The organism is Streptomyces sp. ADI95-16, from assembly GCF_003721495.1.
In the GTDB taxonomy this organism is placed as follows: domain Bacteria; phylum Actinomycetota; class Actinomycetes; order Streptomycetales; family Streptomycetaceae; genus Streptomyces; species Streptomyces goshikiensis.
On the sequence record NZ_CP033581.1, the window covers coordinates 2,682,152 to 2,908,299 of the forward strand.

The following is a 226,148-nucleotide window of genomic DNA, read 5'->3' on the forward strand; positions in this document are numbered from 1 at the left end:
GCCCGGCGAGCGGACGGCGTCCGACAGCGGGGAGTAGGCGAACCAGCCGAAGTCGGCGGCGCCGTTCGGCGTCACGAAGCCGGCCACCGCGATGGACGAGCCGAAGAGGTACAGCCAGTACGCGAACATGTTCAGCCGCGGGAACGCCACGTCGGGCGCGCCGATCTGCAGCGGCATGATCCAGTTCGCGAAGCCGGCGAACAGCGGGGTGGCGAACATCAGCAGCATGATCGTGCCATGCATGGTGAAGGCCTGGTTGAACTGTTCGTTCGACATGATCTGCGTGCCCGGACGGGCCAGCTCGGCGCGCATGAAGAGCGCGAGGAGACCGCCGATGAGGAAGAACACGAACGACGTGACCAGGTACATCGTGCCGATGGTCTTGTGGTCGGTCGTGGTCATCCACTTCACGACCACATTGCCCGGCTGCTTGCGCCGCACCGGCAGCTCGTTCTCATACGAGTCGGCGGCGGCACCCTGGGATTCGTTGAGGATGCTCACAGTTTGTTCACTTCCGCATTCCGGGCCGGGTCGGTCTGCTTGATGCCGGCGGGGAGGAAGCCGGTCTGGCCCTTCTCCGCCAGTTCCTTCAGGTGCGCCCGGTACTCCTCCGGCGAGACGACCTTCACGTTGAAGAGCATCCGGGAGTGGTCGACACCGCAGAGTTCGGCGCACTTGCCGACGAAGGTGCCTTCCTGGCTGGGCGTGACCTCGAAGACGTTGGTGTGGCCCGGGATGACGTCCTGCTTGAACAGGAAGGGGACCACCCAGAAGGAGTGGATGACGTCGTTCGACGACAGGATGAAGCGGACCTTCTCACCCTTGGGCAGGTAGAGGGTCGGACCCGGGTTGTTCGTGTCCGGGTTGCGCTCACCGGGGACACCCTTGGTGTAGACGCCCTCGGCGCCCGCCGGGAAGTCCTTGGTGAAGCGGTCCGGGATGGAGGCGAGCTCCTTGGGGACCTCGCCCGCCTTCGGGGTCACGGCGTCACCGTCGACGTTCTCGATGTAGTTGAAGCCCCAGCTCCACTGGTAGCCGACCACGTTGATCGTGTGGGCCGGCTTCGGGGTGAGCGCGAGCAGCTTCGACTCGTCACGAGCGGTGAAGTAGAAGAGCACCGAGACGATGATGAGCGGGACCACGGTGTACAGCGCCTCGATCGGCATGTTGTACCGGGTCTGCGGGGGGACCTCCACCTTCGTCCGGCTGCGCCGGTGGAAGATGACGCTCCAGATGATCAGGCCCCAGACCAGGATGCCCGTGATGAGAGCAGCTGCCCACGACCCCTGCCACAGGGACAGGATGCGAGGCGCCTCCTCCGTGACCGGATAGGGCATTCCGAGGCGGGGGAAGTCTTGCCAGTTGTACGAGCAACCAGTGGCGGTCGCCAGGACCGCGCCCGCAGTCAGCGCCTGGAGCAGCTTCCGCCGCATCGGGCGCCGCGGCGAGCGGTCGGAGCCGTAGGGACTCACGTAGCGCCTTCCCGAGAGTCTCGGCCCGCGCGGCCGGGCGCGGCCGTATTCGGGTCGGTCGCCGGCCCTGACGCAGGCAGGGGTTTGGATGTTTATGCGGACCAAACCCTACTGGACGCTATTTGGGGTCGCGCGGGGAGGGTGCCCAACGCGCCGCTACTGCCCCCGAAGGGATGGATCCGCCGTGTGGGGGACGGTCCATCCAGCCCTGAATGGTGGGCTCCGGTGGCCTTCTGACGGCCCCTGACCTCGAAGGTCACCCGTCGGCGGCTAGCGTGGCAGGATGCCGTACTTCGACACCGCGTCCGCCGCCCCGCTACACCCCGTGGCCCGTCAGGCGCTGCAGGCCGCCCTGGACGAGGGGTGGGCCGATCCGGCCCGGCTCTACCGGGAGGGACGGCGCGCCAGGCTGCTGCTGGACGCCGCGCGGGAGGCGGCCGCCGATGCGGTGGGCGCTCGCCCCGACGAGCTCGTGTTCACTCCTTCGGGGACGCACGCGGTTCACTCGGGCGTCGCGGGGGCGCTCGCCGGGCGCCGGCGGGTCGGCGGGCATCTGATCGTATCGGCGGTCGAACACAGTTCCGTACTGCACGCGGCGGAGCTCCACGCGGCGGCCGGCGGCTCGGTGACGGAGGTCCCGGTCGGCCGTACGGGGGCGGTCTCGCCGGACGGGTACGCGGCGGCGCTGGCCTCCGGGACGGCGCTGGCCTGCCTCCAGTCCGCCAACCACGAGGTGGGCACGGTCCAGCCGGTGGCGGAGGTGGCGGAGGTCTGCCGGGCGGCCGGGGTGCCGTTGCTCGTCGACGCGGCGCAGTCGCTGGGCTGGGGGCCGGTGGAGGGGGCCTGGTCGATCCTGACGGCCAGTGCGCACAAGTGGGGCGGCCCGCCCGGGGTCGGTCTGCTGGCGGTGCGCAAGGGGGTCCGCTTCTCGCCCCAAGGCCCGGCGGACGAGCGGGAGTCGGGGCGCTCCCCCGGCTTCGGGAACCTCCCGGCGATCGTCGCTGCGGCGGCGTCGCTGCGGGCCGTACGGGCCGAGGCGGAGGCGGAGGCGGCCCGGCTGCGGGTGCTGGTGGACCGGATCCGGCGGCGGGTGGCGCGGCTGGTGCCGGACGTGGAGGTGGTGGGCGACGCGGAGCGGCGGCTGCCGCACCTGGTCACCTTCTCCTGCCTGTACGTGGACGGGGAGACCCTGTTGCACGAGCTGGACCGCGCGGGGTACTCGGTGTCCTCGGGGTCCTCCTGCACCAGCTCGACCCTGACCCCGAGTCATGTGCTGCGGGCGATGGGGGTCCTGTCGGAGGGCAACGTACGGGTCTCGCTGCCGTCCGGGACGACGGCGCAGGAGGTCAACGGCTTCCTGGAGCTGCTGCCGGGGGTGGTGGCGGGGGTCCGGGAGAAGCTGGGCGTGGCGGAGCCGGTGGCGGCGGCCGAGCCGGTGGCGGAGTCCCTGGAGGTCGACGCGCTGGGGCTGCGGTGCCCGCAGCCGGTGATCGAGCTGGCCCGGGTGATCACCTCGGTGCCGGTCGGCGGGACCGTGACCGTCCTTTCGGACGACGAGGTCGCGCGGCTGGACATCCCTGCGTGGTGCGCGCTGCGGGGCCACGCCTACCTGGGCGAGTCCCCCCGCGGGAAGGGCGTGGCGTACGCGGTGCGCCGGCTGCGCTGACGCCGGCTTCGGGGCGGGGTGGGGCCGGGGCGGGGTGCCGGCCGGCACCCCGCCCCGCCCCGAGGGGGCTACGCCAGGTGGGCGCGGACCTCGGTGGCCGCGCTCTCGCCGTAGGCCTTGGTGAAGCGCTCCATGAAGTGGGCGCGGGCCAGCGTGTACTCCTGGGTGCCCAGGGTCTCGATGACCAGCGTGGCGAGCATGCAGCCGACCTGCGCCGCCCGCTCCAGGCCGACGCCCCAGCCCAGGCCGGTGAGGAAACCGGCGCGGAAGGCGTCGCCGACGCCGGTGGGGTCGATCTTGGCGGTCTCCTCCGGGCAGCCGACCACGATCGGGTCGTGGCCGGCCCGCTCGATGCGGACGCCGTTGGAGCCCAGCGTCGTCACCCGGGTGCCGACCTTCGCGAGGATCTCGTCGTCCGTCCAGCCGGACTTCGACTCGATGAGCCCCTTCTCGTACTCGTTCGAGAAGAGGTACGTCGCGCCCTCCATGAGGGTGCGGATGTTCTCGCCGTCCATGCGGGCGATCTGCTGCGAGAAGTCGGCCGCGAAGGGGATCCCCCGGGTCCGGCACTCCTCCGTGTGGCGGAGCATCGCCTCGGGGTCGTCCGCGCCGATGAGGACGAGGTCGAGTCCGCCGACCCGGTCGGCGACCGACTTCAGCTCGATCAGCCGGGCCTCGCTCATCGCGCCCGTGTAGAAGGAGCCGATCTGGTTGTGGTCGGAGTCCGTGGTGCACACGAAGCGCGCGGTGTGCAGCACCTCGGAGATCCGCACTGACTCGGTGTCGACGCCGTGCCGGTCCAGCCAGGCGCGGTACTCGTCGAAGTCGGAGCCCGCCGCGCCGACCAGGACCGGGCGGGTGCCGAGCTGCCCCATGCCGAAGCAGATGTTGGGGCCCACACCGCCTCTGCGGACGTCGAGGTTGTCGACAAGGAAGGAGAGGGAGACCGTGTGCAGCTGGTCCGCGACCAGCTGGTCGGCGAAACGGCCGGGGAAGGTCATGAGGTGGTCGGTGGCGATGGAGCCGGTGACTGCGATACGCACGGCGTGGACGCTCCTGCGAAGGAAGGCAAGCTGACAGTCAAAACTACCCGGTACCAGCGTGGATACCGAACGTATGAAACTACCCCGTAGTAGCTCTTTCTTCGTCACCGGCGTGGTGCCTACGGTGCCTCCATGACCTACACGGATGAGTTCGGGTACACCGAGTACGCCTCCGAGGGGCGCCCCGGGTTCGCGCGGCTGCTGGGCGACTGCGCCCGGATGGTCCCGCACTGGGCGGTCCCGGCCGGGCCCCGGCCGGACCGGGTGGCGCCCTCGCAGATCCACGGGATCAGCGTGCCGCCCGCCTCGGCCCGCCTGATCGCCGCCACGGCCGCGTACGGCGACCAGTAGATCCGCGGCAGGGGAACCAGAAGCGCTCCGGTTCCGTCACACCCGCATCAAGCCCGAAGCGACCAGCGGGACAGGCGAAGGAGCGATGCGGTGACCAGCGAAGAACCCCAACCCGACACAACGCGCGGCGCACGACGGCGGCCGGCCTGGGCCATCGGCTCGATCGCGGCCGCCGTCCTGCTCGCGGGCGGCGGCACGGCGTACTGGGCGACCACGGCCCACGGCGACGGCGGGAGCGGCGGTCGTACGGGTGACAGCGCGGCCTCCGCGCCCCGTGTCGCGCCGAGCCCCTCGGGCCCGGGCATCGCCCCCGGCGAGCCGGACCCGAGCGGAGCCGGGGTGACGTACCGGGCGGAGGGCGAACTCCCCAAGGCCCCGGCGAGCGCGCCGGCCTACGCCTCCTCGGGCGAGACCGCCTCGGCGGAGGTGGCCCGGCTCGCGGCGGCCCTCGGCATCGAGGGCGCCCCGCGGCTGTCCGGCGAGATGTGGCAGGCCGGGGAGGGCGGCGACGGCTCCGGCCCCCGGCTGACGGTGAACCTCAAGGCCCCGGGCACCTGGAACTTCAGCCGCTACCAGCCGGGCAACGGCGCCGGGGACGACTGCGCGCGCGGCAAGGACACCTGCGGTCCGGGCACGCTCCCCCTGGAGGCGGGCCCCGGCAAGGCGGCGAAGGGCGGGCCGGTGACCGAGGAGGCCGCCAAGACCGCCGCGGGCCCGGTGCTCGCGGCCGCCGGCCAGGACGGTGCCGCGCTGGACGCCCGCGCCACCGAGGGCTCGGCCCGGGTCGTCACGGCGGACCCGGTGATCGGCGGGCTGCCCACGCGGGGCTGGTCCACGAAGATCACCGTCGGCCCCGGCTCCGAGGTGCTGGCGGCGTCCGGCGAGCTGAAGGCCCCGGTCCGCGCGGGCGAGCAGAAGCTGATCGGCGCGGCCGAGGCGCTGACCCGGCTGAACGCGAAGGGCAAGGGCCCGGACGACAGCGGCCCCGGCCCGAGCGGCTGCGCGACCTCGGTCCCGCTGGAGCCGGGCACCCCGGCCGGGTCCGGGCAGACCCCGCCGTGCAACCCGGAGCCCCGGCCGATGAAGCCGCCGCGGACCGAGACCGTACGGGGGGCCGTGCTCGGGCTGGCGCCCGGGACGGTGGACGGCGCGCGGGGTCTGGTGCCGGCCTGGCTGTTCGAGGTGGCCGGCAAGGACGGCGCCCCGGGCCACACGGTGGTCCAGCCGGCGGCGGCCGAGGACGACGCCCCGGCGCCCGGGAACGGACGGAGCGTGCCCGGATTCTCGTACGCGCAGGCCGACCGGAAGCTGACGGTGAACTTCTGGGGCAGCGTGTGCAGCACCTACTCCCTGGAGGCGCGGGAGGAGTCTGGTTCGGTCATGGTCAAGATCGTCGACACCCCGAACAAGCCGGGGCAGTCCTGCATCATGCTCGCGCAGGAGATGACCGTCACGGCCACGCTCCAGCAGCCGCTGGGCGACCGGAAGGTCCTCGACGCGACCTCGGGCAAGCCGCTCCCCCGCCAGTAGGCCGGCGGGAGACACGAACGCGGAAGGGCCCGGCCACCGTCTTGCGGTGGCCGGGCCCTTCCGTGTCTTCGGGCTTAGCTGAAGGAGTCGCCGCAGGCGCAGGAGCCCGTGGCGTTCGGGTTGTCGATCGTGAAGCCCTGCTTCTCGATGGTGTCGACGAAGTCGATCGAGGCACCGTGCAGGTACGGGGAGCTCATCCGGTCCGTGACGACCTTGACGCCGTCGAAGTCCTTCACGACGTCGCCGTCGAGGGAGCGCTCGTCGAAGAAGAGCTGGTACCGCAGGCCGGAGCAGCCGCCGGGCTGGACGGCGACGCGCAGCGCCAGGTCCTCACGGCCCTCCTGCTCCAGCAGGGTCCTGACCTTCTCGGCGGCGGCGTCGGACAGGAGGATGCCGTCGCTCACGGTGGTCTTGTCGTCCTGTACGGACATCTGCATTCACTCCCGAAGTGGGCGGCTCCCCGCCGGGAGCGGGGAAACGTCGGACTCTTGCCGTGGATGGCAACCAGCGGGGCCGGGGTTTCATTCCTGACCCGACGCTTGTTTCAGATATTCATGCTCGCACACCGGCGCGGAGGAGTGGACCCGCCGGACGAGCGGCCGGTTCCGGGTGCGAATTCGTCACATCGACACTATCGCCATCGTCAAAGTGACGTGAAGCGGTTATGATAGATAGCGTCAAATAGACGAGAAGTCGAAGCGTCGAAGCGATGTCTTCAGAGAAGTCCCTAGTCGCAGAACAGAAAGGGTGCGTGTCGTGACCACCGCCCAGCCCTTGGACGTCCAGCCGACGCCCCTCGCCCTGCTGCTGCTCGGCCGCGAAGCCGACCCGAAGAGCGAGCGCGGGGTGGAATGCCCCGGCGACCTGCCCTCGCCGTCGGACCCGGACCTGGTGGCGCGCGCCCGTGCCGCCAAGGAGAAGCTCGGCGACAAGGTCTTCATCCTCGGCCACCACTACCAGCGTGACGAGGTCATCGAATTCGCCGACGTCACCGGCGACTCCTTCAAGCTGGCCAAGGACGCGGCCGCCAAGCCGGAGGCCGAGTACATCGTCTTCTGCGGCGTGCACTTCATGGCCGAGTCCGCGGACATCCTGACCTCGGACGACCAGAAGGTGGTCCTGCCCGACCTGGCCGCCGGCTGCTCGATGGCCGACATGGCCACCGCCGAGCAGGTCGCGGAGTGCTGGGACGTGCTGACCGAGGCCGGCATCGCCGACGTCACGGTGCCCGTCTCGTACATGAACTCCTCCGCCGACATCAAGGCGTTCACCGGCAAGCACGGCGGCACGATCTGTACGTCGTCCAACGCCGAGCGGGCCCTGGAGTGGGCGTTCCGGCAGGGCGAGAAGATCCTCTTCCTGCCGGACCAGCACCTCGGCCGCAACACCGCGGTCCGCGACATGGGGATGTCGCTGGACGACTGCGTGCTCTACAACCCGCACAAGCCGAACGGCGGCCTGACCGTCGAGCAGCTGCGGAACGCCAAGATGATCCTGTGGCGCGGCCACTGCTCGGTCCACGGCCGCTTCTCGGTGGACTCGGTCAACGACGTGCGCGCCCGGATCCCCGGCGTGAACGTCCTCGTCCACCCCGAGTGCAAGCACGAGGTCGTGGCAGCCGCGGACTACGTCGGCTCGACGGAGTACATCATCAAGGCGCTGGAGGCGGCCCCGGCCGGCTCCAAGTGGGCCATAGGCACCGAGCTGAACCTGGTCCGCCGGCTGGCGAACCGATTCGCCGCGCAGGACAAGGAGGTCGTCTTCCTCGACAAGACGGTCTGCTTCTGCTCGACGATGAACCGCATCGACCTGCCGCACCTGGTGTGGACCCTGGAGTCCCTCGCCGAGGGCAACCTCGTCAACGAGATCCGGGTCGACAAGGAGACGGAGAGCTTCGCGAAGCTCGCGCTGGAGCGCATGCTCGCCCTTCCGTAGCGGGGCCACGACCGAAGGGGCACCCCCGAGGGGGTGCCCCTTCGGCATGCGGGCCCCCGTCCGGATCACCCACCGGGCCGGGTCCGGGCGGGACGGGGATGCTGAGCCTGTGACCGAGTCCCGTCGCCGACGGTTCAACAGGCGCTTCAAGGCCGTCCACCCCTGGATCGCGACCGCCGCGGCCGCGGGCGCCCTGTGGTTCGGCTGGCTCAACTGGCAAGAGTCGAGAGAGTCTCCCGAGCTCAGGGTTGACCTGCCCTCCGTGCTGCGGATCGGCCAGGAACGGGGCGCCATGGTCTTCATCCAGCCGACCCTGACCAGTCCGAAGGAGGCCGACGAGGTCGAGGTCGTCACCTCCGCGCGCTTGGAGGCGGCCTACGCCGGCCCGCCGGGCACCGGACGGGAGTACAGGGCGCGGCCGAGTTTCTACTGGGTCGAGAACGTCTTCTGGAAGTTCAGTGAGGAAGGGAGCTTCGACCACTGGTGGAATTCCGATCCCGGCCCCTTGGTGATCAAACAGGATGAACCACAGCAGAAGACCATGTACTTCTACGCCCGGAACTGGCGTTTCGCGCCGGGTCGCTACGACCTGACGCTGACGCTCCACCGGGGCAGCGAACAGAAGCCCCTGTCCCGCCGTTTCTGTGTGACGTTCCGTGCCTCCGACCTCGTGGCCATGTCCCAGGCCGCCACCACCGACAACACGTCCTACTACCGGTTCCGCAACGACGTGCCCGGCGTCGGCGCGGAGGGTTGTCACTTCCTGTACTGAGGCGGCCCCCGGCGCACCGGAGCCCCGGCGCCCATCCGTGGGGATGCGCGCCGGGGCCCAGGGCCTACGGGAGGGGATCAGGCCTTGGCCGGGGCTTCGGCTTCTTCGGTCGCCTGGGGCGGGACGGCCGCGCGGCGGGCCGCCCGCTTCGCGCGGCGGCGCTCCCCCCGGAGCTCGACCATCGTGTAGAGCGTCGGCACCAGCAGCAGCGTCAGCAGCGTCGAGCTGATCAGGCCGCCGATGACCACGACCGCGAGCGGCTGCGAGATGAACCCGCCCTCGCCGGTGACGCCCAGCGCCATCGGGAGCAGGGCGAAGATCGTCGCCAGGGCCGTCATCAGGATCGGGCGGAGCCGGTGGCGGCCGCCCTCGATGACCGCCTCGACGACGCCGAGGCCCTGTCGGCGGTACTGGTTGACCAGGTCGATCAGAACGATCGCGTTGGTCACCACGATGCCGATGAGCATCAGCATGCCGATCATCGCCGGGACGCCCATCGGGGTGCCGGTGACGATGAGCAGGCCGAGCGCGCCGGTGGCCGCGAAGGGGATCGAGACCAGCAGGATCAGCGGCTGGACCAGCGAGCGGAACGTCGCGACCAGCAGCATGAACACGATCGCGATGGCCGCGAACATGGCCAGGAACAGCGAGCCGAAGGCCTCGTCCTGGTCCTCGGAGACACCGCCGATGGTGGCCGTGGCCCCGTCCGGCAGCTTCAGCGCCTTGAGCTTCGTCTGGAGCGTGGCGCTGACCGCGCCGGTGTTGTCACCGGTCGGGCGGGCGGTGATGGTGGCGGCGCGGGCGCCGTCGATCCGGGTCGTCGCGACCGGGCCGGCGACCTCCTTGACCTCGGCGATGTCGCCGAGCCTGGCCGGCCCGACGGGGAGCGCCTGGAGCTCGGCCAGGGTGGTGGCCGGCTGCGCGGAGCGGATGACGATGTCCCGCTCGCTGTCGTCGAGTACGGCCTTGCCCGCCGGGGTGCCCCGGACGGCCTGCGCGACGATCGCGCCGAGCGCGGCCTGGTCGAGGCCGGCCTCGGCGGCCTTGGGCGTGGCGGTCACCGAGATCCGGGGCACGGACTGGGAGAGGTCGCTCTGTACGTCGGTGACGTCCTTGAGCTTGGCCACCTCCGCGCGGACCTCTTCGGCGGCCTTGGCGAGGACCTCGCCGTCACCGGCCTTGACGACCACGCTGAGGTTCTGGTTGCCGAAGCCGTTGCCGGCGACGATGCGGGTGTCGCCGATGCCGTCGAGCCCGGCCAGCTTGCCCTCGATCTCCTTCTTGACCGCGTCCCCCTTGCCGGAGTCCTCCAGGGTGACCTGGTACGAGGCCTGGTTGGAGCCCGTACCGCCGCCGAAGGCCGCGAGGAAGCCGGAGGAGCCGACGGTGACCTGGTAGTCCTTGACGCCCTTGACCTCGGCCAGCACCTTCTCGACCTTGCGGCTCGCCTCGTCGCTGGCGGCGAGGGAGGTGCCGGGGGCCAGCTCCTGCTTGACCGTCAGGACGTCCTGCTCCCCCTGGTCGAAGAAGTTGGTCTTCAGCAGCGGGGTCATCCCGAAGGTGCCGAACAGGACGACGACCGCGATGGCCACGCTGGTCAGCCTGCGCCGGGTCGCGAAGCCCAGCACCCGTACGTAGAAGCGCTGGAGGCGGCTGCGCGCCTCCTTCTCCTCGGCCTCGCGGCGCGCCTTGGCGGCGCTCTCGGCGTCGCCCGCCGTCACGCCCTTGGGGGCCCGCAGGAACCAGTACGAGAGCACCGGTACGACGGTGAGCGACACGAGCAGCGAGGCCAGCAGGGCCGCGGTGACCGTGAGCGAGAAGGAGCCGAACAGCTCGCCGATCATGCCGCCGGTGAGGCCGATCGGCAGGAAGACGGCGACGGTGGTCAGCGTGGAGGAGGTGACCGCGCCGGCGACCTCCTTGACCGCGGTGATGATCGCGGCCTCGCGCTCCTCGCCGTAGCCGAGGTGGCGCTTGATGTTCTCCAGGACCACGATCGAGTCGTCGACGACCCGGCCGATGGCGATGGTGAGCGCGCCCAGGGTCAGCATATTGAGCGACAGGTCGCGGGTCCACAGCACGATCAGCGCGAGGACGACGGACAGCGGGATGGAGACCGCCGTGACCAGCGTCGAGCGCAGCGAGGCCAGGAACACCAGGATCACGATCACGGCGAAGAGCAGGCCGAGCATGCCTTCGGTGGTGAGGCTGGAGATGGACTTGGCGACGGCCGGGCCCTGGTCGCTGACGACGGCCAGGTCGGCGCCGGCTCCGAGGGTGGAGCGCAGCTCGGGGAGCTTGTCCTTGACGGCGTCGGAGATGGCGACGGCGCTGCCGTCCTTGTCCATCGTGATGACGAGGGCGAGGCTGGGCTTGCCGTTGGTACGGGTGAGGGAGACGGCCTTGGCGGGCTCCTGCTTCACCGTGGCGACGTCGCCGAGGCGGACGGCCGGCTTGCCGGAGCCGGGGCTCAGACGGAGGTCCTCCACCTGGGCAAGCGAGGTGAAGCCGCCGCCGACGCGGACGGTCCGGTTCTTGCCGGCCTCGTCGAAGGAGCCGGCGGGGACGGTCGCGCCGCCCGCCTGGATGCCCTTGGCGAGGGAGGCGCCGTCGAGGCCGGCGGCCGCGAGCTTGGCGTTGTCCGGGGTGACGGAGACCTGGAGGTCCCGGACGCCGTCGACGCTGACCTGCGCGACGCCGTCGATGTCCTCCAGGACGGGGACGACGGAGCTCTCCAGCTGGTCGGCGAGCGCCTGCTGGTCCTTGTCGGCGGTGACGGCGAGGATCACGGTCGGGATGTCGTCCGTGGAGCCGGCGACCACCTGGGGGTCGACGTCGGCGGGCATCCGGACGCGGGCCCGGTTGACGGCCTGCTGCACGTCGGCGACGAGCTGCTTGGTGCCGCTGTCGCCGTAGTCGAAGGTGGCCATGATGAGGGCGTTGCCCTCGCTGGCGGTCGAGGTGATGCCGGTGATGCCGTCGACGCCCTTGAGGGTGGCTTCGATCGGCTCGATGACCTGCTTCTCGACCACGTCGGGCGAGGCGCCCTCGTACGGAGCGAGCACGGACACCATCGGCAGTTCGATGGAGGGCAGCAGCTGCTGTTTGAGCTGCGGGACGGCGATGGCGCCGAAGACGAGCGCGACGATCGACACGAGGCCGATCAACGCCCGCTGGGAAAGGCTGAAGCGGGACAGCCAGGACATGGTCGTGGATCTCTCTGCAGTGACGAAGGCGCGGGCCTTCAGCCTGGCCCACGCCGGGACGCCACGGCGTCGCCCCCAGGTCCTGTCCTTATCTGGCGCATACCGCGTCCGCAGTACGCGGATCTACTCCGCCCGGGGCCGGACCAGTCCCGATTCGTAGGCGATGACCACCAATTGGGCGCGGTCGCGGGCGCCGAGCTTGGCCATCGCCCGGTTCACGTGCGTCTTGACGGTGAGCGGGCTGACCTCCAGCCGGCCGGCGATCCCGTCGTTGGAGAGACCGGCGGCCACGTGGACGAGGACCTCGCGTTCCCGGACGGTCAGCGCGGCGAGCCGCTGCGCGTGCGCGCCGGTGGCGGCGGCCCCGTCGTCGCGGCCGCCCTGCGCGAGGAAGGTGGCGATCAGGCCCTTGGTGGCGGCCGGGGAGAGCAGGGCCTCGCCGGCCGCGGCGACTCGGATGGCGTTGAGCAGTTCCTCGGGCTCGGCGCCCTTGCCGAGGAAGCCGGAGGCGCCGGCGCGCAGCGACTGGACCACGTACTCGTCGACCTCGAAGGTCGTGAGCATCACGACGCGGACGCCGGCGAGTTCGGGGTCGGCGCTGATCATGCGGGTGGCGGCGAGCCCGTCGGTGCCGGGCATCCGGATGTCCATGAGCACGACGTCGGCGCCGCGTTCGCGGGCGAGGGCGTAGGCCTGCGCCCCGTCGGAGGCCTCCCCGACGACCTCCATGTCGGGTTCGGAGTCGACGAGCACCTTGAAGGCGCTGCGCAGCAGGGCCTGGTCGTCGGCGAGCAGCACCCTGATGGTCGTCGGCGTCTCTTCCACGGGGCTGACCCTACCCGTCGCCCCGGACCCGCCGGTGACGCGCTCAGCCGAGGGCGAGGACGACCAGGGTGGTGGTCGCCGCGACCTCCGCGAGGGCGCCGAACACATCGCCCGTGACCCCGCCGAAGCGCCGCACGCAGCGGCGCAGCAGGAGCTCCGCGGCCGACAGCGCGGCGCAGAGCGCGAGCGCGGTCCGCGCGGCGGCGGGCAGGCCCAGCGGGAGGGCGGCGGCCGTGGCGGCCGCCAGGGTGAGCGCGGTGACGACGGCGGCGCGGCGGCGCGGGACCACGCCCGCGACCGCCGCGCCCAGGCCCTCGGGGCGGGCCGCCGGAACGCCGTCGCGGCAGGCCAGGGTCATGGCGAGGCGGGCGGTGACGGCGGCCAGGACGGCGGCGAGCGCCCCGCGGATCCAGCTGTCGGCGTACACGTCCGCCAGGGCCGCGGCCTGGATCAGCAGGACGAGCAGCAGCGTCACCACCCCGAACGGCCCGATGTCGGACTGCTTCATGATCCGCAGCGCGTCCTCGGCGGGCTTCGCGCTGCCCAGCCCGTCGGCGGTGTCGGCCAGCCCGTCCAGGTGCAGGCCGCGGGTCAGCGCGGCCGGTACGGCCACGGTCACCGCCGCCGCGAGCAGCGGACCGCCTCCGGCCACCAGCAGCAGCGCCCCCGCCGCGGCCGCGAGCAGCCCGACGGCCAGCCCGGCGAGCGGGGCGCAGGCCATGCCGGTACGGGCGGCCGGGCGGTCCCAGCGGGTGACGCGGGCCGGGAGCACGGTGAGCGTGCCGAACGCGAAGCGGAGCCCGTCGGCGAGCGAGGCGCGCTCCGAGGGCGGGACCGGCGGCGGATCATCGAACGAATCTGTCATCGGCGAGAACGGTACCCGCTGGTTCCGGACGGTAAATTACCCATTACGGACCAAAGGGGAGTCGCCACGACAGGGGAGCCGGCGCATGGGTCACTGGTGGTATCGGAACATCGTCGAACCGGAGAAGCTGCCGCTCCTGCTCGCGCTGCTCTCGTTCGTGACGTCGTTCCTGGTCACCCGTGTGATCACCCGGCTGATCCGGGCCGGGCGGGGGCCCTTCAAGAACATCACCCCGGGCGGGATGCACGTCCACCACGTGGTGCCGGGCGTGATCCTCGTGATCATCGGCGGCTTCGGCGCGATCGGCAGCGGCCGGCACAGCTTCGGCGGACTGGCCTCCGCGGTGATCTTCGGGCTGGGCGCGGGCCTGGTGCTGGACGAGTTCGCGCTGATCCTGCACCTCGACGACGTCTACTGGAGCGAGCAGGGCCGCAAGAGCGTGGAGATCGTGGTCCTGACCGCCGCGCTGGTGGCGCTGGTGCTCGGCGGGTTCCTGCCCTTCGGGGTCAACGACCTCACCAACGCGGAACGCCAGAGCCGCGGGCTGGTGGCGATGAACATGGCCACGAACTTCTTCCTGGCCCTGATCGCCCTGTGGAAGGGCAAGGTCCGCACCGCCTTCTTCGGGACGGTCATCCCGTTCGTCGCGCTGGTCGGCGCGGTCCGGCTGGCCCGGCCCGGTTCCCCGTACGCCAAGCGCTTCTACTCCAACCGCCCCCGGGCCCGGGCCAAGGCCGGGCTGCGCGCCTTCCACCACGACCGGCGCTGGGCGATTCCGCGCCGCAGGTTCGAGAACTTCATCGGCGGGACCCCGGATCCGGCCGTGGCCCTGGAGAAACCCCCCGCCGACAAGCCGTGAGCACGCGCGACGGGCCCGCCCCGGGAAGGGGCGGGCCCGCCCGCCGTGTCGGTGGCCCTACGCCGGTTCAGCCCGGGATCAGGCCGTCGTCGCTGAGCATCTCCTTGACCTCGTCGAGGCTCGCGTCCTGCCCGGGGAGGATCAGCTCGGACGGCTCCAGGACCTCGTCCGGGAGCGGCGCGCCGAGCCTGCGCACGGCGTCGAGCAGTGAGGCCAGCGTCCGCCGGAAGCCCTCCTCGTCACCGGACTCCAGCTCCGCGAGGAGTTCGTCGTCCAGCGCGTTCAGTTCGGCGAAGTGGCCGTCGGCCACGTCCAGCTGCCCTTCCCCCATGATGCGGACAATCATGACGGGCCCCGTCCTACTGCTTGTCGAACCGGTGCTGGGTCTGAGACGGCTGGCCGGTGCCGGGGGCGCCGCCCTCGATGGCCTGCTGCTGGGCGGACGGGCCGCCCGCCAGCTCGGCCTTCATGCGCTGGAGCTCCAGCTCCACGTCCGTACCGCCGGAGAGGCGGTCCAGCTCGGCCTGGATGTCGTCCTTGGAGCCCAGCCCGCTCTGGTCGTCGAGCGCGCCGGAGGCCAGCAGCTCGTCGATCGCGCCGGCGCGGGCCTGGAGCTGGGCGGTCTTGTCCTCGGCCCGCTGGATGGCCAGGCCGACGTCGCTCATCTCCTCGGAGATGCCGGAGAAGGACTCCGCGATCCGCGTCTGCGCCTGGGCGGCCGTGTACGTGGCCTTGATGGTCTCCTTCTTGGTGCGGAAGGCGTCCACCTTGGCCTGGAGCCGCTGGGCGGCCAGCGTCAGCTTCTCCTCCTCGCCCTGGAGGGTCTGGTGCTGCACCTCCAGGTCGCTGACCTGCTGCTGGAGCGAGGCGCGGCGGGACAGGGCCTCGCGGGCCAGGTCCTCGCGGCCGAGGGCGAGGGCCTTGCGGCCCTGGTCCTCCAGCTTGGCGGACTGTCCCTGGAGCTGGTTCAGCTGCAGCTCCAGGCGCTTGCGGGAGGTCGCCACGTCGGCGACGCCGCGGCGCACCTTCTGAAGCAGCTCCAGCTGCTTCTGGTACGAGTAGTCGAGGGTCTCGCGCGGGTCCTCGGCCCGGTCCAGGGCCTTGTTCGCCTTCGCGCGGAAGATCATCCCCATACGCTTCATGACACCGCTCATGGGCTTCGCGCGCCCCCTTCTAGACGGACTGTGCTCCAGGTCACCGACAGGACCCACAGTACGGGCCCTGCTTCCATTACCGCACTGTTCGGGTACGGATGCGCTCCTCCTCCAGGACGACTGATCCTGCGCGGTGTCAGGCGTAAGGAGTAGGTGGCCCCCCGACCCGGTCCGGGTGCGCACCGGGGAGGGCGGCCGCGCCGTGAAGACCTCACGGTCCTCACAGGGGGAAGACGCCCGCCGTTGCCGGATCGTTCCCGGCCGGGGTGGGGGCCCGCGCCCGCAACCACGTAGGCTTGGGTTTTGTGTTTGGTAGCCGCTCCTCCAAGGAAGAGAAGGCCGCCGCCACCGACAAGGTGAGCGCCGACCTCTCGCAGCCCCGTGACCCGCAGGCCCCCAAGGGCCGCCCTACGCCGAAGCGTGCTGTGGCCCAGTCGCAGCGCAAGAGCGTGGTGGCCTCGACCGGAAACCGCAAGGAGGATGCCAAGCGAGCCCGTGAGCGCCGTCGTGTGGAGATGGCCAAGCAGCGTGAGGCGCTGGCCAGCGGCGACGAGCGCTACCTGCCCACCCGTGACAAGGGCCCGGTGCGCCGCTTCGTCCGCGACTTCGTCGACTCCCGCTTCTCGGTCGCCGAGATGTTCCTGCCGCTCGCGGTGATCATCCTGGTGCTCAGCATGGTGCGGGTGCCCTCGATCCAGAACATCGCGCTGATCCTGTGGCTCGCCGTGATCGCGCTGATCATCGTCGACTCCGTCGGCCTGCTGTTCCGCCTCCGCAAGGCCCTCAGCCAGCGCTTCCCGGACGAGCCGCGCCGCGGCGCGGTGGCGTACGGCCTGATGCGCACCCTCCAGATGCGCCGGCTCCGCCTGCCGAAGCCGCAGGTCAAGCGCGGGGAACGGCCCTGAGCGGAGGGACGCCGGGGGCGTCGGGGGGGAATGTTTCCAAAGGCTGGGCCTCGGGGGGCGCCAGGCTGTGGCTGGAGGGCCTGGGCGGACTGCGCAACGCCGTCCGCCAGGAACTGGTGGGCCGGCAGGTCGACGAGCAGATCGCGCAGCGCTTCCCGGTGGGGCAGCGGCTGCGCGTCCTCGACGTCGGCATGGGCCAGGGCACCCAGGCACTGCGCCTCGCGCGCGCCGGGCACAAGGTCACGGGCCTGGAGAAGGATCCGGGCATGCTGGACGTCGCCCGCGCGGCGCTGGCCGGCGAGCCCGCCGGGATCCAGGACCGCGTCGAGCTGATCGAGGGCGACGGCCGCGAGACCGGCGCGCACTTCCTGCCGGGCAGTTTCGACATCGTGCTCTGCCACGGCGTGCTGATGTACGTACCCGAGCCGGACGCGATGCTCGCCGGGCTGGCCCGGATGCTGGCGCCGGGCGGTCTGCTGTCCCTGCTGGTGCGCAACGGCGACGCGCTCGCCATGCGGCCCGGGCTGGACGGCGACTGGTCGGGCGCGCTGGCCGCGTTCGACACCACCGACTACACGAACCGGCTCGGCCTGGACGTGCGCGCCGACCGGCTGGCCGGGCTGACCGCCACGCTGTCCGGGATCGGGGCGCCGCTCCAGTCCTGGTACGGCGTCCGGGTCTTCACCGACGGCACCGAGGCCGGGGAGCAGCTCCCGCCGGAGGACGAGCTGGAGCGGCTGCTGGCCGCCGAGGAGCGCGCCGGGCGCAGCGATCCGTACCGCGGCGTGGCCGCGCTGCTGCACCTGTGCGGCGTCCGGGGCTGAACCGGCCGCGCGCCCGTCACCACCGCCGTACGAAGCGACCCGGGCCCCACGAGGGGTCCGGGTCGCTTCGTGTCCGGGCGCCGGGCGCCTCAGGCGTCGGGCACCTCAGGCGTCCAGCGCCTCGCGCAGGCTCATCGTGTAGAGCTCCTCGCCGGAGTCGTTCGACAGCTTCACCCGCTCGGTGCCGCCCTCCAGCAGGTCCTTCCAGTACTCACCGATCCAGGACTCCGCGTCCCCCTGCGTGGTGAACTCCTCGGGAACCACCGACGGGGTCGTCTCGTCGCCGTCGGCCTTCTCGAACCGCCACGTCCACGCCATGTCCGCCTCCGTTGCTCGTCCGCTGCTCGTCCGTCGCTGTGCTGTTGCCGTGCTGTTGCTCGCCTTGAGTCTGCCCCGCAGAGTAGCCGGGCGAGCATCACTCGCGGCGACGCGGGAGGATCATCCCGTGGAACTCACTCTGCTCGGCACCGGAACACCCGAAGGACTGCCCCGCCCCGGCTGTCCCTGCGCGGCCTGCGCGGTCTCCGTGGGCCCCCGGGCCCGGGCCGCGACCGCCGTCCTGGTCGACGGGGCGCTGCTGCTCGACCTGACCCCCGGCGCGGTGCTGGCGGGCGCCCGCGCCGGGCATTCGCTGGCCGGTGTCCGGCAGGTCCTGCTGACGCACCCGCACGACGGACCGGCCGTGGAACTGCCGCCCGGGCTGCCGGCGGCGGGGCGGGTGCCCGACGGCCAGGAGCTCGCGGTGATCAGCGGGCACCGGGTCCGGGCGGTACCGATGGACGCGCCGGGCACCGGGTACGAGGTGACCGGGCCGGACGGCAGCCGGCTGCTGTACCTGCCGCCGGGCGGCGCGCCCGCGGGGACGGCCGGCATGCTCGCGCCGCGGCCCTACGACATGGTGCTCGCCGACGTACTGGGGCGGCCGGAGGCGCTGGCCCGGCTGCGGGCGAGCGGCGCGGTGGGCCCGACCACGGACGTGATCGCCGTACACCTGGACCACGACACCCCGCCGGGCCGGGAGCTGGAGCGCCGGTGCGCGGCCGCCGGGGCCAGGGCCGTGCCGGACGGGACCACGGTGCTGGTCGGCGAGTACCACGCGGTACCGGACCTGCCGCGCCGCACGCTGGTGCTGGGCGGGGCGCGCTCCGGGAAGTCGTACGAGGCGGAACGCCGGCTCGCCGGGTTCCCGGAGGTCGTGTACGTGGCCACGGGCGGCTCCCGCGAGGGGGACGCGGAGTGGGCGGCGCGGGTGGGACTGCACCGGGAGCGGCGGCCGTCGTCCTGGCGGACGGTGGAGACCTGCGAACTGGTCCCGCTGCTGGTGGAGGGCGGGCCGCCGCTGCTGGTCGACTGTCTGGCGCTGTGGCTGACCGACGCGATGGACCGGGCCGGGGCCTGGGACGACGCCGTCTGGGCGGCGACGGGTCGCAAGGAGCTGGCCGAGCGGGTGGCGGAGCTGGTGGCCGCGGTCCGGTCGACGCGGCGGACGGTGGTGGCGGTGAGCAACGAGGTGGGCTCCGGGGTCGTCCCCGCGACGGCCTCGGGGCGCCGGTTCCGCGACGAACTGGGCCGCCTGAACAACGCGGTGGCCGCCGAGTGCGAGCACGTACTGCTGGTGCTGGCCGGGCAGTCGCTGGTCCTGAAGGACTGACCGCGCAGGCGCGGACGCGCGCCGCCGGCGGGGCTTGGGGAGGGCCTCACCGGCTGTACGCTCTGGCAGATGACCACGCTGAATCTCGACGACTTCTCCGATCTGATCGAGCGCCCCGACGGGGGCGTTCGGCGTGACGCCGAGGACCGGCGTGAGCGGCTGGCCGTGCCGCCCGGGGCGTTGGGCCGGCTGGACGAGCTCGCCGACTGGCTCGCCGCCGCGCAGGGGCAGGTTCCCGTCAGGCCGATCGAGCGGCCCCGCGTCGTGCTGTTCGCCGCCGACCACGGCATCGCCGCCGAGGGCGTGTCCGGGCGGGCCGCCGGCACCGCCCACGAGCTGGTGCGCTCCGTCCTGGACGGGCGGAGCCCCGTCTCGATCCTGGCCGGACGGCTCGGCGCCTCCGTACGGATCGTCGACACGGGCCTGGACTGCGAACCGGAGCTGCTCCCCGAGGACATCGTCCGCCACCGGGTACGGCGCGGCAGCGGGCGGATCGACGTCGAGGACGCGCTGACGGTCGAGGAGGCCGAGGCGGCGCTGCGGCTCGGGATGCGGATCGCCGACGAGGAGGCCGACTCCGGCACCGACCTGGTGGTCCTCGGCGATCTGAGCGTCGGCGGCACCACCATCGCGGCGACGCTGGTCGCCGCGCTCTGCGGAACCGACGCCTCCGTCGTCACGGGCCGCGGCGGGACGCCCATCGACGACCTCGCCTGGATGCGCAAGTGCGCCGCGATCCGCGACGCGCTGCGCCGGGCCCGGCCCGTCCTCGGCGACCAGGTCGCGCTGCTGGCGGCCGTCGGCGGTACGGACGTCGCCGCGATGACCGGGTTCCTGCTCCAGTGCGCGGTGCGCCGTACGCCCGTCATCCTCGACGGGGTCGTCTCCGCGGCCTGTGGACTGGTGGCCCAGCGCGCCGCGTTCCGGGCGCCGGACTGGTGGCTCGCGGGCCAGGCCAGCGGCGAGCCGGGGCAGGCGAAGGCCCTGGACCGGATGGCGCTCAACCCTGTGCTCGACCACGGCGTCACTGTGGGAGAAGGAACCGGGGCCTTGCTGGCGCTCCCCTTGGTCCAGGCGGCCGCCGCACTCGCGGCGGAACTCCCGGAGCGGGCCGTGGAGCAGCCGACGCAATAGGCGAACCGGCACCCCGGACCCGACCGGTCCGCGGCGCCTGGACCGCCCGTGGACGGTGACGCCCCATATCATCGCGTCTCATGGGAGAGGTCCGCTTGACCAGCGCAGACACCGACCGGGGAGCCGTACCGGCGTCCGGTAGGAACAGGATCGAGACCGGCGGGGACACCGCCGGCAAGCAGGGGGGCGGCCGGGAGACCGGCAGAGGGAGCGCGCGCTCACGCCGCGCCGCCGGGTTCGCGGTCTGGTACCTGCGCGCCGTCACCTTCATCAACTTGCTCAGTGCGGTGTGGGTTTCGTTCGGGCAGGACCTGCGCCGGCACAACAGCGCCGATTTCTACACCCCTTACCTGCTGACGGCCGGTTTCGCCTCGGCCCTGTTCTCGCTGCTGCTGGCGGTCACCATGGGCCGCCGCAAACGGGCCGCGTGGATCCTGAACCTGGTGGTGGGCGGGCTGCTGCTGCTCGCCTTCGCCGTCTCGGCGTTCACCGGCTACTACCCGGAGTTCCGGGAGCACGCCCAGAACTGGGTCTCGCTGGTCCTGACCGCGGCCTTCGTCGGCGCGCTGGTACTGGGCCGCCACGAGTTCTACGCCAAGGGCGACCGCTCCAACCCCAAGCTGGCCGTGGTCGTCGCCGCCGTGGGCCTGCTGATCACCTCGCTGGTCGCCGCGCTGCTCGTCGGCGCCGCCAACATCGACCCGGACGCCTCCAAGGCCTCGTTCATGGCCCGCTGGAAGTACGGCGTGCTGCGGCTGGTCACGCTGGCCCCGAACGACGTGGACTTCAAGGCGATCACCACGCCCGGCTGGGTCGATGTCACCGTCAACGTCATGTCGATGGTGCTGCTCCTCGCCGTGCTGTTCGCGGCCTTCCGCTCGCGCCGCGCCGTCGACCCGCTCACCGAGGAGGACGAGGAGCGCCTGCGCGCCCTGCTCGCCAAGCAGGGCGACCGCGACTCGCTCGGCTACTTCGCGCTGCGCCGCGAGAAGTCCGTCATCTGGTCCCCCACCGGCAAGGCCGCCGTCACCTACCGCGTCGTCGGCGGGGTCTCGCTGGCCTCCGGCGACCCCATCGGCGACCCCGAGGCCTGGCCCGGCGCCATCGAGCCCTGGCTTGCGGAAGCCCGCGAGCACGGCTGGGTGCCGGCCGTGATGGGGGCGAGCGAGGAAGCCGGGCAGATCTACGCCCGGCACGGCCTGGACGCGCTGGAGCTGGGCGACGAGGCGATCGTCGAGACCGCCGAGTTCACCCTGGAGGGCCGCGCCATGCGGACCGTCCGCCAGGCGTTCAACCGGGTCAAGCGGGCCGGCTACACCGTCCGCATCCGCCGCCACGCGGACATCCCCGCCGAGGAGATGGACGAGCTGGTGCGCCGCGCCGACGACTGGCGCGACGGCGCGACCGAGCGCGGCTTCTCGATGGCGCTGGGCCGACTGGGCGACCCCGCCGACGGCCAGTGCGTGATGCTGGAGTGCACCGACGGCAACGGCGAACTGCGCGCCGTGCTGTCCTTCGTGCCGTGGGGCCCCAAGGGCCTGTCCCTGGACCTGATGCGCCGTGACCGTGACTCCGAGAACGGCCTGATGGAGTTCATGGTCATCGAACTCCTGGAGCGCTCAAAGGAGATCGGCGTCACACAGGTCTCACTGAACTTCGCGATGTTCCGTTCCGTCTTCGAACGCGGGTCGAAGCTCGGTGCGGGTCCGGTGCTGCGGATGTGGCGCTCCCTGCTGAGCTTCTTCTCGCGCTGGTGGCAGATCGAGTCCCTCTACCGGGCCAACGCCAAATACCGGCCGATCTGGGAACCGCGGTTCATGCTCTTCGAGAAGAGTGCGGACCTGCTGCGGATCGGTATCGCGGCGGGCCGGGCCGAAGGCTTCCTGGAGGCCCCCGGCCTGCCGAAGTGGCTGCACCGCAGACATCTGGAGACCCGTCGTTGACAGCCTGGACCGACTCCCCACCGCGGCGGTTCGCCCGCCGCGAGTGGGGGCCCCTGTTCCGGACGGTCCGCGGCGCGCTCGCCCGTGACGGCTGGCGGGCGATCCCGATGACCATCGGGGCCGTCTGCCTGACCTCGGTCTTCCAGATCGTCCAGAACACCTCCTGGGGCTTCCAGCCGGTCCAGAACCTCGGCTCCGTCAAGGCCGTCGACCCGCTGTGGCTGGCCCTGCTGCGGACCCCGCTGTCGCTGTTCGTGCCCGCGCTCGACCTGCCGGTGTGGGGCGCGCTGGCACAGATCCTGCTGGTCTTCGGGATCTCGGAGATCTGCGTCGGCTGGTGGCGCACCCTGCTCGTCGGCTACGTCGCCACCCTCGCCGGGACCACGTACGCGCGGATCGGGCTCGCGCTGGGCGCCGACCATCCGCTGGGCCTGCCGGTGTCCGACCGGATCGTCAACGACACCGGGCCCTCGGCGGCGGTGGTGGGGCTCGCGATCTACGTCTGCTGGCGCTACCGGGCGTACCTCACCGGGGCGCTGGTGGTGCTGGCGATGACCGGCGAGGTGCTGGTCAAGGACAACCTGGCGGGCAAGGAGCACCTGGCGGCCATCGCCGCCGTGATGGTGATGTGCGTGGCGCGGGCGAAGTGGGGTCCGCGGCCGGACCGGGTCCCGCCGGGGCACCGGCCGCCGCCCGGGGCCGGTGTGCCGCCGGGCACCTGACGGCCCGCCCTCCCGGGCCCGGCTCGGGGCGGCTCCCGCCGCGGGGCAGGCCGTACCGTATCCGGGTGACGACACACCTCGGGCAGCCCTTCGCCCCCACCCGGCAGTGGATGCGGGCCCATCCGCTCGCCACCGACGCCGTACTCGCGCTCGGGGCGCTGCTCTGCATGGTCGTCGGCTCCTTCGCCGATCCCCACGGGCCGCACGGCCCCACCTTCGGCACCCGGACCCCGGAGCCGTTCTCGCTGCTGCTGATGGTGCTGGGCGCGGCCGCCCTGGTGTTCCGGCGCCGCTGGCCCCGGGTGGTGCTCGCCGTGACCGCCGGTCTGTCGCTGCTGGAGCTGACCACCGGGGAGCCCCGGGCACCCGTCGCGATGAGCGCGGTGATCGCCCTGTTCACGGTGGCCGCGCACACCGACCGGCCCACCACCTGGCGGATCGGGGTGCTCACCATGGCCGCGCTGACCGGCGTGGCCATGCTGGTCGGCCCGCTGCCGTGGTACGCGCAGGAGAACATCGGCATCTTCGCCTGGACCGGCATGGCCGCGGCCGCCGGCGACGCGGTGCGCAGCCGCCGGGCGTTCGTCGACGCGATCCGGGAGCGCGCCGAGCGGGCCGAGCGGACCCGTGAGGAGGAGGCGCGGCGGCGGGTCGCCGAGGAGCGGCTGCGGATCGCCCGGGACCTGCACGATGTGGTGGCCCATCACATCGCCCTGGTCAACGTGCAGGCGGGGGTGGCCGCGCACGTCATGGACAAGCGGCCCGACCAGGCCAAGGAGGCCCTCGCCCACGTACGGGACGCCAGCCGCTCGGCCCTGAACGAGCTGCGGGCGACGGTCGGGCTGCTGCGGCAGAGCGGAGACCCGGAGGCGCCGACCGAGCCCGCGCCCGGGCTGGCCGTGCTGGACGACCTGACGGCCACGTTCCGGCACGCCGGGCTGCCGGTGCGGGTGATGGTGCAGCTGGACCGGAGCCGGGACCCGCTGCCGTCGGCGGTGGACCTGGCCGCGTACCGGGTGATCCAGGAGGCCCTGACCAACGTCCGCAAGCACGCGGGCCCGGGGGCGAAGGCCGAGGTCAGCGTGGTGCGGGTCGGGGCCTCGGTGGAGGTGACCGTACTGGACGACGGGGGCGCGGGCCCGGACCCGCTGCCGGCGGGGGGCACGCCGGCCGGAGCGGGGCCCGGCGGCGGCGGAGACGGGGGCCGCGACGGTGAGGAGGGCGGCGGGCACGGCCTGCTCGGCATGCGCGAGCGGGCCACCGCCCTGGGCGGCTCCTGCTTCGCCGGCCCCCGCTACGGGGGCGGCTACCGGGTCCACGCGATCCTGCCGGTCGCCTAGGAGCGGCCAGGCCCTGTCGTCAAAGTGGCGCCTGGCCCGCGACGCCCGGCACCGCACCTCGCCGCGTTGTCGGGACGCACGGCGCCGGACGCCGCGGGCCTGACCGGCGCCACTTTGACGACAGGACCTAGGGGCGGGGGCAGGCCTCGCGCCAGGGGCCCAGTTCGTACTTCTTCCGCATCGAGCTGAGCTTCAGCGCGCCCGTCGCGGCGCAGAACCGGCTCGTCGGCAGCTCGTACTCGACGTGGAAGACGGCCTTCCCGGCCTTGACGAACGGGGTCAGCCGCTCGCACTCCTCGTACTGGGCGCACTGCTCGTTGACCGCGAAGTCGAAGTCGCCGACCAGCTCCGGGATCTGCTCCAGGTCGTTCTTCAGCCCGACCGACAGGCCCCGGTCGTGTGCCAGTTTCGCGATCAGCCGGTTGTACTTCAGCTGGTCGGCGGCGGTCAGCGGGAAGCCCGACGTGTTCAGGTAGCCGTCCATGTTGTCCGGTTCCACCGCGTCGAAGCCCTTGTCCCGGCACATGTCGAAGCGCTTGCCCATCAGCGGCTCCAGCGAGTCGATGCGCCGGATGTCCAGCCAGCGCTCGCCCTTCCAGCCGTTGCCCGCACCGAGCAGCTGCTTCGGGAACGCGTCGGCGTCCGGCCGGAAGTCCTCCCAGGCACCGGTGGAGACGTAGCAGATCGTCTTGCGGCCGTCCTTGCGCAGCCGGGCGACCTGCTCCTTGGTGGTGTTGAACCCGTCGACGTCGTACACGGGCACCTTCACCGAGGTGTCGAGCCGGCCGGTGAGCTGCCACTGCCAGCCGGTCCCGGGCCGGGGCTGCCAGCGCTCCCCCGGCGCCGGGTCGGGCGCCGGCGCCTCCTCCTCGGGCTCGGCGACGGTGCACCCGGCCAGCGCGCCGAGGCCCACGAGCAGCGCCCCGGCGAGCAGGGTGCGCACACGCTTCATCCGGTGGCCTCCAGGACGTACGGAAGGGTCCCCCACGGGTGTGCGCCGGAGCCGGGGACCGCGCAGTGCACCCCGGCCCCCCGTTCCGTCGCCAGCCGCTCGGCCAGCTCGGCGGCGGGCGCCCCCCGCGGGACGGCGTACACGAGGTGGCAGAACCGCCGGGCGGGGTGCTCGGCGGTCCACGGGGGTGCGGCGGCCGCGTCCCGGTACGCGTCCCAGGGGCCCTCGAAGGTGACGAGCAGGTCCGCGAGCGCGGCGTACCCGGGGTGCGGGTGCATCCCGTGGTTGAGGACGAGGGTGCCGGCGCCCGCCGCCCGGGCCGCGACGGCGAGCCGGCCGTAGTGCGGCAGCAGTTCCGCGGTGGCGGCGGCCTGGTCGAGGAAGGTGCCGTCGGTCCCGTACCAGTCCCGGTGGCGCAGCAGGTCCTGGACGACGGCCGCGTGCGGGCGGCGCCCGTAGTCGGTGTCCACGTACCCCAGGACGGACACCCCGGCCTCCCGGAGCCGCCCGGCGACGGCGGCGAACCGCTCGTCGGGGGCGTCCCCGGGACCGCTGGCGGGGTTGAGCACGACCGAGTGCAGCCGGCCCGCCGAGCGGATCAGCAGCTCCCAGGCCTCGGGCCGGTCGGCGGGGTGCTCGTAGAGGGGCACCAGCAGCATGAGGTCCTTCTTCTCCATGAGGTACGGGAACGCGTCAGCGGTGCGCCGTCGCGCGGCCGAGCAGCAGGCAGACCAGCGTGGCCAGCGCCGCGGCGGCCGTGCCCGCGACGGCCAGCTGGACCACCCGCGGCTGCCCCAGCCCGGTCAGCAGCGCGAGGCTCTGGGCGAGGGCCGCCGAGGCGCAGACGGCGGCGGCCGGCCGGACCGCCCCGAAGGACTGCAGGAGCAGCCCCGTCCACATGACCGCGCCGAGCAGCAGCAGCGTGGCGGCCCGGACGGCGGTCAGGCCGGGCGCGCCCGGCCAGAGCAGGGTGCCGGCGACGCCCAGGGCCAGCAGCACCACCAGGTACACGGCGACGCAGCGGGTCAGCGCGGCGAGCATCCGGCGCCGGAACGCCCGGGGCGAGCGGGCCGCCCGGAGCCCGGCGAGGCTGCCGCTGCGGAAGCGGTGCAGCAGCCATTCGGCGGGACCCATGCTGAGGGTGAGTGCCACCGCCGAGGGGGCGGCGACCGCTTCGGCGGGACCGCCGGCGAGCACTTCCCCGAGGGCGGCGTACAGCACGAGCAGGCCGGTGCCGAGGCCGAACACCCCGTACGGGACGGAGTCCCCGAGCCGGGGCCCGCGTGGCCCGTACTCCTCCTCGGCGCCGCGCAGCATCCGCCAGCGCACCGGGCCCTCGCCGGGCCGGCGCCCCGACCAGCCGCGGACCCGGCGCAGGGCGGCCCGTACCCCGTCGGCCAGCGGCAGTTCCCGTACCGCCAGGGAGCAAGCGGCCAGCAGGGAGAGCGCCAGCAGGGCCACCCGCAGCGGCACGGGCAGGTCCACGAACGGCGTGAGCACCGCGCCCGCGGCCATCGGAGCGAGGGCGGCGAACAGCATCCGCTCCCGCCCGAGGACCAGCAGGACGGTCGCGGCGCCGACGTAGAAGGCCTGTCCGGCGGCGAAGGCGTACGAGAACGGCGGGCCGCCGGGCACCAGCAGCGCGGCGGCGGTGCCCAGCAGGGCCCCGGCGGGGGCCCCGACGAGCAGGGTCCGCCCGGCGGCGGCCCGGTCGCCGAGGCCGAGCCAGGAGTAGGCGCGGTGGGACAGGGTCTGGTCCCAGACCCACCCGATGAGGGCCCCGGCCAGCAGGGTCAGTGTCCCGGCGGGCAGTCCGAGCCGGTCCGGCGGGCCTTCCAGCAGGGGCGCGCCGAGCAGGTAGGCCAGGCCCGGCAGCGCGAAGACGAGCCCGCGCAGCAGGCAGGCGGTGAGGGACACCTTCCAGGGGTCGGGGGCGCGTTCGGGCTCCGGGAAGGAGCGGGGCACGCGGGCGAAGAGTTCCTCGGCGAGCCCGAAGGAGTCGTGGCGGCCGTAGGTGAGCCGGATGTACTCGTCGGTCATGCCGTCGGATTCGAGGATGGCGGCGATCTCGTCCGGGTGAACGGCGGCGGCGACGAGGTCGTCGAGGCGATCGGCGAGTTCGTCCATCGGGTCGGGGGCGGCGGCGGTGGCACCGTCCGGGGCCGTGGCGCCGGTGCGCCGGGGGCGCGGGACGGCGGGCAGCGTGTTGCCGCCCGGCACCTTCAGCCAGAGGGATCCGCTCACCACGGGCTCCCGTCGGCCGCGAGCTCGCGGTACCAGGGGGCGGCGAGGCGCTGGGTCCACGCGTCGCCGGCGTGGACGGGCAGGACGGGCTGGCCGGCGAGTTCCCGGTAGATGTGCCGGAAGCCGTCGACGGACCGGTGGAGGGTGAACTTCTCCACGACCCGTTCGCGCGAGCGCCGGCCCAGTTCGGCGCGGCGTTCGTCGTCGCGCAGGAGGGCGAGGGTGGCGCGGGCCATGGTCTCGGGCTCGCGGGGCGGGACGACGAGGCCGGTGTCCCCGACGGCCTCGCGGACCCCGCCGACGTCGGTGGAGACGGTGGTGCGGCCGCAGGACATCGCCTCGATGATGCTGAAGGGAAAGCCCTCGCTGATGGAGGAGAGCATCACGACGCTGCCCGCCGCGTAGGCGTCGGCGACCTTGTCGATGCGGCCCTCGTACGTGATGCCGTCGGCGACGCCGAGTCCGGCGGCGAGCTTCTCCAGGCCGACCCGGTAGTCCTCGCAGCCCGCCGGGACGGGCCCGAAGAGGCGCAGCCGCAGGGCGGGCAGCTCCTCGCGCATGAACGCGTAGGCCCGGATGAGGGTTTCGAGGTCCTTGATGGGGTCGATGCGGCCGCACCAGCTGAGGGTGGGGACCTCGGGCTCGGGTCCGGCCTCGGGGAAGACGTGCGGGTCGACGCCGTTGTAGACGGTGCGGATCCGCTCGGAGTCGGCGCCTCCGCGCTCCTCCCAGCGGCGGTTGTACTGGTTGCAGGGGGTGATCAGGTCGGCCTGCCGGTAGCCCTCGGAGTTGAGCTCGCGGTAGAAGCCGAGCATCAGCGCCTTGACGGGCCAGCGCTGTTCGGCGGTGCGGTAGCCGAGGTAGCGCTCGCGCAGGTAGATGCCGTGCTCGGTGAGGAGGAACGGCACCCCGTCTAGGTACTTCGCGGCGAGGGCCGGCAGGGTGGCGAGGCCGCTGCTGACGGCGTGGGCGACGCAGTCGGGCGGGATCCGCACCGACAGCGGGCGCAGGGCGTGTTCCAGCAGGTCGGTGGCGGTGAGCGCGTCGTGGATGGTGGGCGCGGCGCCGGCGCTGGACAGGCCGGGTCGGGTCCATACGGCCATCAGCAGGCGCAGGACCGATTCGGAGCGCAGCGCCTGGGCGAGGGTGCCCGCCCGGGCCAGTACGGCCAGCTCGCGCAGGGCGGCGGAGAACCCGCCGTGGGCGGGGGCACCCCCGGCGGCGGCCGGGGGCGGGTCGAGCAGGGAGAGCAGGAAGTTCTCGTACGTCCTGGTGAAGCGGCGGTGCGCCCTGCCGCGCAGCGCCCGGCGGCGGCTGCGGCCCGGCGGCGGGCCCCAGAGCGGTACGGCGGTGTGCCGGTACACGTTGCGCGGCAGGTCCCAGGTGACCGGCTCGCGTCCGGAGCCGGTCAGGGCTATGACGTTGAAGTCGACCTCCGGCATACCGCGTACCAGCTGGTCGCACCAGGTGCTGACGCCGCCGTGGACGTGTGGATAGGTGCCTTCGGTGAGCATGGTGACATGGCGCCCATGGCTCATGCGGTGAGTCCCCCCAGGACGGAAAAGGGGCCGGCGCCCATGGGTTGCGTGGAGCGCCGGCTCTGGGTGCTACGTGGTGGTGGCTCGGCTGGCTGGTGGAGCGGGGATCAGCTGGGCAGCCTCAGCGTGACCGCGGACTGGAGCAGATCGGGCGAGGTCCAGGCGGAGCGGTTGCCGGCGTACGCGGTGCCGAAGTCCGCGGTGCCGAGCAGGAGCTGCTTCTTGGTGCCGACCGGCGCGGTGACCGGGGCCACCACGCCGAAGGGGGCCTTGACGGTGACGGTGGTGCCGATGCGGTAGGCGGTGACCTTGTTGGCGGCGACGGCCTTGTCCCAGGCGGCGCGGCGGCTGAGCTCGACGCCGGTGTCCTTCATGCTCTGGTTCACGATCGGCGCGCTGGGGGCGAAGAGGGTGCCGTAGGTGTCGAGGACCTGGTTGAGCACCGGGTAGAGGGTGCGGTCCTCGGCGAGGTTGGCCTGGTGGACGTAGTGCGGCTTCGGGTCGTTGGCGAGCACGTGGCGCAGGGCGGTGCGGGCCTCGGCGGGGACGATGGTGTTCAGGTAGCCGGTGTTGACGTCGAGCGGGGCCGGCAGGCAGGTGGAGGTCGCCGGGTTGTCCTCGCACAGGCCGCTGCCGCCGTCGGCACGGCTGGTGTAGATCCAGTTGTACTCGTCGGCCATCTCCGCGTTGGTGCCCGTGTTGTAGTACACGTTCATCGGGTAGCGGGGAACGGTCAGGGCGGCGCCGACCGCCCGCTGCGCGGGCTCGCGGGAGTTGTCGCTGCCCGCCCACTTGACGCCGTTGTCGGCGAGCGCGCCGGCCAGGTTGGGGTTGTCCTGGGGCTGCTGCGGGAGGGTCTTGAGACCCGAGTGCTCGCCGGTGACGAGCTCGGTCCGGTCGGTGGCGATGCCCTTGGACGCCGCCCAGTTGTTGTTGTCGCGGATCTGGGCGGAGATCTCGGCCCGGCTCATGTAGTTGACGGCGCCGCTGGCGTTCTTGGTGCAGGTCCACGGCGTGGCGGAGGTGTCCTGGGTGCAGCCCAGGAAGAGGTGCGTGTACGTGTGGTTCATCCAGCGGAACTTGGCCCGGTCCGCGATCAGCTGCGCGGTGAGGGCGTCGGTGCCGCCGTTCTCGGCCTTCCACTCCTCCCCGGCACCGGCGTTGAAGAGCATGTCGAGCTTGAAGCCCTTGCTCTGCTGCCACTGCACCGCGTACTGGGCGTCCGCGGCGGTCATCCGGATGGAGCTCTCCTGGCCCTCGCCGCCCGCGCAGGCGTAGTCGCCCGGCGTGCAGTTGAGCGACTTGCTCCAACGGGCGTCCGGCGCGAAGACGTCGTCGACGTGGACCGCGAAGTAGTTGCGGCTCTGGCCGAGGTGCACCCCCTGGGTGAGCCAGTCGACGATGCCGCGGGCCAGCAGCCGGAACTGCTGCTGGTACTGGTTGTAGCCGAAGGTGACGACCAGTTCGCTGCGCCCGTCGTGGGCGTACTCGCCGACCAGCGAGGCCCGGCCCCCGCCGGCCGGGGCGTCGAGGTAACTGGTGTAGCCGGGGCGCGGCTTGCCCATGAACCCGTAGCTCTCGGGGACGAGAGCGGAGTTGTCCTCGAAGGTGACCTGACCGCCGAGGTACCCGAAGGGCCCCGCCTTGCCGGCCGCGGTGACGGCCGCCTGGGTGCCGTCGAGCTGGCCGCTGTACCCCCCGTTGTCCGTGTACTCCAGACCCACGCCCGGGTGGGCCCAGGTGTAGGCGTCGACCTGGCGGATCCCGTACGTCGTCTCGTACGCGGTCAGCGCGGCCATCTCGGCCGAGCCGTCGCCGAACGGGTTCTCGTTCGGCAGGACCACGCCCTGGTACTTCGCGCGCGGCCGGCCGTCGACCGTGTCGCTGAGGAATCCGGCGTTGATCACCGGGCGGCTGCCGCTGCCCAGGACGACGCGGGTGAACGGGACTCCGGTGTCCCGGAGCTCCGCGGTGATCGCCTCGACCGAGCTGCCGCCGTCATCGACGACCAGCACCTTCAGGTCGACGCGTGGTGTCACGACCGCCTCGGCGGCCGCGGCGGGTACTGCGACGGACATCAAAGCTGCCGCGGCCATGGCGGCGGCGACCCTGTTCATCCGGTTCTTGTTGACCATTTCGGCCTTTCCCCCCGCAGGCTTCTCCCGGCGGGCCACTGGCGGTGCGGCCGGGCAGGAGAGGCTCTGTGGAATTCATGCAAAGGGACCCCGCGTCCCCTTGCGAGAGTGGGTCGAGTCTCTAGGACTGCGTCAGGTCTGAGAGGCAAACCTGGAACAGAGGCCACAGATGGGTGAACCTGATGACCCGATGATCGAACAACTTGCCAAACCTTCGAGTGGCGTACGGACGAGCGCCTGCGCGTAGGCTCATTTCCGGCGGCCGTCGGGCTCTCATACGATCGCTCCGGAGCGGCCGGCGACCCCGACGCGACCGAAGCGCCCACATACACAAACGGAAGCGAGACCTCACCACCGTGACTGCTCTGACTCTCAGCACTGCCGGCGCCGCGACGCTGCGCGCCGACGCCCTCGTGGTCGGCGTGGCGAAGGGCCCCAAGGGCCCCGTCGCCGCCGCCGGCGCCGAGGCCGTGGACAAGGCCTTCGACGGAAAGCTCGCCTCCGTGCTCGAAGCGCTCGGTGCCTCGGGTGCCGAAGGCGAGATCACCAAGCTGCCCGCGCCGGCCGGCCTCAAGGTCCCGGTCGTGCTGGCGGTCGGGCTGGGCTCCGTACCGGAGAAGGACGAGTCCTACGACGAGGAGACGCTGCGCCGCGCCGCCGGCGCTGCCGCCCGCGCGCTGCACGGCACCAAGAAGGCCGCCTTCGCGCTCCCCCTGGACGACGCCTCCGCCGTCACCGCCGTCGCCGAGGGCGCGCTGCTCGGCGCGTACGCCTTCACCGCCTACCAGGGCGGCGAGACCAAGACCGCCAAGAACGCCGACAAGAACGGCGGCCCGAAGCAGCCGCTCGCCGAGGTGGCCCTGCTCGGCGCCAAGCCGCGCGACAAGGAGCACAAGGCCGCGGCCGAGCGCGCCACGGTCGTCGCGACCGAGGTCAACATCGCCCGCGACCTCGTCAACACCCCGCCGAACGACCTCACCCCCGAGGCCTTCGCCGCCGTCGCGTCCGCGGCCGCGAAGGAGAACGGCGTCAAGGTCCAGGTCCTGGACGAGAAGGCCCTGGTCAAGGGCGGCTACGGCGGCATCATGGGCGTCGGCAAGGGCTCCGAGAACCCGCCGCGCCTGGTGAAGCTCACCTACACCCACCCCAAGGCCGTGAAGACCCTCGCCTTCGTCGGCAAGGGCATCACGTACGACTCGGGCGGCATCTCCCTGAAGCCGGCCGGTCACAACGAGACGATGAAGTGCGACATGGCCGGCGCCGCCGCCGTCTTCGCCTCCGTCGTCGCGGCCGCCAAGCTGGGCCTCCAGGTCAACGTGACCGGCTGGCTCGCGCTCGCCGAGAACATGCCGTCCGGCTCCGCCACCAAGCCCGGTGACGTGCTGCGCATGTACAGCGGCAAGACCGTCGAGGTCCTCAACACGGACGCCGAGGGCCGGCTGGTCCTCGGTGACGCGCTGACCAAGGCCTCCGAGGACAACCCGGACGCGATCGTCGACGTCGCCACCCTGACCGGCGCGATGGTGATGGCCCTGGGTGACCGCACCTTCGGCGTCATGGCCAACGACGACGCGTTCCGCACCTCCATCCACGAGATCGCGGAGGAGGTCGGCGAGGCCTCCTGGCCGATGCCGCTCCCGCAGGACCTGCGCAAGTCGATGGACTCCCCCACCGCCGACATCGCCAACATGGGTGTCCGGATGGGCGGCGGCCTGGTGGCCGGCCTCTTCCTCCAGGAGTTCGTCGGCGAGGGCATCACCTGGGCCCACCTCGACATCGCCGGCCCGGCCTTCCACGAGGGCGCTCCGTACGGCTACACCCCCAAGGGCGGCACCGGCTCGGCCGTGCGCACCCTGGTGCGGCTGGCCGAGCGTACGGCCACGGGCGACCTGGGCTGACGTACCTCGAATGTGACGTGGCGCACCCCGGGAACTCGGCCGAGTTCCCGGGGTGCGTTCACCTACAACGAAATCCGTACGTTTCTACGCACTGGTAACCCTTACTTCGGGCAGAACGACCTGCCAGAGTCCGGGCCCGGCGTCCCGCGTTCCCCCGACAAATGCGAAGATGGGTTCTCGGCAGGACAGGGCCCCCACCACAGGGCCGAAGAAACTAGCGGCCGATTACCAGCCGCCGCCCGGTCACAGAGGACCGGTGCCCGGCGCACATGCATGGAGGACGTGACGTGGCGAACGACGCCAGCACCGTTTTCGACCTAGTGATCCTCGGCGGTGGCAGTGGCGGTTACGCCGCGGCTCTGCGCGCATCCCAGCTGGGTCTGGACGTTGCCCTGATCGAGAAGAACAAGCTCGGCGGCACCTGCCTGCACAACGGCTGCATCCCCACGAAGGCTCTGCTGCACGCGGGCGAGATCGCGGACCAGGCCCGCGAAGCCGCCCAGTTCGGTGTCAAGACCTCCTTCGAGGGCATCGACATCGCGGGTGTCCACAAGTACAAGGACGAGGTCATCTCGGGCCTGTACAAGGGCCTGCAGGGCCTGGTCGCCTCCCGCAAGGTGACCTACATCGAGGGTGAGGGCCGCCTTTCCTCGCCGACCTCCGTCGATGTGAACGGCCAGCGTGTCCAGGGCCGCCACGTCCTGCTGGCGACCGGCTCCGTGCCGAAGTCGCTGCCGGGCCTGAACATCGACGGCGACCGCATCATCTCCTCGGACCACGCGCTGGTCCTGGACCGCGTCCCCGAGTCGGCCATCGTCCTGGGCGGCGGCGTCATCGGCGTCGAGTTCGCCTCGGCGTGGAAGTCCTTCGGCTCCGACATCACCGTGATCGAGGGCCTCAAGCACCTCGTCCCGGTCGAGGACGAGAACAGCTCCAAGCTGCTGGAGCGCGCGTTCCGCAAGCGCGGCATCAAGTTCAGCCTCGGCACCTTCTTCGACAAGGCCGAGTACACCGAGACCGGCGTGCGCGTCACGCTGGCCGACGGCAAGACCTTCGAGGCCGAGGTGCTCCTGGTCGCCGTCGGCCGCGGCCCGGTCTCGCAGGGTCTGGGCTACGAGGAGCAGGGCGTCGCGATGGACCGCGGCTACGTCCTGGTCGACGAGTACATGCAGACCAACGTGCCGACCATCTCGGCCGTCGGTGACCTCGTCCCGACCCTGCAGCTGGCGCACGTCGGCTTCGCCGAGGGCATCCTCGTCGCGGAGCGGCTGGCCGGCCTGAAGGCCGTGCCGATCGACTACGACGGCGTTCCGCGCGTCACGTACTGCCACCCCGAGGTCGCTTCCGTCGGCATCACCGAGGCCAAGGCCAAGGAGATCTACGGTGCGGACAAGGTCGTGGCCCTGAAGTACAACCTGGCTGGCAACGGCAAGAGCAAGATCCTGAAGACCGCGGGCGAGATCAAGCTCGTCCAGGTCAAGGATGGTGCCGTGGTCGGCGTCCACATGGTCGGTGACCGGATGGGCGAGCAGGTCGGCGAGGCCCAGCTGATCTACAACTGGGAAGCCCTGCCGGCCGAGGTCGCGCAGCTCATCCACGCGCACCCGACCCAGAACGAAGCGATGGGTGAGGCCCACCTGGCCCTCGCCGGCAAGCCGCTTCACTCCCACGACTAATTCGTCACGGGCGCGACGACCACTTCCGCACATTCGTTAGGAGCAACTGAAACCATGTCGGTTTCCGTAACCCTTCCGGCGCTCGGAGAGAGCGTTACCGAGGGCACTGTCACCCGCTGGCTGAAGGCCGAGGGCGAGCGCGTCGAGGCCGACGAGCCGCTGCTCGAAGTCTCGACCGACAAGGTCGACACCGAGATCCCGTCTCCCGTGTCGGGCATCCTGGCCGCCATCAAGGTCGCCGAGGACGAGACCGTCGAGGTCGGCGCCGAGCTGGCCGTCATCGACGACGGCTCGGGCGCGCCGGCCGCTGCCGAGGCTCCGGCCGCCGCTGAGGCTCCGGCCGCCGCCGAGGCCCCCGCGGCCGAGGCTCCCGCCGCTGAGGCTCCGGCCGCCGAGGCCCCCGCGGCTCCGGCCCCGGCCGCCGAGGCTCCCGCTGCCGAGGCGTCCGCCGCCTCCGGCACGGACGTCGTTCTCCCCGCCCTGGGCGAGAGCGTCACCGAGGGCACCGTCACCCGCTGGCTGAAGCAGGTCGGCGAGTCCGTCGAGGCCGACGAGCCGCTGCTCGAGGTCTCCACGGACAAGGTCGACACCGAGATCCCGGCGCCGGTCTCCGGCACGCTGCTGGAGATCCTGGTCGGCGAGGACGAGGCGGCCGAGGTCGGCGCCCGTCTGGCCGTCATCGGTGTCGCCGGCGCCGCCCCCGCCGCTGCCCCGGCTCCGGCCGCGGCTGCTCCGGCGGCCCCGGCCGCCCCCGCCGCCCCGGCTCCGGCTCCGGCGGCCCCCGCCGCTGCGGCTCCGGCCGCTCCGGCTCCGGCCCCCGTGGCCGCGCCGGCTCCGGTCGCCGCTCCGGCTCCGGCCGCGCCTGCCGCCCCGGTCGCTCCCGCCGCTCCCGCCGCCCCGGCCCCGGCCCCGGCCGGTGACGAGGGCGCGTACGTGACCCCGCTGGTGCGCAAGCTCGCCTCGGAGTCCGGCGTCAACCTGTCCGAGGTCTCGGGCTCCGGCGTCGGTGGCCGTATCCGCAAGCAGGACGTCCTGGCCGCCGCCGAGGCCGCCAAGGCCGCCGCCGCCGCTCCGGCTCCGGCCGCAGCCCCGGCCGCCAAGGCCCCGGCCGCCGCCGCGGTCTCGGAGCTGCGCGGTCAGACGGTCAAGATGACCCGCATGCGCAAGGTCATCGGCGACAACATGATGAAGGCCCTGCACTCGCAGGCTCAGCTCAGCTCCGTGGTCGAGGTGGACATCACCAAGATCATGAAGCTGCGCGAGAAGGCCAAGGCCTCCTTCGTGGCCCGCGAGGGCGTCAAGCTCTCGCCGATGCCGTTCTTCGTCAAGGCCGCTGCCCAGGCGCTGAAGGCCCACGCGGTCGTCAACGCCCGGATCAACGAGGACGAGGGCACCATCACCTACTTCGACTCGGAGAACATCGGCATCGCCGTGGACTCCGAGAAGGGCCTGATGACCCCGGTCATCAAGGGTGCGGGCGACCTCAACCTGGCGGGCATCTCCAAGGCGACCGCCGATCTGGCCGCCAAGGTCCGCGGCAACAAGATCACGCCGGACGAGCTGTCGGGCGCGACCTTCACCATCAGCAACACCGGCTCGCGCGGTGCGCTGTTCGACACCGTCATCGTGCCCCCGAACCAGGTCGCCATCCTGGGCATCGGTGCCACGGTGAAGCGCCCGGTGGTCATCGAGACCGCCGAGGGCACGAACATCGGCATCCGCGACATGACGTACCTGACCCTGTCCTACGACCACCGCCTGGTGGACGGCGCGGACGCGGCCCGGTACCTCACCGCCGTCAAGGCGATCCTTGAGGCCGGCGAGTTCGAGGTCGAGCTCGGCCTGTAAGGCTCACGCCCACGCGGTAGCCACCTCGTCAGCGGCGCCCTTGTCCGGAACCACTCCGGGCGAGGGCGCCGTCGTCATAATCTGGCCGGTCAAGGACCGAACGGACGGGGCGGACATGGCACGTGCGCATGTGAACGATCTTGTGGTGGTACTGCCGGGGATCATGGGGAGCAGACTGGCGGACGCCGACGGCAAGCCGGTCTGGGACCTGTCGGGCGGCGCCCTGTGGCGGGGCCTGCGCACCTTCGGCGGCTCGGTGAACCGGCTGCGCCTGCCGAAGGACATCGGCGACGGCCATCCCGGCGACGGCGTGGAGCCCGTCGGCCTCATGCGCGACGTGCACGCCATCCCCGGGATCTGGCGGCCGGTCGACGGCTACACGGAGCTGCTGGGCTGGCTGGAGCGGTCCTTCACCCTGACCCGCGGCGAGAACCTCCTCCCCTTCCCGTACGACTGGCGGCTGTCCTGCCGCTACAACGCGGAGCGGCTGAAAGGAGCCGTCACCCGCGAACTGGAGCGCTGGCGGGCCTCCGCCCCGGACCGCCGGGACGCCCGGGTCGTCTTCGTCTGCCACTCCATGGGCGGCCTGATCGCCCGCCACTACGTCGAGCGCCTCGGCGGGCACGAGACCGCCCGCCGGGTGATCACCCTGGGCACCCCGCACCGCGGCTCCCTGGACGGCCTCGTCCATCTGGTCAACGGCCTCCACAAGGGCTGGGGCCGGCTCGGCGTGGACCTCAGCGCCTTCGCCCGCAGCCTGCCCTCCCTGCACCAGCTGGCCCCCGACTACGCGTGCGTGAAGGGCCCGGGCGGCCTCGCGTACGCCCGTGACCTGCCGGGCCTCCCGGGCGTCGACCAGGCCCTGCTGGCGGACGCGGCGAAGTTCCACGAGGCCCTGCGCGCCGCAGCCCCGGCGGCCCAGCTGCACGCCGTCACCGGCATCCGCCAGCCGACCCTCACCACCGCGGAGATCACCGGCGACGGGCTGACCCCGCTGTGGCTCATCGGCGACTCGGACGAACGCGGCGACGGCACGGTCCCCCGCCTCGCCGCCCGCCCGGCGAACACCGACGCGACGGGCTACGCGGTGCCCGAGGCCCACACCCCCTGCGAGCAGCACGGCTCGCTCCAGAACAACAAGGGCGTACGGGACGCCCTGAGCGGTCTGCTGGGCCACGAGCGGCCGTTCCACCGGGGCGAGGAGCACGGCGACGTCCCGCTGAGCGTCCTGGCGCCGTCCCTGCCGGCCCCGGGCGACCCGTACGAGGTCAAGGTGACGGTCCCGCCGGAGGTCCGCGACCACGACGCCCTCCACCTCACGGCGGAGCTCCGCCCGGCCGACGGCTCGCCGGCGCTCTCCCACACGGTCATCCCGCGGGGCGAGGGCCGCTACACGGCGACGTTCCCGGAGCCGGAGCCGGGCGCGTACCGGCTGGCCGTACGGGTGACCGCGCGGGCGGAGACGACCGTGACGGCGCTGACCGTGGTGGGAGGGGCCGGTGAGTGACACCGAGACGCCCGAGGAGATCCGGGGCACGGCGCTCGGTGTGGTCGTCGAGCACTACCAGAGCGACGGATTCCGGCAGCTGACCGGGGCGACCGCGCAGATGCGGGAGCTGTGCGAGCTGCTGGAGGAACGCGGCTACGGCACGACGGTGGTCGAGGACCCCGAATGGAACGACGTCAACAAGCCCCTGGGCGACTGGGCGAGGAAATGGAGGGCGACGGGCGGCCACGGCCCCGCCGTCGTCCTGTGGTCCGGGCACGGCGTGCTGGACGACCGGGAGCTGCGGCTGATCGTGCGCGACACCGTCGATCCGGAGTTCGACGGGGAGGTACATTCGGCCAACTTGCTCGCGTCGACGGCGTCGCTCAGCGGTGCGGACCAGGTGCTGCTGCTCATCGACACCTGTCACGCGGGCGCGGGCGTGGTGCCGTCCCTGGAGAAGGCGCTGGGCAGGCTCTCCCAGCGGAACCTCCCGCCGGGCCGGTGGGCGTGGTTCGGGGTGATCGCGAGCTGCCGTCCCCAGGAGAAGGCCGAGGCCGGGGGCGTCCTGCTGGACGCCTTCGCCCGGGTGCTGCGCGAAGGGCCCCGGACGGACGAGTACCGCCACGAGTGGAGCCGGCGCAACGGGCAGGTCAGCGGGAGCACGGTCATCCAGGCGGTGCTGGCCGAGTGGCCGGCGGAGGTGGGCCACCGCCCGCTCGACGCCATGACCGGCCGGGACCGGCTGATGTTCGCCAATCCGCTCAGGGCGGCCGCGACGGAGCCGGAGCTGGTGGAGCACCTGGTGCAGGCGGCCCGCGGCGCCGCCCCGGACGACGAGGGCTGGTTCTTCAGCGGGCGCCGCCGGGTGCTCGGGGAGATCACCGAGTGGCTGGAGGCACGCCGGCCGGGCCTGTTCCTGGTGACGGGCAGCGCGGGGAGCGGCAAGTCCGCGGTGCTCGGGCGGATCGCGACGCTGTCCGACCCGGAGCACCGGGCGGACATTCTGGCCCACAACCCCCTCATCCCCGAGGACCCGGACCCGGGCGAGGGCTCGGTGGACGTCGCCCTGCACCTGCGGGGCTTCACGGTGCAGCAGCTGGCGGAGGCCATCGCCCGCCGACTGTCCCTCCCCCGTCCCCAGACCCCCGCGGCCTTGATCGCGGAGGTGGAGAAGGGATGGCCCGACTCCCGCCGACGCCTCGTCCTGGTCCTGGACGGCCTCGACGAGGCGGCCCCCGACCAGGCACACCCGGTCGTGGAACAGCTCCTCGCCCCGCTGAGCCGCCTGTCCTGCGTCCTGCTCGGCTCCCGGGACCGGCCCTTCCGCCCCCAGCAGGAGCCGGGAGAGTCCCTGGACCAGGCGGTGAGCCGCCTCCTGGACGTCCGGGCCAGGGCGTCCGACCTCGACGCCGAGAGCGACACCGAGAGCGATATCCGGGAGTACTGCCGTCGGCGCCTGCTGGCCCGGGGCTTGCCGGACGCGGACGCCGCCACCGCCACCGGGCTCGTCGCGGGGCGGGCATCGACCCGTAGCGGCGGGTTCCTCTTCGCCAGGATGGCGACCGACTCCCTGCTCAGGCGGTTCGCCGCCGCCGGTGCGGAGGGCTGGGACTGGGCGGAGGCCATCCCGTCCTCGATCAGCGCCGCCTTCACCGAGGACCTGGAGAGCGGTCCGGTACGGGAACGCGACGGCGCCGTCCTGCCGCACGCGGCCGAGGACCTGCTGACGGCCCTCGCCTGGAGCGCCGGCAACGGCATGCCGGCCCGGGGCGTCTGGGAGGCGGCTGCCTCGGCCCTCAGCGGGGACGGGGTCGAGTACGGCCCGGAGGACGTGGACTGGCTGCTCAACGAGTACGGCCGCTACGTGGTGGAGGACAGCGACGGCACCCAGGCGGTCTACCGGCTGTACCACCGGGAGTTCATCGCCCACCTTCGGCAGGCGGCGCAGCCGTCCGATCCGGCGTACCGCGTGGCCCGGGCGCTGGTGGATTTGCTGCGCGGGCAGACTGCCGAAGGGGCGGTGATCGAGAAGGGGAACCCGTACCTGCTCGGGGCTCTGCCGGTGCACGCGGCCTTGGCGGAAGAACGTGGGATCGCGCTGGTCCGGGAGCTGGTCGACACTCACGGAGAGCTGTTTCGCCCCGCCCTCGCTCATGCACTCGACGGCATGGCGGTGTCCCGGTCCGACACCGGCCGACGGGCGAGGGCTCTCGCCCCGGCGCAGGAGGCCACCGACATTTACCGGGAACTCGCGGCCGGCATCCCCACCGCCTACCTCCCCCACCTGGCCCGCGCCCTCAGCAACCTCGCCAGCATCCAATCCGCAACCGGCGACCGGCAGGGCGCTCTCACCACAGTCACCGAAGCCACCGGCCTCTACCGGGAACTCGCGAACAGCAACCCCGCCGCCTACCTCCCCGACCTGGCCGGCGCCCTCAACAACCTCGCCGCCTTCCAGTCCGAGACCGGCGACCGACAGGGCGCACTCACCACCATCACCGAAGCCACCGACCTCAACCGGGAACTCGCGAACAGCAACCCCGCCGCCTACCTCCCCCGCCTGGCCGGCGCCCTCAACAACCTCGCCAACATCCAGGCCGAGACCGGCGACCGACAGGGCGCACTCACCACCATCACCGAAGCCACCGACCTCTACCGAGAACTCGCGAACAGCAACCCCACCACCTATCGCCCTGATCTCGCCATGACACTGAACAACCTCGCCAACCGGCAATCCGAGACCGGCGACCGACAGGGCGCACTCACCACCATCACCGAAGCCACCGACCTCTACCGAGAACTCGCGAACAGCAACCCCACTCACCGCCCCGGCCTCGCCGGCGCCCTCAACAACCTCGCCGCCTTCCAGTCCGAGACCGGCGACCAGCGGGGCGCGCTCACCACCATCACCGAAGCCACCGACCTCGACCGAGAACTCGCGGCCGACAACCCCGCCGCCTACCGCCCCGACCTCGCCATCTCCCTCAACAACCTCGCGAACATCCAATCCGAGACCGGCGACCGACAGGGCGCACTCACCACCATCACCGAAGCCACCGACCTCTACCGAGAACTCGCGGCCGACAACCCCGCCGCCTACCGCCCCGACCTCGCCATCTCCCTCAACAACCTCGCCAACCGGCAATCCGAGACCGGCGACCGGCTGGGGGCGCTCACGACCATCACCGAAGCCGTCGCCATCCGCCGCACCCTCACCCAGACCAACCCCGCGGCCCACCTCCCCGGGCTCGCCATCTCCCTCAACAACCTCGCCAGCATCCAGGCCGAAACCGGCGACCAGATGGAGGCGCTCACCACCATCACCGAAGCCATCGCCATCCGCCGCGCACTCGCGACCGCCAACCCCGGCGCCTACCTACCCGACCTCGCCATCTCCCTCAACAACCTCGCCAACCGGCAATCCGAGACCGGCGACCGGGAGGCTGCACTCACCACAGTCACCGAAGCCACCGACCTCTACCGAGAACTCGCGAACAGCAACCTCGCCGCCTACCTCCCCCACCTCGCCATCTCCCTCAACAACCTCGCCAGCATCCAGGCCGAAACCGGCGACCAGATGGAGGCGCTCACCACCATCACCGAAGCCATCGCCATCCGCCGCGCACTCGCGACCGCCAACCCCGGCGCCCACCTCCCCGGCCTCGCCACGGCCCTCAACAACCTCGCCAACATCCAGGCCGAAACCGGCGACCAGATGGAGGCGCTCACCACCATCACCGAAGCCGTCACCATCCGCCGCGCACTCATCCAGACCAACCCCGCCGCCCACCTCCCCGACCTCGCCACATCCCTCAACAACCTCGGCAACATCCAGGCCGAAACCGGCGACCAGATGGAGGCGCTCACCACCATCACCGAAGCCGTCACCATCCGCCGCGCACTCGCGACCGCCAACCCCGCCGCCTACCTACCCGACCTCTCCCGCTCTCTTAAGAGCCTGGCCGAGGTGGCGTCAGGCAGTGAGACCCTCGACGCCTACCGCGAGGCTCAGCAAGTGCTCTCCGCTCATCCGCAGGCCGCCCGGATCCTCGCTGTCCAGCAGGCCGCGTTCCAGCTCACGCTGAGCCCGGAGCTCGGTATCCGCGCCCTGTTTTCCATCGTGCGGTCACCACAGCCGTCCGGAACGCCCGACCCCGCTGCCTTCCACGCCAAGATCCTGCTCCGCACGTACGCCGACGGCGACGTTGCTGGCGCGCCGCGCGTCGGCAGGCTGTGGCGGGAGGCCACCGGCAGCGAGCCCCCGCCCTGGCTGACGCTCCCCGAGGCCGCACTCGACCTGGTCATCGAGTGGATCAATTGCCGTACCTGGGACGCCTCCCGCGCGTTCTGGGACGAACACGCCGCCGCCCTCGGGTCGGCCGAGACCGCCTTGGCCCTGGAGGAGCTCTCCTTGATGGACCCGGTCGGCGCGCTCCACCTCGACATCGCCCGCGCGGCCACGACCACCGGCCCCGACGAGGCGTTCCGCCCGTACCTGACAGGCGAGGCGATCAGCACCTGGATCGGTCTCTCCAGCTGGGAGGAATCCCAGGCCTACCTCACCGAGCACCAGGCGACGCTCCTCCACGACCAGGCCCTCGATCTCCTGAGGTCCGACGTCGACACAGCCGAGCCCGCCCTGCACTTCGCCCTGATCGCCCTCGCCCGCGCGGACGGCATCCCCGCCGCCTACCGGTACGTCGACAACCGTTCCGCCCTGCACACCCGGCTCCGGGAGGTTCTGGCCTCCCCCGAGGCCGACCCCGGACTCCTCCACGCCCTTGCGCTCCTGGAGCGCTTCGCCTACCAGGAGGACTTCACCGCCGCCGCCCACCTCGCCCTCGCCGCCGCCCTCACCGGCGCCCCGCCCGCCCCGGACACCGCCTGGCCCCCCGCCGAGCCCGCCGACCGGGACCGGGTGGTCTCCGAGATCGCCGCGCTCATCGGCCGTCAGCCCCAACAGGCTCCGGCCCTGAGCACCCTCATCCAGAGCATCCCGGCGGCGAGCGCCGCCGCGTGACCGAACCCTCCCGGATCCTCGTCGTCCAGGCGGCCTCGCCCCGCGTGGCCGGGTCGCCCGACGCCGGCGCCGAGTACCGGGAGATCCAGCGGAGCGTCGAGGGCTCCCAGTACCGGCACGCCGTCGCCCTGGACTGCCTCCCGGCGGCGCGGCTGGCCGACTTGAGCGACCGGCTCATCAAGGAGGTGCCCGCCGTGCTGCACTTCTCGGCGCGCGGCACCCCCGACGGTGGCGGTCTGCGGTTCCTGACCAGTGACGGGGCGGACGCCCCGGTGCGGGACCGGGGGCTGAGCGACCTGCTGGGCCAGTTCGTCGCCGAAGGGCTGCGCCTGGTGGTGCTGGGGGCCTGCTGGTCCTCGGAGCTGGCGGAGCTGCTGGCGGTGGCCGTCCCCTGCGTCATCGGAACCGCCGGGCCCATCGGCGACCAGGACTGCCGTACGTACTCCCGTACGCTCTACAGCTCGCTCGCGCACGGGCGGTCCGTGGGCCAGTCGCACGCCATCGCCCGCGCCACGACCGAGGCTTCCGGGGCCGACCCCGACTACCTCCCCAGCCTGCGCGGCTCCCCGGACACCATCCCCGAAGCGGTGTACCTGATCGGCCCGGAGTTTCGCGTTCCGCCGGCCCGGACCCCGGTCAAACCACGTGGTGGGGCGCCCGGCTGGTTGCAGTTCGCCAGAAAGCGGCGCCTGTAACCAGCCTCACCCCGGCAGTGCCCGCCGGGAACACTTCGCTGTGGCCTACCGCGCCGTATTGTCTACGCATCACCCCCCTGCGTGCCTCCAGGAGATGAACCGCCGATGATCACCCCACCCGTCGTGCACTCGCTGCGCGAGCAGATCCGCGAGCACATCGTGGAGGGGATCGTCAGCGGCCGCTGGAAGCCGGGCGAGCGCATCGTCGAGCGGCGGATCGCCGTGGAGCTGGAGGTCAGCCAGACGCCCGTGCGCGAGGCGCTGCGGGAGCTGGAGACGCTGCGGCTGATCGAGTCGGCGCCGAACAAGGGCGTGCGCGTACGGAACCTGTCGGCGGCCGATCTGGAGGAGATCTACCCGGTCCGGGCCGGTCTGGAGCAGATCGCGGCCGAGCTGGCGGCGCCGCGGCTGGCGGCCGACTGTTCGGCGCTGGAGCCGCACGTCGCGGCGCTGTGGGAGGCCGACCGGACGGAGGACGGGACGGCGCAGGTGCGCCACACCGTCGGGTTCCACCGGGAGCTGGTGCGGGCGGCCGGGAACAGCGTGCTGCTGCACACCTGGGAGAGCCTGGGCATCGAGGTCTTCACCGCGCTGTCGATCCGCTGGCTCGGGACGGTGCAGAAGTCGTACGCGGAGGAGCACGCGGCCCTCGTCGAGGCGTTCCGCGGCCAGGATCCGGAGATCGGGCTGCTCGTGAAGCGGCATGTGCTGGGGTGCGCGCCCCGCGCCTGAGCCTGCCGGAGCCCGCCGGAGGGCGCGCCGCGGCCGCCCGCTTTGACCCGATTTACCCGGCACCGGGTGCCTTTTTTCATGGCACGCGGTGCCGACTTTCGTCAGATGGACGTTTATTCGTCACATTCATTTGATCGATCATCGATCAGCGATTTACAGTCATCGGCGGGCCCCAACCGGGCCCACCGACCCTGTCCTGCCCGTCAGGGATTTTTTCACCACCTCTCCTTTGACCGGAAGGCGGCGCACACCGATGTCCGACCCCGTAGGAAAGCTTCCGAGCGAGCTCGACCAGCTCCCGGACCGCGACACGGAGGAGACCGCCGAATGGGCGGCCTCCCTCGACGCCGTCGCCAAGGCCGCCGGTACGCGCCGCGCCGAATACCTGCTCCGCCGCACGCTCCAGCACGCCGAGGCCGCCGGCCTCGCCCTGCCCAAGCTGCTGGAGACGGACTACGTCAACACCATCCCGACCGCCGCGGAGCCCGAGTTCCCCGGTGACGAGGAGATGGAAGCCAAGATCACCGCCTGGAACCGCTGGAACGCGGCCGCCATGGTGACCCGCGGCTCCAAGTACGGCGTCGGCGGCCACATCGCCACCTTCGCCTCCGCCGCCTGGCTCTACGAGACCGGCTTCCAGCACTTCTTCCGCGGGAAGGAGGCCGACGGATCGGGCGACCAGCTCTACATCCAGGGCCACGCCTCCCCCGGCATCTACGCCCGCGCCTTCCTCGACGGGCGCATCTCCGAGCAGCAGCTCGACAACTTCCGCCAGGAGTCCGGCGGCAACGGCCTGCCGTCCTACCCGCACCCGCGGCGCCTGCCGTGGCTGTGGGAGTTCCCGACGGTGTCCATGGGCCTCGGCCCGCTGTCCGCGATCTACCAGGCGCGCTTCAACCGCTACCTGCAGAACCGCAGCATCAAGGACACCGCGAACTCGCACGTCTGGGCCTTCCTGGGCGACGGCGAGATGGACGAGCCCGAGTCGACCGCCGCCCTGGCCCTCGCCTCCCGCGAGCGGCTCGACAACCTGACCTTCGTCATCAACTGCAACCTGCAGCGCCTCGACGGTCCGGTCCGCGCCAACTTCCGCGTGGTCCAGGAGCTGGAGGCCCAGTTCCGCGGCGCCGGCTGGAACGTCATCAAGTCGCTGTGGGGCTCCGCCTGGGACGAGCTGTTCCAGCTCGACACCACGGGCGCCCTGGTCCGCCGCCTGCGCGAGGTGCCCGACGCGCAGTTCCAGACGTACGCGACCCGCGACGCGGCCTACATCCGCCAGCACTTCTTCGGTGCCAACGCCGAGCTCGTGCGGCTGGCGGGCCTGCTGTCCGACGCGAAGATCGCCGAGTGCTTCCACAGCTCCCGCGGCGGCCACGAGCCCCGCAAGGTCTACGCCGCGTACAAGGCCGCCCTGGAGCACAAGGGCGCGCCGACGGTCATCCTCGCGCAGACCGTCAAGGGCTACACGCTGGGTTCCGGGTTCGAGTCGAAGAACGCGAACCACCAGATGAAGAAGCTGACGATCGACGAGTTCAAGGACATGCGCGACCTCCTTGGCCTCCCGATCCCGGACAGTGCCTTCGCCGACGGCCAGGTCCCGTACGGCCACCCGGGCGCGAACAGCCCCGAGGTCCAGTACCTGAACGAGCGCCGCGCGGCGCTCGGCGGCCCGGCCCCGGCCCGCAAGGTCAAGCACGTGGCGCTGCCGGCTCCGGCGGACCGCTCCTTCGCCCCGCTGCTCAAGGGCTCCGGCAAGCAGGAGATGGCCACCACCATGGCCTTCGTCCGGCTCGTCAAGGACCTGATGCGGGACAAGGAGACCGGCAAGCGCTGGGTGCCGATCGTCCCCGACGAGGCCCGTACCTTCGGTATGGAGTCGCTCTTCCCGTCGGCCGGCATCTACTCGCCGCTGGGCCAGACGTACGAGCCGGTCGACCGCGACCAGCTCATGTACTACAAGGAAGCCAAGGACGGCCAGATCCTCAACGAGGGGATCACCGAGGCCGGTGCCATGGCCGACTTCATCGCCGCCTGCACGTCGTACGCGACGCACGGCGAGCCGATGATCCCGTTCTACATCTTCTACTCGATGTTCGGCTGGCAGCGCACCGCCGACCAGATGTGGCAGCTCGCCGACCAGCTCGGCAAGGGCTTCATCGTCGGCGCGACCGCCGGCCGCACCACGCTGACCGGTGAGGGCCTCCAGCACGCGGACGGCCACTCGCACCTGATCGCGTCCACGAACCCGGCGTCGCTCAACTACGACCCGGCCTTCGCGTACGAGATCGCGGTGATCGTCAAGGACGGTCTGCGCCGGATGTACGGCGAGAAGCCCGAAGACGTCTTCTACTACTTGACGGTCTACAACGAGCCGAAGGTGCAGCCCGCGATGCCCGAGGGCGTCGAGGAAGGCATCCTCAAGGGTCTGTACCGCTTCAACACGGCGGCCGACCTGGCGGAGGCGGCCCCGGCCGCCGACGCCCCGAAGATCCAGCTGATGGCCTCGGGCACCGCGATCCACTGGATCCTGGAGGCCCAGAAGCTCCTGGCCGCCGACTGGAACGTGGCCGCCGACGTCTGGTCCGCCACCTCCTGGGGCGAGCTGCGGCGCGACGCGCTGGAGTGCGACGAGGCGCTGCTGCGCGGCGAGCTGCGCACCCCGTACGTCACCCGCGCGCTGGAGGGCGTCACCAGCCCGGTGCTCGCCGTCTCCGACTGGATGCGTCAGGTCCCGGACCAGATCAGCCAGTGGGTCGAGCAGGACTACACCTCGCTGGGCACGGACGGCTTCGGCCTGTCCGACACCCGCGAGGGCGCCCGCCGCCACTTCGGTGTCGACGCCCAGTCGATCGTGGTGGCCGCGCTGGCGCAGCTCGCCCGCCGCGGCGAAGTACCGGCGTCCTCCGTCAAGGAGGCCCGGGAGCGCTACGGCCTGTAAGGACCCGCGCCCGCGCGCAGCACGCCGAAGGCCGGTGTCCACCCCGCCAAGGGGGTCGGACACCGGCCTTTCGCCGTATGCGCGGTGGCGGCGCGGGGGTGGAGCCGTGATGCTGGAGCGGTGATGGACGAGACGGAGTTCTGGGAGATCGTCGACCGTACCCGCGAGGCCGCCGAGGGCGACCCCGAGGAGCACGCCGAGCTGCTCGTGGAACGGCTGGCGCAGCTCGACCCGGACTCCGTACTGGACTTCGCCCGGCACTTCGAGTCCCGGTACAACCGGGCGTACACCTGGGACCTGTGGGGTGCGGCGTGGGTGCTGCTCGACGGGGCGAGCGACGACGCGTTCGACTACTTCCGGTGCTGGCTGATCGGCCAGGGGCGGGAGGTCTTCGAGGGCGGGGTGCACGACCCGGACCAGCTGGCCGAGCTGCTGGGCGAGTTCGACGAGGAGATCGACGGGGACGGCGAGGAGCTGGGGTACGCGGCGGACGAGGCGTACGAGCAGCTGACGGGCGCCGTGGCACCCGATCTGGGGATTCCGATGGCGCCGGCGGAGCCGGAGGGCGCCCCGCTGGACTTCGAGAACGAAGCCGTGCTCGCGGAGCGCTACCCCCGGCTGTGGGACCGCTTCAGAGGCTGAGCGCGACGCCGTCCAGCACCGTCCGACGGCGCTTGACGCCGCCTAGCAGTGCGTGCCGCCGTCGATGCGGATCTCCGTACCGGTGATGAAGGCGCCGTCCTCGGAGCCCAGCATCGCGACGACGCCGGCGACGGTCTGCGGGCCGGCGAAGCCCTGGCCGAGGGCGGGGGCGAGCTTGGTGAACAGGCTCCAGTCGGTGTCCTCGGGCAGGCCGGGGCCGTTGCCGGTGGTCATGCCGGACTCGATGGAGCCGGGGGCGACGGCGACGAAGCGCAGACCCTGCTTGCTGTACTCGGCGGCCAGGGCGTGGGTCATGGACTGGATGCCGCCCTTGCTGGCCGCGTAGGCGGACATGTAGGGGTGGGCGAACGAGGCCGAGGTGGAGCTGAAGTTCACGACGACCGGCTGGTCGCCCTCCAGCAGCGCCGGGAGCGACTCGCGGATGACCAGGAAGGTGCCGGTCAGGTTGACCGAGATGACCTGGTTCCACAGGTCGAGGGTGGTCCGGTGGGTGTGCGCGGAGCGCAGGATGCCGGCCGCGTTGACCAGTACGTCGATCCCGCCGAGGGCCGCGACGGCGGCGGCGACGCCGGTCCGTACGGCGGCCTCGTCGGATATGTCGAGCACGGCGGTGGTCAGCCGGTCGCCGTGCCCGTCGGCGAGCGCGCGGTCCGCGGTGGCGTTCAGGCCCGCTTCGCTGACGTCCACGGTGTGGACGCGGCCGCCCTCGGAGAGGATGCGGTGGACGGTGGCCCGGCCGATGCCGGAGCCACCGCCGGTGATGAGGACGCGTCGTCCTTCGTAACGGTTCATGGGGCGAGCGTACCGAGGATGTGACACGTTTTGCCAGAGCGTCAAAGCGTGCAATCCCGCATGCTCACGAGCGGTACCCTTCACTGGTGAGATCCCCTCGTCCGTACTCTCCCCAGCCCGGCCCCGGTGCCCCCTCCCTGACCGAGCGCCGCAAGGCCGCCACCCAGCTCGACATCGCCCGCGCGGCCTGCGAACTCTTCGCCGAACACGGTCCCGACGGCACCACCGCCGAGGACATCGCCCACCGCGCCGGCGTGGCACTGCGCACCTTCTACCGCTACTTCCGCAACAAGCAGGAGGCCGTGGCCCCGCTGCTGGCGGGCGGCGGCGACGCCTGGCGCGCACTGCTCGCCGAGGAAGACCCCGGCACCCCGCTCACCGAGGCACTGGAGCGCGCCGTCACCCGCTCGCTCAGCGACCTCCAGGCGATCGAGGAGGGCCTGGAGGTCACCCGCGGCCTGCTCCGCGCGGCCGCGTCCGACGAGGCGCTGCGCGCGGTCTGGTACCGGGTGAACCAGGACTCCGAGGAGCGCCTGGTCCCGGTCATCGCCCGGCTGGCGGGCGAGGACGCCGAACCGATGGCGATCCGCCTCCTCGCGGCGGCGGCGACGGACGCGATCCGCATCGCCCTGGAACTCTGGTCCACCACCGAAGCCCCGGTCTCGGGCCCGGGCTCCCCACCCGAACTGGCGGTCCACTGCCTGCGCGAGCTGACGGGCGCGATGCCCCTCCTGCACCCCTCCGCCTGAGTCGGACCGGAACGACGAAGCCCCGCCCCTCTCCAGCGAGAGGGACGGGGCTTCGGCAGACCACCGGGCCGCTACGGCTTAGATGTCGAAGTACATCTCGAACTCGTGCGGGTGCGGGCGCAGGGCGATCGGGGCGATCTCGTGCGTGCGCTTGTAGTCGATCCAGGTCTCGATCAGGTCCGGGGTGAAGACGCCGCCGGCGAGGAGGTACTCGTGGTCCGCCTCCAGGGCCTTGAGGACGTCCTCCAGGCTGGTCGGGACCTGCGGGACGCTCGCGTGCTCGTCGGGGGAGAGCTCGTAGAGGTCCTTGTCGATCGGCTCCATCGGCTCGATCTTGTTCTTGACGCCGTCGAGGCCGGCCAGCAGGAGCGCCGCGAACGCCAGGTACGGGTTCGAGGACGGGTCCGGGGCGCGGAACTCGACGCGCTTGGCCTTCGGGTTCGAGCCCGTGATCGGGATGCGCATGGCGGCGGAGCGGTTGCGCTGCGAGTACACCATGTTGACCGGCGCCTCGAAGCCCGGCACCAGGCGGTGGTACGAGTTCACCGTCGGGTTGGTGAAGGCCAGCAGCGACGGGGCGTGCTTGAGGATGCCGCCGATGTAGTAGCGGGCGGTGTCCGACAGGCCCGCGTAGCCGGCCTCGTCGTAGAACAGCGGCTCGCCGCCGGCCCACAGGGACTGGTGCACGTGCATGCCCGAGCCGTTGTCACCGAAGATCGGCTTCGGCATGAAGGTCGCGGTCTTGCCGTTGCGCCAGGCGACGTTCTTCACGATGTACTTGAAGAGCATCAGGTCGTCGGCCGCGGCCAGCAGCGTGTTGAACTTGTAGTTGATCTCGGCCTGGCCACCGGTGCCGACCTCGTGGTGCTGGCGCTCGACCTGGAGGCCCTGGGCGTCCAGTTCGAGGGAGATCTCGGCGCGCAGGTCGGCGAAGTGGTCGACCGGGGCTACGGGGAAGTAACCACCCTTGTAGCGGACCTTGTAGCCGCGGTTGTTCTCCTCGGAACCGGTGTTCCAGGCGCCGGCCTCGGAGTCGATGTGGTAGAAGCCCTCGTTCGCGGAGGTCGCGAAGCGCACGCTGTCGAACACGTAGAACTCGGCCTCGGGGCCGAAGTACGCGGTGTCGGCGATGCCGGTGGAGGCCAGGTACGCCTCGGCCTTCTTCGCGATGTTGCGCGGGTCGCGGCTGTAGGCCTCGCCCGTGATCGGGTCGTGGATGAAGAAGTTGACGTTGAGCGTCTTGTCCTTGCGGAACGGGTCCAGGCGCGCGGTGGTGATGTCGGCGCGCAGCGCCATGTCGGACTCGTGGATCGCCTGGAAGCCGCGGATCGAGGAGCCGTCGAAGGCGAGCTCCTCCGCCGGGTCGAACGCCCGCGCCGGGATGGTGAAGTGCTGCATCACACCAGGCAGGTCGCAGAAACGGACGTCAACGAACTTGACGTCGTTCTCCTCGATGTACTGCTTCACTTCGTCGGCGTTCTGGAACATCCAACTCCTCCTACTCCCGGCCCGGGGCAGGGCGGGCTTTATAGCTCGTGGTGCGTCAGTGCGGTGCCGCACGCTGACCCGACCATAAGCAAGCGGGATTTCTCAAGCATGACCCATTTGTTTCGCCCAAGTTAACCAGGGTCCCGCCGAAGCGCCGGGAAGCAGCACCGGTACCGTGTTCGGGTGGACAACAGGCAAGCAATCGGATCCTGGCTCTCCGGCCCTCGTGCGACCGCCGAGGAGATGGGCGCCGACTTCGGATACCCGGGCCAGCGGCTGGGTCTGCCCCAGCAGGGCCCCGGCTCCGCGGCCCGCTTCGGGCGCCGCCTCGGCGGTGTGGCCCTCGACTGGATCGGCTGCCAGCTGATCGCATACGGGCTGATCACGGGCGGGGACCTGCGAGCGGCCGGCAACTGGACCCTGCTGCTCTTCGTGGCCCTGAGCATCCTGACGGTAGGCACCGTGGGCTCCACGCCCGGCAAGCGCGTTGTGGGCCTGCGGGTGGTCGCGGAGGACGGCGGCCGGCTCGGTTTCTTCCGCGTGGTGGTTCGCACCCTGCTGCTGGCGCTGGTCGTGCCGGCGCTGATCTGGGACCGCGACGGCCGCGGCCTGCACGACCGGCTGGCCCGCGCCGTGCAGGTGCGGATCTGAGGAACGGCGCGAGAAGACGTACGGCGCGTACGAACAGGGGCGCCCCCGAAGCGAAGGCTTCGGGGGCGCCCCTGTTCGTACTGCCGGGCTTCGTATACGAAAAACGGTAAGTGGATTAAGCCGTTCGGCTGATCAGCGCATCTTCCCGCCGCGCGGCATCCGCATGCCCTTGGGCATGGGGCCCTTCGGCAGCGGCATGTTGCTCATGAGGTCACCCATGGCGCGCAGCTTGTCGTTGACCTGCGTGATCTGCGGGCCGGACAGTACGCGCGGCAGCTTCAGCAGCGTCGTACGGACCTTCTTGAGCGGAACCTCGCCCTCGCCCGTGCCCACGATGAAGTCGTGGACGGGAACGTCGGGCATGATCCGGGCCAGCTTCTTCTTCTCGGCCGCGAGCAGGGTCTTGACCCGGTTCGGGTTGCCCTCCGCGATCAGCACCACGCCCGCCTTGCCGACGGCGCGGTGGACGATGTCCTGGCTCCGGTTCATCGCGACGGCGGGGGTGGTCGTCCAGCCCCGACCCACGTTGTCCAGTACCGCCGCGGCAGCGCCCGGCTGCCCCTCCATCTGCCCGAAGGCAGCCCGCTCGGCCCGTCGTCCGAAGACGATCGCCATCGCGAGGAAAGCCACCAGGAAGCCCAGGATGCCCAGGTAGACCGGGTGGCCGATCAGGAAGCCGATCGCAAGAAAGACACCGAAGGTGACGATTCCCACGCCCGCGACGATCAGACCGACCTTCGGGTCGGCCTTGCGCGTCATCTTGTACGTGAGGGCGATCTGCTTCAGTCGCCCTGTGTTCGCAGCAGTCTCTGCGTTTGACTTCCTCGCCATAAGGCGAAGTTTACGTGGCCTGCGGGGTACGGGTGGCCGCGGCCTCCAGTACGTGTTCGGTTTCGACCCGGTCCTGGGCCCTGCGGCGGTCTTCGAGGACCGCGGTCCAGGCGTTGCGCCGGGCACCGCTCATGAGCAGGGACTCGATACCGCGGAAGGCGTCGGTGAAGGACGGGATGGCGATGGCGCGAACGGGCGCGGCCTGCATAAGTCGATCCCTCTCTCGGTATTCGCATCGGCCGGGTGTGTGCGGTGCGTGGACCCAGCGTCACTGACTGGTGTTACCAGGGCATGACCAGCCGGTCAAACGTGATGAAATATTGACGCGGCCCGCCGGGCTCTCTTCACTGAAAGAGCCTAGGGGCCGCGTCGATGCGGTGTTACTCGTTAGTAAGACTGTGTGCGTGACTTCACAGAGTTCACCGCGTAGTGCGCGTCACACACGCGCGTCACACGCGCCTCACACGGTCGCGCGCTTCTCCATCGCCTGGGTGTAGAGGCGGCCGGCACGGTACGACGAGCGGACCAGCGGGCCCGACATCACGCCGGAGTAGCCGATCTCCTCGGCCTCCTTCGCCAGCTCGACGAACTCGGCCGGCTTGACCCAGCGCTCCACGGGGTGGTGCCGCGGCGAGGGCCGCAGGTACTGGGTGATGGTGATCAGCTCACAGCCGGCCTCGTGCAGGTCGCGCAGCGCCTCGCTGACCTCTTCCCGCTCCTCGCCCATGCCGAGGATCAGGTTCGACTTGGTGATCAGGCCGTACTCGCGCGCCTTGGTGATCACGTCGAGCGAGCGCTCGTAGCGGAAGCCCGGGCGGATCCGCTTGAAGATCCGCGGCACCGTCTCGACGTTGTGCGCGAAGACCTCGGGGCGGGAGGCGAAGACCTCCTCCAGCAGCTCCGGGACCGCGTTGAAGTCGGGCGCCAGCAGCTCGACCTTGGTGTGGCCGGCCTCGCGGCCCGCCGTCTGCTCGTGGATCTGGCGCACGGTCTCCGCGTACAGCCAGGCGCCGCCGTCGGCCAGGTCGTCGCGCGCGACGCCCGTGATGGTGGCGTAGTTCAGGTCCATGGTGACCACGGACTCGCCGACACGACGCGGCTCGTCCCGGTCCAGCGCCTCGGGCTTGCCGGTGTCGATCTGGCAGAAGTCACAGCGCCGGGTGCACTGGTCGCCACCGATGAGGAAGGTGGCCTCGCGGTCCTCCCAGCATTCGTAGATGTTGGGGCAGCCGGCTTCCTGGCACACCGTGTGCAGTCCTTCGCCCTTCACCAGGGCCTGCATCTTGGTGTACTCGGGACCCATCTTCGCCCGGGTCTTGATCCACTCGGGCTTGCGCTCGATGGGGGTCTGGCTGTTACGGACCTCCAGGCGCAGCATCTTGCGTCCGTCGGGTGCGACTGCGGACACGACCGGCTCCCTGTGACTTCGATTCTTCGGCGCCCACCAGGGTACGCCCGTAATTTCATACGCTCTTACGTCGGCCAACCTGGGGGAGGCCGGACCCATTCCCGGTCCGCTCCCCCGGGGCTCAGCCCGCCGCGGGCTCGATCTCCCGCGGCCGCGGCTCGGCCTGCTCCAGTACGTCCTTCAGGTGCTTCTCGACGACCGGCAGCACCTCGGCGATGGTGATCTCCCGGCCCAGTTCGTACGAGAGGGAGGTCACACCGGCGTCGCGGATCCCGCAGGGGATGATCCGGTCGAACCAGGTGCTGTCCGGGTTCACGTTGATCGCGAAACCGTGCATGGTGACGCCCTTGGCCACGCGGATGCCGATGGCGGCGAGCTTGCGGTCCTCGCGGCGCTGGCCGGCGTTGGAGGGGGCGTACTCGGGGCCGTTCAGACGCGGGTCGAACTCTTCGTCCGTCAGGCGCGGGTCGAAGTCGAGGGAGAGGCCGCCGATCTTCGGGCGCTCCTCCACGGGGTCGCCGAGCACCCAGACCCCGGAGCGGCCCTCCACCCGGGTGGTCTCCAGGCCGAACTCGGCGGCGGTGCGGATCAGCGCCTCCTCCAGGCGGCGGACGTGGGCGACCACGTCCACCGGCCGGGGCAGCTTCATGATCGGGTAGCCGACGAGCTGGCCGGGGCCGTGCCAGGTGATCTTGCCGCCGCGGTCCACGTCGACGACGGGCGTGCCGTCCAGGGGCCGCTCGCTGGGGTCGGTGCGGCGCCCGGCGGTGTACACGGGCAGGTGCTCCAGCAGCAGGCAGGTGTCGGCGATCGCGTCCTCGAAGCGGGCGGCGTGCACACGCCGCTGCTCCTCCCAGGCCTGGGTGTACTCGACGGATTCCGGCCCGAAGCCCAGATGGACAAACCGAAGCTCAGACACCGCGGCGCCTCCTCGTTGAACCTGCTGTGTGCACGTATCGCACCCGGCCAAGAGTACGGCGACCCGCGCGGGCCCCCTCAGGCGCCCGGCGGGGACTGCGGCGCGGGCCCCGGGAGCCGGCGCGGACGGCGTCGGCCCTGGGCCGGGCGGTCCGGGTCCTCGTCCGCCCTCGGCAGCCTCCGGTGCCCCTCCGCGTGGTCGTTCACCCAGCCGCACACCCCGCACGCGTACCGCCCGTCGAGCCCCGCGATGTACGTGCCGCAGCGCCGGCACTCGGCCTCGGTCAGCTCGGGCGCGGTCAGCGGGGTGGTGGACTCGCGAGGGGGGTCCGGCCTGGTGGGCCAACGGGTCATGGCCCGCAGCGTACGCGGGCGGAAGGGGTCGATCCGTAAAGAGCCCTACCGGTTCTGCACACGATCGGATGAATGTGGGGCAGAGCGGGCGGTATGAACTGAGTTCGCCGCTACATTCACGCCGTTCAAGGGCCGGGACTCCGGTCCGTCACGTCAGGAAACCGTGGAGCCGATGACGGAACGACCTGCCCAGCGCGTCCCCAACCGGCAGCTCGCGGCGCTGATCGCGGAAGCCGGGTTCTCCAACGCCGGGCTCGCCCGCCGCGTCGACCAGCTCGGCCTGGAGCACGGTCTCGACCTGCGCTACGACAAGACCTCCGTGACCCGCTGGCTGCGCGGGCAGCAGCCGCGCGGGACCACCCCGGCGCTGATCGCCGAGGTCTTCACGCGGCGCCTCGGACGGCGGCTGTCGGCGCAGGACCTGGGCCTGGAGGCGTGCGCCCCGGTGTACGCGGGTCTGGAGTTCGCGGCGACCCCGGAGGAGGCCGTGGACATCGCGAGCGGGCTGTGGCGCAAGGACTCCGGTTCCCACGCCGAACTGCGGAAGATCGCCTTCACCCCGGCCGGGCTGGTCGTGCCCAGCCGGGACTGGCTGATCGGCCGGGCCGACGAACGGGTCGGGCGGGGCGCCGAGCCCGCCGCCGCCCGGGTCCCGCTGCAGGGCCGGGCCTCGGTCCCCCGCCAGCGGCAGGTCGACCGGGGTCCCGGCCAGCGGGTGACCGGCGGGGACATCGCGGCGCTGCGGTCGGTGAGCGAGCTGTTCCGGACCCTGGACCACGCGTACGGCGGCGGGCACGCCCGGCAGGCCCTGGTGCGGTACCTGGAGCACGAGGCGGAGCCGATGCTCCGCGGGACCTACGGGGAGAGCACCGGGCGGCGGCTGTTCGCGGCCGCCGCGGACCTGACCCGGCTCGCGGGCTGGACCTCGTACGACATCGCGGCGCACGGGCTGGCCCAGCGGTACTTCGTCCAGGCACTGCGGCTCGCCCAGGCCGCCGGGGACCGGCCGTACGGGTCGTACGTGCTGGTCACGATGAGCCGGCAGGCGGTCTACCTCGGCCACGGCCGGGAGGCGGTGCAGCTGGCCCGGGTCGCCCAGCAGGGCGTCGGCTCGGGCCCGCCGCCGGTCGTCCAGGCGCTGCTGCACTCGGCGGAGGCGCGGGGGCACGCGGTGCTGGGCGAGGTCCGGGCGGCCACGGCCTCGCTGGTGCGGGCGGAGCGCTCGCTGGGCGCGGCCCGGCCGGGGGACGACGTACCGCACTGGGCGAAGTCCTTCGACGAGGCGCAGCTGGCGGACGAGTTCGGGCACTGCCACCGGGACCTCCAGCAGTACCGGGCCGCGGCGCAGCACGCGGAGCGGTCGCTCCAGCTGCGGGGGCCGGCGTACGCGCGCTCGCGGCTGTTCTGCCGGGTGGTGCTGGCCACGGCCCGGCTGGGGCTGGGCGAGCTGGACCAGGCGTGCGCGCTCGGCGCGGAGGCGGCGCAGCAGGCGACGGAGATGCGCTCGGTGCGCGCGGTGGAGTACGTACGGGACTTCGAGCGGCGGCTGGAGCCGTACCGGGACGCCTCGGCGGTACGGACCTACCGGGACCGGGTCGCGGCGCTGTCCTGACGGGGTCCGGTTCCTCGCGGTACCGGACCCCGGGCCAGGTGGGTCTCAGGCCGCCGCCGGAAGGGCGGGCTCCGCGGTGGCCGGGAGCGCGATGCCGAAATCGCGCAGGACGGCGGTGGCGGCGCGCCGGGCCGAATGCAGCGCGCCCTGGACGGTGTTGGTGTCCCGGTGGTCACCGCACACGTACAGCCCGGCCAGGACCCGTACCGGCCGCCGCATGTCGTGCGGCGGGGGCATGGCCGGGACCGCCTCCGGGGTGTGGTGGACGGCCAGCGGCTCCCAGTCCCGGGTGGAGGTCTCGTAGAGCCGGGCCAGGCGCGAGGCGACGGTGCGCGCCGGGGGCGGCGGGCCGAGCACGGTGGTGGTGACCAGGGCGCGGCCGGCCGGGGCCCGCGTCGGGTCGACGGCGCTCATCACGGTGGTGTGGGCGACGGGCCAGGCGGGGTCGCCGTCCAGCAGCAGCGAGCCGTCCCAGGGCAGCGGGGCGGCGGTGGCGTGGTGCAGGACGGTCATCTCGTGGAAGCGGGGCACGCGCAGTCCGGGCAGCAGCTCGGCGGCGGCGCGGGCCCCGGTGGCCAGGAGCACGGAGCGGCAGCTGAAGTCGCCGTGCTCCTCGGTGGTGACCAGGTTGGTCGCCACCGAGCGGACCCGGACCCCGGTGCGCACGGTGCCGGACGGCAGGGCGGCGGCGAGGAGCGCGGGCAGGGTGGCGGCGCCGCCCTCGGGCACGGCCAGGCGGCCGCGGACGAAGGTGCGCAGGGCGAGGTCGGCGACCCGGCTGGAGGTGCCCAGGTCCGGATCGCAGAGCAGGGTGGCGAGCAGCGGGCGCAGGGTCGCGCCGAGGCCGAGCCCGGAGCCGCGGGAGCGCAGTGCGGCCAGGGCGGTGCGTTCCGGGCGGGCCAGGACCCGCTCGACGGGCAGGGCGGCGAGCCGGCCGAGGACGGCGCTGAGCCGGGCCTGGTCGAAGGAGCCGCTGGCCAGGGCGCGGGCCGGGGTGCGGGTGCCGGCCCGGTGCTGTTTGCCGTCGCTGTGGACCAGGACGCCGGGCGCGAAGGGTCGTAGCGTCAGGGCCTCCAGGCCGGGGGTGCGTTCGAGTTCGGTGTACGCGGTGTTGAGCAGCTGACCGATCCGGTCCAGCCGGAACCCGTCGACCTGCTCGGTGGCCATCCGGCCGCCGGCGGCGTCGGCGGCCTCCAGGACGGTGACGGAGACCCCCGCGGCGATCAGGTGCTGTGCGGCCGCGAGTCCTGAGACTCCGGCTCCTACGATGACGACGTCCGCATGCTGTGAGCTGATGAGCACGTGCCCCTCCCCGAGGTCGGCGCGGCTGTGTGGGGATCCTCCTTCCCCCAACGGGCTTGACCAGAACCCGAGTTCGGGCAGCGATTACGGACAACTCCGGTCGCACGGCGGTCGCATACGGGTCATGAACGGTCGCACAGTGGTCGCACGGGGGCCGGGCGGGCGCGCCGTCAGCGGGACCGGCCGGCGAGCGCGGCCCGGATGGCCCCGTCGATCCCGGGGTGCTCGAAGACGAACCCGGACTCCAGCAGCCGGGCGGGCCGCACCCGCTGGCTCTGCAGCACGTCCTGCGAGAACTCGCCGAGCGCGAGGCGCAGCGCGAACGCCGGTACCGGGAACGGGGTCGGGCGGTGCAGGACGCGGCCCATCGCGGCGGTGATCTCACGGTTGGTCAGGGGCTCGGGCGCGGTGAGGTTCACCGGGCCGGAGAGCTGCGGGGTGTCGATGAGGTGCCGCAGGGCGGCGACGTGGTCGTGCAGCGAGATGTACGGCCAGTACTGGCGGCCGTCGCCGAGGCGGCCGCCGAGACCGGCGCGGAAGAGCGGGAACATCCGCCCCCAGGCGCCGCCGTCGGGGGCGATGACCAGTCCGGTACGGGCGAGCACGGTCCGGACGCCGAGGCCCGCGGCGGGCGAGGCGGCGGCCTCCCACTCCACGCAGACGGAGGGCAGGAACCCCTCCCCCGCCGGGGCCCGCTCGTCGACCGGGCGGTCGCCGGTGTCCCCGTAGTAGCCGACGGCCGAGCCGCTCACGAACACCCCGGGCGGGTGGTCGAGACCGCCGAGCGCGCGGACGACGGCCGCCGTGCCGAGCACCCGGCTGTCGCGGATCTCCCGCTTGTACGCGGCGCTCCACCGGCGGTCGCCGACGCCGGCCCCGGCCAGGTGCACGACGGCCGCGCAGCCGTCGAGCCCGGCGGGGTCGAGGTAGCCGCGCTTGGGGTCCCACCGCGCCTCGTCGCCCGCGGCGGGCTCGCGGCGGACGTACCGCACGACGTCATGCCCGTCGGAGCGCAGGCTCCGTACGAGCGCCGACCCGATGAGCCCGCTGGACCCGGTGACCGCGATACGCATCCCCCCATCCTGCCGCCTCCCCGCCCCGGACCCCGCGCCTCAAACGCCGACGGGGCTGATTTTGCCCGGCCCCGGTCAGGCCGTTCCCAGCCACGTCCCCACCGCGTACGTCACCGCCATCGCCACCGCCCCGCCGCCCACGTTCCGCAGGACCGCCCGGCGCGGCTCCGCCCCGCCCAGCCGGGCGCTCACCACCCCGCACACCGCCAGCGCCGCGACCACCGCCGCCACCGTCACCGGCACCCGCCCCGACGGCCCCGGCAAGAGGATCGCCAGCAGCGGCAGCACCGCCCCCACCGTGAACGCGACCAGGCTCGCGAACGCCGCGTGCCACGGGTTCGCCAGCTCGTCCGGGTTGATCCCCAGCTCCACCCGCGCGTGAGCCCGCAACGCGTCCCGCTCCGTCAGCTGCTCGGCCGCCTCCCGCGCCACCTCCCGGCTCAGGCCCCGCCCCTCCAGCAGCTCGGTCAGCTCCTCCAGCTCCGCCTCCGGACGCTCCACGAGCTCCCGCCGCTCCACCTCCAGCGCCGCCCGCTCCGAATCCCGCTGGGAGCTCACCGACACGTACTCCCCCGCCGCCATCGACAGCGACCCCGCCAGCAGCCCCGCCACCCCCGCCGTCAGGATCGCCGCGCGCGACGTCGTGGCCCCGGCCACGCCCACCACCAGGCCGGCGGTGGAGATGATCCCGTCGTTGGCCCCGAGCACCCCCGCCCGCAACCAGTTCAGCCGAGTGCTGATCCCGGCGCTTTCGGCGCTGCCGGCGCCCCGCGGCGCGTCCTCCGTCACGCCCCCCACTGTCGTGGGCTACGGCGTACGGGGCCACCCGGGGTGCGCGCCCCGGACCCCGGCACCAGGGTGGAGGGGTGAGACGCGTACGCGAGGAGCCGGGCTGGCTGCGCGGTGAGCCGCCGCCGCGCTGGGCCCGGATCGCGCCCGCGGCGGCCACGGTGCTGCTCTGCCTCGCCCAGTGGTTCACCCCCGGCGCCGAGCTGGGCTACTTCCTGGCCGGGATCCCGGCCGTCGCCGCGTTCGCGTACGGCGCCACCGGCACGGCCGTCTTCGCCACCGTGGTGCTGCTCCTGCTCGGGCTCCCCCAGCTCGGCGTGGCACACGCCCGCGGCACCGACCTGGCGACCGTGGCGGTGGTCGGGCTGCTGAGCGTGGTGATCGCGTGGGTGCGCCACCGCCGGGACGCCCAGCTGGTCAGCGTGCGCACGGCGGCCGAGGCGGCGCAGCTGGCGGTGCTGCCGCCGGTCCCGGAGTGGGTCGGGCCGGTGCGCTGCACCGGGCTGTACCGGGCGGCCCAGCAGGGCACCCTCGTCGGCGGCGACCTGTTCGACGTACGGGCCGGGCCCTACGGGGTCCGGGCGGTGGTCGGGGACGTCCAGGGGCACGGCCTGGCGGCGGTCGGCACGGTGGCGGCGCTGCTGGGCGCCTTCCGCGAGGCGGTGCTGGACGACCGGGAGCTGCCGGCGGTGGCCGCCCGGCTGGACCGGCGGCTGCTGAGGGACGCGCAGGACGGCCCGCTGGAGCACCCGGAGCTGTTCGCGACGGCGGTGCTGCTGGAGTTCCCGCCGGGGCGGGAACTCGTACGGATCGTGTCCTGCGGGCACCCTCCGGTGCTGCTGCTGCGCGGCCGCTCCGTCTCCGAGGTGACGGCCGAGCCGGGGCCCCCGCTCGGCCTGGGCCTGACCGGGCCGGAGCTGCCGCAGCCGACCGAACTGCGGCTGCTGCCGGGCGACCGGCTGCTCGCGCACACCGACGGGGTCACCGAGGCGCGGGACGCGGCGGGGCACTTCTACCCGCTGTCCCTGCGCCTCCCGGGGCTCACGACCGACCCGGCGGGCCTGGTCTCGGCGGTCTGGCGGGACCTGGAGGGCTTCTCCGACGGCGGCCCGCGCGACGACGTGGCCCTCCTGGTCCTTTCGCTCCCCCCGTCCGCCGCCACCCCGTGACGGGGCGGCGGCGGACGAGCCGAGGACTCAGCTCCCGTTGCCCTCGCGGATGAAGGAGCGCACCATCTTGCAGGTGAGGTTCGACGGCCGGTGGATCCCCACCCGGACTGCCATCGTCCGGATCTTCCGGTTGGTGGCGCGCTTGGGGTCGTACGTCCCCGTGTCGAGCAGGGATATCGCCAACCGCATCGCCTTCAGACGGCGGTTGTGGCTCTCGTACCACTCGCGGGGCAGCCCCGCCGGCAGCGGCTTCTTCTTCGGCATCTCAATGACAGCGGCAGCGGCCATCTACAGCCTCCCAAACGGTAGTTGGCTTCCTGTCGTTCTCCCTCGATTTTACCGGCGCCCACTGACAATCACCCCTGGCCAGACCGGCTTCCACGGCCCCGCCGGGCCGCCCCCGCGCCTACCCTGGGCGTCATGGAGATCTGGATCAATCCCGCCTGTTCGAAGTGCCGCGGCGCGCTGACCCTGCTGGACGCGGAGGGCGCCGAGTACACCGTCCGCCGCTACCTGGAGGACGTCCCCTCCGAGGCCGAGATCCGCGAGGTACTGGGCCGGCTCGGGCTGGAGCCGTGGGACATCACCCGCACCTCGGACCCGCTGGCCAAGGAGACCGGCGTACGGGAGCTGCCGCGCGAGGAGACCGAGGAGGCCCGGGCCCGCTGGATCGCGCACCTGGCCGCGCACCCGAAGCTGATCCAGCGCCCGATCATCACCGCCGAGGACGGCACGGCGGTGGTCGCCCGCTCCGAGGAGGCCGTCCGCGACGCCCTCTCCCGCAAGTAGTGCCGGGCCGCCCCGGCCCGGGGCGGTCTTCACCCCGCCCCCATCCGGCACCTCGTAGGGTGGCCCCACCACAAAAGGGGACAAACGACACGAAAAGGCCGGGACTGACCCACCGTGAACGACACTCAGCAGCCGCAGCCCGCACCACGGCCCACCCCGAACGGGCGCCCCTTCCCCCCGCCCCGGCGCGGCCCGGACTGGATGTTCGGCGGGGTGTACGGGACCGTGCTCGCCAGCGGCCTGCTGGCCGCGCTCGACCAGAAGGGCGGGGAGTACACCCCCTTCTACGACGCCAGTTGGGTCCTGGTCACGGCGGCCGCGGCCGCGCTCGCGCACGGCTACTCGCACCACATGACCAGCCATCAGCCGGGCTCCGCCGCGTACCGCTGGCACGTGCTGGCCCGGGCGCTGTGGAACGAGTGGCCGGTGATCGTGGCCACCCTCCCCACCGTCCTGCTCCTGGTCGCCGCCGGGATCGCCGGCTGGGACTCGTACGGGGTGACGGCGATCGGGCTCGGCCTGAACACCGCGCTGCTGTTCGCCTGGGGCTCCTTCGTGGCGCTCCGGGTCGGCTACCGGCTCGGCTCGGCCCTGCTGATCGGGCTCGCGGACGCCACCATCGGCCTCGCCATCATCGTGGCCAACGCCGTGCTGAAGTAGGCCCGCCGAGTCCGGAGCCCGGGACCGGCCGGGACCCGGGACCGCCCGGGACCGCCCGGGACCGCCCGGGACCGGCCGCGCCGCGCTCAGTCGGGAAGCTGCGCCTGCGCCTCCGCCAGGATCTCGGTCAGCCGGGCCCCGAACTCCGCCCCGCGCGGATCCGGCACCCCGGTGCGGGCCGAGGCGAGCAGGGCGTCCAGGGCCCGGCCGTAGGCGCCCGGTACGTCATTCCAGTCGGGCAGCGAGAACACCCCGTCGGCCCCGCGCAGCTCCAGGCCCACCCCGGCGGCGGCGCGCGGCGCGCCCAGGCAGAGCACGGCGGTGCTGGCGGCGCCGGAGCCGTGCCGCAGGGCGAGTTGCACCACGTCGGAGGGGCCCCGGGTGGCGCTGACCGCGGTGACCTCGCCGAGCACCGGGATCAGGACGGACAGCGCGTGCGGGCCGACGTCCCACAGCCCGCCCTTGGCCTTGCGCCAGGGCGAGTCGGCGTACGCGCCGGGCGTCCCGTCGGGCGGGAAGACGGCGCCGAGCCAGTGCGCGGCGGCCGTGAACCACCCGGTCCGCCGGGCCTGTTCCTCGACCCAGCCGGCGGTCGGCTCCGCGAAGCGGAGGGTGAGGAAGACGACGGACGCGACCCGGCGCCGGGCCACCGCGGCGGCGACGGCCCGGGCGTCCGCCACCGTCGTGGCGACGGGTTTGTCGAGCAGGACGTGGCAGCCGGCGGCGGCCGCGCGCACGGCGAGCGGGGCCTGGACGTCCGGCGGCAGGGCGAAGGCCACGGCGTCACAGTCCGCGAACAGCTCGTCGGGGTCTTCGTACACCTTCACGCCGTGCTCCGCCGCCAGCGCGGCGGCGGCTTCCGGCCGCCGGCCCCACACGCCGGCGAACTCGGAGCCGGTGTGCGCAGCGAGGGCGGGCGCGTGCGTGCTCCGGGCCCAGGGACCGGTCCCGAGCAGCCCGACCCGGGGGCGGGAGGGCGTGCCGGCCGGCTCACCGACAGGACCACCGGAAGGGTTCATATCGTATGAAGGGCTCACGGGCCCAGTCTGCCCCACCCGGGCGGGCGCGCCGCCACCAACCCGCACAACCCGTCCCACCTGCGGTGTAAACGTCGGTAACACGGGGTTCACGCAAGGGCAACGGAAGAGAAATCGCGGCCGGGCACGCTGCGGTCATACCGCAGCCGCAGCACCCGCGGAGTCTGCGCCGGAGACGCACCGAAGGATGGGCCCGTGAGCTACAAGGCTGAGTACATCTGGATCGACGGCACCGAGCCGACGGCGAAGCTTCGCTCCAAGACGAGGATCCTCGGCGACGGCGACGCGCTGCCGGTCTGGGGCTTCGACGGGTCCAGCACCAACCAGGCCCAGGGCCACGCCTCCGACCGCGTGCTGCAGCCGGTGTTCTCCTGCCCGGACCCGATCCGCGGCGGTGACGACGTCCTCGTGCTGTGCGAGGTCCTCAACATCGACATGACCCCGCACGAGTCGAACACCCGCGCGCTGCTGCGTCCGGTCGCGGAGAAGTTCGCCGGCCAGGAGCCGATCTTCGGCATCGAGCAGGAGTACACCTTCTTCGACGGCGCCCGCCCGCTCGGCTTCCCGGTCAACGGCTTCCCGGCCGCGCAGGGCGGCTACTACTGCGGTGTCGGCGCGGACGAGATATTCGGCCGCGACATCGTCGAGAAGCACCTGGACCACTGCCTCTCGGCGGGCCTGAGCATCTCCGGCATCAACGCCGAGGTCATGCCCGGCCAGTGGGAGTTCCAGGTCGGCCCGGTCGGCCCGCTGGAGGTCTCGGACCAGCTGTGGATCGCGCGCTGGCTGCTCTACCGCACCGCCGAGGACTTCAACGTCTCGGCGACCCTGAACCCGAAGCCGGTCAAGGGCGACTGGAACGGCGCGGGCGCGCACACCAACTTCTCCACCAAGGCGATGCGCGAGGACTACCGCGCGATCATCTCCGCGTGCGAGGCGCTGGGCGAGGGCAGCAAGCCGCTGGACCACGTGAAGAACTACGGCGCGGGCATCGACGAGCGCCTCACGGGCCTGCACGAGACGGCCCCGTGGAACGAGTTCAGCTACGGCGTCTCGGACCGCGGCGCCTCGGTCCGCATCCCGTGGCAGGTCGAGCAGGAGGGCCGCGGGTACATCGAGGACCGCCGCCCGAACGCGAACGTGGACCCGTACGTGGTGACCCGCCTGATCGTGGACACCTGCTGCACCGGACTGGAGAAGGACGGCCTGGTCTGAGAGCGCCGAACCCTCCCGCTCCACCGAGCGGCGCCCGCCCGGCCCCCGTGGCCGGCGGGCGCCGCCGGAGGCGTTGGGGCCGGCCCCGTCGTGGGACGGCGGTGCCCACGATGCGATACGGGCGACCGGCATGGACCGGCGGAGACGGCCGGCCAGTTGATGGTTCGCCCGGATTGTCCTGGGCAAATCCGGGGCCACTCGCTGAATTTGAGATTCCGCTCCACCAGGTGAGACATACCCTGCCCAGGTTCACCACCATCTGCTTCAATGAGGCCATGGCCAGCCACCCGCACTACACCCCGTCAGGTCGCAGCGACCTCGAACCGTTCTGGCCGTCCCGTCAGGACCACGATTTCGACCGGGTGTGTCGCCGCGCGAAGAACGCGCCGGCCCTCTAAAGCCTTCCGGGACCTCCACCAGACCTGCCCCGGGGCCTTCGGTCTGCGCGGTACGACAACGACGACTTACGACGCCATGCGTACGTCTCCTGCCGACCACTCCGCGTGAAAGAGCTGACCACTCATGACCAACACCCGTTCCCTCGCCTCCGCCCCCTCCTCCGCCGCGACCGCACCGCTGCCGTTCCCGCCCAGTCCGCGCCACCGGCTGCGCGCCGTGGACCGGGACGAGGTCGCCCGGGTCGTGGACCTCCTGCCGCCCGGCGCCACCTGGCTGCCCGCGCCGCAGCACAGCCTGCCGACGCTGCCGGGCCAGCCGCCGATGATCGGCTACCTGGTCCTCGTACCCGCCGAACACCAGCCGCAGCCGCAGCCGTCCGCGCTCCACCGCGGCCCGCAGGCCGTCGCCGGGCACCCGGCGGCGGCGGCCGAGACCCCGGCCTCGACCCTCGGCGACTCCCTGGTCCGCATCGACACCGCGCGGCGCACCGCCGAGGTCGAGGGCGAGCTCCTCGACCTCACGTACCTGGAGTTCGAGCTGCTGGCCCACCTGGTGGCGCACCCGCACCGGGTGCACAGCCGCGACCAGCTGGTGACCACGGTGTGGGGCTACGGCCACGTCGGCGACGGCCGGACCGTGGACGTCCACATCGCCCGGCTGCGCCGCAAGCTGGGCGCGGCCCACCGCGACGCGATCCAGACGGTGCGCCGGGTGGGCTACAAGTACGCGCCGTGAGCCCCGGGCCCGTACCCCGCGACCGGCGGGAGTACGGGCCCGTTCCGCGTTCCTAGGCCCGTGCGGCGGCGGCGCGGCGGCCGGCCACGAAGCCGAGCAGCACGTCGATCGCGAGGAACGCGATCAGGCTGATCCCGAGCATCGGTACGAACCAGCCCACCACCGCGGTCACGGCGGCGAGCGGCAGCAGCAGGGTCACGGGCGCCTTCCGCCAGGCCCCGCGGGGCTGCGGGCGGCCGAAGGAGAGCGCGCGGTCCTTGGTGGGCCGGCGCAGCCACCACATCCGGTAGCCCCAGAACACCAGGAACATCAGCGCGACGGCGAGCGCGGCCAGCGCGAGCTGGTTGGCGAGCCCGAAGGTCTGGCCCATGTGCAGGTCGATGCCGAAGCGGGTCAGCTGGGCGAGGACGGGGTAGTCGGCGAAGCGCAGTTCGTCCATGACCTTGCCGTCGGCGGGGTCCACGGCGACGGCGTCCAGGTGCACCGGCACCTGCTTGTCCTGCTCCTTGATCACATAGCCCTTGCCCTCGGCGGGCAGCGTGACGCGCACGTGGTCGCTGACCCCGGCGGCCCGGGCGGCCTCGACGGCCTTGTCGATGCCGATGTCGGCGGTGGGCTGCGGCGGGGGCATCTGCGCACCCCCGGGCATCTGGTGCCCGGCGTGTTCGTCGGCCCCGGCGGAGTCCGCGGCCTCGCCGAGGGTGGCGGAGACGGCGGGGGTGGCCCCGCCGAGGCGGTCCTGGAGCTCCCCGATGTTCTCACCGGCGTACTTCGACCAGGTCAGGCCGGTCGCGGACAGCGCGACGAGACCGGCGACGGCCCAGAGGCCGACGACCCCGTGCCAGGACAGGGTCTTGCGGCGGCCGGTGGCCTTGCGGTCGGGCAGGACGAGCAGCGCGCGGCGGGAGCGGCGCCGGCCGATCCACAGGGCCAGGCCGCCGAGGGCGACCACCCACAGCCAGCTGGCGGCGAGTTCGCTGTAGTTCCGGCCGAACTCGCCGAGCTGGAGGCTGGAGTGGAACTCGCTCAGCCAGGCGCGCAGGGGCAGCGCGTCGCCCTCGGTGGTGAGCTGCCCGCGCACGTCGGCGGTATACGGGTCGACGAAGACGGTGAGGGTCTCGCCCTCCGCGAGCCCCGGCTTCTCCATGACCACCCGGGTGGTGTCCGCGGCCTCGGGCGCGGGCCATACGCCGATCACCTTGCCGGTGGGGGCGGCGCTCTGGGCGGCCCGGACCTGCGTGCTGAGCGGCACGGCGCCGTCGCCGACGCGGGAGACGGTCAGTTCGTCGGAGTAGACGATGCTCTCGGCCTGCCAGGACAGCGCGTAGAGCAGACCGGTACCGGCGGCGATGAACAGCAGCGGGGCGATGAGCAGCCCGGCGTAGAAGTGCATCCGCAGCACGAGCGGCCGCACCGCAGCCCACCCCCCGGAACGCGGGCCTCTGCCAGACGGGGCCTCGGGGTCCGGGGTGCCGTTGCCCGGGTCCGGGGCGTCGGCGCCCGCAACCGGGGCGCCGGAGCCCGAGGCGTCGGCGCCCGCGACCGGGGCATCGGCGCCCAGGTCAGGGGCGCCGGAGCCCGATGCGTCGGCGCCCGCGACCGGGGCATCGGTACTGGAGCCCGAGGTGTCAGCGCCCAGGACCGGGGCATCGGCGCGCGAGGGGGTGGGGGTGGTGGTGTCCGCGGGGCGGATGGTTTGGCTCTCGTCAAGAGACATGGTGGTCCTCAGGGTTGGCGAAGACATGGGTGATGAGCCCCGGGTCTCGCCTCCCCCTCGCCGTGGGGCGGGAGGTGCGCCGGTCGTCAGGCGCGGGCAGGCAGGCCGGGGGCCGTGGCTCGGAGGGCACGGCCCCCGGGCGGTCCCCGCCGCACGACGGCATGGGCGTGCACGGCCCCCCGCAGCCGGCGCGGCCGCGCACAGGTCCGGCGGGGCGCGGGCCGCGGCGGTACGGGAGCCACCTGGGTCCGTACCAGCGCGAGCGCGCTGGCCAGCGGCCGGGCGGCGAGCAGCGCGGTCGCGCCGAGGGCCCGGGCCAGCCGGAAGACGGCGACCTCGCCCCAGGCGAGCCAGCCGGCGCAGAACAGGGCGGCGAGCAGGTGGGCGGCGATCATTCCGAGGCCACCGTGCCCGGCCATCGCGAACAGACCGGTCAGCCAGTCGAGACCGTCCATGCCGGTCATGCCGGTCATGCCGTCGAGGCCGGTCAGGCCACTCCCACCGGACAGGCCCGTCATGCCGGTCAGGCCGTCCATGACCGACGAGCCCGACAGACCAGTCATGTGGTCCATGCCGCCCATGCCACCCACGCCGTCCATGACCGATGGGCCCGACATGTGGTGCACGCCGTCCATGGCCGACGAGGCCGACAGGCCCGGAACGCCGCTCAGGCCGTCCACCGCCGGTGAGGCCGGCAGGCCCGGCATGTGGTGCACGCCGTCCATGGCCGACGAGCCCGACAGGCCGTCCACGGCCGGCGGGGGCGACGTGTGGGGCATGCCCTCCGTGGGCGATGAGCCCGACGCGGTCGCCGGTAGGCCGGGGGCCGGCGGGTGGGGGTGGCCGGCGGTCGTCGCGGGCGTCTGGCTTCCGGAAAGGGTGAGGTGCAGGACCCCCTGCGCGGCGAGCAGCGAGGCGGTGATCCCGTAGGGCCCCCGGCGGCGCCCGGCGGCGAGCCAGGCGAGGGCCCCGATCACCCCAAAGGCGCAGAGAAGGCCCGTCATCGGAATATCCATGCCGGACATGTACGAATGCCCCGCCGCGGCCAAAGCGACACACACCGCCGCGAACATCGCGGCCCGCGTGGCGCGCATCGGCGCGAAAGTGTCAGGCATGGCCGGAACATGCTCCCACGGGGGCCGGTGCCCACCCACGAGAGGGCCGTATCTCATCATGATCGGATGAATTCATTGCCATGGGTTCCCCCACTGGGCGTCGTGTACGCCGGCGGCGTCCAGTGCGGCGCGTTCGCCCTGGAGCGGCTGGACCCGGCGGAGCGGGAGCGGGTGTTGCGCGGCTGCTCGACGAATGTCGACAACCTCGCCGCCGGGCGCTGGGAAACGCTGCTGAGCAGTGCCTTCGTCGTCGAGGAGCCGATGCCGCTGCCGTACGCGCTGCTGCTGGTCGCGGTCCTCGGCTACGCCGAGTACGCGTACGGGGCCTGGTGGACCGCGGCGGTGTTCCTCTTCGGCCACGCCGCCGCCTCGCTCCTCGTCTACGGGGTCCTGCGCGGGTCGGCCGGTACGCACACCCGGCGGTCCCTGGACGTGGGCAGCAGCTACGGGTTCAACGCCGTGCTCGGCGCGCTGACCTCGGCGCTGCCGCGCGGCGCGGTGCGCACCACCGCACGGGTGGGGCTGCTGGCGCTCGCGGCCGTCCCGGTGCTGAAGCGGGAGCGGACCTTCACCGACGCCGGCCATCTGGTGGCGCTGGGGCTCGGGGTCGGCCTCTCGGTGGCCCTCGATTGCCTTCCCCGGACGAAACATCCGAAAATCGCCTAGATGACACGCGTCACCCCGCACACCGCTGGAGCTGCCACGATGACCGCCACCCCCTCCACCACCGTCGCCAACTTCCGCGACCTCGGCGGCACCCCCCTCGCGGGCGGCCGCACCGTGCGCCCCGGCCTCCTCCTGCGCTCCGGCCAGCTCGACCGCCTCGACCTCGACGCCGATCCGGCGGTGGCCGCCCTGGGGATCCGCACCGTCATCGACTTCCGCACCGCCGGGGAGCGCGCCGCTCACCCCGACCGGGTGCCGGACGGGGCCCGGCTGCTGATCGCCGACGTCCTCGCCGACACGATGAGCGCGGGCAAGGCACCCGCCGCGGCCCAGCTCAAGGACCTGCTTTCCGACCCGGCCGTCGCCGAGGAGCACCTGGGCGGCGGCAGGGCGCGGGCCATGTTCGCCGACATCTACCGGTCCTTCGTCCGCTCCGGATCGGCGCAGGCCTCGTTCCGGACGCTGCTCACCGAGGCCGCCGACCCGGCCGCCGGCCCGCTGCTCTTCCACTGCACGGCCGGCAAGGACCGTACGGGCTGGGGCGCGACCGTCGTCCTGTCGCTGCTCGGCGCCGACGACGAGACCCTGATGGCCGAATACCTCTCGGTCAACCCGGCGGTGCGGCAGGCCTTCGCCCCGATGATCGAGGGCTTCACGGCGGCCGGCGGCGACCCGGAGCTCGCGCTGGCGCTGATCGGGGTGTTCCCCTCGTACCTGGAGGCGGCGCTCGACGAGGTCGCCGCCCGCTACGGGTCGATGGAGAAGTACGTGCGCGAGGGCCTGGGCGTCCCCGACGAGACGACGCGGGCGCTGCGGGACCGGCTGACCGCCTGAGCCGCCCCCGGCCCCCGGCCCCCGGCCCCCGGCCGCGCGAGCCCCCCAGCCGCCCGAGCCGCCCCCGGGCCGGGTGACCATCCGACGATTCGCTCGTTCTGCTGAACGTGACTGCGCCGGATACCGCCACCCGCCCCTCGTCTCCCGTGCCGCCCGACGTCGAGCAGGCCGAGGCCGCCATCGTCGAGCACTACCCGCGGCTGGTGCGGCTCGCCTACCTGGTGCTGCCGCCCGCCCTCGGCCGGAGCCGCCGGGTGCTCACCGCCCATTCGCTGACCCAGCGCGCCCTGCCGCGCGGGCGCCGGGGCGCCGGACCGGCTCCGGTGCGCGGCGGGGTCCCGGCGCAGCGCGGCGAGGCGGAAGAGGCCGAGTCGGGGTACGCGTACGTCCGGCAGCGGGTGCTGCGCGCCGCCCTGGAGGCCGGTGTCCCGCTGACCTTCCGGGCGCTGCCGCTGCCCGGGCAGCTGCCGGTGCTGCTCCCCCAGGTGTGGGGGCTGCGGCTGTTCCCGCGCTCGGGCGGGGCCGAGGAGCTGGCGCTGGACCAGTGGCTGGCCGCCCTGACCGGGCCCGGCCGGGCCGCCTGCGTGCTGCGCGCGCTGGAGCGGCTGCCGGAGCCGGAGGTGCTGCGGGCCCTGACGCGGGCCGGGGTGGCGGACCCCGCGGCGGCGGTCGCGGAATCCGGGGACGCGGCGCACGACGCCCTGTTCGCCTCCCCCGAGTTCGACCCGTGCGTCCTTCAGGCGCGGCCCACCGATCTGCTGCGGCGGCGCCGTTTCGTACGGGCCGCCCTGGCCGCCGGGGCCGCGCTCGCGGTGTGCGGGGCGCTGCTCGCGCTGCCGGGCGGGGGCTGGGGGGCGGACGGGGCGGCGGCCCCGCCGTACGCGCTGAACGCCGCGGCGGAGCAGGCCCTGGACCCCGGGATGCTGACGCGGGTCTCGCCCGGCGTCTGGCGGACCTCCTCCCGTACCGACTTCTCCGCGTGGCCCGCCCGCGGCGACCGGGCCGACGACACCGAGCTGCTGCGCCGGGCGCTGGCCGCCTGGGCCCGGCCCGGCGCGTCCGTGGTCGTCTCGGCGACGCCGGGCACCCCGGCGGGCCCGCCGATGGGGCCGCCGCAGCTGCTGTTCTCGGGCGTCGTCGACCAGGCCGTCGTGGTCCTGCTGTACGACGGGCTGCGCGTGGTCCGCTACGCCGAGCCGCTGACCGGGACCGGTCTCGTCGGCCTCGACTTCGCCCGGACCGACGGGGCGTCGGCGGACACCGCGACCGCCTTGGTGCTCAGCCGCGTGGACGGCAACGCCCGCTATCTGACGGCGCCCTGGGTGACGGGCGCGGCCCTGCGGGACCTGCTCAAGCCGGCCGAGCGCCCGGCGGTGCTGAAGCTGACCCCGGACGGGGTCACTCCGCCGGTGGTGAGCCCCGCCCCCGCGGGCGGCTGCACCGCCTGGAACGCGCTGGCCCTGACCGGCGACGGGGCGACCCGGCTGGTCACGGACCTGGGGGAGCTGACCCCGGCCCGGCTGACCTCGGGGGCGCCGGGCGCGGAGCGCGACGTGACGGAGGCGGCGGAGCTCGGCGAGTGGTCGCGTACCGCGTGTCTGCTGCCCTCGGTGCGCTCGCACGGGGTCCGTACGGTCAACGCCTGGACGTACGCGAAGCAGCCGCTGCCCGAGGGCGACGGCACCGCGACCTGGCTGTGCTCCCGGGCCGAGACCTGGCAGGGCACCGCGGACCGGGTGCAGGCGCAGTTCCTGGCCCCGGGCGCGCCGCTGGCGGCCCAGGCGGCGAAGGCCGAGGGCTCGCCGGCGTGCGGGCCGCGGGAGCCCCGGGTGCTGGCGGGCGTGCTGTGGAAGTCGCGGGCCGGGCAGTGGTACGTCCTGGCGGCGGGCAGTGCGCAGTTCGCCTCGCTGGCGGTGTCGGGCGGCGGGGTGAGCGGGACGGTGAACGCCAACCGGCTGGCGGTGAAGGCTCCGGCGGGCGCGCAGGTGGACCTGACGGGCAAGCTGACGGACGGCTCGAAGGCGGGGGTGCTGCGCTGAGAGGCGCTCAGGAAGTGGGTGCAGAGGGGTTCTCCCGGGCCTTACCCATCAGTACATTGACGCCATGTCTAATACGCCGCCCGCGCCCGCCCCCGTGGCGTCGCAGCACATGGACCTGAGCGCCCGGAACGTGTCCTTCGACTGGGAGGACACCCCGCTGCACTGGCTGCCCTCCGATCCGTTCGCCGGGCACACCATCAACGTGCTGCACCTGCTGCTGCCCGCGGGTGAGCGCTGGTTCGTGCACGTCTACAAGCAGGTGCTCCCGTACATCACGGACGAGCGGCTGCGCGCGGACGTCATCGGGTTCATCGGCCAGGAGGCGATGCACGCCGCCGCGCACGACGACGTGCTCCCGCACCTGAAGCGGCTCGGCCTGGACCCGACCCCGTACACGGCGCAGGTGGACTGGCTGTTCGAGAAGCTGCTCGGGGACCGGACGCTGCCGCCGGGCAGGGCGCGCGAGTGGTGGCTGATGGAGCGGGTCGCGCTGATCGCGGCCATCGAGCACTACACGGCGTTCCTGGGCGACTGGGTGCTGAACGCGGACGAGCTGGACCGGCGCGGGGCGGACCCGATGATGCTGGACCTGCTGCGCTGGCACGGCGCGGAGGAGGTGGAGCACCGCTCGGTCGCCTTCGACCTGTTCATGCACGTGGACGGCGGCTACCGGCGCCGGGCCCGGACCTGGGCGACCGCCTTCGGGGCGCTGGTCTTCCTGTGGCAGCGCGGGACCCGCTTCTTCCTGGAGAACGACCCCGAACTGCCCGCCGCCAAGGCCTCCCTGGGCCAGTTCTTCCGGGCGGGGCAGCAGGGCGTGCTCCCCTCCGCGGGCGCGATGCTGCGCTCGATCCCGACGTACCTCTCCCGTACGTACCACCCCTCGCAGGAGGGCTCCACGGCCCAGGCGGTGGCCTACCTGGCCTCCTCCCCCGGCGCGAACGGCGGGGTGCGGGCATGAGGCGCGCGCTGACCGTGACGGCGGTGGCGGGCGCCGCGTTCTGGACCCGGCGCGCCCTGCGCCGGCGCATCGGGCGCTCCCCGCTGTGGCCGCTGCCCGCGCTGGAGACCCCGGTCTCGGGCCACTCCCCGCGGCGGCGGCTGCGGGCCCTGATCGTCTCGCGCACGCAGCCGGCCGAGGGGGTGCTGCGGCTGGTGCTGGAAGAGGCGGACCTGCCGGCCTGGACCCCGGGCGCGCACGTGGACGTCGTCCTGCCGTCGGGGCTGGTACGGCAGTACTCGCTGTGCGGGGACCCGGCCCGGGCGGGCCGGTACACGATCGCGATCCGCCTGGTCGAGGACGGCCGCGGCGGCTCCCGCGAGGCGCACGCGCGGCTGGTGGAGGGCGCGGAGCTCGAACTGCGCCCGCCGCGCAACCGGTTCGCGCTGGTCCCGGCGGCCTCGTACGTGTTCGTCGCGGGCGGCATCGGCATCACCCCGCTCCTCCCGATGCTCCGGGCGGCCACCGCGGCCGGAGCGGACTGGTCCCTGCTGTACGGGGGCCGCAGCCGCGCCTCCATGCCGTTCCTCGACGAACTCGCGGCCTACGGGGACCGGGTCACCGTCCTCCCGCAGGACGAGACGGGCCTGCCCGACCTGAGCCCGCTCGCCCGGGCGGCGCCGGGCACCCCGGTCTACTGCTGCGGCCCCGAACCGCTGATGGCGGCGGTCCTGGCGGCGGCCCCGGACCCGGCGGCGGTCCACCTGGAGCGCTTCGCCCCGGCGGCGGCCGCCGGCCCCGCCCGCCCGTTCACGGTGACCCTGCGCCGCAGCGGCCGCACCGTCCGGGTCGGCGCGGACGAAACCGCCCTCGCGGCCGTCCGCCGGGAGCTCCCGAACACCCCGTACAGCTGTGAGCAGGGCTTCTGCGGAACCTGCCAACACCGGGTGCTGGCGGGCGAGGTGGACCACCGCGACGAGCTCCTGACGGACGCGGAGCGCGAGGACTCCATGCTGCTGTGCGTCTCCCGGGCCGCGTCGGACCACCTGACCCTGGACCTGTAACGGCCCCGCCACCGAGGGCATTCGGAGGGCGCCGCCCTGGTCAGAGGTGGGGAGGGGCGAAGTAGGGTGTCCGCATGACAACCGGGGTGCGACGCAGGATGGGTGTCGAGGAGCGGCGGCAGCAGCTGATCGGGGTAGCCCTGGAGCTGTTCAGCCACCGGTCGCCCGACGATGTGTCGATCGACGAGATCGCGGCGGCGGCCGGGATATCCAGGCCGCTCGTCTACCACTACTTCCCGGGCAAGCTCAGCCTGTACGAGGCCGCGCTGCGCCGGGCGGCCGACGACCTGGCGCAGCGGTTCGTGGAGCCCCAGGAGGGGCCGCTCGGATCGCGGCTGCTCCGGGTCATGGGGCGGTTCTTCGCGTTCGTCGACGATCACGGCCCGGGCTTCTCGGCGCTGATGCGCGGGGGGCCGGCCGCCGGGAGCAGCCGGGCCAACGCGCTGATCGACGAGGTCCGGCAGGCGGCGTACGAGCAGATCCTCAAGCACATCGGCATCGAGCGGCCGCCCGCGCGGCTGGCTCTCGTCGTGCGGTCCTGGGTGTCGCTCGCCGAGTCCACGGCGCTGATCTGGCTCGACGGCCGGGAGATCCCGCGGGCCGAGCTGGAGTTGCAGCTGGTGCACGACTTCGCCGCGCTGGCCGCCGTCAGCGCCGCGTACGACGAGGAGATGGCCCAGATCCTGGTGCGGATCCTCGCCGACGAGCCCGCCGACGGGCCCTTCGGAGTGCTGGTCGGGCGGATGGCGGCGCTGATTCCGGGGCCCGCCTGAGCGTGCCCACGCGATAATGCCCGCGTGATCATTGACGACGGGATGTTGTTCCGGCAGGCCGTGGAGAAGGACGCCGGCACGCTGGTGAAGCTGTACGACCAGGCGGCCCGGTGGATGCGGGCGAACGGCATCGACCAGTGGAAGCCGGGCGGTAAGGACACCGCGCACTTCCGCGCGAGGATGCGCGACGGCGAGGTGTGGCTCGCCGAGGACGCCGACGGGCGGGTCGTGGGGGCGTACGAGCTCTGGTGGTCCGACGAGGAGGCCTGGGGCGTGCAGCCGCCCGTCGCGGGCTACGTGCACCGGCTGATGGTGGAGCGCGAGGCCGCGCCCGCGGGCGCGGGGCGCCGGATACTCGACCACGCCGAGTGGCGGATCGCCCGGACCGGGCGGGAGCGGGCGCGGCTGGACTGCGTCTCCTCCAACCCCCGGCTGGTCGACTACTACCAGGGCGCGGGCTACCGGGTCGTCGGAGAATTTCCGTCCAAGAAGGGCCAGGACGGGAAGGTCTACGGCGTGATCCTGCTGGAGCGGCGTCTCGACGGCTGACCGGCCGCCGCACGCACAGGTCCCGGAGCGCGCGCAAGCCCCCGGCGCGCGCCATGTCGGGTCCCCTCTCGGCCGTGCCGCCCCCCATCTGTTGCCCCCCGCTCCGGGACGCCGGTACAGATGGTCGCGACCAGTCGGTACCAGGAGGGGAATGCCGTGAAGAATTCCATGAGCAAGGCCGCGGGCGCCGTCTTGGGGCTGGCGCTGGCGGGTGTGCTGGGGGCCACGGGTGTGGCGCAGGCCCAGGCGCGGCCGTCGGTGCAGGCTCCGGCTCCGGCGGGCAGCGCGGCGGTCGCGGGGCCTTCCGCCGTACGGGCGCCGGCCTCGGTGATCGCCGAGGTGGAGGCGGCGACGGCACGGCAGCACGCGTTCGCGCCGAACGCCCGGGTCGTCTGTTACTCCGCGCACGTCCAGGACATCGGCTGGCAGGCGGCGGTGTGCGACGGCCAGGTCGCCGGGACGACGGGGCAGGGCCGGCGGATGGAGGCCGTCGTGATCGCGACGCGTGGGGTCGGCGGCGTCTGCGCCAACGCCCACCTCGCCGAAGTCGGCTGGCAGGGCTGGGCCTGCGCCGGTGAGGGCGCGGCAGTGACGGTCGGCACCACCGGTCAGTCGCGGCGGATGGAGGCCCTCGGGGTGCAGGTCGGCTCAGGCGGCGTGGCCGCGCAGGCGCACATCGCGAACTACGGCTGGCTGAACTCGGCGGCCGGCAACCCGGTGTACGTGGGGAGCACGGGCCAGTCGCTCCAGATGGAGGCCGTCCGCATCTGGGCCTGACGCCCCGGCCCGATGCCCCACCTGGCGAGGGCATCGGGCGGCGGGACGGCCCGTGACGAAGCGGCGGCGGACCATGGCCGCCGCTTCGTCCTTCGGATCAGGACCGCTTGAAGACCGCGACCGTACGGGCCGGGACCGTGAACTCCCCCGTCGCGGCGTCGTAGGCGGACCGCTTCACGGCCGCGTCCGCGCCGGCGGCCTGGACCGGGTGCAGGGCGTAGGCCCGGCCCGCGAGGTCCGGTACGCGCTGGCGCCCGGCGGCGGGCGTGGAGTTGAAGACCACCACCAGGTCCCCCAGCGTCATGGTGATCACGCCCGGGGTCTCGTCCTTGCCCGACAGCGGGAAGCCCAGGGCGGACTGGACCGCCTGCGCCGTGGTGAGGCCGAAGGCGGGTTCCGTCGTACGGATCCGCAGCAGGTCCCGGTAGGCCGCCGAGGCGCCCGTGATGTCGGCGCACGCGGGTGCGGGGCCGCTCAGCAGGGGCTTGGCGTACGGCCACTTCGCCCGGTTGTCGGCCGCCGGCGGCAGGCCCCGGCCGAAGCCGTTGCCGCTGCCGTCGCCGCAGTCCCAGTGGATGGCGTTGAACCAGTCCCCGCTGTCGAACGAGTTGCGGTCCAGGGACTTGGAGCGCAGCAGGTCGGTGCCCGCCTGGGACAGGGACGGGCCCTGCGAGAGCGTGCTCACGGCCATCGCCAGCACCTGGAGACGGGCCTTGTCGGCCTCCGGGGTGCCCTGCGGCAGCTTGTAGGTCAGGGCGTCGTGGAGGGACTCGTTGTCGTGGGCGTCCACGTAGGCGAGCGCGTCGCCGGGAGCGGCCGCGTACCCGGCCGGGGCGCCGTTGTAGTCCACCTCGGAGCCCTTGACCCGGCGGCCGGAGGTGTCCGTGAAGACGTACGAGGCGAGGTTCCCGGACAGTCCGACCTTGATCAGGTCCTGGTCGTGCAGCAGCCGGGCCCGCTGCTCCTCGGGAGTGCCGTTGGCGGGCGAGGAGTTCGGCGCCGTGAACAGCCCCGAGGCGAAGCCCTGGACGCGCGGGTCCTCGTCGAAGGGGCCGCCGCCGCGCACCGCGTCGCGGGCCCGGTCGGAGAAGGTGGCGATGCCGGTGCCGGCCATGTTCTTCTGCGTGGCCTGGACGAAGCGGGCGTCGTCGGCGACCTCGCCGAAGTTCCAGCCCTCGCCGTAGAGGACGATCTTCTTGCCGTCCACCCCGTCCTTGCGGAGGGTCAGGGCGTCCAGGGCCGCGCGGACGGCCAGGATGTTGTCCTTCGGGTGGTGTCCCATCAGGTCGAAGCGGAAGCCGTCGACCTTGTACTCCTTCGCCCAGGTCACGACGGAGTCCACGACGAGCCGGCCCATCATGGCGTTCTCGGGCGCGGTGTTGGAGCAGCAGGTGGAGGTGGCCACGCTGCCGTCGGCGAGCAGCCGCTGGTAGTAGCCGGGCACGATGCGGTCCAGGACCGACTTGTCCGCCTGGCCGGAGGCCACGGTGTGGTTGTAGACCACGTCCATGACGGTCCGCAGTCCGGCGCCGTTCAGCGACTGGACCATCCTGCGGAACTCGACGGTGCGGGCGGTGCCGTTCGGGTCGCTCGCGTACGAGCCCTCGGGCACGGTGTAGTGCAGCGGGTCGTAACCCCAGTTGTACGCGTCCTTCGCCGCGGCGGCGGTGACGCAGGCCTGCTGCTCCTCGGAGTCCGGCGCGTACGCCTTGAGGTCGCAGGCGGGTTCGGTGCGGTCCGAGGGCTTCTCCGGGACGGTGGCGATGTCGAAGGCCGGCAGGAGGTGGACGTAGGAGGTGCCGGAGGCGGCCAGCGAGCGCAGGTGCTTCATGCCCGCCGAGTCCGTGTCGGTGAAGGCCAGGTACTGGCCGGGGTGCCCGCTCGTGCGGTCCGCGACCGAGAAGTCGCGGATGTGCAGCTCCTGGATCTGCGCCGAGGCGAACGGGACGGCGGCGGGCTTGCGCAGGTCGCGCCAGCCGGGCGGGGCGAGCTTCGGGTCGGCGAGGTCCACGACCAGGCTGTGCGTGGAGTCCGTGGTCAGGGCCGTGGAGTATGGGTCGGTGACCAGGTTGCGCACGGTCTGCCCGGTGCTCGGGGCCCAGACGGTGACGGCGTAGCGGTAGGGCTTTGCGGTCCAGCCGCGCTCGCCGCGCACCGACCAGACGCCGGTGGTGTCGTCGCGGCGCATCGCGAGGGTGCGGCCGTCGAGTTCGAGGGAGACCTGCTGGGCCGTGGGGGCCCAGACGGAGAGGGTCGGGCGGCCGCCCTCGAAGACCGGGCCGAGCCGGGCGTTCGTCGCGTACAGGTCGTCGAGCACGCCGGCGAGCTGGACGCCGGTCGCGGCGAGCACGGCGCCGTTCGCGGCGCGGGCGCTCGCGACGAGCTGGCCGCGCAGGGCCTCGCGGACGCGCTCCCGGTCACGGGGATCGACGGTGTAGGCGGTGTACGAGGCCAGGTGCGGGAACTTTCGCCGCTGTGCCTCGGTGAGCGCGGACTTGGCCAGGCGCAGCCACCGGGCGCTCTCGCCGCCGGTGAGGGTGCCGTTCGCGGCCTTGACCGTGCCCTCGCGGGAGGCCAGGAGCTGGACGGAGGCGGCGGCCGCGGGGGCGTTCCAGGCGAGGGTGTCGCGGTCGATCCAGACGGCCTGGGCCTTGGTGAGGTCCAGGGCGGCGGAGGAGCCGGCGGGCTGCGGGAGGAGGTAGGCGGCCCGGCCGCCCAGCATCCAGACCTCGTGGCCGGTGGCCGTGAGGTCGAGGGACTGGTCGGAGGGGAGGTCCTTCTCGTCCCCCTTGTGGAGGATGTAGCTCAGGCTGGTGGCGCCGGCCGCGAGGGGGACCTCGTAGACCGCGCCGTAGGAGTCGGTGCGGGTGGGCGGCAGCGGCTTGGACCAGTCGGTGGGGTTCGCGGCGCCGGTCCAGACGTGCAGGCCCCAGCCGTCGTGGGCGCCGTCGGGGCGCTGGTAGTGCAGGACGGCCTTGCTCTGGTCGGCCGGCGGGGTGGCGGGGCGGTCGGTGCGGGCGGCTTCCTTGCCCTGCTCCAGCCAGATCTCGCCGGTGCGGGTGACGTCGATGGCGCGGTCGGCGGCGACGTCCTTGGCGCCGTCCTTGTCGATGACGAGGTAGCCGACGGAGGAGGCGCCGGGCTTGAGCTTGACGTGGGCGAAGGCGCCGTAGGCGTCGCGGCCGGTGAAGCCGTGTCCCTCCGGCCAGGAGGTGGACTCCCCGTCGGCGATGTCGCCCCAGGCGTACAGCCGCCAGTTCGTGTAGTCGCCGTCGGGGCGGTTGTAGTGGACGACGGCGTAGTCGCGCTGGGTGGCGGTGGGGACGGGGACGGGCGGGGCCTGGCCCGCGACGGACGCGGCGAGGGCGCTCGCGGTGCGGCCGGCGGCGTCGATGACGACGGCCTTGTAGCGCAGGGCGGTGCCGGCCGGGGCGGTGACGTGCTGGGTGACCTTGTACGGGGCGTGGTCGGCGGAGCCGAGCACCTGCCAGGGCTCGTTGCCGGCCTGGGCGGCGAAGACGACCCGGTTCAGGCCGCCGCCGGTGACGTCGGCGGAGAGTTCGACGGTGCCGGTGGCCGCCGCCGGGGCCCTCAGGGTGAGGGCGGGCCTGGTGGCGGGGGCGGCGAGCGGGGCAAGGCCCTGGAGGACCACCGAGCCGAGGGCGGGGACGACGACGGTGAGCTTGCCGGCGGCGGAGGCACGGATCAGGGCGGTGCCGCCGTACAGGGTGCGGTACTGGGCGCCGGCCGGGGCGTCGATCTCGACGGTCCGGGACTCGGCGGCGTTGTTGGCGGCGACCAGGTACTCGGTGCGGCCGCGGGTGTCGGTGCGGCTGTCGGTGCGGGCGAAGGCGTAGACGGAGCCATCGGAGAAACGTTCACTCTGGACGCCGTCGCGCAGGGCCGGGTGCTCCTTGGTCAGCTTGGAGAGCGCACTGATCTGCTGGTAGAGCGGGTGTCCCGGATCGTAAGCGTCGCTCGCGTGCGTGCGCGCCGTTCCGAGCTGGTCGTCGTCCAGGTAGTCGGCGACCCGGGAGGCGAACAGCGGCTGGCGGGCGTCCTTGTCGCCACCCGCGCCGGTGAACCCCTGCTCGTCACCGGAGTAGATCACCGGGTTGCCCCGGGAGAGGAACATCAGCTCGTTGGCGAGCCGGTACCGGTCCAGCAGCTCGGGCTCCCCCGCCCCCGGCCGGTCCTGCTTCAGGAAGGTCCCGAAGCGGCCCATGTCGTGGTTGCCGAGGAAGGTCACCTGTTCGTAGGCGTTGGCCTTGTCGGTGGTGTACCGGTAGTCCTCGCCCAGTACGGAGGCCAGCCGGCCGGCTCCCGCGCCCTGGGAGGCGTACGCGCGGATCGCGTCCTGGAGCGGGAAGTCGAGGGTGGCGTCGAGGCGCCCGCGCGTCACGTACGGGGAGGTGACGGCGGTGTCGGCGGAGTAGACCTCGCCGAACATGAAGAAGTTCTTCCGGCCGCGCTGGGCGGCGTACTTGTCGAGGGCCGTCGCCCACTGGGTCCAGAAGCCGGTGTTGACGTGCTTGACCGTGTCGATCCGGAAGCCGTCGATACGGAAGTCCTTGACCCACTTCTCGTAGATCTTCTCCATCCCGCTCACCACCTCGGGACGCTCGGTCCACAGGTCGTCGAGGCCGGCGAAGTCGCCCTGCTCGGAGGACTCCCCGGCGAAGGTGGAATCACCCCGGTTGTGGTACATCGTCGGGTCGTTGAGCCAGGCCGGGACCTTGAGGTCCTTCTTCGCGTCGGGGACGAAGGGGGTGCGCGGGAAGGAGCCGGCGTCGGTCCGGGGGAACTTCCCCTTGCCTTCCGCGTACGCGGCGTCGTCGAAGGGCACGCCGTCCTTGGTCAGATAGGGGAACGCCCCCTTCGACAGGTACGAGTGGGACGCCTCCCGGTAGTCCACCACATCGGCGGTGTGATTGGTGATGACGTCGAAGAAGACCTTCATCCCCTTCCCGTGCGCCTTGTCGATCAGCCGCTCCAGGTCGGCGTTGGTGCCGAAGTGCGGATCGACCTGCGTGAAGTCGGTGATCCAGTACCCGTGGTACCCGGCGGAGGCATCGGCCCCCTTCCCCTGCACCGGCTGGTTCTTGAAGATCGGCGCCATCCAGATGGCGGTGGTGCCGAGCCCCTTGATGTAGTCGAGCCGGTCGGTCAGCCCCTTGAGGTCACCGCCCTGGTAGAAGCCCTTGTCCGTGGGGTCCAGGCCCGTCTCCAGCCGGGTGCCGGTCAGCCCGCCCCGGTCGTTGCGCGGATCGCCGTTCGCGAACCGGTCGGGGAGGACGCAGTAGAACTGCTCCCGGGTCAGGTCGTGCCGGGCCGGCTCGGCGGCCAGCTTCGCGTCCGAGGGCGGTGCGGGCGGCCGGGCGGCCGCTGCCGCGGCGGGGAGGGAGGGCAGGAGCGTCACGGCCAGGGCGGCGGCGAGCACTCCTGCGGCAGGGCGTATCAAGGCGGGTCTCCTTGTGTACGTGTCGCACGGATGAGGGCCGCCCGGCGTGGCGGGGATGATGGTGCCGGGCGGCCCTGGTCGGTGGGGCGAGGGCTCAGCCGCGCCAGGTGTCGGTCAGCGTGACCCTGCCGCTCGCGGGCACGGTGGCGGTGCGGTTGGCGCCGCTCTCCCAGGTGACGTTTCCGGCGGCGTCCTTGCGGAGGTACTTGTACGAGAACGCGGCGCCGGCCGGGAGCGTCACGTCGAGCCTCCAGACGGGATAGGCCGCCGGGTCGAGCTTCAGGGCGCTCCCGGTGTTCCAGCCGCCGAGCTCGGCGCGGTCACCGGTGACGTAGATGTTCTGCCCGGGAACGGTGGTGGCGCTGACTCCGAAGGCGGCCCCCGCGGACCCCGCCGGGGTGGATGCGCAGGTACGGGCCCCGGTGTGCAGGGCGAGGGCGGTCCCGGCGCCGAGGGTGGCGGTGAACTGCCCGCCAGAGCCGACCGTGACGGTCCGCCCGCTCTGCACGTCGCAGTAGTCGCCGCCCGGCAGCGAGCTCTGGAAGGTCCGGGTCAGCGCGGAACCCTCGTGGTTGATCGCCACGTACGCCTTGGTGCCGCGCCCGAAGGCGATCTGGTCGCCCCCGTTGTCCCACCAGTCGGTGACGGACTGGCCGCGGGCCGCGTTGCGGAAGCCGACCATGGAGGAGATCTCCCGCCAGGCGTGCTGGCACTTCCAGCCGTCGGCGTAACAGGCGTTCACCGTGCCCCCGTTCGGCGGTCCGGCGTCCTTGTCGGTCCACTCGTAGCCGGAGTGCACGTCGGGCGCCCCGTACGGCCAGGCCAGCGCGAACACACTGGCCAGCGTGTAGGCGGAACCGTCCTTGTAGCTGAGGGTGTCGCCCCCGCGCTCGGTGTCGTGGTTGTCGACGAAGACCCCGGCCTGCCCGCTCGGCAGGTAGCCCCAGGCCTCGCCGAAGTTCTTCAGGTGGGCGAGGTCCTCGCTCTGGAAGACCCGCTTGAGGTCCCGGGCGTACCGGAACTCCTGCACGTCCCCGTTCCCCAGGTACTCGCCGGGCGAGACGGCCTCACCGGCCCCGTATATCGCCTCCTGCTTCCAGTACGCGCCCGGGCTGGTCAGCCGGGACTTGATGTTGGCGAGGTCGGCGGCGGGGATGTGCTTGGCGGCGTCGATCCGGAAGCCGTCCACGCCGAGCGAGAGCAGGTCGTTGAGATACCCGGCGATGCGCCCGCGCACGTAGTCCTCGCCGGTGTCCAGGTCGGCGAGCTGCACGAGCTCGCAGTTCTGGATGTTGGCGCGGTCCTGGTAGTTGGAGATCGTGGCCCGGCAGTCGTCCATGTCGGCGCCCGAATAGAGCCCCGGGTAGCCGTACTTCGTGTACGAAGACCCCCCGGTCCCGGTGAGGGTGGCTCCCGCGTCCGCCGGGCCGGCCATGTGGTTGACGACGGAGTCGACGACGACCTTGACCCCGGCGGCGTGACAGGTGTCGACCATCGCCTTGAAGGCGGCCCGGTCCCCGAGCCGCCCGGCGATCTTGTAACTGACGGGCTGGTACGAGGTCCACCACTGCCCGCCCTGTACGTGCTCCTGCGGCGGCGAAACCTGCACGTACCCGTACCCGGCGGGCCCGAGGGAGCCGGTGCAGGCCTTGGCGACGGAGTCGAAGCGCCACTCGAACAGGACGGCGGTGACGTCCTTCTCCCCGGGCGGCGCGGCAACGGCCTGCGGCCCGACGGCGGTCAGGGTGGCGGCGGCGAGCGCGGTGGCGGCGAACAGGGTCGCAGCTCTGACAGCTCTGGCAGGCATGCGGGGGCCTCCTGGCGGAAGAGGTGGGGATTGGAGCGACCGTAGGGGCCAGGTAGGAGCACTGCAAGACTTTGCGCAAGAGATTGCAGAATTGTTTCCGAGGCATGTCCCCGCCCCTCGCCTCCGCCCGGGGCAGGCGGGCGGGGCGGGGCGACCGGGGCGGCGCCGGGGGCTACGGCGCCTGCGCCGTGGAGCCGCGGACCACCAGTTCCGGCTGGAAGACGTACTCCGTGCGCTGGACCGGGGTGCCCGCGACCGACTCCAGGAGGGCGCCGACCGCGGCCGTCGCCATCGCGCGGACCGGCTGGCGGACGGTGGTCAGCGGGGGATCCGTGAAGGCGATCAGCGGGGAGTCGTCGAAGCCGACCACCGAGACGTCCTCGGGCACCCGCAGCCCCCGCCCTCGGGCCGCGCGGATGACGCCGAGGGCCATCGGGTCGCTGCCGCAGACGATGCCCGTGCAGCCGCGGTCGAGCAGGGCGCCGCCCGCCGCGTGGCCGCCCTCCACCGTGAACAGGGTGCGCTGGATGAGCCCCTCGGCCTCCGCCCCGGGGACGGCCGCCACGAAGCCCTGTTCCTTGCGGGCCGACGGGACGTACCGCGTCGGCCCGATGGCGAGGCCGATCCGCCGGTGCCCCAGGTCCGCCAGGTGACGTACCGCCATGTCCGCGGCCGCCCGGTCGTCCGGGGAGATGAACGGGGCGTTGACCTGCTCGTTGAAGCCGTTGATCAGGACGAAGGGGATGCCCCGGGAGGAGAGCCGCTGGTAGCGGGAGGGGTCCGCCGCCGAGTCCGCGTGCAGCCCGGACAGGAACATGATCCCGGTGACCCCCCGCTCCACCAGCTGCTCCACGAGCTCGTCCTCGGTGGCCCCGCCCGGGGTCTGCGTGCACAGCACCGGCGTGTAGCCGTGGCCCGCCAGTGCCTGCTCTATGACCTGCGCGAACGCCGGGAAGATGGGGTTGGTCAGCTCCGGGATCAGCAGGCCCACCAGGCCGTTGCTGCGGCGGCGCAGCCGCACCGGCCGCTCGTAGCCGAGCAGGTCGAGCGCGGCCAGCACCTTGTGCCGGGTGCCGGCCGCGACGCCCGTTTTGCCGTTGAGCACCCGGCTGACGGTCGCCTCGCTGACCTGGGCCTGCGCGGCGATGTCCGTCAGCCGTAGCGGGGAGGTCACACCTGCCACCACACCGCCGTGTCGGCCCCGAGGACCGCGGGATCGGCCGGGGCGGCGCTGGCGAGGAGGACCGTCCCGGGCGGGGTGAGGCGTACGGCCTCGCCCGTGGTGTTGACGGTGCAGACGAAGTCGCCGCGGCGGAACGCCAGCACGCCGGCCGGCGCCGCCAGCCACTCCACCGCGTCGCCCGCGCCCAGGTCCGCCCGCTCCCGGCGGATCCGCAGCGCCGCCCGGTACAGCTCCAGCGTGGAGGCCGGGTCGCCCGTCTGGGCCTCGACGCTCAGCCCGGCCCACTGCGCGGGCTGGGGCAGCCAGCTGCCGCCGTCGCCGAAGCCGTACGGGGCCTCGGTGCCGGACCAGGGCAGCGGCACCCGGCAGCCGTCGCGGAGCCCGTCCTGGCCGTTCTCCTTGAAGAAGGAGGGGTCCTGGCGCACCTCGTCGGGGAGGTCGGTGACCTCGGGCAGGCCGAGTTCCTCGCCCTGGTAGACGTACGCCGAACCGGGCAGGGCCAGCATCAGCAGCGCGGCCGCCCGCGCCCGGGCCAGCCCTTGCTCGCCGCCCCCGTAGCGCGTGACGTGACGTACGACGTCGTGGTTGGACAGCACCCACGTCGACGGGGCGCCCACCGGACGCATCGCGTCGAGGGAGTCGTCGATCGACGCGCGCAGCGCCTCGGCGTCCCAGCCGGTGCCCAGGTAGTGGAAGTTGAAGGCCTGGTGCAGCTCGTCGGGCCGCACGTACAGGGCGGTGCGGTCGGCGCTCGGCGTCCAGGCCTCGGCGACGCCGATGCGGTCGCCGGCGTACTCGTCGAGGACGGTGCGCCAGGAGCGGTAGATCTCGTGGACGCCGTCCTGGTCGAAGAAGGGCAGCACCTGGTTGCCGAGCAGCTTGAGCTGCTCGTCGCGGCCGAGGTCGGGCAGGCCGGGGGCCTTGACGAGGCCGTGGGCGACGTCGATGCGGAAGCCGTCGGTGCCGAGGTCGAGCCAGAACCGCAGGATGGAACGGAACTCGTCCTGGACGGCGGGGTGTTCCCAGTTGAAGTCGGGCTGCTCGGGGGCGAAGAGGTGCAGGTACCACTCGCCGTCCGCGACACGGGTCCAGGCGGGGCCGCCGAAGATGGACTCCCAGTCGTTGGGCGGCTCGGTGCCGTCGGCGCCCCGGCCCGGGCGGAAGTGGAAGCGCTCGCGCAGCGGGGTGCCGGGGCCCTCGGCCAGCGCCTGCTTGAACCATTCGTGCTGGTCGGAGCAGTGGTTGGGGACGAGGTCCACGATGATCCGCAGGCCCAGGGCGTGGGCTTCGCGGATCACGGCGTCGGCGTCGTGCAGGGTGCCGAACATCGGGTCGATGGCCCGGTAGTCGGCGACGTCGTAGCCCGCGTCGGCCTGCGGGGAGGCGTAGAACGGGCTGAGCCAGACGGCGTCGACGCCCAGTTCCTTGAGGTAGGGGAGCCGGCGCCGGACGCCTTCGAGGTCCCCCATCCCGTCCCCGTTGCTGTCGGCGAAGCTGCGCGGATAGACCTGGTAGATCACCGCTTCTCTCCACCAGCCGGGCGTGGTGCCGGTCGTGGTGGGAAGAGCGTCGGCGAGGTGCTGGGTCATGTCGTCCTTGAAGAGATCGGGCCGGGGGTGAGAGGGGGCAGGCAGGGAGGTCAGCCCTGGTCGCGAGCGGCCGGTCGGCGCTCGCCCGAAGGGGGTCAGCCCTTGGTCGCGCCTGCCGTCATCCCGGCGACGAGGTGACGCTGGGCGAAGAGGAAGAAGAGCGCCGCGGGGATCGCGATGAGGACCGAGGCGGCCGTCATCGGACCCCAGTTGGCGGTGTACTGGGTCACGAAGGTCTGCAGGCCCCCGGCCAGGGTGAGGTTCTCGTCGCCGACCATGAAGGCGGAGGCGTACGCGACCTCGCCCCAGGCGGTGATGAACGAGTAGAAGCCGGTGACCGCGAGACCGGGCTTGGCCAGCGGGAGGATGAGGCGCCAGAAGGTGCCGAAGGGGTTGAGCCCGTCGACCCGGCCGGATTCGTCGATCTCGATCGGGATGGTGTCGAAGAACCCCTTCATCATCCAGGCGCAGAACGGCACCGCGATGGTGAGGTAGGTGATGATCAGGCCGAGCGGCTGGTTGAGCAGCCCCATCTGTCCCATGAGGTTGTAGAGCGGGACGATGAGGATGGCCATGGGGAACATCTGCGTGATGAGCAGGGTCCACATCAGCGGCTTCATGCCGGGGAACTTGAACCGGCTGACGGCGTACCCGGTGGTGGCCGCGATGAACACGCCGAGGACGGTGGTGATGCCGGCGACCAGGACGGAGTTGCCGAACCAGGTGAAGAAGGAGGTCTCCTCCACCAGGTACCGGTAGTTGTCGAAGGTGGGTTCCTTGACGAAGTCCGTGGTGATGGCGTGCTTCGCGGGCTTGAGCGAGGTCAGTACGACCCACAGCACCGGGAAGACGGCGATCACGGAGGCCGCGAGCAGGGTGGTGTGCAGGCCGACGGAGGCCAGCGGGGAGCGCTTGCCGCGCGCGGGGGCCGACGTACGAGTGGTCACGGTCACCACACCTCTCCCTGCTTGCGCAGCGAGCGCCGGTAGACCAGCGCGAAGATCATGAGCAGGGCGAGGATCAGCACGCCCCAGGTGGCGGAGCCGGCGAAGTCGCGCGGGCTCGAAATGAAGGCCTCCTTGAAGGCCTGGGTCACCAGGATCTCGGTGGCGTCGCCCGGACCGCCCCGGGTGAGCAGGAAGATCACCGGGAACATGTTGAAGGTCCAGATGGTGGAGAGCAGGATCACCGTCATGCTCACCGAGCGCAGCCCCGGCACGGTGATGTGCCGGAAGCGCTGCCAGGCGGAGGCCCCGTCCATCTCGGCGGCTTCGTAGAGCTCGCCGGGGATCGACTGGAGGCCGCCGAGCAGGGCGACCATCATGAAGGGGACGCCGAGCCAGACGTTGACGCTGATGACGGCGACCTTGGCCCAGGTCGGGTCGTCGAGCCACGGGATCGCGGAGATCCCGCCGCCGTCGAGGAGCTTGTTGAGGATGCCGTTGTCGCGGTTGAAGAGGAACCGCCAGGCGAAGACGGAGACGAAGCCGGGGACGGCCCAGGGCAGGATGAGGGCCATCCGGTAGGCGGCGCGGCCGCGGAACTCGCGGTTCAGCATGTTGGCCAGGACCAGGCCGAGCGTGAAGGTGATCGACACGCACAGCACGGTCCAGGTGACGGTCCACACCAGCCGCTGCAGGAACACGGGGTCGGTGAGGACGTCGGCGTAGTTGTCGAGGCCGACGAACTCGTACGTCGCCTCGATGTGGTTGGCGCCGATCGTCCGGCCGACGTTGCGCTCGTTGGCGTCGGTCAGCGACAGGTAGACGCCGCGGACGAGCGGCCAGCCGATGATCACGCCGAGGACGAGCACCACGGGGGTGACCATGGCCCAGGCGTACCAGTGGGTGGCGAGGGCGCGCCCCAGTCCACCGCCGCTGCGGCCGGTGGCCCTGCTGTCAGTCCAGCGGCTCCGGCCGCGGGCGTCGTCGGTGTCCTCGACGTCGCCCGCGGCCTTCGCCACCGACTGGCTGGTGTGAGCAGCCATCTTCTCGTTACTTCCAGCCCTTGAGGATCTTGCGGAACTCGGTGCCGGCCGCCTTGGCCGCGTCCTCCGGGGTGGAGGCACCGGTGACCGCCTTGGTCCACTCGACCTTCAGCGGCTCGAAGAGGGCGCCGTTCTCCGGGATCCAGGCGCGCTCGACGGCCTTGTCCACGGCCGGCTTGAAGAACTTGACCATCTCGCTGGACTTGACGTCCGGCTGCTCGTAGGCGGCGGTCCGGGTCGGGAGCAGGCTGAGCTCCTTGGTGGACTGCACCTGCACGTCCTGCGAGGTCATGTACTCGACGAAGGCGTGCGCGGCGGAGCGGTTCTTGGAACCGGCGTAGACGGCGAGGTCGTGGCCGCCCTGCGGGGAACCGGCCTTGGCGGAGCCGGCCGGGACGGCGGCGACGCCGAGGTTGGCCTTGTCCTTGAACTGGTCACCGGCGTAGGTGTCGGCGACGGCCCAGGGGCCGTTGATCATCATGGCGACCTCGCCGGACTTGAAGGCCGTCTGCATGTTGTTCCAGCCGTCGGTGGCGTTGGTGATCGCCGCGCCGGAGCTGACCAGGTCGCGGGCGGCCTTGAAGGCCTTGACGCCGGCCGCGTTGTCGACGGTGACCGTCTTGGTCTTCGCGTCGACCAGGTCGCCGCCCTCGCCGTAGATGAACGGCAGGGACCAGTAGGAGTCGTCGCCGCGCAGGTAGTAGCCGGGCTTGCCGGTCTTGGCCTTGACGGCCGCCGAGGCGGTCTTCAGCTCCTCCAGGGTGGTGGGGGGCTGGACGCCGGCGTCGGCAAGCATCTTCTTGTTGTAGAAGAGGCCGAGGGTGTCGATGACCTGCGGGACGGCGTAGGTCTTGCCCTCGAACTTGCCGCTGGCCGCGGCCTGCGGGAGGAACTCGGCGTCGACCTTCTTGGCCGCGTCCGCCGGGACCTCGTCGAGGTAGCCGAGCGAGGCGAAGTCGGCGACCCAGCCGACGTCGGCGCGGATCACGTCGGGAGCGTCGGAGCCGCTGCTGAAGGCGTTCTTGGCCTTGTTCTGCGCGTCGCCGTACGGGATGTTGACGTACTTGACCGTGACCTTCGGGTGCTTCGCCGTGAAGGCCTCGGCGATCTTCTGGAAGGTCGCCTTCTCGGCGTCGCCGGAGGTGTCCCACCACGTGACCGTGCCGGAGAGCTCTCCGCCGGCCTTCGTGTCGCCACCGTCGCCCTTGGTGTCACCGCCGCAAGCCGTAGCCGCGAGCGCCAGGGTCGCGACCAGCGCGGTGGCCGCTATGCCACGCCGCATATGAACTCCTTCGATGATCCCGGCCGCTCCCTCGCGGTCCCGAGTTGCCAGGAACGTAACAAGCCTGAAAGCCGACCGAAAGACCTTGCGGCAATTTTCTGCAAGGGTCGCCGATCGTTACATCCACGTGTCCGTACGGTTGCCGCAGCTTGCTGTTAGTTCGAATGACCTTCGACCCGTCAGGCCCGCAACCAGGGGGCACGCGCGCGCGTTGACCCCGATATGACCCATGACCTGACCGCTTCCCGGCTTGCAAGCGCTTCCAGCAACGCCGCCGCGAACAGCGGCTGGTGGCGTGATGCCGTCATCTACCAGGTGTACGTGCGCTCCTTCGCGGACAGCGACGGAGACGGCGTCGGCGACCTGCGCGGGGTGCGCACGCGCCTGCCGCACCTGGCCCGGCTCGGGGTCGACGCCGTGTGGCTGACCCCCTTCTACGTCTCCCCGCAGGCCGACGGCGGCTACGACGTCGCCGACTACCGGGCCGTCGATCCCCTCTTCGGGGACCTCGCCGACGCCGACGACCTCGTCCGGGCCGCGCACGCGCTGGGGCTGCGGGTCATCGTGGACGTGGTGCCGAACCACACCTCCGAGGAGCACGTCTGGTTCCGCGCCGCCCTCGCCGGGGAGCCCGGGGCCCGCGAGCGGTACTGGTTCCGCCCCGGCCGCGGCGCCGACGGGGCCGAGCCGCCCAACGACTGGGAGTCGGTCTTCGGCGGTCCCGCCTGGACCCGGGTGCCCGACGGCGACTGGTACCTGCACCTGTTCGCCCCCGAGCAGCCCGACCTGAACTGGGACCACCCCGAGGTCGCCGGGGAATTCGCCTCCGTGCTGCGCTTCTGGCTCGACCTCGGCGTGGACGGCTTCCGCGTGGACGTGGCCCACGGCATGGTCAAGGCCCCGGGCCTGCCGGACATCGGCCGCGGCGCCCAGGCCACCCTGATCGGCACCGAGCCGCTCCCCTTCTTCGACCAGGACGGGGTCCACGAGATCCACCGCTCCTGGCGGCTGCTCCTCGACTCCTACGGGGACGGGCGGATCGGGGTCGCCGAGGCCTGGGCCCCCACCTCGGAGCGGCTCGCCCTGTACGTGCGGCCCGACGAGCTGCACCAGGCCTTCAACTTCCGGTTCCTGAACTGCCCCTGGGACCCGGCCGCGATGCGCACCGTCATCGACGAGTCCCTCGCCGCCACCGCCTCGGTCGGCGCCCCGACGACCTGGGTGCTCTCCAACCACGACGTCGTACGTCACGTCACGCGCTACGGGGGCGGCGAGCAAGGGCTGGCCCGGGCGCGGGCGGCCGCGCTGCTGATGCTGGCCCTGCCCGGTTCGGCGTACGTCTACCAGGGCGAGGAACTCGGCCTGCCCGAGGTCACCGACCTCCCCGACGGGGCCCGCCAGGACCCCGCGTTCCACCGCACCGCAGGGCAGGACGGGCTGCGCGACGGCTGCCGGGTGCCGCTGCCCTGGTCCGCCGCCGGGGCCCCGTACGGCTTCGGCGAGGGCGGCAGCTGGCTCCCGCAGCCCGCCGGCTGGGGCGATCTCAGCGTCGAGGCCCAGACCGGCGACCCGCACTCCACGCTGGAGCTGTACCGGGCGGCGCTGGAGCTGCGCCGGGCCCTGCCCGGCCTCGGCTCCCCGGACGCGGGCCCGCTGGGCTGGCTGTCCGCGCCCGAGGGGGTGCTCCTCTTCTCCCGCCCCGGCTTCGCCTGCACCCTCAACACCCTGGGCACCCCGGTCGAAATGTCCTCCCCCGGCCGGCCGGTCCTGTCCAGCGCCCCCGTCGAGACCGACGGCCGCACCGTCCTGCTTCCCCCCGATTCGTGCACGTGGTGGGCTTTCTGAGGCGGCTACCGGTACAGTCCAATCCCGTGACCGCACGGCTCGCCGACATCGCAGCCCAGGCGGGGGTCAGCGAAGCCACAGTCAGCCGCGTGCTCAACGGCAAGCCCGGTGTGGCCGCAGGCACCCGCGAATCCGTGCTGGCCGCCCTCGACGTCCTCGGCTACGAGCGCCCCGTCAAGCTGCGCCAGCGCAGCGCGGGGCTCGTCGGCCTGATAACCCCCGAGCTGGACAACCCCATCTTCCCGGCGCTCGCCCAGGTCATCGGCCAGGCGCTGACCCGGCAGGGGTACACGCCGGTGCTCGCCACCCAGACCCCCGGCGGGTCCACGGAGGACGAGCTGACCGAGATGCTGGTCGACCGCGGGGTCTCCGGGATCATCTTCGTGTCCGGGCTGCACGCCGACACCACGGCCGACATGGGCCGATATGACCAACTTCGCGGGCAGGGCGTTCCGTACGTCCTCATCAACGGGTTCTCCGACAAGGTGCAGGCCCCCTTCGTCTCCCCCGACGACCGGGCCGCGATGCAGCTCGCGGTGACCCACCTGACCGCGCTCGGGCACACCCGGATCGGGCTCGCGGTCGGCCCCAAGCGCTTCGTGCCGGTGCTCCGCAAGATCGAGGGCTTCCGGCTCGGGATGAAGGAGCGGCTCGGGCTCGACGAGGCCGAGACCGAGGAACTCGTCCAGCACTCCCTCTACTCGTTGGAGGGCGGGCAGGCCGCCGCGACCGCGCTCATCGCGCGGGGCTGCACGGCCATCGTCTGCGCGAGCGACATGATGGCGCTCGGCGCGATCCGGGCGGCCCGGCAGCAGGGGCTGCGGGTGCCGCAGGACGTGTCGGTCGTCGGCTTCGACGACTCCCCCCTCATAGCGTTCACCGATCCGCCGCTGACCACGATCCGGCAGCCCGTGCTGGCGATGGGGCAGGCGGCGGTGCGGACCCTGCTGGAGGAGATCGGCGGTACGCCGGCCCCGCACTGCGAGTTCGTCTTCCTGCCCGAGCTGGTCGTCCGCGGCTCCACCGCGTCCGGGCCCGCCCAGCGGCGTATGCCGTAGGGTTCGCGCGTCCTCCCCAAGGCGGACCGGCTGCGCCGAAGACAGTCCCGGGGGATGATCGGAGGCGGGAACGGATCTGGCAGACTCTTGGCCCATGGGTGAAGCGAGCGTGAAGACACTGGAAACCAGGACGGACGTCTCGTCACCCCCGGTGACCGAGGTGGAGGCCCGACCTGGCGGCCAGCGCACCCTCGTCTCCCGGTTGCGCGCCCCGCGCCGGCCTCGGATCTGGTTCGAGGTCCTGCTCATCGCGGTCAGCTACTGGACGTACTCGCTCATCCGCAACGCGGTCCCCGAGCAGAAGGCGGTCGCCCTCGCGAACGCCGACTGGCTGTGGGGCGTCGAGCGCTCCCTGGGCATCGCCGTGGAGCAGTCGGTCAACCACGCCATCGACTCGGTGACCTGGCTGATCGTCGGCATGAACTACTACTACGCCACCCTCCACTTCGTGGTGACGATCGGCGTGCTCGTCTGGATCTACCGTTTCCATCCCGGCCGTTACGCGGCCACCCGCCTCGTCCTCTTCGCCACCACGGGCGTCGCCCTGGTCGGGTACTACCTGTACCCGCTCGCGCCGCCCCGGCTGATGAACGGGCAGCAGTTCATCGACACCGTGCTGAAGCACCACACCTGGGGTTCGATGGCCTCGGGCAACCTCAAGCAGATGTCGAACCAGTACGCCGCGATGCCGTCCATGCACATAGGGTGGTCGCTCTGGTGCGGGCTGACGATCTTCGCCGTCGCCTCCGCGCCGTGGGCCCGGATCCTGGGCCTGCTGTACCCGACGGCGACACTGGTCGTCATCGTGGCCACCGCCAACCACTTCTGGCTGGACGCCGTGGGCGGCATGCTCTGCCTGGCCTTCGGGTTCACGGTCTCGCGGGCCTGGTTCGGCTCGCTGCCGCACCGCCTGCCCCGCCACCCCGAGCCCGCGGGCCCGCACCCGGCGACGGAGCTGCTGAACCGCTTCCGGCGCTAGTCGGCTGCACGGCGGCGGGCGGCGGCCTCAGCCGGGCCGGATCGCGCGGACTCGGCGCCGACCGCGGTCAGCCGCAGGTCCCGGCCGGCGGGCCAGTCCCGTACGCCGCCCAGCAGGACGGCGATCGCCTCGTGCACGGCGGGTTCGGCGACCGTACGGGAGGCCGGCGCGGCGCGGCCGAGTCGGCGGAGGTGCCGATGAGGGTGTCGGCGCGGGAGAGGTCGATGCCGGCCTCGGCGAGTCCGGCCGGCAGGCCGATCGCCCAGGCGCCGCCGAGAACTCCCCCGCCGCCCAGGACCCGTGCCGCGTCCGTCACCGTCCCCCGAACCCTCCCGCGCCGACAGTGAAGCGGGGAGTACTCCCCGCTTCACGGGACGACGATAGCATCAGTACCGGGGAATGGTCCCCGGTAATTCGGAGGAGCGGGGATCCAGGCATGGCGGTCGAGAAGACACCCGGTGAGCGGCCCGTCCCGGTGCGGCGCGACGCGCGGCGCAACCGCGACCTGCTCATCGCCGCGGCCCGCGAGGCCTTCGCCGCCCAGGGCCTGGACGCCCCGCTCGACGACATCGCCCGCCGGGCCGGCGTCGGCAACGCCACCCTGTACCGGCACTTCCCCGGCCGCGCGGCGCTGGTGGACGCGGTGTTCGAGGGCGCACTGTCCGACACCGTGAGCGCCGGGGAGGAGGCGCGGGCCGCCGAGGACGCCTGGACGGGCCTGACCGGCTACCTCGCCACCGTGTTCGCGGGGCTGGCAGCCGACCGCGGCACCAACGACCTGATGACCACCGGCCTCGAAGGGGTCCGCGCGCTGGACGCCGTCCACGCGCACAACCACGAGACCGTCGAGCTGCTGCTCGCCCGGGCGCAGCGGCAGGGCACGGTGCGGGCCGACGTCATCACCGAGGACCTGCTGCTCGCCCTGGCCGTGCTCGGCCGGGCGGTGCCCGCCCTGACGGCCACCGCACCGGACGGCTGGCGCCGCAGCCTGGCACTGCTGCTCGACGGGCTGCGCGCCGCCGGGCCGGCCGCCGCGCTGCCCGGCCCGGCCCCCTCGCCCGGCTCGCTCGCCGAGGTCCTGCGCGCGCTGGGCCCGCACCGCCGCTAGACGGGGCCGGCGGCGCCGGGCGGGGCTTGGCGGCCCGCCGCTACGCCCCGTAGAAGAGGTCGTCCACGACCGCCCGCGCCCGCCGGGTGATGCGGCGGTAGTCGTCCAGCAGTTCGCCGACCGTGCCCTCGGCGTACCCCAGGTAGCGTCCGACGGCGGCCAGTTCGCGCGCCTCGGACGGGAAGGTGTCCCCGGCGCGGCCGCGCACCAGCATCACCGCGTTGCGGACGCGGGTGGCGAGCACCCACGCCTCGTCCAGGATCTGCGCCTCCTCGGCCGGGATCAGCCCGGCCCGGTGCGCGGCGGCCAGCGCCTCGCGGGTCCGGGTGGTGCGCAGGCCGGGCTCGGCCCAGGCGTGCCGCATCTGCATCAGCTGGACGGTCCACTCGACGTCGCTGAGTCCGCCCCGGCCGAGTTTGGTGTGCAGGGTCGGGTCGGCGCCGCGCGGCATCCGCTCCGACTCCATCCGGGCCTTGAGCCGGCGGATCTCCCGTACGGCGTCCTCGCCGAGCCCCTCCACCGGGTAGCGCAGCGGGTCGATGAGCTCGATGAAGCGGCGGCCCAGTTCCTCGTCCCCGGCGACCGGTTCGGCGCGCAGCAGGGCCTGGCTCTCCCAGGTCAGGGCCCAGCGCCGGTAGTACGCGGCGTACGAGGCGAGGGTCCGCACCAGGGGGCCGGAGCGGCCCTCGGGGCGCAGGTCGGCGTCGATGAGCAGCGGCGGGTCGGTGCTGGGGAGCTGGAGCAGCCGGCGCATCTCGGCGATGACGGCCTGCGCGGCCTTCGCGGCCTCCTGCTCGTCGACGCCCTCGCGGGGTTCGTGGACGAACAGCACGTCGGCGTCGGAGCCGTAGCCGAGTTCGTGCCCGCCGAAGCGGCCGACGCCGATGATCGCGAAGCGGGTGGGCAGGGTCTCGCCCCAGTGGCTGCGGACGGCGGCGCGCAGGGCTCCGGCGATGGTGGCGGCGGTGAGGTCGGAGACGGCGCTGCCGACCCGGTTGACCAGGGCTCCGGGGTCCTCGACGGCGGGGCTGTCCTCCGTACCGTACGAGCCGATGATGTCGGCGGCGGCGGTACGGAACAGCTCGCGGCGGCGCACCCCGCGGGCGACGGCGACGGCGGTCTCGGGGTCCTCGGCGCGCCCGACGGCGGCCAGCACCTCCTGTCCGAGGGCCTCGTGGGTACGGGGCAGCAGCCCTTCGGGGTCTCCGAGCAGGGCGACGGCCTCGGGGGCGCGCATCAGCAGGTCGGGGGCGAGGCGGCCGGCGGACAGCACGCGGGCCAGGTTCTCGGCGGCGGCGCCCTCGTCGCGCAGGAAGCGCAGGTACCAGGGCGTCTTGCCGAGGGCGTCGGAGACCTTGCGGAAGTTGAGCAGGCCGGCGTCCGGGTCGGCGGAGTCGGCGAACCAGCCGAGCAGCACCGGCAGCAGGGTGCGCTGGATGGCGGCCTTGCGGCTGACGCCGGAGGTGAGGGCCTCCAGGTGGCGCAGGGCGGCGACCGGGTCGGCGTACCCGAGGGCTTCGAGGCGCTGGCCGGCGGCGCGCGGGGAGAGCCGGGTCTCGCCGGGGGTGAGCTGGGCGACCGCGTCGAGGAGCGGCCGGTAGAAGAGCTTCTCGTGCAGGCGCCGCACCACGGAGGCGTGCCGGCGCCAGGCCTTGTTGAGCTCGGAGACGGGTTCGGTGCGCAGTCCCAGGGAGCGGCCGAGGCGGCGCAGATCGGCCTCGTCCTCGGGGACGAGGTGGGTGCGGCGCAGCCGGTACAGCTGGATGCGGTGCTCCATGGCGCGCAGGAACCGGTACGCGTCGTGCAGCTGGGCGGCGTCGGCGCGGCCGACGTAGCCGCCGGCGGCGAGGGCGTGCAGGGCGTCGAGGGTGCTGCCGGAGTGCAGGGTGGCGTCGCTGCGGCCGTGCACGAGCTGGAGCAGCTGGACGGCGAACTCGACGTCGCGCAGGCCGCCGGGGCCGAGTTTGAGTTCGCGGTCGACCTGGGCGGCGGGGATGTTGTCGACGACGCGGCGGCGCATCTTCTGGACGTCGGGGACGAAGTTCTCGCGTTCGGCGGCCTGCCAGACGAGCGGGCTTATGGCCGCGATGTACTCGGCGCCGAGCCCCGGGTCGCCGGCGACGGCGCGGGCCTTGAGGAGGGCCTGGAACTCCCAGGTCTTGGCCCAGCGCTGGTAGTAGGCGAGGTGGGAGGCGAGGGTGCGGACCAGGGGGCCGTTGCGGCCCTCGGGGCGGAGGTTGGCGTCGACGGGCCAGATGGTGCCCTCGACGGTGGTCTCGGAGCAGATCCGCATGAGGTGGGAGGCGAGGCGGGTGGCGGCCTGGACGGCCTTGCCCTCGTCGGCGCCGTTGGCCGCGTCGCCGACGAAGATCACGTCGACGTCGGAGACGTAGTTCAGCTCGTTGCCGCCGCACTTGCCCATGGCGATGACGGCGAGCCGGCAGGCGGCGGCGTCCTCGGGGGCGGCGGCGGAGGCGATCCGCAGGGCCGCGCGGAGGGTGGCGGTGGCGAGGTCGGCGAGTTCGGCGGCGGTCTGGGCGACGTCGATGGTGCCGCAGACGTCGCGGGCGGCGATGGAGAGCAGGCAGCGGCGGTAGGCGACGCGCAGCGCGACGGGGTCGTGGGCGTCGGCGAGCCCGCGCTCGAACTCGGGAAGTCCGGGGTGCAGGTCGGCGGCCTCGTAGGTGACGAGGCTGAGCCAGTCGCGGGGGTGGCGGGCGAGGTGGTCGCCGAGGGCCTCGGAGGCGCCGAGCACTCCGAGCAGCCGGTCGCGCAGCGGCTTGGCGCTGATGAGGGTGTCGAGGAGCCCGGGCAGCTCGCCCTCCGGCTGCGCCTCCGCGAGCCGGACGAGCCCGAGGAGGGCGAGGTCGGGGTCGGCGGTCGCGCCGAGGGCGTCGAGGAGCACCGGATCGGTGCGTACGGCGGCCAGCGCGTCGGAGTCGAGCAGCCGGGCGGCGGCCGACGGGTCGGTGAAGCCGCTTCGGAGCAGCCGGATGAAGGTGCTGCTCCTGCGTCCCGGGACTGTCATCCCGTCGCCTCCCGCGTCCGTCGGTGCCAGTGGCGCGGCCTGCCCTGACATGCCCTGGGGCGAGCCTAGGCCATGTGTTTCGCCGAGGCCCGGGACACCGGCGTGGCGCGGATCTCACCCCCGTGGGCGGGTGTTCGATCACCGAACGCGTTTACCATGGGCCGACTAATTGGACTATCGGAAGATTTTGGGGTCTTTCGATCTTGTGGGGCACGCTCCCCGTCTGACGGCCGGAGGAGCCCCATGCCCGACCCACGCCCCGGCGCGCCCTCCGCCACCTCGGCCGCCCCACCGGACCCCCGCACCACCGCCCGGCCGGGCTCCCCCGCCGCCGCAGCCCTCCCGGGGCCCCGCACCGACACCCAGTCCAGCCCCGACACCGACGCCCTGCCGGGCCCCCGCACCGCCGCCCGGCCCAGCTCCGGCGCGGACGCCCAGCCCTGTCCGGGCCCCGACGCCGCCCAGGCCGGCCCCGCCGCCCGGCCCGACGCGGACGTCCGGCTCGGCCCCCGCCCTGCCCGCCGGGACCGGCACCGGCACCGGCTGGTCAAGGTCGTCGCCCTCTGCGCGGCCACCGCCGCGGGCGGCATGCTCGTACTCCGGGGGAACGAGGCCCTCGCCGGGCTCGTCTCCCCCGCCTCCCCCGACGCCGGCCCACTGGCCGCCGCCGCGGCCACGCACGAGAGCCCGGACCCCGGCCGCGTGCTCCAGATCGTCGCGCACCCCGACGACGACCTCTACTTCATGAACCCGGACCTGCGGTACTCCATAACCGCCGGCCACCCGGTGACCTCGGTCTACCTCACCTCCGGCGAAGCCGACGGCATCAACGCCGGAGCCGCCAAGACGGCCTCCACCACCCCGGACAAGCCCGCCTACGCCGAGGCCCGCCAGAACGGCATCCGCGCCGCCTACGCCAAGATGGCCACCGGCGACCGGCGCAGCGCCTGGAAGCGCACCGTCATCCCGACCGACGGCGGCGGCCGCGCCGAGCTCGACGTCCTCGTCGCCCGGCCCGAGGTCAACCTGGTCTGGCTCCAGATGCGCGAGGCGGGCAACGTCTACGCCGACCGCCCCGACAGCCTGCACGGCCTGTGGGACGGCCGGGTGGAGCGCCTGGAGTCGGTGCTCGCCTCCGGCACCCCGGTCCGGCAGCCGTACACGTACACCAGGGAGCAGGTCGTACGGACCCTCCTCGGCGTCCTGGAGCGCTACCGGCCGACGACGGTCCGGCTCCAGGACCCCACCCCCGGCCGGCACGCCGACACGCGGCGCTACACCGACCACCAGGACCACATGTACGGGGCCCGGTTCGCGCAGGCCGCGCTCGCCGCGTACGCGAAGGAGGTCAAGGACCGCCCGCACTTCGCGGTGCAGAACTACCTCGGGTACCTCAACGGCTCGCTGCCCAGCTCCCTGGACCCGGTCGAGGCCGGGGAGAAGCTGGACATCCTGGACACCTACGCCTGGCTCGACCAGAGCGACCACTGCGGCAGCGAGGCCGGCTGCGGCGACCTGAAGGTGGCCGACCACCCCGCGGGAAACAACTGGACCCGGTCCATCAACTACGCCCGCGGCACCAGCACCTCCTGGCTGACCTCCGACCGGGACCACGGCCTGTGGGCCTTCAAGGTGCTCGACGGCCAGGTCGCCGTCTGGCACCGGGCCGGCCTCATCGGCGCCTGGAGCGGCCCCCGGCTGCTCCCCGGCACCGGCATGGACCCGGGCATCTCCACCGCGACCCTCCCGGACGGCCGGATCGCCGCCTTCGGCACCCGCACCTCCTTCGGCGCGCGGCCCGCGGACTACACCCGCGAGGTCGTCCTGGCCGTCCAGCGGGCCCCCGGCTCCGAGGAGTTCGGGCCGTGGGAGTCGCTGGGCACGCCCGAGACCGCCGACGAGGAGTGGACCTCCGACATCAGCGCCCCGGCCGTCTCGGTCGACGGCGCCGGACAGCCGGCCGTGTACGTCCGCGACGGCGCGCACACCCTGCGCGGACGGGTGCGGGCGGCGGACGGCGGCTGGGGCCCGTGGCTGCGCCTCGGCGGCGACGGCCTGACCGGCAACCCGGTCACGGCCGTGGACGGCGCCGGGCGGCGCGTGGTCCTCGCCGGTACGGCCCGGACGGTGGTGGGCTGGGTCCAGCCGAGGCCGGGCGCCCCGCTGGGCCCGGTCACCGGGACCGGACTGCCGGACACCGCCCTCCCGCTCACGGCGCAGGGCGGCCCGACCGGGGTGCGGCTGTGGTTCCGCAAGCCGGGGTCGGGCAACGTCCGCACCGCCCTGGTGACGGCCGACGGCGGCCTGCGGGTGAGCGGCCTCACCGACCTCGGCGGGCTCAGCGGGTTCGGCGCGGTGACGGCGAGCGGACACCTGCTCGCGGGGCGCGCGGCGGGCGGGCAGCTGGGTTCCGAGGTGGGCCCGGGGCGGCCGTGGGAGCGGTCGCCGCTGATGTTCGTCGGGTCGCCGTCCAGTACGACGACCGGGCGGAACATGGTCAGCCTGGCGGTGGTCGGGCTCGACGCGCGGCTGTACGTGACGTCCTCGCAGGACGCCCCGGACGCGTACCTGGCGCCGTGGCAGCCGGTGGGCCCGCGCAACACGGGTCCGTAAAGCGGGATTGAAGGGGGGATTCCCCCCATTACGGTCAACACCCCATTTCGGCGCGCCGGTTCGCCGGCCTGCGCATGGTCTCCGGGTGTTTCCCCTCCGTACATCCGCAGCCAAACCGCACACGGCACCATCACATCCGGTCGCTTTCGGAAGCAGCGGAGTCATCGGCGCGAGCGGTGAACCAAGTTCGCCGCAGGGGCCTCTCTCTGACTGCACGGCGGTACCACCCACCGCCCGGAACGAGCCCCGGAGGCACGACCGATGCCCGTAGCCCGCCGCCACCTCCTCGCGGCTCTGCTCACCGTGCTGACCGCGGGCACCACGGGGGTGCTCGCCGTCGCCGCGGGCCGGCAGACCTCGGCGGAGGCCGGGGAGAAGGACCACACCGTCACCGTCGGCCCCATCAGCACCACGGCCGGGTCCATCGTCCAGATCGTCGCGCACCCGGACGACGACCTGTTCTTCATGAACCCCGACCTCAGCCGCTCCCTGGCGGCCGGCACCACCCTCACCACCACCTACCTCACCTCCGGCGAGTCCGACGGCCGCAACGAGGCCCGCGGCGCATCCGCCAAGGACCCGGCCCAGCCCGCCGACCGCTCGCACTACGCGGAGGCCCGGCAGAACGGCATCCGCGCCGCCTACGCCCAGATGGCCACCGGCGACCGTACGAGCCCCTGGCGGCGCACCGTCATGCCCACGGCCGGCGGCGGGTTCGCCGAGCTCGACGTCCTCATCGCCAGGCCCACGCTCAACCTGGTCTTCTTCCAGCTGCGCGAGGCCCGCAGCCCGGCCGGGGACAACGCGCAGAGCCTGCACGGGCTGTGGGACGGCCGGATACCCGCGCTCGGCGCCCAGCTGACGGCCGGAACACCGGTCAAGCAGCAGTTCACTTACACGAAGGAGCAGCTGACGGCGGCGATAGCCGGGATCCTGGAGCGGTACGGGCCGACGACGATACGGATGCAGGACCCCACACCGGGCCGGTACGAGGACACCGGCAAGTACACCGACCACCAGGACCACATGTACGGCGCCCGGTTCGTGCAGGCCGCCACCGCGCGCTACGCCCTGCGCCAGGACCGGCCGCGGTTCTCGGTGCAGAACTACCTCGGCTACCACAACGGCACCCTGCCGCACGCGCTGGACCCGCAGACGGCCGAGACGAAGACCGGCTTCCTGAAGACGTACGCCTGGCTGGACCACGAGGACTACTGCGGCAGCCCCTCGGGCTGCGGCGACCGCAAGGTGGCCGGCAGCCCCACCGGGCGCAACTGGGCCCAGTCGCTGCGCTACGCGCGCGCCGACGGCACCTCCTGGCTGGCGGAGGGTCTCGACGGCCGGCTGTGGGCGTTCGCCGCCCTCGACGGCCGGATGGCGGTGTGGGAGCGCGAGCGGGGCCACTGGACCGGCCCGGCCCTCCTCCCCGGCACCGGCATCGACCCGGGCGCCACCACTGCCCGCTACCCCGACGGCCGCCTCGCGGTGCTCGCCACCCGCACCGTCCTCGGCGACCGGCCGCAGGACTACCGGCGCGAGGTCGTGTACGCCGTCCAGTCCGAGCCCGGCGGCCCGTTCGGGACGTGGCAGTCGCTCGGCACCCCCGAGCGGGAGGACGAGCACAGCACCTCGGCGATCAGCGGACCCTCGGCCGCCGTCGACCAGGACGGCCGCCTGACGGTCTACGTCCGCGACGCGCGCCGCACCCTGCGCGCCCGGGTGCAGGAGCCGTCGGGCGCCTTCACCGACTGGCAGCGGCTCGGGGGCTGGGACCTGCAGAGCGACCCGGTGACGGTGGTCGACGCCGCCGGGCGGCGCCACGTGTACGCCACCAACACCCGTTCCGTGCTGGCCTGGATCCAGCCCCGCCCGGGCGCGCCCGTGCAGGGGCCGTTCCCGACGCACCTCCCTGCGACGACGGTCCCGCTGACAGCCGCCCGGGACGGCGGGGGCGTCCGGCTCTGGTTCCGTCGCCCCGACTCGGGGGTGGTGCGCACCGCGCTGGTCTCGATGGGCGCGGCCAAACCGACGGTGTCCCGGGTCACCGAGGTGGGCGGCGGGGCCGGCTACGGCGCGGTCAGCGTCGCCGGCAGGCTGGTAGCGGGCCGCGCGGAGAGCGGCACCGTCAGCACGACGGCCCTCGACGGCCCGCCCGCGTGGACGCAGTCCGGGATGCTCTACGCGGGCGCCCCGGCCGCGGTCCTCGACCCGGCGGGCGTCACCACGACGGCGGTCCTGGGCCTGGACGCCGAGCTCCACGTCACCACCACCCCACCCGCGGGCACCCCCCACCCAACCTGGCACCTGGCAGTCCCCCGCCTGCCCTGACCCCAGGAGGGGTGAAACGGGTCCGGGCCGGCGGCTGAGTGCCGTCGGCCCGGAGGGGTTGTGGTGCTGGAGTACCGCCGCTGAGCTGGGGTTACAGGACCGGGAGGTTTTTGCGGAGTTCGAAGGCGGTGACCTCGCTGCGGTATTCCTCCCATTCCTGCTTCTTGTTGCGGAGGAAGTCATGAACCCCTCGGCCCATCAGCCAGGTCACCCTCCGACCCCGCCCCAGCCAGCATCCAAGCGGCCGCCATTGGTCGTCCTCGGTGACAGCTGGCCACCATCCGACGGCCCACTGACGGCCCACCGACGGCCCAGATTCTGGTGCCCCCCACTCGGCCGTCCTTGGATGGCGGGCCACGGCCTCGTGCCTAAAGGTGGGAGCGGACCTGCAGCACGGGGCAGCCAGAGAACGGAGAGGCGCATGGTGAAGTCCATGGCCAATCGTCGAGGGAAGAACGGAGCGGTGGCAGGCCGTCGAGCAGGTGATCAAAGCGTGCGGCGGCACGCCGCACAGGCAACCGCAGCTGCGAAGTCCAAGACGGTGAAAGCGGTACTCAGCTCCGGGGGCCTCGATACGGACGCCACGAAGGTAGGCGGCCTCCGGGCCTCTTCTGCCGGAGCGCTCGGTCTGCGCAACGATCTCGACTGATGGCCGCGTCCCCGTCCGATACTGGAAGGCTGTCCGCCTGGGCCGCAGTCGCCAGTGCCACCATCGCACTCGTCGCAACGGGTGCATCCCTTGTTTCGACAATTGCCGCCATCGGTGTAGCCCACGATATCGCCGACGTGCAGCGACAGGATGGGGCACGCGCTGAGATATCCAGTCACCTGGTGAAAATGAGCGAGCTGGACCGCACCGGCGGATCAACTTACCGGAGCGAGATCGTGACGCTGGCGAAGCAGGTCGAGATCCTGGTCGTTAAGCACGGGCAAAAGAACCTGAACCTGAGCGCATCGACCTACCGGCTCGTAGGCCTGTTCGTAGCACTTTCCACTACTGACCTGGAACTTGCAGGACGCATGGCGCACCGTGCGCTGGATCTGGCCACCCGCATGGAGCCCGACGGATCCGGTGGCCTACGTATGGCAGATCCGCTTGAAGCGCTCCAGGCGCACCGCGTGCTAGCCGACGTCGCCGCACAGAACCTGGACCTGGGCGAAATGACGAAGGAGTATGAGGCTGCACTCAACATCTCGGAAGCGGAAGGTGCACGGAATCGGTACGTTGAGGTAGAAGCGCGTCAATACACAAAGACCTACTGGGCATTGAGCGCCATGATGCTGGTCGATGACCAACAGAACCCGACACCAAAGGACTGCGTTGAGGTGCGCCGCCGCACCATCGCGGCGCAGGAAGACTTCAAGGCCTTGGCCTTGGGGAAGAACCTCGAGATCGCTCGCCGGGCGAGGAGGATCAAGGAGAATGTGTGCGCTGCACCGATCGATCTCCTCTCCCTGAAAAGGGGGTGACGCGCGCCTTGCCATCCGTTCCCCTTGCTCCGCACCACCTCGGTTTCAGCGACATGACCTACAGGATCGGGCTCGCCGACCATGTTTCGGACCTTCTTCAAGAGCGGTCTCCGGTAGCAGCAAGGCATGAGCTAGACGATCAATCACCGTCCGCGCTCTAGAGGGACGGAGCTGGATCGCGAGACGGCCGCTGTGCTCACACGTCGCAACCGCGTGTTCTGCCTGGCCTTGCGGCAGCTTCCCCAGCAGGATCCGGAGGCCCCGTGCGTCTTAGTCGTTTCAGCAGGTCAGGAGTCCAGCGTGGTCATACAGCGTCCCAGCGGTCCACGAATAGGCCGCGCGAGCTCACTTCTTCTTCCGCAGCTTCCGCATCTTCGCTTCAGCTTCCTTCTTCTTTCGCTGCGCCACACCGTAGGCGGTCCAGGCCCCCTGGTGCTTTGAGCATTGCCCGCTTCCGGTGATCGCCTTGTTCCGGCAGCGGCGACCATCCTGCGTCGCCGCCCCGCACAGCGGCTGCGTCATCTCGCCCCCTCCATCGGCCCTCGCCAGCACCACGACGATGACCCAGGCAGTGGGACATGAAGAGGGCGCACAGGGGGTCGATCGAAGCTCAGGGGCGCACGCCCGCCCGCAAGACGGGACACCATGAGCTTGGGAATCACCGATCTTGGACGCCTGGAACACCATGTGACCTGCGAGTATGGACATGGATTAAAGCCTGCCGACCCGTTGCAGAGCCCGCCGTTGTCCGTGGTTCGCCGCCCTACCTGGCACAGGTCTGGCACGGTCAGGCTGAGGCCGTGAAGCGGTGGCACTTGCTGGCGTTCAGGCGGGAGAGGGGGGAGTTGTTGGCCCGGGGGGTGAGATTAAGGCGTCAGGCGTCGTTTCTCGGCCCCAGCGGTTCCCCTGCGTGGCTAGCCCGCCATCTACGTCGGACCCCAATGGCCTTCCGCCACCTGGAGTCCTCAGGCTGAGTTACTTCGCGCATGTAGGTACTCCGACCCCTACTCAGCAACTTGATTGCCTCTCCTAGCCCTTGTGGGTCCCAAATGGCCATGAGAGCGTCGTTGCTCTCCGGCACGGCAGCGATCTTCTCCAACCGTCGAATCGCTGCCCCGACCTCATCAATGCCAGGAAATTTAGGCAGCGCGTGGACCTCTACCCGGGCGCGTCCGATCGGTTCCAGGATGGCGAAGACGTAAGGTTCACGCTGCTTGTAATCGGTCGCAGCTGTCGCGCATCGAGGCGGATATGTCCCGGGGGCAGTACATCGATCCCGCCGCTGGCCGGATCACGTTCCGGGAGTACGGAGAGAAGTGGCTCGCGTCCCTGACGACGGACGTGACCACGCGGTCGTCCGTCGAGGTGCAGATCCGCAAGCACGCGTTCCCGTACCTCGGCACGCGACCGCTCGAATCGTTCCGGCCGGAGCACATCCGCGACTGGCTCAGCGAGCTGGAGCAGGTCCTGCCGGTCTCCTCGTACCGGCGCGTCATCTTCGCGAGCGTGTCCGCCGTCCTCGCCGCCGCCGTGGACGACGAGTTGCTGGCGAAGAACCCGTGCAAGGCCCGCACAGTCCGGGCGCCCGCTCCGGTCGCTCCGCGGGTCAGGCCGTGGACACCCGAGCGGCTCTTCGCCATCCGGGCGGCGCTACCGAAGCGGTACCGGGCGATGGCCGACGGCGGCCTGGGGCTCCGGCAGGGTGAGATCTTCGGTCTGCCGGACGACCCGGACGACTTCCGCGGCGAATGGCTCCGGGTGGCCAATCCGGTGAAGGTGGCCAACGGGCACCTCGTCTTCGGTCCGCCCAAGCGGGAGAAGGAACGGGATGTGCCGCTCCCCCGCCGCATCGCGCAGGTGCTGCGAGAGTACCGCGAGGAGTTTCCGCTGGTGGATGTGACGCTGCCCTGGCTGAAGGGCCGCTCGTCACCAAGCGGCTGTTGTTCTCCCTGCCGGGTGGGGGTGCCGTGCGGCGGACCGACTTCAACACGCGGGTGTGGAAGTTCGCCCTCGTGCAGGCCGGCGTCATTCCGGAGCCTCGGCCGGGTGAGCGTCACCAGGCTGCGCGCGAGCACGGGATGCACGCGTTGCGGCACTTCTACGCGTCCGTCCTGCTGGACTCCGGGGAGAACATCAAGGCGCTGAGCACGTACCTCGGGCACGGGGACCCCGGCTTCACGCTTCGCGTCTACACGCACCTGATGCCGAGCAGCCACGAGCGGGCGCTGCGGGCGCTGGACGAGGTCTACAAGGCCGCCGATCCGACGGCTGACGGCCCACAGACGGCCCAGGAGGGGCGAAACGGGTCCGGGCCGGCGGCTGAGTGCCGTCGGCCCGGAGGGGTTGTGGTGCTGGAGTACCGCCGCTGAGCTGGGGTTACAGGACCGGGAGGTTTTTGCGGAGTTCGAAGGCGGTGACCTCGCTGCGGTATTCCTCCCATTCCTGCTTCTTGTTGCGGAGGAAGAAGTCGAAGACGTGTTCGCCGAGGGTTTCCGCGACCAGTTCGCTGCGTTCCATCAGGGAGATGGCCTCGCCGAGGTTCTGCGGGAGGGGTTCGATGCCCATCGCGCGGCGTTCCGCGTCGGAGAGGGCCCAGACGTCGTCGTCGGCGCCCGCCGGGAGTTCGTAGCCCTCCTCGATGCCCTTGAGGCCCGCCGCCAGGAGGACCGCGTAGGTGAGGTAGGGGTTGGCGCCCGAGTCGATCGAGCGGACCTCGACGCGGGAGGAGCCCGTCTTGCCCGGCTTGTACATCGGGACGCGGATCAGGGCCGAGCGGTTGTTGTGGCCCCAGCAGATGTACGAGGGGGCCTCGCCGCCGGAGCCGGCGGTGCGGGAGGAGCCGCCCCAGATGCGCTTGTAGGAGTTGACCCACTGGTTGGTGACCGCGGCCGTCTCCGCCGCGTGGCGCAGCAGGCCCGCGATGAAGGAGCGGCCGACCTTGGAGAGCTGGTACTCGGCTCCCGACTCGTAGAAGGCGTTCCGGTCGCCCTCGAAGAGGGAGAGGTGGGTGTGCATGCCCGAGCCGGGGTACTCCGAGAACGGCTTCGGCATGAAGGTGGCCTGCACGCCCTGTTCGAGGGCCACCTGCTTCATCACCAGGCGGAAGGTCATGATGTTGTCGGCCGTGGAGAGCGCGTCGGCGTAGCGGAGGTCGATCTCCTGCTGGCCGGGGGCGCCCTCGTGGTGGCTGAACTCGACCGAGATGCCCATCGATTCGAGCATGGTGATCGCCTGGCGGCGGAAGTCCATGCCCACGTTCTGCGGGGTGTGGTCGAAGTAGCCGGAGTTGTCCGCGGGGACCGGACGGGATCCGTCCAGCGGCTTGTCCTTCAGCAGGAAGAACTCGATCTCCGGGTGGGTGTAGAAGGTGAAGCCCAGGTCGGAGGTCTTGTTCAGGATGCGCTTGAGGACGTACCGCGGGTCCGCGAAGGACGGCGAGCCGTCCGGCATCAGGATGTCGCAGAACATCCGGGCGGTCCCGGGGGCCTCCGCGCGCCACGGCAGTATCTGGAAGGTGCTCGGATCCGGCTTGGCGATCATGTCGGACTCGTAGACCCGCGCGAAGCCCTCGATGGCCGAGCCGTCGAAGCCGATGCCCTCGTCGAAGGCCTGCTCCAGTTCCGCCGGTGCGACGGCGACGGACTTGAGGAAGCCCAGCACGTCGGTGAACCACAGGCGCACGAAGCGGATGTCGCGCTCCTCAAGCGTCCGGAGGACGAATTCCTGCTGCTTGTCCATGCCTTCATCCTCGCAGTTCAGACGGCCTGTGCACCACTGCCCCCGGGGCCGGGGGGCACAGTCGGGCGCGCCCAGTATCGCCAGCCGTGGTTTCGGCCACATTACGCACCCGGCAAAGCTCCCGGCACCCCGCACTGACCTCGTGCCGGTCATGAGCATTACCATCTGCGCCCATGGGGGGCTGGGAGCGTACGAAGCGTACGAGGAACGGGGGCCGTGGGCGCCCCGTTCCCCGGGCGTACTCTCGGCGTGCCGCGCTGCTGCTCGCCTTCGGGGTGCTCCTCGGCGCGCTGTTCCTCTGCGCGCGGCCCGGTGAGACCCACGCCCCGGCGCCGGTCACGGCCACGGCCCCGGCCGGCGCCGGCGGCGCGGTCGGCGCGCCGCACGCCGTCTGCGACTCCCCGCACGACCTGCCGGGCTGTTCGCCCCGTACGCACGTGACCCCGGCCGTGCTGCCCGCGCCGACGCCCGCCGTGGCCGTGGCGGACGCCGCCGCGGCGTTCCCCGCACTCCCGGCGCGCACCGGGGCGCTGCGGCCGCCCGGGCCGCCGGCCCGCGCCCCCGACCTGCACGCCCTGCAAGTGCTGCGGACCTGACGGGTCCGGCGCCGTACCGCGCTCCACCGGATCCATCCCCTCCACCCCCCTCAGCAGAAGGAACACGGGCACATGGCCAGCAGGACTCCTCAGGACACCTCCCGTCAGGCGCGCATAGCCGAGATGCGCCGCGCCGAAAAGACACGCGACCGGCGCAACAAGATCCTCGCGATCACGGTTTCGACGGCCGTCGTCGCCGGTCTGGTCGGCTTCGGTGCCTGGGTGCTGATCGACCAGAAGCAGCAGGAGAAGGACGCCGAGGCGGCCCGCAAGGCGCCGGTGAGCGGCGAGCAGGACTGGGACGCCAAGAAGCTGGGCCGCAACCACGTCGAGACCCCGGTGAAGTACGAGATGAACCCGCCGGTCGGCGGGGACCACCATCCCCGCTGGATGAACTGCAACGGCGACGTCTACAAGAACCCGGTGCCCGAGGTGAACGCGGTGCACTCGCTGGAGCACGGCGCGGTCTGGGTGACGTACAACGAGAAGGCCGCCAAGGGTGACCTGGACAAGCTCGCCGAGACGGTCGGCAAGACCCCGTACACGCTGATGAGCCCGGTCAAGGAGCAGACCGGCGCGATCATGCTCAGCGCCTGGGGCAAGCAGCTGACGGTGGACAGCGCCGCCGACCCGCGGGTGGCGCAGTTCTTCACCAAGTACGTGCAGGGCCCGCAGACCCCGGAACCGGGCGCGGCCTGCACGAACGGGCTGGCCGACAAGTGACCGGGCAGGCAAAGGAGGCCGACGGGGCCGGGGACGAGGACCGGGGCCGCCCGGGGCGTTCCACCCGTACGTACTGGGCCGCGGGCTCCGCCGTCGGGCTCGCGCTGCTGTTCGCGGTCGGCGCCACGGTCGCCGCCGCGAGCGACAGCGGCGGGTCCGGCTCCTCCGGTACGTCGTCCCGCGCGCCCGGGCGCTACTCGCCGGACGCCGGCTTCGCCCGGGACATGGCGGTGCACCACCAGCAGGCGGTGGAGATGTCCTTCATCGTGCGCGACCGCACCAAGGACGAGCCGGTGCGCAGCCTGGCGTACGACATCGCCAACACCCAGGCGAACCAGCGGGGCATGCTGCTCGGCTGGCTGGACCTGTGGGGGCTGCCGAAGGTGATCGCGGACGAGCCGCCGATGTCCTGGATGGCCACCTCGGCCGGCGGGGCCGGCGGGGCCGGCGGGGCCGGCGGGGCCACCTCAGACGGCGGGGCCGGCGAACCCGGCAGCCATCACGGGCACGACATGGGCGCGGCCAAGCCCGGCGCGCTGATGACCGGCATGGCCACCAAGGAGGAGCTCGCCGCGCTGGGCGCCGCCGAGGGCCGGGACGCGGAGGTGCTGTACCTCCAGCTGATGACCGACCACCACAAGGGCGGCGTCGCGATGGCCCGGGGCTGCGCGCGCCAGTGCGCGACCCCGGCCGAGCGGGCGCTGGCCCAGGGGATGGTGGAGGCGCAGCAGTCCGAGCTCACCCTGATGGCGGACATGCTGAAGCAGCGCGGAGCCGCGCCGCGCGGGTGACGGGACACGCTCGTACGGTGGGGGGAGGCGCCCTCTCACCCGTACGGGCGTGTGCTCCGCCGTGTGGGAACCGCCGCGCCGGGCGCGCCCGCGTCCGGCGGGAACGGCCTGCTCAGGAGGTTCAGCGATGACGACCGCCGCAGACATCATGCATCCCGGGGCCCAGTGGATCCCCGCCACCGAGACCCTCGACCGGGCCGCGCAGCTGATGGCCCGGCTGGGCGTGGGCGCCCTGCCCATCAGCGACGCGGCGGAGCGGCTGTGCGGCATCCTCACCGACCGCGACATCGTCGTGAACTGCGTGGCGATGGGGCACGACCCGGCGAAGGTCACCTGCGGTGACATGGCCCATGGCACCCCGCGCTGGATCGACGCCGGTGCGGACGTCACCGACGTGCTGGAGGAGATGCAGAGCCACCAGATCCGCCGGCTGCCGGTGATCCGGGACAAGAGGCTCGTCGGCATGATCAGCGAGGCCGACCTGGCCCAGCACCTCTCCGACGACCAGATGGCGACCTTCGTGGAGAAGGTCTACGCGCGGGCCTGACCCCGGTCGGCCGCCGCCAGGACCGCCCGCGCCACCTGGTCCGGGCGGTCCAGCATGACCAGGTGTCCCGCCGGTTCGGCGACCTCGAACCGGGCCCCGAGCCGGTCGGCCAGGTCCGCCTGGCGGGCGAGCCAGCGCAGCGCGCCGGGGCGCGCGGAGCCGTCGTAGGCGGCCAGGACGGTGGCGGGCGCGCTCAGCCGGTGCCGGTGCCCGGCCCGCAGCGCGAGCACCTCGGCGGCCGTGTCGGGGTAGCGGGAGTTCTCCAGCAGGGCGCCCCGCCAGACGCGGCCGGTGCGGTAGCAGCGGCGTACGAGGTCCCGCGCGGCCGGGTCGGGTCCGCCGGTTCGGGAGGCCCGTACGGCGGCCCGCCGGGCGAGCGGCCCCAGCGCGGCCGGGAGCCCGGCGGCGGTCAGGGCCCGGCCGAGGGCGCGGGCGGCCGCGGTGCGCACCGCGGCGGGCAGCACCGTACGGGGGGCCTCCTCGATGCTGGAGTCGACCAGCACGAGGGCCGCGGTGCGCCCCGGGTACAGGCGGGCGAAGGCCTCGGCGTGGAACCCCGCGATGGAGTGCCCGACGACGGTGACGGGCCCGGGCAGGCCCAGCGCGTCCAGCAGTCCGGCGATCCCGCGGGCCTCCCCGGCGGCGCCGGCGGGGCCCGGCGCGGGCCCGCTCAGGCCGTGCCCGGGGCGGTCGAAGCGGACGACGGTACGGCCCCGGGCGGCGAGCAGCGCGGCGACGGGGTCCCAGTCGAACCAGGCCATGGCGAGCCCGGCGCTGAGCACCACGGGCGGACCGTCGCCCTCCACGACCACGTGCAGCGGGACCCCGCCCACGCGGACGAACCGGCCGGGGCCGCTCATGTGCGGCGCTCCGCGTGGACGGAGTACGCCAGCAGCCCCAGCCAGAGCGCCACGAGCAGTACCTGGAGCCGCTGCCCGGCGCCGAGCGCCCAGGTCCCGCGCCCGGCGGTGAACAGGGCGATGGCGGTCAGGGTCCAGGCGGTGGCGAGGAGTTCCAGCACGACGAGCGCGGGCCCGTAGCGGGCGAGCGGGGCGAACCAGCCGTAGCGGCGGGCGGCGACGGTGAGGGCGACGATCCCGACGAGGGCGCCGGTCATGGCGAGGCTGCTGCTGACGGCATGGGCCTGATGGGTGGCGGGGACCAGTCCGGCGGTCTCCCGGGCGGCGCACTCGGGGTCCGCGGTGGGGGTGCAGCTCAGCGGCAGCCAGGCGTCGGCGGCGGTGGCCGCGCCGAACAGGGTGATCCCGGCCCAGCCGACGAGGGCCCACGGGCGCCGGCAGGCGGCGTACCGGGCGAGCCGGACGAGGGCCAGCAGGCCGCCCGCGAAGACGAGCAGGCCCGCGGTGAAGTCCGTGGCCCGGAAGAGGCCGCCGAGCGGCTGGTCCTGGGCGGCGAGCTCGCTGACGTAGGTCCGGATGGGGTTGAGGCCAGTGGAGAGGACGACTTCGAGCACCCACGCGGTGTAGGCGGCGGCCCCCAGCCCGGTCAGCGCGGCGACGCGCCACGCGTGGCGCGCGGACGGAGTGGCCCCCGCGAACCGGCCGCTGCGGGCGGACAACCCTTTTGTGGGCATGGTGCGACTCATCCTAAGCAACATCCCCGGGGTCGGTCCCTCGATCGGATACCCACCCCGGGTAGGGTTCCGATCATGACGCGCAGTGCCCAGCGAGCCGCCCGGTGGACCCGGTCGACGCTGCTCGCCGCGCTGCTGCTGGGGATCGTCACGATGCACACGCTGGGTCATCCGAGCGAGTCCCACGCCATGGAGGACGTGACCGGGGCCCGCACCGTTGCCCGAGAACGCCCGCTTCCGGCGCCGCACCGGGCACCTGCGGCCCACCAGACATCGATCCACCAGACATCGACCCACCAGGGCCCGGCCCACCAGGCTCCGACCCACCAGGCTCCGGCGGCGCACGCGGTCGCGCCCGCGCCGGGCGGCCCGGCGGTCCACGCGCCTCCGGGGACCGCCATGGACCCCATGTCCGTATGCCTGGCCGTCCTCGCCGGGCTGGTGCTGCTCGCCCTCGGCCGGGCGCTCCTCCGCTACGACGGCGGCCGCGCCACCGGCGGCCGCCTCCCCGGCCGCGTCCCCGCCGGCCCCGATCCGCCCGGACCGCGGGAGCTCCTGCGGCGGCTGGCGGTCCTGCGCGTATAGGGGCCGGGCCCCGCTGTCGCCCCGGCGCGCCCACGGGCCCGCGCGGCGACGGCAGACGGCGTCCCTCCACCCGCATCGCCCACCCGAGGTGCACCCATGCGCTCCCTTCCCACCCGCCGCGCCGTACTCGGCGTCTCCGCCGCCCTCGCCGGCTCCGGCCTGCTCTCCGCCTGCTCCGACGGCGGCACGGGCCCGGCCACCGGCCAGGGCTCCACCGGCCACGGCGCCATGCGGCACGGCGGCCCGGCCGCCGACACCCCGCCCGGCTACGTGGACCCGGCCGGCCCCGAGGTCCGGGCCGCCGAGGCCGCCCGCAAGGCCACCGGCCCGCTCACCGAGGTCAAGGTCACCGCCACCGCCACCCCGCTCGACCTGGGCGGCGGGGTCTCCGTCCGCTCCTGGGCGTACGGGGACACGCTGCCCGGCAAGGAGGTGCGGGCCACCGCGGGCGGCACCCTCGCCCTGACCCTGGCCAACAACCTCCCCGAGGCCACCTCCCTGCACTGGCACGGCCTGGCCCTGCGCAACGACATGGACGGCGTCCCCGGGCTCACCCAGCGGGACATCGCCCCGGGCGGCTCGTTCTCGTACGAGTTCGCCGTCCCGACCCCGGGGACGTTCTGGTTCCACCCGCACACCGGGGTCCAGCAGGACCGCGGGCTCTACGCCCCGCTGATCATCGAGGACCCCAAGGAGCCCCTCTCCTACGACAAGGAGTGGGTGGTCGTACTGGACGACTGGCTCGACGGGGTGGACGGCTCCACCCCGGACGCCGTACTCGCCGCGCTGCGCAAGGGCATGGGCGCGAACCACGCGGCGCACGGCCCCCAGGCCGGCAAGACCACCGGCGCGACCGGCACGACCCGCGGCGGCGGACCCGACCGGCTGCTCGTGGGCAGCGAGAGCGACATCCTCGGCAAGGAGGCCGGCGACGTCGCCTACCCCCACTACCTGATCAACGGCCGGGTGCCGGCCGACCCCTCGGTGTTCAGCGCGAAGCCCGGCGACCGCATCAGGCTGCGCATCGTCAACGCGGGCGGGGACACCGCGTTCCGCATCGCCCTCGGCGGCCACCAGCTGACGGTCACCCACACCGACGGCTTCCCCGTCGAGCCCGCCACGACCGACTGCCTGCTGCTCGGCATGGGCGAGCGCTACGACGTCCTGGTCACCGCCGGGGACGGGGTGTTCCCGCTCACCGCGCTCGCCGAGGGCAAGGGGCAGGCGGCCCTCGCCGTGCTGCGCACCGGGGCGGGCACCGCTCCGACCGCCTCGACCCGGCCCACCGAGCTGGAGTCACGGCCGCTGCCGGCGGACGAGCTCAAGGCCGCCGAGTCCGTGGCGCTCGACGGCCGCGAACCGGACCGCACCCTCCAGATGCGGCTGACCGGGAACATGCAGCGGTACAACTGGGCCTTCGACAACGCGCCGTACACCCCGGAGCAGCGGCGTCCCGTGAAGGCGGGCGAGCGCGTACGGATCGAGTTCGCCAACTCGACGCCCATGTGGCACCCGCTCCACCTGCACGGACACACCTTCGCGTTGGGCACGGGCGGGCAGGGCGGCGCCCGCAAGGACACCACGATCATCCTGCCGGGCCAGCGGCTGACGGTGGAGTTCGACGCCGACAACCCCGGGTTGTGGATGGCGCATTGCCACAACGTCTACCACTCGGAGTCGGGGATGATGACGGTCCTCGGCTACCAGCTCTGACGGGCCGCCCCGGTCCGGCGAGGGTCCGGCGCGGCCCCGGCGCGGTCCGCCGCGCCGGACCGGGGCGCAATGGAACGGCGGGACGCCCGGCGGGCATGGCAATCTGGTGATCTCCACGCGCGGGCCGTCCCAGCCGGCCGCGCCTCGACATAAGGATTCGCCGCCGGCATGAGCAACTCCGCCAACCCGCCCAGCAACCCGACCGACCCGCCGACGGAGCCCGCGGACACTCCCATACCGGAGGCGGCCGCGACGCCGCCGCTGTCGCTCCAGAAGACCCCGGCCGGGGCTCCGGCCCCGGAGCCGGCCGCCGAACCGATGCCGGAGCCGACGCCGGCCCCCTCCCCGGCCGCCGTTCCGGCCCCTGAGCCGGCCCCTGAGCCGGCCGCCGAACAGGCCGCCGCACCCGCGCCCCCCGCCGCCCCCGCACCCGCACCGGCCCCCTCGCCCGCGCCGCCCGCCGCACCCGCGTCCGCCTTCGCGCCGCCCGGCGCCTTCGCCCCGCCCGGGCCGGTGCCGCCGAACGCCCAGCCCGGCGCCTTCGGCGCCCCCGCCCCGGCAGCCAACCCCTGGGCCGCGCACACCGCGTACGGCGCCACCCCCGGCAACCCGTGGGGCGGCCCGACCGAGCCCACCAACGGCCTGGCCGTGGCCTCGCTGGTGCTCGGCATCGCGGGCGTCGTGGTCGGCATCCTCCCGATCCTCTTCTGGGTGGGCGGCATCATGGCCCTCGTCGCCATCGGCGTGGGCATCGGCGGCATCGTCCGCGCCGTCGCCGGAGGCCCGCGCAAGACGATGGCGATCATCGGTACCGTCCTCGGCCTCCTCGGCATCGGCGCGGCCTTCGGCGGGCTCTACCTGACCGTCGAAATCATGGACCGGGCCTCCCGGCACGTCGAGCACGAGATCGACGAGGACTGGGACGAGGACGACTTCGGCTCCCTCGCGCCGCCGTCGCCGTCGCCGAAGCCCTCGCCGACCGACGTCCCCGGCATCACCAGCCCGCTCCAGTTCGGCGAGACGTACACCTACCCGAACGGCATCAAGGTGACCCTCTCGACGCCGAAGAAGTTCGTCACCAAGAACAAGTACTCCCAGGTGGGCAACGCCGTGGTGATGACGCTCACCATCACGAACGACTCGACCGAGCCCCACAACGTCATCTACGCGATGCCCAACGTCCGCGACGAGAACGGCATGACCGCCAAGCTCGTCTTCGACGGCGACGTCCCCAAGATGATCCGGGGCGACATCCTGCCCGGCAGCTCCGCCAGCGGGGTCGCGGCCTTCGAGGTCCCCGAGGGCACCGAGCGGATCACCGCCGACATCTCCCCCGGGATCCAGCTGCCCAACGCGAAGTTCAGCGGCCGGATCGGCTGACCGGAAAACCGATTCTCCGGCACATCCGAGGGGCGGGACCCAGGACATCGCGTCAGAAAGACGATTAGACTGGGCCCGTGCCTCAACTTCGCCTCGCTCTGAATCAGATCGACTCGCAGGTCGGCAACATCGCCGCCAACGCCGACTCGGTCGTCCACTGGACCCGGCACTCCGCCGAGCAGGGCGCCCACTTGGTGGCGTTCCCGGAGATGATGCTGACCGGATACCCCGTCGAGGACCTCGCCCTGCGCGGCTCCTTCGTCGAGGCCTCCCGCACCGCGCTGCGCGCACTCGCGGAGCGGCTGGCGGCCGAGGGCTTCGGCGGACTGCCGGTCATCGTGGGCTACCTCGACCGTACGGAGCGGGCCGCGCCCCGGCTCGGGCGCCCGGCGGGCTCCCCGGAGAACGCCGCCGCCGTGCTGTACGGCGGGAAGGTCGTCCTGCGCTTCGCCAAGCACCACCTCCCCAACTACGGCGTGTTCGACGAGTTCCGGTACTTCGTGCCGGGCGACACGCAGCCGGTGATCCGGGTGCGCGGCGTGGACGTGGCCCTGGCCATCTGCGAGGACCTCTGGCAGGAGGGCGGCCGCGTCCCGGCGACCCGCTCCGCCGGGGCCGGGCTGCTGATCTCCGTCAACGCCTCCCCGTACGAGCGCGACAAGGACGACCTGCGCCTCGAACTGGTGCGCAAGCGCGCCAAGGAGGCCGGCTGCACCCTCGCCTACCTGGCGATGATCGGCGGCCAGGACGAGCTGGTCTTCGACGGGGACTCCATCGTCGTGGACGGCGCCGGCGAGGTCATCGCCCGCGCCCCGCAGTTCTCCGAGGGCTGTGTGCTGGTCGACCTGGAGCTGCCGGCCGCCCGGGCCGACGCCCCCGAGGGCGTGGTCGACGACGGCCTGCGCATCGACCGGGTGATCCTCTCCGAGGAGCCGGTGGAGCCGTACGAGCCGGTGGTGCCGGGCGGTTACGCCGACCGGCTGGAGGACGACGAGGAGGTCTACGACGCGCTGGTCGTCGGCCTGCGCGCGTACGTCCTCAAGAACGGCTTCCGCTCGGTCCTCATCGGGCTCTCCGGCGGCATCGACTCGGCGCTCGTCGCCGCCCTCGCCTGCGACGCGATCGGCGCGCAGAACGTGTACGGCGTGTCGATGCCCTCGAAGTACTCCTCGGACCACTCCAAGGGCGACGCGGCCGAGCTGGCCGACCGGACCGGGCTGAACTTCCGGACCGTGTCGATCGAGCCGATGTTCGACGCGTACATGGGCTCGCTGGGTCTGACGGGCCTGGCGGAGGAGAACCTCCAGTCCCGGCTGCGCGGCACCCTGCTGATGGCGCTCTCCAACCAGGAGGGCCACATCGTGCTGGCCCCGGGCAACAAGTCGGAGCTGGCCGTCGGCTACTCCACCCTGTACGGGGACTCGGTGGGCGCGTACGGCCCGATCAAGGACGTCTACAAGTCGGACGTCTTCAGGCTCGCCGAGTACCGCAACCGGGCGGCGGCCGAGCGCGGCGAGACCCCGCCGATCCCGGAGAACTCCATCGTGAAGCCGCCGAGCGCGGAGCTGCGGCCGGGCCAGGTGGACACGGACTCGCTGCCCGACTATCCGGTGCTCGACGCGATCCTGGCGATGTACGTGGACCGCGACCAGGGCCTGGACGCGATCGTCGCGGCCGGCTTCGACGCGGAGCTGGTGGCGAAGACCCTGCGGATGGTGGACACCGCGGAGTACAAGCGCCGCCAGTACCCGCCGGGTACGAAGATCTCCGCGAAGGGCTTCGGCAAGGACCGCCGCCTGCCCGTCACGAACGGCTGGCGCGAGCAGGCGTAGCGGCGCCCCGTACCCGCGCGAGGGCCCCGGCCGCCGTCCTCATCGGCGGCCGGGGCCCTCGCGCGTGAAAGACGGGCCCTAGGGCTTGACGGTGACGCGGGCGGCGATCGGGAGGTGGTCGCTGCCCGTGCGGGGCAGTGACCAGGAGGCCTCCGGCTGGATTCCGCGGACCATGATCTGGTCGATCCGGGCCATCGGGAACTGGGCCGGCCAGGTGAAGCCGAAGCCGTCGCCGGCGGCGCCCTGCGTGGAGCGCATCTGCGAGGTGACCTCGGACAGGGACCGGTCGTTCATGGTCCCGTTGAGGTCGCCGAGCAGGATGACCTTCTTCAGCGGTTCGGCGGCGAGCGCGGCGCCCAGCGCGTCGGCGCTGTTGTCGCGCTGGTTGGCGGTGAAGCCGGCGTTCAGCTTGACCCGGACCGAGGGCAGGTGGGCGACGAAGACGGCGATGGGCCCCTGCGGGCTGCTCACGGTGGCGCGCATGGCCCGGGTCCAGCCGAGCCGGATGTCCACGGCCTGGCTGGCGGTGAGCGGGTACTTGCTCCACACCCCGACCGTGCCCTCGACGGAGTGGTACTTGTAGACGGCCCCGAGGTACTTCTCGTACGTGGGGACGGCGCCCGCCTTGAGCTCGGTCAGGGCGAGGACGTCGGACCCGGACTTCGCCAGCGACTGGGCGGTGCTCTTCGGGTCGGGGTTGTCGGCGTCCACGTTGTGCGTGGCCACGACCAGGTTGCCGCCGGATCCCGACTTGTCGGTGACCAGGCCCCCGAACAGGTTCACCCAGACCACGGCGGTCAGCAGTATCGCGATCAGCGCCGTCGCGGACTTGCGGACCACGGCGGTGACCAGCAGCACCGGCACCGCCACGCCCAGCCAGGGCAGGAAGGTCTCGGTGAGACTGCCGAGGTTGCCCACGTCGTTGGGCAGTCTGGCGTGGAAGATCATCACCAGGGAGATCAGCGCGGCCAGCCCGGCGGTCACGATCCCGCGCCGCCAGATGCCCGGGTCTCCGCGCAGATCGGCCAGTCGGCGCCGGAGGCCGGATCCGGAGGGCTCGGGCTCCGAGCCGCCGTTCCCCGTCTCCGTCATGTACGCCTGTGCCATGCCGCTGCCCTCACTGCCGTGCTCGCGCTCCGTCCCCGCCCCTTGACCCTAGGCGATGTACGGAGCATTCCGTGCCGTTTGTCCGGCCGTACGTCCGGGAGGACGAACGGCCATGCGGTGCGGGTTCCGGTTGTCACGAAACGCGCACATTGGGCCCGTACGCGGGGGCCGGGGTCCGGAGTGTGACGGACCGGGCACCGTGGCACTTCCGTACCGGGCCCGGCTGGTGCCACCATGGTGGGTGAGTCCGGGGACGCCGTAAGGGTGCCTCGAGATGACACGAGGAGCAGTTGCAATGACGCATGCCGTTTCGCCTGCCCGCGAGAGTGCCGGCCCCTCCCTGTACGGGGGCTCGCGCACCCGGCGCATCACGGTCCGCGACCTCACGCTCGCCAAGGAGCGCGGCGAGAAGTGGCCCATGCTCACCGCCTACGACGCGATGACCGCGTCGGTGTTCGACGAGGCCGGGATCCCGGTCGTGCTCGTCGGTGACTCGATGGGCAACTGTCACCTGGGTTACGAGACCACCGTCCCCGTGACGATGGACGAGATGACCCTGCTGTCGGCGGCCGTGGTGCGGGGCACCAGCCGGGCGCTGGTCGTCGGTGACCTGCCGTTCGGCTCGTACCAGGAAGGCGCCGTGCAGGCGCTGCGCAGTGCCACCCGTCTGGTCAAGGAGGCCGGGGTCGGGGCGGTCAAGCTGGAGGGCGGCGAGCGTTCGCTGGCCCAGACCGAGCTGATCGTGCAGTCCGGCATCCCGGTCATGTCGCACCTGGGTCTGACCCCGCAGTCCGTGAACGCCATGGGCTACCGGGTGCAGGGCCGCGGCGACGAGGCCGCGCACCAGCTGCTGCGCGACGCGAAGGCGGCGCAGGACGCGGGCGCGTTCGCGGTGGTCCTGGAGCTGGTCCCGGCCGAGCTGGCCGCCGAGGTCACCCGGTCCCTGCACATCCCGACCGTCGGCATCGGCGCCGGTTCGGAGTGCGACGCGCAGGTGCTGGTGTGGACCGACATGATGGGTCTGACCGGCGGGAAGATGCCGAAGTTCGTGAAGCAGTACGCGAACCTGCGGCAGACCATGGGCGACGCGGCGAAGGCCTTCGCCCAGGACGTGGTCGGCGGAACGTTCCCGCAGGAGGAGCACGCCTTCCACTGATCGCCGTAGCGCGCTCACGGCCCGCCGACGCGTCCGTCGGCGGGCCGTGAGCCGTGTCCGAGCCGTCTGCGGGCGGCTTGTCAGCGGGCTGTCGGTGGCTTGTAGGCGCGTTGTCGGTGGCGGCTGGTCCCATGGTGGACATGACGCGAACCGACAACAATCCGCCGCACGGCCCGCTCGCCGTGGAGGTGCGGGGGCTGGTCAAGCACTACGGGGAGACCAAGGCCCTCGACGGCGTGGACCTCGATGTCCGGGAGGGCACGGTCCTCGGGGTCCTCGGCCCCAACGGCGCCGGCAAGACCACCCTCGTCCGCTGCCTCTCCACCCTGGTCGTCCCCGACGCCGGCACCGCCTTCGTCGCCGGCTACGACGTGGTGCGCCAGCCCCGCCAGCTGCGCCGCACCATAGGCCTCACCGGCCAGTACGCCTCGGTCGACGAGAAGCTCTCCGGCCGGGAGAACCTCTACATGATCGGCCGGCTGCTCGACCTGTCCCGCAAGGACGCCCGGACGCGCGCCGACGAGCTCCTGGAGCGGTTCTCGCTCACCGAGGCCGCGAAGAAGGCCGCGATGCACTACTCCGGCGGCATGCGCCGCCGGCTCGACCTGGCCGCCTCGATGATCGGCCACCCGGCCGTGCTGTACCTGGACGAGCCGACCACCGGTCTGGACCCCCGCACCCGCAACGAGGTGTGGGACGAGGTGCAGCGGATGGTCTCCGAGGGGGTCACCGTCCTGCTCACCACCCAGTACATGGAGGAGGCCGAGCAGCTCGCGAGCGAGCTGACGGTCATCGACAAGGGCAAGGTCATCGCCAGCGGCAAGGTCGACGAGCTGAAGGCGCGCGTCGGCGGCAGGACGCTGAAGGTCCGCCCCGTCACCGTGTCCGACCTGCCGGGCATGGCGCGCTCGCTGGCCGAGGCCGGTCTGGACGGCCTGGCCGGTTCGCAGATCGCGTCCGAGGAGGGCGTGCTGCTGGTCCCGATCCTGAGCGACGAGCAGCTGACCGCCGTGGTCGGCCTGCTGGCCGCCCGCGGGTACGCGATCGCCGACCTCGGCACGTACCTGCCCAGCCTGGACGAGGTGTTCCTGTCCATCACCGGCCAGAAGCCCGCCGGCCCCGACTCCGTTCCCGCCCAGCAGACCGAGGAGGTCGCGGCATGAGCACCGTAACCACGTCCAAGCCCAGCGGCGACGCGGCCGCCCCGGTGGCCGCCGCCACCGCCGCCGCGGTCCGGTCCGAGGACGGCCGGATCGGCCTGCGGGCCAATCTGCGGCACATCGGCGCCCTGGTGCGCCGCAACACCCTGCAGATCAAGCAGGACCCCGAGTCGATGTTCGACGTCCTGTTCATGCCGATCGTCTTCACGCTGCTGTTCGTGTACGTCTTCGGCGGCGCGATCGCGGGCAAGGGCAACCAGGGCGACTACGTCAACTACCTGGTGCCCGGCCTGATGGCGATGATGGGCATGAACATCGCCATGGCCGTCGGCACCGGCGTCAACGACGACTTCAAGAAGGGCGTGATGGACCGCTTCCGGTCCATGCCCATCGCCCGCTCCTCGGTGCTCATCGCGAAGATCGTGGTGGAGCTCGGCCGGATGATGATCGCCATCGGCATCCTGCTGATCATGGGCTTCATCCTGGGCATGTCGATCAAGACCTCGGTGCTGGACCTGCTCCTCGCCATCGGGCTGTCGGCCGTGTTCGGCGCCTCGCTGATGTGGATCTTCATCCTGCTCGGCCTCACCCTGAACTCGGCACAGGCCGTCCAGGGCATGGCGATGGTGGTGCTGATGCCGCTGCAGTTCGGCAGCTCCATCTTCGCCAAGCCGGCGACCATGCCGGGCTGGCTGCAGAGCTTCACCGACTACAACCCGCTGTCCAACCTGGCCGACGCGGCACGCGGCCTGATGATCGGCGGCCCGGTCGGCCACTCGGTGATGGTCACCCTGATCTGGTCGGTCGCCATCACCGCGGTCACCATGCCGCTCGCTGTCCGCAAGTTCCGCCAGAAGACCTGACCCGGGACGGCCGGTCCGTTCCGGATCGCGTCCCGGACGGGCCCCGCACGGGGGGCCGGGTCAGACGAGGGCGGTGGCCTCCTCCAGGGTGAGGTCACCGCCTTCGGCGTACGCGGCCTCGTACCCGGCATCGCCCAGCGCCGCCCGCGCCAGCTCCTCGGCGCGGGCGGCGTCCGCGCGTTCGGTGCTGACCGGGAAGTGCGCGGGCGGCAGGTGGGCCCGGTACGCGCCGATCAGCCGGGCGGCGTCCCGCGGCCGCTCCGGGCCGCCGGGCGAGGCGAGGGAGACGGCCGCCGTCAGCAGGAACACGGCGGACAGCTGCGGGGCGACCATCACCGCGAGCGGATCGCGGGCGTCGGCCGAGGCCGCGCGGACCACCGCCAGGGCGTCCTCGTACTCGCCCTCCTCGTTGTCCAGCCAGGCCACCGTGGCCAGGAGGAACACGTCGAACACGGCGTACGCGCCGAACGTGAACTCCTCGCGCAGCGCCGCCACCTGGGCACGGGCCTCGGCGAACCGCCCGCTGCGGCCGAGGATGCCCGCGAGGAACATCCGGGCGGCGGGCGTGGCCTCGTTGCCGTAGCGCTCCACCCTGCCGAGGATCTCGCCCAGGATCTCCTCGGCCGCCTCCGTCTCCCCGGTCTCGGTGAGGGTCCCGGCCATCCGCACGCGGAGCACCGTCACCTGTGCCCTGGCGCCGAGGCGTTCGGCGTGCTCGATCGCCGCGCGGAAGTCCTGGGTGGCCAGGGCGTACTCGCCGCGCTTCTCGCGGGCCTCGGCGCGGGCGGAGAGGGCCTCGGCGCAGCCCCAGTCGTCGCCGAGCTCACGGAAGAGGGCCAGGCTCTCCTCGGCGTCACGGGCCGCGTCGCCGGCCCAGTCGGCGCGGTTGGCCAGGATGTTGGCGCGCAGCTGGAGGGCGGAGGCGAGCTCCCAGCGGTAGCCGAGGGACCGGGCGGTCTCCACGCTCTCGTGCACGACGCGGCGGAGCAGCTCGGTGTCGCCGGAGATCATCACGGCGTAGACCCACAGGCCGGCCGGGGGCCGGCAGGTCTGCGGGAGGCCGGGCCGGTAGACGCTCGTCATGGCCGCGATCTGGTCGCGTATCTCCGGGGTGCTCCAGTCGGCGCTGTTCTGGTCCCGGGCGGCCAGCCGGATCAGCTGGATGCCGCGCCAGCCCTCGGTGAGCAGTTCGCCGGAGTACGGCGGCGGCGCGTCGACGATCCGCTCCAGGACGGGTGCGGCGGGTGCGGCGGGCGGCGCGAAGGGGTCCGGGCCGAGCGGCGCGGCGGCCTCGGACCAGTGCCGGGACTCGGTGCGCAGGTCCTGCATGACCCAGTACCAGACCAGGGAGTGGACCAGGCACAGCACCTCGTCGGCGTCGCGGAGCGCCACGGCGCGGCGCAGGGCGGTACGGAGGTTCTCGTACTCGGTGGAGAGCAGGGCGGCGGCGGCGCGCTGGCCGTGGCCGCGCAGCGACGGCTCGGTGGTGCGGGCGAGTTCGCGGTAGTGGGTGAGGTGGCGCCGCTCGGTGTCGGCGCGGTCCCCGGCGGCCTCGGCCAGCCGCTCGGCGGCGTACTCGGCGACGGTCTCCAGCAGCCGGTAGCGCATCTCGTCGCCGCCCTGACCGGGGGCGGCGACGACGAGGGACTTGTCGACGAGGGAGCCGAGGGTGTCGGCGACGTCCAGGGCGTCGGTGGCGTCGGTGGCGTCGGCGCAGACGGCCTCGGCCGCGGCGAGGTCGCAGCCGCCGGCGAAGACGGAGAGGCGGCGCAGGACGGTGCGTTCGGGCGCGTCCAGCAGCTCCCAGGACCAGTCGACGACGGCGCGCAGGGTCTGCTGGCGGGGCAGGACGGTACGGGAGCCGCTGGTCAGGAGCCGGAACCGGTCGTCGAGGCGGTCGGCGATCTGGCGCGGGGTCAGCAGCCGCAGCCGGGCCGCGGCCAGCTCGATGGCGAGCGGGAGACCGTCCAGGCGTCGGCAGATCTCCGCGGCCGAGGCGGGGTCGTCGGCGGGGGTGAAGCCGGGGCGGGCGGCGGCCCCGCGGTCGGCCAGCAGTCGCAGCGCGACGGGGTCGGGCAGCGGCTCGACGGGCCGCAGGCTCTCGCCGGGGACGCCGAGGGGTTCGCGGCTGGTGGCGAGGATCCGGATGCCGGGGCAGCGCGCCAGGATCTCGGCGGCGAGTTCGGCGGCGGCGCCGATGACGTGCTCGCAGTTGTCCAGGAGCAGCAGGAGGCGGCGGCCCGCGCAGTGGTCGGCGAGCCGGTCGAGGGGGCCGTCGCCGGCCCGGCCGGTGAGCGCCCGCAACTCCTCGGCGGCGGCGCCGCGCAGCTTGGTCTCCCGCGCCCCGAGCGCGGCGAGGACGGCGTCGGCGACGTCCTCCGGGTCGTCCACGGGCGCCAGTTCCACGAACCACACCCCGTCGGGCCAGCGGCCGGGGTCCTGTGCCTCGGCGGCCTCCTGGGAGAGCCGGGTCTTCCCGGCCCCGCCGGGCCCGAGCAGCGTCACGAGCCGGGCCCGCGCGAGGTCCTCCCCGATGACGCGGATGTCGTCTTCGCGCCCGACGAAGGTGGTGAGCCGCGCCCGCAGGTTCCCGGGCGGCCGGCCCTGGCCGGGCGCGGCGCGGTCGGCGGTGTCGTCGGCCGAGTGGGGCGGGTGGTCCGGGTGGGGCGGGCGGTCCGGGTGGGACGCGGTGGCGGGGGCAGGGGCGAGGAGGGCGGCGTGGAGGGTGCGCAGGGCGGGGCCCGGGTCGGTGCCGAGGCGGCCGGCCAGCTCCCGGCGGAGCGCGTCGTAGGCGGCCAGCGCCTCCGCCGGGCGGCCGGTGTCGCGCAGGGCGCGGATGCGGAGGGCCTGGAGCGGCTCGTCCAGGGGGGCGGCCGCGCACAGCGCGGTCAGCTCCGGGAGCGCGGACTCCGCCTGCCCGAGGTCGAGGGCGGCGGCGAGCCGGCCCCGGCGCGCCTGTGACCGCAGCGCCTCCCACCGGGCGGACTCCGCCGCCCCGTCCGGCAGCGAGGCCAGCGCCGGCCCGCGCCACAGGGCGAGCGCCTCGTCGTACAGGGCGGCCGCCTCGGCCGGGTCGGCGGCTTCGGCGGCCGCCCGGGCGAGGCGTTCGAAGCGGTACAGGTCGATGTCCTCCCGGTCGGCGGCCAGGGCGTACCCGCTCTCCCCGGAGCCCACGGCCGCCTGTCCGAGCGCCCGCCGCAGCCGGGCCACCAGCGCTTGCAGCGCGGCCACGGCGTCCGCGGGCGGGTCGCCGTCCCATACGTCGGCGACGAGCGCGCGCACCGGCACCGCCCGCCCCGGCCGCAGCGCGAGCGCGGTCAGCAGCGCCCGCAGGCGTGCTCCGCCGACGGCGACGGGGGTCCCGTCGTCGCGGATGGCCTGGGTGGTGCCGAGAATCGTGTAGCGCACCGACCCATTCTCCCGGACCCGGGCCCCGGCCCGTCCGGAACGCGGGATAGGTTCGCCGCATGGGTCATCAGGGCGGCCGCGGCGAGCGGCGTATCAGTGCGGTATTCCTCGGCATCGTCGCGGTGATGGCGGTCACCGGCTGGGCGGTGTGGACGGGCTACGCGACCAGTCCGGGTCTCGCCGTGTTCCTGTTCGTGACCTCCGCTTGGATCGTCTCGCTCTGCCTGCACGAGTACGCGCACGCCCGCACCGCCCTGCACGGCGGCGACCTCACCGTCGGCGCCAAGGGCTATCTGACGCTGAATCCGCTCAAGTACACGCACGCGCTGCTCAGCATCGTGCTGCCGGTGCTGTTCGTCATCATGGGCGGCATCGGCCTGCCCGGCGGGGCCGTGTACATCGAGCGCGACCGGATCGCGGGCCGCTGGAAGCACAGCCTCATCTCGGCGGCGGGTCCGCTGGCCAACGTCGCGTTCGCGATCGTGTGCACGGCCCCGTTCTGGCTGCACGCCCTGGACGGGGTGCCGGTGGCGTTCCGCTTCGCGCTGGCCTTCCTGGCCCTGCTCCAGGTCTCGGCGGCGATCTTGAACTTCCTGCCGGTACCGGGCCTGGACGGCTACGGGATCATCGAGCCCTGGCTCTCGCACCGGGTGCGCCGCGAGCTGGCGCCGATCGCGCCGTTCGGGCTGATCGCCCTGTTCGCGATGCTGTGGATCCCGGAGGTCAACCAGTTCTTCTTCGGCGTGGTGGACGGCGTGCTGTCCGCGCTGGGCGTGAACGAGCGGGCCGCCTACTGCGGCCAGGACCTCTACCGCTTCTGGCAGGGCGGCGACTCGTTCTTCTGCGCCGCGCCGGTCGAATAGCCGCGACGGGCGAGGCGCCCTAGATCGCCTGGCGGGTGTTCTCCGCGGCCTTGGCGGCCTTCGCCTTGCGCAGGTAGAACCAGGCCATGTTGGAGGTGACGCCGGCCAGCAGCACCCACACGATCCCGAGGAAACTGCCCTCCACGAAGGCGACGACGGCAGCGGCCACGGACAGGGCGCAGACGACTACGGCGAACACGGCAAGGCGGGGCATGGGGAACAGCTCCTCGGCGACACGGGACGGGTAGAGCCCCTCCAGTGTCCCCCATGCCCCGCCGTGCTCCCGTAAAGGCACCCGGGTGCCCCCTCCCGGTCCTTTTTCGCCATTTGCCTGATCTTCCGACCGACGCGCCGCTACGGTCGCCGGACAGGACGACGGCCCGGCCCGCTCGGCCCGTTGTGGACGACGCCGGGCGTCTGGGGGGAGAGACATGCGGGAGATCTCCAAGGGTGCGAACGTCAGCCTGACCGCCCTCAGTGAGGACGCCGGCTCGGTCGTGGTGAGCCTGGGCTGGAGCAGCGCTTCGGGGGCGGGCGACGCCGACGTCTCCGTCCTTCTCGTCGGCGAGGACGGCAAGGTCCGCAGCGAGAACGACTTCTACTTCTACAACAACCCCGCGGCCGCGGACGGCAGCGTGCAGCTGCTGGGCAAGACGCCGACGGACAGCGGGGACGAGGACCGGATCGGGGTGGACCTGACCGCCGTCCCGGAGGAGGTGGCCCGGATCGTCGTGGCGGCCAGCCAGTACGGCGGCACCCGCTTCGGCGACCTGGACGGGCTGCGGATGACGGTCGCGGACAGGTCGGGCGAACCGCTGGTCGGGTTCTCGATCGACGACGCGAGCGTGGAGACGGCGTTCATCTTCGGCGAGCTGTACCGGCGCGGGGAGGAGTGGAAGTTCCGCGCGGTCGGGCAGGGCTACGAGACCGGTCTGGCGGGGCTGGCCACGGACTTCGGCATCGCCGTCGAGGAATCCGAGGAATCCGAGGAGCCGGAGGAGCCGGAGCCTGCGGGGGAACCGCCGGAGCCGGGCGTTGCCGCGGAGCCGCAGGCGGCGCGGACGACGACGGCGGGAACCCCCGGGCCCGCCGGGAGCCCGACCGCACCGGCGGCCCCGGCGGACGCGGGAACCGCCGGCCCCGCCGTGAGCCCGGCCACGCCGCAGGCGGCGGAGGGGGCGGGAACCGCCGGGGGCCCGGCCGCGCCCGTAGGGCGGCCGCCGGCCCCGGGCGCCGCCCCGGGCGCCGTCGTCCCCGCCCAGGCGCGCGGGCCCCGGACGACGCGGAAGAAGGTGACGCTGCCCAAGGCGCCCGGGAAGTCGCTCGCCGAGAACGAGTCCTGGCGCCCGGCCCGGCTGTTCCCCGTCCCGTCGCTGAAGAGCGACAAGGAGCGGGAGGTGCGCGCCACCTCGGTGCTGTTGTCCGTCATGGCGCAGGTGCCGGAGTTCGGCCGCCGCCTCACCGCCGCGTTCGGCGCTCCCGCCGGGCGGATGCAGACCTTCACCGAGGTGTCCCTCCCCCACGGCGACACCCCGCGGCGCCCGGACGGGGTGATCCGGGTCGAGCGGGCCGGGAAGCTGTGGACGGCGCTGGTGGAGACGAAGACCAACGGGAACCCGCTGCGGCCCGAGCAGGTGCAGCAGTACATGGACATCGCCGCCCGCCGCGGCTACGAGTCCGTGATCACGCTCTCCAACGACGTGGCCCTCGAAGGCACCGCCATGGTGGACGTCAAGGTCGACGGGCGCCGCAAGCACAAGGTCGGGCTCTGGCACCTGTCCTGGGCCGAGGTGGCCCATCAGGCCCAGCTGCTGATCCGGCACGAGGGCGTGGGCAACGCCGCGCACGCCTGGCTCCTGCAAGAGCTGCTCGCGTACCTCCAGCACGAGCAGTCGGGCTGCCACGGGTTCCAGAACATGGGCCCCGCCTGGGTCCCCGTCCGCAACGGCATCGAGGACGAGACCCTGTGCCTCGGGGATCCGCGCGCCACCGAGGTCGTCGAGAGCTGGGAGCGGCTGATCCGCCAGGTCTGTCTGCGGCTCGGCGGGGAGCTCGGCCAGAAGGCGCTGCCGGTGCAGCGGGTGCGGCGCGGCAGTGATCCGCGGAGCCGGCGCGCGGCGGCAGCGGAGCGGCTGTGCCTGGACGGCAGGCTCTCGGCGGAGCTGCGCGTCGAGGGGACGAGCAGTGTCATCGCGGTGACGGCCGACCTGCGGACGGCGAAGATCCGCACCTCCGTGGACGTGCCCGCGCCGGAGGGCTCGTATCCGCTGGTGACGGTGCGGCGGCTGGTGCGGCTGCTGGCCGAGGCCCCGGCGGACCTGCACGTGGAGAGCCTCGTCGAGGGCGAGAACGGGCCGCGCGGGACGCTGGAGCGGCTGCGGCCCGAGCCCGGCGACCTGGTGCCCAGGAGCGGGGCCGCCCTCACCGGGTTTCGGTTGACGCTGATCAAGGGCATGGGCAACAGCCGCGGCAATACGGAGTCCGGTTTCATCCGCAGCGTCGACGAGGCCGTGGACCGGTTCCGGCAGGGGGTGGTGGCGCACCTCGGGCCCCTTGAGGCGCGTGCGGGCCGCCGCGGCTGACTTCGGCGGCGGCCCGGCCGTGGCGGCTCAGACGTCCGTGACGCGCAGGCCCGCGTGGGCCTTGTAGCGGCGGTTGGTGGAGATCAGGTTGGCGACGAGCGCCTCGACCTGGTGCGCGTTGCGGAGCCGGCCCGCGAACACGCCGCGCATGCCCGGGATGCGGGCGGCGAGGGCCTGGACGATGTCGGTGTCGGCGCGGGATTCGCCGAGGACCATCACGTCGGTGTCGATCTCCTCGACCGTCTCGTCCTGGAGCAGGATCGCCGAGAGGTGGTGGAAGGCGGCGGTCACCCGGGAATCGGGGAGCAGGGCCGCGGCCTGCTGCGCCGCACTGCCCTCCTCGACCCGGAGGGCGTACGCGCCCTGCTTGTCGAAGCCCAGCGGGTTGACGCAGTCCACGACGAGCTTGCCCGCGAGGTCCTCGCGCAGCGCTTCGAGGGTCTTGGCGTGCCCCTCCCAGGGCACCGCGACGATCACGATGTCGCTGCGGCGCGCGCACTCCGCGTTGTCCGCGCCCTCCACGCCGAGGCCGAGCTCCTCGGCGGCGGTGCGCGCCCGGTCGGCGGCGCGCGAGCCGATGATCACCTTCTGGCCGGCCCGGGCGAACCGGTAGGCGAGGCCCCGGCCCTGGTCGCCGGTGCCGCCGAGTACGCCGACGACGAGGCCGGTGACGTCCGGGAGGTCCCACGGGTCCTTGACCGGCGGCTTCTGCGTCCCCGGTGCCTGCGTGCTGTCTGTGGAAGTCATGGGGGCGAGCGTACTGCCGAGTATGCGAAAGCCACACAGGTCCGCGCGGTCGGGGCAACCGGCCCCGGAAGCCCTCCGGACGTCCCCCGGATGGTGCAGGATGCCGTCATGGACGCCGTCAGGGTCGCGCTGCTGCGCGAGGTGCTCGCCGGTACGCGGTGGCCGGGTGCCGCCCGGCAGTTCGCCGGGGCGCTGCGCCGGTCGGTCGTAACGGCCGGCGGCGGTCTGCTGCTGGTGGGGACCGAGCAGTACGAGCCGTGGCACCTGGCCGCGCACCTGGTGGACGAGGCCGCCTGGTCGGGTCAGCCGGAGCTGGCGCCGACGCTGGTACGGCATCACGTGCGGCCGGGTGAGCCGCCGCACCTCTCGGTGGGGCTGGGCCGGCTGGCGGCGGCGCGGCGGGGTCAGACGCTGCTGGTGGTGGCGCCGGCGCCGCCCGGTGCGGGGCTGCTGGAGCGGGTGTGCGACGCCCGGCGGGCGGGGGCGACCGTACTGTCCCTGGACGGCGGGGATCCGGATCTGGGGGCGCTCGCGCACGAGGGGCTGTCGGTGCCGGAGGGCGCCGCCGAGCTCGATCTGGACACGGTGCAGCACCTGGTCAGCGCGGCGGCCGGGGAGAACGGCCTGCCGGCGCGGCGCGGGCCGGTCCGGCTCCGGGACCGGCTGGCCCGGCTGGCCGATCAGCTGACCGCGCCGCCGCCGAGCCGCTGGTAGGGCCGGCCGTCAGGGCGTGGTGCCCTCTTCTTCGGCGCCCTCGCGGGACTTGTCGTTCCACGCCGGGTCGTTCTGCCATTCGAGGTTCCGCTCCTGTGCCGTCGCCATGGCGTGGGCGGCCTCTTCAGGGGTGCCGTACGGTCCGAACCGGTCCTTGGCCGGGCATTCCGGGCCTTCCTCGACCTTGTGGTGGACCAGGCAGTAGTACCACTCGCCGGGTTTGCCCACCTGACGCTTCTTGAACAGGGCCATCGTCCTCGGGTTCCTCTCGTTACCGGTCTCTCTCGCCATGCTGCCCCATCCTCGCTGGATACACTCGCTTGCATGTCTGGCCAGTCGCTGCTCGTACCCGGCGAGCTCTCCCCCGCCCGTTCCGTCCCCGGCAACATCCGCCGGCCCGAGTACGTGGGCAAGCCCGCGCCCACTCCGTACACCGGACCGGAGGTGCAGACGGCCGAGACGATCGAGGCCATGCGCATCGCCGGCCGGATCGCCGCGCAGGCGATGGAAGAGGCCGCCAAGCTCATCGCGCCGGGGGTGACCACCGACGAGCTGGACCGGGTCGCCCACGCGTACATGTGCGACCACGGCGCCTACCCCTCGACGCTGGGCTACCGGGGCTTCCCGAAGTCCCTGTGCTCCTCGGTCAACGAGGTCATCTGTCACGGGATCCCCGACTCGACCGTCCTGCGGGACGGCGACATCGTGAACCTCGACGTGACCGCGTACATCGGCGGGGTGCACGGCGACAACAACGCCACCTACCTGTGCGGCGAGGTGGACGAGGAGTCGCGGCTGCTGGTGGAGCGCACCCGCGAGGCGCTGAACCGGGCCGTCAAGGCCGTGAAGCCGGGCCGCCAGATCAACATCATCGGCCGGGTCATCGAGTCGTACGCGAAGCGTTTCGGTTACGGCGTGGTCCGGGACTTCACCGGCCACGGCATCAACTCGTCCTTCCACTCCGGCCTGATCATCCCGCACTACGACAGCCCGCACGCCACCACCACGATCGTGCCCGGCATGACCTTCACGATCGAGCCGATGCTGACGCTGGGCACCCACGAGTACGACATGTGGGACGACGGCTGGACGGTCGTCACCAAGGACCGCAAGCGCACCGCGCAGTTCGAGCACACCCTCGTGGTGACCGAGTCGGGGGCGGAGATCCTGACCCTGCCGTAGCCCGGGACGCGCGGATTTTTTACCGACAAGGCGTCGGGAACACATTGACTTAGGTATGCCTAAGTAGGAGGATCGGGTGTGGCGGCGGTGCCGTCACGCCTTTTCCGCTGTTCAGACTCCCCGGAGGTACGCCTTGGACGCCTTCTCGACGGTCATCCGCGTCGCGTCGCACGAGCAGCACACCGAGGCGGAGACCTCGACGTTCATGAGCGACCTGCTGGGCGGCCGGCTCGGCGTGGACGCCTACACGCGCTACACCGAGCAGCTGTGGTTCGTCTACCGGGCACTGGAGGACGCGGCCGACTCCCTCAGGGACGACGCGGTGGCCGGGCCCTTCATCCGGCCCGAGCTGATGCGCGTCGCCGAGATCGAGCGGGACCTGGCGCACCTGCGCGGCCCCGGGTGGCGCGAGAGCCTGGTCGCGCTGCCGGCCACCGAGGCGTACGCGGCCCGGGTGGCCGAGTGCGCGGCCACCTGGCCCGGCGGGTACGTCGCCCACCACTACACCCGGTACCTGGGCGACCTCTCCGGCGGCCAGATCATCCGGGACAAGGCCGAGCGCACCTGGGGCTTCGAGCGCAAGGGCGACGGCGTGCGGTTCTACGTGTTCGCGGAGATCTCCAACCCGGCGGCCTTCAAGCGCACCTACCGCGAGCTGCTGGACGCGATCGCCGCGGACGACCTGGAGAAGCAGCGCATCATCGACGAGTGCAAGCGCGCCTTCGACTTCAACGGCGCGGTCTTCGGCCAGCTGGGCGAGCAGTTCCGCCTCAGCGCGTAGCCCGCCCGCACCCTCGCTCAGTCCCCCTGGATCAGCCAGGCCACGATGCCGGCGCAGAACAGCAGCGCCTCGGCGATCCGGGCGTAGAAGAGGGCGAGCGCGCATCCGGCGGCGCCCGTCGCGATGCGCGCCGCGCGCTGCTCGGGCGTGCGGGGGCGCCGCCAGGTGGCGGCCACCAGACCCAGCGCGAGCAGGTACGGGAGCAAGAGCCACAGCGGGGCGCCGGGCAGCATGGACGACGCGTAGCCGAAGCCGCCCGCCGCCAGCGCCAGCGCGGTGAAGAGCGCGGGCACCAGAACCCAGGGCTGGGTGCCGGCGGCGGGGCCCTGGGCGGTCGAGGTCGTGTTCATGCCCCCATCGCACCACCCGGCCGGCTCCTGAGGGCAGGGCGTACGTACTCAACCGGGGCCGTCGGCGTACTCAGTTCGCGGCGGCGGCCGGCTCCCGGGGCAGGGCGAAGCGGACGCGGCCGCCGATCTCCACCGTGCCGTCGGGGCCGGGGGCGGTGAGGATCTGGGAGCCGGCGCCCTGGGTGATGTTCAGGGCCCGGTTCAGCTCGGCCGTGAGCAGGATCGCCGCCGAACCGGTGGCCTCGTCCTCGACGATGGCGCCGTCGGGGCGGCGCGGGAAGCCCCGGGCGCGGACGCGGCCCGCGGTCTCGTCCTCCCAGGCCCAGGCGTACAGCCAGCCCTCGCCCGGCGGCGGGGCCGGCAGCGCCTCGACCTCGGCGGCGCTCGCGTACTGCTCGGTGCGCTTGCCCTCGACCCACTCCGGGCGGGCGGTGATCCAGGTGAACTCCCCGTCGTCGCGGGCCCATACGGATCCGGCGGGCGGCTGGAGCTCCTCGATGTCCAGCAGCCACGCGACGCCGACGAGCGGGTGACCGGCGAAGGCCATCCGGGTGCCGGGGGTACGGATGTCGACGACCCCGCGCTCGGGGTCGTCGACGAACACCGTCTCGCTGTAGCCGAGTTCGGCGGCCAGCGCCTGCCGGGACGCGTCGTCCGGGCAGGTCCGGCCGTCGCGTACGACGCCGAGCGGGTTGCCGTACCGGCCGTCACCCGCGCAGAAGACCTTGAGCACATCGAGATCGTTCACGCGGGAATTCAAACACGGCTCAGTTGCCGGCCGTGCGCCGCCTGCGCGCGAGGTAGACCGCACCGGCTCCGGCGGCGATGACCGCTCCGGAGGCGCCGAGCAGGGCGCCGGCCGGGATCTCGGCGCCGGTGGAGGCCAGGTTCCCGCCGACGCTGCCGCCCCCGCCGCCGACCGAGCCGCCGCCGACGGAGCCGCCGGCCGAGCCCCCGCCGGTGGCGGCGCCGGTCGTGCCCGCCGGCGCCGTGCGCGTCGGCGCGGTGGTGGGCGTGGTGGTCGGCAGGACGACGTCCTTCTCCACGGCCACGGCGAGGTCGACGTCGTCGATCCGGTCGCCCGCCTTGTACAGGGAGCCGGTCGTGGCGTTGGCGAAGGCCGCCGCGCCCTCGGCGGTCAGCGCCGTCGGGACCCCGCCCAGGGCCAGCAGACCGCCCTTCGTCTTGTACTCGGCCTTCGAGAGGTCGAGGGTGGCGAAGGGGACGGCCGTCTTGGTGCCGGAGGCGTTCTTCACGTCCAGGACCAGGGTGCCCTTGGCGCCGTCCGCGTCCACCTTGATGTTGCCGAAGGTCATGTCGATGCCGTGGGCGGCGTACTGGAAGCGCAGGTTGCCCTCGAAGGCGGCGCTCAGCTTCCGCTTCTTGACGTCGAGTTCGCCCTTGCCGGCGGGGAAGGAGAAGGTGGGGCCGCTCGCGGCCGCCCCGCCCGCCGGGGTGACGGTGCCGCCCGCGCCCTGCACGTACTTGCGGAAGGACTCCTTGATCCCCCAGGTCAGCTTGCCGCTCAGGACGGGCTGCGGGCCGTCGGCCGGCGGGGTGGAGGTGGTCTTCGACGGGGACGTCGTGGGCGCCGGGGCGGAGCTGGAGGTGGAGGTGGTGGGCGCGGGAGAGGCCGAGGTGGAACCGGTGGGCCCGGGCGCCTCGAACGCCACCGCGGCCGTCAGCGGGTCGCCCTTGAGGCCCGCGTACTGCGGGCCGCCGAGCTGGTCGGCCGCGTCCTTGGTGAGGGTGGTTTCCAGCTTGGTCATCACCGGGCCGGCGAAGGCCACCTCCGCGAAGGCCACGTCCGGGGTGAGCACCCCGTTCTTGGTGACGTCGACGGTGAGCTTCTTCGTACCGGTGTCGATACGGAAGTTGGCGAGCTTGACGACGAACCCGTGCGCGGACGCGTCGAAGACGACGCTGCCCTTGAAGGCGGCGGTCACCACGTTGGTGCCCGGGTCGTACTGGCCGGTGGCCGAGCCGAGGCGGAAAGTGCCGTCCGCGTTCCTGGTGGCGCCGCCGGAGGTGGTGATCGTGCCCTTGGCGGTCTTCTCCACGTAGGTGCGGTAGCGCTCCAGGAGGCCCCAGTCGAGGGTGCCGTCGACGATCGGCTTCGGCGCGGCGGCGGGCGCCACGGCGGCGGCCGGAGACCCGGCTCCCGCCGTCGCGGGCAGGACGAAGGCGGTGGCGCCGAGGGCGGCGACGGTGGCTATGGCGGCCGCGAGGGCGACGGGGCGGCGCGGGGAGGACATGGCTGAGTACTCCTGGAGACGGGGGAAGGGGGAAGTGGGGCGGGGGTGGGTGAGCGCGGGGCGTCAGGACCGGGGGGTGTCCGTGGGACCCGCCTCGGGCGCGGAAGAAGAGGGGGAAGAAGGCGAAGAGGGGGAAGGGGGCGTGGTGCGGCGCTTGCGGACCACCAGGAAGGCGGCGCCGCCGGCCAGGGCGAGCACGGCCGCGCCGAGGGCGACGTACATCCCGGTGTGCGAGCCGTCGGCCGCCTTCCGCGCCGCCTCCGGCGCGGCGGCGGACGGCGAGGCGGCGGAGCCGGGCGCGGGCGTGGCCGTGGAGCCCAGGTCGGGCAGGGCCGGCAGCCGCGCGCCCTCGTCGAGGGCGACGGCGAGCGAGACGGGGTCCATCTCGGTGCCCGCCTTGTACATGGAGTTGAAGGCCTGGGAGCCGCCCTCGGTGAGGGTGGCGGGGGCCTCGGTGAGGGTGGCGAGCCCGCCCTCGGTCTTGAGGCCCTTCGCGTCGAACTCGACCAGCGGGACGGCGCTCTTGGTCTCGCCCGCGGTGGTGACGTCGGCGGTCAGGACGCCCTTGCCGTCCTGGACCTTGGCGCTCAGCGCGCCGAACTTCAGGTCGAGGTGGGCGCCGGTGAAGTGGACGGACCCGGCGAAGGCGGCGTCCAGGGTGCCCTTCCCGCCGTCGTACGAGCCCTTGCCCCGGCCGAAGCGGAACAGCGCGCCGCCGTCCTGGGCGCCGTCGGCGAGGGTCCACTTGCCCTGGCCGATGGAGCCGGTGACGTACTCGCGGAAGGTGCGCCGTACGCCCCAGTCGACGGCCGCGTCGACGAAGGCCCCTGCGGGCGGGGCGCCCTGCGGGGAGCCGCTCGCGCTCGGCCGCGCGCTCGGCGTCCCGGCGGGCTGCGAGGACTGCCCGGCCTCCGGGGCGGTCTTGACGTCGGCGGAGAGCGAGACCGGGTCGAGCTGCGCGCCGGCGGCGTAGTAGCCGGCGAAGGCCTGGGCGCCCTCGCCGGTGAGGGTGACCGGGATGTTGTTCAGGGCGATCGGGCTGCCGCCGCCCAGCATGTTGACGCCGCCGAGGCCGAGGGTGGCGAAGGGCACCTGGGACCGGGTGCTGACGACGCCGGTGTCCTTGGCCTTGCTGGAGACGTCCACGTACAGGGTGCCGACGCCGCCGTTGATCTTGACGGTGGGCCGGCTGACGCTGAGGTCCAGCTCGTAGGCGCCGTCCGGCTTCTGGTGGCCCTGGAACTGGACCCCGCCGCTGAAGGAGGCCTCGAAGGCGCCGGATTCGGGGTCGTAGGAGCCGGTGGCCGAGTGGAAGCGGAAGAGGCTGCCGCCGGCCGTGGCGGCTCCGTTCTTCAGCTTGAAACCGCCTTTCGCGACCGGCCCGGTGACATAACTCTGGAAGGACGACTTGATGCCCCAGTCGAGCCGGCCCCCCTGCACGGTACGGCCGGCGGCGTGCGCGCCGGTGGCCGGAACCAGGGCCGTCAGCAAGGCCGCCAGGGTCGCCAACAGGGCGACGGCGAGAGCGCGGGCGGGTCTTGCGGGCATGAATGCCCCCTCCAGGGTCTGGCTAATAAGGTTAGGCTAACCTAAGCTATCCCGGTTGAGTGAGGAACCCCCAGGCTCCCCGAACCTCGGCCGGAAACCCGCTCATCCCCCGCCAGCCCGCCCTTCAGCCGGACGATCAGGACGGTGCCTTCGTGCCTACGCCCGCCGCGCCACCCCGCTTCCCCCGTCTCGTCACCGCCCTCGCGGCGCTGGCCCTGACACTGGCCGTGACCGGCTGCGGAGGTGCGGCCACCCGGGAGAACTCCCCCGCCCCCGCCGTCTCGTCGGCCCCGGACCGGGTCGAGCCGCTCACCCCGGCTCCGGCGCCCGCCCTGCCGGTGACCGTCACCTCGGCGGACGGCACCGAGGTCACCGTCACCTCGGCGGAGCGGGTGATCCCGCTGACCGGCAGCCTCAACGAGATCGTCCAGACCCTCGGCCTCGGCGACCGGGTCGTCGCCCGCGACATCACCGCCACCTTCGAACAGGCCGCAAAGCTCCCCGTCGTGACCCGCGGCCACGACGTCTCGGCGGAGAGCGTGCTCTCGCTGCGCCCGACCCTGGTGCTCGCCGAGACCACCTCCGGCCCCGCCGAGGCGATCCGGCAGATCCGCGACGCGGGCATCCCGCTCCTCGTGATCGCCCCGGCCAAGTCCCTGGACGACGTACCGAAACGGATCGAGACCGTGGCCGGCGCGCTGGGCGTCCGGGACGCCGGGGCGCGGCTGAAGCAGCGCACCGCCGAGCGGATCGCCGCCGCCCGCAAGGACATTCCGGGCGACGCCTCCGGCAAGAAGCCCCGGGTCGCCTTCCTCTACCTGCGCGGCTCCGCCTCCGTCTACCTGCTGGGCGGCTCCGACTCGGGCGCCGCCTCGCTGCTGGAAGCGGCGGGCGCGGTCGACACCGGCAAGGAGTCGGGGCTCGGCAAGGACTTCACCCCCATCACCAGCGAGGCCCTGGCGGCCGCCGCGCCCGACGCGATCCTCGTCATGTCCAAGGGCCTGGAGTCCGTGGGCGGCCTCGACGGCCTGGTGAAGATCCCGGGCGTCGCCCAGACCCCGGCGGGCATGGACCGCCGCGTGGTCTCGGTGGACGACGGCGTCCTCCTCAACTACGGCCCGCGCACCGACCAGGTGCTCACCTCGCTGATCGACCAGCTCTACGGCAAGGCCTGAGAACGTGACCCTCCCCGACACCGTCGGCCCGGCCGGCCGGCAGACGGCGCCGCCGCCCGCGCGGCCGCCCGCGCGGCCGCCCGTACGCAAGCGGCGCGGCGCGGCTCTGCTCACCGCCGCCCTCGCGGGCGTCCTGCTCGTCATCGCGCTGCTGTCCGCGGGCGTCGGCGCGTACGAGATCCCCACCGGGGACGTACTCGCCTCCGCGCAGCACCGGATGGGCCTCGGCGGGGCCGCCCTCGACCGGGTCGGGGAGAGCGTGCTGTGGAACGTACGGCTGCCGCGCGTGGTGCTCGCGCTGCTCGTCGGGTCGAGCCTCGGCTGCGCGGGCGCCCTGATGCAGGGGGTGTTCGGCAATCCGCTCGCCGAGCCGGGGGTCATCGGCATCTCGGCGGGCGCCGCCGTGGGCGCCGTCGCCTCGATCGGTCTCGGCCTCAGCTTCTTCGGCAACTGGACGATCACCGTCTGCGCGTTCGTCTCCGGCCTGGTCACGGTGGGCTCGGTGTACCTGCTGTCGCGGAGCGGCGGCAAGACCGAGGTCGTCACCCTGATCCTCACGGGCATCGCGGTCAACGCCTTCGCCGGCGCCCTGATCGGCCTGTTCGTGTTCTTCGCGGACAGCGGCCAGGTCAACCAGATCACCTTCTGGCAGCTCGGCTCCCTCGCCCAGGCCACCTGGCCCAAGGTCCTCGCCGTGCTGCCCTGCGCCCTCGCCGGGCTGCTCGTCGCCCCCTTCTACGCGGGCAGGCTCGACCTGCTCGCCCTCGGCGAGCGCCCCGCCCGGCACCTCGGCATCGAGGTCGAGCGGCTGCGGCTCACCCTGATCCTGGTGGTCGCGCTGCTCACCGCGGCCGCCGTCGCCGTCGCCGGGGTGATCACCTTCGTCGGGCTGCTGGTGCCGCACCTGCTGCGGATGGCCAACGGCCCGGGGCACCGCTTCCTGGTGCCGGGCAGCACCCTGGCCGGCGCCGTCGTCCTGCTCGCGGGCGACCTGGCCGCGCGGACCATCGCCGCACCGGCCGAGCTGCCGCTCGGCGTGCTGACCGCCCTGATCGGCAGCCCCTTCTTCTTCTGGCTGCTGCGCCGGACCCGCCGCAAGCAAGGAGGCTGGGCATGAGCGTCCTGTTCGGGCGGCGCGGGCGGACCGTCCCCGCCCGGCCCGCGCCCGGCGCGCCCCTCGCCGAGGCCTCGGACCTCCACGTCCGGCTCGGGCAGCGCGAGGTGCTGGCCGGGATCGAACTGACGGCCCGGGCCGGCGAGGTGCTGGCCCTGGTCGGGCCGAACGGCGCGGGCAAGTCCACCCTGCTGGGCGCCCTCGCCGCGGACCTCCCGGCGGCCTCCGGGGTCGTACGGATCGACGGGCGCCCGGTGGGCGACTGGTCGGCGCCCGATCTCGCGCTGCGCCGGTCGGTGCTCCCCCAGTCTGCGGCGCTGGCGTTCCCCTTTCCCGTGGAGGACGTCGTCCGGATGGGCCGCGCCCCCTGGGCGGGTACCCCGTACGCCGATTCCGACGGGGCGGCGGTCGCCGCCGCCATGGCCGCGACCGAGGTGACCGGCTTCGCCGAGCGCCCCTTCTCCGCGCTCTCCGGCGGCGAGCGGGCCCGGGTCGCGCTGGCCCGCGTGCTGGCCCAGGGGGCGCCGCTGTTGCTGCTCGACGAACCCACGGCCGCCCTCGACCTGCGCCACCAGGAGCTGGTGCTGCGGATCTGCCGGGAGCGGGCCGCCGCCGGGGACGCGGTGGTCGTCGTCCTGCACGACCTGGGTCTGGCGGCCGCGTACGCGGACCGGGCCGCCGTGCTGCACGACGGGCGGATCGCGGCGGACGGACCGCCGGCCGAGGTGTTCGAGGACGGGCTGCTGAGCCGGGTGTACCGGCAGCCGGTGGAGGTGCTGCCGCACCCTCGGACGGGGGCCCCGCTGGTGGTCCCGGTGCGCGGCTTGACCTCCGCTTGACCTTGTCATGGGGTCGTCATGAGGGCTCTGTGACGGCCCCGTGTCCACCCCCGGGCGGTGTGCGCCGAATCACTGGAAGAGCGGGTATGAGTCAGGTAAGGCTCGGTTAAGTTAGGTCCGCCTCACCGGCCTCTCCCCACCCGGGGCGGCCCCCCGTCCGAAGCCCCAGGAGCTCCCATGCGCCCCGTCCGCCTCTCCGTCCTCACCGCGGCCGCCGTCGTGGCAGCTCTCACCGCCGTCACCGGCTGCGCCGAGAAGAGCGACTCCGCCGGCGGCGACGGCGCGATCCACGTGACCGCGACCGACACGGCGTGCGAGGTCTCGAAGAAGGACTTCCCGGCGGGCAAGGCGACCATCGAGGTCGAGAACAAGGGCGCCAAGGTCACCGAGCTGTACCTGCTCTTCCCGGACGGCCGCATCGTCGCCGAGCGCGAGAACATCGGCCCCGGCACCAAGGCCTCCATCACCGCCGAGATCAAGGCGGGCGACTACGAGATCGCCTGCAAGCCCGGCATGAAGGGCGACGGCATCCGTCAGCAGGTCAAGGCCACCGGCTCGGGCGCCGTCGAGAAGCGCAGCCCCGAGGCGGACGCCGCGGTCTCCGCGTACCGCACCTACGTCCAGGAGCAGGCCGACGAGACCCTCCCCAAGGCGCAGGCCTTCGCGGACGCCGTCAAGGCCGGGGACGTCGAGGCCGCGAAGAAGGCGTACGCCGTCTCCCGCATCGGCTGGGAGCGCACCGAGCCGGTCGCCGAGTCCTTCGGTGACATCGACCCGAAGGTCGACGTCCGCGAGGACGGCCTGGAGGCCGGCCAGGACCCGGCGAAGGACTGGACGGGCTGGCACCGCCTGGAGAAGTCCCTCTTCCAGGACGGCAAGATCACCGACCAGGACAAGAAGCTCGCCGACACCCTGATGGCCGACCTCACCGACTGGCAGAAGAAGGTCGGCCAGGCGGAGATCACCCCCACCTCGATGGCCAACGGCGCCAAGGAGCTCCTCGACGAGGTCGCCACCGGCAAGGTCACCGGTGAGGAAGAGCGCTACTCCCACACCGACCTGGTCGACTTCAAGGCCAACGTCGAGGGCGCGCAGAAGGCGTACGAGCTGCTCAAGCCGATCGCCTCGAAGAACGACCCGGCCCTGGCCGCCGAGCTCGACAAGCAGTTCGGCGCGATGAACACGCTCCTCGACAAGTACCGCGCCGACAAGGCGAGCTACGAGTTCCAGTCGTACGAGACGGTCAAGGAGGACCAGCGCAAGGAGCTGTCGGACGCCGTCAGTGCCCTCGGTGAGCCGCTGTCCAAGCTCGCCGCCGCCGTCGCCAAGTAACGCGTACCGAAGGTGTCGACCATGTCCGAGGAAACCAGCAGCACCGGCGCCGAAGGCCCCGGCGACGGGAGCACCCGCGACGGGAGCACCACCGGCGCACCGTCCCGACGGGCCGTGCTCGGCTGGGGCGGTGCCGGGCTCGCGCTCGGCGCCGCCGCGGCGGGCGGTACCGTCGCGGCGCTCAGGAGCGGCACCGACACCGTGCCGGCCGGGATGACCGGCTCGGCCGTCCCCTTCCACGGGGAGCACCAGGCGGGTATCGCCAGCGCGGTGCAGGACCGTCTGCACTTCGCGGCGTTCGACGTGACGACGAAGGACCGCGCCGCCCTGGTGCGGCTCCTGAAGGACTGGACGCGGGCGGCCGAGCGGATGACCGCCGGCCTTCCGGTCGGCGAGGGCGCCGTCGGCGGCCTGCCCCAGGCCCCGCCGGACGACACCGGCGAGGCCCTCGGCCTCAAGCCGAACCGGCTCACGCTGACCATCGGCTTCGGCCCCGGCCTGTTCGCCAAGGACCGCTTCGGCCTGGAGGACAAGCGCCCCGAGGCCCTGGTCGACCTGGAACAGTTCCCCGGCGACAACCTCGACGCGGCCCGCTCCGGCGGCGACCTGTGCGTCCAGGCCTGCGCGGACGACCCGCAGGTCGCGGTGCACGCCATCCGCCAGCTCGCCCGCATCGGCTTCGGCAAGACCGCGATGCGCTGGTCCCAGCTCGGCTTCGGGAAAACCTCCTCGACCACCCCCGACGAGCAGACCCCGCGCAACATGATGGGCTTCAAGGACGGCACCCGGAACATCTCGGGCACCGACACGGCGGCACTGGACAAGCACGTGTGGGTCGCCTCCGGCGACGGCGCCGACTGGATGACCGGCGGCTCCTACCTGGTGGCTCGCCGCATCCGCATGCACATCGAGACCTGGGACCGCACCCCGCTCCAGGAACAGGAGGACATCTTCGGCCGCGACAAGGCCGAAGGCGCCCCGGTAGGCAAGCCCAGGGAACACGACGCACCGTTCCTGAAGGCGATGAAACCGGACGCCCACGTCCGCCTCGCACACCCCGACAGCAACGACGGCGCGACGATCCTGCGCCGCGGCTACTCCTTCACCGACGGCACCGACGGCCTCGGCCGGCTCGACGCGGGCCTGTTCTTCCTCGCCTACCAGCGCGACGTCCGCAAGGGCTTCGTCCGGATCCAGCGGGCACTGTCGAAGAGCGACTCGCTCAACGAATACATCCAGCACGTGGGTTCGGCCGTCTTCGCCGTCCCGCCGGGCGTCCGCGACACGGACGACTGGTGGGGCCGGACGCTGTTCTCGTAGTAGCGGACAAGGGGAAACCACGTGTTCAGCAATTATCTGATCGGGCTGCGCGAAGGGCTGGAGGCCAGCCTGGTCGTCTGCATCCTCGTCGCCTACCTGGTCAAGACCGGGCACAAGGACAAGCTGGCCCCGCTGTGGGCCGGTGTGGGCCTGGCGGCGGCGGTGAGCCTGGGCTTCGGCGCGGCGCTCGAATTCGGCACGCAGGAGCTCACGTTCCAGGCGCAGGAGGCGATCGGCGGCTCGCTGTCGATCATCGCCGTGGGCCTGGTGACCTGGATGGTCTTCTGGATGAAGCGCACCGCTCGGCACCTGAAGGCCGAACTGCACGGGAAGCTGGACGCGGCGCTCGCGATGGGCACCGGCGCGCTGGTCTTCACCGCGTTCCTGGCCGTCGGCCGGGAGGGCCTGGAGACCTCGCTGTTCGTGTGGCGCTCGGTGAAGGCGGCCGGAGACGGCGCCGCCCCGCTGGTGGGCGTGCTGCTGGGCATCGCCTCGGCGATCGCGCTGGGCTGGCTGTTCTACCGGGGCGCCCTGAAGATCAACCTGGCCAAGTTCTTCAAGTGGACCGGCGGCATGCTGGTCGTGGTCGCGGCGGGCGTGCTCGCGTACGGGGTCCACGACCTCCAGGAGGCGGACTTCCTGCCCGGCCTGGCAAACAAGGCCTTCGACGTCAGCGAGTCGATCCCGCCGGACAGCTGGTACGGGACGCTGCTGAAGGGCACGTTCAACTTCCAGCCGGACCCGACCTGGCTCCAGGTCGTGGTGTGGGTGCTCTACCTCGTTCCCACGCTGTTCCTGTTCTTCGCCCCGCAGCGGCCCGGCCGCCCGGCGGCGCCGAGCGCTCCGGCCGCGCCGGCCGCCACGGACCGCTCGTAGCGGCAGACCACCCCACGGGGCCCGGATCCACCCGATCCGGGCCCCGTCGGCGTGTGCGGTCGGCGCCGCGCCGTCACCAGAGGCGGTCGACGAGCCCCGGGTGGAGGTCGATCCGCGTCCCCGCGAAGGCGGCGGCGCCGGCCCGGGCGTCGGGGCCGTCCGGGCCGTCCGGGCCGAGGAACTCCGCCAGGACCTCCTTGTCGAACCCGGGCCCGTCCGTCGCCAGGGGTTCCTCGGGCGTCCCGCCCACCAGGACCGCCCCCGGCAGCCGGGTGAATCCGGCGGCCTCGTAGAACGGCGCCAGCGGCCGGTCACAGCTGAACAGCACCAGGTCCAGCCCCGGTACGGCGGCCAGTTCGCGGCGCGCCGCCGCGACGAGCCGGGCGCCGCAGCCCCGGCCGCGCAGTGCCCGCCGGGTCACCACGGAGCTCAGCCCGGCCGCGCGGTACGTCCGTCCCGCGTGCCGGATGTCCTTGAACAGCAGCGCCAGCGAGGCCGCCACGGTGCCGTCGGCGGTCACGAGCAGCAGGGCGCGCGGCGCGAGGGCCGGGTCGTGCCCGGGTGTCGCGCCGGGCCAGGCCTCGGCCTCCAGGGCCGCGACCTGTGCGGCGAGCGCGGCGGGCAGCTCGGCCTCGGCGAACCCGAGCACCCGCGTCACGGGGGCGGCCGCCCCGGCGCCGGGCCCGGCGCTCACGCGATCCTCACGCCCGCGCCGCCGACCCGGACCCGCGGGTCCCCGGCCCGCAGCTCCACCGTCAGCACCCCGGGGCGGCCCATGTCCTCGCCCTGGTGGAGGGTGAGCACCGCGTCCGCCGGGGCCAGTCCCCGCTCGCGGGCGTACGCCCCGAACGCGGCCGCGGCCGCCCCGGTGGCGGGGTCCTCGACGACGCCGCCGACCGGGAAGGGGTTCCGTACGTGGAAGAGCGCCGGGGCCTCGCGGTACACCAGCTGGACCGTGGTCAGGTCCAGGCGCCGCATCAGCGCCTCCAGCCGGTCGAAGTCGTACGAGAGGTCCGCGAGCCGAGCCCGCGTTCCGGCGCCGAGCACCAGGTGCCGGGCCCCGGCGTAGGCGATCCGGGGCTGGAGGGCCGGGTCGAGGTCGGCCGCCGGCCAGTCCAGCGCGGCCAGCGCCTCGGCGAGGTCCGCCGGGGCGATCTCCTCGACGTGGGGCTCCACGCTGGTCAGCACCGCCCGCGGGGCGCCGTCGGCCGTCTCGACCGACACCGGCACCGTCCCGGCGCGGGTCGCGAACACCAGCTCGCCGGGGCCGATGCGCTCGGCCAGCGCGACCGCGGTGGCCACGGTGGCGTGCCCGCAGAAGGGGACCTCCGCCTTGGGGCTGAAGTAGCGCACGGTGAAGCCCCGGCCGGGCGCCGCGGCCAGGCCGGCCGGCGGCGCGGTCAGGAAGGCCGTCTCGCTGTAGCCGAGCCCGGCGGCGATCCCCAGCATGGCGGCGTCGTCCAGCCCGGAGGCGTCCAGCACGACCCCGGCGGGATTGCCGCCCTCGGGGTCGTCGGAGAAGGCGGTGTAGCGCAGTACCTCGGTCGTCATGATCGCCTCAACCGCACCACCGGATCCCGCATTCCCGCGCCCGCGCCCGCCAGACGGCCTAACCCCGGCCGACGTAGGGCATTGCCGTGGCCATCACCGTCGCGAACTGCACGTTCGCCTCCAGCGGCAGCTCCGCCATGTGCAGCACCGTCCGCGCGACGTCGGCCGCGTCCATCACCGGCTCCACCGCCAGCTGCCCGTTGGCCTGGAGGATTCCGGTCCGCATCCGCTCGGTCATCTCCGTCGCCGCGTTGCCGATGTCGATCTGCCCGCACGCGATCCGGTACGGCCGCCCGTCCAGCGACAGCGACTTCGTCAGGCCGGTCATCGCGTGCTTGGTCGCGGTGTAGGCGATCGAGTTCGGCCGCGGCACGTGCGCGGAGATCGAGCCGTTGTTGATGATGCGGCCGCCCTGCGGATCCTGCGCCTTCATCACCCGGAAGGCCGCCTGCGCGCAGAGGAACGCCCCCGTCAGGTTGACGTCCACGACCGCGCGCCAGTCCTCGTAGGCGATGTCCTCCAGCGCGACCCCGGCCGGGCCGAAGGTGCCCGCGTTGTTGAACAGCAGGTCCAGGCGCCCGTACCGGTCCCGTACCGCCGAGAAGAGCGCGGCCACGTCGTCCGGATCGCTCACGTCCGCCCGTACGCACAGCACGTCCGCGCCGGCCCCGGCCGCCTCGGCCGTCCGCTCCAGCGGCTCGGCGCGGCGGCCTGCCACGGCCACCGACCAGCCGGCGGCGGCCAGGGTCAGGGCCACGGAGCGCCCAATTCCGGATCCGGCCCCGGTGACCACGGCGATCTTCTTCCCAGGTTCGTCCATGGGGCCGCAGGCTACGTCACGTCCGCCGAGGGGCCCTGGACGTTCCGATAGCTGAGAACATGGGTCGGTCAGGGGTGCGAAAAACACGAGGAGAGTGGAGTCCCGCATGTCGGAGAGAGCCCCCGCGACGGCGTCCCAGCAGCCGTCGCCCGAGACCCCCTCTGCCCCCGGATCCACCCTTCTCACGAAGGCGCGCCGCACCGGGCTGCTCGTCACCTTCGTGCTCGGCGGCCTCACCGCGCTGCCGCCGCTGTCCATGGACATGTACCTGCCGGCCCTGCCGGAGGTCACCACCGCCCTGCACAGCCCGGCCGCGACCATCCAGCTCACCCTGACCGCCTGCCTGGCCGGCATGGCCCTGGGCCAGCTGGTCATCGGCCCGATGAGCGACAAGCTGGGCCGGCGCGGGCCGCTGCTCACCGGCATGGTCGTCTACGTCCTCGCCACCGCGCTCTGCGCCCTCGCCCCGACCGCCGGAACGCTGATCGCCTTCCGGCTGCTCCAGGGCCTGGCCGGCGCCGCCGCCATCGTCATCGCCCGCGCCGTCGTGCGCGATCTGTACGACGGCGTCGAGATGGCCCGGTTCTTCTCCACCCTGATGCTCATATCCGGGACGGCCCCGATCATCGCCCCGCTCATCGGCGGCCAGGTGCTCCGCTTCGCCGACTGGCGCGGCGTCTTCGCCGTCCTCACCGTCGTCGGCCTCGCGCTCACCCTGCTGGTGTGGCGCGGACTCGGGGAAACCCTGCCGCCCGAGCGCCGCCAGACCGGCGGCGTCGGCGCCGCCCTGCGGACCATGCGGGGGCTGCTCGCCGACCGGGTGTTCGCCGGGTACATGCTGGCCGGCGGCTTCGGGTTCGCCGTCCTCTTCTCGTACATCTCCGCCTCCCCCTTCGTGGTGCAGGAGATCTACGGGGCTTCCCCGCAGGCGTTCAGCCTGCTGTTCGGCCTCAACTCGGTCGGCCTCATCGCCGTCGGCCAGATCAACGGCAAGCTGCTGGTCGGCCGGGTCAGCCTGGACAAGGCCCTGGCGACCGGGCTCGGCACCATCACCCTGGCCTCGGTGGCGCTGCTGCTGATGTCCACGGGGGTGTTCGGCGAGGTCGGGCTGGTGCCGATCGCGGCCGCGCTGTTCGTGCTGATGTCGGCGATGGGCCTGGTGCTGCCGAACACCAACGCGCAGGCCCTGATGCGCACCCCGCACGCCGCCGGATCGGCCTCCGCCCTGCTGGGCACCTCCTCGTTCCTGGTCGGGGCGATCGCCTCGCCGCTGGTCGGGATCGCCGGCGAGGGCACGGCCGTCCCGATGGCGGTGGTCCAGCTGGCCTGTTCGCTGCTGTCGGTGGGCTGCTTCCTCGGGATGTGCAGGCCCTGGCGGGACCGGGAGGCCACGGTGGCCGCCGCGGCGTGAACCGGCCGCCCGCGTCGCCGTAAACTTCGTGGGTGAACGCCTCCGCCCCCGCCCCCGCCACCACCTCCGAAACCCTGCGCCACGCGCTGGGCGGACTGCTCGAAGGACTCCCGCCGAAGCAGGCCTCGGCCGCCGTCGAGCGGCTGATCGCGAACTACCGCGGCACCACCCCGACCGACGCGCCCGTGCTGCGCGACCGCTCCGACGTGGCGGCGTACGCCGCGTACCGGATGCCGGCCACCTTCGAGGCCGTCCGGTCCGCGCTGGACGGGCTGGCCGAGGCGGCCCCGCACTGGACGCCGGGCTCGCACGTGGACGTCGGCGGCGGCACCGGCGCCGCGGCCTGGGCGGCCGACGCCACCTGGGACGGCCCGCGCGGGACCACCGTGCTCGACTGGGCGGAGCCGGCGCTGGCCCTGGGCAAGGAGCTGGCGGCCGCCTCCGGCTCGCCGGTGCTGCGCGGCGCCGACTGGCGGCGGGCCGTCATCGGAGCCGGTCTGGTGCTGCCCGAGGCCGAGCTGGTGACCGTGTCGTACGTGCTCGGCGAGCTCACGCCGGAGGCCCGCCGGGCCGTGGTCGCGGAGGCGGCGCGCGCCGGGCAGGCGGTGGTGGTGATCGAGCCGGGCACGCCCGAGGGGTACCTGCGGATCCGCGAGGCCCGCGACCAGCTGATCGGGGCCGGGCTGCGGGTCGCCGCGCCCTGCCCGCACGACGGGACCTGCCCGATCGAGGTCGGGCAGGACTGGTGCCACTTCTCGGCCCGGGTCAGCCGCTCCTCCCTGCACCGGAAGGTCAAGGGCGGCTCCCTCCCGTACGAGGACGAGAAGTTCAGCTACGTGGCCGCGACCCGCTTCCCGGTGGAGCCGGCCGTCTCCCGGATCACGCGGAGGCCGCAGATCCGCAAGGGGCTCGTCCTGCTGGACCTGTGCGGTCCGCAGGGCGCCGGGGCGCCGGGTCTGACCCGGGCCACCGTGACCAAGCGCCACGGTGACCTCTACAAGTCGGCGCGGGACGCCGACTGGGGCCAGGAGTGGCCGCCGCCCGCTCCGTAGGCCGCGGCCGCATCCGGGGGCGGCGGCTACATCCGCAGCTCCTGGGTGCAGCACTTCACGCTGCCGCCCCCCTTGAGCAGTTCCCCGAGGTCCATGGGGACCGGCTCGAACCCGCGGTCGCGCAGCGGCGCCAGCAGCCCGGCCGCGGCCTGCGGGAGCAGGACGTGCCGGCCGTCCGAGACCGCGTTCAGCCCGAGGGCCGCCGCGTCGTCGGCGTCGGCGATCAGGGCGTCCGGGAAGAGCCGCCGGAGCACGGCCTGGCTGCCGGGCGAGAAGGCGGGCGGGTAGTACATGACCTCGTCGCCGTCGAGGACGCTGAGCGCCGTGTCCAGGTGGTAGTAGCGCGGGTCCACGAGGTCGAGGCCGATGACGGGCCGGCCGAAGAACTCCTGGGCCTCGTCGTGGGAGAGGGGGCTGGAGCGGAAGCCCCGCCCGGCCAGGACGTAGCTGGCCGTGACGGCGAAATCGCCCTCGCCCTCGTTGACGTGGGACGGTTCGTGAATCTCCTGGAAGCCGTGGGACCGGAACCAGTCGAGGTGGATCTCCGCCTCGGCGGCGCGCTCCGGGTGGGCGAACCGGGCGCCGAGCACCCGGCCGTCGACCACGAGGGCGCCGTTCGCGGCGAAGACCATGTCCGGCAGGCCGGGGTCCGGGATGAGGGTCTCGACGGTGTGGCCGAGGGAGCGGTAGCGGTCCCTCAGGTCCTCCCACTGGGCGTTCGCGATGGGCAGGTCCACCGGTTTCGTGGGGTCCATCCACGGGTTGATGGAGTAGGTCACCTTGAAATGTGCGGGTGGGCACATCAGGTAGCGCCGGGGTGTGGCGTCTCTGCGCAAAGAAGGCTCCTCACGACTCACGAAGGTGTGGAGAGAATCGTCCCTCCTCGACGGGGACCGCGCAGTGAACTGACCGGGTGGTTTAAGGAATGACTCGAAGACGAGACGTATCGGGTTGGTAGCTTGGCGGCATGAGCACCGAGCCCCCCGCGTCGAGACCGGCCACCCCGCCACAGCCCGCGAAGGACGCGAAGGCCGCCGCAGCCGCTGCAGCCGCCACAGCCGCCACGGCCGGCAAGACCGTCAAGGCCCCGGACGCCGGCCGCCGCAGCGAGCGCTCCCGGCGCGCGATCCTCGACGCCGCGCTCGCCCTGCTCGGGGAGGTCGGCTACAACAAGCTCACCATCGAGGCCATCGCCGCCCGCGCGGGGGTCGGCAAGCAGACCATCTACCGCTGGTGGCCCTCGAAGGCGGCGGTGCTGCTGGACGCCTCGCTGGCGCTCGCCGGGGAGGCGGGGACCGAAGGCGAGTGGGCCGGGTTCCCCGACACCGGCGATCTCGCGGCCGACCTGAAGCTCGTACTGCGGGCGACGGTCGACGAGTTCAACGACGAGAGGTACGAGGCCCCCGCGCGCGCCCTGACGGCTGCCGGGGCCACGGATCCCGAGCTCGGGGCGCGGTTCACCGAGCGGCTGCTGGAACCCCAGCTCGCCCTGTACGAGGACCGGTTGCGCACGGCCCGGGAGGCCGGCCAGCTCGCGCGGGACACGGATCTGCGCCTGACGGTGGAGATGCTGCTCGGCCCGCTGACGTACCGCTGGCTGCTGCGGACGGCGCCGCTGACGCACGCGTTCACGGACGCGCTGGTGGACCGGGTGCTGGGCGGGGTGGCCGGCGGGACGGCCGCCGGGGTGGGGAAAGTCACCGCCTGACGGCTGACGGCACATGCCGCATCTGGCTGAGAAGATATGGCCGGTTCCTACTGGTATGCACGGGTTTCCCGGGGACCGTACGTGGGGCCCCGGTTGAGGAGCGCGGTCATCCGGGGCTCAGGATGGTGGGAGCATGTGAGGGTCTGCCGGGGCCAACGTTCAGGTGAGGGGATAGATGGGGTCTGAATCGGGCCGCGTCAAACGCGGCGAGCAGAGCAGGATTTCGCAGTGGCTGCGCCTGCGGTCCAAACCCTCGACCGAAGACCCCGGACGAGAACGCGAGGCACTCCTCCTGGCCGTGGCCGCCGCGGGGCTGCCGCTGGCGCCCGCAGCGCATCCGGCCGGCTACCGATGTTCGTGCGACCGCATCGGCTGTCCCACCCCCGCCCGCCACCCCGTCTCCTTCGCCTGGCAGACCCAGTCGACCACCGACCGCGCACAGGTCGAACGCTGGGCGCGCAACCAGCCCCAGGCCAACTTCATCACCGCGACGGGCATGGTCCACGACGTCCTCGACGTCCCGCTCGAAGCCGGCCGCAGCGCGCTGGAGCGCCTGCTGGCCGCCGGCGTGGAGGTCGGCCCCGTCGCCGAGTCCGCCGGCAGGGGCGACCAGGCGCGGATGCTCTTCTTCACCGCGACGCGGGGCACCCCCGAGGACGAGGACGAGTGGTGGCCGTGCGCGCTGGACTGCCACCCCGAGACGATGGACGAGCACCCGGGCCTGCGGTGGCACTGCCGCGGCAGCTACGTCCTGGTCCCGCCGGCGGCCCTGCCGGGTGACCACGCGGTGAGCTGGGTCCGCGGCATGGAGCACGCCCTCCCGGACCCGCTCACCCTCCTGGAAGCCCTCACGGACGCCTGCGCCGCCTACGCCGACTCCACCCCCCACACCCCGGCCACGGTCGCCTGGCCACTGGGCCACTGACCCCGCCCTTTGCCTCGCCGGCACACCGATCCAGCCCCGCCGACGCGATCCAGCCCCGCCGGCGCGATCCAGCCCCGCCGGCGCGATCCAGCCTCGCCGGCGTTTGAGGCGCGGGTCTGGGCAGAGCCCAGGTGGGGGTCCCCCCGGACGAAGTCTGGGGGAGGAGGAAGGGCGGGGCGGGGAGAAGCCCGCGCAGCGACCGGCCATGGGCACGCGCGGCGCCGCTGCCGGGGGCCAGCCCCCGAACCCCCGCGCCTCAAACGCCGGCGAGGCTGAAGGTGGCGGCGGCCGGCCCCCGAGCCCGGCGCCTCAAACGCCGGCGGGGCTTATTGGTACGCCGGCGAGGCCAAAAGACGCCGCGGGCTGGAGGCAGCGGCGGGACGGCGTCAGTGGACCTGGGTGACGATCACGTCGAGGGACCACGGCTTCGCGGAGGCGGCGGGGCCGCCGGCCTCGACCACGTACCCGAGGTCCCGCAGCGCCGTCACCAGCTCCGCCGGCGACGCCGGTACGGCTCCGGCCACCAGCAGGTCCCGTACCAGCCGCCCCTTCGTCGCCTTGTTGAAGTGGCTGACCACCGACCGCTTCTCCACGCCGTCCACGATCTGCGAGTGCAGCACCCGCACCGTCGCCGCGCGCCCCGCCACCTCCCCCTTCGGCTTCCACGCGGACGCGTACGCCGAGGACCGCAGGTCCAGGACCAGCCCGTCCCCCGCCGCCTCCGGCAGCACCCCGGCCATCGGCTCCCGCCAGTACGCGCCCAGCGCGCCCAGCCCCGGCAGCTTCACCCCCATCGAGCACCGGTACGACGGGATCCGGTCCGTCACGCGCACCGCGCCCCACAGCCCGGAGAACACCATCAGGGAGTCGTCCGCCAGGGCCCGGGCGGCCTCCGGCAGGGAGGACAGCCCGAGCGCGTCGTACAGCACGCCGGTGTAGATCTCCCCCGCCGGCCGCGCCACCGCCTCCCGCAGCCCGGCGTTCTTCGCGACCTCGCCCCGCAGTCCCTCGCTCAGGCCCAGCACCTCGCGCGCCTTGAGCTCGTCCCCGGCGCACAGCTCGACCAGTTCCTCCAGTACGGCCGCCCGCGCCCCGGCCAGCCCCGGCAGCGACAGGGTCCCCGGCTCCAGCGGTGCGCCGGAACCGCCGGCGGCCTTTCCCTCGGAAGGCGGCAGCAGCACGAGCACGGTGGTTCTCCTTCATGACGAACACGGCAGGGGGATGCGGCCCCCGAGCCAGGGTAAAGCCTCTCGCCGCGCCGCCCGGAGCCACCGGATCTACGCTCGATCCATGCCACGCCGCCACATCCACATGACCGGCGCAGAAGGGGCTGCCCTGCGGGCCGCGCTGCGTGAACTGCGCACGAGCCTGCACCTGCCGGCCGAGTTCCCGGCCCCTGTGCTCGCCGAGGCCGAGCGGGCGGCGCGCGAGCCCCGGCTGCCGGAGCTCGACGCGACCGGCATCCCCCTGTTCACGATCGACCCGCCGGCTTCCCGCGACCTGGACCAGGCCATGCACCTGGCGAAGCGCCCGGCCGGCGGCGGCTACCGCGTGCACTACGCCATCGCCGACGTCGCCGCCTTCGTCACCCCCGGCGGCGTCCTCGACGCCGAGGCCCACCGGCGCGTCACCAGCCTCTACTTCCCCGACGTGAAGGTCCCGCTGCACCCGGCGCCGCTCTCAGAGGGCGCGGCCAGCCTGCTGCCGGACCAGACCCGCCCGGCCCTGCTGTGGCGGCTCGACCTGGACCGCGAGGGCCGCGTCGAGACCGCCGACGTCCGCCGGGCCCTGGTCCGCAGCAGGGCCAAGCTCGACTACGAGGGCGTACAGAAGGCCATCGACGCCGGCACCGCCGAAGAGCCGCTGGCCCTCCTGCGGGACATCGGCCGGCTGCGCGAGACCCTGGAACGGGAACGCGGCGGCATCTCGCTGAACGTGCCCGAGCAGGAGGTCGTCGAGCACGAGGGCTCGTACAGCCTGGTCTACCGGGCCCCGCTCCCCGCCGACGGCTGGAACGCCCAGATCTCCCTGATGACCGGCATGGCGGCCGCCGATCTGATGCTGGCCACCGGCACCGGGATCCTGCGCACCCTCCCCACCGCCCCCGACGGCGCGGTCGGCCGGCTGCGGCGCACCGCGACGGCCCTGCGGATCGACTGGCCGCACCACGTGCCGTACGCCGAACTCGTCCGCTCCCTCGACCCGCACGTCCCCGCGCACGCCGCGTTCCTCCAGGAGTGCACGGCCCTGCTGCGCGGCGCCGGGTACACGGTGTTCAGCGGCGGCCACCTGCCCTCGCCCGCCCTGCACGCGGCCGTGGCGGCCCCGTACGCGCACTGCACCGCCCCGCTGCGCAGGCTCGTCGACCGCTACACGGGCGAGCTGTGCGTGGCGGCGGTGGCCGGGGCCGCGCCCCCGGAGTGGGCGGTCGCGGCGCTGGACGCGCTGCCGCAGCGGATGGCGGAGGGCACCCGGCTGGCGAACTCGGCCGAGCGGGAGTCCGTGGACCTCGTCGAGGCGGCCGTGCTCAAGGACCGTGTCGGGGAGACCTTCGAGGCCACGGTGATCGACGTCCTGGACCACGAGCCGCTGGTCGGCACGGTCCACCTGGAGGAGCCGGCGGTCGTCGGCCGCGTCGAGTCGCCGTCCCACCCGCTGCCGCTGGGCGACCGGATCCGGGTGCGCCTGACACGGGCGGACCCGGGGCTGGCGAAGATCCTCTTCGCCCCGGCCTGAGCCGCCCCGCCCGGCTGCGGGCGACCGCTGCGTCAAGGTCAAGCCGCGACGGCGCAGCCGGTAGCATGGTCGCCACGACAGACGAGTCGGCCGGGCGGCCGCGTCGGGACCGCGAGGTCCCGCCGAGGAACGTCCGGGCTCCACAGGGCGGGGTGGTGGGTAACGCCCACCCGGGGTGACCCGCGGGACAGTGCCACAGAAAACAGACCGCCCGGGGCTTCGGCCCCGGGTAAGGGTGAAACGGTGGTGTAAGAGACCACCAGCGCCTGAGGTGACTCAGGCGGCTAGGTAAACCCCACCCGGAGCAAGGTCAAGAGGGGTGGTCTTCGGACCGCCCTGCGCGAACGCTTGAGGGCTGCCCGCCCGAGTTCGCGGGTAGACCGCACGAGGCCGGTGGCAACGCCGGTCCTAGATGGATGGCCGTCTCCCCGGCGACCGCGAGGTCATCGGGAGACAGAACCCGGCGTACAGGCCGGCTCGTCTGTCGTCCTCACGACTGCGAAGGAACCCCCGCCACATGTGGCGGGGGTTCCTTTCGTCTGGGGGTGGGCCCAGGGCCTAGCGCAGGTGCGAGGTGTCGTTCAGCAGCCGGACCGAGGCGTTGCCGTCGGCGTAGTAGGCCACCGCCGACAGGGAGGCCGCGGAGAGTTCCATGCGGAACAGGGACTCCGGCGGGGCGCCCAGGGCGAGCCGGACCAGCGTCTTGACCGGGGTCACGTGGGTGACCACCAGCACCGTGCGGCCCGCGTACGCGGCCAGCAGCCGGTCACGGGTGGCCGAGACCCGCCGGGTGACGGCGCTGAAGCTCTCGCCGCCGCCCGTGGGCGCCGCCTTCGGGGAGTCCAGCCAGGCCTGGAGGTCGTCCGGGAAGCGCTCCCGCACCTCGCCGAAGGTCAGCCCTTCCCAGGCGCCGAAGTCCGTCTCGCGCAGCCCGTCTTCGACCACCACCGCCAGCCCGAGGCGGTCCGCGACGGCCTGGGCGGTCTCCCGGCAGCGCCGCAGCGGGGAGCTGACCACCGCCTGGACGGTGCCGCGCGCGGCCAGCGCCTCGGCGACGGCGGCGGCCTGGCGGCGGCCGGCCGGGGACAGCTCCGGGTCGGTGCCGCCGCTCCCGGAGAAGCGCTTCTGCGGGGTGAGGGCGGTCTCCCCGTGGCGCAGCAGCACGAAGGTGGCGGGGGTCCCCATGTCGGGGCCCCAGCCGCTCGCGGGTGCCGCCGTCGGGGCGGGGGCCGCCCGGCCGGGGGCCGCCGCCGCGGCCGGAGCGGGTTCCGGCGCGCCGGAACCCGCGGCCGCGAACAGGGTGTCGGCCTCCGCGGGGGCGGACACCGCAGGGGCGGACGCCGCCGCACCGGCCGTCGTACCGGAGGCCGGGGCGAGGGCGGCCCGTACGGCCGCGGCGCCGGCCGCGGCGTCCCCCGGGGGGCCCGCGGCCGGCGGGGTCGCCAGGGCGCGCGCGGCGCCCCGGTCGAAGACCGCCGTGGAGGCGGAGGGCTCCCACTGCCTGCCGTGCTTGCCCGCGTCCATCGCCTCGTTGGCGAGCCGGTCCGCGTGCTTGTTCTGCTCGCGCGGGATCCACTGGTACGTCACCTGCGAGCGCGGCAGGACCGTCGCCGCCTCCGCCGCGAGCGGCTTCATGTCCGGGTGCTTGATCTTCCAGCGGCCCGACATCTGCTCGACGACGAGCTTGGAGTCCATGCGGACGAGGACCTGCGCGTCCGGGGCCAGCTCGCGGGCGGCCTTGAGGCCCGCGATCAGCCCCTTGTACTCGGCCACGTTGTTCGTCGCGACGCCGATGTACTCGGCGCGCTCGGCCAGCGTCTCGCCCGTCGCCGGGTCGAGGACGACCGAACCGTAGCCGGCGGGCCCCGGGTTGCCCCGGGAACCGCCGTCCGCCTCCACGACGAACCGGAGAGGCCTCTGCATCAGATGCCCGAGTCCGCCGTACGGACCAGGATGCGGCCGCAGTTCTCGTGACGCACGACCTGGTCGCGCGCGGCGGCCTTGATCTCGTTGACCTCGGCCATGTCGAGCTCCAGGCGGCAGCCCTCGCAGCGGCGCTGGTACAGGCGCGCGGCGCCGACGCCGCCCTGCTTGACGCGGATCTTCTCGTACAGGGCGATCAGGTCGGCCGGGACGGAGGCCACGATCAGCTCCCGGTCCTTGGCGATCTTGGCCACGTCGGTGTCGATCTCGTTGGTGGCGGCGTCACGGCGCGCGGTGGCGTCCGTCAGCTTGGCCTCCAGCGCGGAGACGCGCTGGGTGAGCTCGGTGACCCGCTCCTGCGCGGCCTCCAGGCGCTCCATGACCTCCAGGACCACGTCCTCCAGGTCACCCTGGCGCTTGGCGAGGGAGACGACCTCGCTCTGGAGGTTCGCCAGGTCACGGGCCGAGATGCCGGCGCCGGAGTCGAGCCGCTGCTGGTCGCGGGCCGCGCGCTGGCGCACCTGGTCGACGTCCTGCTCGGCCTTGGTCTGCTCGCGGGCGGCGTCGCTCGCCTGGGTCTGGGCGGCGACGAGCAGGTCGCGCTGCTGGGTGAGGTCCTTGGTCAGGGAGTCGACCTCGGCGTGCTCCGGCAGCGACTTGCGCTTGTGGGCGAGCTGAGACAGCCGGACGTCCAGGGCCTGGACGTCGAGAAGTCGGATCTGGTCGGCGGGCTCGGCGTTCAGTTGGGGGCTCCTGAGTTAGATAGAGGGAGAGGAAGGAACGTCGGACGGCGCGTGCGCCGTCCACGGGTCGGTGACCGTGCGCGAGACGTGGGTGCGCAGACCCCAGCCGTGGCGCTCGGAGATCGCGTCGAGCTGCGCGGCGGCCTGCTCGCACCAGGGCCACTCGGTGGCCCAGTGGGCGGCGTCGACGAGGGCGAGCGGGCTCGTCCCGCGCGCCTCGGACACGGGGTGGTGGCGCAGGTCGGAGGTGAGGAAGGCGTCCACGCCGGCCGCGCGGACCTCGGCGAAGAGGCTGTCACCGGAGCCGCCGCTGACGGCGACGGTGCGGATGAGGGCGTCCGGGTCGCCGGCCGCGCGGATGCCCTGCGCGGTGCGCGGGAGCCGGGCGGCGGCGCGGGCGGCGAACTCGCGCAGGGTCTCGGGGTGGTCGAGCTCGCAGATCCGGCCGAGGCCGCGACGGCCGGCGGGGTCGCTCGGGTCGGGCACGAGCGGGCCGGTGACGCGCAGGTCCAGGGCGCCGGCGAGGGCGTCGGAGACCCCGGGGTCGGCGGTGTCGGCGTTGGTGTGGGCGACGTGCAGAGCGATGTCGTTCTTGATCAGCGTGTGCACGACGCGGCCCTTGAAGGTGCCGGCCTCGACGGTGGTGGTCCCGCGCAGGTAGAGGGGGTGGTGGGCGACGATCAGGTCGGCGTCCAGCTTCACCGCCTCGTCGATGATCTCCTGGACGGGGTCCACGGCGAACAGGACCCGGGAGACCTCGGCGGCGGGATCGCCACAGACGGTTCCGACGGCGTCCCACTGCTCGGCCCGGGAGGGGGGCCAGAGGGCGTCCAGCGCGGCGATGACTTCAGAGAGACGGGGCACGGGCCAAGGCTACCGTCCGTCGCGACCCGCCCGCCGATCCCCTGGCCGGGGGTACGGGCGGGCGGCTGCGGCGCGCGGGACCGGGGCCGGGCGACGAGGAAGCCGCGCAGGCCGCCCCGGCCTCGCCGGCGGCCTCCACCTGCCGGTTCGCCGGGCGCGGGCCGCCGGAGACCTCGATGATCGTGAGGCGGCCCGCGGACTCCTCGCCGCCCCGAGCGAGGGCCTCAGCGGACCCCGTCCCGAAAAGCCCCATATCGCACAGCACAATCGCGCCGTTCCCCACAGCCGAACCCACCCCCGGACACCCGTATGTGTGAAGCACGGTTGGTCGTGTTGTTCGCCGGAAGTGCGAAAACTAGCTTCCTCCCCGGAGGTGACGCACGGATGACTGTCTGTGCCATCGCAACGACGACGGCCCCGTTCACCATCGCCGCGGACGGGTCCTACGCGGCCCGGCTGGCCGGGGACGGCGAGGCGCGCTATCCGGAGCGCTGGACCCTGGCCGGGCCCGAGCCGTACGCGGTGCCGTTGCCGCTCGCGCAGCCCGAGGAGGCGGACAGCGAGGTGCTGCCGCTGGCCGACGGGCGGGTGCTGATCCACCGCCGGGTGGCGCAGCGGCACGCGTTCGCCCTGCTGTACCCGACGGGCGGCGGCAGCGCCGCCACCGGGCCGCGGACCGGGGAACTGCCGCTGGGCGCGGTCGATCCGGAGGGGGCGGACGGTACGGAGGTACGGATCCGCCTGCTGCCGCCGTCCCCGGACGGGCGCGGGGCGTTCGCCCTGGCGGTGGGCGCGCGGGTGAGCACCGTCTGGCGGATCGCCGGGAGCGGCTTCGGGCCCGAGCGGGTCGCCCTGATCCCCGGCCGCTGCTCCGGCGGAGTCTGGCTGGACCGGACGGGCCGGCTGCTGGCCCTGGACCGCGAACTCGACGGGCGCACCAAGGCCGTCGCGGTGGATCTGGGCCGGGGCGGCGAGGTCTCCGCGCTGCTCCAGATCGCGGAGGCCAGCGACGACCGGCTGCTGCTGGCCGACCCCGACAGCGGGCTGCTGCTGATCGGCTCGGACGCCCCGGGCGAACCGCGGATCGGGTGGGGGGTGCTGGGCAGTTCGCTGCCGGTCCGCTTCCCCGAGTGCCTGCGGGGCGCGGTGGCCACGCCGTTCGCCGTGCAGCCGGGGCAGGCCCTGATGCCCGAGACCTGCGCGGTCGCGCTGCGGCTGGAGGACGGCGGCGTCGGGCTGTGGCGTCCCGCCGACCGGCGTGTCTTCCGGCTGCCCGCGCCGGTCGGCTGGCTCGGCGGTACGGGCCTGTGGACGCGGGAGGGGCGGCTGCACCTCCCGTACGCCACCGCCGACATGCCGTGCGGCCTCATGACCCTGGGGATGCCGTCGGCCCCGACGCCCCCGGTCCGGCTCGACCCGCCCCCGCCCCCGCCGGCCGCGCCGACCGCGCCGCGGCCGATCCCGCTCCAGCAGGCTCCGCTGCGGTGAGCCGGGGCGGGGGCCCGGCAGGATCCCCGGGCCCCGGCTCCGTCCCCGCCCCGCCCCGCCGGCTAGTCGTGCTTGAGGCCGAGCACCTCCGCCGCGGCGAAGGTCTCGCCGGCCGGGCGGGACGCGTAGTGCGGGGTGAGCAGCCCGTCGAGTTCCTCGTAGGAGAAGGCCTCCTTGGCGGTGTCGAACTTGGCCGCCACCCTGGGGCGTTCCATCACGACCACGATCCCGCCGTGCACGACGAACAGCTGTCCGTTGGCCCCGGCCGCAGCCGGGGAGGCCAGGTATCCGACCAGCGGGGCGACGTGCTCGGGGGCGAGGGCGTCGAGCTCGCCCTCCTCGGGGACCTGGAATCCGGCGAAGACGTCCTCGGTCATCCGGGTGCGGGCGCGCGGGCAGATGGCGTTCGCCGTCACCCCGTACTTGGCGAGGGCGAGGGCGGTGGAGGTGGTGAGGCCGACGATGCCGCCCTTGGCCGCCGCGTAGTTCGGCTGGCCGGCCGAACCGCCGAGGAAGGCCTCCGAGGAGGTGTTGACGATCCGGCCGTACACCGGGCCGCCCGCCGCCTTGGAGCGCTCCCGCCAGTGCGCGGAGGCGAAGTGCGTGGTGTTGAAGTGGCCCTTGAGGTGGACCCGGATGACCGAATCCCATTCCTCCTCCGACATGGAGAAGACCATCCGGTCGCGCAGGATGCCCGCGTTGTTGACCAGGACGTCCAGCTTGCCGAAGCGGGAGACGGCCAGCCCGACCAGCTCCCGCGCCTGCTCGAAGTCGGCCACGTCACCGAGGTGCGCCACCGCCTGCCCGCCCGCGGCGCGGATCTCCTCGGCCACCTCCTCGGCCGGGGCGGCCGAGGCCTCCCCGGAGCCGTCGCGGCCGCTCTGGCCGAAGTCGTTGACGACCACGCTCGCGCCGAGCCGCGCGAGTTCGAGCGCCTCGGCCCGGCCGAGGCCGCGGCCCGCACCCGTGACGATGGCGCTGAGCCCCTCAAGTGGCAGTGACATCTACCGGATTCCTCTCAGAGTTCGATGCAGGTGCGCAGGGCGACGCCCGTGCGCATCTGGTCGAGGGCGTCGTTGATCTCGGCGAGGTGCACCCGGTGGGTGATCAGGCCCGCCAGGTCCACCCGGCCGGCCCGCCACAGGGCGATGGTGCGCTCGTAGGAGCGCAGTACGTCGCCGCCCCCGTACATCGACGGCAGGATCTTCTTCTCGTCGAAGAACAGCGAGAACATGTTGATCGAGTAGTTGTCGTCGAGCGCGCCCGCGCCGACCACGACCACCGAGCCGCCGCGCCGGGTCATCTCGTACGCGGTCTGCGTGGTCGCGGACTTGCCGACGACCTCGAAGACGTAGTCGAAGCCCTCGCCCGCGGTGATCCGGTTCTTGGCGTCGGCGAAGGCCTCGGGCGCGACGGCCTCGGTGGCACCGAAGCGCAGGGCCGCCTCGCGCCGGGAGGCGACCGGGTCGACGGCGATGATCTGCGCGGCGCCCCGCACCTTGGCGCCCTGGATGACGGAGATGCCGACGCCGCCGCAACCGATGACGGCGACGGAGGAACCGGGCTCCACCTGGGCGGTGTTGATGGCCGCGCCGAGTCCGGTCGTGACCCCGCAGCCGATCAGGGCGGCGATGTCGTACGGGAGGTCGTCGGGGATGGGGACGGCGCAGGCCGCCGGGACCACCATCTCCTCGGCGAAGGTGCCGGTGCCGGCGAAGCCGAAGACGTCGGTGCCGGCGCGGCGGAAGTTGGGGGTGGCCACGTTCCCGAAGGCCTCCAGGCACAGGTGGCCCTGGCCGCGCTTGCAGGCGGGGCAGTGTCCGCACGGCGGCAGCCAGCAGACGAGGACCCGGTCGCCGATCCGGTGGGTGGCGACCCCGTCGCCGACGTCCACGATCTCGCCGGAGCCCTCGTGCCCGGGGATGAAGGGGGCGGGCTGCGGCAGTACGCCGCTCATCGCGGAGAGGTCGGAATGGCACAGGCCGGTGGCCCTGATGCGGATCCTGACCTTGCCGGGGCCGAAGCCCACGGCCTCCATGTCCTCGACGACCTCTAGCTTGTCCTGGCCTATCTCGCTCTGCAGTGCTGCGCGCACGGTGCGGCTCCTTGTCTCCGTGGCTGCTGGGGTTACGTGTGTTCGACGACGGTGTCGGCGAGGACCGGCGCGTCGTCCCGTTCGACGGCGGTCACCGAGACCTGTACGCGGCCGGGCTCCTGCCACATCCGCACGCGGAGGGTCTCGCCCGGGAAGACGATCCCGGCGAAGCGGGTGCGGTAGGCGCGGACGCGGGAGACGTCCCCGCCGAGCGCCGTGTCGACGACGGCCTTGAGGGTCATGCCGTACGAGCACAGGCCGTGCAGGATGGGCCGGTCGAAGCCCGCGAGCTTGGCGAACTCGGGGTCGGCGTGGAGCGGGTTCCAGTCGCCGGAGAGGCGGTAGAGCAGGGCCTGCTCCTCGCGGATGTGGCGTTCCTCGACCCGGTCGGGGGCGCGCTGGGGCAGCTCGTTCCTCACGGAGGGCCCGCGCTCGCCGCCGAACCCGCCCTCCCCCTTGACGAAGATCTGCGCGTCGGAGGTCCACAGCGGCCCGTCGGCATCCGCGACCTCGGTGCGCAGCACGATGACGGCCGCCTTGCCCTTGTCGTAGACGGCGGCGACCTTGGCGCGGGAGTTGGCCCGGCCCTTGACGGGGATGGGGCGGTGCAGCTCGATGGACTGGCCGCCGTGCAGGACGGCGGCGAGGTTCACGTCGATCCCGGGGGCGGCGAGGCCGCCGAGCATGGCCATGCCGGCGCCGGCGACGGTCGCGAAGCTGGGGAGGACGTGGAGCTTGGACTCCAGGGTGTAGCGCAGCTCGTCGGGGTCGGTGGCGGGCAGGCCCGCGCCGAGGCCGAGGTGGTAGAGCTGGATGTCCTTGTGGTCCCAGGCGATGTCCCCTTGGCGGGGGTCGGCGGCGAGGGCCTTGGCGGCATCGATCGGCATTGAGGATGCTGCTCCTTGTTCTTGGAAGACCTCGGTGCGGCCGTCCGCACCGTCGGCCACACCGAGGTCGTCTGCGGAACCGGCCCGCCTTCTAGAACGCGTTCTAGGTTGGGCCGGTGAAGGCATGTATAACGCACGCCCCAGCACTTGGGAAGACAGCCGGGCAGACTGCTGACTTCACGTCAGATCGGGCCGCGGCGGGCGCGGGGGCCTACCCTGGCGGGGTGGATGAAATGCCCGTTACGCACCGTACCGCCCGATCCCTTCGGGTGCTGCTGCACCCGCCGAACCCGCCGCTCGCAGTACGTCTCGGACTCCAGCCGGACCTGGAGGTGGTGCCCTCCCCGATGGCCCGGCCGGCGGTTGCCCTGGTCGAGGAGCTCGCGGAGGTCGCGGAGGTCCTGGCGGACGACCCGGAATGCCGGGTCCTGCTGATGACGGGCTCGGCGCACCCGGGCCTCGCGCAGGCGGCGGTCGCCGCGGGCGCGTCGGGCCTGGTGCTCCGCGACGGGCCGATCGAGGACCTGGCCGACGCCATCCGCCGGGCCGCCCGCGGCGAACAAGCCACCGACCCCACCCTCACCACCCCCTGAAACCCCCACCGCCCGCCGCCGGGCCCCGGCACCTTCAGCCCCGCCGGCGTTTGAGGCGCGGGGGTCCGGGGGCCGGCCCCCGGCACCTTCAGCCTCGCCGGCGTTTGAGGCGCGGGGGTCCGGGGGCTGGCCCCCCGGCAGCGGCGCCGCGCGTGCCCATGGCCGGTCGCTGCGCGGGCTTCTCCCCGCCCCGCCCTTCCTCCGTTCCCTGGGCTCTGCCCGGACCCGCGCCTCAAACGCCGGCGAGGCTGGAGGTGCGCCGCCGGCGAGGCCAACGGTGGCGGCCGGGCTGGATCCTGCGCCGGCCAGGCGGCGGGCGGCGGGCGGTGGCCCCCCGGACGGAGCCGGCGGGCTAGCGGTGGAGGAGGGTGAGGACGGCCGCGCCGCCGAGGCCTATGTTGTGGGCCAGGCCCACGCGCGCGCCCGGGACCTGCCTCGGCCCCGCCTCGCCACGCAGCTGCCACGTCAGCTCCGCCGCCTGCGCCAGCCCCGTCGCCCCCAGCGGGTGCCCCTTCGAGATGAGCCCGCCCGAGGGGTTGACCACCCACCGCCCGCCGTACGTCGTGGCCCCGCTCTCCACCAGCTTCCCCGACGCCCCCTCCCCGCACATCCCCAACGCCTCGTACGTCAGCAGCTCGTTGATCGAGAAGCAGTCGTGCAGCTCGATCACGTCGACGTCCTCGATGCCGAGCCCCGACGCCGAGAAGACGGCCCGCGCCGCCGCCGCCGTCATCGGCTTGCCGACCACGTCGATGCAGGAGCCGGAGTCGAAGGAGGCCGCCGTGTCCGTCGTCATCGCCTGCCCGACGATCTCGACCGCCTTGTCGTGCAGCCCGTGCCGGACCACGAACCGCTCCGACACCACCACCGCCGCGGCCGCCCCGTCCGAGGTCGGCGAGCACTGGAGCTTGGTCAGCGGGGCGTGGATCTCCTTCGCCGCCAGGATCTCCTCCACCGTGTACACGTCCTGGAACTGCGCGTTCGGGTTGTTCGCCGAGTGCCGGTGGTTCTTCGCGCCCACCATCGCCAGCTGCGCGGCCGTCGTCCCGTACCGCTCCATGTGCTCCCGCGCCGCGTTCCCGAAGATCTGCGCGGTCGGCGGCGACATCTCGAAGCCGTGCCCGGCGGCCATGATCCCGTAGTGCCGGGCGACCGGGGAGGTCTTGAAGTCGCCGCCGTCGGCGCCGCCCCCCAGCGCGCCCCGCTTCATCTTCTCGAAGCCCAGCGCGAGCACGCAGTCGCTGATCCCGCCCTCCACGAACTGCCGCGCCATCATCAGCGCCGTCGAGCCCGTCGCGCAGTTGTTGTTCACGTTGTAGACGGGAACCCCGGACAGCCCCAGTTCGTACGCCGCCCGCTGCCCGGCCGTGGACGCCTGGAAGCAGTACCCCACCGGCACCTGCTCGACCTGGTCGTAGGTGATGCCCGCGTCGGCCAGCGCCGCGCCCCCGGCCTCCCTGGCCATGTCCCAGTACTGCCAGTCCCGCGATTCCGGCTTCTCGAACTTCGTCATGCCGACGCCGACGACGTACGACTTCATGCCCTTCATGCCTGATGACTCCTAGTCCCTGGGGAGGCCGAGGATCCGCTCGGCGACGACGTTCAGCTGGACCTGGGTGGTGCCTCCGGCGATGGTCAGGCAGCGGGACATGAGCATCCCGTGCACCGCCCGCTCCCCCGCCCCCTCCCGTACCGCGCCCGCCGGGCCCAGCAGTTCGAGCGCGAGTTCCGCGGTCTTCTGCTGGTGCGGGGTCTGTACGAGCTTGCGGACGGAGGCGCCCGCGCCCGGCTCCAGTCCCGACACCTGCGAGAGCGTGGTGCGCAGCCCGATGCAGGACAGCGCGTGCGCCTCGGCGGCCAGCGCGCCGATCCGCGCGCGCCCGGCCCCGTCCAGGTCGGCGGAGCGGGCGATCAGCGCCTCCAGCCCCGTGTCGAAGGTCATCTGGTCGGCCATGTGGACGCGTTCGTTGCCGAGGGTGTTGCGCGCGACCTGCCAGCCGCCGTCGGCGGCGCCGACCAGCGCGTCCGCCGGGAGCGGGACGTCGTCGAAGTACACCTCGTTGAAGAGGGCCTCGCCGGTGATCTCCCTCAGCGGCCGGATGCCGATCCCGGGGGTCCGCTTCATGTCGACGACGAAGTAGCCGAGGCCCTTGTGTTTGGGCGCGGCCGGGTCGGTGCGGGCGAGCAGGATCCCGAAGTCGGCGGTGTGCGCGGAACTCGTCCACACCTTCTGTCCGTTGACCAGCCAGCCGCCCCCCTCGGTGCGCTCGGCCCGGGTGCGCAGGGAGGCCAGGTCGGAGCCCGCGTCGGGCTCGGAGAACAGCTGGCACCAGGTCAGTTCTCCGCGCAGGGTGGGGAGTACGTACGCCTCCTGCTGGGCCGGCGTCCCGTAGGCGAGCAGCGAGGGGATCACCCAGGTGGCGATCCCGAGGTCGGCGATCCTGACCCCGGCGGCGCGCAGCTCCTGCTGGACGACGAGCTGTTCGACGGGGCCCGCGCCGAGGCCGTACGGGGGCGGGAGGTAGGGGGCCGCGTATCCGGCCGGGGCGAGGATCCGGCGCGCGGCGACCGGGTCGAGGCCGCGGGCTTCCTCGACGGCGGCGCGGGCCTTCGCCCGGTGGGTCTCGGCGTGCGCGGGGAGTTCGAGCCGGAGTTCGCGGCGGGCGCCGGCCGCCGCGAGCCGGACGGCGCGCAGCCGGTGTCCGTCGCCGGGGCCGAGGAGCTGGCGCGCGACGAGGGCCCGGCGCAGCAGGATGTGGGCGTCGTGTTCCCAGGTGAAGCCGATGCCTCCGAGGATCTGGATGCAGTCCTTGGCGCAGGAGTAGGCGGCGTCGAGCGCGGTGCCGGCGGCGAGGGCGGCGACGAGCGACCGGACGTCGGGGGTCTCGTCCATGCCGTTCGCGGCGTCCCAGGCGAGCGCCCGGGCCTGTTCGAGGCGGACGAGCATGTCGGCGCAGAGGTGTTTGACGCCCTGGAAGCGTCCGATGGGCCGGCCGAACTGCTCGCGCACCTTGGCGTGTTCGGCGGCGGTGTGCAGCGCCCGGGCTGCGGTGCCGCAGGCGTCGGCGGCGAAGAGGGCGCAGGCCAGGTCCCGTACCAGGGCGGCGTCCAGTGCGAGGAGCCGGCCGGGTGCGACGGTGACGCCACGGGCCCGCACCTCGGCGGTGGGGCGGGTCGGGTCGGCGCTCTCGTGGGTGCGGATGTCCAGCGCGGCGGCGTCCACGGCGAACCAGCGGGTGCCGTGCGCGGCTTCGGCGGCGAGGAGCACGAGGTCGGCCTCTCCGGCGCCGAGCACGGGCGGCGCGGCGCCGTCGAGGAGGTGTCCGCCGCCTTCGACGGCGACGGCGGTCATGCCGCCGGGCCCGAGGGCCACCGCGGCGGTGCGCCCGTCGAGCGGCGGCGCCCCGGCCCGGTCCAGCAGTACGGAGGCCAGCGCACTCGGCAGGTACCCGCCGGGCAGCGCCGCCCGGGCGGCTTCCTCGACCACCACGGCCAGGTCGAGGAGGGTGCCGCCGTCCAGGTGCGGGGTGAGCAGTCCGGATTCGGTGAGCGCGTCCCAGTAGGCGGGGCGGGCTCCGGTCCCGGGCGGGGCGTCGAGCAGTTTGCGCACCTCCTCGGGAGGTACGGTCCGCGCCACCCAGCCGCGTACCGCGTCGGCCAGCTCCCGTTGCTCCTGCGTGATGCCGATGCCCATACGGATCCCTGTCGCCTTCTCGGTGCCCGTGCCCCCTGGTCGCCGGTCAGACTAGAACACGTTCCATTCTGACGGAAGGTCAGATCGCTCGCGACGTTTTCGCGCGGCCCTCCGGGACGGCCTGGACGGTCCTGCGGCGGCCGCTCCCGGGAAGGCATCGAGAATTCAGACATGGCTGAAAATCGCTCTAGCTCCCCTTCATGCAGAATGATCGAATCGGTGACGCACCGTCGCCGGCAATTCACTCTCGGAATGGAAGTCGACACGTGAGCGCCCTGACATTTGTGGACCTTCACAGACAAGTCTCCGCGGATATCGACGCGGAGATGGAACTCGCTCTCGATCAGCTCGGCCCGGCATCGGACGCGGTCAAGGCCGCGGTCGTCAAACTCCTACGCCACCAGAGGCTCCGGCATCCGCTCTCCGTCCTGCCGATGCTGGTGCACGGCGTCGAGACGGGCACCCTCCGGCCGGCCCTCCCCATATCCGCCCTGCACGTGCTGTGGTGGACCTCGGCCTGCTTTCTCGACGACCTCGCCGACGGCCACGGCGCACCGCTCTCCGCCGGGCTCACCCAGAACGAGGCGGTGCTCGCCTCCGTCATCAGCGGCACGATCCTGCCGCTGCGGATCATCCACTCGATCCCGGCCCCCGCCCCGGTCCACAGCGCCCTGACCGCCGAGATCGCCACCGGCTGGACCGTCGGCACCGAGGGCCAGCTGCGCGACATCCGCGGCGACGCGGACAACGCCACCCGGAAATCGGTGATCGCGGCCTACCGGGGGAAGTCCGGCGGCCCGTTCTCGATGATCACGGCAATGGCGGCGATATTGTCCGGCGCGCGCGCCGAGAGAATCGCGCAGTGGCGCGAGTTCGGTTATGTCTTCGGCATCCTGTGGCAGATGTTCAACGATCAGGAGGACATTCTCTCCGGCCGCGGCGAAGACCTCCTCAACGGCACCGTCACCTATCTGCTCACGTGCGCGCTCGACGACGCCTCACCGGAATCCCGCGCACACCTCCTGAACCTGCGGACCGCCGCGCGCGCGTGCCCGCGGGCGCGCGCGGAACTCACCGGCCTGCTGCTCGACCGCCCCGTTCTCGACCAGTTCCGCGAAGATCTCGACGGATTCCGCGGCGAGGCGCTGCGCATTCTGGACGGACTCGGCGGTGACGCGATCCAGGCGGGTGTCCTGCGCCGCCTCGTCGACGACTCGGCCCGGCTGCTGCTGGAGCCGGCACCCGCCCCGGCGGTCGCGGTCCCCGCGTAACGGCGCCCGTGGGGCAGCGCCCGCGGCGGCTGCGGCGCCCGTGGTGCGCCCGCGCGGCAGGCGCCCGCAGGGCGGCCCGGGACCCGGACGCGACGCCTACCGGGCGGTAGGGCAGCATGGCCCCCACCAGCAGCCCAGGAGGAACCCCATGGCCCCCGCCACCCCCAAGCCGGAGACCCTCGCCGCCTTCGAGGCCGCCAAGGGCTTCATGCCGGCACGCGAGGGCCTCGCCCTGTACGCGGCCGCCGTCTCGGCGGCGGCCCTCGGGCTGCCCCTCCTGGAGGTCGGCACCTACTGCGGGCGCTCCACCCTCCTGCTCGCCGACGCGGCCCGCGAGGCCGGGGTCCCGGCGATCACCGTCGACCACCACCGCGGCAGCGAGGAGCAGCAGCCGGGCTGGGAGTACCACGACCCGACCGTCGTGGACCCGGAGATCGGCCTGATGGACACCCTGCCGACCTTCCGCCGCACCCTCCACAAGGCGGGCCTGGAAGACCACGTCATCGCGGTCGTGGGCCGCTCCCCGCAGGTCGCCGCCGCCTGGGGCGGCCCGCTCGGCTTCGTCTTCATCGACGGCGGCCACACCGACGAGCACGCCACCGGCGACTACGAGGGCTGGGCCCCGCACCTCGCCGAGGGCGGGACGCTCGTCATCCACGACGTGTTCCCGGACCCGGCCGACGGCGGCCAGGCCCCGTACCGGATCTACCTGCGCGCCCTGGCGTCCGGCGCCTTCGAGGAGATCTCGGTCACCGACTCGCTCCGGGTGCTGCGCCGTACCGGCTCCGGCATCTGACCGGCGCCCGCCCCCGGTCAGCGGCGCGGATCATGTGCCCGAGCATCCACCCGGGCACATGATCCGATCATCGCACCACGCCCCCGGATGGCCCACGATCCGGACCGGCGGCGGACGGGCGGTCTAGCATCGCGAGGTGCGCTACGACGACAGCCCCCCGCCCCCCGAGTCCGCCTCCTCGGTCAGCCCGGACCCGCCCTGGTACACCCGCCGCTCCACCCTCGCCGTCGCGGTGGCCGCCCTGGCCCCGACCGCGCTGGCCGGGTGGGTGCTGACCCAGGTCCTGACCGGCTCCGGTCCCGGCGGCCAGCCGCCGCAGCCCAAGGCGCTGCCCGCCTCCCACACCGCGGGGGCCGGCGCCCACGGCGCCGGGGACGCGAAGGCCAGTACGGCCACGCCCTCCCCCGCCGCGTCGGCCTCGGCTTCCGCCTCCGCCTCCGCGCCCGCGGCGCCCGCCAAGGGCCCGCTCGCCGGCCGGACCGTGGTCATCGACCCCGGCCACAACACCGGTAACTTCAAGCACACTTCCGAGATCGACCGGCAGGTGGACATCGGCACCAACCGCAAGGAGTGCGACACCACCGGCACCACCACCAACTCGGGTTACATGGAAGCCGAGTTCACCCTCGACGTGTCCCGCCGGACGCGCACCCTCCTGGAGTCCAAGGGCGCCAAGGTGGTCTTCACCCACGACGCCGACCGCCCCTGGGGCCCCTGCATCGACGAGCGGGCCCGGATCGGCAACGAGGCGAAGGCGGACGCGGTGGTCTCCGTCCACGCGGACGGCGTCTCCGCCGGGAACCGCGGCTTCCACATCATCCTCCCGGCCACGGTCAAGGGCGGCGCGGCGGACACCTCGAAGATCGTCGGACCCTCCCGGGACCTGGGCGAGCGGATCGCGGGGAACTTCGCCCGCAGCACCGGATCCGCACCGGCCAACTACCTGGGCAGCGGAACCGGGTTGGTGGTCCGGGACGATCTCGGCGGTCTCAATCTGTCGACCCGGCCCAAGGTGTTCATCGAATGCGGCAACATGCGTGACGCCAAGGACGCGGCGCAGCTGACGAGTCCGGAGTGGCGGCAGAAGGCGGCGGAAGGCATCACGAACGGCATCGTCGGGTTCCTCGGCGGGTAGCCCCCCGGGGACCGCCCGCCGCCCCCGACCCCTCCGGTCGCGGCAGACGTCCGTACCATGGTGCCGCCCGCCCCGCTCCAGGCAAGACGCGCGACTGCGGCACCACGAGACGACCGAGACCGAGAAGGACACCGACGAAGTGAATATCCGCTCCCTCACACGAGGAGACGGCGTGGTGATCGGAGCAGCGGTGCTGCTGTTCATCGCCTCGTTGCTCGACTTCTACTCCGCCGACGGCGTCGACCTGCCCAGCGTCTGGGACACCGACGTCTACCACCTGGCCCTCCCCACGGTCTTCCTGACCGCGTTCGTCGCGGCCGGCCTGCTCGTCGGCTCCCGCTTCCTGCCGCAGGGCCGGGGGCTCGCGGGCGTTCCGCTGCCGGCGTGGGGCACCGTGCTCGCCGTCTCCTCCGTGTGGGCCGCGCTGTGGTCCCTGATCACCTGCCCCAGCACCTTCGACCTGGGTGCCGGCGCCGTCATCTCCTTCCTCGCCACCCTGGCGATCGCCGGTGTGGCCATCGCGGGCCCGAAGATCCCGGCGCTCGCCGGCCAGCTGATCCCGGACCCGGCGCCCGCCGCCCCCGCCGCGGCCTTCGGCTCCCAGCCCCAGCCGGGCAGCGGTTACGGCTACCCGGGCGGCCAGCAGCCGCAGCCGTACGGGGCGACCCCCCAGCCGGTCCCGCCGTACGGCGGCCAGCCCGCCGCCCACGAGCCGGCCCCGGCTCCGGCCCCCGCCGCCCACGAGGCGCCCGCGGCCGACTTCACCCCCTTCTGGTTCGCGGTCCCGGTGGCCCGCCCCCTCTTCGCCGAGGACGGCTCCTCCAGCCCGATCGCCGAGCTCGCCCCGGGCACCTGGTACCTGGCCGTGGAACAGCGCGGCCAGGCCGCCCTGATCGCCCAGACCCAGGACGGCCGTCGCGGCGTCCTGAACGACACCTCGGGCATCCAACGCGGCTGACGCCCCGCTCGACGCGCGCATCGACGGCCCCCCGCCCTTCCGGGCGGGGGGCCGTTGCCCTAGAGTCACCTGACGCATCGTCAGATACGGCTTCGCGGAGGGGACCGTACATGCGCCTCGGACTCGCACTCGGCTACTGGGGCCGCGGCCCTCATCCGTCCCACCTCGACCTCGCCACCGAGGCCGAGAACCTCGGCTACCACTCGGTGTGGACCGCCGAGGCCTGGGGCTCGGACGCCTTCACCCCGCTGACCTGGATCGCCGCGCACACCTCGCGGATCCGGCTCGGCACCGCCATCGCGCAGATGGCCGCCCGCACCCCGACCGCCACCGCCATGCACGCCCTCACCCTGGACCACCTCTCCGGCGGCCGCATGATGCTCGGCCTCGGCCTGTCCGGGCCGCAGGTCGTCGAGGGCTGGTACGGGCGCCCCTTCCCCGCGAGCCCGCTCACCGCGACCCGGGAGTACGTGGACGTCATCCGCCAGGTGCTGCGCCGCGAGGGCCCCGTCGCGCTGGAGGGCCGCTTCCACCAGCACCCGTACCGCGGCGCGGACGGCACCGGCCTCGGCAAGCCCCTCAAGCCCATCACCCACCCGCTGCGGGCGGACCTGCCGGTCCTGCTCGGCGCGGAGGGCCCGAAGAACATCGCCCAGACCACCCGGATCGCGGACGGCTGGCTCCCGCTCTACTGGTCGCCGACCCGCACGGACGTCTACCGGGCCGCGCTCACCGGCCTCCCCGAGGGGTTCATGATCGCCCCGATGGCCCGGGCCAAGGTCTGCGACGACGTCGCCGAGGGGCTGCTCCCCGTCAAGGCGATGCTCGGCTTCTACATCGGCGGCATGGGCCACGCGGCCCGCAACTTCCACGCCGACCTGATGGCCCGCATGGGGTACGAGGAGGAGGCCCGCCGGATCCAGGAGCTGTTCCTCGCCGGCCGCAAGGAGGAGGCGGTGCTCGCCGTCCCGGACGCGTTCGCCGACGAGATCTCCCTGATCGGGCCGCGCGAGCGGATCGCGGAACGCCTCGACCTCTGGCGCGCGGGCCCGGTCACGGACCTCCTCGTGACGGCCCCCGACCCGCACACCCTGCGCGTCCTGGCGGAACTGGCCTGCTAGCCGCTCTCCCCCGCGCCCTCGTCCCCCGGCACGGCCTCCAGGAGCTCCCGCAGGTCCAGTGCCATGACGGCGATCTCGATCGTCCCGCCCTCGTAGGCGCAGGCCACGATCCGCGAGCCGGGGTTGATGGACAGCCCCTCCTTCACGGACGGCGGCCGCACCCCGGTCGCCCGTACGCCCGGCAGCGCCACGGGCTCGCCCCGCCCCGGCACCCAGCGCACCTCGCCGGCCGGGACCGCGAACACCCGCCCCGCCCGCCAGCGCCCCGCCCCGGCCGGGTTCCGGGCCATGCCCGGGATCCCCTGGGGCCGGCCGGCGGCGGTCCGCTCGCGGTGCTTGCGGCGGATCAGCCAGCCGGTGACGGCGGCCAGGGCGGCGAGGAACACGAGCTCGATCACCCGGCCATTGAAACAGGCCGGGCCGGCGTACCCGCCGGCCCGGCCCGTTCGTCAGGGGCCAGGCCCCGCTCCCTGATCCGGCCTGATCCGAAAGACAGGCCCTAGCCGCCCAGCTGGGAGAGGCTCGGCACCCTGTCGGTCACCGGGGCGCCCGCGCTCTGGCCCGCGCTCTTGACTCCGGTGATGACGTCCTGGAGGGAACTGAGGTCGGCGTCGCTCGCGCTGCCCTTGCGGAGCTTGGAGCCGAGGCCCTTGAGGGACTCGATGCCCGCCGTCAGCGGGACGACGGCCTTCGACAGCAGCGGGTCGCCCTTGGCGTTGTCCACGGCGGCCTTCAGCCGGTTGTAGGCGAAGGCGCCCGCGAGGCCCGCCTTGATCAGGGCGAAGGTGCGGCCCTTGGCGCCCTTCTTGAACTTGCCCTCGCGGTACGGCTTGACGATCCACTGGTACGTCGCCCCGGCCGCGAGGCCCGCGTTGGCGACGAAGCGCGTCTTGGCGAACCTCTGCTTCTCGGCGGAGGTGCTGGGCGAGGGCTCGGCCGCGGCCGGATCCACGGCGGCCGGATCCAGGGCCGGGTTCACCAGCGCCGGGTTCACCAGGCCGGGGTTCGCCAAAGCCGGGTCCACCAGCGCCGGGTCCACGGCGAGCGGGGCCACGGCGCCCGCCCCGGCGGCGGTCACGGCCGCGGCGGAGACGTCCCCGCTCTGGTTCCGGCCGCTGCCGCCACTGCCGCAGGCGGTGGCTCCGGCGAGCAGCGCGGTGGACAGGAACAGCGCCGTGACGGCGCGGCGGCATCGGGCGGTGCTGGGTATGGACACGGTTTCCTCCGGGGAGTGAGGTGTCCCCCGCAGCGTCACCCGGGTGCCCGGCCCCCGCCACTCGGGCACCCCGTTCGGGTCCCCCGGGTGGCGGGGCCCGCGCACCGCCCGCATCATCGGGCCCGCACGGCGGCGAAGGCCCGCCGCGCACGGCTCAGTGGCAGCAGTCCGGTTCCAGGCCCGACGGGAGTTCCAGGCCGCCGAACACCGTGCCCGTGGCCTCGTCTCCGCCGAGGGCCGCGACGGCCAGCAGCAGCGAACCGGCCGTCCAGGTCGTCTGCTCGACCGGCCAGACGGCCCGGTCGTCGAACACGTAGCCCGTCCAGTACATGCCGTTCTCGGCCCGCATGTGGCCGATCGAGCGCAGGATCTCCAGCGCCCGGTCCGACTCGCCCATCGCCCACAGCGCGAGCGCCAGCTCGCAGGACTCCCCGCCCGTGACCCACGGGTTCGGCAGCACGCACCGCACCCCGAGGTCCGGGACGACGAACTCCTCCCAGCGCTCCTCGATGCGCGCCGAGGCCTCGGGCCCGGTCAGCGCGCCGCCGAGGACCGGGTAGTACCAGTCCATCGAGTAGCGCGACTTGTCGAGGAACCGCTCCGGGTGCCGGCGGATCGCGTGGCCGAGGGCGCCCGCCGCCAGCTCCCAGTCCGGCTGCGGCTCCTCCCGGTGCTCGGCGATGGCCAGTGCGCAGCGCAGCGCCTGGTGGATGGAGGAGGACCCGGTGAGCAGCGCGTCGGTGACGGGGGTGCCGTCCGCCTCGCGCTTCCAGCCGATCTCGCCGCCGGGCTGCTGGAGCCCGAGCACGAACTCGACGGCCGCGTAGACGGCGGGCCACATCCGGTCCAGGAAGGTGTCGTCGCCGGTGGTGAGGTAGTGGTGCCAGACCCCGACGGCGATGTACGCGACGAAGTTGGTCTCCCGGCCGGCGTCCTGCGGCTCGGCGGTGTCCACGCCGTCGGGCCGGTCGGCGTAGGCCGCGTACCAGGAGCCGTCGCCGTTCTGGTGCCGCGCGAGCCATTCGTAGGCGCGGGCGGCCGCCTCGTGCTCGCCCGCCGCGTCGAGGGCCATCGCGGCCTCGGTGTGGTCCCAGGGGTCCAGGTGGTGGCCGCGAAACCAGGGTATGGCCCCGTCGGAACGCTGTGCGGCGAGGATCCCCGCGACCGTCAGGGCCGCCTGCTCGGCGGTCAGTACGCCGTCCAGGACCAGGTGTTCGGTACGCCCGGGTGTGGTCACTGGGCGGCCGCGCTGACCGGGAGGTGGGGCTTCGTCGCGTAGGCCACGAAGCTCTTGCCGATGACCGGGTTCAGGGCCTGCTCCGCGAGCCGCGTGGCCAGGGGCTTCTTCATGATGTCCCAGACCAGGAGCTTGTGGTACGCCTTGACGGGCAGCGCCTTGTCGTTGTCGACGCCGAAGGCGCACTTGAGCCACCAGTACGGGGAGTGCAGCCCGTGGGCGTGGTGCGTGCCGTACGGCTTGAGGCCCGCGGCCTCCATCTTGCCGATCAGCTCGTCCGCCTTGTAGATGCGGATGTGGCCGCCCTCGACCTCGTGGTACGCGTCGCTGAGCGCCCAGCAGATCTTCTCCGGGCCGTAGCGCGGAACGGTGATGGCGATGCGCCCGCCGGGCTTGAGCACGCGGACCATCTCGGCGAGCACGCCCTTGTCGTCGGGGATGTGCTCCATCACCTCGGAGATGATGACGACGTCGAAGGAATCGTCGGGGAAGGGCAGCGCCAGCGCGTCGCCCTCCATGGCGGTGGCGGTGGCGCCGGCGGGGGCCTCACCGGCCTCCTTCATGGCGGCGAACCACTTGGCGACCTCGCGGATCTCCTCGCCGTTGCGGTCGACGGCGACCACCTGGGCGCCTCTCCGGTAGCACTCGAAGGCGTGACGGCCGGCGCCACAGCCCAGATCGAGCACACGGTCGCCTGCGGCGAGCGGGAACCGGGAGAAATCGACGGTCAGCACGGGGTCCTGCCTTCGCGGTCGCGGGGGGTGAACGGGGTGGCGCTTGCTGCGCGGGGGAACACGGGACGGAACGTCACCGGTCGCTGCGGGCACGGGCGGCCCGCTCGATCGCGGCCCGGTAGTGCGCGGCGGTGCCCTCGGCGGCCCGCGCCCAGGTGAAGCGGTCCAGGACCCGCTCGCGTCCGGCGGCGCCGAGGCGGGCCCGCAGTTCCGGGTCGCCCAGCACCCGGCCGAGCGCGGCGGCGAGCGCGCCCGGGTCGCCGGGTGGCACCGCGAGACAGGTCTCGCCGTCGGGGCCGGCGACCTCGGGGATCGCGCCGCCGGTGGTGGCGACGAGCGGGGTGCCGGTGGCCATGGCCTCGGCGGCGGGGAGCGAGAAGCCCTCGTAGAGGGAGGGCACGCAGGAGACCTGCGCGCTGCGCACCAGGTCGACGAGTTCGGCGTCGGTGATGCCCTTGACGAACCGGACCGCGTCCTGGAGGCCGTACGTCTCGATGGCGCGGGCGACGGGGCCCCGCTCGGCGCGCTTGCCGACGACGACGAGGTGCGCGTCGGGGCGCTCGGTGCGGAGTTTGGCGAGCGCCTCGACGAGGTGGACGAGGCCCTTGAGCGGTACGTCGGCGCTGGAGGTCGTCACGATCCGCCCCGGCACCTCGGCGACCGACGGGTCGGGCGACCACAGGTCGGTGTCGGCGCCGATGTGCACGACGTGGATGCGCTCCTCGCGGACGCCCAGGTGCTGGACGATCTCCTGCTTGGAGGTCCCTGAGACGGTGAGCACGGAGGGCAGCCGGCGGGCGACGCGCTCCTGCATGCGCGTGAAGCCGTACCAGCGGCGTACGGAGAGCCGCTTCTTGAAGTCCTTGGCGGCGTCCAGGTCCAGCTGCCGGTCCACGGTGATCGGGTGGTGGATGGTGCTGACGAGCGGGGCGCCGAGCTGCCCCAGCAGTCCGTAGCCGAGGGTCTGGTTGTCGTGGATGACGTCGAAGTCCCCGGCGCGGGCGGCGAGGTGGCGCCGGGCGCGCAGCGAGAAGGTCAGCGGTTCGGGGAAGCCGCCGGTCCACATGGTGGCGACCTCGACGGCGTCGATCCAGTCCCGGTACTCGTCGCGCTTCGGCGTGCGGAACGGGTCGGGGCTGCGGTAGAGGTCCAGGCTCGGCAGCTCGGTCAGCGTGGCGCCGGTGTCCAGTACCGGGTAGGGCTGCGCGCCGATGACCTCGACGCTGTGCCCGAGGCGGACGAGTTCGCGAGAGAGGTGCCGGACGTAGACGCCCTGGCCCCCGCAGAACGGGTTCCCCTTATACGTGAGGAGCGCGATGCGCAGCGGGCGGTCGCCGTCCGTGGCGGACTCCTCGAAAGGGCTCTTCACCATGGCCTCAGCGGTCACTCTCGGCCCCCATCTCCCTGCACTTTCGCCGGAGCGTAACCGCTCGGATAATGTAGAACAAGTTTCAGACTTGATCCGTTGAAGAGCATTGAATCTACCGGCCGGAAACCCCACCGTAAGAGGCGGAGCAGGTGATTCGCGCCACGGATCCGGCGCTTGCCGTGCCGGCTCCGGATCCAGTGTGGATCAGTACCCGCGCAGCACCACCGAGACGCCACGGAACGCCATGGAACGGGACACATGACAGCGGAAGCGAAGGCCGTCACCACACCGGCGTCCCCTCCCCTGACGGAGCGCCAGGAGGCGCGCCGCCGCCGGATCCTGCACGCGAGCGCGCAGCTGGCCAGCCGGGGCGGGTTCGACGCCGTCCAGATGCGGGAGGTCGCGGAGGCGGCCGGCGTGGCGCTGGGCACCTTGTACCGCTACTTCCCCTCCAAGGTGCACCTGCTCGTCGCCACCATGCAGGACCAGCTCCAGCACATGCACACCACGCTGCGCAAGCGCCCGCCCGCAGGTCAGGAGCCCGCGGCGCGGGTCGCGGAGACCCTGATGCGGGCCTTCCGGGCGCTCCAGCGGGAGCCGCACCTGGCGGACGCGATGGTGCGCGCGCTGACGTTCGCGGACCGCAGCGTGAGCCCCGAGGTGGACACGGTGTCCCGGCTGACCACGGCGATCATCCTGGACGCGATGGGCCTGGACGCCCCGCCGACGGCGGAGCAGCTCTCGGCGGTCCGGGTCATCGAGCACACCTGGCACTCGGCGCTGATCACCTGGCTCTCGGGCCGGGCCTCGATCGCCCAGGTGCAGATCGACATCGAGACGGTCTGCCGCCTCATCGACCTCACGGCCCCGGGCGCGTCGACCGCCCCGCCGACCCCCCGAAAGTCCTGAACCCGCCGTAGGGCGGGTCGAGGCGTACCCGCGCGGCACCCCCGCTACCCGCTCGGGTGGCGGGCGGCCACGAGCGCGGTGCGCCGGGCGTCGCCTGCGCCCATCCCTTGCGAAGCCGCCGGGAGGGAGGGCCCGGCGGCTGTCGCAGGAGTTTCGCGTACGGCTAGTCCTCCGGGGGGAACACGGCCTCGCCGGTGCCCAGCAGGGTGATCGCGATGGCCTCCACGGGGCAGCCCTCCGCCGCCGCCAGGACCGGTTCGCTGGCGTCGGTCTCCGCGGCCGCCGGGTGCGACTGGCGCGCCGAGTCCAGGGTGAAGCCCGCCGGGGCGTGGTTCACGCACATGCCCGAGCCGATGCAGACCCCGCGGTCCACTTCGACGTACCACCGGTCGCCCATCACGCACCCGCCCCGGGCGCCTGGTACCCCGCCGGGAGGTGGATCATCTTGTGTTCCAGGTACTCGCTCAGCCCCTCCGGCCCGAACTCGCGCCCGAGGCCGCTGTTCTTGTAGCCGCCGAACGGGCCGAGCATGTCCAGGCTGAAGGTGTTCACGTTGAAGGTGCCCGTCCGCACCCGCCGCGCGAAGTCGACGCCGTGCTCCGCGTCCCCGGTCCAGACGCTGCCGCTCAGGCCGAACTCCGAGTCGTTGGCGATCCGTACCGCCTCCGCCTCGTCCCCGTACGGGATCAGGCAGACGACCGGCCCGAAGATCTCCTCGCGGGCGATCCGCATCGAGTTGTCCACGTCGCCGAAGAGGGTCGGCTCCACGTACCAGCCCCGTTCCAGGCCCGCCGGGCGGCTGCCGCCGGTGAGGACCTTCGCGCCCTCCTCCTGGCCGAGCCGGATGTAGTCGAGCGAGCGCCGCTGCTGCCGCTCGGCCACCAGCGGCCCGAGCTGCGTCGCCGGGTCCAGCGGGTCGCCGACCACCAGCGCCCCGGCCGCCGCCGCGAGGGCCTCGGCGATCTCCTCGTACCGGCCGCGCGGCGCGAGGATCCGGGTCTGGGCCACGCAGGCCTGCCCGTTGTTCATCCAGGCCGCCGGGACGATCCCGGCGACCGCCGCGTCCAGATCGGCGTCCGGGAGGATGACGGCGGCCGACTTGCCGCCGAGTTCGAGGGTGACGCGGGTGAGGTTGCGGGAGGCGACCTCCATGACGCGCCGGCCGGCGGCGACCGAGCCGGTGAAGGCGACCTTGTCGATGCCGGGGTGGCCCACCAGGTACTCGCTGATCTCCCGGTCGGCGGGCAGGATCGACAGCACGCCCTGCGGCAGCCCTGCCTCCCTGGCGATGTCGGCCAGGATGTAGGAGTCCAGCGGGGACTCCGGCGAGGGCTTCAGGATCACCGTCGACCCGGACAGCAGCGCGGGCGCGAGCTTCGCGGCGGCCACGAACTGCGGGACGTTCCAGGGGATGACGGCGGCGACCACGCCCACCGGCTCCCGGCGCACCAGGATCGGCCCGAGCGCGCCCTGGCGGTACTCCTCGTACGGGTAGGCGCGCGCGACGGTGATCGCGGCGTCGTAGACCATCATCGGGCCGAGGGCCTGGGCGAGGACGCTCCAGGAGTACGGGGATCCGTTCTGGGAGCTGATCGAGCGGGCGATCTCCTCGTGGCGGACGGCGATCGCGTCCTTGATCCGGGTGACGACGGCGATCCGCTCGTCCAGGGACAGCCGGGGCCAGGGCCCCTCGTCGAAGGCCTTGCGGGCGGCGGCCACGGCCCGGTCCACGTCGGCCTCGCCGGCGTGCGGGACGCTGCCGATGACCTGCTCGGTGTGCGGGGAGACGACCCGGATGGTGCCGGTTCCCAGCGGATCGGTCCACTCCCCGCCGATGAACAGCTGTCCGTGTTCCACGAGCTCGGTCATGGCTGATGCCTCCTGCGGCCGGTGCGGATACCCGATCACCCTGACGGTGTTTCAGAACTGATACCAGTTCTAGTTCTAGGAGTCCACGGCCCGGACGGAACGGCCGGGAAGATCCAGCGACTAGCCAGAAACGCGGAGAGATGGTCGACTTGGGCGACTACTGCAACATGTTCTCGTTAGCGTGAGCCGGGGGCACGGTCGCGGCCCGGCTCGGACAGGGAGCCCCTCATGCCGCAGGACACGCCACAGCTCGATCAGGACGTGCCACCTCACGTCACCGACCACGGCGCGGGCGTGTGGGGCATCAAGGTCCCCATCCCCGACAACCCCCTCGGTCACACCCTCGTCCACGTCCTCGACACCGGGCGCGGCCCCGTCCTCGTCGACACCGGATGGGACGACCCGACGTCCTGGAACACCCTGGTCGCCGGCCTCGGCGCCCTCGGCCTCGCGATCGCCGACGTCCACGGCGTGGTCATCACCCACCACCACCCCGACCACCACGGCCTGTCCGGCCAGGTCCGCGAGGCCTCCGGCGCCTGGATCGCCATGCACGCCGCCGACACCGAGGTCGTCGTACGGACCCGCTCCGCCGAGCCCGGCGTCTGGTTCGACTACATGAGCGGGAAGCTGGCCGCCGCCGGAGCCCCCGAGGCCCACCTCGCACCCCTGCGCGCCGCCCGGGCGAACGGCCGGCTGCGCACCCTGCCCGGGCTGCGGGCCGCCGTCCCCGACCGGGAGATCCTCCCCGGCGAACTGCTCCCCCTGGCCGGACGCCGGCTCCGGGCGATCTGGACCCCGGGCCACACCCCCGGCCACGTCTGCCTGCACCTGGAGGAGGAGCACCCGGCGCACCTGCCCGGCAACGGCCGCCTCTTCTCCGGGGACCACCTGCTGCCCGGGATCTCCCCGCACATCGGCCTGTACGAGGACCCCTCCTCCGAGCAGGTCACCGACCCCCTCGGCGACTACCTCGACTCCCTCGAACGCATCGGCCGCCTCGAACCCGCCGAGGTGCTCCCCGCCCACCAGCACGCCTTCACCGACGCCCCGGCCCGGGTACGGGAGCTTCTGGCCCACCACGAGGACCGCCTGACCGGGCTGTGGGAGCTGCTCGCCGAACCCCTGACCCCGTGGGCGCTGGCGGAGCGGATGGAGTGGAACCGGCCCTGGGAGCAGATCCCGTACGGCTCCAGGAACATCGCCGTCTCGGAAGCGGAGGCGCACCTGCGGCGGCTGGTGAAACAGGGCCGGGCGGAACCGGTGCCGGGCAGCGACCCGGTGACGTACCGCGCGGTGTGAGAGGCAGGGGCCGAGCGCGCCCCGGGCCCGGCAACGGTGGGCCGGTAGAGTGAACCCGTCGTCCACACTCCCGTACGGGGGGAAGCCGGTGCGAATCCGGCGCTGACCCGCAACCGTGATCCGGCCCGCACCCGCTGCGGCCGGGAAGCCGGATTGCCCCGTACCGAAAAGTGCGCGGCTCGCGCCGCCGGTCCCTCCGGCGGCCGGCACCGTCGAGGTACACGGAGCCGGAGCCCGGTGCCTGCGCGTGCCTGCCTCCCCGCTCCCCAGCACGAGAGGCACCCGCCCCGCCATGAACGTCCGCCGCAGCGCAGCCGCGCTCGCCGCCTCCGCCGTGCTCTGTGTCGGCGCCGCCCCCACGGCCCTCGCCGCACCCTCCCCGGCCCCGGTCCTGCCCTCCGGGCTCTACGGCAAGAACGACCCCACGTACGACGGTGTGTGGCGGCAGTCCTTCGCGCTGCTCGCCCAGCACACGGTGGGCGTGCGCCCCGCCAAGGAGGCCGTCGCCTGGCTCGTCGGCCAGCAGTGCGCCGAGGGCGGTTTCGCCGCCTTCCGCCCGGACGCCACGGCGGCCTGCGACCCGAAGACGATGCTCGACACCAACGCCACCGCGGCGGCCGTACAGGCGCTGAAGGCGCTCGGCGGCCAGGACGCGGCCGTGAAGAAGGGCGTGGACTGGCTGAAGTCCGTCCAGAACGAGGACGGCGGCTGGGCCTACGCCCCCGGCACCCCCAGCGACGCCAGCTCCACCTCCGTGGTGATCAGCGCCCTCGCGGTGGCGGGCGAGAAGCCGGCCGACGTGAAGTCGAAGGCGGGCAAGTCGGCGTACGAGGGCCTGCTGGCGTTCCAGCTGGGCTGCTCCGCCGAGCCGGCCGCCGACCGGGGCGCCTTCGGGTACCAGCCGGCCGACGGCAAGCTCCCGGCCAACGCCGACGCGACGGCCGCCGCCGCGCTGGCCGCCCTCGGCAAGGGCGCGGTCGTCTCCGCCCCGTCCGCGGACACCCCGGCCGCCGCAATGGCCTGCCCGGCGGGCTCCGCCGACCCGGCCGCCGCCGCCCAGGGCGCGGCCGGCTACCTGGCCGAGGCCCTCAAGAAGGACGGCCACCTGACGGCCCTCACCCCGGGCGCGGACCAGCCGACCCCCGACACCGGCAACACGGCCGACGCGGTGATCGCGCTGGCGGCGGCCGGCCACAAGCAGTCCGCGGCGAGCGCCCTGGAGTGGCTGAAGGCCAACTCCGCGGCGTGGTCCAAGGACAACCCGGCCGCGCTCGCCTCCCTGGTCCTGACCGCGCACGCGACGGGCACCGACCCGAAGGCCTTCGGCGGCACCGACCTGGTCGCGGCCCTGAACGCGACGGGCCCGGCGCCGCAGCCGCAGGCGACCGGCGGGACCTCGCAGGACGAGAAGAAGGACGAGAGGGACGAGAAGGACAATGCCTCCGGCGACGGCAAGGTCTGGTGGATCGTCGGAGCGGGCGCCGCGGCCGGCGTGGGCATCGGCATCGTGCTGAGCGGCCGCCGGAAGAAGAACCAGCTCTGATGCGCCGGCTGACCCCTCTGGTCCTGGCGTTCGGGATCCTGCTCACCCTGGTCGCGGCCGGCCCGGCGTTCGCGTCGAGCTACCGCTACTGGTCGTTCTGGGACGGCTCGGCCGGCCAGTGGGCGTACGCCTCGCTCGGCCCGTCGATGGCCCGACCGGCCGACGGCTCGGCCTGGGGCTTCCGCTTCGCGGTGAGCAAGGACGCCGGGGACGAGGCGGCTCGGCCGCGCGCGGCGGCGGACTTCGGGGCGGTCTGCGGCGCCACCCCGGCGGCCGAGGGCAAGAAGCGGGTGGCCGTCGTCGTCGACTTCGGCCTCCCGGCGGACGCCCCGTCCGGTGAGAAGCCGCCGCAGGACGCCCCGCGCAGCGCCTGCGCGCAGATCGCCCCGGAGGCGACGGCGGCCGAGGCGCTGGCTGCGGTGGCGAAGCCGCTGCGCTACAACAGCGCGGCACTGCTGTGCGCGGTGTCGGGCTACCCGAAGCAGGGCTGCGGCGAACCGCTGGCGGAGGGGTCGGGGTCGGGTACGGCCTCGTCGCCGGCGCCGGCTTCCGGATCCGCCGACGGCCCGGACTCGGCCTCGCCCGCCGGATCCGGATCCGGGCCCTCGGCCGGTCTCCTCGTCGGGATCGCGGCCGTCGCCGCCCTGGCCGCGGCCGCGCTCTGGCAGTCCCGCCGCCGCACCCGATGACCCCCGGGCCCGAGGACCGGCCCGGCGGCGCCGGCCCGGCGGAGCACGCGGCCGCCGCGGCCGGCCGCCGTACCCGGGTGTCCTCCCGTACGGACGGCCACCCCGCCCGGCCGGCGGTCGGGCGGGCGACCCGCGGGCCCGCGGACGAGGTCGCGACCCCGGCCGGGCCGGGCTCCGTGTGGGCGGGGAACGCCCCGCGCCGGCCGACGTACGAAAAACACACCGCTCCCGAGGCCCGGCGTGGCAACGCCCTGCACGCGGGTGCCTGGTGGCTGTGGGCCCTCGGGCTCGCGACGGCCGCCTCCCGCACCACCAATCCGCTCCTCCTCGGCCTGATCGTCGGCGTCGCCGGATACGTCGTCGCCGCGCGCCGCACCGACGCCCCCTGGGCCCGTTCGTACGGCGCGTTCATCAAGCTCGGCCTCGTCGTCATCGGCCTGCGCCTGGTCTTCTCCGCGCTGCTCGGCTCGCCCGTCCCCGGCGCGCACACCCTCCTCACGCTCCCCGAGGTCCCGCTCCCCGACTGGGCGCAGGGCATCCGCCTCGGCGGCCGGGTGAGCGCCGAGCAACTGGTCTTCGCCTTCTACGACGGCGCCAAACTGGCCTCCCTGCTGATCTGCGTCGGCGCCGCCAACGCCCTCGCGAACCCGGCCCGGCTCCTCAAGTCGCTCCCGGCGGCCCTCTACGAGGCGGGCGTCGCCGTCATCGTCGCCATGACCTTCGCGCCGAACATGGTCGCGGACGTGATGCGCCTGCGCACCGCCCGCCGGCTGCGCGGGCGCCCCACCGGCGGAGTGAAGGCCATCCTCCAGATCGGCCTGCCCGTGCTGGAGGGCGCGCTCGAACGTTCCGTGGCCGTCGCCGCCTCGATGGACGCCCGCGGCTACGGCCGGACCGCGCGGGTCCCGGCCGCCGTCCGGCACACCACCAACGTCCTCACCCTCGGCGGCCTGCTCGGCATGTGCGCCGGCACGTACGGGCTGCTGGCCGCCGAGGGCGCCGCGTACGGGCTGCCCGTGCTCGGCATCGGCCTCGCCCTGGCCCTCGCGGGCCTGCGCCTCGGCGGGCGCCGCAGCATCCGCACCCGCTACCGGCCCGACCGGTGGGGCGCGCGGGCCTGGCTGGTCTCCGGCTCGGGGGCGGCCGTCGCGGCCCTGATGATCTACGCGGGCACCGTCGACCCCGAAGCCCTGCTGCCGGGCGTGGTCCCCCTGGTGGTCCCCGGACTCCCCCTCTGGCCGGCGGCCGCGATCCTCATCGGCCTGCTCCCCGCCTTCGTGGCTCCCGTACCGCCCAAGGAGGCGTCGCAGTGATCCGCTTCGAACAGGTGTCGGTGACGTACGACGGCGCCCCCGCGCCCGCCCTCCGGGACGCGGACTTCACCCTCCCGGAAGGGGAGCTGACCCTCCTCGTCGGGCCGTCGGGCGTGGGCAAGTCCACGCTGCTCGGCGCGGTGTCGGGCCTGGTCCCGCACTTCACCGGGGGCACCCTGAGGGGGCGGGTCACGGTCGCGGGCCGCGACACCCGTACCCACCGGCCGCGCGAACTCGCCGACATCGTCGGCACGGTGGGCCAGGACCCGCTGGCGCACTTCGTGACGGACGTCGTCGAGGACGAGCTGGCGTACGGCATGGAGTCCCTGGGCCTGGCCCCCGCCGTGATGCGGCGCCGGGTCGAGGAGACCCTGGACCTGCTGGGCCTGAACGAACTGCGCGACCGCCCCATCGCCACCCTCTCGGGCGGCCAGCAGCAGCGGGTCGCGATCGGCTCGGTCCTGACCCCGCACCCGAAGGTGCTGGTCCTGGACGAACCCACCTCGGCGCTGGACCCGGCGGCGGCCGAGGAGGTCCTGGCGGTCCTCCAGCGCCTGGTCCACGACCTGGGCACCACCGTCCTGATGGCGGAACACCGTCTGGAACGCGTCGTCCAGTACGCGGACCAGGTCCTCCTCCTCCCGGCCCCGGGCGCACCGCCGCTCCTGGGCCCCCCGGCCCGGATGATGGAGATCTCCCCGGTCCACCCCCCGGTGGTGGCCCTGGGCCGCCTGGCCGGCTGGTCCCCCCTCCCCCTCTCCATCCGCGACGCCCGCCGCCACTCCCCAACCCTCCAGACCCGCCTGTCCCCACCCACCACTCCCACCCCGCAGCCCCCCTCAGCCCCGCCGACCCCCTCAGCCCCGCCGGCGTTTGAGGCGCGGGGGTCTGGGGGCGGAGCCCCCAGTTCCGGGAAGGGGCGGGGTGGGGAAGGCCGCCCGCAGGGCCCCGGCCTGCTCGCACGCCTGCTCGGCCGCACCAACACCGCCCAGCCACCGACGGCTCCGGCAGCCCCGGCCGACCCCACGGCCCCGGCCGCGCCGACGGCCCCGGCGGCCCCGGCGAACCCCACGGCCCCGGCGAACCCGGCGGAGCCCACGGCCCCGGCCGCCCACGTCACGAACCTCTCCGTCCGCCGCGCCCGCGCAGAGGTCCTGCACGGCATCACCCTCACCGTCACCCCCGGCGAAACCGTCGCCCTCATGGGCCGCAACGGCGCCGGCAAGTCCACCCTCCTCAACACCCTCGTCGGCACGATCGCGCCCACCACCGGCCAGGTGACCGTCTCCGGCCGCACCCCCCACCGCACGCCGCCGCCCGAGATGATCCGCCACGTCGGTCTCGTCCCCCAGGACCCCCGCGACCTCCTCTACGCCGACACCGTCGGCGCCGAGTGCGCCGCCGCCGACTCCGACGCGGGCCGGCCCGCCGGCACCTGCCGGGCGCTCGTCACCGCCCTGCTGCCCGACGTCCCCGACGACACCCACCCCCGCGACCTGTCCGAGGGCCAGCGCCTGGCCCTCGCGCTGGCCCTGGTCCTGACCGGCCGCCCCGGACTGCTGCTCCTCGACGAGCCCACCCGCGGCCTGGACTACGCCGCCAAGGCCCGTCTGATCGAGATCCTGCGCGGCCTCGCCGCCGACGGCCACGCCATCGTGCTGGCCACCCACGACGTGGAGCTCGCCGCCGAGCTGGCGCACCGCGTCGTCATCCTGGCCGGCGGCGAGATCGTCGCGGACGGTCCGACCGCCGAGGTGGTCGTGTCCTCCCCCGCGTTCGCGCCGCAGGTGGCGAAGATCCTGGCCCCGGGCCACTGGCTCACGGTCGCCCAGGTCGCCGAGGCCCTGGAGGACACACCGTGAAGCCCGCGCCCCGCCCCATCCGCATCGGCCCCCGCGGCGCCGCCGCCCTGGTCCTCGTCACCCTCATCGGCATCGCCGCCTTCGGCTGGCCGCTGCTCGCCGACCGCCAGTCCGGCTTCGCGCACTCCCAGGACGCCCCCTGGCTCTTCGCGGCGTTGCTGCCGCTCCTGGTCGCCGTGGTCGTCGCGACCCTCGCGGACGACGGCATGGACTCCAAGGCGGTGGCGATGCTCGGCGTGCTGGCCGCCGTCGGGGCCGCCCTGCGGCCCCTGGGCGCCGGGACGGCCGGGCTGGAGCCCATGTTCTTCCTGATGGTGCTGAGCGGGCGCGTCCTCGGCCCCGGCTTCGGTTTCGTCCTCGGGTCCGTGACGATGTTCGCCTCCGCCCTGCTGACCGGCGGGGTCGGGCCGTGGATGCCGTTCCAGATGCTGGCCATGGGCTGGTTCTCGCTGGGCGCGGGCCTGCTGCCCGGCCCCGAGCGGATCCGCGGCCGGGCCGAGCTGGCGATGCTCGCGGTGTACGGGTTCGTGGGCTCCTTCGCGTACGGCACGGTCATGAACCTCCAGGGCTGGGTGATCCTTCAGGGCATGGGCCAGGGCGTCTCCTTCCATCCGGGGGACCCGGTTCCGGCGAACCTCGCGCGCTTCGTCGCGTACTGCCTGGCGACCTCGGTGGGCTGGGACCTGGGGCGGGCCGCGCTGACCGTCGTACTGACGCTCGCGCTCGGCACCACGCTGCTGAAGGCGCTGCGGCGGGCCACCCGGAAAGCGGCCTTCGATGCCCCGGTCTCCTTCGATTCGGGGGCGGAAGTGGCCCGGGACACACCCCTGAAACGGGTATGAACGGCCACGGAAGGTGAGATCCGGGCCCCCTGCGGGTGAGGCGTCCCATAGGACCCAGGTCACATACGAGTAGGGCTAGTAGCCCCTGTTCCGCCCGTAACGACCCCCGCGGGCGGCCCGGACGAGGGCCTCCCGGCCCCCCGCTCCGATCCCGGCTAGTAACGGAGGTCGTTGCCAGGGCCGCGGCCGGCTGGCTAACTGGTTGATGTCGCCGGGCGGCACGGGTGTTTCACCCGGAGCCCGCGGATCCCCTCTCCACCCGTGTGAGTGGTTCACGCATGTCTTCGGCATGCGGCGACGGTCCTTGTCCCCTTCGGAAGGTTCCCCCGTGTCCCACGCTGTCATCCGTCGCTTCGCCGCTTCGAAGAAGACCCTCGCCGGCAGCATCGTCGCCCTGGGCGTCGCCGGCACCATGCTCGCCACGGTTCCCGCCCAGGCGGCGGCCCCGACGAGCGCCAAGGCGATCGCGCACCAGATGATCAAGGACCCGGCCCAGTTCGCCGCCTTCGACAAGATCGTCTCGCACGAGAGCGGCTGGAACCACATGGCCACGAACTCCTCCTCCGGCGCGTACGGCCTGGTCCAGGCCCTCCCGGCGTCGAAGATGGCCTCGGCCGGCTCCGACTGGAAGACCAACCCGGCCACCCAGATCAAGTGGGGCCTGGACTACATGAACTCCCGCTACGGCAGCCCGGTCGGCGCCTGGAACTTCTGGCAGGCCAACCACTGGTACTAAGCCAGCCGTGGCAGTGACCGCCGCAGCGCCCGGCCCACCCGCCGGCTCCGCCAGAGAGCGCGGCCCCCAAGCGGTAGAGCAGTACGCACGCGAAGGCCCCGACGGCCCGACCTCCCCAGGTCAGGCCAGCGGGGCCTTCGTCGTCCCATCCCACAGGGTCGAAGGGCGGCGCACGCCCCGGGCGGGCGCGCGCCGGGCGGCTCGACTACAGCCGCTGGATGATCGTGCCGGTCGCCAGCGCGCCGCCCGCGCACATGGTGATCAGCGCGAACTCCTTGTCGCGCCGCTCCAGCTCGTGCAGCGCGGTGGTGATCAGCCGGGCTCCGGTGGCGCCGACGGGGTGGCCGAGCGCGATGCCGCCGCCGTTGACGTTGACCTTCTCCAGGTCCTGCTCGAAGACCTGGGCCCAGCTGAGGACGACGGAGGCGAAGGCCTCGTTGATCTCGACGAGGTCGATGTCCCTGAGGGACATGCCGGCCTTGCCCAGTACGGCCCGCGTCGCGTCGATCGGGCCGTCCAAGTGGTAGTGCGGGTCGGCGCCGACCAGCGTCTGCGCGACGATCCGGGCGCGCGGCCTGAGCTTGAGCGCGCGGGCCATCTTGCGCGAGGCCCACATCACGGCGGCCGCCCCGTCGGATATCTGTGAGGAGTTCCCGGCGGTGTGCACGGCCGTCGGCATGACCGGCTTGAGCCGGGCCAGGCCCTCCATGGAGGTGTCGCGCAGCCCCTCGTCCCGGTCGACCAGGCGCCACATGCCCTGGCCGGCGGCCTGCTCCGCCTCGGTGGTCGGCACCTGGACGGCGAAGGTCTCGCGCTTGAAGCACTCCTCGGCCCAGGCGGCCCGGGCCCGCTCCTGGGAGAGCACGCCGAGCCGGTCGACGTCCTCGCGGGTCAGGCCCCGGTGGCGGGCGATCCGCTCGGCGGCCTCGAACTGGTTGGGGAGGTCGACGTTCCACTCGTCCGGGAAGGGCTTGCCCGGGCCGTGCTTGGATCCGGAGCCGAGCGGGACGCGGCTCATCGCCTCGACGCCGCAGGCGATCCCGATGTCCATGACCCCGCCGGAGATCATGTTGGCGACCATGTGGTTGGCCTGCTGCGAGCTGCCGCACTGGCAGTCCACGGTGGTCGCGGCCGTCTCGTAGGGCAGTCCCATGGCGAGCCAGGCGTTGCGGGCGGGGTTCATGGACTGCTCGCCGGCGTGGGTGACGGTGCCGCCGACGATCTGCTCGACGCAGTCCGGCTGGATTCCGGTACGGGCGAGCAGTTCCCGGTAGGTCTCACCGAGGAGGTAGGCGGGATGGAGGTTGGCAAGCGAGCCGCCGCGCTTCCCGATGGGGGTGCGTACGGCTTCGACGATGACGGGTTCCGCGGCCATGAGCTCGTCCTCTCCTGCGCAGTGCCGGCGCGGCGGGCCGTCCCGGCGCCCCGCCTGAACTAGTACGCGTTCTAGTTCTCCCCGCAGTCTTATGACCTGGAACCCCGGCACGCAAGGGTCTTGCACGCGGCTTCCACGGATTCCCCACGCAACAGTTGGCGCGAGGACCCTTGTCACTTCTAGAACTCGTTACTACCTTCAAGCCAACTTCTGATGGGCCGTCAGACCTTGGAGTCGCCCGATGCCCTGTCCCGCGCTGCCCGAAGGCTTCGACGCCACCGACCCCGACCTCCTCCACGACCGGGTCCCCTTCCCGGAGTTCGCGCAGCTGCGGCAGACGGCGCCGGTGTGGTGGTGCCCGCAGCGGCGGGGCATCACCGGCTTCGACGACGAGGGCTACTGGGCCGTCACCCGGCACGCGGACGTCAAGTACGTCTCGACGCACCCGGAACTCTTCTCCTCCACGACGAACACGGCGATCATCCGCTTCAACGAGCACATCCAGCGCGAGCAGATAGATGCCCAGCGTCTGATCATGCTGAACATGGATCCGCCGGAACACACCCGCGTACGCCAGATCGTGCAGCGGGGGTTCACCCCGCGGGCGATCCGCGGGCTGGAGGCGGCCCTGCGCGACCGCGCCGGGAAGATCGTGGCGAAGGCGCTCACGGCCTCCCGCGACGGCAGCTTCGACTTCGTCACCGAGGTCGCCTGCGAACTGCCGCTCCAGGCCATCGCGGAACTGATCGGCGTACCCCAGGAGGACCGGCTCCGGATCTTCGACTGGTCGAACAAGATGATCGCGTACGACGACCCCGAGTACGCGATCACCGAGGAGGTCGGCTCGAACGCGGCGATGGAGCTCATCGGCTACGCCATGAACCTCTCCGCCGCCCGCAAGGAGTGCCCGGCGAAGGACATCGTGACGCAGCTGGTCGCGGCGGAGGGCCAGGGCAACCTCGGCTCCGACGAGTTCGGCTTCTTCGTGCTGCTGCTGGCGGTCGCGGGCAACGAGACCACGCGCAACGCCATCAGTCACGGCATGCACGCCTTCCTCACCCACCCCGAGCAGTGGGAGCGGTACAAGGCGACCCGGCCGGCCACTACGGCGGAGGAGATCGTGCGCTGGGCCACCCCCGTGGTGTCCTTCCAGCGGACCGCCACCCAGGACACCGAGCTGGGCGGCCAGAAGATCAAGGCGGGCGACCGGGTGGGGCTGTTCTACTCCTCCGCGAACCACGACCCCGAGGTCTTCACCGACCCAGACCGCTTCGACATCACCCGCGACCCGAACCCCCACCTGGGCTTCGGCGGCGGCGGGCCGCACTTCTGCCTCGGCAAGTCGCTGGCCGTCATGGAGATCGACCTGATCTTCAACGCGCTGGCCGATTCCCTGCCGGACCTGCGACTGGCCGGCCCGGGCCCGCGCCGGCTCCGCGCGGCCTGGCTGAACGGCATCAAGGAACTCCGCGTCACCCATCCCTGACCCACGAACCCGGCAGGGGCCACCCCACCCACGCCCGGCCCCTGCCGCCCGACACCCCACGGGGCGGATCCGGCGCGTCCGGCACGTCCGGCACGTCCGGCACGTCCGGCGCGGGGCTCCGGGGGCGGTCGACGGCGTGGACGCGGAACGCCCCCGAGTGGCGCGACCTCCCCGCCGGGCGGATCCTGACAGGACGCGGCGATCCACCGAAGGGGTGCCGGAGCGGTGAGAATCCGCCCCGGCACCCCTTCGTCAAACCGGCGCCCGTACTCCCCGGCGCCCTTCGTCAAACCGGCGCCCGCACTCCCCGGCGCCCCTTCGTCAAACCGGCGCCCGCTCCCCGGCGCCCGCGCCCGCGCCGGCCCGCTCCGCCGCCCTCGGCCTCGGCACCCCGGCCGAGCCCGGCGACACGCAACCCCGCGGCCCGGACAGGACGTACACGAGCCCGAACCCGGCCCCGACGACGACCGCGCCGCCGACCGCGTCGAGCACCCAGTGGTTGGCGGTGGCGACGATCGCGCACACCGTGATCAGCGGGTGCATCGCCCCGAGGGCCTTCTGCCAGCCCTTCGGCGCGAGGACCACGACCACGATCCCGCACCACAGCGACCACCCGAAGTGCAGTGACGGCATCGCCGCGTACTGGTTGGAGATCGCGGTCATGGCCCCGTACTGCGGATTGGCCAGGTCCTGCACCCCGTGCACGGTGTCGACGAAACCGAGGTCCGGCATCAGGCGCGGCGGCGCGAGCGGGTAGAGCCAGAACCCCGCGAGCGCGAGGACGGTGGCCAGCCCGAGGGAGGCGCGGGCCCAGCGGTAGTCCGCGGGGCGGCGCCAGTACAGCACGGCCAGGATCGTCAGCGGCACCACGAAGTGGAAGGACGCGTAGTAGAAGTTGAAGAACGCCTCCAGCCAAGGCGTCTCCACCACGGCGTGGTTGACGGCGTATTCGATGTCGATGCCCAGCGCCCGCTCGACCGCGTGGATCTGGCTCCCGTGCCCCTCCGCCAGGCCCCGGCTGGTGGGGGCGGCGGCGCGGATGTGCGAGTAGAGCGAGTAGCCGACCCGTATCAGCAGCAGCTCCAGCAGCAGGTTGGGGCGCGCCAGCACGCGCCGCCAGACCGGCAGCAGCGGCACCCGGGCCAGGCGGGCGGCGGCGGGCCGCCCGTAGGCGGTGGGCACGGGCTCGCGCCAGTACGCCGACGAGCGCGACAGGAACGGCACCGCGCAGGCCGCCGCGAGCGCGGCCAGCAGCGGCACGTTGTCGCGTACGGGCGCCAGCGCGGCCATGTTCGGCAGCAGCACGCTGCTGGGCAGGGTCATGGCCAGTACCACGGCCACCGGCCACACGGGCCGGTCGGCGGCCCGCTTGCCGACCTTGCCGGCCACCGCGAGCAGCACCCACAGCATCTGGTGGCGCCAGCCGGTCGGGGACACGGCGACGGCGACGCAGCCGGTGAGGGCGACTGCGAGCAGCAACTGCCCGTCGCGGGCGTAGTGGGCGGCGCGGCGCAGGCCGATCCAGACGATGCCGGCCGCGAGGGCCACGTAGAGCAGGATCTCGCCCGGTCCGGTCAGGCCGAGCCGCAGCAGCGCGCCGTGCACGGACTGGTTGGCGAGGCTGTCGGGGGCTGCGCCGAGGCCGGTGCCGGCGAGGTGGCTGACCCAGTACGTCCACGAGTCGCGGGGCAGGGCGGCCCAGGACAGGGCGGTGGCGAGGGCGAAGGTCACGGCGGCGGCGCGCGCGGTGGGGCGGCGTCCGGCCAGCCACAGCAGCGGTACGAAGAGCAGCAGCGCGGGCTGGAGCGCGACGGCGAGGCCCATCAGGAAGCCCGCGCCGCGTTCGCCGGGAACGCGGAAGACGGCCAGGAGCACCAACAGCACGGGCAGGACGGCGGTCTGACCGGGCGAGGCGGCCTCGCGGACGGGCAGCGAGACCATCATCAGCGCGACCAGCACGGGCGCGGCGAGCAGCGCGGTGCGGCGCGGCACCGGGTCGGGCAGGCCGCGCGCGGCGACGAGCCCGACGGCGGCGACGAGCAACAGCGTGACCGAGGTCCAGGCCACTTCCAGCGACGGGGCGGCGAGGGCGACCAGCGGCTTGAGGACCAGCCCGGAGAACGGGGTGCCGGTGAACTTGCCGCCGTCGTAGAGGGAGCCGAGCACGCTGCCGGGGGCGCCCGGCAGGTGGAACCCGCTGAGCCACTCTCCGGGCGGCACGCTCAGCACGGCGGCCGCCTGTCTGAGGGCGAGGAGACCCGCGAGCGCCCACAGGAGGAGGCGTACGGCTCCGAGCCTGCCGTTCCCGCCTATGACTCCGGCATGTCCGTTCGCCCCGCTGTGCTCCGCCGCGTTAGCCACGCCTCGCCGGCCTCCCGCCCTGTTGAACGCAACCTTGTCTTCGCCTGGCTGCCGCGTTTCACGCACCACGTCATTACCTCGGACGACGATATCCCCCACGGGATACCTAGGATGTCGGTCATGAGCATCGTGAAGATCAACGCGCTGACCGTCCCCGCCGAGCAGCGGGAGGTGCTGGAGCAGCGCTTCGCCTCGCGGGCGGGCGCCGTGGAGGGGTCGGACGGGTTCGAGTGGTTCGAGCTGCTGCGGCCCGTCGAGGGCACCGACCAGTACCTCGTGTACACGCGGTGGCGTTCCGAGGAGGACTTCCAGGCGTGGATGGAGGGGCCGATGAAGGCCGCTCACCAGGGCGGCGGCGCGGCGGGCGGTGACCGTCCGAAGCCGGCTGCCACGGGGTCGACGGTGTGGTCGTTCGAGGTCGTGCAGCAGACGGGCCCGAAGCAGGCCTGACGAAGGACGAGCGGGCCCGGGGGGCGTCGGCGTCGTCGCGTCGGCGTCGTCGCGTCGGCGTCGCGTCCCCGGGCCCCGCGGGCGGGTGTACTCGGCTCTGGCCGTCAGCTCCAGAAGGCGTCGCTCTCGTCGATGTCCGCGATGCACCCGTCGATGTCGGTGATCTTCCCGCCGACGATGGTGAAGAAGAGGCCCTCACCGATCTCGATCCCGCGGTCGCCCCGGTCGGCGTAGACGGTGTGGAAGCTCATCACGTGGCCGCGGCCGTCCACCAGGACCGGTCCCAGCTCGACCCGGAAGGTCCCGTTCGTCTCCTCACCGAGGCGGCGGTAGAAGTCCATGACCCCTTCCCGCCCCTTGTGGTGCCCCGAGAGGGGGTTGTTGCCGGGCACGTGGTGGATGACGTCGGCCGTCATCATCGAGCCCAGCTTGTCCATGTCGCCCTGGCCGAACGCCTCGTAGCAGCGGCGTACCAGGGCACAGTCCGGATGCTCCGACATGACGGTACCCACCCTTCGCGTGCACGGTTTGCCCTTTTTCCTATCATCGGCCCGTGCCTGTGGATATTCCACGCGGGGAACGGCGCGGCCGCCCCACAATGACGGCATGACCAGCGACGCGACCTTCGCCACCCTCCTGTCCCCCGGCACCCCCGACACCCCCCTCGGCACCCCAGACGCTCCCGACATCGACGAGGCCGGCGCCACCGCGTGGGCGGTCGTCCCGGAGCGCATCGACACCCCCGACGCCATCGCCCTGCGCCGCGCGTACTACGCGGAGGTGGCCGGCCGGTACTGGAAGCGGCCCGCGACCGAGGCCGAGATCGACCGGGGCCTCGCGGACGACCCGGACGACGGGCTCGTCCCGCCGACCGGCCGGTTCGTGGTGGGCCGGCTCGCCGGCGAGGCCCTGGCCTGCGGGGGCATACGGGTCCTCGACCCGCGCACCGTCGAGCTCACCCGGGTGTACGTGGACCCGCGCGCCCGCGGCGCGGGCGGCGGGGCGGCGCTGCTCGCCGCGCTGGAGGAGGCCGGCCGGGCCCTCGGGGCCGAGCGGGTCCGCCTGGACACCCGGTCGGACCTGGTGGAGGCCCGCGCCCTGTACGCGCGGCACGGGTACCGGGAAATACCCGCGTACAACTCCGGGCCGTATGCGGAGCACTGGTTCGAGAAGCCCCTGGTCTGACCGGCGAGGTCCCACGGAGCCCGCTCCCGGCGGGTACCGGTCAGTGGGCGGCGTGGTCCCGGCGCGCCAGGTGTTCGTACGGTTCTTCGGCGTCGGATCCGCAGAGCTCCGCGTTGATCTCCTCGACCAGCTTCACCAGGTCGGTGGGGCGGTCGGGGCCCCACCAGTCGCCGAGCAGCTCGGCGAGCGACTCCCGCCGGGCGGCGGCCAGCTTGGCGGTGGCCAGGCGTCCCCGCTCGGTCAGGATCAGCGACATCCCGTCGCGGACGCCGAGGCCGCGTTCCTCGACCTGGCGGGCGGCGTCCGTGATGGCCCGGATCGGTACGGAGGTGCGTTCCGCGAGGACCGCCGGATCCACCGATCCGTACTTGCCGATCCGCAGCAGCAGCCAGCTCGCGGCGGGGATCAGGTCGTAGCCGGCCTTCTCGGTGATCTTCTCGTAGACGTGGTGGCGGCCCTCGCGGGTCCCGAGCACCGACAGGGCGCGGGCGACCTCTTCGCGGGAGGTGCGCTGGACGGGGTTGGAGGCGAGCGTCTCGGTCACATCGGGTGCGGTGACCGAACCGCGGAGCTTGTCCTCCTTCAGGAACCAGGCGACCACGAAGGCGACGAGCACCACGGGTACCGCGTAGAGGAAGACGCCGGTGATCGCCGAGGAGTAGGCGTCGAGCACCTGGGGCTGCAGGTTGGCCGGCAGTTGGGCGATGGCCCGGGGATCGGCCTCCAGCTGGGCGATGCTCACGCCGGGCGGCAGGGCGACGCCCGCGAGGGAGGTGGACAGCATGTCGCCGAGCCTGTGGTTGAAGACCGTGCCGAAGATGGCGACGCCGAAGGAGGCGCCGATGGAGCGGAAGAAGGTGGCACCGGAGGTGGCGACGCCGAGGTCGGCGTAGCTGACCGCGTTCTGCACCGCCAGGACGAGCACCTGCATGACCAGACCGAGTCCGAATCCGAAGACGAAGAAGTACGCGCCCATCTCCCAGTCGCTGCTGGTGCGCTGCAACTGGTGCAGCAGGAGCAGACCGACGGCGGTCACACCCGTGCCGGCGATCGGGAAGACCTTCCAGTGCCCGGTGCGGCTGACGATCTGGCCGGAGCCGGTGGAGGCGATGAGCATGCCGAACACCATCGGCAGCATGTGGACGCCGGACATGGTCGGCGAGACCCCTCGCACGATCTGGAGGAAGGTCGGCAGGTAGACCATCGCACCGAACATCGCGAACCCGACGATGAAGCTGATCACCGAACAGAGGGTGAAGGTGCGCCTGCCGAACAGGCTGAGCGGCAGGACCGGTTCGACGGCCCGCCGTTCCACGAAGAGGAAGGCGCCGAGGAGGATGACGCCGAGGACGGCGAGACCGATGATCCGGGTCGAACCCCAGCCCCAGGTGCCGCCGAGGGAGGCGACGAGCACGAGGCAGGTGGCGACGCCGGCGATGAGGGAGGTGCCGAGGTAGTCGATGGTGTGCTTTTCGGAGCGCGCCGGGATGCGCAGCACGGCGGCGATGACGACGAGCGCGACGAGACCGATGGGGAGGTTGATGTAGAACACCCAGCGCCAGGAGAGCTGGTCCACGAACAGGCCGCCGAGCAGCGGGCCGAGCACGCTGGCCGCGCCGAACACGGCTCCGAAGAGGCCCTGGTACCGGCCGCGTTCGCGGGGCGGGACGATGTCGCCCACGATCGCCATCGACAGCACGATCAGCCCGCCGCCGCCCAGGCCCTGGAGCGCGCGGAAGCCGATGAGCTGGGGCATGTCCTGGGCGATGCCGCAGAGGACCGAGCCGATCAGGAAGATGACGATGGCGTACTGGAAGAGCTTCTTGCGGCCGTACTGGTCGCCGAGCTTGCCCCACAGGGGTGTGGCGGCGGTGGAGGCGAGTATGTAGGCGGTGACCACCCAGGACAGGTGGTCCATCCCGCCGAGGTCGCTGACGATCGTCGGCAGGGCGGTGGAGACGATCGTCTGGTCGAGCGCGGCGATCAGCAGGCCGAGCAGCAGGGCGCCGATGGAGACGAGTACCTCGCGGGAGGCGTGTTCGGCGGCGGGTCCGGAGTTGCGCGGCTCGGGGCCGGGGCCCACGGCGGACGCTGTCAGATCCTGAGCCATCGAGTCCTCCTCTGGCCGAATCAACATCTCCATCCTGAGCGGTGTGTCCGGTTATGGCCTCTCGGGCGGTTGGGCGGGCCCCTGCGGGTCTGCATAATCGCAGGCAAGTGGCCAGGGAGGGTTTCAGTGAGCGTTGAGCGCTGTCCAAATTGCGACGCCGTGGGCGTCGAGTGCGGGTGCGCGCCCCAGGCGCGCTTCGACCCCCTGCGCATCCGTCCGTACGTGTCGCTGCCCGACCCGGGCCAGGGGGACGGGCCGCCTCCCGCACAGTCGGTACGCGGGGCGGTGACCCCGGCCCGCCCGGCCGCCGGCACCGAGGCGGCTCCGGGGCAGGCGGACACCCCGGCGTTCGGGATGCCCCCCGTAGCGCCGACGCATCCGGCATGGCCGGACGAGACGGTCCCGCTCCGGTCCGTCCCGCCGGCCCCGGCGCCGACACCAACGCCGCCGGGCCCGGGCGGACAGTCCGCTCCGGCTTCCCGCGGCCGCCGTCGCCTGCTGCCTCTGGCACTCGGCGCGGCCGCCGTGGTCGTCCTGGGGTCGGGCGCCGCCCTGGCGATGGGCGCGTTCGGGGACTCCGGGGAGAGTGACGCGGCGCTGAGCGACCCGAAGCCGTCGGCGCCCGTCGTGAACGCGGCCCCGGCCGCACCGTCGAAGGCCTCGGCGAGCCCGAAGCGCAGCCCGTCCGCCTCGGCCTCCCGTTCGACGTCGCCGTCCCCCTCGGCGAGCGCCTCCCGTTCGGCGTCGCCGTCACCTTCCGCGAGCGCTTCGCGCCCCTCGGCGCCCCCGTCCCCGAGCGCGTCGGCGAGCCGCGCCCCGAGCTCCCAGGCGCCGAAGCCGGCTCCGGCGCAGAGCCTGCAGTACGGGGATTCGGGCGCGGAGGTGGAGCGGCTCCAGCGCCTGCTGGCGTCGGCGCGCCTGTACCGGGGCAAGTTCAACGGCATGTACGACGACCGCACGGAGAACGCGGTGTCGGAGTTCCAGTGGCGGCACGAAATCGTCGAAGACCCTTGGGGCGTCTACGGTCCGGCGACCCGGAAGGCCCTGGAGGGCTAGCCGATTGGCGTAAGCCCCCTCGGTTTTGTATCGTGTAGGAACAAAGTGGTTCCGTCCTCAATCCCTGACCGGTGGACGGAACCGCTTGTTCTCTTTTCCCGCCCCGTCTGGAGCACCTGCCGATGTCGGCCCACACCGCCACCGCCGCCCCTGTCGTCCTGACCGCCAAGGCCCTGCTCCTGGACATGGACGGCACGATCGTGAACTCCGACGCGGTGGTCGAGCGCTGCTGGCGCGACTGGGCGGTGTCCCACGGGCTGGACCCCGAGGCCGCCCTCAAGGTGGTCCACGGCCGCCAGGGCTACGCCACGATGGCCATCCTGCTCCCCGAGCGCCCGATGGAGCAGAACCACGCGGAGAACGCCGTGATGCTCGCCCGCGAGACCGCCGACACCGACGGCGTGATCCCGGTCGGCGGCGCCCCGGAGTTCATGGCGGCCATCGCCGACCTGCCGCACGCCCTGGTCACCTCCGCGGACGCCGCCCTGGCCGCGACCCGCATGACGGCGGCCGGCCTGCCGATGCCGCGCGTCCGCGTGACCGCCGAGTCCGTCTCGGCCAGCAAGCCCGACCCGGAGGGCTTCCTCAAGGGCGCGGCCGAGCTGGGCGTGGACCCGGCGCAGTGCGTGGTCTTCGAAGACTCGGGCGCCGGCATAGCCGCGGGCAAGGCCGCCGGCATGCGCGTGATCGGCGTCGGCCCCCGCGCCGCCGCCCACACCCCGGACGCCCACGTCCCGGACCTGACGTCGATCCACGTCCACCCCACCCCGGACGGCAAGATCCACCTCACCCTCCACCCGTAGGGCCTGTCTTTCGGATCAGGCCGGGCTCGCGGGGCCTGGCACGCACGCCCGCCGCGTTGCCGTCGGTCGCCAACGCTCCGCGCGTTGACTCCCTCCTCCGCCTTGCGACCGCAGGCACCAGGCCCCACCCCCTGATCCGGCCCGATCCGAAAGACAAGCCCTAACCCGCCACCCCCACCCCTCGGCACGCCGCCCGGCCCAGCACCGCCCTCCCGCGCCGGCCGGGGGGCCACGGGCCTGCCATTCGCGCACCGCCCGTGGGATGGACCCGCGCACCTGCCCGCCGGGCCAGGGCCCTACGGGCCTGCGGGACCCATCCCCGCCACACGACACAGCGCGACCACGCCGCGCGGCCCGAGCCACCCGCCCACGCGGCCCCTGGGCAACCGGTCAACGAGCGGTGCCGCAAGGGCCGTGTTCTCGGGCGGCGCCATCGTCGGCCCACAGCCCCGCAACGCGTCTGCGGCAGCTCGCAGCATCCCGGCGGGCCCCCGTGGCGGCTCCGGCCCCGCTCGACCGGCGGCGGGAGCCGCCACGGGCGGCGGGCTACTGCCCCACGCGCCCGTCGATCCGCTCCCGCAGGAAATCCGCGTGGCCGTTGTGGCGGGCGTACTCCTCGATCATGTGGACCAGGACCTCGCGGAGCGCCATCCGCTCCCCGTCCACGTCACCCTCGACGTCCAGGTCCGGCGCCTCGGCCACCAGCCGCTCCGCGAAGGCGATCTCCGCACGCCAGACGGCCCACGCCTCCGCGACGACCGCCGGGTCGGCCACCGCTCCGGTGAACTCCCCGTCGGGTGCGTCCGGCGTGCGGTAGTGCCGGCGTATCTCCTGGCCCGCCATCACCCCCCGGAACCACTTCTGCTCCACGCCCGCGAGGTGCCGCACGAGGCCCAGCAGCGACAGGTCGGACGGCTCCACCGAACGCCGCGCCAGCGCCTCGGCGTCGAGGCCGGCGCACTTCAGCTCCAGCGTGAGCCGCTGGTCACGGAGGTAGCCGACGAGCGTGGCCCGTTCGCCCCGGAAGCCGCCGTCGGTGCGGGTGTCCTCTTCGGGGCGGACGAACATGTTGGCCCAGCCGAAGCCCCGGCCGGAACCCATGGCCCCGGAGGGCCCGGCGGATCCGGAAGGCCCGGCGGGCCCGGGGGACACAGCGGATCCGGGGAACGCAGCGGCCCCAGGGGACGCGGCGGCCACAGGAGACGCGGCGGCCACAGGAGACGCGGCGGGCCCGGAAGACGCGGGCCGGGCTGCGGGCGGCGGCGTGGGGGCGGCGGCAGGTGCTGTCACGCCCGCGAGCGTGCCCCGCGCCCCCGCCCTCCGGCAACGGGATTCTTCCTCGGCCCCGGCCCGCCCGCGCCCGGCCGGCCCGGCAGACTCAGCCCGCGATCGCCTCGTACAAAGAGAACACGGCCAGCGCCGCCATCACCGCGGCCGCGACCTTGGTGATCAGTCGCAGCGGTACGTACTTCATCAGCGTCTTTCCGCCCAGGATCCCGATGCCCGCGACCGCCCACAGCGCCAGCACCGCACCGAGGCCGACCGAGACCGGGTTGTCGTACCGGGCGGCGAGGTTCGCGGTCATGATCTGGGTCAGGTCACCGAACTCCGCCACCAGGATCAGCATGAAGCCGGCCCCGGACACCTTCCAGAAGGACTGGTCGGCCGGCGGCTTGACCTCTTCCTCCCCGTCGCTCTTCTTCAGCAGCAGCACGGCCGCGCCCGCGAGGAACAGGACGCCGACGACCGCCTGGACGAGCCGGTGCGGGAGCAGCGTGAGGACGCTGCCGGCGGCGATGGCGAGGCAGACGTGCACGGCGAAGGCCGCCGCGACGCCCGCGAAGACGTAGGACGCGCGGTAGCGGGTGCCGAGCATCAGACCGGCGAGGGCCGTCTTGTCGGGGAGTTCGGCGAGGAAGACGACGCCGAAGGCGATCGCCGTGACGGTGAAGCTGAACACGGGGTGGAAACCTCTATCGGTCGGGCAGGACGCCATCGCCACCGAGAGACCTTGGGGTGTTTCAGGGGTCGCTTCGGCTCGGCGGCGCCCCGGGTGCGTCAGCGCCCGCACGTGTGTGCGTACGCCGATGCCTGAACAGGACACTGCGGCCGAAGGTCTCGCTGGCCGACCGCTGTGCGCGGCCTGCCTCCGGGCGCCGGCTGGGTGACCCAGCAGTATGTCGACGGTCCGGCGAAGAGCTACTCCCCTTCTGCTCGACACAGCGTACGCGACCCGCGCGGGGGCCCGTAATGGGCCTTTGGTCCCGACGCCGCCCGCCCCGGTCCGCCCCCGGCCCGGCCCCCACCCCCTCCCGCACCCCTCCCCCACACCCCTCCCCACACCCCGGAACATCAACTTCCGCTTAATTGGGGACCCTTGCACACCTTGATGTGACGTGCACATGTCGGCAGGCTGTCACCTGGCGACCGCCCCCGCGATACCTGGCGGCGCCACGATGGCCGCGCCCCTTCCGGGCCGCACGCCCCCTCATCCCCCACCCTCGGAGCCCCCTCATGGCCTTCAAGACGCTCATACCCGCCGTCTACGCGCGTCGCCTCGGCGTGCTCGCGTCCGCCGCCGCGCTCGCCTCGCTCACCTCCCTCGTGAACGCGCCCGCCGCCCAGGCCGCGCCGCCCGCCCCCATCAGCGCCTCCGCCGCCCGCGCCTACCTCGCCACGGTCACGCCGACGACCGAAGGCTCCACCAGCGGGTACAGCCGCACCCTGTTCCCGCACTGGAGCACCGTCTCGGGCGCCTGCAACACCCGCGAGACCGTCCTCAAGCGGGACGGCGTGAACGTCGTCCAGGACTCCTCGTGCGCCGCCGTCAGCGGTAGCTGGTACTCCGAGTACGACGACGCCACCTGGACCGTCGCCACCGACCTCGACATCGACCACGTCGTCCCGCTGGCCGAGGCCTGGCGCTCCGGCGCCAACTCCTGGACCACCGCCAAGCGGCAGCAGTTCGCCAACGACCTCACCCGCCCGCAGCTCATCGCGGTCACCGACAACGTCAACCAGGCCAAGGGCGACCAGGACCCCGGCACGTGGCTGCCCTCGCGGACCGCCTACCGCTGTACGTACGCCCGCATGTGGGTCGAGGTGAAGCAGTACTACGCCCTGAGCATGGACTCCCGCGAGAAGACCGCCCTGGCCGGCGTCCTCAACGGCTGCTGATCCCGAGGGACTTGCCGGGCTCCGGCCCGGGCCCGCGCGGGCTCCGGCCGGAGCCCGCGCGGGGCAGGCCCCGAGCCTGGAAACGGAGGCCGATCTTTCTCCCCCGCCAGGGGGAGGCCAGGCCCCCCTTCCACGCCGTACCGTGATCGAAGGGGTACGGAGGAGGGGGAGTTGCCATGGCCGGACTGCGTCTGGGACCGCTGCTGCGCTACGTCGACTGGGACACGGGCGGCGCCGCCACGATCTGGGTCGAGGCGGACCGGCCGTGCACGGCCGAGGTGCGCTGTGCCGACGGGGCCGGTGGGAGCGCGCGCACCTTCCAGATAGCCGGGCACCACTACGCGCTGGTCCCGGTGACGGGCCTGACCTCCGGAAACACCACGGCGTACGAGGTGCTGCTCGACGGCGTCCGCGTCTGGCCGCTGCCCGAGAGCTCCTTCCCGCCGAGCACCATCGCCGCGCCCGCCGTCGCGGGGCCGGGCCGTCCCGCGCCCGGCCTGCTGGTCACGTTCGGATCCTGCCGCCAGGCCGCGCCGCCCGCCGACGGGCGCGGGCCGCACGGTCCGGACGCGCTGGACACGCTCGCGGCGCGGCTGGCCGCCGATCCGGAGGCGGTGCGCCCGGATCTCCTGCTGCTGCTCGGCGACCAGGTGTACGCCGACAACCTGTCGCGGGAGACCAAGCGGTGGATCGCGGCCCGCCGGGACATACGGGAGGCGCCCGGTGCCCAGGTCGCGGACTACGAGGAGTACACCCGGCTGTACTACGAGTCCTGGCTCGACCCGGAGATCCGCTGGCTGCTGTCGACGGTGCCGAGCCTGCAGATATTCGACGACCACGACGTCGTGGACGACTGGAACACCAGCGCGGCGTGGCTGGCGGAGATGCGCGCGACGCCGTGGTGGCAGGAGCGGGTGCTCGGCGGGCTGATGTCGTACTGGGTGTACCAGCACCTGGGCAATCTCTCCCCCGCCGAACTGGAGGCCGACGCGCTGTACGGGGCGGTGCGCCGGTCCCCGGACGGTACCGATGAGCTACGGGCGTTCGCGTCCTCGGCGGACACCGATCCGGGCACCGTCCGCTGGAGCTACCGGCGTGACTTCGGCCGGTCGCGGCTGCTGATGGTGGACACCCGGGCGGCGCGGGTGCTCGCCGAGGACGGGCGGGCGATGCTCGACCCGGCGGAGCAGCAGTGGCTCCGGGAGAACGCGCTGGAGGGGCACGGCGGGTACGACCACCTGCTGATCGGCTCCTCGCTGCCGTGGCTGATGCCGCCGCTGATCCATGACGCCGAGGCGTGGAACGCGGCGTTGTGCCGCGGGGAGCGCGGGCCTCGGTGGGCGCGGATCGGGGAGGACCTGCGGCGGCGCAGCGATCTGGAGCACTGGGCGGCGTTTCCGGCGTCGTTCGCGGCGCTCAGTGACCTGATCGAGGAGGTGGGGACGGGTCCGCGGGCACCGGCGACGGTATGTGTCCTTTCGGGGGACGTGCACCACGCGTATGTGGCCGAGCCCCTCATACCGAGCACGGCCCGGGTGTTCCAGCTGACGTGTTCGCCGGTGCACAACTCGATCCACACGGCGGTGAAGCTGGGGTTCCGGCTGGGCTGGTCGCGGCTGGGCCGGTGGCTGGGCCGCGGATTCTCGCGGCACGGGCGGACGGGCCGGCCGCCCGTGAGCTGGCGGCGTACGAGTGGGCCGTGGTTCGGCAACCAGCTGATGACGCTGGCCCTGGCGGGCCGGACGGCCCGTCTCCGGCTGGACCAGGCGCACAAGGGCCGCCGCGGTGGCGACGGCGCCCGGCTGGTGACCGTACTGGACCGGGAACTGACGGGCCCGTAAACCGGTCCCCCGTCCGCAGGTGAGGCGGCGGTGGCGGGCCAGGGGCCGCGGGTACGGCAGGCGAACGCCGGGCGTACGCTGTGTGGCTGTCAAGCCGCCCCTGCCGCTCCCCCGCGACGTCGCGGCGCTTCACGCCGAAGCACCTCAACCCGGACTGGGGAGTCCCGTTTTGCTTGAGACTCTGGGGTCGTTGACGACGAGCCCGTGGATCTACGCCGTGGTGGCGGTGTCCATCCTGCTCGACGTCTTCCTGCCGGTGCTCCCGAGCGGGGTGCTGGTGATCACCGCTGCGGCCGCGGCGGCCGCAGCCGGGGCGACGGGTCCGGTACCGGTGCCCGTGCCCGTACCGGAGCGGGTGCCGGACATCATGGCGCTGCTGGTGATCGCCACGACGGCCTCGGTGCTGGGTGACATGGCCGCGTACCGGCTGGCCCGGCGCGGCGGGGCCCGGCTGGACCGCGCCATCGCCCGCTCCCGTCGGCTGACCCGGGCGCACGAACGCCTGGGCGCGGCCCTGGCCCGGGGCGGCGGGGCCCTGGTGGTGATCGCCCGGTTCGCCCCGGCCGGCCGTTCGGTGGTCTCGCTGGGCGCGGGCAAGACGCACCGCGAGGTCAAGGAGTTCCTGCCCTGGTCGGTGCTGGCGGGCATGGCCTGGGCCGGGTACAGCGTGGCGCTCGGCTACTTCGGCACGCAGTGGCTCGGCGCGACCTGGCTGGGCACCGCGGTGTCGGTCATCGCCCTGTTCGCGGCGGGCGCCCTGGCGGCGTTCCTCATCCGCCGCCCGCCGCCCTCCCCGACCCCGGCGGCATAGCGCTCCCCGCTGCCCGTTCACCCGTTCACCCGGCTCCGATCGCCGGGCCGGGGCTCGGCTCCTAACGTCCAGAAGACGGTGCGCAACCGAATCCGCGTCACACCCGTGCCCTGGCCGCGCCGTTTCGAGGAGCCCGAGGAGTCGTCTCCATGTCCCCCACGCGCAACCGGCACCGCCTCATCGGTCTCGCGGCCGCGACCCTCGTCGCCGCCGCGGCCTCTCCCGTCACCCTCGCCCACGCGGCCCCCTCGGCCACCGTGTCCCCCGTCTCCGTGGCCCCCGGCGGCCGGGTCGCCCTCAACATCACCGGCTGCGGCACCAAGACCGGCCGGGCCACCTCCCGCGCTTTCGGTGACGTCCAGCTGACCCCGGGCAACCTGGAGGCCAGCAACCTGTTCGGCGGCGCGACCGTCTACAACAACACCCCCAACGGCTCGTACCCCGTCACGTTCGAGTGCGGCGGCGCGGGCGGCCAGCAGATCACGCTCTCCCTGAACGTGACCTCCGGCGCGGCGCGGGGCGGCCTGGGCGGCAGCGCGGACTCGATGAGCCGGGGCGAGATCGCCATCGGCGGCTCCCTCGTCGCGGCCTCCCTCGGCGCCGGCGTCTGGATCATCCGACGACGCCGCACCCACCCGTCGGCCTAACCCGCGGCCCCGGCGGTGGCGACGGCGGCTCCGCCCGCCGCACCCCTGACCTGAAGGCCTTCCAGCAGGTCCCGGGTCGCGTCGGCGATCGCGTCGACGGCCGCGGCGAACACCTCCTGGTTGTGCGCGGCGGGCGTCCGGAACCCGGACACCTTCCGTACGTACTGCAGCGCGGCGGCGCGGATCTCCTCCTCCGTGGCCTTCTCGGGGATGGACGGCGGGCGCAGGGTCTTAATGGAGCGGCACATACCTCCACTATCCCGCTACCCGGGCAGCTCCGCGCCGGACAATTTCATGATCAAACCAGCCTGCAGCCGCGCCCGCAGCGCCGGGTCCGCGACCTCTTCGAGCAGCTCCACCGCCCGCCGCATCGCTTCCGCGGCCTGCCGGTCCTCCCGTAGCAGGGCGCTCTGGTCGGCCATGTACCGCAAGGCCGCGTCGGCCCGCCGCTGGAACAGCTGCCCGATGACGGTGACCACGAGCCCCACGGAACTGGTCACCACCCCGACGTACAGCTCGCCGCTGCTCTCGGCCTTCCACACGCCCAGGCCCACCCCGAACAGCAGGATGGAGCCGCCCATCGCACCGAACCACTGGCTGGTCACGAAACTGGTCCGCGCCTGCGCGAGCCCGTAGGCGTAGTACTCAACAAGCAGCGCGGTGAACCCGTCACCCCCCACCTCTGCCCGCAGCGCCCCCGAATCGGCATACTTCCCCCTCCCCTCAGGCCCAACCCCAACCTCCCCCACCCGCGCGAGCAACCGCGCCCGCTCCAACTCCCTCCTCCGCTCGAACCGACCCCCCACCGCACCCCACCGAAACCAACCGCCCATCCCCCCTTAATTCCCACCCAACCTCCAACCGACTCCCCCACCCCCAACCCCCGCCCAGCTTCCATACGGCCGCCGGGGCGCCCTCACTCGTCGTCGCAGCGCTCCAGAACCAGGCCGACGGACCCGTCCTCCAGGCCGTTGCTGTCTTCGAGGTGCAGGTGGCTCCCATCGGGAACACCGTCGCCGGCAAGCACGGGCAGATGCCCTGCGAGCGTCCTGAGACCCGCGGCGTTCGCCTCGATCACAACCTCTCGCCCGAGGTCCCGCACCTCGATCCGTGCGTCCGCCTCCCACCTGAAGACTTGCGCGACACCATCGGTCACGGTCGTAACTCGGGTGCTCTCGACAGGGGCGCTGCTGGATTCGGAGGCCATGGAGGCCATCATGCCGCCCGGTGCGCACGGCTCCGGAGGCCCCACTGAAGGGTGACTAGTGCCAGCCCCATCGTGGGCTTCCCACCATCAGATCCGCGCTGTGCGCGGCGGGGGCCTTGAAGGAGTAGGGAAATTCTTACCTCAACGTCCTTGCACAGATGATGTGCGCCGCTGGCCCCTTGGATCGATCCGTCGGCATTCGACCGGGCCCCTCCTTCCTGGGGAGGGACAGGCGCGGGGGTCAGCCCAAGGGGAGGGACTGGTGGGCCGAGACGATTGCGTCGATTCGGTGTGCCAGGTCGAAGTCCGCGCGGGTCAGGACGTGGCCCGCGTCGTGGGTGGTGATGGTTGCGCGCAGGCTGTCGATGCGCAGGTCGAGGTCCGCGTGGTGCTGAATGCGCCGGGACCGGTCCGCGATGGTCACGATGGCGGCGACGGCCGCGTGATAGCGGATCGGATACGTACGGGTGATCTCGTCGCCCGTGCGTTCCCAGCCGGGCAGTCCGGTCAGTGCGGCCGTGATCTCTTCGTCGGTCAGTGGCTTCGGTACTCCCACGTCATGCCCCCTCGGTCACGGGCGCCAGGATCTCGGCCAGGTCCCGGCCCACCCCGGCATCGCGCCACGGCCTCATCGCCCGCTCCAGGGTGGCGAGTTCGCGGGCCAGACGTACGGACCCGGTCTCGACCGCGATCCCCACAGCCGACCGTACGATCTCCAGGGCCTGATCCGGTTCACGGCCGGCGGCCGCCGCGGTGGCCTGCGGGCGAGGTACACACCCCGGTCCCGGCGCGCCGTCGACGGAACGGCGTCGAGGACCTGCGACCACAGAACCCCGGCTTCACGGGCGAGGCCGAGCCTGCCGTAGCACGTGGCCCGTTGGACCTCCAGGTAGCCGGGTGTCCTCCTGCACGCGTTACCCCAGGGAAGATCGTCATCCACACGGTGGATGAGCCCGCTCGCCGCGTCGATGAGCCGGTCCACGGTCGTGCGATCGCCCGTCAGGCTGGCTCCGTGAGCCTGCTGCTGCATCGCCATGATCCGCACCTTGGGCACCAAGTGGTCGGAGTTGTCGAGGGCAGCTTCGCACAGGTCGATGACCCCGTAGCCGTCGCCCAGGTCCGTGCGGACCTGAGCCTGGTTGACGAGGGAGTACCCGATCAGGTGCGGGTCACGGGACCGTACCGCTATCTCCTGCGTCACTCCCCGCCAGAACGAGGCGGCGCCCAGATCGCCGGCGTCCTGGTAGAGCCAGCCGACGAGCGCCGCGTAGGCAGCACCGACTCGAAGGACCACGGCGGGTCTCGCCCCGTGCGGACCGGACGACCTTGTCGATCAACCGGTACTGCTCGGACACGGTCCCGATGAGATCGTGAGGGCCGAGGAACATGTCGGCGCGGTAGTGCCCCTCCAACTGCGACTGGAAGTAGTCGATCAGCGCGGGATCCACGTGCTGTGGCGCAACCGGCCCCGGTACGAGCGCTGCGGCCGTGACGGTCATGAAGGTGCGGCGTTCCACCTGGTCCTCGTACTGCCTATCGTGAATCCCAGGTCCTCCGGCCATCGCCCGAGCGCGTCATGGAGTACCTGGGCGGTTTCCTCCGGAAGCCAACCCCGTTGCTCCTGACGGCCCTCCCACCGGCGCCACGTTCGCGGCGAAACCGTGAAATGAGCATCGTTTAGAAGCCTCTGCCCACGCGCTGGCCTGTCCGCCCCTGACTGTGCCGACACATGATCTTCCTGTGACTCTGAACAGCACAGATGAGCAGCATCACTTACTCCCCTCGTTGCCGCAGCCGTCGCCGGGTCCGAGCCCGCCGGGAAGGGATGGGACGCGCCCGATGAGTGAGCAGTACGAATACGTGCCTCATCGCCCGCTCCGCAAGCGCGTCCGGGACATCGCCTCGGGCCTTGGGGGTGAGCTGATGGCTGTCATCAACGAGAACGTGTCGGCATCCGTGCTCCGCGAGCACTGGGTGGAACTCGCCTACATCCGAGGGCCGTCCGGTCGGGAGATCTCGACCGCCGTCGACAACATCGAGGCCGTCTGAGATACAAGGGGGGCCGCAGACGCCTTCGCGTCTGCATCGACGCGCCCGCGTCCAGCCCATCCCGTTGATGTGGATGTGGCGTCGATGTGGCATGCAAAAGCCCCCAACCAAGATCGGTTGGGGGCTTTTCACTGGTGGGCGCGGACGGTTTCGAACCGCCGACATCTGCTTTGTAAGAGCAGCGCTCTACCCCTGAGCTACGCACCCGTGGACGAGTGGACAGCCTACATGGCGGGCGCACCCCCCACGCAAACTTGATCCCGTAGGGGAGAATGGAGCGGGGCATGGCGGACGCGGTACGGGAGAGGGATTGTGACGACGGCATCCCGGCGGTGGTTCGGCGGGCGGGACGAGAGTCGGCGGGCGGACGCTCAGGCGGCGAAGGATGCCGCCGCGGCCGCGTTCTACGAGCTGGACACGGCGCAGCGGGATCTGCGGATCTCGATCGAGACCATCGCCGCGGCGGACGGTTCGCCGGCCGCGCGGCAGGCGGCCGAGGGGTTCGTCGCGCTCGGCCGGCGGATCGACGAGGTCAGCCATGTGTACATCGAGGCCGTGGACGCGCACGACCTGGACCGGGTGGATCTGGAGGGCTCCGTCGCGGCGCGGGCGCGGGAGCAGCTGACGCGGGCGCGGGACGAGCTCGTACGGGTCCAGGGCGAGCTGGACCGGTTCGCGCAGGGGCTGCAGCCGCTGCTGGACAAGGCCGAGACGCAGCTGGCCCGGGTGGCGCCGGCGCGGGAGCGGGCCAAGGCGGCGTTGCTGGCGGCCAGCGACGCGCTCGACGCCGTACGGGCCAAGGGCGTGCGGGCCGACGATCTCGCGGCGCGGCTGGCGGCGCTGGGGCCCGAGCTGACCAAGCTGAACCAGGGCGCCGCCCAGCACGGGGTGCAGGAGACCGTGCAGCGAGCGGACCGGATCCTGCGCGACGCGGAGGCGATACGGGCCGAGGCGGCCCGGCTCCCGGAGCGCGCGGCGGAGATCGACCGGCGGCTGGTGAGCCTGCGGACCCGCGCGCAGGCCCTGCGCAACCGGGCGGACCGGGTGGATCCGGTACTGAGCGAGCTGCGGCGCCGGTTCAGCGCGGCGTGCTGGCAGGACCTCCAGCAGGTGCCGGAGGAGGCCGTACGGGACGTGGCCCGGGCCGAGGAGCGGTTGCGGGAGGCGTCCGCGGCGCGCGAGGAGCAGCGCTGGGCCGATGTGACGGCGCTGATCGAGGCGGTACGGGGTGCGCTGGACTCGACCGACGAGGCGGTGTCGGCGGCGCAGGACCGGCTGACCCGGCTGGAGGCGGTGGCGCGGGACCCGCAGGAGGAGGTCCAGCGGACGCGTTTCGCGATCCGGGACGCGCAGCGGCTGGCGATGGCCGGCCGCAGCGTGCCCGAGCCGCGGCACGCCGCGCCGCTGGACGAGGCGGTGGCCCGGATGGAGCGCGCGGTGGCCGGCCTGGAGGGGCGGCATCCCGACTACTGGCATTTCCTGCAGGAGATGGAAGACGTACGGGGCGCCGTGTCCCGCGTGGTGAACGAGATCCGCACGGAACGCGGCCACGCGTAGGGGGCCGGGGCCCCTGGGTGGAGCTCGGACGCCGGCGCCGCCGCCGGCCCGGGGCTGGGACCCAAGCCGGGCCTCGGCCGCGGCATCCGCGGACGGATCCCGTTCGGCAGTTGTCGTTGAGGGGCGGGCGGGCGGATGCTGGGGGAGTCGGAATGGAACAGAGGAGGGCGCCATGGCTGCCCGCACTGCCCACACCGCCCAGACGCCGCCGCGCGCGCCCCAGGCGTACGCGCCCCATGCGGCGTACGGGTGTACCGAGCCGCACGAGCACTACGCGCCGTACGTCGCCCACGAGGGGGACGGGGTCGGTGACCCGCCCCAGTTCCGCCAGGCCGTCGCGCGGGGCGCCGCGCGCGCCCTGCATCCCGTCAACGCCCGGCTCGACGATCATCTGCCCGTCGACCACAAGCTCAGCCAGGTGTACCGGGTCGGCGCCGGCCTGACCGGTCTGCTGCTGGTCGCCTTCGGGATCCTGGGGCTGATCGACCGGATCGGGTTCTTCGACACCGGTGGCGACACCGTGCTGGCCCTGAACACCAACGGCGCGCTGAGCGTCCTGTCGATCTGCATCGGCGCCGTGCTGTTCGCCGGGATGGTGATCGGCGGGACCTTCGCCTCGACCCTCAACATCGTGCTGGGCCTGCTGTTCATCGCGAGCGGCTTCGTGAACCTCGCGCTGCTCGACACGGGGATGAACTTCCTCGCCTTCAAGATCCAGAACGTGCTGTTCAGCTTCGTCGTCGGCGTGATGCTGATGTGGTTCGGGATGTACGGGCGGGTCGGCAGCGCCCTGCCGCACGACAACCCGTACTGGCGCGCCCGTCATCCCGATCAGGCCGCCCGGGAGCAACGGACCACCTCCGCGCGCGCGAGGCCCTAGCATCAGCCGCATGCCTCGTTACGAATACCGCTGCCGGACCTGCGACGACACCTTCGAGGTCAGTCGTCCGATGGCCGAGTCCTCCGCACCCGCCGACTGCCCCGCCGGGCACGCCGACACCGTCAAGCTGCTCTCCGCCGTCGCCGTCGGCGGGACCGCCGCCGCGGCGGCCCCCGCCCCGTCCGGGGGCTGCTGCGGTGGCGGGGGCTGCGGCTGAGCCGACGGGGCCCGGCCCTACTTCTTGCGCGACAGCGTCAGGCCGTCCGAGATCGCCAGCAGGACCGAGTCCATGCGGGTGTCCCCCGCGACGTGCCGGTTGAAGGCCTGGACTCCGGCCGCCGAGCCGGTGGCGTTCTCGTCGAGCACCGAGCCGTGGAAGAGCGTGTTGTCGGTGACGATCAGCCCGCCCGGGCGCAGCCGCGGCACGAGCTCCTCCCAGTAGCCGATCTGGCTCTCCTTGTCGGCGTCCACGTAGGCCATGTCGATGTGCGGCTCCTCGGGCATGGCGCGCAGGGTGTCCAGCGCCGGGCCGATCCGCAGCTCGACGCGGTCGGAGACCCCCGCGGCCTGCCAGGCCTCGCGGCCGTACGCCGTCCACTCCTCCGAGACGTCGCAGGTGATCAGACGGCCGCCGGCCGGGAGGGCCTGGGCCATCGACAGGGCCGAGAAGCCGGTGAAGGTGCCGACCTCGACGATGTGGCGGGCGCCCGTCAGCCGGACGAGGAAGGCCAGCAGCGGGCCCTGCTCCTGCGCCGACTGCATTCCGGCGGCGTCGGGGAACTTCGCGTACGTCGTCTCCACGAGCCCCCGCTGGATCTCGTCCAGCGGGGGGTTGTGGTCGAGCATGTACTGGTAGAGCTCATCGGTGATCTTGGTGCTGTTGCCCTTGGTCATGGGCCCAGTGTGCCGAGTCAGCGGCCCGTTTCACCGGCCGAACGCCCGAATGCGCGCACGATTTCCTCGCCCGCCAGGACGCCGGCCTTCGTCAGCGCCGTCACGTTCGGCGCGGTCCAGCCCGCGTCGGCCAGTTCGCCGTGCCCCGGCCGCCACGCGCGGTCCGCCGCGAGCAGCAGGTCCGCGTCGAGCAGCGAGTCGCCCGCGGCCAGGGTCTCGGTCGCCCCCGTACGCCGGGCCACCTCGCGCATCGCCGCGCTCTTGGTCAGCGGACGCGGCACGGCGTAGATCTTCCGTCCCTGGAGGGAGACGGCCCAGCCGCGGGCCTCGGACCAGTCCACGAGGGCCTTGAGCCACTCCTCGGGTACCAGCGCCCGCTCGACCACCAGGTACGCGAAGAGGTCCTCCGCCAGCCGCGCCTTGCGCAGCCAGGCCGGATCGGCCGTGGCCAGCAGGTGCGCGTGCACCTCCTCCAGCGGAGCGCACTCCTGCGCCAGCCGCCCCGCGACCTGGCGGCGCCAGTCCCGGTCGGGGACCCCGTCGACGAGGAGCTGCCCGCCGTTGGCGCAGATCGCGTACTGGGCGGGGCGCCCGGGGAAGCGGATGCGCTGGTACTGCTTGCGGGTACGGGTGGTCGTCGGGACGAACACCACGCCGGGCTCGGCGGTCAGCTCCGCCAGCAGCCCCGCCGCCGTCTCCGTCATGTACGACAGCGGCTTGCTCTCGTGGACCTCGACGCACAGCAGCCGCGGGGCCACCGGGTCGGGCATGGTCAGGCCGAGGGCGGCGGCCGAGTAGATGAGCGTGCGGTCGAGGTCACTGGCAATCAGGACGGTCACTTGGAGGCCACGGCCTTTCCGTCGGCGCCGGTGGCGCCGCGTGTGAAGCGGGGGTGGATGAGTCCTACACAGGTGTACGGCAGCCCGTCGACCTCCTCGACCGGCACCCCGCGCTGCTCGGCGAGCAGCCGTACGTGGTCCAGGTCGGCTCCGGCCCCGCGCTGGGCCAGGATCTTCCAGGGCACGCGGCGCAGCAGCACGCGGGTCGTCTCGCCCACGCCGGGCTTGACGAGGTTCACGTCGTGGATGCCGTACTCCTCGCTGATCCGCTCCACCGCCGCCCAGCCTTCCCAGGTGGGGGTGCGGTCGGCCGCGAGCAGCTCCTTGACCTCGGCGTCGACGGCCTCGGCCACCTCGTCGAAGCGGGCGGCGACGGTGTCGACGAAGCCGACGGAGACATCGGCTCCGGCGAGCTCGCGGTAGAACTTCGCACCGTGGAAGTCGGCGGGTCCGACCAGGTCGGACCTCAGCACCGTGCGCGAGACGAGTCCGGAGACGGTGGAGTTGAGGCAGGCGGAGGGGATCAGGAAGTCCTCCCGGGTGCCGTACGTGGTCACGCACGAGCCGGGGTCGGCGAGGACCACGATCTCCGGGTTGAACCCCTCGAACGCGGTGAGCGCGGCGACCAGCTCCCGGGTGATCGCGCCCTTGCCGGTCCAGCCGTCGACGAAGACGATGTCGGCCGGGTCGTGGTGCGCGGCCAGCCAGCGCAGCGCGTTGGTGTCGATGCCGCGGCCGCGCACGATGGAGACGGCGTAGTGCGGCAGGTCCAGGCCGTGCCGGGCCCGGGCCCAGCGGCGCATCAGCACGCCGACGGGGGTGCCCGCGCGGGCCAGCGAGACCAGCACCGGGGAGGGGGTCCGCTCGGCGAGGACGGTCTCGGTGACGGTGCCCACGGCCCGGGCTATTCGGGCCGCGGAGGCGGTCAGCGCGCTCTGGTAGAGCTCCTGGTAGGCGGGGCTGGGCTGGTACTCGACCGGCAGGGACTCGGCGTAGTGGGCGCCGCCCGCCTGGATGGCCTCCTCGCGCTCCTCGGTGGGGGCCTCCAGCTCGACGTCGGAGAAGTCCTGGAGCAGCCAGCCGACGTCCTCGGGGGCGTACGAGGAGAAGGCGGGCCCGCGCAGGGGCTCGGACATGATCGGCTCCTGCCGGTCGAGTACGGGAACGGGTGCGGGTACGGGTACGGGTACGGGTACGGACAGGGGCGCGGCTACCGGTACGGGCTCGTACGACGGTACGACGGCCAGCAGGACCCGGCCGGTGTGCGGCGCGAGCCGGGCGAGGAGCCCGTCGGGGGCGTGCAGCGCGGCGGTGTCGCCCGCCCCGTCGACGACGGCGACGACCGCGTCGAACCCGGCGCCCGCGACGTTGTAGGCGTACCGGTCGCCGGGCCCGTCGGCCGGGGTGTCGTGGGCGGGGAAGACGAGCCGGGTGCGGATGGCGTAGCCGGGGTCGTCGACGGCGAGCACGGGCGAGCGGGTGGTGGTCGAGAACCGCACCTCGCGGGCGGCCCCGGACTCCTCCAGGGCCCGCGCGAGGCGCAGCGGCGCGTACATGAGCTCCTCGTTGCCGAGTACGAGGACCCGCCCCGGCTCCGGTCCCAGCGCGGCGGCGATCCGCCCGGCCAGCGCGGGCAGCGCCGCCTCCAGCCGGTCGCGGTCGGCGGGGGCGAAGCCGTGGCGGCCCCCGTCGGGGAGCCCGCCGGGCCAGCCGAGCGCGACCCGCTCGACGGCGGCCACGGGCCCGGCGGCGGGCCCCGCCACGGACCCGAACCCGACCCCAGACTCGGCGGCGGACCGCGATCCGGACGCAGCCCCCGCCACGGACCCCGCCACGGCCGCCGTGCCGTCGGCGTCGCCCGCCGCGTCCCGGGTCTCGTACTCCTCGACCAGCGCCTGCCCCTTGGCGAGGATCCCCTCGGGGAGGCTGACCGTACCGCGGGCCAGGGCCACGAGGTCGATGCGGGCGCCGAGGCCCTCGGCGAAGGCGGTCAGCCGGTCGCGGTCGGCCGGGGAGCGCATGTCCACGAGGGCGACGACGACGTAGTGCCCGCGCGGGTGGCGGGCGTGCAGGTCGGCGATGGTGTTCAGCACGGTGTTGCCGGTGGAGAACTCGTCGTCGACCAGCACCAGCGGCCCGCCGCCGGCGAGCAGCTCCGGGTCCTCGGGCAGCAGCAGGTGCGAGGTGGCGTGCGAGTGGGCCTCCTCGAACCCGCCGGCGGGCTCCACGCCCGGCACGGGGCGGCGGGTGGAGTGCAGGTAGGGGGCGAGGGCGAGGCCGTCGGCGACGCAGTGGCCGAGCCCGGTGGCGGTCTCCGCGTACCCGAGGACCACCGCGGCGGCCGCCGCCCCGTCGCCCAGCAGGGCCCGGACGCGCTCGCCGAGCCCGTACCCGGCGGCGTAGACGGCCTCCGGGGACTGCGGGACGTGCTTGCCCAGCACCCGCGAGACCAGCAGGTGCGCCCGCTTGGGGTTGCGGCGCAGCGCCAGCCCGAGCAGGGCGTCCAGCCGCGGGGCGGCCGGGTCGCCGCCCTCCTGGAGGCTCACGCCCAGCCGGTCCGCGACCCAGGTTCCCGACCACACCGTGTCGATCTTCTTGCCTCTCTCCGTGGTCAAGGCCCCGCTCACACCTGGAGCCCGGCCGTCAGGAGGTCGACGAAGCCGACCTCCTCCTTCGCCACACCGAAGACCTCCGCGCGCAGCATGGTGCGCTCGGCCCAGGCCCGGTGGGGCTTCACCTCGTTCATTTTGTTCGTATAAGCGGAGCGCAGCACCCCGCCGCCGCCGCGCTCGGGGCGCAGGATGTCCTGGGCGTCGCTGAATTCCTCGTGGGAGACCACGGACAGCGCGTGGACGGGCGTGACGTGGGCGGGGTGGATGCAGGTCTTGCCCAGCAGCCCGTTGGCCCGGTCGAGCTCGATCTCGCGGAGCAGCCCGTCGAGGTCGTGCTCGATGAGGGCGGTGCGCAGTTCCTCGACGCCCTCCTCCAGGAAGGGACTGCGGCGCAGCTGGGGCTTGAAGAGGCGCTGCTGGCTGCGGAAGTACTCCCAGACCGGGCCGGTGACGGTGAAGCCGGTGCCGTCGGCGCGGCTGAGCACGTTGACGACGTCGGCGATGACGCCCGCGACGATCTGGACGTCGTAGGCGGTCATGTCGGGGGTGCGGCGCAGGCCGTAGGCGGAGCAGAAGTCGGTGACGCCGAGGCGCAGGGCCAGGACCCGCTCGCGGTAGTCGTTGACCGTGCGGGAGATGCCGGAGAGGGTCTCGACGCGGGTTTCGAGGTGCAGCAGCTCGGGGGTCTCCAGGACCGGCATGGCATACAACCGGGGCAGCCCGGCGCGCGTCTCCGCCTCGGCGACGGCGTCGAGGAAGCCGATGCCGCGGTGTTCGCCGAACTTGGGGAGTACGAATCCGGCCAGTCGGCTCGCGGTGCCGCCGAGCCGGCGCACCAGGTCGGGGATCTGCTCGGGTTCGCGGACCCGGATGAACAGGAGCGGGTGCTCGTCGGCGTCGCCGTCGAGCTCGGCGAACTGCCGGACGAGGTTGTCCTCGCCGCCCCGCACGTCGGCGTCGGAGATCGAATCCTCCAGGCAGAGGACCATGGAGACGACCCCGCGGGCGGCCTGCTTGCGGATGTCCGAGGCGAGGCCGGGGCGGGTGGCGGGGCTGTAGAGGGTGGCCCCGAGGGCGGCGGCGAGTATGCGGGCGGGGGAGGCGGCGGTGAACTCGGCCGGCTCCTGGTGGAAGAGGTCCTTGCGGACCGTGGGCGCTATGTGCCCGAAGTGACGCATGTGCTTCCCTCGTACTGCCTCGGCGGCCCATCTGGCATGGCCGGTAATAGTACGTACGAATGTGATTCAAGAGTTCCTCAAGCACATGAAGTTCAGGTAACCCTCATGCACCATGCCCACGTCTTCGGACGGGGACAAGGTCGCTGACACGCCCGGAGGGGGGCCGCATTGTCCGGTCCGGGCCCGGGAGGGCAGGATGACGGGCATGACGCACGCGATGCAGAAGGGCTCGAACATCCCGGTGACCGCCGTGGCGGTCCGGGCGGTGCTGCGCTGGACCACCGGCCCCGAGGTACCGGACGTGGACGCCTCGGCGCTGCTCGTGGGGGCGGACGGGCGTGTGCGTTCGGACGAGGACTTCGTCTTCTACAACCAGCCCCGGCACCCCTCGGGGGCCGTGTGGCGCCTGGGCAAGAAGCAGATCGGCGACGGGATCACCGACGCCGTGCAGGCGGACCTGCGCTCCGTGACCCCTGCGGTGGACCGGATCCTGGTCGTCGCCTCCGCCGAGGACGTGCCCTTCGAGCGGGTGCGGGACCTGCGGATCCTGCTCTACGACGCCACCTCGACGGGCGGCTCCGAGCCGCTGGCCCACTTCGACGTACGGCCCGAGACGGGCGCCGAGACGGCGCTGATCTGCGGGGAGCTGTACCGCCGGGGCGAGGGGTGGAAGTTCCGCGCGCTCGGCGAGGGCTACTCGGACGGCCTGGTGGGGCTGGCGACCGACCACGGGATCTCCGTGGACGAGAACGCCCCGGAGGCGGGGGCCGCCGCATCCGGCCCCGCCGCCGACCGGACGGCGGCGATGAGCCCGCCGGCCCCGCCGCCGGCGCCGCCCACGCAGGCCCCGCCGGCCGTGCCGCCCGCGTACGGGTACCCGCAGCCGGTCTCCCCGGCCCCGGTGCCGGTCCCGGCCGGCGACCCGACGTTCCGCCTGCCGGTCCAGGGCCCCCAGTTCATCCGCCGCTGACGGCCTCCGGCTCCCAGGCGCCCCGGGCACACACGGGGCCGGGCGCACCGGGTCCGGGGCCGGGGCTCGGTGCGCGCCGGGCCCGCCGAGCGCGCCGGGCCCGCCGGCCGCGCCGGGGGCAGGTGCCCGGCGCCGCTCCCGCCGCGGTTCAGGCCTTGGTGCTCTTGTAGCCCCGCCCCCACTGGAGGCCCCACCCGTACAGGCGGTCCAGCTCGGCCTGGAATCCGTACACGAACTTCACCTCGCGCCGCACCATCAGCTCGCCCTTGACCTTCTCCAGCGAGACCACGGCGCAGGAGCGCGCCTGCGGATGCCGCTCGTCCAGGGCGATCTCGATCCGCGGCCCGGTGCTCGGGTAGAGGGTGACCAGGGCGTGCGTCCGGTCGAAGGCCGGCGTCTGGTCGTAGATGTAGACGAAGACGAGCAGCCGCTTGATCTCGTCGGCGTGGTCGAGGTTGACGAAGATCGTCTCGCCCGACGGCGCCCCGAACCGGTCGTCGCCGCTGAGCTTCACGTACGGCGGGCTGTTGATGTCGCCGTGGAGGTTGCCGAGCGGCTGGACGACGCCCCGGGTGCCGTCGGTGAGCTCGAAGAGGCAGCCGATGTCGAGGTCGACATTGACCATGCCCTGGGTGTGCGCCTGCACCATGTCCGGCTTGAACAGCTTGAACGGGTGCCTCAGCAGCCCGCCGCCCTGACCCGAGCGGCCCCCTATGTCGGACGTACGCATCCGCCACGACAGGTTGACGCGCAGGTTCCCGTGCACCGCCCCCTGCTTGGCGAGCGACACCGTCGGCTGCCGCCGGGTCAGCTCGATCGCGTTCGACGAGGCGTTGCCCGACTGGAACTGCATGGCGCGCGCGCCCCTGAGCCCGTCGAAGAATCCCATCCCTGTTTCCCCCCTGGTCCCTCTGGCCTTACGGAAAGAGCGGGGCGGTCCGCAGGGTCCGCAGACCCCGCGGACCGCCCCGCTCTGGAGCGTTCCGCATTACCGCCGCGGTCATGCCTCCACGGGGGATCCCTCCAGCTCCAGGCGCTTGTTGCGGCGCACGGAGGACCAGAAGGACCATCCGATCAGCACGACGCCGACGAGGCCGGTGATGACCTCGTTGATCTCGTACTGGATGGTGACGAGCAGGATCAGGGCGAGCGCGCCGATGGCGTAGTGCGCGCCGTGCTCCAGGTAGACGTAGTCGTCGAGGGTGCCCTGGCGGACCAGGTAGACCGTCAGCGACCGGACGTACATGGCACCGATGCCGAGGCCGAGGGCCATGAGCACGATGTCGTTGGTGATGGCGAAGGCGCCGATGACCCCGTCGAAGGAGAAGGAGGCGTCGAGGACTTCGAGGTAGAGGAACATGAAGAACGCGGCCTTGCCGGCCATGGCCACGGCCGAGACGGGCTTGCCGGTCTTCTTGGCCTCCTCCTCGGCCTCGTGCTCGGCTTCCTCCTCTTCCTCCAGCTTGTTCTCGAAGTAGCCGGAGAGGCCGCCGACCACCATGTAGGTGATCAGGCCGAGGATGCCGGAGACGAGGACCGTCTGCGCCTTGTCCACGTGCACGCCGCCGTGCTGGTGCGCGTTGGCCGCGAAGGTCATCGAGGTGATGACCAGAACGATCAGCGCGATGCACGCCGACAGCATGTCGATCTTGCCCAGCTTGGCCAGCGGACGCTCCAGCCAGGCGAGCCACTTGATGTCGCGGTCCTCGAAGATGAAGTCGAGGAAGATCATGAGAAGGAACATTCCGCCGAAGGCGGCAATGGACGGGTGAGCGTCCGTGACCAGCTGCTCATACATGTTCTTGTCGTTCAAGGCCAGATCGACGGCCTCAATGGGCCCGATCTTGGCGCTGATCGCGACGATGACGACGGGGAAGACCAGTCGCATGCCGAAGACCGCGATGAGCACACCGACCGTGAGGAAGATCTTCTGCCAGAAGGCATTCATCTTCTTCAGGATTCCGGCATTGACCACCGCGTTGTCGAAGGACAGCGAGATCTCCAGGACGGACAGGATCGCGACGATCCCGAAAGCGGTCCATCCCCCGTAGAACACCGCTGCGACCAGACCGAGCGCAGTGACTGCGAACGACCAGCCGAAGGTTTTCAGAACCACTGGCACCCCATCGTTGTACGGCTTTACGAAACGTTGACCCCGAAGTCTAGAGCGATGCCCCGGAGGCCCGACGCGTACCCCTGCCCCACGGCCCGGAACTTCCATTCGCCGCCGTACCGGTAAACCTCGCCGAAGATCATCGCGGTCTCGCTGGAGGCGTCCTCGGTCAGGTCGTAGCGGGCGAGTTCCTGTCCGTCCGCCTCGTTCACCACGCGGATGAAGGCGTTGCTGACCTGGCCGAAGCTCTGCCGGCGGGCCTCCGCCTCGTGGATCGAGACCGGGAAGACGATCTTGTCCACGCGGTCCGGCACCTTGGTGAGGTCGATGATGATCGACTCGTCGTCGCCTTCACCCTCGCCGGTGAGGTTGTCCCCCGTGTGTTCGACGGAGCCCTCGGGGCTCTTGAGGTTGTTGTAGAAGACGAAGTACTCGTCCCCGAGCACCCGGCCGCTGTTGCACAGCAGCGCACTGGCGTCGAGGTCGAAGTCGGCCCCCGTGGTCGAGCGCGCGTCCCATCCGAGCCCGACGAGGACCCGGGTCAGGTTCGGTGCGGCCTTGGAGAGGGAGACATTGCCCCCCTTGGCGAGTGTGACGCCCATGATGTGGTCCTCCCCGGACGGCGTGGGGGCCGCGGCACGACGTTCGCGGCCCTGCTGTGGTGAAACCCGCGGAACGGCCGCGGTAAACCCAGTCCGGCGCCGTACACACAGTGCACGGCGCCGGACGAAGGGACTGCCCTGAGACTCGGGCCGCGATGCGGACTCAGACGTTGACGCCGAAGTCCTGCGCGATCCCGCGCAGGCCGGAGGCGTAACCCTGGCCGATGGCGCGGAACTTCCACTCCGCGCCGTTGCGGTAGAGCTCGCCGAAGACCATGGCGGTCTCGGTCGAGGCGTCCTCGGAGAGGTCGTAGCGGGCGAGCTCGGTGTTGTCGGCCTGGTTCACGACGCGGATGTACGCGTTGCGGACCTGGCCGAAGCTCTGCTGGCGGCTCTCGGCCTCGTAGATCGAGACCGGGAAGACGATCTTGGCGACATCGGCCGGGACGCCGGCGAGGTTGACCTTGATCGCCTCGTCGTCGCCCTCGCCCTCGCCGGTGGTGTTGTCACCGGTGTGCTCGACCGAGCCGTCCGGGCTCTTCAGGTTGTTGAAGAACACGAAGTTCGCGTCGCTGGCGACCTTGCCCTGGTCGTTGGTCAGGATCGCGCTGGCGTCGAGGTCGAAGTCGACACCGGTGGTGGTGCGAGCGTCCCAGCCCAGACCGACGATGACCGCCGTCAGGTTAGGCGCGGCCTTGGTCAGCGAGACGTTGCCGCCCTTGCTGAGGCTGACTCCCACGGGTCCTCCAGAGGTATGTGTGTGGGGCGGGGCCCCGTCGTGCGGTTTCTACGGATCAACGTTTCGATCCTAGTGACGGGTTCCCGCCCGTAAGCGGTTTTCGTACCGAACCTCGTACCGAACCCCGTACGGGCCCTCGCGCGGATCCCCGTACGGATTCCCGCACGGGTTCCTGCGGACCCGTACGGGTCAGAGGCTGTCGAGCGCCTTGATGTACTCGTTCAGGTCACGCGCGTCGGGCAGCCCGTTGACGACCGTCCAGCGCACGACGCCCTCCTTGTCGATGATGAAGGTGCCGCGCACCGCGCAGCCCTTCTCCTCGTCGAAGACGCCGTACGCGCGGGAGGTCTCCCCGTGCGGCCAGAAGTCCGACAGCAGCGGGTATTCGAGCTGCTCCTGCTCACCGAAGACCCGCAGGGTCGGCACGGAGTCGTTGGAGACCGCGAGGAGCTGGACCTCGTCGTTCTGGAAGCGGGGCAGCTGGTCGCGCAGCTCGCACAGCTCCCCGGTGCAGACGCCGGTGAAGGCGAACGGGTAGAAGAGCAGCACGACGGCCTTCTCCCCCCGGAAGTCGGAGAGCCGCACGGTGGCGCCGTGGTTGTCCTTGAGCACGAAGTCCGGGGCCTTGTCGCCGACCTCGATCGCCATCTCTCGCATCCCTTCGTTCCTGCACGTCCGCGTTGGGCTGTTCGGGTGACAGCCGGGTTCCGGTGGCCAGCCTAGGCGCGCCGCGGCGGCGGGACGCACGCACCCCGCCGACCGGAGGTGGAGTCCGGTCGACGGGGTGCGTGTCTGCTTGGCTGCGGGGCGCGGCTCAGCGCTTGGCCTTGGCTGCCTTCGGCGTCACCAGCTTGGTGGAGGTCCACTCCTTGCCGACGGGCAGGCCCTTGGCAAGAGAGAGGCCGGCCGTTTCGGCCGCCTCGCTGATGTCGCTGGCCTCGACGTAGCCGTCACGGCCCGTCTTGGGGGTCAGCAGCAGGATCAGTGCGCCGTCCTCGACCAGCTCGGTCGCATCGACCAGGGCGTCCGTCAGATCGCCGTCCTCGTCGCGGAACCACAACAGCACCGCGTCGGCGACGTCGTCGTAGTCCTCGTCGGCGAGCTCGCTGACGAGCTTCTCGACGGCGTCACGGAATTCCTGATCGACGTCGTCGTCGTAGCCGATCTCCTGGACCACCTGTTCGGACTGGAAACCCAGCCGGGCGGCCAGGCTCTCCGCGTGGTCCGCGGTCGCGCTCACGGGGTGCCTCCTGCTCATGTTCGGTGAATGTCTTTCGGCGGCGCGCGTACGCGCAGCATTGGGCGTAGTCCACACGGGCGCGGCGGATCGCGCAAGTACCCGGCCGCCGAGACCGTCGAAACGGTGACGATTGCGGCCGTCTCGCCGCAACTTTCAGCCTCCCCGTATGCACCTCTGGTGATTCATCCCACACCATTCCAGCTCATTCGACATCATCGGCGGCCCCGAACGGCTTTCCTACCTGTTTGAGGGACGAACACCCTTGCGAACGGACTGATCGACTTGAAGCGTAAGGTTGTGGTTCGGCCGGACTCGCTCCCTGCCGCGAAGCCGCCCGCTTCCGGACGCCACCCCCGACAACCCGGAAGTTCCAAGGGTTACCCGGGGGTAAAGATGAAGATTCCCGCCGAGAGTACGACCATGGGAGGCGGCGACCCCAAGGCGCGACTCCCCCGACAGCGAAGGAACAGCGTGGCTTCCGCATCCGATCGCAATCCGATCATCATTGGCGGCCTTCCGAGCCAGGTCCCGGACTTCGATCCGGAGGAGACGCAGGAGTGGCTCGACTCCCTGGACGCGGCCGTCGACGAGCGAGGCCGTGAACGGGCCCGCTATCTGATGTTGCGCCTGATCGAGCGCGCCCGCGAGAGGCGCGTGGCCGTGCCCGAGATGCGCAGCTCGGACTACGTCAACACGATCGCCACCAAGGACGAGCCCTTCTTCCCCGGCAACGAGGAGATCGAGCGCAAGGTCCTGAACGCCACCCGGTGGAACGCGGCCGTGATGGTCTCGCGCGCCCAGCGTCCCGGGATCGGCGTCGGCGGCCACATCGCGACCTTCGCCTCCTCGGCCTCCCTCTACGACGTGGGCTTCAACCACTTCTTCCGGGGCAAGGACGAGGGCGACGGCGGCGACCAGATCTTCTTCCAGGGGCACGCCTCGCCCGGCATCTACGCCCGCGCCTACCTCCTGGACCGGCTCTCCGAGCAGCAGCTCGACGCGTTCCGCCAGGAGAAGTCGAAGGCCCCGTACGGCCTCTCCAGCTACCCGCACCCGCGGCTGATGCCGGACTTCTGGGAGTTCCCGACCGTCTCGATGGGCCTCGGCCCGCTCGGCGCGATCTACCAGGCCCGGATGAACCGGTACATGGAGGCGCGCGGGATCGCGGACACCTCCAAGTCCCACGTTTGGGCGTATCTCGGCGACGGCGAGATGGACGAGCCGGAGTCGCTGGGGCAGCTGTCGATCGCCGCCCGCGAGGGCCTGGACAACCTGACCTTCGTCGTCAACTGCAACCTGCAGCGCCTCGACGGCCCGGTGCGCGGCAACGGCAAGATCATCCAGGAGCTGGAGTCGATCTTCCGGGGTGCCGGCTGGAACGTCATCAAGCTGATCTGGGACCGCTCCTGGGACCCGCTGCTGGCCCAGGACCGGGACGGCATCCTGGTCAACAAGATGAACTCCACCCCCGACGGGCAGTTCCAGACGTACGCCACCGAGTCGGGCGCGTACATCCGTGAGCACTTCTTCGGCGGCGACCAGCGGCTGCGCGCGATGGTCGAGAACATGTCCGACCGCCAGATCCAGCACCTGGGCCGCGGCGGCCACGACCACAAGAAGGTCTACGCGGCGTACGCGGCGGCCAAGGCCCACAAGGGCCAGCCGACGGTGATCCTCGCGCAGACGGTCAAGGGCTGGACGCTCGGCCCGAACTTCGAGGGCCGCAACGCGACGCACCAGATGAAGAAGCTGACGGTCGACGACCTCAAGCGCTTCCGCGACCGCCTGCACATCCCGATCACGGACGCGCAGCTGGAGAACGGCGCCCCGCCGTACTACCACCCGGGCCGCAACTCCCCGGAGATCCAGTACATGCACGACCAGCGCAGCGCGCACGGCGGCTACGTGCCGACCCGCGTGGTGCGCGCCAAGCCGCTCCAGCTGCCCGGCGACAGCACGTACGCGGCGGCCCGCAAGGGCTCCGGCCAGCAGTCGATCGCGACCACGATGGCCTTCGTCCGCATCCTGAAGGACCTGATGCGGGACAAGGAGATCGGCAGGCGCTTCGTGCTGATCGCGCCGGACGAGTACCGCACCTTCGGCATGGACGCCTTCTTCCCGAGCGCCAAGATCTACAACCCGCTGGGCCAGCAGTACGAGGCGGTCGACCGCGAGCTGCTGCTCGCGTACAAGGAGTCCCCGACCGGCCAGATGCTGCACGACGGCATCTCGGAGGCGGGCTGCACGGCCTCGCTGATCGCGGCGGGTTCGGCGTACGCGACGCACGGCGAGCCGCTGATCCCGGTGTACGTCTTCTACTCGATGTTCGGTTTCCAGCGCACCGGTGACCAGTTCTGGCAGATGGCCGACCAGCTGGCGCGCGGTTTCGTCCTCGGGGCGACCGCCGGCCGGACCACCCTGACGGGTGAGGGCCTCCAGCACGCCGACGGTCACTCCCAGCTGCTGGCCTCGACGAACCCGGGCTGCGTCGCCTACGACCCGGCGTACGGGTACGAGATCGCGCACATCGTCAAGGACGGCCTGCGGCGCATGTACGGGCCGGACGCCGAGGACGTCTTCTACTACCTGACGGTCTACAACGAGCCCATCCAGCACCCGGCCGAGCCGGCGGACGTCGACGTGGACGGCATCCTCCAGGGCATCCACCGGGTGTCGCAGGGCTCCTCCGGCGCCATCGGGGCGCAGATCATGGCCTCGGGCGTGGCGGTGCCGTGGGCGCTGGAGGCGCAGCGGATCCTGGCCGCGGACTGGAACGTACGGGCGGACGTCTGGTCGGCGACCTCCTGGAACGAGCTGCGCCGCGAGGCCGTGGAGGTGGAGGAGCACAACCTGCTCCACCCGGAGGAGGAGCAGCGCGTTCCGTACGTGACGCGGAAGCTGTCGGGCGCGGAGGGGCCGTTCGTCGCGATCTCGGACTGGATGCGGTCCGTTCCGGACCAGATCTCGCGCTGGGTGCCGGGCCGCTACACCTCCCTGGGCGCGGACGGCTTCGGCTTCGCCGACACCCGCGGCGCGGCCCGCCGGTTCTTCCACATCGACGCGCAGTCGATCGTCCTGGCGGTGCTGACGGAGCTGGCCCGCGACGGCCGGATCGACCGCTCGGCGCTGAAGCAGGCGGTGGACCGCTACCAGCTGCTGGACGTGGCCGCGGCCGATCCGGGCGCGGCGGGCGGGGACGCGTAGCCGGTAGTTCTCACGGTCGTGTGAGGGGCGCCGGGACACCTGTCCCAGCGCCCCTTACGCGTTCTTTACGATGCTTCGCATGAAGGAACCCTCCCGCAAGTCGCGGTGGGAGCGCCGTACGCAGGCTCCCCTGCTGGTGCTCGCCGCGGCTTTCGCCGTCGCCTACGCCGTGCCGATCGTCGCTCCCGACGCGAGCCGGGCGGTGCAGCGGGCGTGCACCCACGCGGAGTGGGTGGTGTGGGCGGCCTTCGCCGTCGACTACCTGGTCCGGCTGTGCCTGGCGGGGGACCGCAGGGTGTTCGTGCGGACGCACTGGCTGGACCTGGCGGCCGTGGTGCTGCCCCTGGTCCAGCCGCTGCGGCTGCTGCGGCTGGTCGCCACGTTGATGCTGGTGGGCCGGCGGGCCCGGATGGCCCCGCAGATCCGGCTGACGACCTATGTCGCCGGGGCGGTGGTGGGGCTGCTGATGTTCGGCTCCCTGGCGGTGCTGAGCGTGGAGCGGGACGCCCCGAACGGGAACATCAAGAACCTGGGCGACGCGGTGTGGTGGTCGTTCACCACGATGACGACCGTCGGGTACGGCGACCACTCCCCCACCACCGGGCTGGGCCGGGTGCTGGCGGTGGGCCTGATGCTGTCGGGGATCGCCCTGCTCGGTGTGGTGACCGCGAACATCGCGGCCTGGTTCATCTCCCGCTTCGAGCGCGACGACCGGGTGGAGCAGGCGCAGACCGCCGCGATCACGGAGCTGACCGAGGAGGTACGGGCGCTGCGCGCCGAGGTGGCCCTGCTGCGCGGCGCGGCGGGGTCCGCGCCCGGCCCGGCCGGCGCTCCGGCGCGGGAGGACCGCGCCGGGGCGCCGCAGGACCGGGACCGGGGTACGGATACGGATACGGATGGTCAGGGTCTGCCCTCGGTGGCGGCGGCTAGCGCTCCCACACCTTGAACGCCCTTACCTGATAGGGGGACTGGGGCAGCCAGACCCCGTCGCCCGGGTAGGTCTGGAACTCGCCGGTCTCGGCGCACTCCGCCGATTGGTAGGTGGTCACGGGCCTGCCGGTGCGGTTGACGAGGGACTGGGCGGTGGTGCCGGCGGGCAGCGCCGTGCAGCTGTTGATGTCGAGGGTGCTGAGTTCGTGGGTGCGCTTGGCCCCCTTGAAGTCGGGCTTGCCCCACAGGCACAGCTGCCCGCTGGCGCAGGCCCCTGGCGTCGGCGTCGGCGGGCCGGAGGCGTGGCCCCCGGCCCGGACGGTGGCGCGCTGCGCCCCGGGTCCCGCCGCGTGCTCCGCCGCGTGTCCCTTCGCGTGCTCCGCCGCGTGGGCGGAGCCGGCCGAGCTCGGGATCAGGACGGTGCCGGCCAGGACGGTGGCGGCGGCGAAAGTGGTGCTCCACGTACGCATGACGGGTCAACTCCTTGTGGACGAAAGGGGCCCCGGACCGTTCCGGAGCTCCGTCGCCACCACGCTGACCTGTGCAGACGGGCGGGCGGAAGGGGGTGCGGGCGGGTCCACCCGGATAGGCGACAGCCCCGTCGGAACCATCCGGCGGGGCTGTCGTCCGTACGGAGTTGACGCCTCCGTGGCGGCGGTGCGGAGCGGGCGGCTCAGATGTGGGCCGCGCCCGCCCCGGCGGCCGCGTGCTCCCCGCGCTTGGTGAAGCAGGCCACGATCGCGGCGAGCACCGCGACCACGCCGGCGACGGTGAAGGCGGTGCTCATGCCGGACACGAACGTGTCGTGCGCGACTCCGGTGATGGCGCGGACCACGGGCTCGGGGGCCTGCGGCGGCACCGGCGCGATGCCGACCTGGACGCCCTTCTCGGCGAGTTCCGCCTGCTCCGGGGTGAGCGGGGGCAGCCCGGCCCCGGCCCAGTTGTCCCCGAACGAGTCGCTGACCGTGCCGGCCATGACCGCGCCGAGGACGGCGGTGCCCAGGCTGCCGCCGACCTGCATGGCGGCCTGCTGGAGACCGCCGGCCACCCCGGACAGCTCCAGCGGGGCGTTGCCGACGATGACCTCGGTGGCCCCGACCATGACGGGCGCGAGCCCGAGACCGAGCAGCGCGAACCAGAGCGACATGGTGAGGGTGCCGGTGCCCGCGGTCAGCCGGGCCATCCCGAAGCAGGCGACGGCGGTGGCGACCATGCCCGCGACGAGCGGGACGCGCGGGCCGACCTTGGTGATCGCGGCGCCGGCCAGCGGCGAGCCGACGATCATCATGCCGGTGAGCGGCAGCAGGTGCAGGCCGCTGTCGACGGGGCTCATCCCGTGCACGTTCTGCAGGTAGAAGGTG

Annotated in this window: 201 protein-coding genes, 1 tRNA gene, 1 other RNA gene and 1 riboswitch (2 of these 204 running past the window's edge); of the genes, 107 read left to right on the forward strand and 96 right to left on the reverse strand. The window is 72.9% G+C overall.

Annotation, left to right across the window (positions count from 1 at the left end; genetic code table 11):
- Positions 1–501, reverse strand: the 5' portion of a protein-coding gene (gene ctaD, locus EES41_RS11685) for a cytochrome c oxidase subunit I (RefSeq protein WP_123077841.1). 1,230 nt of this gene lie to the left of the window's left edge; the window shows 501 of its 1,731 coding nt (coding positions 1–501); it begins with the start codon at positions 499–501; its stop codon lies beyond the left edge, outside the window.
- Positions 498–1,472 carry a cytochrome c oxidase subunit II gene (gene coxB, locus EES41_RS11690; protein WP_008738840.1) on the reverse strand — a complete coding sequence of 325 codons (975 nt, stop codon included), beginning with the start codon at positions 1,470–1,472 and terminating at the stop codon, positions 498–500. Before coxB ends, ctaD begins: the two co-directional genes overlap by 4 nt.
- Positions 1,473–1,755: 283 nt before the next feature.
- On the opposite strand from coxB, the gene EES41_RS11695 reads away from it, so the two are divergent.
- The gene (locus tag EES41_RS11695) at positions 1,756–3,138 is read left to right on the forward strand and encodes a cysteine desulfurase/sulfurtransferase TusA family protein (RefSeq protein ID WP_123077843.1); all 1,383 of its coding nucleotides are present in this window, start codon (positions 1,756–1,758) and stop codon (positions 3,136–3,138) included.
- Between the two features lie 68 nt (positions 3,139–3,206).
- On the opposite strand, the gene EES41_RS11700 is transcribed toward EES41_RS11695, so the two are convergent.
- Positions 3,207–4,181 carry a carbohydrate kinase family protein gene (locus tag EES41_RS11700; RefSeq protein ID WP_123077845.1) on the reverse strand — a complete coding sequence of 325 codons (975 nt, stop codon included), beginning with the start codon at positions 4,179–4,181 and terminating at the stop codon, positions 3,207–3,209.
- 132 nt (positions 4,182–4,313) lie between these two features.
- On the opposite strand from EES41_RS11700, the gene EES41_RS11705 reads away from it, so the two are divergent.
- Together EES41_RS11705 and EES41_RS11710 are read left to right on the forward strand one after the other, a co-directional pair.
- Entirely contained in the window at positions 4,314–4,532 is a 219-nt protein-coding gene (locus EES41_RS11705) for a hypothetical protein (RefSeq protein ID WP_123077847.1), read from the forward strand.
- Between the two features lie 90 nt (positions 4,533–4,622).
- The gene (locus EES41_RS11710; protein WP_123077849.1) at positions 4,623–6,062 is read left to right on the forward strand and encodes a hypothetical protein; all 1,440 of its coding nucleotides are present in this window, start codon (positions 4,623–4,625) and stop codon (positions 6,060–6,062) included.
- A 74-nt stretch (positions 6,063–6,136) separates the two neighbouring features.
- Here EES41_RS11710 and erpA read toward each other — a convergent pair whose 3' ends face one another.
- Positions 6,137–6,493, reverse strand: coding sequence for an iron-sulfur cluster insertion protein ErpA (erpA, locus tag EES41_RS11715; RefSeq protein WP_008738845.1), 357 nt, complete (start codon positions 6,491–6,493; stop codon positions 6,137–6,139).
- Between the two features lie 316 nt (positions 6,494–6,809).
- Between erpA and nadA the strand changes: the two genes are divergently transcribed.
- A complete protein-coding gene (gene nadA / locus EES41_RS11720) occupies positions 6,810–7,997 on the forward strand; it encodes a quinolinate synthase NadA (protein WP_123077851.1) in 1,188 nt (395 codons plus the stop codon).
- Positions 7,998–8,106: 109 nt separating this feature from the next.
- Positions 8,107–8,769, forward strand: coding sequence for a hypothetical protein (locus EES41_RS11725; RefSeq protein WP_123077853.1), 663 nt, complete (start codon positions 8,107–8,109; stop codon positions 8,767–8,769).
- Between the two features lie 77 nt (positions 8,770–8,846).
- On the opposite strand, the gene EES41_RS11730 is transcribed toward EES41_RS11725, so the two are convergent.
- The 3 genes from EES41_RS11730 to EES41_RS11740 all read right to left on the reverse strand — a co-directional run bounded on the left by EES41_RS11730 (position 8,847) and on the right by EES41_RS11740 (position 13,665).
- The gene (locus EES41_RS11730) at positions 8,847–11,975 is read right to left on the reverse strand and encodes an efflux RND transporter permease subunit (protein ID WP_123077855.1); all 3,129 of its coding nucleotides are present in this window, start codon (positions 11,973–11,975) and stop codon (positions 8,847–8,849) included.
- A 123-nt stretch (positions 11,976–12,098) separates the two neighbouring features.
- Positions 12,099–12,800 carry a response regulator transcription factor gene (locus EES41_RS11735; protein WP_123077857.1) on the reverse strand — a complete coding sequence of 234 codons (702 nt, stop codon included), beginning with the start codon at positions 12,798–12,800 and terminating at the stop codon, positions 12,099–12,101.
- A gap of 43 nt (positions 12,801–12,843) precedes the next feature.
- Positions 12,844–13,665, reverse strand: coding sequence for an adenosylcobinamide-GDP ribazoletransferase (locus EES41_RS11740; protein ID WP_123077859.1), 822 nt, complete (start codon positions 13,663–13,665; stop codon positions 12,844–12,846).
- An 85-nt stretch (positions 13,666–13,750) separates the two neighbouring features.
- Here EES41_RS11740 and EES41_RS11745 point away from each other — a divergent pair, with 85 nt between their 5' ends.
- A complete protein-coding gene (locus tag EES41_RS11745; RefSeq protein ID WP_123077861.1) occupies positions 13,751–14,524 on the forward strand; it encodes a hypothetical protein in 774 nt (257 codons plus the stop codon).
- Positions 14,525–14,591: 67 nt separating this feature from the next.
- Here EES41_RS11745 and EES41_RS11750 read toward each other — a convergent pair whose 3' ends face one another.
- Both EES41_RS11750 and EES41_RS11755 read right to left on the reverse strand, forming a co-directional pair.
- The gene (locus EES41_RS11750) at positions 14,592–14,870 is read right to left on the reverse strand and encodes a hypothetical protein (protein ID WP_123077863.1); all 279 of its coding nucleotides are present in this window, start codon (positions 14,868–14,870) and stop codon (positions 14,592–14,594) included.
- 13 nt (positions 14,871–14,883) lie between these two features.
- Positions 14,884–15,678 carry a PspA/IM30 family protein gene (locus EES41_RS11755; RefSeq protein WP_073780919.1) on the reverse strand — a complete coding sequence of 265 codons (795 nt, stop codon included), beginning with the start codon at positions 15,676–15,678 and terminating at the stop codon, positions 14,884–14,886.
- A gap of 305 nt (positions 15,679–15,983) precedes the next feature.
- On the opposite strand from EES41_RS11755, the gene EES41_RS11760 reads away from it, so the two are divergent.
- A complete protein-coding gene (locus EES41_RS11760; RefSeq protein ID WP_308299597.1) occupies positions 15,984–16,583 on the forward strand; it encodes a DUF3043 domain-containing protein in 600 nt (199 codons plus the stop codon).
- A 116-nt stretch (positions 16,584–16,699) separates the two neighbouring features.
- Entirely contained in the window at positions 16,700–17,407 is a 708-nt protein-coding gene (locus EES41_RS11765) for a bifunctional 2-polyprenyl-6-hydroxyphenol methylase/3-demethylubiquinol 3-O-methyltransferase UbiG (RefSeq protein ID WP_241846340.1), read from the forward strand.
- 105 nt (positions 17,408–17,512) lie between these two features.
- On the opposite strand, the gene EES41_RS11770 is transcribed toward EES41_RS11765, so the two are convergent.
- A complete protein-coding gene (locus EES41_RS11770) occupies positions 17,513–17,725 on the reverse strand; it encodes a hypothetical protein (protein WP_008738859.1) in 213 nt (70 codons plus the stop codon).
- Between the two features lie 127 nt (positions 17,726–17,852).
- Between EES41_RS11770 and EES41_RS11775 the strand changes: the two genes are divergently transcribed.
- The 5 genes from EES41_RS11775 to EES41_RS11795 all read left to right on the forward strand — a co-directional run bounded on the left by EES41_RS11775 (position 17,853) and on the right by EES41_RS11795 (position 24,197).
- On the forward strand, positions 17,853–19,058 hold the full coding sequence (locus tag EES41_RS11775; RefSeq protein ID WP_164495809.1) for a bifunctional adenosylcobinamide kinase/adenosylcobinamide-phosphate guanylyltransferase: 1,206 nt from the start codon (positions 17,853–17,855) through the stop codon (positions 19,056–19,058).
- 78 nt (positions 19,059–19,136) lie between these two features.
- The gene (gene cobT / locus EES41_RS11780) at positions 19,137–20,192 is read left to right on the forward strand and encodes a nicotinate-nucleotide--dimethylbenzimidazole phosphoribosyltransferase (RefSeq protein ID WP_174261806.1); all 1,056 of its coding nucleotides are present in this window, start codon (positions 19,137–19,139) and stop codon (positions 20,190–20,192) included.
- A gap of 80 nt (positions 20,193–20,272) precedes the next feature.
- The gene (locus tag EES41_RS11785) at positions 20,273–22,135 is read left to right on the forward strand and encodes a phosphatidylglycerol lysyltransferase domain-containing protein (protein ID WP_123077869.1); all 1,863 of its coding nucleotides are present in this window, start codon (positions 20,273–20,275) and stop codon (positions 22,133–22,135) included.
- Positions 22,132–22,857, forward strand: a complete 726-nt coding sequence (locus EES41_RS42135; RefSeq protein WP_254211408.1) for a hypothetical protein — start codon at positions 22,132–22,134, stop codon at positions 22,855–22,857. The genes EES41_RS11785 and EES41_RS42135 overlap by 4 nt, the downstream gene beginning before the upstream one ends.
- A gap of 110 nt (positions 22,858–22,967) precedes the next feature.
- Positions 22,968–24,197 (forward strand): sensor histidine kinase, encoded by a 1,230-nt coding sequence (locus EES41_RS11795; RefSeq protein ID WP_123082397.1) that lies wholly within the window; start codon positions 22,968–22,970, stop codon positions 24,195–24,197.
- Positions 24,198–24,324: 127 nt separating this feature from the next.
- Here EES41_RS11795 and EES41_RS11800 read toward each other — a convergent pair whose 3' ends face one another.
- From EES41_RS11800 to EES41_RS11820, 5 genes are all read right to left on the reverse strand, one after another.
- The gene (locus EES41_RS11800; RefSeq protein WP_123077871.1) at positions 24,325–25,149 is read right to left on the reverse strand and encodes an endo alpha-1,4 polygalactosaminidase; all 825 of its coding nucleotides are present in this window, start codon (positions 25,147–25,149) and stop codon (positions 24,325–24,327) included.
- Positions 25,146–25,826 carry a spherulation-specific family 4 protein gene (locus EES41_RS11805; protein ID WP_250568430.1) on the reverse strand — a complete coding sequence of 227 codons (681 nt, stop codon included), beginning with the start codon at positions 25,824–25,826 and terminating at the stop codon, positions 25,146–25,148. The genes EES41_RS11800 and EES41_RS11805 overlap by 4 nt, the downstream gene beginning before the upstream one ends.
- 16 nt (positions 25,827–25,842) lie before the next feature.
- Positions 25,843–27,393: a hypothetical protein gene (locus EES41_RS11810; protein ID WP_123077873.1), complete on the reverse strand. Its 1,551-nt coding sequence runs from the start codon at positions 27,391–27,393 to the stop codon at positions 25,843–25,845.
- The gene (gene pelF / locus EES41_RS11815) at positions 27,390–28,931 is read right to left on the reverse strand and encodes a GT4 family glycosyltransferase PelF (RefSeq protein ID WP_123077875.1); all 1,542 of its coding nucleotides are present in this window, start codon (positions 28,929–28,931) and stop codon (positions 27,390–27,392) included. The genes EES41_RS11810 and pelF overlap by 4 nt, the downstream gene beginning before the upstream one ends.
- A gap of 107 nt (positions 28,932–29,038) precedes the next feature.
- A complete protein-coding gene (locus EES41_RS11820) occupies positions 29,039–31,066 on the reverse strand; it encodes a hypothetical protein (RefSeq protein ID WP_123077877.1) in 2,028 nt (675 codons plus the stop codon).
- Between the two features lie 356 nt (positions 31,067–31,422).
- Here EES41_RS11820 and EES41_RS11825 point away from each other — a divergent pair, with 356 nt between their 5' ends.
- The 9 genes from EES41_RS11825 (at position 31,423) to EES41_RS11865 (ending at position 48,004) form a co-directional block, all read left to right on the forward strand.
- Entirely contained in the window at positions 31,423–32,964 is a 1,542-nt protein-coding gene (locus tag EES41_RS11825) for a leucyl aminopeptidase (RefSeq protein WP_123077879.1), read from the forward strand.
- 287 nt (positions 32,965–33,251) lie between these two features.
- Complete coding sequence (gene lpdA / locus EES41_RS11830; RefSeq protein WP_073780988.1) at positions 33,252–34,640, forward strand: dihydrolipoyl dehydrogenase; 1,389 nt, start codon at positions 33,252–33,254, stop codon at positions 34,638–34,640.
- Positions 34,641–34,694: 54 nt separating this feature from the next.
- Entirely contained in the window at positions 34,695–36,488 is a 1,794-nt protein-coding gene (sucB, locus tag EES41_RS11835; protein WP_123077881.1) for a 2-oxoglutarate dehydrogenase, E2 component, dihydrolipoamide succinyltransferase, read from the forward strand.
- Positions 36,489–36,651: 163 nt separating this feature from the next.
- A complete protein-coding gene (locus EES41_RS11840; protein WP_254211409.1) occupies positions 36,652–37,995 on the forward strand; it encodes a triacylglycerol lipase in 1,344 nt (447 codons plus the stop codon).
- On the forward strand, positions 37,988–42,997 hold the full coding sequence (locus tag EES41_RS43815) for a caspase family protein (protein ID WP_123077885.1): 5,010 nt from the start codon (positions 37,988–37,990) through the stop codon (positions 42,995–42,997). The genes EES41_RS11840 and EES41_RS43815 overlap by 8 nt, the downstream gene beginning before the upstream one ends.
- A complete protein-coding gene (locus tag EES41_RS11850) occupies positions 42,994–43,692 on the forward strand; it encodes a CHAT domain-containing protein (RefSeq protein ID WP_123077887.1) in 699 nt (232 codons plus the stop codon). Before EES41_RS43815 ends, EES41_RS11850 begins: the two co-directional genes overlap by 4 nt.
- Before the next feature lie 108 nt (positions 43,693–43,800).
- On the forward strand, positions 43,801–44,424 hold the full coding sequence (locus EES41_RS11855) for a GntR family transcriptional regulator (protein ID WP_008743273.1): 624 nt from the start codon (positions 43,801–43,803) through the stop codon (positions 44,422–44,424).
- 253 nt (positions 44,425–44,677) lie between these two features.
- Entirely contained in the window at positions 44,678–47,362 is a 2,685-nt protein-coding gene (gene aceE / locus EES41_RS11860; RefSeq protein ID WP_123077889.1) for a pyruvate dehydrogenase (acetyl-transferring), homodimeric type, read from the forward strand.
- 123 nt (positions 47,363–47,485) lie between these two features.
- Positions 47,486–48,004 carry a DUF4240 domain-containing protein gene (locus EES41_RS11865; RefSeq protein ID WP_123077891.1) on the forward strand — a complete coding sequence of 173 codons (519 nt, stop codon included), beginning with the start codon at positions 47,486–47,488 and terminating at the stop codon, positions 48,002–48,004.
- Positions 48,005–48,046: 42 nt separating this feature from the next.
- Here EES41_RS11865 and EES41_RS11870 read toward each other — a convergent pair whose 3' ends face one another.
- The gene (locus EES41_RS11870) at positions 48,047–48,817 is read right to left on the reverse strand and encodes an SDR family NAD(P)-dependent oxidoreductase (protein ID WP_123077893.1); all 771 of its coding nucleotides are present in this window, start codon (positions 48,815–48,817) and stop codon (positions 48,047–48,049) included.
- Positions 48,818–48,900: 83 nt separating this feature from the next.
- Between EES41_RS11870 and EES41_RS11875 the strand changes: the two genes are divergently transcribed.
- Positions 48,901–49,566, forward strand: coding sequence for a TetR/AcrR family transcriptional regulator (locus tag EES41_RS11875; protein ID WP_123082399.1), 666 nt, complete (start codon positions 48,901–48,903; stop codon positions 49,564–49,566).
- 78 nt (positions 49,567–49,644) lie between these two features.
- Here the strand turns inward: EES41_RS11875 and glnA are convergent, their stop codons facing one another.
- A complete protein-coding gene (gene glnA, locus EES41_RS11880) occupies positions 49,645–51,054 on the reverse strand; it encodes a type I glutamate--ammonia ligase (RefSeq protein WP_073779916.1) in 1,410 nt (469 codons plus the stop codon).
- A 183-nt stretch (positions 51,055–51,237) separates the two neighbouring features.
- On the opposite strand from glnA, the gene EES41_RS11885 reads away from it, so the two are divergent.
- Positions 51,238–51,705 carry an RDD family protein gene (locus EES41_RS11885; RefSeq protein WP_123077895.1) on the forward strand — a complete coding sequence of 156 codons (468 nt, stop codon included), beginning with the start codon at positions 51,238–51,240 and terminating at the stop codon, positions 51,703–51,705.
- Positions 51,706–51,837: 132 nt separating this feature from the next.
- Here the strand turns inward: EES41_RS11885 and EES41_RS11890 are convergent, their stop codons facing one another.
- The 5 genes from EES41_RS11890 to EES41_RS11910 form a co-directional block, all read right to left on the reverse strand.
- Positions 51,838–52,536: a DUF4191 domain-containing protein gene (locus EES41_RS11890; protein WP_073779912.1), complete on the reverse strand. Its 699-nt coding sequence runs from the start codon at positions 52,534–52,536 to the stop codon at positions 51,838–51,840.
- A gap of 10 nt (positions 52,537–52,546) precedes the next feature.
- Positions 52,547–52,744 (reverse strand): hypothetical protein, encoded by a 198-nt coding sequence (locus EES41_RS11895; RefSeq protein ID WP_008743281.1) that lies wholly within the window; start codon positions 52,742–52,744, stop codon positions 52,547–52,549.
- A gap of 252 nt (positions 52,745–52,996) precedes the next feature.
- The gene (gene lipA, locus EES41_RS11900; protein ID WP_008743282.1) at positions 52,997–53,944 is read right to left on the reverse strand and encodes a lipoyl synthase; all 948 of its coding nucleotides are present in this window, start codon (positions 53,942–53,944) and stop codon (positions 52,997–52,999) included.
- 121 nt (positions 53,945–54,065) lie between these two features.
- Positions 54,066–54,863, reverse strand: a complete 798-nt coding sequence (gene lipB, locus EES41_RS11905) for a lipoyl(octanoyl) transferase LipB (RefSeq protein ID WP_123077897.1) — start codon at positions 54,861–54,863, stop codon at positions 54,066–54,068.
- 77 nt (positions 54,864–54,940) lie between these two features.
- Positions 54,941–55,216, reverse strand: coding sequence for a hypothetical protein (locus tag EES41_RS11910; protein WP_123077899.1), 276 nt, complete (start codon positions 55,214–55,216; stop codon positions 54,941–54,943).
- A 172-nt stretch (positions 55,217–55,388) separates the two neighbouring features.
- On the opposite strand from EES41_RS11910, the gene EES41_RS11915 reads away from it, so the two are divergent.
- Positions 55,389–56,828, forward strand: a complete 1,440-nt coding sequence (locus EES41_RS11915) for a hypothetical protein (RefSeq protein WP_037797480.1) — start codon at positions 55,389–55,391, stop codon at positions 56,826–56,828.
- A gap of 45 nt (positions 56,829–56,873) precedes the next feature.
- Here EES41_RS11915 and EES41_RS11920 read toward each other — a convergent pair whose 3' ends face one another.
- From EES41_RS11920 to EES41_RS11930, 3 genes are all read right to left on the reverse strand, one after another.
- A complete protein-coding gene (locus EES41_RS11920) occupies positions 56,874–58,130 on the reverse strand; it encodes an NAD(P)/FAD-dependent oxidoreductase (protein WP_123077901.1) in 1,257 nt (418 codons plus the stop codon).
- A 170-nt stretch (positions 58,131–58,300) separates the two neighbouring features.
- Complete coding sequence (locus EES41_RS11925) at positions 58,301–59,203, reverse strand: TIGR01777 family oxidoreductase (RefSeq protein ID WP_123077903.1); 903 nt, start codon at positions 59,201–59,203, stop codon at positions 58,301–58,303.
- A 75-nt stretch (positions 59,204–59,278) separates the two neighbouring features.
- A complete protein-coding gene (locus EES41_RS11930; RefSeq protein WP_174261676.1) occupies positions 59,279–59,992 on the reverse strand; it encodes a VIT family protein in 714 nt (237 codons plus the stop codon).
- A gap of 77 nt (positions 59,993–60,069) precedes the next feature.
- On the opposite strand from EES41_RS11930, the gene EES41_RS11935 reads away from it, so the two are divergent.
- On the forward strand, positions 60,070–61,161 hold the full coding sequence (locus EES41_RS11935; RefSeq protein ID WP_174261677.1) for a PP2C family protein-serine/threonine phosphatase: 1,092 nt from the start codon (positions 60,070–60,072) through the stop codon (positions 61,159–61,161).
- Between the two features lie 27 nt (positions 61,162–61,188).
- Here EES41_RS11935 and EES41_RS11940 read toward each other — a convergent pair whose 3' ends face one another.
- A complete protein-coding gene (locus tag EES41_RS11940; RefSeq protein WP_123077907.1) occupies positions 61,189–61,449 on the reverse strand; it encodes a hypothetical protein in 261 nt (86 codons plus the stop codon).
- Positions 61,450–61,581: 132 nt separating this feature from the next.
- Between EES41_RS11940 and EES41_RS11945 the strand changes: the two genes are divergently transcribed.
- Both EES41_RS11945 and EES41_RS11950 read left to right on the forward strand, forming a co-directional pair.
- A complete protein-coding gene (locus EES41_RS11945; protein WP_123077909.1) occupies positions 61,582–61,950 on the forward strand; it encodes an ArsC/Spx/MgsR family protein in 369 nt (122 codons plus the stop codon).
- A 114-nt stretch (positions 61,951–62,064) separates the two neighbouring features.
- The gene (locus EES41_RS11950; protein WP_254211410.1) at positions 62,065–62,610 is read left to right on the forward strand and encodes a hypothetical protein; all 546 of its coding nucleotides are present in this window, start codon (positions 62,065–62,067) and stop codon (positions 62,608–62,610) included.
- Positions 62,611–62,696: 86 nt separating this feature from the next.
- Here the strand turns inward: EES41_RS11950 and EES41_RS11955 are convergent, their stop codons facing one another.
- On the reverse strand, positions 62,697–63,629 hold the full coding sequence (locus EES41_RS11955) for a Gfo/Idh/MocA family protein (RefSeq protein WP_123077913.1): 933 nt from the start codon (positions 63,627–63,629) through the stop codon (positions 62,697–62,699).
- A gap of 213 nt (positions 63,630–63,842) precedes the next feature.
- Here EES41_RS11955 and glnII point away from each other — a divergent pair, with 213 nt between their 5' ends.
- Both glnII and EES41_RS11965 read left to right on the forward strand, forming a co-directional pair.
- Positions 63,843–64,862, forward strand: a complete 1,020-nt coding sequence (gene glnII, locus EES41_RS11960; protein ID WP_123077915.1) for a glutamine synthetase — start codon at positions 63,843–63,845, stop codon at positions 64,860–64,862.
- A gap of 522 nt (positions 64,863–65,384) precedes the next feature.
- Positions 65,385–65,996: a winged helix-turn-helix domain-containing protein gene (locus EES41_RS11965; RefSeq protein ID WP_123077917.1), complete on the forward strand. Its 612-nt coding sequence runs from the start codon at positions 65,385–65,387 to the stop codon at positions 65,994–65,996.
- 52 nt (positions 65,997–66,048) lie between these two features.
- Here the strand turns inward: EES41_RS11965 and EES41_RS11970 are convergent, their stop codons facing one another.
- Positions 66,049–67,389 (reverse strand): PepSY domain-containing protein, encoded by a 1,341-nt coding sequence (locus tag EES41_RS11970; RefSeq protein ID WP_254211752.1) that lies wholly within the window; start codon positions 67,387–67,389, stop codon positions 66,049–66,051.
- Positions 67,390–67,799: 410 nt separating this feature from the next.
- Complete coding sequence (locus EES41_RS11975; RefSeq protein ID WP_216827255.1) at positions 67,800–68,717, reverse strand: hypothetical protein; 918 nt, start codon at positions 68,715–68,717, stop codon at positions 67,800–67,802.
- 177 nt (positions 68,718–68,894) lie between these two features.
- On the opposite strand from EES41_RS11975, the gene EES41_RS11980 reads away from it, so the two are divergent.
- From EES41_RS11980 to EES41_RS12015, 8 genes are all read left to right on the forward strand, one after another.
- Positions 68,895–69,494, forward strand: a complete 600-nt coding sequence (locus EES41_RS11980) for a rhomboid-like protein (RefSeq protein ID WP_254211411.1) — start codon at positions 68,895–68,897, stop codon at positions 69,492–69,494.
- Between the two features lie 39 nt (positions 69,495–69,533).
- Complete coding sequence (locus tag EES41_RS11985; RefSeq protein WP_123077923.1) at positions 69,534–70,328, forward strand: tyrosine-protein phosphatase; 795 nt, start codon at positions 69,534–69,536, stop codon at positions 70,326–70,328.
- Between the two features lie 98 nt (positions 70,329–70,426).
- Entirely contained in the window at positions 70,427–72,367 is a 1,941-nt protein-coding gene (locus EES41_RS11990; RefSeq protein ID WP_123077925.1) for a hypothetical protein, read from the forward strand.
- 64 nt (positions 72,368–72,431) lie between these two features.
- Positions 72,432–73,328: a metal-dependent hydrolase gene (locus EES41_RS11995; protein WP_123077927.1), complete on the forward strand. Its 897-nt coding sequence runs from the start codon at positions 72,432–72,434 to the stop codon at positions 73,326–73,328.
- Positions 73,325–74,371 (forward strand): PDR/VanB family oxidoreductase, encoded by a 1,047-nt coding sequence (locus EES41_RS12000; protein WP_123077930.1) that lies wholly within the window; start codon positions 73,325–73,327, stop codon positions 74,369–74,371. The genes EES41_RS11995 and EES41_RS12000 overlap by 4 nt, the downstream gene beginning before the upstream one ends.
- Positions 74,372–74,445: 74 nt before the next feature.
- Positions 74,446–75,144, forward strand: coding sequence for a TetR/AcrR family transcriptional regulator (locus tag EES41_RS12005; protein ID WP_123077932.1), 699 nt, complete (start codon positions 74,446–74,448; stop codon positions 75,142–75,144).
- Between the two features lie 24 nt (positions 75,145–75,168).
- Positions 75,169–75,693, forward strand: a complete 525-nt coding sequence (locus EES41_RS12010; protein WP_123077934.1) for a GNAT family N-acetyltransferase — start codon at positions 75,169–75,171, stop codon at positions 75,691–75,693.
- A 156-nt stretch (positions 75,694–75,849) separates the two neighbouring features.
- Positions 75,850–76,470 carry a polysaccharide deacetylase gene (locus EES41_RS12015; protein ID WP_123077936.1) on the forward strand — a complete coding sequence of 207 codons (621 nt, stop codon included), beginning with the start codon at positions 75,850–75,852 and terminating at the stop codon, positions 76,468–76,470.
- Positions 76,471–76,567: 97 nt separating this feature from the next.
- On the opposite strand, the gene pulA is transcribed toward EES41_RS12015, so the two are convergent.
- The 7 genes from pulA to EES41_RS12050 all read right to left on the reverse strand — a co-directional run bounded on the left by pulA (position 76,568) and on the right by EES41_RS12050 (position 89,779).
- Positions 76,568–81,928: a pullulanase-type alpha-1,6-glucosidase gene (gene pulA, locus EES41_RS12020; protein ID WP_254211753.1), complete on the reverse strand. Its 5,361-nt coding sequence runs from the start codon at positions 81,926–81,928 to the stop codon at positions 76,568–76,570.
- Positions 81,929–82,025: 97 nt separating this feature from the next.
- Positions 82,026–83,738, reverse strand: coding sequence for a carbohydrate-binding module family 20 domain-containing protein (locus tag EES41_RS12025; protein WP_123077940.1), 1,713 nt, complete (start codon positions 83,736–83,738; stop codon positions 82,026–82,028).
- 172 nt (positions 83,739–83,910) lie between these two features.
- Positions 83,911–84,921, reverse strand: a complete 1,011-nt coding sequence (locus tag EES41_RS12030; protein WP_254211412.1) for a LacI family DNA-binding transcriptional regulator — start codon at positions 84,919–84,921, stop codon at positions 83,911–83,913.
- On the reverse strand, positions 84,909–86,510 hold the full coding sequence (locus EES41_RS12035) for a glycoside hydrolase family 13 protein (RefSeq protein ID WP_123077944.1): 1,602 nt from the start codon (positions 86,508–86,510) through the stop codon (positions 84,909–84,911). The genes EES41_RS12030 and EES41_RS12035 overlap by 13 nt, the downstream gene beginning before the upstream one ends.
- Before the next feature lie 95 nt (positions 86,511–86,605).
- On the reverse strand, positions 86,606–87,463 hold the full coding sequence (locus tag EES41_RS12040) for a sugar ABC transporter permease (RefSeq protein WP_123077946.1): 858 nt from the start codon (positions 87,461–87,463) through the stop codon (positions 86,606–86,608).
- Complete coding sequence (locus tag EES41_RS12045) at positions 87,460–88,497, reverse strand: carbohydrate ABC transporter permease (RefSeq protein WP_123077948.1); 1,038 nt, start codon at positions 88,495–88,497, stop codon at positions 87,460–87,462. Before EES41_RS12045 ends, EES41_RS12040 begins: the two co-directional genes overlap by 4 nt.
- A gap of 7 nt (positions 88,498–88,504) precedes the next feature.
- Positions 88,505–89,779: an extracellular solute-binding protein gene (locus EES41_RS12050; protein ID WP_123077950.1), complete on the reverse strand. Its 1,275-nt coding sequence runs from the start codon at positions 89,777–89,779 to the stop codon at positions 88,505–88,507.
- Positions 89,780–90,001: 222 nt separating this feature from the next.
- On the opposite strand from EES41_RS12050, the gene EES41_RS12055 reads away from it, so the two are divergent.
- From EES41_RS12055 to EES41_RS12065, 3 genes are all read left to right on the forward strand, one after another.
- Positions 90,002–91,624, forward strand: a complete 1,623-nt coding sequence (locus EES41_RS12055; protein ID WP_123077952.1) for a glycoside hydrolase family 13 protein — start codon at positions 90,002–90,004, stop codon at positions 91,622–91,624.
- Positions 91,625–91,650: 26 nt separating this feature from the next.
- Positions 91,651–92,682, forward strand: coding sequence for a LacI family DNA-binding transcriptional regulator (locus tag EES41_RS12060; protein ID WP_123077954.1), 1,032 nt, complete (start codon positions 91,651–91,653; stop codon positions 92,680–92,682).
- A gap of 94 nt (positions 92,683–92,776) precedes the next feature.
- Positions 92,777–93,661: a phosphatase PAP2 family protein gene (locus tag EES41_RS12065; RefSeq protein WP_123077956.1), complete on the forward strand. Its 885-nt coding sequence runs from the start codon at positions 92,777–92,779 to the stop codon at positions 93,659–93,661.
- On the opposite strand, the gene EES41_RS41370 is transcribed toward EES41_RS12065, so the two are convergent.
- Positions 93,658–93,798, reverse strand: a complete 141-nt coding sequence (locus EES41_RS41370) for a hypothetical protein (protein WP_164495812.1) — start codon at positions 93,796–93,798, stop codon at positions 93,658–93,660. The two genes, EES41_RS12065 and EES41_RS41370, sit on opposite strands and share 4 nt — an antisense overlap.
- 299 nt (positions 93,799–94,097) lie before the next feature.
- Between EES41_RS41370 and EES41_RS12070 the strand changes: the two genes are divergently transcribed.
- The gene (locus EES41_RS12070) at positions 94,098–94,769 is read left to right on the forward strand and encodes a TetR/AcrR family transcriptional regulator (RefSeq protein WP_123077958.1); all 672 of its coding nucleotides are present in this window, start codon (positions 94,098–94,100) and stop codon (positions 94,767–94,769) included.
- Positions 94,770–94,809: 40 nt separating this feature from the next.
- Here EES41_RS12070 and EES41_RS12075 read toward each other — a convergent pair whose 3' ends face one another.
- On the reverse strand, positions 94,810–97,797 hold the full coding sequence (locus tag EES41_RS12075) for a bifunctional [glutamine synthetase] adenylyltransferase/[glutamine synthetase]-adenylyl-L-tyrosine phosphorylase (protein WP_123077960.1): 2,988 nt from the start codon (positions 97,795–97,797) through the stop codon (positions 94,810–94,812).
- A 243-nt stretch (positions 97,798–98,040) separates the two neighbouring features.
- Here EES41_RS12075 and EES41_RS12080 point away from each other — a divergent pair, with 243 nt between their 5' ends.
- On the forward strand, positions 98,041–100,410 hold the full coding sequence (locus EES41_RS12080; RefSeq protein ID WP_302186154.1) for a PIG-L family deacetylase: 2,370 nt from the start codon (positions 98,041–98,043) through the stop codon (positions 100,408–100,410).
- Positions 100,411–100,671: 261 nt separating this feature from the next.
- The gene (locus tag EES41_RS12085) at positions 100,672–102,738 is read left to right on the forward strand and encodes a PIG-L family deacetylase (protein ID WP_123077962.1); all 2,067 of its coding nucleotides are present in this window, start codon (positions 100,672–100,674) and stop codon (positions 102,736–102,738) included.
- A gap of 91 nt (positions 102,739–102,829) precedes the next feature.
- On the opposite strand, the gene EES41_RS12090 is transcribed toward EES41_RS12085, so the two are convergent.
- The gene (locus tag EES41_RS12090; RefSeq protein ID WP_123082403.1) at positions 102,830–102,937 is read right to left on the reverse strand and encodes a glutamine synthetase; all 108 of its coding nucleotides are present in this window, start codon (positions 102,935–102,937) and stop codon (positions 102,830–102,832) included.
- Positions 102,938–103,159: 222 nt separating this feature from the next.
- On the opposite strand from EES41_RS12090, the gene EES41_RS41375 reads away from it, so the two are divergent.
- Entirely contained in the window at positions 103,160–103,387 is a 228-nt protein-coding gene (locus EES41_RS41375; RefSeq protein WP_164495813.1) for a hypothetical protein, read from the forward strand.
- The gene (locus tag EES41_RS12095; protein ID WP_164495814.1) at positions 103,387–104,208 is read left to right on the forward strand and encodes a hypothetical protein; all 822 of its coding nucleotides are present in this window, start codon (positions 103,387–103,389) and stop codon (positions 104,206–104,208) included. The genes EES41_RS41375 and EES41_RS12095 overlap by 1 nt, the downstream gene beginning before the upstream one ends.
- A gap of 345 nt (positions 104,209–104,553) precedes the next feature.
- On the opposite strand, the gene EES41_RS41380 is transcribed toward EES41_RS12095, so the two are convergent.
- Positions 104,554–104,730 (reverse strand): hypothetical protein, encoded by a 177-nt coding sequence (locus EES41_RS41380; RefSeq protein WP_157854805.1) that lies wholly within the window; start codon positions 104,728–104,730, stop codon positions 104,554–104,556.
- A gap of 729 nt (positions 104,731–105,459) precedes the next feature.
- Between EES41_RS41380 and xerC the strand changes: the two genes are divergently transcribed.
- Positions 105,460–106,353 carry a tyrosine recombinase XerC gene (gene xerC / locus EES41_RS12100; RefSeq protein WP_254211413.1) on the forward strand — a complete coding sequence of 298 codons (894 nt, stop codon included), beginning with the start codon at positions 105,460–105,462 and terminating at the stop codon, positions 106,351–106,353.
- Positions 106,296–106,577, forward strand: coding sequence for a hypothetical protein (locus tag EES41_RS42935; protein WP_254211414.1), 282 nt, complete (start codon positions 106,296–106,298; stop codon positions 106,575–106,577). The genes xerC and EES41_RS42935 overlap by 58 nt, the downstream gene beginning before the upstream one ends.
- 7 nt (positions 106,578–106,584) lie before the next feature.
- Here the strand turns inward: EES41_RS42935 and EES41_RS12105 are convergent, their stop codons facing one another.
- Positions 106,585–107,946: a glutamine synthetase family protein gene (locus EES41_RS12105; RefSeq protein ID WP_008744007.1), complete on the reverse strand. Its 1,362-nt coding sequence runs from the start codon at positions 107,944–107,946 to the stop codon at positions 106,585–106,587.
- A 173-nt stretch (positions 107,947–108,119) separates the two neighbouring features.
- Here EES41_RS12105 and EES41_RS12110 point away from each other — a divergent pair, with 173 nt between their 5' ends.
- The 4 genes from EES41_RS12110 (at position 108,120) to EES41_RS12125 (ending at position 110,603) form a co-directional block, all read left to right on the forward strand.
- Positions 108,120–108,542, forward strand: coding sequence for a hypothetical protein (locus tag EES41_RS12110; protein ID WP_123077966.1), 423 nt, complete (start codon positions 108,120–108,122; stop codon positions 108,540–108,542).
- Positions 108,543–108,614: 72 nt separating this feature from the next.
- A complete protein-coding gene (locus EES41_RS12115; RefSeq protein WP_123077968.1) occupies positions 108,615–109,265 on the forward strand; it encodes a DUF3105 domain-containing protein in 651 nt (216 codons plus the stop codon).
- A gap of 104 nt (positions 109,266–109,369) precedes the next feature.
- On the forward strand, positions 109,370–110,056 hold the full coding sequence (locus EES41_RS12120) for a DUF305 domain-containing protein (protein ID WP_164496105.1): 687 nt from the start codon (positions 109,370–109,372) through the stop codon (positions 110,054–110,056).
- Between the two features lie 127 nt (positions 110,057–110,183).
- Positions 110,184–110,603, forward strand: a complete 420-nt coding sequence (locus EES41_RS12125; RefSeq protein WP_008744003.1) for a CBS domain-containing protein — start codon at positions 110,184–110,186, stop codon at positions 110,601–110,603.
- Here the strand turns inward: EES41_RS12125 and EES41_RS12130 are convergent.
- Together EES41_RS12130 and EES41_RS12135 are read right to left on the reverse strand one after the other, a co-directional pair.
- Positions 110,588–111,463 (reverse strand): alpha/beta fold hydrolase, encoded by an 876-nt coding sequence (locus EES41_RS12130; protein ID WP_123077970.1) that lies wholly within the window; start codon positions 111,461–111,463, stop codon positions 110,588–110,590. The two genes, EES41_RS12125 and EES41_RS12130, sit on opposite strands and share 16 nt — an antisense overlap.
- Positions 111,460–112,113: a DUF998 domain-containing protein gene (locus EES41_RS12135; protein ID WP_123082405.1), complete on the reverse strand. Its 654-nt coding sequence runs from the start codon at positions 112,111–112,113 to the stop codon at positions 111,460–111,462. Before EES41_RS12135 ends, EES41_RS12130 begins: the two co-directional genes overlap by 4 nt.
- 159 nt (positions 112,114–112,272) lie before the next feature.
- Here EES41_RS12135 and EES41_RS12140 point away from each other — a divergent pair, with 159 nt between their 5' ends.
- The 4 genes from EES41_RS12140 to EES41_RS12155 all read left to right on the forward strand — a co-directional run bounded on the left by EES41_RS12140 (position 112,273) and on the right by EES41_RS12155 (position 117,707).
- Positions 112,273–112,782 carry a hypothetical protein gene (locus EES41_RS12140; protein ID WP_123077972.1) on the forward strand — a complete coding sequence of 170 codons (510 nt, stop codon included), beginning with the start codon at positions 112,273–112,275 and terminating at the stop codon, positions 112,780–112,782.
- Between the two features lie 96 nt (positions 112,783–112,878).
- The gene (locus EES41_RS12145; protein WP_123077974.1) at positions 112,879–114,495 is read left to right on the forward strand and encodes a multicopper oxidase family protein; all 1,617 of its coding nucleotides are present in this window, start codon (positions 112,879–112,881) and stop codon (positions 114,493–114,495) included.
- A 168-nt stretch (positions 114,496–114,663) separates the two neighbouring features.
- Positions 114,664–115,875 carry a DUF4190 domain-containing protein gene (locus EES41_RS12150; RefSeq protein WP_123077976.1) on the forward strand — a complete coding sequence of 404 codons (1,212 nt, stop codon included), beginning with the start codon at positions 114,664–114,666 and terminating at the stop codon, positions 115,873–115,875.
- A gap of 77 nt (positions 115,876–115,952) precedes the next feature.
- On the forward strand, positions 115,953–117,707 hold the full coding sequence (locus EES41_RS12155) for an NAD+ synthase (RefSeq protein WP_123077978.1): 1,755 nt from the start codon (positions 115,953–115,955) through the stop codon (positions 117,705–117,707).
- 78 nt (positions 117,708–117,785) lie between these two features.
- Here the strand turns inward: EES41_RS12155 and EES41_RS12160 are convergent, their stop codons facing one another.
- Positions 117,786–118,814, reverse strand: coding sequence for an endonuclease/exonuclease/phosphatase family protein (locus EES41_RS12160; RefSeq protein ID WP_123077980.1), 1,029 nt, complete (start codon positions 118,812–118,814; stop codon positions 117,786–117,788).
- Positions 118,815–119,109: 295 nt separating this feature from the next.
- On the opposite strand from EES41_RS12160, the gene panB reads away from it, so the two are divergent.
- The 3 genes from panB to EES41_RS12175 all read left to right on the forward strand — a co-directional run bounded on the left by panB (position 119,110) and on the right by EES41_RS12175 (position 121,993).
- Positions 119,110–119,970 (forward strand): 3-methyl-2-oxobutanoate hydroxymethyltransferase, encoded by an 861-nt coding sequence (gene panB, locus EES41_RS12165; RefSeq protein ID WP_123077982.1) that lies wholly within the window; start codon positions 119,110–119,112, stop codon positions 119,968–119,970.
- A 131-nt stretch (positions 119,971–120,101) separates the two neighbouring features.
- Positions 120,102–121,133 carry an ATP-binding cassette domain-containing protein gene (locus tag EES41_RS12170; protein ID WP_174261678.1) on the forward strand — a complete coding sequence of 344 codons (1,032 nt, stop codon included), beginning with the start codon at positions 120,102–120,104 and terminating at the stop codon, positions 121,131–121,133.
- On the forward strand, positions 121,130–121,993 hold the full coding sequence (locus EES41_RS12175) for an ABC transporter permease (protein WP_123077984.1): 864 nt from the start codon (positions 121,130–121,132) through the stop codon (positions 121,991–121,993). Before EES41_RS12170 ends, EES41_RS12175 begins: the two co-directional genes overlap by 4 nt.
- Before the next feature lie 60 nt (positions 121,994–122,053).
- Here EES41_RS12175 and EES41_RS12180 read toward each other — a convergent pair whose 3' ends face one another.
- Positions 122,054–125,401, reverse strand: a complete 3,348-nt coding sequence (locus EES41_RS12180) for a BTAD domain-containing putative transcriptional regulator (RefSeq protein ID WP_123077986.1) — start codon at positions 125,399–125,401, stop codon at positions 122,054–122,056.
- Positions 125,402–125,460: 59 nt separating this feature from the next.
- Here EES41_RS12180 and EES41_RS12185 point away from each other — a divergent pair, with 59 nt between their 5' ends.
- Positions 125,461–126,264 carry a site-2 protease family protein gene (locus tag EES41_RS12185; protein WP_123077988.1) on the forward strand — a complete coding sequence of 268 codons (804 nt, stop codon included), beginning with the start codon at positions 125,461–125,463 and terminating at the stop codon, positions 126,262–126,264.
- Between the two features lie 19 nt (positions 126,265–126,283).
- On the opposite strand, the gene EES41_RS12190 is transcribed toward EES41_RS12185, so the two are convergent.
- Entirely contained in the window at positions 126,284–126,478 is a 195-nt protein-coding gene (locus EES41_RS12190) for a hypothetical protein (protein WP_123077990.1), read from the reverse strand.
- 217 nt (positions 126,479–126,695) lie between these two features.
- Between EES41_RS12190 and EES41_RS12195 the strand changes: the two genes are divergently transcribed.
- On the forward strand, positions 126,696–128,846 hold the full coding sequence (locus EES41_RS12195) for a TerD family protein (RefSeq protein WP_123077992.1): 2,151 nt from the start codon (positions 126,696–126,698) through the stop codon (positions 128,844–128,846).
- A gap of 27 nt (positions 128,847–128,873) precedes the next feature.
- Here EES41_RS12195 and npdG read toward each other — a convergent pair whose 3' ends face one another.
- Positions 128,874–129,593, reverse strand: coding sequence for an NADPH-dependent F420 reductase (npdG, locus tag EES41_RS12200; protein WP_123077994.1), 720 nt, complete (start codon positions 129,591–129,593; stop codon positions 128,874–128,876).
- Between the two features lie 108 nt (positions 129,594–129,701).
- Between npdG and EES41_RS12205 the strand changes: the two genes are divergently transcribed.
- Positions 129,702–130,307: a hypothetical protein gene (locus EES41_RS12205; protein WP_123082407.1), complete on the forward strand. Its 606-nt coding sequence runs from the start codon at positions 129,702–129,704 to the stop codon at positions 130,305–130,307.
- Between the two features lie 9 nt (positions 130,308–130,316).
- Here the strand turns inward: EES41_RS12205 and EES41_RS12210 are convergent, their stop codons facing one another.
- Positions 130,317–130,559: a hypothetical protein gene (locus tag EES41_RS12210; RefSeq protein ID WP_123077996.1), complete on the reverse strand. Its 243-nt coding sequence runs from the start codon at positions 130,557–130,559 to the stop codon at positions 130,317–130,319.
- A 72-nt stretch (positions 130,560–130,631) separates the two neighbouring features.
- Here EES41_RS12210 and map point away from each other — a divergent pair, with 72 nt between their 5' ends.
- Together map and EES41_RS12220 are read left to right on the forward strand one after the other, a co-directional pair.
- Entirely contained in the window at positions 130,632–131,489 is an 858-nt protein-coding gene (gene map, locus EES41_RS12215; RefSeq protein ID WP_123077998.1) for a type I methionyl aminopeptidase, read from the forward strand.
- 133 nt (positions 131,490–131,622) lie between these two features.
- Positions 131,623–132,270, forward strand: a complete 648-nt coding sequence (locus EES41_RS12220; protein ID WP_073796158.1) for a heme oxygenase (biliverdin-producing) — start codon at positions 131,623–131,625, stop codon at positions 132,268–132,270.
- A 17-nt stretch (positions 132,271–132,287) separates the two neighbouring features.
- Here the strand turns inward: EES41_RS12220 and EES41_RS12225 are convergent, their stop codons facing one another.
- The 4 genes from EES41_RS12225 to EES41_RS12240 all read right to left on the reverse strand — a co-directional run bounded on the left by EES41_RS12225 (position 132,288) and on the right by EES41_RS12240 (position 136,423).
- Positions 132,288–132,620 (reverse strand): hypothetical protein, encoded by a 333-nt coding sequence (locus EES41_RS12225; RefSeq protein WP_123078000.1) that lies wholly within the window; start codon positions 132,618–132,620, stop codon positions 132,288–132,290.
- 70 nt (positions 132,621–132,690) lie between these two features.
- Positions 132,691–133,368: a PhzF family phenazine biosynthesis protein gene (locus EES41_RS12230; RefSeq protein ID WP_123078003.1), complete on the reverse strand. Its 678-nt coding sequence runs from the start codon at positions 133,366–133,368 to the stop codon at positions 132,691–132,693.
- Between the two features lie 19 nt (positions 133,369–133,387).
- Complete coding sequence (locus tag EES41_RS12235) at positions 133,388–134,875, reverse strand: HtaA domain-containing protein (protein ID WP_123078005.1); 1,488 nt, start codon at positions 134,873–134,875, stop codon at positions 133,388–133,390.
- Between the two features lie 63 nt (positions 134,876–134,938).
- Entirely contained in the window at positions 134,939–136,423 is a 1,485-nt protein-coding gene (locus EES41_RS12240) for an HtaA domain-containing protein (RefSeq protein WP_123078007.1), read from the reverse strand.
- Positions 136,424–136,575: 152 nt separating this feature from the next.
- Between EES41_RS12240 and EES41_RS12245 the strand changes: the two genes are divergently transcribed.
- The 6 genes from EES41_RS12245 to efeU all read left to right on the forward strand — a co-directional run bounded on the left by EES41_RS12245 (position 136,576) and on the right by efeU (position 143,079).
- A complete protein-coding gene (locus tag EES41_RS12245) occupies positions 136,576–137,598 on the forward strand; it encodes a hemin ABC transporter substrate-binding protein (protein WP_123078009.1) in 1,023 nt (340 codons plus the stop codon).
- Positions 137,599–137,602: 4 nt separating this feature from the next.
- On the forward strand, positions 137,603–138,715 hold the full coding sequence (locus EES41_RS12250; protein ID WP_123078011.1) for an iron ABC transporter permease: 1,113 nt from the start codon (positions 137,603–137,605) through the stop codon (positions 138,713–138,715).
- A complete protein-coding gene (locus EES41_RS12255) occupies positions 138,712–139,551 on the forward strand; it encodes a heme ABC transporter ATP-binding protein (protein WP_123078013.1) in 840 nt (279 codons plus the stop codon). Before EES41_RS12250 ends, EES41_RS12255 begins: the two co-directional genes overlap by 4 nt.
- Before the next feature lie 177 nt (positions 139,552–139,728).
- Positions 139,729–140,883 carry an iron uptake system protein EfeO gene (gene efeO / locus EES41_RS12260; RefSeq protein ID WP_123078015.1) on the forward strand — a complete coding sequence of 385 codons (1,155 nt, stop codon included), beginning with the start codon at positions 139,729–139,731 and terminating at the stop codon, positions 140,881–140,883.
- Between the two features lie 21 nt (positions 140,884–140,904).
- Positions 140,905–142,203: an iron uptake transporter deferrochelatase/peroxidase subunit gene (gene efeB / locus EES41_RS12265; protein ID WP_123078017.1), complete on the forward strand. Its 1,299-nt coding sequence runs from the start codon at positions 140,905–140,907 to the stop codon at positions 142,201–142,203.
- A gap of 21 nt (positions 142,204–142,224) precedes the next feature.
- Positions 142,225–143,079, forward strand: a complete 855-nt coding sequence (gene efeU, locus EES41_RS12270; RefSeq protein ID WP_123078019.1) for an iron uptake transporter permease EfeU — start codon at positions 142,225–142,227, stop codon at positions 143,077–143,079.
- Positions 143,080–143,152: 73 nt separating this feature from the next.
- Here the strand turns inward: efeU and EES41_RS12275 are convergent, their stop codons facing one another.
- Genes EES41_RS12275 through EES41_RS12285 form a run of 3 tightly spaced genes read right to left on the reverse strand, consistent with a single transcriptional unit; the run spans position 143,153 to position 145,450 of the window.
- Positions 143,153–143,773: a GNAT family N-acetyltransferase gene (locus EES41_RS12275; protein WP_254211415.1), complete on the reverse strand. Its 621-nt coding sequence runs from the start codon at positions 143,771–143,773 to the stop codon at positions 143,153–143,155.
- Entirely contained in the window at positions 143,770–144,630 is an 861-nt protein-coding gene (locus tag EES41_RS12280) for a PhzF family phenazine biosynthesis protein (protein ID WP_123078020.1), read from the reverse strand. The genes EES41_RS12275 and EES41_RS12280 overlap by 4 nt, the downstream gene beginning before the upstream one ends.
- 58 nt (positions 144,631–144,688) lie before the next feature.
- On the reverse strand, positions 144,689–145,450 hold the full coding sequence (locus EES41_RS12285; protein ID WP_123078022.1) for an SDR family oxidoreductase: 762 nt from the start codon (positions 145,448–145,450) through the stop codon (positions 144,689–144,691).
- A gap of 106 nt (positions 145,451–145,556) precedes the next feature.
- Here EES41_RS12285 and EES41_RS12290 point away from each other — a divergent pair, with 106 nt between their 5' ends.
- Together EES41_RS12290 and EES41_RS12295 are read left to right on the forward strand one after the other, a co-directional pair.
- Positions 145,557–146,861, forward strand: a complete 1,305-nt coding sequence (locus tag EES41_RS12290) for a Bcr/CflA family multidrug efflux MFS transporter (RefSeq protein WP_123078024.1) — start codon at positions 145,557–145,559, stop codon at positions 146,859–146,861.
- A 32-nt stretch (positions 146,862–146,893) separates the two neighbouring features.
- The gene (locus tag EES41_RS12295; RefSeq protein ID WP_123078026.1) at positions 146,894–147,913 is read left to right on the forward strand and encodes a small ribosomal subunit Rsm22 family protein; all 1,020 of its coding nucleotides are present in this window, start codon (positions 146,894–146,896) and stop codon (positions 147,911–147,913) included.
- Positions 147,914–147,939: 26 nt separating this feature from the next.
- Here EES41_RS12295 and ddaH read toward each other — a convergent pair whose 3' ends face one another.
- Entirely contained in the window at positions 147,940–148,749 is an 810-nt protein-coding gene (gene ddaH, locus EES41_RS12300) for a dimethylargininase (RefSeq protein WP_123078028.1), read from the reverse strand.
- A gap of 131 nt (positions 148,750–148,880) precedes the next feature.
- On the opposite strand from ddaH, the gene EES41_RS12305 reads away from it, so the two are divergent.
- Together EES41_RS12305 and EES41_RS12310 are read left to right on the forward strand one after the other, a co-directional pair.
- Positions 148,881–149,621, forward strand: a complete 741-nt coding sequence (locus EES41_RS12305) for a TetR/AcrR family transcriptional regulator (RefSeq protein WP_123078031.1) — start codon at positions 148,881–148,883, stop codon at positions 149,619–149,621.
- A gap of 175 nt (positions 149,622–149,796) precedes the next feature.
- Positions 149,797–150,546, forward strand: a complete 750-nt coding sequence (locus EES41_RS12310; RefSeq protein WP_123078033.1) for a bifunctional DNA primase/polymerase — start codon at positions 149,797–149,799, stop codon at positions 150,544–150,546.
- Positions 150,547–150,932: 386 nt separating this feature from the next.
- Here EES41_RS12310 and yaaA read toward each other — a convergent pair whose 3' ends face one another.
- Complete coding sequence (gene yaaA / locus EES41_RS12315) at positions 150,933–151,733, reverse strand: peroxide stress protein YaaA (protein ID WP_123078035.1); 801 nt, start codon at positions 151,731–151,733, stop codon at positions 150,933–150,935.
- 103 nt (positions 151,734–151,836) lie between these two features.
- On the opposite strand from yaaA, the gene EES41_RS12320 reads away from it, so the two are divergent.
- Both EES41_RS12320 and rnpB read left to right on the forward strand, forming a co-directional pair.
- Complete coding sequence (locus EES41_RS12320; protein WP_123078037.1) at positions 151,837–153,282, forward strand: RNB domain-containing ribonuclease; 1,446 nt, start codon at positions 151,837–151,839, stop codon at positions 153,280–153,282.
- Between the two features lie 82 nt (positions 153,283–153,364).
- Positions 153,365–153,766: RNase P RNA component class A (rnpB, locus tag EES41_RS12325), an RNA gene on the forward strand.
- A gap of 74 nt (positions 153,767–153,840) precedes the next feature.
- On the opposite strand, the gene EES41_RS12330 is transcribed toward rnpB, so the two are convergent.
- From EES41_RS12330 to EES41_RS12340, 3 genes are read right to left on the reverse strand one after another with little or no spacing between them, the layout of a single operon-like run.
- Positions 153,841–155,205, reverse strand: a complete 1,365-nt coding sequence (locus tag EES41_RS12330) for a bifunctional RNase H/acid phosphatase (RefSeq protein ID WP_123078039.1) — start codon at positions 155,203–155,205, stop codon at positions 153,841–153,843.
- Positions 155,205–155,948, reverse strand: coding sequence for a zinc ribbon domain-containing protein (locus EES41_RS12335; protein ID WP_123078041.1), 744 nt, complete (start codon positions 155,946–155,948; stop codon positions 155,205–155,207). Before EES41_RS12335 ends, EES41_RS12330 begins: the two co-directional genes overlap by 1 nt.
- 15 nt (positions 155,949–155,963) lie before the next feature.
- Entirely contained in the window at positions 155,964–156,812 is an 849-nt protein-coding gene (locus EES41_RS12340; RefSeq protein ID WP_123078043.1) for a Nif3-like dinuclear metal center hexameric protein, read from the reverse strand.
- Positions 156,813–157,196: 384 nt separating this feature from the next.
- Between EES41_RS12340 and EES41_RS12345 the strand changes: the two genes are divergently transcribed.
- Entirely contained in the window at positions 157,197–158,300 is a 1,104-nt protein-coding gene (locus EES41_RS12345) for a hypothetical protein (RefSeq protein WP_254211416.1), read from the forward strand.
- A gap of 62 nt (positions 158,301–158,362) precedes the next feature.
- Here EES41_RS12345 and EES41_RS12350 read toward each other — a convergent pair whose 3' ends face one another.
- Genes EES41_RS12350 through EES41_RS12360 form a run of 3 tightly spaced genes read right to left on the reverse strand, consistent with a single transcriptional unit; the run spans position 158,363 to position 161,282 of the window.
- On the reverse strand, positions 158,363–159,304 hold the full coding sequence (locus EES41_RS12350; protein WP_123078047.1) for a 3-oxoacyl-ACP reductase: 942 nt from the start codon (positions 159,302–159,304) through the stop codon (positions 158,363–158,365).
- A gap of 14 nt (positions 159,305–159,318) precedes the next feature.
- Entirely contained in the window at positions 159,319–160,395 is a 1,077-nt protein-coding gene (locus tag EES41_RS12355) for a Zn-dependent alcohol dehydrogenase (protein ID WP_123078049.1), read from the reverse strand.
- Positions 160,396–160,427: 32 nt separating this feature from the next.
- Positions 160,428–161,282 (reverse strand): MaoC/PaaZ C-terminal domain-containing protein, encoded by an 855-nt coding sequence (locus EES41_RS12360; RefSeq protein WP_123078051.1) that lies wholly within the window; start codon positions 161,280–161,282, stop codon positions 160,428–160,430.
- A gap of 233 nt (positions 161,283–161,515) precedes the next feature.
- On the opposite strand from EES41_RS12360, the gene EES41_RS41385 reads away from it, so the two are divergent.
- On the forward strand, positions 161,516–161,875 hold the full coding sequence (locus EES41_RS41385) for a response regulator transcription factor (protein ID WP_164495815.1): 360 nt from the start codon (positions 161,516–161,518) through the stop codon (positions 161,873–161,875).
- Between the two features lie 352 nt (positions 161,876–162,227).
- Here EES41_RS41385 and EES41_RS12370 read toward each other — a convergent pair whose 3' ends face one another.
- The gene (locus EES41_RS12370) at positions 162,228–163,415 is read right to left on the reverse strand and encodes a lipid-transfer protein (protein WP_123082409.1); all 1,188 of its coding nucleotides are present in this window, start codon (positions 163,413–163,415) and stop codon (positions 162,228–162,230) included.
- A 21-nt stretch (positions 163,416–163,436) separates the two neighbouring features.
- Complete coding sequence (locus tag EES41_RS12375; RefSeq protein WP_123078055.1) at positions 163,437–165,569, reverse strand: acyl-CoA dehydrogenase; 2,133 nt, start codon at positions 165,567–165,569, stop codon at positions 163,437–163,439.
- A gap of 326 nt (positions 165,570–165,895) precedes the next feature.
- Between EES41_RS12375 and EES41_RS12380 the strand changes: the two genes are divergently transcribed.
- The 5 genes from EES41_RS12380 to EES41_RS12400 all read left to right on the forward strand — a co-directional run bounded on the left by EES41_RS12380 (position 165,896) and on the right by EES41_RS12400 (position 170,850).
- Entirely contained in the window at positions 165,896–166,840 is a 945-nt protein-coding gene (locus EES41_RS12380) for a polyprenyl synthetase family protein (RefSeq protein WP_164495816.1), read from the forward strand.
- 148 nt (positions 166,841–166,988) lie between these two features.
- Positions 166,989–167,636: a class I SAM-dependent methyltransferase gene (locus EES41_RS12385; protein ID WP_008743681.1), complete on the forward strand. Its 648-nt coding sequence runs from the start codon at positions 166,989–166,991 to the stop codon at positions 167,634–167,636.
- A gap of 136 nt (positions 167,637–167,772) precedes the next feature.
- The gene (locus tag EES41_RS12390; protein WP_123078059.1) at positions 167,773–168,771 is read left to right on the forward strand and encodes an N-acetylmuramoyl-L-alanine amidase; all 999 of its coding nucleotides are present in this window, start codon (positions 167,773–167,775) and stop codon (positions 168,769–168,771) included.
- 139 nt (positions 168,772–168,910) lie between these two features.
- Positions 168,911–169,729 carry a DUF5336 domain-containing protein gene (locus tag EES41_RS12395; protein WP_073780671.1) on the forward strand — a complete coding sequence of 273 codons (819 nt, stop codon included), beginning with the start codon at positions 168,911–168,913 and terminating at the stop codon, positions 169,727–169,729.
- 110 nt (positions 169,730–169,839) lie between these two features.
- Entirely contained in the window at positions 169,840–170,850 is a 1,011-nt protein-coding gene (locus tag EES41_RS12400) for an LLM class F420-dependent oxidoreductase (protein ID WP_123078061.1), read from the forward strand.
- On the opposite strand, the gene EES41_RS12405 is transcribed toward EES41_RS12400, so the two are convergent.
- The 5 genes from EES41_RS12405 to EES41_RS12425 form a co-directional block, all read right to left on the reverse strand.
- A complete protein-coding gene (locus EES41_RS12405) occupies positions 170,847–171,248 on the reverse strand; it encodes a hypothetical protein (protein WP_123078063.1) in 402 nt (133 codons plus the stop codon). The genes EES41_RS12400 and EES41_RS12405 overlap by 4 nt on opposite strands.
- A 101-nt stretch (positions 171,249–171,349) precedes the next feature.
- Positions 171,350–171,832: a hypothetical protein gene (locus tag EES41_RS12410; protein WP_250569592.1), complete on the reverse strand. Its 483-nt coding sequence runs from the start codon at positions 171,830–171,832 to the stop codon at positions 171,350–171,352.
- 388 nt (positions 171,833–172,220) lie between these two features.
- Entirely contained in the window at positions 172,221–173,303 is a 1,083-nt protein-coding gene (locus EES41_RS12415; RefSeq protein WP_123078065.1) for a prenyltransferase, read from the reverse strand.
- Positions 173,300–174,037 (reverse strand): class I SAM-dependent methyltransferase, encoded by a 738-nt coding sequence (locus tag EES41_RS12420; RefSeq protein ID WP_008743685.1) that lies wholly within the window; start codon positions 174,035–174,037, stop codon positions 173,300–173,302. The genes EES41_RS12415 and EES41_RS12420 overlap by 4 nt, the downstream gene beginning before the upstream one ends.
- Before the next feature lie 73 nt (positions 174,038–174,110).
- Positions 174,111–175,424: a glycosyltransferase family 4 protein gene (locus tag EES41_RS12425; RefSeq protein WP_037797554.1), complete on the reverse strand. Its 1,314-nt coding sequence runs from the start codon at positions 175,422–175,424 to the stop codon at positions 174,111–174,113.
- A gap of 240 nt (positions 175,425–175,664) precedes the next feature.
- Between EES41_RS12425 and EES41_RS12430 the strand changes: the two genes are divergently transcribed.
- Positions 175,665–176,315 carry a TetR family transcriptional regulator gene (locus EES41_RS12430; protein WP_123078067.1) on the forward strand — a complete coding sequence of 217 codons (651 nt, stop codon included), beginning with the start codon at positions 175,665–175,667 and terminating at the stop codon, positions 176,313–176,315.
- 163 nt (positions 176,316–176,478) lie between these two features.
- On the opposite strand, the gene EES41_RS12435 is transcribed toward EES41_RS12430, so the two are convergent.
- Both EES41_RS12435 and EES41_RS12440 read right to left on the reverse strand, forming a co-directional pair.
- Entirely contained in the window at positions 176,479–176,712 is a 234-nt protein-coding gene (locus tag EES41_RS12435; RefSeq protein ID WP_123078069.1) for a ferredoxin, read from the reverse strand.
- On the reverse strand, positions 176,712–178,184 hold the full coding sequence (locus EES41_RS12440) for an aldehyde dehydrogenase (RefSeq protein ID WP_123078071.1): 1,473 nt from the start codon (positions 178,182–178,184) through the stop codon (positions 176,712–176,714). Before EES41_RS12440 ends, EES41_RS12435 begins: the two co-directional genes overlap by 1 nt.
- A gap of 228 nt (positions 178,185–178,412) precedes the next feature.
- On the opposite strand from EES41_RS12440, the gene EES41_RS12445 reads away from it, so the two are divergent.
- The 7 genes from EES41_RS12445 to EES41_RS12475 all read left to right on the forward strand — a co-directional run bounded on the left by EES41_RS12445 (position 178,413) and on the right by EES41_RS12475 (position 186,471).
- Positions 178,413–179,486: an MBL fold metallo-hydrolase gene (locus tag EES41_RS12445; RefSeq protein ID WP_123078073.1), complete on the forward strand. Its 1,074-nt coding sequence runs from the start codon at positions 178,413–178,415 to the stop codon at positions 179,484–179,486.
- Positions 179,487–179,564: 78 nt separating this feature from the next.
- A riboswitch (cobalamin riboswitch) is annotated at positions 179,565–179,645 on the forward strand.
- A gap of 133 nt (positions 179,646–179,778) precedes the next feature.
- Entirely contained in the window at positions 179,779–181,029 is a 1,251-nt protein-coding gene (locus EES41_RS12450) for a prenyltransferase/squalene oxidase repeat-containing protein (RefSeq protein WP_123078075.1), read from the forward strand.
- The gene (locus EES41_RS12455; RefSeq protein ID WP_123078077.1) at positions 181,029–181,718 is read left to right on the forward strand and encodes an SCO2322 family protein; all 690 of its coding nucleotides are present in this window, start codon (positions 181,029–181,031) and stop codon (positions 181,716–181,718) included. Before EES41_RS12450 ends, EES41_RS12455 begins: the two co-directional genes overlap by 1 nt.
- Complete coding sequence (locus tag EES41_RS12460; protein ID WP_254211417.1) at positions 181,715–183,031, forward strand: energy-coupling factor transporter transmembrane component T; 1,317 nt, start codon at positions 181,715–181,717, stop codon at positions 183,029–183,031. Before EES41_RS12455 ends, EES41_RS12460 begins: the two co-directional genes overlap by 4 nt.
- Entirely contained in the window at positions 183,028–184,893 is a 1,866-nt protein-coding gene (locus EES41_RS12465) for an ABC transporter ATP-binding protein (RefSeq protein WP_123078079.1), read from the forward strand. Before EES41_RS12460 ends, EES41_RS12465 begins: the two co-directional genes overlap by 4 nt.
- The gene (locus EES41_RS12470; RefSeq protein WP_123078081.1) at positions 184,890–185,735 is read left to right on the forward strand and encodes an ECF transporter S component; all 846 of its coding nucleotides are present in this window, start codon (positions 184,890–184,892) and stop codon (positions 185,733–185,735) included. Before EES41_RS12465 ends, EES41_RS12470 begins: the two co-directional genes overlap by 4 nt.
- Before the next feature lie 289 nt (positions 185,736–186,024).
- Positions 186,025–186,471 carry a transglycosylase SLT domain-containing protein gene (locus EES41_RS12475; RefSeq protein WP_008735499.1) on the forward strand — a complete coding sequence of 149 codons (447 nt, stop codon included), beginning with the start codon at positions 186,025–186,027 and terminating at the stop codon, positions 186,469–186,471.
- 205 nt (positions 186,472–186,676) lie between these two features.
- Here the strand turns inward: EES41_RS12475 and EES41_RS12480 are convergent, their stop codons facing one another.
- Positions 186,677–187,846 (reverse strand): steroid 3-ketoacyl-CoA thiolase, encoded by a 1,170-nt coding sequence (locus tag EES41_RS12480; RefSeq protein ID WP_123078083.1) that lies wholly within the window; start codon positions 187,844–187,846, stop codon positions 186,677–186,679.
- Positions 187,847–188,087: 241 nt separating this feature from the next.
- On the opposite strand from EES41_RS12480, the gene EES41_RS12485 reads away from it, so the two are divergent.
- Positions 188,088–189,332, forward strand: a complete 1,245-nt coding sequence (locus EES41_RS12485) for a cytochrome P450 (RefSeq protein ID WP_123078085.1) — start codon at positions 188,088–188,090, stop codon at positions 189,330–189,332.
- Between the two features lie 321 nt (positions 189,333–189,653).
- Here the strand turns inward: EES41_RS12485 and EES41_RS12490 are convergent, their stop codons facing one another.
- Positions 189,654–191,645, reverse strand: coding sequence for a bifunctional glycosyltransferase 87/phosphatase PAP2 family protein (locus EES41_RS12490; RefSeq protein WP_254211754.1), 1,992 nt, complete (start codon positions 191,643–191,645; stop codon positions 189,654–189,656).
- 168 nt (positions 191,646–191,813) lie between these two features.
- Between EES41_RS12490 and EES41_RS12495 the strand changes: the two genes are divergently transcribed.
- Positions 191,814–192,143: an antibiotic biosynthesis monooxygenase gene (locus tag EES41_RS12495; RefSeq protein ID WP_123082412.1), complete on the forward strand. Its 330-nt coding sequence runs from the start codon at positions 191,814–191,816 to the stop codon at positions 192,141–192,143.
- 104 nt (positions 192,144–192,247) lie between these two features.
- Here EES41_RS12495 and EES41_RS12500 read toward each other — a convergent pair whose 3' ends face one another.
- A complete protein-coding gene (locus EES41_RS12500; protein WP_123082413.1) occupies positions 192,248–192,643 on the reverse strand; it encodes a nuclear transport factor 2 family protein in 396 nt (131 codons plus the stop codon).
- Positions 192,644–192,749: 106 nt separating this feature from the next.
- Here EES41_RS12500 and EES41_RS12505 point away from each other — a divergent pair, with 106 nt between their 5' ends.
- Entirely contained in the window at positions 192,750–193,328 is a 579-nt protein-coding gene (locus EES41_RS12505; RefSeq protein WP_254211418.1) for a GNAT family N-acetyltransferase, read from the forward strand.
- Positions 193,329–193,368: 40 nt separating this feature from the next.
- On the opposite strand, the gene EES41_RS12510 is transcribed toward EES41_RS12505, so the two are convergent.
- Positions 193,369–195,438, reverse strand: a complete 2,070-nt coding sequence (locus EES41_RS12510) for an MFS transporter (protein ID WP_123078089.1) — start codon at positions 195,436–195,438, stop codon at positions 193,369–193,371.
- 126 nt (positions 195,439–195,564) lie between these two features.
- On the opposite strand from EES41_RS12510, the gene EES41_RS12515 reads away from it, so the two are divergent.
- Positions 195,565–196,494: a peptidoglycan-binding protein gene (locus EES41_RS12515; protein WP_164495817.1), complete on the forward strand. Its 930-nt coding sequence runs from the start codon at positions 195,565–195,567 to the stop codon at positions 196,492–196,494.
- A gap of 122 nt (positions 196,495–196,616) precedes the next feature.
- Complete coding sequence (locus EES41_RS12520; RefSeq protein WP_123078093.1) at positions 196,617–197,297, forward strand: HAD-IA family hydrolase; 681 nt, start codon at positions 196,617–196,619, stop codon at positions 197,295–197,297.
- A 546-nt stretch (positions 197,298–197,843) separates the two neighbouring features.
- On the opposite strand, the gene EES41_RS12525 is transcribed toward EES41_RS12520, so the two are convergent.
- Together EES41_RS12525 and EES41_RS12530 are read right to left on the reverse strand one after the other, a co-directional pair.
- Entirely contained in the window at positions 197,844–198,365 is a 522-nt protein-coding gene (locus EES41_RS12525) for a DinB family protein (protein WP_123082415.1), read from the reverse strand.
- A gap of 310 nt (positions 198,366–198,675) precedes the next feature.
- Complete coding sequence (locus EES41_RS12530; RefSeq protein WP_123078095.1) at positions 198,676–199,257, reverse strand: TMEM165/GDT1 family protein; 582 nt, start codon at positions 199,255–199,257, stop codon at positions 198,676–198,678.
- Positions 199,258–199,829: 572 nt separating this feature from the next.
- On the opposite strand from EES41_RS12530, the gene EES41_RS12535 reads away from it, so the two are divergent.
- The 4 genes from EES41_RS12535 to EES41_RS12550 all read left to right on the forward strand — a co-directional run bounded on the left by EES41_RS12535 (position 199,830) and on the right by EES41_RS12550 (position 203,773).
- Positions 199,830–200,474 (forward strand): HNH endonuclease family protein, encoded by a 645-nt coding sequence (locus tag EES41_RS12535; protein WP_123082416.1) that lies wholly within the window; start codon positions 199,830–199,832, stop codon positions 200,472–200,474.
- A 176-nt stretch (positions 200,475–200,650) separates the two neighbouring features.
- Positions 200,651–202,315, forward strand: coding sequence for an alkaline phosphatase D family protein (locus tag EES41_RS12540; protein WP_123078097.1), 1,665 nt, complete (start codon positions 200,651–200,653; stop codon positions 202,313–202,315).
- A gap of 169 nt (positions 202,316–202,484) precedes the next feature.
- Positions 202,485–203,126: a DedA family protein gene (locus EES41_RS12545; protein WP_123078099.1), complete on the forward strand. Its 642-nt coding sequence runs from the start codon at positions 202,485–202,487 to the stop codon at positions 203,124–203,126.
- A 149-nt stretch (positions 203,127–203,275) separates the two neighbouring features.
- Positions 203,276–203,773 carry a hypothetical protein gene (locus EES41_RS12550; protein ID WP_123078101.1) on the forward strand — a complete coding sequence of 166 codons (498 nt, stop codon included), beginning with the start codon at positions 203,276–203,278 and terminating at the stop codon, positions 203,771–203,773.
- On the opposite strand, the gene EES41_RS12555 is transcribed toward EES41_RS12550, so the two are convergent.
- From EES41_RS12555 to EES41_RS42940, 5 genes are all read right to left on the reverse strand, one after another.
- On the reverse strand, positions 203,770–204,021 hold the full coding sequence (locus tag EES41_RS12555; protein ID WP_123078103.1) for a DUF2277 domain-containing protein: 252 nt from the start codon (positions 204,019–204,021) through the stop codon (positions 203,770–203,772). The genes EES41_RS12550 and EES41_RS12555 overlap by 4 nt on opposite strands.
- A 15-nt stretch (positions 204,022–204,036) precedes the next feature.
- Positions 204,037–204,453: a hypothetical protein gene (locus tag EES41_RS12560; protein WP_254211419.1), complete on the reverse strand. Its 417-nt coding sequence runs from the start codon at positions 204,451–204,453 to the stop codon at positions 204,037–204,039.
- A gap of 236 nt (positions 204,454–204,689) precedes the next feature.
- The gene (locus EES41_RS12565; protein ID WP_174261679.1) at positions 204,690–204,980 is read right to left on the reverse strand and encodes a hypothetical protein; all 291 of its coding nucleotides are present in this window, start codon (positions 204,978–204,980) and stop codon (positions 204,690–204,692) included.
- A gap of 241 nt (positions 204,981–205,221) precedes the next feature.
- Positions 205,222–205,536, reverse strand: coding sequence for a 4a-hydroxytetrahydrobiopterin dehydratase (locus EES41_RS12570; protein WP_123078107.1), 315 nt, complete (start codon positions 205,534–205,536; stop codon positions 205,222–205,224).
- Between the two features lie 72 nt (positions 205,537–205,608).
- Positions 205,609–206,274 carry a hypothetical protein gene (locus tag EES41_RS42940; RefSeq protein WP_254211420.1) on the reverse strand — a complete coding sequence of 222 codons (666 nt, stop codon included), beginning with the start codon at positions 206,272–206,274 and terminating at the stop codon, positions 205,609–205,611.
- A gap of 545 nt (positions 206,275–206,819) precedes the next feature.
- On the opposite strand from EES41_RS42940, the gene EES41_RS12580 reads away from it, so the two are divergent.
- A complete protein-coding gene (locus EES41_RS12580; RefSeq protein ID WP_123078109.1) occupies positions 206,820–207,029 on the forward strand; it encodes a hypothetical protein in 210 nt (69 codons plus the stop codon).
- A 132-nt stretch (positions 207,030–207,161) separates the two neighbouring features.
- Here EES41_RS12580 and EES41_RS12585 read toward each other — a convergent pair.
- Positions 207,162–207,236: transfer RNA gene (locus EES41_RS12585), tRNA-Val, on the reverse strand.
- A gap of 105 nt (positions 207,237–207,341) precedes the next feature.
- Here EES41_RS12585 and EES41_RS12590 point away from each other — a divergent pair.
- The 3 genes from EES41_RS12590 (at position 207,342) to EES41_RS12600 (ending at position 209,683) form a co-directional block, all read left to right on the forward strand.
- Complete coding sequence (locus tag EES41_RS12590) at positions 207,342–208,586, forward strand: hypothetical protein (RefSeq protein WP_254211421.1); 1,245 nt, start codon at positions 207,342–207,344, stop codon at positions 208,584–208,586.
- Positions 208,587–208,758: 172 nt separating this feature from the next.
- A complete protein-coding gene (locus EES41_RS12595) occupies positions 208,759–209,466 on the forward strand; it encodes a DUF4383 domain-containing protein (RefSeq protein ID WP_174261680.1) in 708 nt (235 codons plus the stop codon).
- 10 nt (positions 209,467–209,476) lie between these two features.
- On the forward strand, positions 209,477–209,683 hold the full coding sequence (locus EES41_RS12600; RefSeq protein WP_008739105.1) for a zinc ribbon domain-containing protein: 207 nt from the start codon (positions 209,477–209,479) through the stop codon (positions 209,681–209,683).
- Positions 209,684–209,700: 17 nt separating this feature from the next.
- On the opposite strand, the gene EES41_RS12605 is transcribed toward EES41_RS12600, so the two are convergent.
- From EES41_RS12605 to EES41_RS12620, 4 genes are read right to left on the reverse strand one after another with little or no spacing between them, the layout of a single operon-like run.
- The gene (locus tag EES41_RS12605) at positions 209,701–210,360 is read right to left on the reverse strand and encodes an O-methyltransferase (protein ID WP_123078114.1); all 660 of its coding nucleotides are present in this window, start codon (positions 210,358–210,360) and stop codon (positions 209,701–209,703) included.
- Positions 210,361–210,377: 17 nt separating this feature from the next.
- Positions 210,378–211,199 (reverse strand): HAD family hydrolase, encoded by an 822-nt coding sequence (locus EES41_RS12610; RefSeq protein ID WP_123078116.1) that lies wholly within the window; start codon positions 211,197–211,199, stop codon positions 210,378–210,380.
- A complete protein-coding gene (locus tag EES41_RS12615) occupies positions 211,196–213,790 on the reverse strand; it encodes a phosphoribosyltransferase (RefSeq protein ID WP_123082419.1) in 2,595 nt (864 codons plus the stop codon). Before EES41_RS12615 ends, EES41_RS12610 begins: the two co-directional genes overlap by 4 nt.
- Positions 213,791–213,822: 32 nt before the next feature.
- Positions 213,823–214,989 (reverse strand): HpcH/HpaI aldolase/citrate lyase family protein, encoded by a 1,167-nt coding sequence (locus EES41_RS12620; protein ID WP_123078118.1) that lies wholly within the window; start codon positions 214,987–214,989, stop codon positions 213,823–213,825.
- A gap of 205 nt (positions 214,990–215,194) precedes the next feature.
- Between EES41_RS12620 and EES41_RS12625 the strand changes: the two genes are divergently transcribed.
- Complete coding sequence (locus EES41_RS12625) at positions 215,195–215,959, forward strand: TerD family protein (RefSeq protein ID WP_123078120.1); 765 nt, start codon at positions 215,195–215,197, stop codon at positions 215,957–215,959.
- A gap of 148 nt (positions 215,960–216,107) precedes the next feature.
- Here EES41_RS12625 and EES41_RS12630 read toward each other — a convergent pair whose 3' ends face one another.
- The 6 genes from EES41_RS12630 to EES41_RS12655 all read right to left on the reverse strand — a co-directional run bounded on the left by EES41_RS12630 (position 216,108) and on the right by EES41_RS12655 (position 220,653).
- Positions 216,108–216,848 (reverse strand): hypothetical protein, encoded by a 741-nt coding sequence (locus tag EES41_RS12630; protein ID WP_008739112.1) that lies wholly within the window; start codon positions 216,846–216,848, stop codon positions 216,108–216,110.
- A gap of 111 nt (positions 216,849–216,959) precedes the next feature.
- Entirely contained in the window at positions 216,960–218,075 is a 1,116-nt protein-coding gene (locus tag EES41_RS12635) for a DUF475 domain-containing protein (RefSeq protein ID WP_123078122.1), read from the reverse strand.
- Positions 218,076–218,098: 23 nt separating this feature from the next.
- Positions 218,099–218,674, reverse strand: coding sequence for a TerD family protein (locus tag EES41_RS12640; RefSeq protein ID WP_008739114.1), 576 nt, complete (start codon positions 218,672–218,674; stop codon positions 218,099–218,101).
- 163 nt (positions 218,675–218,837) lie between these two features.
- A complete protein-coding gene (locus tag EES41_RS12645) occupies positions 218,838–219,413 on the reverse strand; it encodes a TerD family protein (RefSeq protein WP_008739115.1) in 576 nt (191 codons plus the stop codon).
- Between the two features lie 189 nt (positions 219,414–219,602).
- The gene (locus EES41_RS12650; protein ID WP_073773609.1) at positions 219,603–220,061 is read right to left on the reverse strand and encodes a peroxiredoxin; all 459 of its coding nucleotides are present in this window, start codon (positions 220,059–220,061) and stop codon (positions 219,603–219,605) included.
- Positions 220,062–220,227: 166 nt separating this feature from the next.
- Complete coding sequence (locus tag EES41_RS12655) at positions 220,228–220,653, reverse strand: DUF3052 domain-containing protein (RefSeq protein WP_030009300.1); 426 nt, start codon at positions 220,651–220,653, stop codon at positions 220,228–220,230.
- A gap of 471 nt (positions 220,654–221,124) precedes the next feature.
- Between EES41_RS12655 and aceE (EES41_RS12665) the strand changes: the two genes are divergently transcribed.
- Both aceE (EES41_RS12665) and EES41_RS12670 read left to right on the forward strand, forming a co-directional pair.
- On the forward strand, positions 221,125–223,857 hold the full coding sequence (gene aceE, locus EES41_RS12665) for a pyruvate dehydrogenase (acetyl-transferring), homodimeric type (RefSeq protein WP_123078124.1): 2,733 nt from the start codon (positions 221,125–221,127) through the stop codon (positions 223,855–223,857).
- A gap of 79 nt (positions 223,858–223,936) precedes the next feature.
- On the forward strand, positions 223,937–224,803 hold the full coding sequence (locus tag EES41_RS12670; protein ID WP_123078126.1) for a potassium channel family protein: 867 nt from the start codon (positions 223,937–223,939) through the stop codon (positions 224,801–224,803).
- On the opposite strand, the gene EES41_RS12675 is transcribed toward EES41_RS12670, so the two are convergent.
- Both EES41_RS12675 and EES41_RS12680 read right to left on the reverse strand, forming a co-directional pair.
- Positions 224,784–225,257, reverse strand: a complete 474-nt coding sequence (locus EES41_RS12675) for a peptidase inhibitor family I36 protein (RefSeq protein ID WP_123078128.1) — start codon at positions 225,255–225,257, stop codon at positions 224,784–224,786. The two genes, EES41_RS12670 and EES41_RS12675, sit on opposite strands and share 20 nt — an antisense overlap.
- Before the next feature lie 203 nt (positions 225,258–225,460).
- A protein-coding gene (locus tag EES41_RS12680) for an MFS transporter (protein ID WP_123078130.1) crosses the window boundary here: on the reverse strand, positions 225,461–226,148 show its 3' portion. Its footprint extends 923 nt past the window's final position; 688 of the gene's 1,611 nt are visible here — the last part of the coding sequence; its start codon lies beyond the right edge, outside the window; the stop codon is at positions 225,461–225,463.

Excerpts from the sequence above, each read along its gene's own strand:
- EES41_RS11695 (WP_123077843.1), top strand. The coding sequence starts at position 1,756 with ATGCCGTACTTCGACACCGCGTCCGCCGCCCCGCTACACCCCGTGGCC.
- EES41_RS11705 (WP_123077847.1), top strand. The coding sequence starts at position 4,314 with ATGACCTACACGGATGAGTTCGGGTACACCGAGTACGCCTCCGAGGGG.
- erpA (WP_008738845.1), bottom strand. The coding sequence starts at position 6,493 with ATGTCCGTACAGGACGACAAGACCACCGTGAGCGACGGCATCCTCCTG.
- EES41_RS11730 (WP_123077855.1), bottom strand. The coding sequence starts at position 11,975 with ATGTCCTGGCTGTCCCGCTTCAGCCTTTCCCAGCGGGCGTTGATCGGC.
- EES41_RS11740 (WP_123077859.1), bottom strand. The coding sequence starts at position 13,665 with ATGACAGATTCGTTCGATGATCCGCCGCCGGTCCCGCCCTCGGAGCGC.
- EES41_RS11745 (WP_123077861.1), top strand. The coding sequence starts at position 13,751 with ATGGGTCACTGGTGGTATCGGAACATCGTCGAACCGGAGAAGCTGCCG.
- EES41_RS11750 (WP_123077863.1), bottom strand. The coding sequence starts at position 14,870 with ATGATTGTCCGCATCATGGGGGAAGGGCAGCTGGACGTGGCCGACGGC.
- EES41_RS11755 (WP_073780919.1), bottom strand. The coding sequence starts at position 15,678 with ATGAGCGGTGTCATGAAGCGTATGGGGATGATCTTCCGCGCGAAGGCG.
- EES41_RS11770 (WP_008738859.1), bottom strand. The coding sequence starts at position 17,725 with ATGGCGTGGACGTGGCGGTTCGAGAAGGCCGACGGCGACGAGACGACC.
- EES41_RS11785 (WP_123077869.1), top strand. The coding sequence starts at position 20,273 with ATGGGAGAGGTCCGCTTGACCAGCGCAGACACCGACCGGGGAGCCGTA.
- EES41_RS11795 (WP_123082397.1), top strand. The coding sequence starts at position 22,968 with ATGCGGGCCCATCCGCTCGCCACCGACGCCGTACTCGCGCTCGGGGCG.
- EES41_RS11800 (WP_123077871.1), bottom strand. The coding sequence starts at position 25,149 with ATGAAGCGTGTGCGCACCCTGCTCGCCGGGGCGCTGCTCGTGGGCCTC.
- EES41_RS11805 (WP_250568430.1), bottom strand. The coding sequence starts at position 25,826 with ATGGAGAAGAAGGACCTCATGCTGCTGGTGCCCCTCTACGAGCACCCC.
- pelF (WP_123077875.1), bottom strand. The coding sequence starts at position 28,931 with ATGAGCCATGGGCGCCATGTCACCATGCTCACCGAAGGCACCTATCCA.
- EES41_RS11820 (WP_123077877.1), bottom strand. The coding sequence starts at position 31,066 with ATGGTCAACAAGAACCGGATGAACAGGGTCGCCGCCGCCATGGCCGCG.
- sucB (WP_123077881.1), top strand. The coding sequence starts at position 34,695 with ATGTCGGTTTCCGTAACCCTTCCGGCGCTCGGAGAGAGCGTTACCGAG.
- EES41_RS11840 (WP_254211409.1), top strand. The coding sequence starts at position 36,652 with ATGGGGAGCAGACTGGCGGACGCCGACGGCAAGCCGGTCTGGGACCTG.
- aceE (WP_123077889.1), top strand. The coding sequence starts at position 44,678 with ATGTCCGACCCCGTAGGAAAGCTTCCGAGCGAGCTCGACCAGCTCCCG.
- EES41_RS11865 (WP_123077891.1), top strand. The coding sequence starts at position 47,486 with ATGGACGAGACGGAGTTCTGGGAGATCGTCGACCGTACCCGCGAGGCC.
- EES41_RS11870 (WP_123077893.1), bottom strand. The coding sequence starts at position 48,817 with ATGAACCGTTACGAAGGACGACGCGTCCTCATCACCGGCGGTGGCTCC.
- glnA (WP_073779916.1), bottom strand. The coding sequence starts at position 51,054 with ATGTTCCAGAACGCCGACGAAGTGAAGCAGTACATCGAGGAGAACGAC.
- EES41_RS11890 (WP_073779912.1), bottom strand. The coding sequence starts at position 52,536 with ATGGCGAGGAAGTCAAACGCAGAGACTGCTGCGAACACAGGGCGACTG.
- EES41_RS11895 (WP_008743281.1), bottom strand. The coding sequence starts at position 52,744 with ATGCAGGCCGCGCCCGTTCGCGCCATCGCCATCCCGTCCTTCACCGAC.
- EES41_RS11910 (WP_123077899.1), bottom strand. The coding sequence starts at position 55,216 with ATGACCCGTTGGCCCACCAGGCCGGACCCCCCTCGCGAGTCCACCACC.
- EES41_RS11915 (WP_037797480.1), top strand. The coding sequence starts at position 55,389 with ATGACGGAACGACCTGCCCAGCGCGTCCCCAACCGGCAGCTCGCGGCG.
- EES41_RS11925 (WP_123077903.1), bottom strand. The coding sequence starts at position 59,203 with ATGCGTATCGCGGTCACCGGGTCCAGCGGGCTCATCGGGTCGGCGCTC.
- EES41_RS11940 (WP_123077907.1), bottom strand. The coding sequence starts at position 61,449 with ATGGCCGCTGCCGCTGTCATTGAGATGCCGAAGAAGAAGCCGCTGCCG.
- EES41_RS11945 (WP_123077909.1), top strand. The coding sequence starts at position 61,582 with ATGGAGATCTGGATCAATCCCGCCTGTTCGAAGTGCCGCGGCGCGCTG.
- EES41_RS11955 (WP_123077913.1), bottom strand. The coding sequence starts at position 63,629 with ATGAACCCTTCCGGTGGTCCTGTCGGTGAGCCGGCCGGCACGCCCTCC.
- EES41_RS11965 (WP_123077917.1), top strand. The coding sequence starts at position 65,385 with ATGACCAACACCCGTTCCCTCGCCTCCGCCCCCTCCTCCGCCGCGACC.
- EES41_RS11970 (WP_254211752.1), bottom strand. The coding sequence starts at position 67,389 with ATGCACTTCTACGCCGGGCTGCTCATCGCCCCGCTGCTGTTCATCGCC.
- EES41_RS11975 (WP_216827255.1), bottom strand. The coding sequence starts at position 68,717 with ATGACGGGCCTTCTCTGCGCCTTTGGGGTGATCGGGGCCCTCGCCTGG.
- EES41_RS11980 (WP_254211411.1), top strand. The coding sequence starts at position 68,895 with ATGAATTCATTGCCATGGGTTCCCCCACTGGGCGTCGTGTACGCCGGC.
- EES41_RS11985 (WP_123077923.1), top strand. The coding sequence starts at position 69,534 with ATGACCGCCACCCCCTCCACCACCGTCGCCAACTTCCGCGACCTCGGC.
- EES41_RS11995 (WP_123077927.1), top strand. The coding sequence starts at position 72,432 with ATGTCTAATACGCCGCCCGCGCCCGCCCCCGTGGCGTCGCAGCACATG.
- EES41_RS12000 (WP_123077930.1), top strand. The coding sequence starts at position 73,325 with ATGAGGCGCGCGCTGACCGTGACGGCGGTGGCGGGCGCCGCGTTCTGG.
- EES41_RS12005 (WP_123077932.1), top strand. The coding sequence starts at position 74,446 with ATGACAACCGGGGTGCGACGCAGGATGGGTGTCGAGGAGCGGCGGCAG.
- EES41_RS12025 (WP_123077940.1), bottom strand. The coding sequence starts at position 83,738 with ATGCCTGCCAGAGCTGTCAGAGCTGCGACCCTGTTCGCCGCCACCGCG.
- EES41_RS12035 (WP_123077944.1), bottom strand. The coding sequence starts at position 86,510 with ATGACCCAGCACCTCGCCGACGCTCTTCCCACCACGACCGGCACCACG.
- EES41_RS12045 (WP_123077948.1), bottom strand. The coding sequence starts at position 88,497 with ATGGCTGCTCACACCAGCCAGTCGGTGGCGAAGGCCGCGGGCGACGTC.
- EES41_RS12050 (WP_123077950.1), bottom strand. The coding sequence starts at position 89,779 with ATGCGGCGTGGCATAGCGGCCACCGCGCTGGTCGCGACCCTGGCGCTC.
- EES41_RS12055 (WP_123077952.1), top strand. The coding sequence starts at position 90,002 with ATGACCCATGACCTGACCGCTTCCCGGCTTGCAAGCGCTTCCAGCAAC.
- EES41_RS12065 (WP_123077956.1), top strand. The coding sequence starts at position 92,777 with ATGGGTGAAGCGAGCGTGAAGACACTGGAAACCAGGACGGACGTCTCG.
- EES41_RS12070 (WP_123077958.1), top strand. The coding sequence starts at position 94,098 with ATGGCGGTCGAGAAGACACCCGGTGAGCGGCCCGTCCCGGTGCGGCGC.
- EES41_RS12075 (WP_123077960.1), bottom strand. The coding sequence starts at position 97,797 with ATGACAGTCCCGGGACGCAGGAGCAGCACCTTCATCCGGCTGCTCCGA.
- EES41_RS12080 (WP_302186154.1), top strand. The coding sequence starts at position 98,041 with ATGCCCGACCCACGCCCCGGCGCGCCCTCCGCCACCTCGGCCGCCCCA.
- EES41_RS12085 (WP_123077962.1), top strand. The coding sequence starts at position 100,672 with ATGCCCGTAGCCCGCCGCCACCTCCTCGCGGCTCTGCTCACCGTGCTG.
- EES41_RS12090 (WP_123082403.1), bottom strand. The coding sequence starts at position 102,937 with ATGGGCCGAGGGGTTCATGACTTCCTCCGCAACAAGAAGCAGGAATGG.
- EES41_RS41375 (WP_164495813.1), top strand. The coding sequence starts at position 103,160 with ATGGTGAAGTCCATGGCCAATCGTCGAGGGAAGAACGGAGCGGTGGCA.
- EES41_RS12095 (WP_164495814.1), top strand. The coding sequence starts at position 103,387 with ATGGCCGCGTCCCCGTCCGATACTGGAAGGCTGTCCGCCTGGGCCGCA.
- EES41_RS41380 (WP_157854805.1), bottom strand. The coding sequence starts at position 104,730 with ATGACGCAGCCGCTGTGCGGGGCGGCGACGCAGGATGGTCGCCGCTGC.
- xerC (WP_254211413.1), top strand. The coding sequence starts at position 105,460 with ATGTCCCGGGGGCAGTACATCGATCCCGCCGCTGGCCGGATCACGTTC.
- EES41_RS12105 (WP_008744007.1), bottom strand. The coding sequence starts at position 107,946 with ATGGACAAGCAGCAGGAATTCGTCCTCCGGACGCTTGAGGAGCGCGAC.
- EES41_RS12110 (WP_123077966.1), top strand. The coding sequence starts at position 108,120 with ATGGGGGGCTGGGAGCGTACGAAGCGTACGAGGAACGGGGGCCGTGGG.
- EES41_RS12115 (WP_123077968.1), top strand. The coding sequence starts at position 108,615 with ATGGCCAGCAGGACTCCTCAGGACACCTCCCGTCAGGCGCGCATAGCC.
- EES41_RS12125 (WP_008744003.1), top strand. The coding sequence starts at position 110,184 with ATGACGACCGCCGCAGACATCATGCATCCCGGGGCCCAGTGGATCCCC.
- EES41_RS12130 (WP_123077970.1), bottom strand. The coding sequence starts at position 111,463 with ATGAGCGGCCCCGGCCGGTTCGTCCGCGTGGGCGGGGTCCCGCTGCAC.
- EES41_RS12140 (WP_123077972.1), top strand. The coding sequence starts at position 112,273 with ATGACGCGCAGTGCCCAGCGAGCCGCCCGGTGGACCCGGTCGACGCTG.
- EES41_RS12145 (WP_123077974.1), top strand. The coding sequence starts at position 112,879 with ATGCGCTCCCTTCCCACCCGCCGCGCCGTACTCGGCGTCTCCGCCGCC.
- EES41_RS12150 (WP_123077976.1), top strand. The coding sequence starts at position 114,664 with ATGAGCAACTCCGCCAACCCGCCCAGCAACCCGACCGACCCGCCGACG.
- EES41_RS12160 (WP_123077980.1), bottom strand. The coding sequence starts at position 118,814 with ATGGCACAGGCGTACATGACGGAGACGGGGAACGGCGGCTCGGAGCCC.
- panB (WP_123077982.1), top strand. The coding sequence starts at position 119,110 with ATGACGCATGCCGTTTCGCCTGCCCGCGAGAGTGCCGGCCCCTCCCTG.
- EES41_RS12170 (WP_174261678.1), top strand. The coding sequence starts at position 120,102 with ATGGTGGACATGACGCGAACCGACAACAATCCGCCGCACGGCCCGCTC.
- EES41_RS12175 (WP_123077984.1), top strand. The coding sequence starts at position 121,130 with ATGAGCACCGTAACCACGTCCAAGCCCAGCGGCGACGCGGCCGCCCCG.
- EES41_RS12185 (WP_123077988.1), top strand. The coding sequence starts at position 125,461 with ATGGGTCATCAGGGCGGCCGCGGCGAGCGGCGTATCAGTGCGGTATTC.
- EES41_RS12190 (WP_123077990.1), bottom strand. The coding sequence starts at position 126,478 with ATGCCCCGCCTTGCCGTGTTCGCCGTAGTCGTCTGCGCCCTGTCCGTG.
- EES41_RS12195 (WP_123077992.1), top strand. The coding sequence starts at position 126,696 with ATGCGGGAGATCTCCAAGGGTGCGAACGTCAGCCTGACCGCCCTCAGT.
- npdG (WP_123077994.1), bottom strand. The coding sequence starts at position 129,593 with ATGACTTCCACAGACAGCACGCAGGCACCGGGGACGCAGAAGCCGCCG.
- EES41_RS12205 (WP_123082407.1), top strand. The coding sequence starts at position 129,702 with ATGGACGCCGTCAGGGTCGCGCTGCTGCGCGAGGTGCTCGCCGGTACG.
- EES41_RS12210 (WP_123077996.1), bottom strand. The coding sequence starts at position 130,559 with ATGGCCCTGTTCAAGAAGCGTCAGGTGGGCAAACCCGGCGAGTGGTAC.
- map (WP_123077998.1), top strand. The coding sequence starts at position 130,632 with ATGTCTGGCCAGTCGCTGCTCGTACCCGGCGAGCTCTCCCCCGCCCGT.
- EES41_RS12225 (WP_123078000.1), bottom strand. The coding sequence starts at position 132,620 with ATGAACACGACCTCGACCGCCCAGGGCCCCGCCGCCGGCACCCAGCCC.
- EES41_RS12235 (WP_123078005.1), bottom strand. The coding sequence starts at position 134,875 with ATGTCCTCCCCGCGCCGCCCCGTCGCCCTCGCGGCCGCCATAGCCACC.
- EES41_RS12240 (WP_123078007.1), bottom strand. The coding sequence starts at position 136,423 with ATGCCCGCAAGACCCGCCCGCGCTCTCGCCGTCGCCCTGTTGGCGACC.
- EES41_RS12255 (WP_123078013.1), top strand. The coding sequence starts at position 138,712 with ATGAGCGTCCTGTTCGGGCGGCGCGGGCGGACCGTCCCCGCCCGGCCC.
- efeO (WP_123078015.1), top strand. The coding sequence starts at position 139,729 with ATGCGCCCCGTCCGCCTCTCCGTCCTCACCGCGGCCGCCGTCGTGGCA.
- efeB (WP_123078017.1), top strand. The coding sequence starts at position 140,905 with ATGTCCGAGGAAACCAGCAGCACCGGCGCCGAAGGCCCCGGCGACGGG.
- EES41_RS12280 (WP_123078020.1), bottom strand. The coding sequence starts at position 144,630 with ATGACGACCGAGGTACTGCGCTACACCGCCTTCTCCGACGACCCCGAG.
- EES41_RS12285 (WP_123078022.1), bottom strand. The coding sequence starts at position 145,450 with ATGGACGAACCTGGGAAGAAGATCGCCGTGGTCACCGGGGCCGGATCC.
- EES41_RS12290 (WP_123078024.1), top strand. The coding sequence starts at position 145,557 with ATGTCGGAGAGAGCCCCCGCGACGGCGTCCCAGCAGCCGTCGCCCGAG.
- EES41_RS12305 (WP_123078031.1), top strand. The coding sequence starts at position 148,881 with ATGAGCACCGAGCCCCCCGCGTCGAGACCGGCCACCCCGCCACAGCCC.
- EES41_RS12310 (WP_123078033.1), top strand. The coding sequence starts at position 149,797 with ATGGGGTCTGAATCGGGCCGCGTCAAACGCGGCGAGCAGAGCAGGATT.
- EES41_RS12320 (WP_123078037.1), top strand. The coding sequence starts at position 151,837 with ATGCCACGCCGCCACATCCACATGACCGGCGCAGAAGGGGCTGCCCTG.
- EES41_RS12330 (WP_123078039.1), bottom strand. The coding sequence starts at position 155,205 with ATGCAGAGGCCTCTCCGGTTCGTCGTGGAGGCGGACGGCGGTTCCCGG.
- EES41_RS12345 (WP_254211416.1), top strand. The coding sequence starts at position 157,197 with ATGACTGTCTGTGCCATCGCAACGACGACGGCCCCGTTCACCATCGCC.
- EES41_RS12350 (WP_123078047.1), bottom strand. The coding sequence starts at position 159,304 with ATGTCACTGCCACTTGAGGGGCTCAGCGCCATCGTCACGGGTGCGGGC.
- EES41_RS12360 (WP_123078051.1), bottom strand. The coding sequence starts at position 161,282 with ATGCCGATCGATGCCGCCAAGGCCCTCGCCGCCGACCCCCGCCAAGGG.
- EES41_RS41385 (WP_164495815.1), top strand. The coding sequence starts at position 161,516 with ATGCCCGTTACGCACCGTACCGCCCGATCCCTTCGGGTGCTGCTGCAC.
- EES41_RS12370 (WP_123082409.1), bottom strand. The coding sequence starts at position 163,415 with ATGAAGTCGTACGTCGTCGGCGTCGGCATGACGAAGTTCGAGAAGCCG.
- EES41_RS12375 (WP_123078055.1), bottom strand. The coding sequence starts at position 165,569 with ATGGGCATCGGCATCACGCAGGAGCAACGGGAGCTGGCCGACGCGGTA.
- EES41_RS12380 (WP_164495816.1), top strand. The coding sequence starts at position 165,896 with ATGGAACTCGCTCTCGATCAGCTCGGCCCGGCATCGGACGCGGTCAAG.
- EES41_RS12385 (WP_008743681.1), top strand. The coding sequence starts at position 166,989 with ATGGCCCCCGCCACCCCCAAGCCGGAGACCCTCGCCGCCTTCGAGGCC.
- EES41_RS12400 (WP_123078061.1), top strand. The coding sequence starts at position 169,840 with ATGCGCCTCGGACTCGCACTCGGCTACTGGGGCCGCGGCCCTCATCCG.
- EES41_RS12430 (WP_123078067.1), top strand. The coding sequence starts at position 175,665 with ATGACAGCGGAAGCGAAGGCCGTCACCACACCGGCGTCCCCTCCCCTG.
- EES41_RS12435 (WP_123078069.1), bottom strand. The coding sequence starts at position 176,712 with ATGGGCGACCGGTGGTACGTCGAAGTGGACCGCGGGGTCTGCATCGGC.
- EES41_RS12440 (WP_123078071.1), bottom strand. The coding sequence starts at position 178,184 with ATGACCGAGCTCGTGGAACACGGACAGCTGTTCATCGGCGGGGAGTGG.
- EES41_RS12445 (WP_123078073.1), top strand. The coding sequence starts at position 178,413 with ATGCCGCAGGACACGCCACAGCTCGATCAGGACGTGCCACCTCACGTC.
- EES41_RS12450 (WP_123078075.1), top strand. The coding sequence starts at position 179,779 with ATGAACGTCCGCCGCAGCGCAGCCGCGCTCGCCGCCTCCGCCGTGCTC.
- EES41_RS12455 (WP_123078077.1), top strand. The coding sequence starts at position 181,029 with ATGCGCCGGCTGACCCCTCTGGTCCTGGCGTTCGGGATCCTGCTCACC.
- EES41_RS12460 (WP_254211417.1), top strand. The coding sequence starts at position 181,715 with ATGACCCCCGGGCCCGAGGACCGGCCCGGCGGCGCCGGCCCGGCGGAG.
- EES41_RS12475 (WP_008735499.1), top strand. The coding sequence starts at position 186,025 with ATGCGGCGACGGTCCTTGTCCCCTTCGGAAGGTTCCCCCGTGTCCCAC.
- EES41_RS12480 (WP_123078083.1), bottom strand. The coding sequence starts at position 187,846 with ATGGCCGCGGAACCCGTCATCGTCGAAGCCGTACGCACCCCCATCGGG.
- EES41_RS12485 (WP_123078085.1), top strand. The coding sequence starts at position 188,088 with ATGCCCTGTCCCGCGCTGCCCGAAGGCTTCGACGCCACCGACCCCGAC.
- EES41_RS12495 (WP_123082412.1), top strand. The coding sequence starts at position 191,814 with ATGAGCATCGTGAAGATCAACGCGCTGACCGTCCCCGCCGAGCAGCGG.
- EES41_RS12500 (WP_123082413.1), bottom strand. The coding sequence starts at position 192,643 with ATGTCGGAGCATCCGGACTGTGCCCTGGTACGCCGCTGCTACGAGGCG.
- EES41_RS12505 (WP_254211418.1), top strand. The coding sequence starts at position 192,750 with ATGACCAGCGACGCGACCTTCGCCACCCTCCTGTCCCCCGGCACCCCC.
- EES41_RS12510 (WP_123078089.1), bottom strand. The coding sequence starts at position 195,438 with ATGGCTCAGGATCTGACAGCGTCCGCCGTGGGCCCCGGCCCCGAGCCG.
- EES41_RS12520 (WP_123078093.1), top strand. The coding sequence starts at position 196,617 with ATGTCGGCCCACACCGCCACCGCCGCCCCTGTCGTCCTGACCGCCAAG.
- EES41_RS12525 (WP_123082415.1), bottom strand. The coding sequence starts at position 198,365 with ATGTTCGTCCGCCCCGAAGAGGACACCCGCACCGACGGCGGCTTCCGG.
- EES41_RS12540 (WP_123078097.1), top strand. The coding sequence starts at position 200,651 with ATGGCCGGACTGCGTCTGGGACCGCTGCTGCGCTACGTCGACTGGGAC.
- EES41_RS12550 (WP_123078101.1), top strand. The coding sequence starts at position 203,276 with ATGTCCCCCACGCGCAACCGGCACCGCCTCATCGGTCTCGCGGCCGCG.
- EES41_RS12555 (WP_123078103.1), bottom strand. The coding sequence starts at position 204,021 with ATGTGCCGCTCCATTAAGACCCTGCGCCCGCCGTCCATCCCCGAGAAG.
- EES41_RS12565 (WP_174261679.1), bottom strand. The coding sequence starts at position 204,980 with ATGGCCTCCGAATCCAGCAGCGCCCCTGTCGAGAGCACCCGAGTTACG.
- EES41_RS12580 (WP_123078109.1), top strand. The coding sequence starts at position 206,820 with ATGAGTGAGCAGTACGAATACGTGCCTCATCGCCCGCTCCGCAAGCGC.
- EES41_RS12595 (WP_174261680.1), top strand. The coding sequence starts at position 208,759 with ATGGCTGCCCGCACTGCCCACACCGCCCAGACGCCGCCGCGCGCGCCC.
- EES41_RS12600 (WP_008739105.1), top strand. The coding sequence starts at position 209,477 with ATGCCTCGTTACGAATACCGCTGCCGGACCTGCGACGACACCTTCGAG.
- EES41_RS12605 (WP_123078114.1), bottom strand. The coding sequence starts at position 210,360 with ATGACCAAGGGCAACAGCACCAAGATCACCGATGAGCTCTACCAGTAC.
- EES41_RS12620 (WP_123078118.1), bottom strand. The coding sequence starts at position 214,989 with ATGCGTCACTTCGGGCACATAGCGCCCACGGTCCGCAAGGACCTCTTC.
- EES41_RS12625 (WP_123078120.1), top strand. The coding sequence starts at position 215,195 with ATGACGCACGCGATGCAGAAGGGCTCGAACATCCCGGTGACCGCCGTG.
- EES41_RS12630 (WP_008739112.1), bottom strand. The coding sequence starts at position 216,848 with ATGGGATTCTTCGACGGGCTCAGGGGCGCGCGCGCCATGCAGTTCCAG.
- EES41_RS12640 (WP_008739114.1), bottom strand. The coding sequence starts at position 218,674 with ATGGGCGTCACACTCGCCAAGGGGGGCAATGTCTCCCTCTCCAAGGCC.
- EES41_RS12650 (WP_073773609.1), bottom strand. The coding sequence starts at position 220,061 with ATGGCGATCGAGGTCGGCGACAAGGCCCCGGACTTCGTGCTCAAGGAC.
- EES41_RS12670 (WP_123078126.1), top strand. The coding sequence starts at position 223,937 with ATGAAGGAACCCTCCCGCAAGTCGCGGTGGGAGCGCCGTACGCAGGCT.
- EES41_RS12675 (WP_123078128.1), bottom strand. The coding sequence starts at position 225,257 with ATGCGTACGTGGAGCACCACTTTCGCCGCCGCCACCGTCCTGGCCGGC.